A 223320-nucleotide genomic window follows, 5' to 3' on the forward strand; every position below is an offset into this window, starting at 1 on the left:
GCTGTTGGGCTTGTTGTAGTCCAGCCCGTTGTCGAGGGTGATCAGCGCCGCCGGCTTGTCCAGCCCCGGCACCTGGACCAGGCGGACGATCGCCTTGGTCACGACCTCGTTCGGGTACTCAGGCAGCGCCGTCACTTCTTAGCACCTTCCCAGTTCGGGTTCTCCCAGATGGTGGTTCCGCCCATGCCGATGCCGATGCACATCGCGGTGAGGCCGTAGCGGACCTCCGGGTGCTCGGCGAAGTGGCGGGCGAGCTGCGTCATCAGGCGGATGCCCGAGGAGGCGAGCGGGTGGCCGATGGCGATCGCGCCGCCCCAGGGGTTGACCCGCGGGTCGTCGTCGGCGATGCCGTAGTGGTCGAGGAACGCGAGCACCTGGACCGCGAACGCCTCGTTCAGCTCGAACAGGCCGATGTCGTCGATGGTCAGGCCGGCGAGCTTCAGGGCCTTCTCGGTCGCCGGGATCGGGCCGTAGCCCATGATCTCGGGCTCGACGCCGACGAAGCCGTACGAGACCAGCCGCATGGCGACCGGCAGGCCCAGCTCGCGGGCGGTCTCCTCGTCGGCGAGCAGCGCGGCGGTAGCGCCGTCGTTGAGGCCGGCCGCGTTACCGGCGGTGACCCGGCCGTGCGGACGGAACGGGGTCTTCAGGGTGGCCAGCTTCTCCATCGAGGTCGCGCGGGGCGCCTCGTCGGCGGTGGCCAGGCCCCAGCCTTCCTCGACGCTGCGGACCGCGACGGTCACCATGTCGGGCTGGAGCTTGCCGTTGGCGTACGCCTTGGCGGTCTTCTCCTGGGAGGCGAGACCGAACGCGTCGGTCCGCTCCTTGGTGATGTTCGGCAGGCGGTCGTGCAGGTTCTCCGCCGTGGCGCCCATGACCAGCGCCGACGGGTCGACCAGCTTCTCGGCCAGGATCCGCGGGTTCGGGTCGACGCCCTCACCCATCGGGTGCCGGCCCATGTGCTCGACACCGCCGGCGATGGCGACGTCGTAGGCACCCATGGCGATGCCGCCGGCGACGTTGGTCACCGCGGTCATGGCGCCGGCGCACATCCGGTCGATGGAGTAGCCGGGAACGGTCTTGGGCAGGCCGGACAGCAGGGCGGCGGTACGGCCGATGGTCAGGCCCTGGTCGCCGATCTGGGTGGTGGCCGCGATCGCGACCTCGTCGACCCGCTCGGGCGGGAGCTGCGGGTTGCGGCGCATCAACTCACGGATGCACCGGATCACCAGATCGTCGGCACGGGTCTCGGCGTACATACCGCCGGCCTTGCCGAATGGGGTGCGGACGCCGTCGACGAAGACGACCTCGCGACTTACTCGGGGCACAACAAGCCTCCTTGCAGGCGTGAACCCAGGGCTTTGACACGACAGATGCTACTAGCCGGTAACTAAGTTCAGCCAGCAACTGTGGCAAAGCTGTAAATGCGAGCCGGTCAGTCCGTGGGAGTGGGGTCGGGAATGGCCTTCGCCAGGGCGTCGGCGATCAGGGTGACCTGCCAGTTGCGGGCGCCGAAGCCGGTCAGCGTCTCGCTGATCGCCTGCGGGGTGGTCTCCTCGGGCGGTGACCAGGCCAGGCGGCGGATGAAGTCCGGGCTGATCAGGTTCTCCGGCGGCAGGGTGTGCGCCTCGGCGGTAGCGATGACGACCTGCCGGCAGCGTTGGAGCCGGGCCGCGGCGACCGGGTCGCGTTCGGCCCAGCGGTGGGGCGGCGGTGGGCCCTCGACCGGCTGGTTGACCGGCAGTTCGTCGTCGGGCAGGGCGCGGGCGGCGTCCAGGGCGTCCAGCCAGACGCGGGCCAGCCGGCGCACCGAGCGGCCACCGAAGCCGGGCAGGCCCAGCAGCGTCCGCTCGTCCTTCGGGTCCAGCTCGGCGGCCGCGATGATCGCCGAGTCGGGCAGGACCCGGCCGGGGGCCGAGTCGCGGCGGGCGGCGACGCCGTCGCGGGCGTACCAGAGGGCGCGGACCCGGGACTGTGCGCGGGCGCCGCGGACGCGGTGGATGCCGGAGGTGCGCCGCCACGGGTCGGGGCGGGTGCGCGGCGGCCGGTCGGCGCTGGCCACCAGCGCGGCGAACTCCTCGGCGGCCCAGACGGCCTTGCCCTGCCGCTCGAGCTCGTCGGCGAGCAGGTCGCGCAGGTTGGTGAGGAGCTCGACGTCGAGCGCCGCGTACGTCAGCCAGGACTCCGGCAGCGGCCGCGTCGACCAGTCGGCGGCCGAGTGGTGTTTCTCCAACGAATAGCCGAGCAGCTGCTCGGTGAGCGCCGCCAGCCCGACCCGCTCGAAGCCGGCCAGCCGGGCGGCGAGCTCGGTGTCGAACAGCCGCCGCGGCTTCATGCCCAGCTCGGCGAGGCAGGCCAGGTCCTGGCTCGCGGCGTGCAGCACCCACTCGGTGTCGGCCAGCGCGGCGTCGAGCGTCCCCAGGTCCTCCAGCGGCATCGGGTCGATCAGCACCGTGCCGGCGCCCTCGCGGCGCAACTGCACCAGATAGGCCCGCTGGGTGTAGCGGTATCCCGACGCCCGCTCGGCGTCGACGGCGACCGGCCCCGAGCCCGCGACCATCCGGGCGATCACCTCGGCGAGTTCCTCGGCGGTCTCCACCGGCCGGGGCGTGCCGTCGCGCGGCGCGGTCAACGGCTTGGAGGTGCGGGCAGGCTCGGGACCGCCGGATGCCTCGGGCGGCACGTCGTGCGGTCCGTCGGTCGCGTGGTCCGGCGCGTCCCGACGGCGCTGGGAAGCTTCGTCGGTCACTCCGTAACCGTACGGGGGTACCTCCCCCCGCGTGTGCAGCCGGGTACCGGCGCGTCGGAGCTCGATCCACTTGATCGCGGAAAACGGATGGCCCGGGACCCGTCCGCGGGGCCGGTTCCGTGCGTATCAACCCCTGGAGCCTCACGATCGGAGATCCGGACTCACATGACCACCGCCTACGACCCCTTCGGGGTGCCGGGCCAGTCCGGGGTGCCGGGCCAGCGCCGGCCGCCGCAGGACCCGCTGCTGAGCCTGCCCGACCACCCGTCCGGCGAGTGGGCGACCGCGTCCCGGCGCCCGGCGCCGCCGCGGGTGGGACATCCGCGCCCGGCCCGCGGCGAGACCGGGCCCTTCCTGGCCTCTCCCGCCGGCGGGGCGCCCTATCCGGTCGTGGCCGAGCCGGCCGAGGTGCGCCGCCGGAGCCGCCTCGGGCCGATCCTGGTGGCGGTGGTGCTGCTCGGCGGTGCCGGGTTCATGGCGTGGCGGCTCGATCGGGCCGACAGCCGGATCAACGATCGGCTCGCCGCGGCGCAGCAGCGCGAATCCGAGCTCACCGAGCGCGCCGACCGGCTCGAGAAGCGGCTCGCCGGGGTCTTCGACCCCGAGGCGATCTCCTCGTCGGTGCTGCCGAGCGTGTTCCGGGTGCGGGCCGGCGACTTCACGGGTACGGCGTTCTCGGTCGGCGACGAGGCCGGCGGCGGCAAGTCGAACCTGCTGACGAACTTCCACGTGGTCGAGTCGGTGTGGAAGTCGGGCGGCCGCAAGGTGTTCCTCGAACGCGGCAAGGACGAGGTCTCCGCGACGATCGTCAAGGTCAGCGAGGGCGAGGACCTGGCCCTGCTGCGCGCGAACCGCCAGATCGCCGGGCTCGCGACGGCGCCGGAGCCGGTCAAGCCGGGCCAGCAGGTGGTCGTGGTGGGCGCGCCGCTCGGGCTGGAGGACACTGTGACGACCGGCGTGGTGAGCGCCTTCCGCGCCGGCGACGGGCCGACGCTCCAGTTCGACGCCCCGATCAACCCGGGCAACTCCGGCGGACCGGTCGTCAACGCGGCCGACGAGGTCATCGGCGTCGCCACCGCCAAGGCCCGGGACGCCGAGGGCATCGGCCTCGCCGTACCCATCAAGACAGCCTGCGAGACCTTCAAGATCTGTTAAGTGGAAGCCCGTTCCCGGTTGAAAGCTGTTACTCCTGGTGGGGGGAGGCCCGCGGTGGAGGCGAGCATGGTGCACCAGCCTTGGAGGTGGGAGCCGAGGTCGTCGGAGGTGGGCGTCCAGGAGGCGCGGATCTCCAGGTCGGCGGTCGGCGCCGGGCCGGCGAGCTCGCCGAAGCGGGTCGAGGTCGTCTGGGTGATCGTGCCGCCGATCGCGGTGTAGTCCGCCCGGTGCAGTTCGAGGCCGTCGGTCAGCCACGTCCAGGCCACGGCGGGCAGCAGCGGGTCGTCGGCGAGGTCCGACTCCAGCTCCGCGGTGATCAGCGTGACCAGGCGCAGGTCGCCCTGCCACGCGTCGTGCCCGGCCGGGTCGTGCAGCAGGATCAGCCGGCCGCTGGCCACCTCGTCGCCGTCGCGCAGCACCGTCGCGCTGAGCGCGAAGCCGTACGGTGCCAGTCGCTGGGGCGCGCTGATCTCCTCGAGCAGGATCTCCTCGCGTGGTGCGGACGCCCGGAGCCCGGCTACCGCGCGGGTGAACGCCTCGGGTGCAACGGGGGAGGGCGCCATGGACGAAGCCTATGCCGATCACTGCCTTCCGTCCGCGAGCGGCGCGCCGCACGGCCCGGTTCACTCACGTGGCACGATGGCGTGGGTGACCAACTCATCTGCGGATTCCGCCTTCGTGCGCGCCTGCCGCGGCCTGGACGTGCCGCACACCCCTGTCTGGTTCATGCGTCAGGCGGGCCGGTCCCTGCCCGAGTACCGCAAGATCCGGGAGGGTGTCGGCATGCTCGAGTCGTGCCGCCGACCGGATCTGGTCACCGAGATCACCCTGCAGCCGGTGCGCCGGCACGGGGTCGACGCGGCCATCCTCTTCAGCGACATCGTGGTGCCGCTCGCCGCGGCCGGGATCGACCTGGACATCGTCGCCGGCACCGGCCCGGTGGTGGCCGCGCCGATCCGCACCCGCGCCGACGTGGAGCGGCTGCGGCCGTTGGAGCCCGGTGCCGTCTCCTACGTGGCGGAGGCGATCCGCCTGCTGCTTCCCGAGCTCGGTTCCACCCCGCTGATCGGCTTCGCCGGGGCGCCCTTCACCCTGGCCAGCTACCTCATCGAGGGCGGTCCCTCACGGACCTACCTGAAGACCAAGGCCATGATGTACGGCGACCCGGCGCTCTGGCACCAGCTGTGCTCCGCCCTCGCCGACATCACCCTGGCGTTCCTGCGCGTCCAGGTCGAGGCGGGGGTCAGCGCCATCCAGCTCTTCGATTCCTGGGCGGGTGCGCTCTCCGAGGCCGACTACCGCGAATACGTCATGCCGCACTCGGCGAGGGTGCTCGCGGGCCTGGCCGACGCCGGCGTGCCCCGCATCCACTTCGGCGTCGGCACCGCCGTGCTGCTGCACGCGATGGGCGAGGCCGGCGCGGACGTGGTCGGCGTCGACTGGCGTACGCCGCTCGACACGGCGGTCGGAATCGTCGGACCGGACCGCTCGGTGCAGGGCAACCTCGACCCGGCCGTGCTCTTCGCGCCGTGGGAGGCCGTCGAGCGCGAGGCGCGTCGGGTCCTCGCCGAGGGCCGCGCGGCCCTCGGACACGTGTTCAACCTGGGCCACGGCGTCATGCCCGAGACCGATCCGGATGTGCTGACCCGCCTCGTGGAGCTGGTCCACAAGGTCAGTTCCTGAGCGGCTCCGGCTGCGTGGCCCACCACTCCGACGGCACCGACTCGTAGACCTCCTGGGCGAGGTCTTTGAGCCGGTCGGCGGTCGGATGCCCGTGGTGGGCGTCGGCGAGTCCCTTGAGTCGCACGTACCACTCGGCCAGTTGCTCGACAGTCACTGCCACCTGATAGTCCACGGCGCCAGGTTAGGCACGTGCGGCCGGTGCCCGGCGGCGTTTCCCCGAACGGGATCACATAGCGCGACCCCGATTTCCTCGGGGAGCGCGAGACCTGACAGTGTGGTGAGCGTGCGGAAGCGGGTGGCGATCGTCGGCGGCGGGATAGCCGGGCTGGCCGCCGCGGTGCGCATCCGGGACCGGGCGCCCGCCGACACCGACATCATCGTGTACGAGCAGTCCGGCCGCCTCGGCGGCAAGCTGCGCACCGGCGAGCTCGCGGGCACGACGGTCGAGCGCGGCGCCGAGTCCTTTCTCGCGAACGCGCCGGAGGGCGGCGACTCGGCGGCGGTGCGGTTCGTGCGGCGCCTGGGGCTGGGCGACTCGCTCGTGCATCCCGCCGCGATACCCGCCGCGCTGGCGATCGGCGGCCGCCTGGAGCGGGTGCCCGGCGGGACGCTCGTGGGCGTACCCGGGGATGTGAGCCTGCTCGGCGAGCTCGCGCGGCCGGCCGCGGACGCCGACCGCGACGAGGGCCGCCCGTTGCTCGCCGCGGGCGAGGACATCACGGTCGGTGCGCTGGTCCGTGCCCGGTACGGCGACGAGATCGCCGACCGGCTCGTCGACCCGATGCTCGGCGGGGTGTACGCGGGCCGCGCCGACCAGCTGTCCCTGGCCGCCACCATGCCGGCGCTGGCGCGGACCGCCCGCGTCGAGCACACCCTGGCCGCGGCCGTCCGGGCTGCCCAGGCCGCCTCCGTGCGCGTGCCCGGCCGGCCCGTCTTCGCCGCCGTCGACGGCGGGATGAGCCACCTGATCGCCGCCGCGGCCACCGCCGCCGGCGCCCGGATCAGCCTGGGCCTGCCGGTGCGCGAGCTGACCCGCACGAGGCACGGGTGGCGGCTCCTGCTCGGTCCGGTGCCCGCACCGCAGACCGACGACGTCGACGCGGTCGTGCTGGCGGTGCCCGCCAGCCCCGCGTCCCGCATGCTCGCCGGGGTCGACCCGTCGGCGGCGGCCGCGGTCGACCAGCTTCGCTACGCCAGCGTGGCCCTGGCCGCGTTCGCCCTGCCGCCCGGCACGCCCCTGCCGGAGCTCTCCGGTTTCCTCGTGCCGCCGACCGAGGGAACCCTCGTCAAGGCGGCCACGTTCTTCACGCGCAAGTGGCCGCACCTCGGCCGCGCGGACGGCCCGGTGATCGTGCGAGCCTCGCTCGGCCGGGCCGGGGAGGAGGAGCGGTTGCAGCACGATGACTCCGTGCTCACCGCCGCCGCGCACGCCGAGCTGGGCCGCCTGGCCGGCGGGGAGCTGCCGCCACCGGTGACATCGTGGGTGCAGCGCTGGGGCGGCGGGCTGCCCCAGTACGCCCCCGGACACCTTGACCGGGTCGCGCGGGCCCGGGCCGCGCTGAGCGCCCGCCCCGGCCTCGCGCTGGCCGGCGCCGCGTTCGACGGCGTGGGAATTCCGGCCTGTGTGGCCAGCGGCGAGAGTGCCGCCGACGACGTCCTGAAACACCTGGAGGAGCGATGAGCGAGGCGCAGACGAACGCCGCCCGGATCAACGAGCTGAACGCCACGATCCGCTACACCATGTGGTCGGTCTTCCGCGCCACGACGCCGCTGCCGGCGCTGCGCGACGACCTGGCCGGCGAGGTGGACTCGCTGTTCGAGCAGCTCGCCGGCAAGGACGTCACGGTGCGGGGCGTGTACGACGTCGCGGGGCTGCGCGCCGACGCCGACGTGATGGTCTGGTGGCATTCCAGCTCGTCCGACGCGTTGCAGGAGGCGTACGGGCTGTTCCGGCGTACGGCTCTGGGTCGGCACCTGACGCCGGTGTGGTCGCAGATGGCGTTGCACCGTCCGGCCGAGTTCAACAAGAGCCACCTGCCGGCCTTCCTGGCCGACGAGCAGCCGCGGCCGTACATCTGCGTGTACCCGTTCGTGCGGTCGTACGAGTGGTATCTGCTGCCCGACGACGAGCGTCGCGCGATGCTCTCCGAGCACGGCAAGATGGCGCGCGGCTACCCGGACGTGCGGGCGAACACGGTCGCGTCGTTCGCGCTCGGCGACTACGAGTGGATGCTCGCGTTCGAGGCCGACGAGCTGCACCGCATCGTCGACCTGATGCGTGACCTGCGCGCTTCCGGCGCACGCCGGCACGTCCGCGAGGAAGTGCCGTTCTACACCGGCCGCCGGCGCTCGGTCACGGAGATCGTCGCCGCGCTGCCCTGACCATGGGTACGTGGGCGATTCCCGCCTCGAGGTACTCCGCTCCCGCCACCTCGAAGTCGAAGCGGCCGTAGAAGCCGGTCAGGTGCGCCTGCGATTCGAGAGTGGCGGACCGGTCGCCGACGACGGTGAGCGCGTGCGCCATGAGTCGGCTCGCGTGGCCACCCTTGCGCGCGCTCGCCGCGGTCACGACCCGGCCGATCCGCGCGGTGCCGTCGTTGTCGAGGATCCGCAGGTAGGCGAGGATCTCGTCGTCACGGCTCAGCCAGACGTGCCGGGTCCCGGGCTCGTCGTCGCGCCCGTCGAGCTCCGGGTACGGGCATTGCTGCTCGACGACGAACACGTCGACGCGCAGCTTGAGGATCGCGTACAGGGTGGTGGCGTCGAGGTCGCGCAACGACGCCACCCGGATCTCTTCGCGGGATTCACGCACCGGCGAATCTTATGCGTCACCACTAGCGTCCTTGGTCGTTGGCTCAACTGGAGCGCGGTATTCCAGGGAGACGAATGATCAAGCGGAGCAAGCTGTTCGGCAACAAGACGCGAGTGACGTTCTGCCTGCCCAGGGACACCCCGGTCGGCACCGTCAGCGTGGTCGGCACGTTCAACGGCTGGGAGCCCGGGCAGCACGAGCTGAAGATCCGGCGCGACGGCACCCGGACCGTGACGGTGAGCCTCGAGCCCGGCCACTACCGCTTCCGCTATCTCGCCAGCGACGGGGTGTGGATGGACGACGAGCACGCCGACGCCGTGGGTCCGCACGGCAGCGAGTTGCTTCTCTGACGTTTCCGCCCGAGGACTCCGGGAACGCCCTACCTTTAGTTGACACCGCAAGTAACTAAAGGAGAGCTCTCGTGACGAACGTCAAACTGGCCGTCATCTACTACTCGGCCACGGGCAACATTCACGAAATGGCGGAGCGGCTGGCGCAGGCGGGCGAGAAGGCGGGCGCCGAGGTGCGCCTGCGTCAGGTGCCGGAGCTCGCGCCGCGGGAGGCGATCGCCTCGAACGCGGCCTGGAGCCAGCACTTCGACAACACCAAGGACGAGCCCAAGGCGGCGGCGGACGACATGGTCTGGGCGGACGCGGTGCTGTTCGGCACACCCACCCGCTATGGCAACGTCGCCAGCCAGCTCAAGCAGTTCATCGACACGCTCGGCCCGCAGTGGCAGCAGGGTCTGCTCGCCAACAAGGCGTACGCCGGCTTCACCGCGTCGATGACCGCGCACGGCGGCCAGGAGTCGACGCTGCTGGCGCTCTACAACACGATCTACCACTTCGGCGGCGTGGTGGTGGCGCCCGGCTACACGGACGCGCTGAAGTTCAACGACGGCAATCCGTACGGCGTCTCGCACGTCACCGGCGGCTCCAACAACGCACCGCTCAGCGAGGTCGAGTACGCCGCGCTCGACCACCTGGCGCAGCGGATCGTGACGATCGCCGGCAAGCTCAGGGACTGACCGGGCGATGGTCACCGGATCGTGGGGTCACGCCGTGGCCCCACGTCCGCCTGTGGTGGCAGACTTGCCGCCGTGGCGAACAAGTTCGAGTTGGACCTGAGCGGCGCCGTGTGGCGCCGCAGTGACACGTCCGAGGAAGCCGCGGTCGAGGTCGCGCTGCTCGAGGGTGGGGTGGCGGTCCGCGACTCCCGCCGACCCGACGGCGACGTCCTCTTCTTCACGCCCGCTGAGTGGGACGCCTTCGTCGGTGGTGCCAAAGACGGCGAGTTTGACCTTTAGCCTGATGAGCGGGGGTTCGCCCGGCTTTGCCGATATCAACCCGAAGAAGCTTCATTTCTGGCTACTGTGCGGACATGACCATTTGCGAGTCTGACCTGCTGAAAAAGGTGGAGCGGTACGAGAACGCCGTGCATGAGCTCAAGGCCGCCCACGATGATGTCAAGGACGTTCTGACCCAGCACATCCTGTTCGACCGGTGGAAGGAACTCGGCACTCCGCTCGGTTTCAAGGCCGAGAAGCCCGTGGACTCCGAGGAGCCCAATCGCGACCTCGCCCAGCTCAATCAGCAGATCTCCGCGATGAGCGAGTCCTGGTCAGCCTGACCCGACGTGTGTCCCACCTCGCCCGGGGCGGTCGCCGTCCCGGGCGGCGGGACGCGTTACCGTGTCGGCCATGGCCGACACCCAGTACGAACAGTTGCTGCGCCGGGTCCTCGAGAGCGGCACCCCGAAGAGGGACCGCACCGGCACCGGCACGGTCAGCCTCTTCGGCGAACGGCTGCGCTACGACCTGTCCCGCGGCTTCCCGCTGATCACGACCAAGCGCGTGCACTTCAAGTCGGTCGCCGTCGAGCTGCTCTGGTTCCTGCGCGGTGACAGCAACGTCCAGTGGCTGCGCGAGCACGGCGTGACCATCTGGGACGAATGGGCCGACGCCGAGGGCGAGCTCGGCCCCGTCTACGGCAAACAGTGGCGCTCCTGGCCGACCCCGGACGGCGGCCACGCCGACCAGATCACCGACCTGCTCGCCACGCTGCGCCGCGACCCGGACTCGCGCCGGATGATCGTCTCCGCCTGGAACGTCTCCCAGCTGCCGGAGATGGCGCTGGCGCCGTGCCACGCGATGTTCCAGTTCTACGTCGCCGACGGCAAGCTCTCCTGCCAGCTCTACCAGCGCAGCGCCGACATGTTCCTCGGCGTACCGTTCAACATCGCGAGCTACGCCCTGCTGACACACATGATCGCGGCGCAGGTCGGCCTCGAGCCGGGCGACTTCATCTGGGTGGGTGGCGACTGCCACGTCTACAACAACCACGTCGTCCAGGTGCGCGAGCAGCTCTCCCGCGAGGCGTACGAACTCCCGAGGCTGGAACTCGCCCCCGCACCGTCCCTCTTCGACTACAAGTACGAGGACCTGACGGTGGTCGGATACGAGCACCACCCGGCGCTGCGGGCCCCGGTCGCGGTATGACGATCCACATGATCTGGGCCGAGGCGCGCGGCGGCGTGATCGGCGCGAACGGCGACATCCCGTGGCGGGTGCCCGGCGAGCAGAAGATCTTCAAGGACTTCACGATGGGCGCGACCGTCGTGATGGGGCGCACGACCTGGGACTCGCTGCCGGAACGCGTCCGTCCCCTGCCCGGACGGCGCAACGTGGTGCTGACCCGGCAGCCCGGCTGGACCGCCCCCGGCGCGACGGTGGTCGCCTCGGTGGCGGACCTGCTCGCCGCTCACGACGAGTTCTGGGTGATGGGCGGTCAGTCGGTCTACACCGCGCTGCTGCCGCATGCCGGCCACATCGTGCGTACCCGCATCGACCTTGACGTCGACGGCGACACGTTCGCGCCCGAGCTGGGTCCGCAGTGGCGTCTCGCCGCCGTCGGTGACTCGCACGTGGCGGACAACGGCACACGCTTCGTGGTCGAAGAACTCCGTCGGGCCGTCGATTAGGGCTTGGCCCGGTCGAGGGTGATCGACAGGCTGTTGACGCAGTGGCGGGTGTTCTTGGCGGTCATCATCTCGCCCTTGAAGACGTGGCCGAGGTGGCTGTCGCAGCGGGCACAGCGGATCTCCGTGCGGACCATGCCGTGGCTGCTGTCCTCGATCTCCTTGATGGCGCCCGGAACGGCGTCGTCGAACGAGGGCCAGCCGCAGTGGGAGTCGAACTTGGTGTCGCTCGGGTAGAGCTCGGCGCCGCAGGCGCGGCAGCGGTACATGCCCTCGTCCTTGGTGTTCACGTACTCGCCGGACCAGGGTGCCTCGGTGCCGGCCTGACGCAGGACGCGGAATTCGTCCGGGCTCAGGCGGATTCGCCACTCGTCCTCGGTCGTGGGCAGGGTGGTCTCGTCAGGTGCCATGGCTCCCACCGTACGTCGCGGCGCACCGTCAGTGCGGCGCGCGGGCGTACCCCCGGCCGTTGAGCCCGGTATGGATGCTGCGCGATTCCGACCCACCTGGCCGCAGGCCCTCGGCCGCGGTCTCTATGTGGGGGTGCTCCTGTCCTGCCTGCTCGTCGTCGTCGCGGTGATCGCGGCCGTCGTCGCGGACGGCCCGCCGGGGTGGGCATGGCCGTGGCTGGCGGGTGGGCCGCCGGTGGCGGGGGCGGTGGGGGCCGCGCTGCTGCGGCCGCGGCTGGGCACGGAGATCGGGCGCGACGGCATCCGCACGGTCACGCCCTTCGGCGCCGGGGTGGAGCCGTGGAGCCGGGTCGTGGATCTGCGTGCCGAGCGGCGGGGTGCCCGTACGGTCGTCTCCGTCTATCTGGAGTCGGGGGCGAGCGTGCAGTTGCGGGCGCCGTACAGCGGGGAGTTGTTCGCGGCGGATCCGCAGTTCGAGTCGAAGGTCTTCGCGCTGTCACATCTCTGGCGCAGCCACAGGATCGGGGGAGTTCCGTCCTGACAAAGGGGGGCGTTACGTGCAAAACGGGCGTAAGGCGCTAAACTCCTGCGGACCGAGACGGACTTAAAGCTACAGAACGGATGCTCCTCATGAGTTTGACGCGCCGACTGGCCGCGGTACTCCCCGTGGCCGGCGTCACCGTCCTCGCCGCCCTCGCACTAGGGGCGCCCGCCGCGGCGACGGTTGACGAGGCCGCGGCCCGCGCCCCGCACCCCGCCGTGATGACCACCCCCTGCGCCGAGGGGCAGCGCGACGAGGACTGCGGCTACGGGTACGGCAGCACGCCGGGCGCCGCCGCCACCACCACCGGCCCGACCCGGGGTAACTCCAACGGGTACGGCGGCGAGAGCCCGAGCACCACCCCGCCCACCACGACCCCGGCCACCCCGACCGCCAGCGTCGACACCGTCCCGCCGGGCGGCGAGAGCCCCTCGACCTCGGCGCCGGCCACCCCCACCCCGAGCCAGAGCAGCCCGGGTGGCGTCAGCGCGGGCGGCACCCTCCCGCTGACCGGCGCGCCGATGGGCCTCACCATCGCGATCGGCGTCCTGATGGTGGCCGCCGGCGCCGGCGCCGTCTTCTACAGCCGGCGTCGCCGCAACGCCTGACCCGGTTCGCCACGGCCGTTCCCTCCACGGAGGGGACGGCCGTCGCCGTCTGCGCATAAGGTCGTCGCATGGCAGCTTCCCGGTCACCCGCCGTCGAGGTCGAGGTCGCGGGTCATCCCGTGCGGCTGAGCAGCCCCGACAAGGTCTGCTTCCCCGGCAAGGGCTACACCAAGCGCGACGTGTTCGAGTACTACCTGGCGGTCGGCGACGGCATCATGCGCGCCCTGCGGCACCGGCCCACGACCCTGCAGCGTTTCCCGGACGGCATCGAGGGTGAGGCCTTCTTTCAGAAGCGCATTCCAACCAGGGGCGTCCCACCCTGGGTGCGGACGGCGACCATCTCCTTCCCCAGCGGCCGAACGGCCGACGAGCTCTGCCCCGCCGACCTCGCCCACGTGGCCTGGGCCGCGCAGATGGGCACCATCGTCTTCCACCCGTGGCCGGTGCGCGGCGACGCCCCCGACAACCCCGACGAGCTGCGCATGGACCTGGACCCGCAACCCGGCCTCGGCTTCGCCGACGTGGTGGCGGCCGCCGGGGTCGTGCACGAGGTGCTGGACGAGCTCGGATGGACCGGCTATCCGAAGACCTCCGGCGGCCGGGGCGTGCACGTCTACGTCCGCATCCAGCCGAAGTGGTCGTTCGTGCAGGTACGCCGCGCGGCGATCGCCCTCGCCCGAGAGGTAGAGCGACGCAGCGCCGACCGGATCACCACCTCCTGGTGGAAGGAGGAGCGCGGCAACCGCGTCTTCATCGACTACAACCAGATGGCGCGCGACCGCACCATCGCCTGCGCCTACTCGCTGCGAGCCAACGCCCGGGCGACGGCGTCGGCCCCGGTCACCTGGGCGGAGCTGAGTGACGTGGAGCCGGACGACTTCGACCTGCGGACCCTGCCGAAGCGCTTCGCCGAAATCGGAGACCCGCACGCGGCAATCGACGACGTCGCCTACGACATCACGCCACTGCTCGAATGGTCCGAGCGCGACGAAAAGGCCGGCGCCGGGGACCTGCCGTACCCGCCCGACCATCCAAAGATGCCGGGCGAGCCGCCAAGGGTCCAACCCAGCCGAAAGAACGCCGCGAACTGGGAAGGTTAGTGCCGGGCGCACACCTGGCCGCGCGTCCAGGTCAGGAAGCGCTTGATCGCTTCCGCGCCGCCGAGGTGCGGCAGGTCGCCGACGGCCTCCTCGAAGCACGACCAAAGGAAGATCGCCAGAGGAGTCGGACCCATCGTGGAACGCAGCCGCAGGCGCGCCGGTCCGCATGGCCATGGCGCACCACAGACGGCGCAGTCCCAGGACGGCCGCTCGGCCACGTGCTCGGTGCGCATGGCGGCTCCCTTCCGACGCGGTGGAAGGAAGGCGACGGCCACAGTCATTCGCGGCCCTAGCCGCCGCCTCCGCTCACAGGATGTCGCCGATACGTCGTCATCCGCGACGACGCGCGAGGTGACGTTCGGGCGACTTATGAGGCGACATTGCGGCGACGTTCGGGCTACCTTTGTCGCCATGCAGAACGATCACCGGCCCAACACCGCGCTACGGGCGGCTCGCCTGTCGCTGCGGCTCAGCCAGGACGAGCTGGCCGAGCGGATGCGGCAGGCCGGTGCGCCCAGCACCACCAAGCGCACTATCCAGCGCTACGAGAGCGGCGAGATCGCCAACCCGCGGCCGGCCAGCGCCCGCGCGCTCGAGGTCGTCACCCGGCTGCCGATCGCCTCGCTCGGATTTCCGGCCGACGCTGACACCATGGTCGTCGAGGATGGCCGCGGCGGACATGACCTTGAGGTCCGAGTAGTGGGCATGCCCGCCGCCGCGACCGCTTCGCGCCGCGCGGTCGGCACCTACACCGGCATCTGGCTCAGCGAGTACCAGTACTACTCCAGCAGCCGTGACCAGCATTTCTCGGCTCGGCATCACATCGTGCTGCTGCAGCATGACGATCGGCTCACGGTGCGCGGCATCCCCGGCTCGGCCGACTCCCTGCTGACCATGGACCTCACCGTCGAGGGCAGCGTGGTTACCGGCACGTGGTCGGAGACCACCGGCGCAGAGGGCTACTACCGTGGCGCCCGCTACCACGGCGCCATCCAGATGCAGGCCGACGCCACCGGCCTGCGCATGGCCGGTAAGTGGGTCGGCTTCGGTAAGGATGGCGAGACGAACACCGGCCCGTGGACGCTTGCGTTCCAGGAAGCCAGCACCGGCAAGGCGGCCATGGAACGGTACGCCCGGCCGCCCGAAGCCACCTGACATCCGCCATAGCGGACGCGACCTCAAAGGGCGATCTTGAATCCTTCGTGGGTAGCTTCGAAGCCCAGCGACGCGTAGAACCGGTGCGCGTCCGTGCGGCGCTTGTCCGTGGTGAGCTGTGCCAGGCGGCAGCCGCGTTCGCGGGCCCGGTCCAGCGACCACTCCATCATCCGGCGTCCGAGGCCGCGCCCGCGTTGGTCGTCGCGGATGCGGACCGCTTCGATCGTCATGCGTTCGGTGCCGCGGCGGCTCAGCGACGGGGTGAAGGTCAGTTGGCAGGTGCCGACGATCTCGCCGCCGGTTTCCGCGACGATCAGGTCGTTGCGGGGGTCGGCGTCGATCGCCTCGAAGGCCGACCAGTACGCCGCGTCCACCGCCTCCTCGACCACATCACCGCCAGCGGCGGGGGAAGTCGGCGCCGATTCGCGGGTGCGGGCGATGTTGTCGTCGGCGAGCAGGTGCAGGATCACGGGGAGGTCCGCGCGTGTCGCGGTACGGAAGATCAGGTCGGCCACCCGGCCATCGTGACACGCCCGTCGGGCTGAGCCGGACGGCGGCCGGTGCGGGGCACGATGGCGCCATGCGGTTGCTGCTCCTGCCGTTGCGGCAGATCTACCGGGGGCTCGTCTGGCTGGCGAACTCGCCTCGGACGCTGATCCTGTCGTACCTGATGCTCATCCTCGTCTGCGCGCTGCTCTACCCGGTCTTCGAGCCGTCCGAGTCCTTCGGCGACGCGCTCTGGTGGGCCGTTGTCACCGCGTCGACCGTCGGTTACGGCGACGAAGCGCCCAAGTCGCTGGAGGGGCGCATGATGGCGGGGCTGCTCATCTCCATCATGGTGCTCCTCGTCGTGCCGCTGATCACCGCGCACTTCGCCAGCAAGCTCATCGTGGACCACGATGCCTTCAAGCACGAGGAGCAGGAGGAGCTCAAGGAGAACCTGCGCCGGGTCCGCCAGCTCCTGGAGGAGCTGGCGGAGCGTCAGGGGATCACTTCGCCGGGCAGCGCAGCCCCTCCTTCGGAACCGCCAGGTCGATGAGATAGCGGTCCACCGCGTCGACGATGCACGGAGTGCTCGGATAGGCGGTGTGGCCCTCGCCCTCCCAGGTCAGCACGCGGCCGGTGCCGAGCATCCGGGCGAGTTCCGCGGTGTTCTCATACGGCGTGGCCGGGTCACCGGTGGTGCCGACGACGACGATGGGCGGGGCGCCGGTGGCCGCTCCGGCCGGGTACGGGTCGCGCTTGCCGGGCCAGTAGACGCACGGCAGCATGCCCATCGCCAAGGCCGTGCCGAACAGCGGGTACTTGGTGCGCCATTCGCCCTGGAGCTGCCGGATCCGCTCGACCGAGGGGGCGGCGTCGGTGTCCGCGCAGTTGACGGTCAGGTTGGCGTCGAACAGGTTGGAGTAGGTGCCGTCGGGTTCGCGGTCGGCGTACTGGTCGGCGAGGTCGAAGATGCCCTCGGCGTCGCCGGCCTGGAGGTCGTCGACGGCCTTGGCGAGCTGCTGCCAACCGGACTCCGTGTAGAGCGACGAGATTACCGCCACGAAGATCCACCCCGGGGTGGCGTCGCGCCCGTCGGCGCCTCGGATCGGGGAGGCCTTCGCCTTGGCGAGCGCGTCGGTGACCGCCTTGCGGGCGTCGGGTGCGATCGGGCACTTGCCCGGGGTGGCCTTGCACCAGGCGGAGAAGTTGGTGAAGGCGCGCTCGAAGCCCTTGGCCTGGGCCTCGGAGCCGGCGACGAAGTCCTGCTTCGGGTTGACCGCGCCGTCGAGGACGAGCGCGCGGACCTTGTCGGGGAAGAGCTGCGCGTAGGTCGCGCCGAGCAGCGTGCCGTAGGAGAAGCCGAGGTAGGTCGTCTTCGCGTCGCCCACCGCCGCCCGCAGGGCGTCCAGGTCGCGGGCGGCCTGTTCGGTGCTGAAGTTGCCGAGCTGGTCGCCGTATTTGCGGCCGCAGCCCTCCGCGACCCGCTTGTTGAGCGCCACGGCCTCCTGGAACTCGGCGTCGGAGCGCGGGTCGGGTGAGGCGGCGAACGACGCGTCCTGGTCGGTGGCGCCGATGCACGTCACCGGGCTGGACCGGCTCACGCCGCGCGGGTCGAAGCCGACGATGTCGAACCGGTCGGTGACCTCGGTCGGCAGGCCGCCGAGCGCCTGGCCGAAGGAGAGGTAGACGGCGGTGTCGATGCCGGAGGCGCCGGGGCCGCCCGGGTTGATGAACAGCGAGCCGATCCGGCCGCGCTGGGTGCCGGAGCGGATGCGGACCATCGCCACTTCGTAGGTCTGCCCGGCGGTCGGCGTGCTCCAGTCGCGCGGCACGGCGACCGAGGCGCAGTCATACGTCATGTTCTTGGCGGCACGGCCGACCAGCTTCTGCGGGACCTCGGGGCAGGGCGCCCACTGCGCCAGCGTGCCGGGGACCGCGGGGGGCGCCTTGCTGCCCGTGGCCGGGGTCGGCGCGGCGCCGTCGGAATCCTCCGGGGCGAAGACCGGCAGCGTGCAGCCGGCGGTGGCCACGACCGCGGCGGTCAGCGCGGCCAGGACCAGACGGGGGGTACGCGGCACGGTGCGCGGCCTTTCTTTCAGCGGCGGTTTCGCGCACGAGGCTACGCGGTGCCCCTGACAGAGTCGCTCAGCGGCTCGTCAGCACATCCGCCAGGTGGAACCGGACCGGGCGCTCGAGCTGCTCGTAGGTGCACGTGTGCGGCTCGCGGTCCGGGCGCCACCGCTCGAACTGGGCGGTGTGTCGGAAGCGCACGCCCTCCATGTAGTCGTAGCGCACCTCGACCACCCGCTCGGGGCGCAGCGGCACGAACGACAGGTCCTTGCCGTTGTTCCAGCGGCTCACCTCGTTCTTGCGCGGGGTGCGTTCGCCGGACGCGTGCGCCGCCCAGTTCCACGGATGCCCCTCGAACGTGGTGACCAGGTGTTGCAGCTCGACGAAGAGCTCCTCGCGCACGCTCATCGGGAAGGAGCCGATGACGCCGACCGACACCAGCACGTCCCGGTCGTCGAAGAGGCCGAGCAGCAGTGAGCCGATGCGGTTGTCGCCGGACTTGTGCAGCCGGTATCCGGCGACGACGCAATCCGCCGTACGCTTGTGCTTGATCTTGGTCATGACCCGCTTGTCCGGCTCGTAGCCCAGGTCCTTGCCCTTGGCGATGAGTCCGTCGAGCCCGGCGCCCTCGAACTGGGCGAACCAGCGCCGCGCGGTGTCGAGGTCGTCGGTGGCCGGGGTGACGTAGACCGGCGGTTTGGCGTCGGCCAGGCACTCCTCGAGCCGTGCCCGCCGCTGCGCGAACGGAAGCGTCGTCAGGTCCTCGTCGCCGAGCGCCAGCAGGTCGAAGGCGACGAATCCGGCGGGCGTCTGCTCGGAGAGCAGCTTGACCCGGCTCGCCGCGGGATGGATGCGCTGCTGCAGGGCCTCGAAGTCGAGCATGTTGCGCTCGGTGTCGGCGACGATGATCTCGCCGTCGATGACCGACCGCTCCGGGAAGTTGGCGAGGACCGCCTCGACCACCTCGGGGAAGTAGCGCGTCATCGGCTTCTCGTTGCGGCTGCCGATCTCCACCTCGGCGCCGTCGCGGAAGATGATCGAGCGGAAGCCGTCCCACTTCGGCTCGTAGAGCTGCCCCGGCGGGATTTCGGCGACCGGCTTGGCGAGCATCGGCTTCACGGGCGGGTTGACGGGCAGGTCCATGCCGACAGTCTCCCCGCTGAGCCCGGAAAAGAAAGCGCGAAGTGCCGTTAGCGCGCAGCGGCTGGAGGGAAATGCATTGCCATGGGTTCACGGGTGGTGGTGCTGACGGGTGCGTCCAGCGGGATCGGTCGGGCCGCCGCGTTGGCCTTCGCGGCCCGGGGTGACAAGCTCGTGCTCGCCGCGCGCGGCCTGCTCGACCTCGAGAAGGTCGCCGCGGAATGCGGCGGCAACGTGCTGGTCGTCCCGACCGACGTGAGCGTACGGACGGACGTCGACGACCTCGCCCAGGCCGCACTGGACAGCTTCGGGCGCATCGACGTGTGGGCCGACACCGCGGCCGTGATGGCGTACGGACGCTTCGAGGACCTGCCGCCGCACGTCTTCGACCAGGTGATCACCACCGACCTGCTCGGCCCGGCCAACGTGGCACGGGCGGCTCTGCGGGTGTTCCGGTTGCAGGGCCGCGGCACCCTCATCCTGTGCAGCTCGCTGGTCGGGCACATCACGGCGCCGGCCATGTCGGCTTACGCGACGGCGAAATGGGGCCTGCGCGCACTGGCCCGGACCCTGCGTCAGGAGACCCGCGACGCCCCGGACATCCACGTCTGCCAGCTCGTGCCGGGCAGCGTCGACACGCCCATCTACGCGAGCGCCGCGAACTACGCCGGTTTCGTCGGGCGTCCTCCGCCGCCGGTCGACAGCGCGGCACGGATGGGTGCGGGCGTCGTACGCCTGGCCGACCGGCCCCGGCGGCAGCTGTCGGTGGGCGCCGCCAACCGGATCGTCGAGTTCGGCTTCGTCGCCCTGCCGCCGGTCTACGACGCGCTCGTCGGACCGCTGATGCACCGGCTGGGCCTCTCCCGGCGTCCCGTGTCCCCGACCGACGGCAACGTCTTCGGAAGCCGGCCCCGCGTCGAGGACGGTCGGGCCCGGTACGGCCGCACAGCGGTGGGCGCCGCGGCCCTCGGCGCCCTCGCGCTCAGCGCCGCGGCCGCGCTGGCACTGCGCCGGGGACTGCGCGTGCGCTGACGGACGGAGCTTTACCCGTCCCCTGGGGCCGGGTGCAGACTGCTGCCATGAACGCCCGCGATCTCGGCAGCCTCACGATCGGCGAGTTCGGCCGCCGGGCCGGACTGTCGATCAAGGCCCTGCGCCTCTACGACGTCTCCGGCCTCCTGCCGCCGGCCGACGTGGATCCGGTCAGTGGTTACCGCCGGTACGCCGCGGACCAGCTCGCCCGTGCCCGCCGGATCAGCCTGCTCCGGCAGCTCGACATGCCGCTCAGCGTGGTGGCCGAGGTCCTCTCCGGCACCGACGAGGAGGCGGCCGAACGCCTCGACCGCTGGTGGGCCGGGCAGGAACAGGACATGCAGGTGCGGCGCGGCACCATGAGCTGGTTCCGGGAGCACCTGCTCGCCCCGGCGCCGCCCGGCCCCGGATACGCGGTCGGCCTCCGCGGCGTGGACGCGACCAAGGTCGCGTCGATCCGCTACGACACCGACCAGCAGGGACTGCTCGCCGCGATCCGCCGTGGCGTCGACCAGGTGGCCGCCCAGCTCGACGCCGGCGGCGCCCTGCGCACCGCCGAGCACTGGGTGATCTACCACGGCTTCGTCACCCCGGACAACGAGGCGCCCATCGAGGTGTGCGTGCCGTTCACCGGCCCCTGCGAACCGGCCGGTGACATCGTCATCCGCGTCGAGCCGGCGCACACCGAGGCGTACGCGACCGTGACCCGCGACGACTGCTGCTATCCCCAGATCCTCCGGGCATACGCGGCGGTCGACGCGTACGTCACCGAGCGCTCGCTGATCACCACCGCGGCATCCCGCGAGATCTACCTCGACCGATGGCACGACATCGCCGGCACCGATCCCTTCGTCCACGTCGCCCAGCCCATCGAGGGGAACTGAAATGGACTACACCCGCCAGACCGCGTACTCCGACCCCCGGGGATACGCCGGCCTGCTCGCCGGGCTCCCCGCCGACCTGCCCGCGCTCGGTGCCGCCGTCCGCAACCTGATCGTGCACTACCGCGGCTCCGGCATCGACTTCCCGCCGGAGCGCCTCGAGGAGATCGAGAGCCGGTGGCTCGACCGCATCCTCGCGCACGACCAGCGCCGCTTTCCCGGCTCCCTGCTCACCCCGCACCGGGCACCCGAGGACCGCGTCGTCGGCTGCTGCCGCGACTACACCCTGCTGACGGTGGCCGCCCTGCGGCTGCACGGCGTGCCGGCGCGCAGCCGCATCGGCTTCGCGGACTACCTGGACGAGGAGTTCCACTTCGACCACGTCGTCACCGAGTGGTGGGACGGCGGTCGCTGGCGGGCGGCGGACACCCAGCTGGACCCGGCCGGGGGCCTGAGCGTCGACACGCTGGACGTTCCGCTGCGGGAGGGCGGCCTGGTTCCGGCCTCCCGGGTATGGACGGCGTACCGCCGCGGCGACCTGGACCCGCACCGCTACGGCGTGCACCCGGACAGCCCGATCCGCGGCGCCTGGTTCATCCGCAATTACGTCCTGCACGAGGCCGCCCACCGCTACGGCGACGAACTGCTGCTCTGGGACCTCTACGGCGCCATGTCCGAGGAGCTCGACGGCGACCTCGGGCTGATCGACGAGGTGGCGGGGCTGCTCATCGCCGCGGACTCGGGCGACGAGGCGGCCGACCGCAAGCTCGCCCGCTGGTACGCCGATGACGCCCGCCTGCACCCGGGACCGACGGTGGAGAGCTTCTCCCCGCGAGGCCTGGTCACCGAAATCGACCTTCTCGAAAGAACCTAGTGGACCAGCAGCGCGACGAGGCGGTCGAGTTCCGCTGACGGGTCCTCGGTCAGTCCCATGTGGACCGGGCCAGCCCGCAGGATCGTGCTGCGAGGTGCCACCATCCAGCGGAAGCGCTCACCCAGCTTCATCTCCCGGGCGGCGCCCCCGTCGGCCCCGCCCGCGCAGGTGGTCTCCCACGACTTCAGCGCCGCGCGGATGCCGTCCAGGTCGGCGTGCGGGTCCAGGGCGAGGAGGCGCTGTTCGTGCAGGTGCGTCCGGGCCTGGAGGTAGTCGCGACGCTGGCAGTAGAGGACGACGCCGACGTTGATCAGTTCGCCTCGTTCGACGCGGGGGACGGCGCGGATGGGGGCGTACTCGTAGGGGGTCATGCCGGGATCCACGCCTGTGGGCGGGCCGCCCGGTCGAGCAGATGGTCCCGGTAGGCGCGGCGGGCCTCGGCGGCGGAGTCGAAGTCGAACTCGGCCAGCCACTCGTCGGGCACGAGCGTCAGCACCTCGTCGAGCAGCTCCGCGGTCAGGCGGGGCACCAGATCCGCGGCCGCGTCGGCGACGGCGGTCGCGTACGGCTTCAGCACATGGTCATCCCACTTGTACGGCCGGTGCGTCACGGCGGCGGCCCGCGGCCAGTTGTGGTGGAAGTACAGCGTCGCGCCGTGGTCGATGAGCCACAGGTCGCCGTGCCAGACGAGCAGGTTGGGGTTGCGCCAGCTGCGGTCGACGTTTTCCACGTACGCGTCGAAGAGCAGCACGTGGGAGGCCAGGTCCGCGTCGACCGGGTGGGCGACCGGGTCGTAGCCGAGGGCGCCGGGCAGGTAGTCCATGCCGAGGTTCGCGCCGGCGCTGGCCTTGATGAGCTCCTGGACCTCCTCGTCGGGCTCGGCGCGGGCGACGACCGGGTCGAGGCCGACGACGACGAGCTCCGGCACCGGCAGCCCCAGCCGCCGGGCCAGCTCGCCGGAGACGACCTCGGCTACCAGCGCCTTCGGGCCCTGACCCGCGCCGCGGAACTTCACGACGTACGTGCCGAGATTGCCGCCCTCGACGATGCCCGGCAGCGAGCCGCCCTCGCGCAGCGGGGTGACGTATCTGACGGCGGCGATCTCGGGAAGCACGCGCCCCACCCTAGAGGACGAAGGCGTCGGTCCAGAGCTGACGCGTACGGCCGGAGAGCGCCTCCATCAGCGCCACCGCCTGGTTGTCGGTCAGCGCCGCCACGAAGTCGATCACCGCGCGGCCCCGTGCCCGGGTCAGCGCGTCCGGGGTGCCGTCCGGCAGCTCCAGCTCGGCGAGCTCGACGAGGTCGCGCAGCCGGCGCGGCAGCCGCTCGGCCTCGTCCGGGTCCGCCAGCCAGGCCAGCAGCGCCTCGACCAGCGAGCTCAGCAGACGGGCCTGGCCGCGCTGATGCAACGCCAGGTCGGGGCGGGCCAGCACGAACCTGTTCTGCACGAACTTGAGGACCTGCACCTCGTGCCACTGCGCCGGGGCCAGCAACACGTGCCCCGAGCGCACCGCCGGCGACTCGGTCACCGCGATCGACTCCACCAGGCGCCGGGTCCACGTCGCCGAGAACGCCGCGACCTGCGCCTCGGCCTCCAACGAGCCGTCGAACGGCGCGCTGAGCAGGCCGTCGACCAGCTCGGCGCGGACCTGCTCGACCGCCGCCGCGAAGGCGTCGTCGTCGGCCACCCAGCCGTCCTTGCGGTGCAGTTGCCGGCGCAGCGCCTCGATCGAGCTGCCCGGGCGCCGGGCGACCAGATCCGCGTCCGGCACCTGACGCAACGACGTGCGCTGCCACGCCATCAGCTCGGCGGCCACCGCGCCCTGCTGGAGCACGCCGACGCGGTGCACGTCCTCCAGGTCGTGGATCGCGTACGCGATGTCGTCGGCGGTGTCCATCACCGAGGCCTCCGGCGTCTGCTGCCAGTCCGCGACGCGGCCCGCGAACGGCTGCCGGGCCTGCAGCATGTCCTCGACCTCGGTCGTGTACGCCCCGAACTTCAGCGAACCGCCGTCCGGGTCGTCCGGGGGAGCGGCCGCACCCCGCGGCGGCGGGTCCAGCAGGCGGGGGTGCGGCGTCGGATGCGTACGCCGGGTCCACGGGTATTTCAGAATTGCCGCGCGGGTGGCGGCCGTCAGGTTGAGCCCGAGCGTCGTCTGGCCCCGGATCTCCGTGCTCGTCACGATCCGGTACGACTGCGCGTTGCCCTCGAAGCCGTCGCGCAGCCGCAGCCGCTGCCGGGCCAGGTTGTCGAGCACCCGCTCGCCGAGATGCCCGAACGGCGGGTGGCCGAGGTCGTGCGCCAGCGCGGCGGCCTCCACGACGTCGGGGTCGCAGCCGCCGAGCTTCTCGAGCGTGTCGGCGTAATCGCGGAGCAGCCGTTCCGCGATCGCCCGGCCGACCGAGGCGACCTTGAGGCTGTGGGTCAGCCGGTTGTGCACCATCAGGCCGGCCCCGCCGGGGCTGATCACCTGGGTGACCCCGCCCAGGCGGGCGAAGAACGGCGAGCTGACGATCCGGTCCCGGTCGACACGGAACGGGCTGGCCGCCAGGTCGCCGGGGGCGACGAGGCTGTCGCCGAACAGGCGCCGGGCGCGGAGATCGTCCATGCGCCCGACGCTATTACACGGCCGTCGGCCGATGGTCAGCGCGCCTGCAACGCGTCGAGCGCGACCGCCATCGCCACGACCACGCGGCGGTCGAGCTGCGGGTCGTGGATCGTGACGACGTACCGGTCGCGCAGGCCCCACTTCTTGACGACGGAGAACCCGGGCCGGTCACCCAGCACGAATTCGAAGTGGTAGGGCAGCCAGGACAGCGCGTCCACGAACCGGCGCAGGATGGCCACGGCCAGGTTCGACTCCCGGCCGACCAGCTCGCCGTGGCCCGCCTGCTCGAGGCGCCAGGTCGATCGCAGCAGCGATTCCTTGAAACTCTTGCGGAACAGGCCGATGGGGTTGCCCGCCGCGTCGGTGATGTCGTAGGTGGCGCCCAGGTCGATCACCTGGCGCGCCTTGAAGCCCAGGATCGGGGTCGTCTTGGTGTCGTCCGTGTAGATCGTCACCTGCTCCTTGAACGCCATCCGCTTCTGCTGGGCGAAGGCGAGCAGGCCGCCCTCGGAGCCGTCCGGGTTCGCGGCGTGCACCTCGTACTGGTTGACCATCATGCGGACGCGCTGACGCACGATGAGCTGCTGCTGAGCCTGGAGAGTGTTGATCGTCACGGCGGCAGTCTGGCACACGAGAGATGCTGGTTGCGCAACCCGCGCCCGGTGGCGGAAGGGGCCGACGGCCGGTCAGACTGGCCGTCGGGATGCAACGGACACGGAGGAGCCGCATGGCTAAGCAGGCAAACGGCCGTCGAGGGCGCAAAGGGGTATGGATCACCCTCGCGCTGGGCGCGGCCGCGGTATGGGCCGCACGCGACATCCCCCTGCAGATGGGCTCGCGCAGGATCGGCGCCCGCGCCGCGGGCGAGCGGGCCGAGCGCTTCCGCCGGTCCTCGCAGTTCGCCGAGGGCAAGTTCCGTAACACGGTTCCCGCGAGCGAGGTAGCGGTCGCGTCGATGCCGCGCCTGCTGGCCGCGGCCCTGACCGACCGGGACCGTCGATACCCGGCCGGGCCGATTCCGGTGGTCACCCCGGAAACCGGCGGCGAGGGCCTCTTCGTCACCTGGTACGGGCACTCGTCCGCGCTGATCGAGATCGAGGGCCGCCGGGTTCTGATCGACCCGCTCTGGAGCGACCGCTGTTCCCCGTCGCGGCTGCAGGGCCCCAAGCGCCTGCACGAGCCGCCCGTGCCGCTGCGGGACCTGCCGCCGCTGGACGCCGTGCTGATCTCGCACGACCACTACGACCACCTCGACATGGAGACCATCCGCACCCTGGTCGACCTGCAGGCCGTGCCGTTCCTGGTGCCGCTGGGCATCGGCGCGCACCTGGAACGCTGGGGCGTGCCGGCGACCCGCATCGTCGAGCTCGACTGGGACGAGCGCGCGTCCGTGGCGGGCGTCGAGTTCGTCGCCACCCCGGCGCGGCACTTCTCGGGGCGCGGCTTCTCCCGCGACGAGACGCTGTGGGCCTCCTGGGTGATCGCGGGGCCGAACCGGAAGGTCTTCTACTCCGGCGACACCGGTTACTTCCCCGGCTTCGCGCGGATCGGCGAGGAGCACGGCCCGTTCGACGCGACGCTCGTGCAGATCGGTGCGTACGGCGACGCGTGGCCCGACATCCACATGACGCCCGAGGACGGGGTGGCGACGCACGTCGACGTCCAGGGCGGGCTGATGATCCCGGTGCACTGGGCGACCTTCAACCTGGCGCTGCACGACTGGGCGGAGCCTGCGGACCGGGCGTGGAGCGAGGCCAAGGCCCGCGATGTGCGGCTGGCCGTGCCGCGACCCGGCGAGCGCGTCGACGTCGACAACCCGCCCGCCGTCGACGGTTGGTGGCAGCAGCTTTAGGGGTGTCCCGGCGTCGGCTCGCTCGCCGACGCCGGCTCGGCCTCCGCCGCGTCGGGTTCAGCGGCCGGCCTGGAAGGCGGCGGCGAAGAGGGTGGCCACGATGAACAGGGCGCCCAGGAGCACGGGTCTGGTGTGGCCCCAGGCGATCTTCCGCTTGGCGGGGACGTCGCGCCTCGTCGCGCGCACATCCCGCCAGGCGGCGTGGGCCCGCCCGGCCCGGTAGCTGATCAGGATCACGGCGACGGTGGCGATCACCGTGGCGACGCTCACTGCGGAACTCTGGTGGAACGTCATGCGAACCCCCTGGAGAGGCGTAGCGGTGCCGGACGGACTCAGTCTGGGAGCACCGCTCGCCCGTTACCAGGGGATAGAGAACCTTAAAACGCCATAAAAAGCGATTGCAGGTACGGACGGAAGTGTCAGCTATCCGATCCCTCCCGTGGCACACAGATCTTGACAGCGGCCGGCGCCACCTCGACCCGGATCTTCTTCACCGCCTTGCGTGAACCGCCGTCCAGCTCGTACATCAGGGGTTCGCGCAGCTTGACGTCGACCCGGCGAGCCCTCGTCATGTGCACGAACGGCGAATCCGCGGAGCGGCCGACCGCCATCCTCCCCATCGTGCGCGCCCACTGCGCGGCACCCCGCGCGGTGGCGACCCCGACGTCCAGCCAGCCATCGTCGGGCTTGGCGTCGTCGAACGCGGTGATGCCACCGGTGATCATGCTGACGTTGCCGACCAGCACGCAGGTCGCCTCGTCGTCGAACCAGTCGCCACCGTCCACCTTGATCTTCGCCCGGGGCGCGGGATCGTCGAGGTGGCGCAGGCCGGTCCACACGTATGAAAGCTTTCCGAGCCGATCCTTCAAGGCGCCGTCCGCATCGTGGATCATCGCGCCGTCGAACCCGATGCCGGCCATGACCGCGAAGTGCTCACCGTTGAGAACGCCGAGATCGAGCTGATGGCCGCGGCCGTGAAAGGCGGTGTGCACGGCCCCGGCCAGGTCGTCCGGCACCCCGAGGTTTCCGGCGAGCATGTTCGCCGTGCCGGCGGGGATGATCCCGACCGGTACCCTCCGGTCCTTCTTCTTGGCGCCGGCGATCGTGTCGAGGGTCCGCTGCACCATGCCGTCGCCGCCCCAGACGATCAGCAGATCGGGACTCTCCTCGAGGGCCCGTCGCACCTGCTTGGGCGCCTTCTTGCTCTTCGGCACCTCGTACCAGAACAGCTCGTCGACACCCTCGTCGGTGATCCGCCGCCGCAGCTCGTCGAGGCCGCCGCCGAGGGTCTTGCGCTGATGAGCGACCACAGCCACTCTCCGGGGACTCCGCATTCCCCGCCGATTACCCCAACCCCCAAGATTCCAAGCCCCGCCGAGACACCCCCGAGGTCGTGACCGAAGAAATGCTGACGATCAAGGAGGTTTTTCGGAAAACTCGTATTTTCCGACCACGATTCTGTTGCGGTGGGGCGGCCGGTGACACAGTGGACTGGGGCCTGGCCGCCCTTCATGATGGCGAGGGGATGTTGAGCACCGCCTGACCGGTCGCTGCGGGTCATGAAGCGAGGCAAGGCACAAGTTGTCCGGAGGGTAGTCGTGGACGAGGCCTTGCCACACTTGAGCGACACCTTGAACGGGTCGCCAGTGGAGATCGCCGGCGATGCCGAGACCGAATCGCTGGAGCTGGCGGTTCACGGCCGCTGGGATGTCGCTCTCGCGGCCGGCCTGCGTTCCGCGATTCACAAATGCCTGTCCGAGCACCCGACCGTGCTGCTCGTCGACCTGCGTGACCTCGGTGACCCGGACGGGCGAAGCGCGCCGCTGTGGCTGGCCGCCCACCGCGCGGCCGATCGCCTGGAGCCACCCGTGCGGCTGGTCTTGTGCGTGCCGCCGGCCGCCGTGCTCGCCACCCGACTGCGCAGGATCGGGGCGCTCCGATACCTGTCGATGTTCAACAGCATGGCCGAGGCCCGTACGGCTCTGTCCGGCGGGCTGCCACTGCCTGATCGGGTGCGGCTGACGCTGCCGCCCGATCCGCACTCGCCCGCCCGCGCGCGCGAGCTGGTCGCGCGAGCCTGCGTCGACTGGCACCTGGCGCCGCTGCAACATCGGGCCGTCACGGTGGCGTCTGAACTGGTCGTCAACGGCGTCGAACACGCCGCGACGCACCTGGGAGTCATGGTGTCCCGTCGCGGGAAGGGGCTGCACCTGGCAGTTCACGATGGCGACCCGCGGCTCCCGAGGCTGCTGTCCCCCTCGCGCCACGAGCCCGGGACGCCACTGCTCGCGCGGGGCTACGGCCTGCGCATAGTGCACGTCGCGGCTACTGCCTGGGGCGCCCGCAACGGCCGCGGCGGCAAAGTCGTCTGGGCAGCCATCCAGGACGGCGTTCCGCGGCAGGGCTTCTGAGCGCCGATCCCGTTCGTGGGCCTTAGCTCACCGTGTCCCGCATGCGCTGTTCGGCGGCGGCGCTGCGGATCACCATCAGGCGCAGTTCCAGCTCGTCCGAGACCATCGAGGCCAGGTGCTCCAGGGCCTTGAGCTGGCGCTGGGTCGCCTCCCGGGGACGGTTGTCGATCACGTTGACCGTGCCGAGGCGGTAGCCGTCGTGGGTGCGGATCGGGGCGGCCGCGTAGAACCGCAGTCCCAGCTCGCCCCGGACCAGCGGGTGTTCCAGGGTGCGGGGATCGATCGCCGCGTTGTTGATCACGTAGACGTCGTCCTGGGCGATGACCGACGCGCACAGGCCCGGTTCCTTGCCCACCTCCCGGACGCCGCTGAGGCCCTGGCAGGCGGCGAGCCAGACGCGGTCCTGCTCCACCAGGGACACCGTCGCGATCGGGGTGTCGAAGATGGCGCCCGCCACGAAGGCGATGCGGTCGTAGGCGTCCTCGACCGGCTGATCCACCAGACGGTAGCGGCGCACGGCCTCCAACCGCCGCTGCTCGTCGGGGCTGATGTTGTCCAGATATTCGTAAGCCCCGCCGGACACCGGGCTGCTGTTCGTCACGGGTGTACCCCTCACGCATTGATCGCTCGTGGTCACTGTGAGCCTAATGAGGCTCCCGGGGGCGGCCGCAATGCCCGCGAGCGGCCAATCGCCCGGACGGTACGCCCTACGGGGGAATGTCGCACAAACTGTCGGGGTACTAGATCGTCGTGAACACACCGGTAGCGGCCGTAGTGGGGCAACTCGCGCGCGATCTCGTCCTGTCCGTCGACGCTGTTCCCCGGGCGGGGAGCGCCGGCGATGCCACCGAACGGCGCGAGCAGCTCGGCGGCAAGGGCGCCAACCAGGCGGTGGGGCTCGCGCAGCTCGGCGTGCGGCCCCGGCTGGTGGCGGTGGCCGGCGACGACGTCATCGGCGACGTGCTGCTCGACCAGGCGCGGCGCGACGGCATCGACGTCACGGCGGTCGTCCGCCGCCGCAACACGCTCACCGGGCTGATCGTGGAGCTGCTCGACGCCGACGGCCGGTGGCGTTATGTCCAGCATCTGCCCGAGGCGGTCCTGCTCACCGAGCATGATGTCGTGGCGGCCGGTGCGGTGTTGGCCGGCGCTGACGCCGTACTCGTGCAGTTGCAGCAGCCACCCGCGGCCGCGCTGGCCGCCGCCCGGATCGGGCACGACGCGGGCCGGCTGGTCGTGCTGGACGGCGTGCCGCGGGGCCGCCGGGACGAACTGCTCGCCGCCGCCGACGTGGTGCGAGCCGATGATCAGGAGGCGGAATTGCTGCTCGGCGGCACCCCGACGGTGGAGAAGGCGCGAAGCATCCTGGCGAAGGGGCCACGCCTGCTGGCGCTGGGCACCGGCGACGGCAACCTCTTCGTGTGGCGCGACGGGCAGGTGCTGCTGCCGCTCACCGACGAGCGGGTCGCCGACACGACCGGGGGAGGGGACGCCTTCACGGCGGCGCTGACCGCCGCGCTGCTGCGCGGCGACGACAACCCGAGCGCGGCCCGCTGGGCGGTGGCGGCGTCCGGTGCGACCGTCGGTCACCCGGGTGGGCGCCCCGACCTGCGGATGGACGACCTGGAGAAGCGCGTGCGGGAGCTGGCCGGTGCGTGACCTGGGACCCGCGGAGCCCTGGGCCGTCCGCGAGACCGCGCTGTCCCGCGATGCGCTGAGCATGTCGGCTCTGCGCCAGGCGGAATCCGTTTTCGCCCTGGCCAACGGGCACATCGGTCTGCGGGGCAACCTCGACGAGGGGCCGTGCGGGATGCCCGGCACCTATCTCAACTCGCTGCGCGAACAGCGGGATCTCGACTATCCCGAGGCCGGTTACGGCTATCCGGAGCGCACCGAGACCATCGTCGACGCGCCTAACGGCAAGCCCATCGTGCTGACCGTCGACGACGAGCGCTTCGACGTGCGCACCGCAACGGTGCGCCGCCACGAGCGCTGCCTCGACTTGCGGGCCGGCACGCTGCGGCGCGACGTGGAGTGGGTCTCCGAGTCGGGCGCGGCGATCCGGGTGAGCAGTGTGCGCGTGGTTTCCTTTCCGCACCCGGCGGTCGCGGCGATCCGCTACGAGGTGGAGGCGCTGGAGCGTCCGGTGCGGATCCGGATCGAGTCGGACCTGATCGCCAACGAGGAGCAGCCAGAACCCCGCGACGACCCGCGCGCCTCCGCGACCCTGCACTCGCCGCTGAGGTCGTCGTCGCACTCGCCCGATGTGTTGCTGCATCGCACCCGTCGCAGCGGCATCGAAGTCGCCTCGGCCGTCGCCCATGTCGGGCCTCCCGTCACCAGGTCGTCGGAACCGGACCGCATCCGGGCCGTGGTCAGCACCACGCTGGAACCCGGGGAACCCCTGCGGCTGGACAAGTTTCTCGCCTACGCGTGGGGCGTGCAGGACCCTGTGGACAACGCGCTCGCCGCGCGGGACGAGGCCGTACGGTGGGGCTTCGACGCGCTGCTGGCGCGGCAGCGGGAATACCTGGACGACTTCTGGGAGACGGCCGATGTCGAGGTGGACGGCGACCCCGAGGTGCAGCAGGGCGTGCGGTTCGGGCTCTTCCACGTGCTGCAGGCGGGTGCTCAGGCCGGCCCCCACCCGATCGCCGCCAAGGGGCTGACCGGCAACGGCTACGACGGCCACGTGCTGTGGGACACCGAGGCGTTCGTGCTGCCCGTTCTGACGTACACCCATCCGGCCTGTGTGGGTCTCGCCCTGCGCTGGCGGCACGCGACGCTGGACGCGGCCCGCGACCGGGCCCGGGAGCTGCGCCTGGCCGGGGCGGCATACCCGTGGCGGACGATCAGCGGCGCCGAGTGCTCGGGATACTGGCCGGCCGGGACGGCGGCCCTGCACGTCAACGCGGACATCGCCGCCGCGGTGCTGCGATACGTCGCGGCGACCGGCGACGAGGAGTTCCTGCGCGAGGCCGGCGCGGAGATCCTGGTGGAGACCGCCCGCCTGTGGTGCCGGGTCACGCACGCCGACGACGAGGGCGTCCACCACATCGACGGGGTGACCGGCCCCGACGAGTACACCGCGCTCGTCGACGACAACGTCTTCACCAACCTGATGGCGCAACACAACCTGCTCGGCGCCGCCTCCGCCGTCGAGCGCCTCGGCATCGCCGGGGTCACCGCCGAGGAGATCGGCGCATGGCGGGCGGCGGCGCGGCGGCTCTTCATTCCGTACGCCCCCCGCCGCGGAGTCCATGAACAGCACAGCGGGTTCACCCGCCTGCAGGAGTGGGACTTCGACGCCACCAAGGACGACGACTACCCGCTCATGCTGAACTTCCCCTACCTCGACCTCTACCGCCGCCAGGTGGTGAAGCAGGCCGACCTGGTGCTGGCCATGATGCTGCGCGGCGACGCCTTCACCGCCGAGGAGAAGCGGCGCAACTTCGCCTACTACGAGGCCCGTACGGTCCGGGACTCGTCGTTGTCGGCGCCGGCCCAGGCGGTCCTGGCGGCGGAGACCGGGCACCTCCGGCTGGCCTACGACTACCTCGCGGAGGCGGCCCTGCTGGACCTGCGCTCCGGTGGTGAAGCCAGCGGAGACGGCCTGCACATCGCCGCGTGCGCGGGCGCCTGGATCGCGCTCGTGCAGGGCTTCGGCGGCCTGCGCGACCACGGCGGCCGCCTGTCGTTCGCGCCGCGCCTGCCGAGTTGCCTGCCCCGCTTGAGCTTCCGCCTGCGCTGGCGGGACAGCAGGCTGCGGGTCACGGTGACCGGCGCCGAGGTCACCTATGCGGTCACCGGCGCTGACCTGGCCTTCGACCACTATGGATCCTCGGTGACGGTGCCGGTGGGGGAAACCGTGACAATTCCGCTGGACCCGGTGGAAGAACTCCCCGCACCACCCTCACCCCGGCCGCCCGAACGCCGGACCTGACCGATCCCATGATCCACCGGGCCCTAAGGTGGCCCGGTGAACGGCGTCCAGATTCTGCTCATCATCGGCGTCGGCATCGGGGTCACCGCCCTCGCCCGCCGCCACCGGATCGAACCCGGCTGGGTCATCGTGGTGCTCGCCGCCGCGGCGTCGTTCATTCCCGGCGTACCGCGGCTGCAGCTCGACAGCCACCTGATCCTCGCCGTGGTGATCCCGCCACTGCTCTACTCGGCCACGCGGGGAGCGTCGCTCTCCAACTTCCGCGCCAACCTCCGGGCGATCATCTACCTCGGCGTGCTCCTCGTGGTGCTCAGCGCCGGCATGCTCGGCTGGCTCTCCACCCTGCTGCTGCCGTCGATCGGCCTTGCCGCCGCGTTCGTGCTCGGCACGGTGCTCGCGCCGCCGGACACCATCACCACGGTCTCCCACGGTGACGAGATCGGCCTGCCGAAGCGGGTCACCTCGATCCTCACCGGCGAAAGCCTGGTCAACGACGCGACCGCGCTCACTCTGTTCAGCCTCGCGGTGGCCGCCGTCAACGGCGAGCAGGCCACCTGGTCCGGCGGTCTCCTGGCGTTGCTGCGCAACGCCTCGATCGGGCTGGCGATCGGGGTCCTGTTCGCCGCGGCCGGGCTGGTGATCCGCAAACGCCTCGGCAACCCGCCGCTGGAAACATCGCTGTCGCTCCTGCTGCCGTTCACCGCCTTCCTCGCCGCCGAAGAGGTCCACGCCTCGGGCATCGTCGCCGTGGTCAGCGCGGCCTTCTCGATGAGCATCAACCTCACCCTGGACCCCAAGCACCAGTACGCCGGCGGCTACCGGACCCGCCTCCAGGAGGAACAGGTCTGGCGGGTCGTCGACTTCCTGTTGGAGACGTTCGTCTGCGCGTACATCGGCCTGCAGTTGAAATTCGTCGTCGACGACCTCGCCCATGCCGAAGACCCGGGCCTGGCCCGCACCCTCATCGCGGCCGGCGTCCTCCTCGTCGCGGCGATCGTGTTCCGGATGCTGGCGGTCTTCGGCCTGTTCAGCAAATGGACCCTGGCCAACCGCGCGGCCGAGCGACGCGGCCCGCGCCCGGTCCGCCCCTCCCGGCGGGGGCGCAACGCCCGAGGTCGTGGGGGTCCACCCCTGCCGCCGCCGACAATCAAGGAAACCGTCCTGGTCGGCTGGACCGGCATGCGCGGCATCCTCACCCTGGTGGCGGCGGCCGCCATCCCCGAACACACCGCCTCCGGCGCCCCGTTCCCGGGCCGCGACGCCATCCAGGCCATCGCCCTGATCGTCACCCTCGGCACCGTGCTCATCCAGGGCACCACGGTCGGCTGGCTGGCCCGCCGACTCGGCTTCGACCTCACCGCCGAGCGCGCCCACGAGGAGAAGATGCGCGAGCAAGCCCGTCGGATCGTCGAGGAGACGGCCGCCTTGCCGTCCACGGACCTCGACGAGTCGTTCGAGGCGCAACGGCTCGCCCTGGCGCGGGCGGCGATGAAGCGGCAGATCACCGAGGAGATCGCCCGAGAGCTGATCGAGGACATCGACCTCCGTCAGGCCGCCCGCCACACGACCGGCAGCCGTTGACGCGAGACCGGGGCCAGTTCTCGCCCAAACCCCTCGCGACCGAGCGCCGGCGGGCCGCCGCTGACCACGGATCTCACAAGCGCGAGGGATCAGCGCGCGGCGGCGTGCAGAGCGTCCAGGACCGCGCGCGCGACGCCGTCGGCCGAGGCCGGGTTCTGGCCGGTGACCAGCCGTCCGTCGGTGACGACGTGTGGTGCGAAGTCGGGTCCGCTGCGGTAGTCGCCGCCCAGATCCCGCAGGCGGTTCTGGAGGAGGAACGGCACCGCGGCGGTGAGGCCGACGGCCTCCTCCTCGCTGTTGCTGAAGCCGGTGACCCGTTTTCCGGCGATGAGGTGGCTGCCGTCGGACAGGGTCAGCGGCAGGAGGCCGGCCGGGCCGTGGCAGACAGCGGCGACGACGCCGCCGGACTCGTAGATGCCGCGGCCGAGGGCGGCGAGTTGCTCGTCGTGGGGGAAGTCCCACATGGTGCCGTGGCCGCCGACGTAGAGGATCGCGTCGTATGCGCTGGCGTCGATGTCGCCAGTGCTGGGAGTAGCGCTCAATTGAGCGGTTACGGCCGGGTCGGACAGGAACTCCGTCTGCACCGGGTCGCTCGGGTCCAGGCCGTCCTGCGGTGGCTGTCCACCGCGTACGGACACGATGTCCACCTGGTGGCCGGCGGCATGGAAGACCCGCCAGGGGTGGGCCGCCTCGGAGACGTAGAAGCCGGTGCGTCGGCCGGTGTCGGCCAGTTGGCCGTGGCTGGTCAGAGCGAGCAGGATCCGTGCGGGCATGGGGTTTCCTTCCAAAGGGTGAGGGGGAGCTATCGGGTGGTCCGCCGCCGGCCCCCGGCTGGGGCGTTCCTGGCGGACTGGACGGCGCGGTCGGCCCAGGCGTGCAAGGCATCGGGGTCGTCGAGGACCTGGGGAGGAAGGGCGTGGTATCGGCCCACGGTGATCGGCCCGCGAGCGGTGAGATACGTGAAAGGTTCGGAGCCGGCGGCCTGATAGCGGGATCGGGTCTCGTCGTCCACGACGAAGTACACGGTGGTGCCCATGACCATGGCGAACTGCGTGGCGTCGCAGACCAGGGCGGTTCCACCGAAGAAGCCGCGGGTCCGCACGGGCATCAGTGCCGCCAGTCGGTCCATGAGGGACTCCAGGGTGGCGGGGTCGGCGGTGCTCACTCTGCCCCGGGTCCGGTGTGGGCGTGCCAGGTGTCGGTGAGCATGGTCAGTGGGCTTCCTGGGTGAGGAGGGCGGGCAGGGCGTGGGCCACGATGCCGGCGAGCCTGGCCGGGGGCGTGCCGAACCGCACCAGCACCAGTACCCCTTGGTAGAAAGCCAGTAGCTCGGCGGCGCGCTGGTCGGTCGGGGTGCTCGCGGCGAGGTCGCCGGCGGTGACGGCCCGCTCCAGCAGTCGCCGGAAACCGGCCTCGATCAGCTCCAGGCCCGCCGCGACCCCGTCCCGGCCGACGCCGGCGAGGGCGGGCGCCTCGACCGCGGTGTTGGTCAGCAGGCAGCCCGGGTTGGCTTCCTCCCCGCTGTCGAAGGTCGAGACGAAGAACGTGTGGAGGCCGCGCAGCGGCGGCTCGGTCTCGTCGAGGTGAGTCCGCACCCGGCGGGCGGCCACCTGTTCGTTGTAGGCCGCCAGTGCCGCGGTGAACAGGCCTTCCTTGTTGCCGTATGCCTTATAGAGGCTGCCCGGGTGCAGCCCGGTCGCCTCCTCCAGGTCCCGGACGGACGTGTGCGCGAAGCCCTTGCGGCGGAACACCGCCATCACCGACCGCAGGAGCTCCGGCTCATTCCATGTTGGTCGACGACCCATGCCAACCCCTTTGTTGAACGACTGCTCAACAAAACATAGAGGGCTTCGCCTGTGCCGTCAAACCGGCGGCACCGTTGACCCGCGGCGCCTCGGCCGGCACCGGGTGCGTCGGTGAGCACGACGAGGCCGGGGCGGCGCAGGCAGGCGGTCAGTCTGGAACTACTCCGGCTTTGGCAGTGCGTACCGGACCTCGAAGTGCTGGCCGGCCTTCACCATGACTGTCACTTCGATAGGCCTGTCGTCATCGGTGAAGACCACCCGTAACTGTCGGAGCACCGGCATGTCCTGGGGCAATCTGAGCGCAATGAACTCCTCGACCGTTGCCAGGCGCGCCGAGACTTGATCGATCGCGTGGTGCGGCGGGTAGCCCAACTCGGAGAGCACCGCCGGCGTTCCACCTCGGATCTTGCGAGCTTCCGCCAACCGGGTTCCCCGCGCGACGTTGCTCGGGTAGTACGACCACACCAGTTCGACCGGCTCGCCGTCCAGACTGAGCAACTGGTGCCGGACCGTGACAGGCGTGCCTATCTCAAGATCGAAGGCTGCTGCCACCTGGGCCGGAGCAGGCACCTCACCTACATGCAGGAGCACGATGCTGCCGGCTCGCCCTCGTGACGCGTTGTCAGCGATCCACGCGTAGGGCTCCTCCGATGAAGTGACGGGATAGTGGCTGGCGCGGACGACAGTGGGGACCTGGGTGGTAACGAATACGCCTCGGCCCTTCTGTCCCTCAACGAACCGCTCCGCCTTGAGAATGGCGAGCGCCCGCTGGACCGTCTTGTCGGTGACGCCGTACTCGGCCACAAGATCGGATGTGGACGGCACGCGATCGCCGGGGCGGAGGTCGCCGGACAATATGAGGGCGCGCAGATTCGCAGCGATCTGCTGCTGCCGCTGCCGGACGCCGTCGTCCTGGGCTGTGTGCGGTTGGTTCACCTTCCGATGTTTCGCAGGCGGTATTCGAGCGGCTCGACTCGGCTGCCGACCATGCGGTTGACGGCATACTCCACCGGCTCGCGGCCCGTGGGTGCGCTGACGCGACGGATGACGATCAGGGGTTCGTCGTCGGCGATGTCGAGCAGGGCGACATCCTCGGGGGTCGGCCGTTCCGCGGTGACTCGCTCGACGGACTCGTCCAGCGGATAGCCGGCCTCGGCAAGGATGCGGACCGCACCGCCGCGAACCTTCTTGTTCTCGGCCATGGGGGTGTCGACGGCGATGCTGGCCGGGTAATACGACGCAGCGATCTCGACAGGTGTCTCGTCGGCGAGGATCAGCCGGCGCCGGACCACGATCTCCGCGCCGGGTGGCAAGCGGAGCGCATGATGCACCTCATCTGTCGGTGGGCCAATCTCGACGGCGATGAGACGCTGCGTGCCGACCTTTCCCTGCGCCGCGGCGTCAGCGGCCCAGGAGTCTTCCTGCTGCGAAGTGGTGTAGCGATCGGAGCTGCTCGAGCGAAGTTCACTCACAATGGACCCCTTCTCCTGTCAGCGCTCCTCATGCTCCCTGATTCTCAGTGCAGAGGCACCGGGCATACCTAGGTCGGATGATGCGCGAATGGGCATGCCAGATATCTTGTGACCTTAGTATAGGTAGCACTAAGGTCTGCCGTGAGGAGACCGGAGCAGCCCACGGGATGCCTTGCTCTAGGGAGCGCGATCCATGAGCCGCTGCGACCTCCCCTCTCCGGCACCACGACAATAGGGGCGACCCGTCAGCCGCCCATCATGCTCGACATCTGGCAATCCGCTGCATGTGAAGAAGGGTGCCCGTCCGATGAAGCGTGATGACTTGTTGGCCCACCTCTCGTCCTTCCCTGACGATGTAGAGATCGGGGTAAGGCTCGGCAACACCAGCCTCGACATCTCGGCCGTGTCGGCATGGGGCAAAGGGCGGTTCGTCGCTCTCGAGTGTCACGAGGGCGATGTTCACGATGTGATGAGGGAGTGGGGCATCCCGGCCGATCGGCGCGGCGAGCTGGCGAGGAAACAGGCATGAGCCGTTCGGGTTTCAGTCGTCGGCGCGGGAGAGGGGGCGCAGGCGGATCCGGGTGATGGCGCGGCCGGTTACCTCGACCACCTCGGCGGTGAATTCGGGCAGGGTGACGATCTCGCCCGGCGCGGTCGGGATGTGGCCGAGGGAGGCCAGGACCATGCCCGCGATCGTGGTGTAGTCGCCCTCGTCCTGGTTGGTGCCGTCGAAGCCGATGTCCGGCAGGTCGTGGATCGGGAAGGAGCCCGCCATGAGCAGGGCGCCGTCCGGTTCCTTGACGACGGCCTGGACGTCGCGGTCGGTTTCGTCGTAGATCTCGCCGACGATCTCCTCGACCAGGTCCTCCATTGTCACGATGCCGTCGATGGCGCCGCGTTCGTCGACGACCATGGCCAGTTGCTGGCGTTCCGCGCGGAGCTGGCGCAGGGCGTCGGAGACCCGCAGGGTTTCCGGCAGGAAGAGACCCGGGCGGGCCACCGCGTCGACCGGGCCCTCGGCGGCGACGAGGTCGCGGAGGTGGACCACGCCGATCACGTCGTCGAGGCCGGCGGGGCCGACCACGGGGGCCCGGGTGTGGCCGCCCGCGATGAGCTGGTCGAGGGCGTCCCGGCAGCGGAGGCCGGTGGCGAGGGAGACGACGTCGCGGCGGGGCACGAGGATTTCCCGCAGGATCCGGTCGGCGATCTCGAACGCGCCCGAGATGATCGTGCGCTGCTCGGCGGAGAAGTCCTGCTGGGCGGCGACCATGTCGCGGATCTCCTCGGTGGTGACCTCTTCGCGTTGCGCCCGCGGGTCGCCGCCGGCCAGCCGCACCACGAGGTCGGTTGCCGCGCTCAGCAGCCAGACCGCCGGGCGCGAGACCGTCGAGAGCAGGTCCAGCGGGCGGGCCACGAGCAGGGCCCATCCTTCCGTACGCTGCATCGCGATCCGTTTCGGCGCGAGTTCCCCGATCACCAGCGTGACGAAGGTCAGTGCGATCGTGACCAGCACGATGGCGGCCGGCCGGGCGGCGGCGCCCAGGAAGCCCAGCGGCTCGATCAGCGGCTCGGACAGGGACACCGCGGCGGCGGCCGAGGCGAGGAAGCCGGCCAGGGTGATACCGATCTGGATCGTCGCCAGGAACCGGTTGGGGTCGCGGGTGAGCCGGGCGAGCACCTGCCCGGCCCTGGACGTGCGCTCCAGCTTGTGGATCTGGCTGTCGCGCAGCGACACGAGGGCCATCTCGCTGCCGGAGAAGGCGGCGTTCACCAGTACGAGCACGAGCACGAGCACGACCTGCCCGCCTATGCCATCCACGACAGTTTCCGCTCCCAGGGCGTACGGATCATGAGACCCACACGCTAGCGACAGACGGTGACGGCCGGGCGGCGCCGGGCGGAAAACCCCCGGTCCGGGCTTCGGGCGAGGTCAGCTGATGTCGTCGGCCCAGACGCGCCAGTCGTCGAGGACGCCGTAGAGGGACGGGGTGAGCCAGCCCGGCGCGGAGCGTTGGAAGACGCCCGGTTCCATCTGGCCCGCGCCGTCCGGGAGGGCGCCGACGAGGTGGGGGACCAACTCGGTCAGGTTGGCCCAGTGGACCAGTTCGGGCTCCGCCGGCCAGGCGCCGAGGACCACCTTGGCCGGCACGCCGCGACGGTCGAGCGCCTCCAGGGTGAGCGCGGTGTGGTTGAGCGTGCCGAGGCCGGCGCGCGCCACCACGATCGTCTGCACGCCCAGCGTGGTCGCCAGGTCGGCCAGCGTCCACGCGTCGCCGGAGGGCCGGATGCCCATCGGCACCAGCAGGCCGCCGGCGCCCTCGACGAGCACGAGGTCGTGCTTGGCCGACTCGGCCCGGATGGCGTCGACCACCTCGTAGAGCTCCAGCGGCGCCATGCCGGCGATCCGCGCCGCGGCCAGGGGCGCCAGCGGTTCCGGGTAGGACGCGAGGGTGCGGCAGGTGTGCGGGGCGGCGAGGTGGGTGACCGTGTCGATGTCGGTGGGACCGCCGAGGACGGTGCCCGTCTGTCCGGGCTTGACCACCGCGACCCTCAGCCCGGCGGCCTGCGCGGCGGCGGCCACGGCCGCCGTGACGATGGTCTTGCCGACCTCGGTGTCCGTGCCGGTGACGAGCACGACGCCGCGCCACTCCCCGGGTTGCTCGGGCCGGGGGCGGGGCTCGGCGGCGGGCGCGGCCCGCTCGGCCTCGGGCACCGGCACGGTCAGCGTGGCGAGGTCGGCATCGGTGAGGCCGGCGTCGGTGAGCTCGGCGTCGGCGGGGTCGGCGGGCCCGACCCCGGGCGAGACGGGCGCCTCCGGCAGCGGCGCGGGCCGGTCCGGGGCAAGCGGCGCGGGGGACAGTGGCGCGGGCGAGACCGGGCGGGGCTTCTCCTCCGGGGACTGCGGGGGAGCGGTCTGGTCGCCGGTCGTCATGGTGCGCACTCCACGATCACGTCCAGGGCGCGGTCGAAGTCCGCCGCCGGGGTTCCCGCGTTCAGGGTCAGTCGTAGCCGGGACGTGCCGTCCGGTGTGGACGGCGGCCGGAAGCAGCCCACCGCGATGTCCCGGTCACGGCAGTCCGCCGCCCAGGCGAGGGCGGCCTCCGGGCCGGGGGCGAGAACCGACAGCACGCCCGCCGCCGGCGAGGAGATCTCGAAGCCGGCCGCGCGCAGCCGCCGCACGGTGAGGTCGGCGCGGGCCCGGAGGGTCGCACGCCGGTCGTCGGCGTCGCGGGCGATGCGCAGGGCCGCGTGCACCCCGGCGACCACCGCGGGCGGCGGCGCCGTGTCGTAGATGAACGTGCGGCCGGTGTCGACGAGGTGTCGGAACAGCGGCTCGGGGCCCGCGACGACGCCGCCCGCACCGCCCAGGGACTTGGAGAGCGTCGCCGTGACGACCACGTCCTCGGCGCCGGCCAGGCCGGCCGCCGCGACGCCGCCCGCGCCCTGGTCGCCGAGCAGGCCGAGCGCGTGGGCGTCGTCGACGAGCATCAGCGCGCCGTGCGCGGACGTGACGTCGTACAGCTCGGCGAGCGGGGCGAGGTCGCCGTCGACGGAGAAGACCGATTCGGTGACGAAGACGGCGGCGCGCCCGGGGTGCGCCGCGAGAATCCTTTCCAGCGCCGCCGGATCGGCGTGCGGCGCGACGACCACTTCGGCGCCCGAGCTTCGGCAACCGTCGATCAGGGACGCGTGGTTGTAGCGGTCGGAGACCAGCAGCGTGCCGGGACCGGCGAGGGCCCTGATCGCGCCGAGGTTGGCCAGGAAGCCCGACGAATAGACCAGCGCCCGCGGAAAACCCAGCCACTGTGCGAGATCCGACTCGAGGTCCGCGTGGGGCATCGTGGAGCCTCGGACCAGCCGCGAGCCGGTGGCGCCCAGCCCGTACGCCCGCAGTGCCTCGACCGCCGCGGCCACCACCTCGGGGTGGACCGCGAGGCCGAGATAGTCGTTGCCGGCCAGGTCGACGACGGTGTCGTCGGCGGCGCGGGGCCGCAGCGTGCGGGTGAGGCCGGCCTTCGCCCGCGCACGGGTCTGGCGCTCCAGCGCCTCCTGCCAGCCCGTCACGCGCACCCCCGCAATCACCGATCCGACCGTTTCGTCGGGGAAACTATCACCTACTACCGGCATCCCCGCCGGCCGTAATGCCTTGTAGGGTACGGGCATGCCAGAGATCCTCGACCGGGCCCGGGCCCAGGTGCTAGCTGACGGTGTCGGGCTCGACGAGGCGGGCATTCTCGCGGTGCTGCGCCTGCCCGACGAGGACCTGCCGGAGCTGCTGCAGCTCGCGCACGACGTACGCATGAAATGGTGTGGTCCCGAGGTCGAGGTCGAGGGCATCGTGTCCCTGAAGACCGGCGGCTGCCCCGAGGACTGCCACTTCTGTTCGCAGTCGGGTTTGTTCACCTCGCCGGTGCGCTCGATTTGGCTGGACATTCCGTCGCTGGTGGAGGCCGCCAAGCAGACCGCCGCGACCGGTGCCACGGAGTTCTGCATCGTGGCCGCGGTGCGCGGGCCGGACAAGCGGCTGATGACGCAGATGCGCGAGGGCGTCGCGGCCATCAAGGAAGCGGTCGACATCCAGGTCGCGGCGAGCCTCGGCATGCTCACCCAGGAGCAGGTCGACGAGCTGGTCGAGATGGGCGTGCACCGCTACAACCACAACCTGGAGACCTGCCAGTCCTACTTCCCCAATGTGGTCACCACCCATTCGTGGGAGGAGCGCTGGAGCACGCTGTCGATGGTGCGCGACTCCGGCATGGAGGTCTGCTGCGGCGGCATCCTGGGCCTGGGCGAGACGATCGAGCAGCGCGCGGAGTTCGCGGCGCAGCTCGCCGAGCTGGACCCGCACGAGGTCCCGCTGAACTTCCTCAACCCGCGTCCGGGCACCCCGCTGGGTGACCGCCCGGTCGTGGAGGGCAAGGACGCGTTGCGCGCGATCGCGGCGTTCCGCCTCGCGATGCCCAAGACCATCCTTCGGTACGCGGGTGGCCGCGAGATTACCCTCGGCGACCTCGGCACCAAGGAGGGGCTGCTCGGCGGCATCAACGCGGTGATCGTCGGCAACTACCTGACCACGCTGGGCCGCCCGGCCACCTCGGACATCGAGCTGCTCCAGGAGCTCAAGATGCCCGTCAAGGCGTTGTCGGCGACCCTGTGACGGTCCTGGTGTGGTGCGACCGGTGTGGTGAGGCGGCCGACCAGGGCGACCACCGCGCCTGCGCCGCCGCCCGGCAGTTGGAGCCGCCGCGCTACTGCCCCGACTGCCGGCGCCGGATGAAGGTGCAGGTCGTGCCGACCGGCTGGACGGCAACCTGCGTCGAGCACGGTGTCCGCCATTCCTGAGGTGCTGCGCGGCGCCGTCGTGACCCTGCGGCCGGCGACCGAGCAGGACGTGCCGGCGCTGGCCGCCGTCCGCGCGACCCGCGAGGTCATGGCGCGCTGGGGCGGCGGCGAGGACCTGGCGGGGGAGATCCGCGAGGCGATCGGCGAGAAGGGCCTGCACTACCTCGCGGTCGTCCTGGACGGCGTCGTCGTCGGAGCCGTCCAGTGGGCGGCCGAGGAGGACCCGGAATACCGGCACGCGAGCATGGACATCTTCCTCGACCCGTCGGTGCACGGCCGGGGCGTCGGCGCGGACGCGGTGCGGACCCTGGCCGCCCACCTGATCGACCACGAGGGTTTCCACCGGCTGGTGATCGACCCGGCGGCCGACAACGAGCCGGCCATCCGCTGCTACGCGAAGGTCGGCTTCAAGCCGGTCGGGATCATGCGCCAGTACGAGCGCGGCGCCGACGGCACGTGGCACGACGGCCTGCTCATGGACCTGCTGGCCGACGAGTTGGTGCGCTGAACGGGGCTTACTGCTTCTAACACGACGGACGCGATACTGGCGAGGCCTAAGGTCAACAGCCAGACAGGACAGGCTTACCATCAGTCGCCTCGACGGTGTATGTCACGGGTGCTGCTGGAGACGGCGATGCGCTTGGTGGCGGGTCGAATGAGAGGGTGAACACAACCTTTGCGCCCTCGACGTCTTTGACCAGGCATGACACGCTGCGCTGGAAAGCGAGCGACGGTGCTACCTCCGGGGGGATGGCCGGCGAGGCGTTGCGCCAGCCGTCTTTCATCAGCTCGTCCCAGTAGAAGGCGTGGATGTCGGATTCCGCCAGCGTGCTGCGGTAGCGCTGCGCGGCGTAGGGAGCGATCGCATCCCCGGAGTTGTCCTCTCCGCATCCCGAGTAGGCGTCGGCGGCTTCGGTGGATGAAGGACGCGCCTGCAGGATGGGAAGCTGCTCCAGGACCTTCACCCGCTGTTCTTCGCGGTCGGAACATCCCACGTGCCCCTGTTCGCCGCACCCGGCGAGCACGCAAGCGGCCAGCGCGGCGACCATCGAGTATGCGGCGACGTTGCCCAGCAACCGGGGGATCATGACGGCAGTATGAATCATGGCCCGGCACCGAGGGTCCCTAACTGCCGGGTGAGCATGCTCGTGTAGGCCATCGCCGGAGGCAGCAACCGGGAGTACGGCTACTGGCGCTACGGCAGCGTGTACTGGGTCGAATAGCTCGCTGCCTTTCCTGGGCGTGCTTTCCTAGGCGTGGTCGAGCGCGATCGGTGGGACGCCGGCCCGGTCGAGGCGGTCGCCGAGGATGACCGCGGCGGCGCGGACGAGCTGGGCGATCCGGTCGACCTCGGTGACATGGAAGGCGGCCGCGGGCAGGTCGTCGGAGTCCGAGCGGGCGATCACGAGCACGAGACCGGCGCGCCCGAAGGGGGCCACCGCGTAGTGGGTGCCCTCGGCGCCGGCCATCGGGCGGGCGCGCAGCGGGGTGACCTCCGGCAGCCGCAGCGGGGATGGGGCGCGCCAACTCGCGTACGCCACCGTCGGCTCGGTGCTGGATGACCCGCCGGCCTGCCGGGGCGCGGCGGTGCGGGCGGCCCAGTCGGCGGGCACCATCGCGGCGGCGGCCCAGTCGGCGGCGAGCAGGGCCGGCACGGCGTCGACGAGGGTGGCGAGCCCGTCCGCCGGGTTGGCGGCGACCTGGGCCAGCAACTCGGCGTCGTGGCCGCCGGAGACCGGCGCGCCGATCGCCTTCCAGACGCCGTCGACCTGCACGCCCGGGATGGCGGAGAGGCCGGCGAGGAGGCGCTCGACGCGGGACGCGCCCGGCCAGACGACCGTGAAGTCGTCGACGGCCCGGCCGCCGAGCCGCTCCAGCACCACCACCTGGACGATGTCGGCGCCGGCGACGCCGAGCGTGCGCGCCACCTGTCCGAGGGCACCCGGGCGGTCCGGCAGAGTGACCCGTACCCGCAGCAACATGCGTCTCCTCCCGTCTGCGACCCCGGCACGGCGGTGCCGTCGTCGTGTGGTCTCAGCCTGCCCTGACGGCGTTTCGCCCCTGTTGCGCCGCCGTGTCCCGGCCGTCAAAGCACGGTAAGGACGTTAGGGCGGGTCAGGCGGAGGCGCGACGGACCAGGTGGGTGTCGAGCAGAACGTGGGAATTCTCGACCGGCTCGCGGCGGATGCGGCTCACCAGAAGCCGCGCCATGCGCCGGCCCATCTCCTCGACCGGCTGGTGCACGGTGGTAAGCGGCGGCTCGCACTGCCGGGCGGCCGGCGCGTCCTCGAAGCCGACGACCGCCACGTCCTGCGGCACCCGTCGGCCCGCCTCGCGCAGGGCGCGCAGGGCACCGCTCGCCATCAGGTCGGAGGCGGCGAAGACGGCGTCGACGGCGGGTTCGCGGGCCAGCACGGCGCGCATGGCGGCCGCACCGCCGTCCTCGGTGAAATCGCCGTACCCGATGAGGTCGGCGCCGGGCACGGCGGCGCGGTAACCGGCGAGCCGGGCGCGACCGACCTCCATGTCCTGGGGGCCGGCGACGGTCGCGACCCGGCGGGCGCCGCCGGCGATCAGGTATTCGACGGCCTTGCGGGCGCCGGCCTCGTTGTCGACGTCGACGAAGAAGTCGTCGGCGTGCGGCGCGGACGGCCTGCCGCCGAGCACGAACGGCATCCCGCGCTCCCGCAGCACCCGGGGCAGCGGATCCTCGTCGTGCAGCGAGAGCAGCAGGACGCCGTCGACGTGCTGGCCGGTCAGGTGCGTCTCGACGCGTTCGCGCTGCTCGGCGGAGGCGGCCATGGCCAGCCACAGTTGCAGCGGCGTCTCCAGCAGGGCCGCGTTGATGCCCCGCAGCACCCCGGCGAAGAAGGGCTCGCCGAAGACCCGCTCCTGCGACTCCGAGACGACCAGGGCGACCGAGTCCGTCCGTTGGGTCACCAGGGAGCGGGCGGCGCGGTTGGGCACGTAGCCCAGCTCCATGATCGCCGCCTCGACCGCGGCCTTGGCCTGCGGGCTGACCTGAGAGGATCCGTTCACGACGCGGGACACGGTGCCCCGGCCCACCCCGGCGCGCGCCGCCACGGCGTCGAGCGTCGGGCGTCCCTGGGAGCGGGCGGGGGGCCTCGTCATGAGCGCATTATTCTCCAGGATTACGGTCGGTGCCCGGCCCGGCATAGGGTGGCGACATGATCTGCCGCGCGTGCCGCGAGCGACGGCACAAGGACTGCCGGGGCGGGTCCTGGTGTGACTGCCAGCACCGGCCCGTCGAACCGACGCCGCCCGTCACCGGTCCAGCCTCGCCATGATCCTCGAAGAGCTGCTGGAGCGCTACCCGCGCCGCGGGGATCCGACGCTGCGGGTCAACTTCATCGCCGCCGTCGACGGCGCGGTGACCATCGACGGCACGTCGGGCCCGCTGGGCGGGCCGGGCGACAAGCAGATCTTCGACCTGCTGCGGATGACCTGCGACGCCCTGGTCGTCGCGGCGGGCACGGTACGCACCGAGCGCTACGACGCGTTGCGTCTCGACGAGGCGGGCCGCGCCTGGCGCCGGGAGCGGGGCCTCCCCGAGTTTCCGCTCATGGTGGTCGTGTCGAGCTCGTTGCGCCTCGATCCCGGCCAGCTCGTCTTCGCCGACGCGCCGATCCGGCCGCTGGTCGTGACCAGCGCGGGGCAGAGCCCGCCGCCCGGCCTCGCGGAGGTCGCCGAGATCCTGGTCCTGGGTGACGACGAGGTGGACCTGGCGGCGATGGTCGCGGAGCTGCACCGGCGGGGCGCCACCCAGATCCTGTGCGAGGGGGGACCGCGCCTCTTCGGTGCGCTGATCGCGGCCGATCTTGTCGACGAGGTCTGCCTGACCGTCTCTCCCGTGCTCACCGGCGGCGGCGCCGGCCGGATCGCCGCTGGACTGGACGGCCATCCGCCGCGGCGGATGGCCCTGCGCAGCGTCCTCTCCTCCGACGACATGCTCTTCCTCCGGTACGCCCGTACCCACTGACGGGGGACAGGCGGTCCGACAAGTGTCGTACCTCTAGGGCAACATGATCGGCGTGTCTGTCGAAGCAAGCGAAGCCAACGAGCCGGTCGGGCGGGTTCTCGGCACCGCCGACGCCACGCCGTTGCAGTTCTGGACGGCGGTGACGCCGGGCAGCTACCTCCAGCTCGACGACGTGGTCGTGACCAGCCGCGACCTGCCCGACCGCGAGCCGGTGACGATCGCCGGCGTGGTCACCCAGGTCCGGGCCCGCCACGAGGGCGCGCAGTTCGACTCGGACGTGTTCGCCATCGCGGAGGGCACGCTGCCGGCCCTGGTTCAGGAGGCCGCCGAGATCACCACCACCCGCGTCGACCCGGAGCTCTACGTGCCGCCGGCGCCGGGCGCGATCGTGCACCGGGCCTCCGGGGCGGCCCGCGACGCGGCGCTGCACTTCGACCGGATGGAGCGCCGGGTGCCGATGGGCACCGGTCGCGACGGCGTGCCGGTGTTCCTCAACGCCGACTTCCTCGACGGCACCCGGGGCGCACACGTGTCCATCTCCGGCATCTCCGGTGTGGCGACCAAGACGAGCTTCGCGACGTTCCTGCTCTACTCGGTGTTCCGCTCCGGCGCGCTGGGTGCCGACGGCGCCAACGCGCGGGCGCTGATCTTCAACGTCAAGGGCGAGGACCTGCTGTTCCTCGACCATTCCAACACCAAGCTCGACGAGTCGACCACCGCGGCATACAAGCTGCTCGAGCTGCCCGCGACGGCGTTCCCCGACGTGCGCGTCTACGCCCCGCCGCGGGCCAACGACTCGTCCGGCGCCCCCGATGTCAGCAGCCGGCTCACCGGGGTCGACAGCTTCTACTGGACGCTCGAGGAGTTCTGCGCCGACCGACTCCTGCCGTACGTGTTCGCCGACGCCGACGACGAGCGTCAGCAGTACACGATGGTGGTCCACTCGGTGACCGCGCACCTGGCCCGGCACGCGGTGCCGGCCGAGGGCGGGATCAGCATCGACGGCCGCCGCCTCGGCGGCTACGGCGATCTGGTCGACCACATCGTCGACCAGCTCACCGACGACGAGACGCGCTCGACGTGGGCGGGCAGCGCGGTCAACATGGGCACGGTCAACGCGTTCGCCCGGCGGCTGATCGGCAGCAAGCGCGACCTGTCCCGGCTGATCCGCGGCGACCTCGCGGCCCGCCGCCCGCACCGGATCAAGACCGCGGAGAGCGCCCAGGTCACCGTGGTCGACCTGCACAACCTGCCCGACCGCGCGCAGCGGTTCGTGGTCGGCGTGACGCTCAAGACGGAGTTCGACGACAAGGAGAAGTCGGGCACCGGCAGGCCGCTGCTGTTCGTGGTGCTGGACGAGCTCAACAAATACGCCCCGCGCGAGGGCTCGTCGCCGATCAAGGAGGTGCTGCTCGACATCGCCGAGCGGGGCAGGTCGCTCGGCGTCATCCTCATCGGCGCGCAGCAGACCGCCAGCGAGGTCGAGCGTCGGATCGTGACGAACTCCGCGATCCGGGTGGTCGGCCGCCTCGACCCGGCCGAGGCCTCCCGCCCGGAATACGGCTTCCTGCCCCCGGCCATGCGCCAGCGTGCCCTGCTGGCCCGCCCGGGCACGATGTTCGTCAACCAGCCCGACATCCCAGTGCCACTATGCGTGGAATTTCCCTTCCCTGCCTGGGCCACCCGCAAGTCCGAGTCCGGACCGCCGCCACCTGGCACGATGCGCTCGATCGTGCAGGGTGTCGATCCGTTCACGGTCGTCGGCGGCCGTGGCGGTTCGCCCGACGACGACATCCCGTTCTAGGGTTTCGCGATGCGCATCCTGCACACCTCCGACTGGCACGTCGGAAAGGTCCTCAAGGGACGGGCCCGCCTCGACGAGCACATCCAAGTGCTCGCCCAGGTCGTGGAGATCGCCCGGGCCGAGCGGCCGGACCTGGTCGTCGTGGCCGGCGACCTCTACGACATGGCCGCGCCCTCGCCCGACTCGACCCGGGTGGTGACCCGGGCCCTGTCGGCGCTGCGGCAGACGGGTGCGCGGGTGGTCGCCATCGGCGGCAACCACGACAACGGGCCCGCTCTGGACGCGCTGCGGCCGTGGGCCGACGCGGCGGGCATCGAGCTGCGCGGGTCCGTACGCGACAAACCGGATGATCTGATCATCCGGGGCGAGACCGGGTCGGGCGAGCGGTGGCAGCTCGCGGCCCTGCCGTTCCTGTCCCAGCGCTACGCGGTGCGCGCCGTCGAGATGTACGAGTTGACGGCGGCCGAGGCCACCCAGACGTACGCCGATCACGTCGCCCGCCTGATCGCCCGCCTCGCCGAGGGCTTCGCCGAGCCCGGCGTGATCAACCTGCTCACCGCCCACCTGACCGTCGTGGGCGCCAGCGCGGGCGGCGGCGAGCGGGAGGCGCACACGGTGATGGGCTACGCGGTCCCCGCGACGGTCTTCCCGCCGAACGCGCACTACGTCGCCCTGGGCCACCTGCACCGCGCGCAGCGGGTGATCGGCCCGTGCCCGGTGCGCTACAGCGGCAGCCCGCTCGCCGTCGACTTCGGCGAGGAGGAGAACGTCTGCTCGGTCGCGATCGTCGACGTCTCCACCGAGAAGGCCGCGCGGGTCCGCGACGTGCCGGTGACCTCGGCCCGCACCCTGCGTACGGTGCGCGGCAGCCTCGAGCAGCTCGCCACGGTGGATCTGCCCGACGCGTGGCTGCGCGTCTTCGTCCGTGAGACGCCACGGGTCGGACTGCGCGAGGACGTGCAGGAGTTGCTCCCGCACGCGCTCGAGGTGCGCATCGACCCGGACATGGTGCCGGACAAGGCAGGCGAGCGCATGGCCCAGCGCGCCGGCCGCTCGCCACGCGAACTCTTCGGCGACTATCTCGACCACCGCGGCAACGCCGAGGAGGGCGTCCGTGAACTCTTCGACGAGCTCTATGACGAGGTGAACACCCACCAATGAGGCCTTTGCGGCTCGACATGGCCGGCTTCACGGTGTTCCGCGACGAGACCACCGTCGACTTCACCGACGCCGACTACTTCGCCCTGGTCGGCCCGACCGGCTCCGGCAAATCCACCGTGCTGGACGCCATCTGCTTCGCGCTCTACGGCACGGTGCCGAGGTGGGGCGGCAGCCGCGGCATCGGCAACGCGCTCGCCCCGTCGGCGACCGAGGCCCGGGTCCGCCTGGTCTTCGAGTCCGCCGGCTCGCGGTATGTCGCGACCCGGGTGGTGCGCCGCGACGGCCGGGGCAACGTCAAGACCGCCGGCGCGGGTCTGCAGCTCATGCCGCCGGGCTTCGACGTCACCCGGCTCGACACCGGGATGAGCCTCGACGACCTCGGCGACGTGCTGGCCGGCACGCCGGCGGAGATGGACCGGGCGATCGAGGAGGCGGTCGGGCTGCCGTACGAGCAGTTCACCAGCTGCGTCGTGCTGCCACAGGGCCAGTTCGCCGACTTCCTGCACGCCAAGCCCGCCACCCGGCAGCAGATCCTGGTCAACCTGCTCGGCCTGCACGTCTACGAGGAGGTGCAGACCCGCGCGTCCACCCGGGCGACCAAGGCGGAGGCCCAGCTCGCCGTGGTGGACCAGGCGCTCGCCGGCCTCGCCGACGCCGACGACGAGGCGGTCGACGCCGCGGCTGCCCGGCTGGCGGCGATGCGGGAGCTGACCGGCGAGGTCGAGGCCGCGATGCCGCGGCTGCGGGCCGTGCGGGAGCGCGAGGCCGAGCTGGCCGCCACCCGCGACGCCGTCGCCGCCGAACTGGCCGCGTTGTCGCGGGTCGCGGCGCCGGACGGCAGCGCCCGGGTCGCCGAGGCCACGGCCGCCGCGCGCGTCGCGGTGGAAACGGCTGCGGAGGCCGTGCGGGCCGTCGAGGAGCGGGAAGAGAAGGTACGCGGAGAGCTGGCGGCCGCCGGCGACGCGGGCTCGCTGGGCCTGCTGCTGGACCGCCACATCGAGTGCGAGCGGCTGACCGGCCAGGCGGAGTGGTTCGCCGGCGAGGTGTCGGTCGCCGAGGTCGAACACCGGGACGCGGTCGCGGCGGCGGAGCTGGCCCGGGCCGCGCACCTCGGCGCCGAGCAGTTGCTCGAGCAGGCCCGGCTGGACTACGCCGAGGCGCAGACCCTGGACCGCGCGGCCGCGCTGCGCACCCACCTGGCCGCCGGCGAGGCCTGCCCGGTCTGCGAGCAGACCGTGACGGCGGTGCCGCCGGTGCCGGAGGGCTCGGCGGTGCAGGTCGCGGAGCGCCAGGGCAAGGCGGCCCGCGCGGCGGCGGACGTGGCGTCGACGGCGTGGAAGCAGCGCGACGCGGTCGCCCGGGAGCTCGAGCGCGGCCTGGACCGCAAGCGGGCGCAGTTCGAGCAGCACAAGGCCCGCCTCGCCGAGGTGACGGCGGGGCTGGTCGACTCGCCCGGTGTCGAGGCGTTGCGGACCCGGCTGGCGGAACTGAGCAGGATCCAGCGCCGGCTCGACGAGGCCGGCGCGGAGGTGCGGTCCGCCCGCGAGGCGCACCGCAGGGCCCAGGCCGCGGTCGGCGCCGCGGAGGAGCAGCGGCGCATGGCGTGGCGCTCGTTCGACGCGGTCCGCGACCTGGTGGCCCGGTTCGGTCCGCCGCCGGCCGACCGGGACGACCTGGCCGGCGCCTGGTCGGCTCTGGTGAAGTGGGCGGACGAGTCGGCGGACCGCCGTGAGGTGGCCCGCGACGAGGCGGCCGCCGCCGTCGAGGCCGCCCAGGCGGAGACCCGGCGCACCCGCGAGGCGGTCGTGGCGCTCTTCGTCGGCCGGGGGCTGCCGGCCCCGGCGGGCGGTGCGGACGCCGACCTGATCCGGGCGGCGGCGGTCGCGGCCGAGCGGGCGGAGGCGGCCTGGCAGCGGCTCGCGGACCGTCGCGAACAGGCCCGCGAGTTCGCCGAGCAGCGGGCCGGCCTGGTGCGCGACGGCCGGGTCGCCAAGTCCCTCGCCGGGCACCTGCGGGCCAACAACTTCGAGCGCTGGCTCCTGGAGGAGGCGCTCGACCTGCTCGTCGACGGCGCCTCGCGGATCCTGCGCGAGCTCACCGGCGGCCAGTACGACCTCGTGCACGACAAGGGCGAGTTCTTCGCCGTCGACCACCACGACGCCGGGCTGCGCCGCGCGGTGCGGACCCTGTCGGGCGGCGAGACGTTCCAGGCGTCCCTGGCCCTGGCCCTCGCCCTGTCCGAGCAGCTGGCCGGCATGTCGACGACCGCGGCGAGCCTCGAGTCGATCGTGCTGGACGAGGGCTTCGGCACGCTCGACGCGGCGACGCTGGACGTGGTCGCGGCGACGCTGGAGAACCTGGCCGCCCGGGGCGATCGGATGGTCGGTGTCGTCACGCACGTGCACGCCCTGGCCGAGCGGGTTCCGGTGCGGTTCGAGGTGCACAAGGACGCGCGCACCGCGCACGTGGAGAGGGTCGGCCTGTGAGGATGTTCGTCGACGCCTGGGACCCCGCGTACGGGTCGTCGTTCGAGGGCGGGGACGCGTCCGACGGGCCCGCCTCGCCCAGCAGCGCGCAGGTCGACACGGACGTCGAGGTGCCCGCCGCGCAGTGGGCCCCGATCGACGTGCCGGCCGGGGTGCGCTGCCCCGACGTGGTGTTCCTCGTCGACGGCGTGCGGCGCAACGACGCCGGGCTCTGGACCGCCGAGGAGGACGGCCAGTCGTACGCGGGCCTCGCCGCCTCGTACGCCGCCGGCGTCGTCCGCTGTGATCTGCGCCGGGGGGTCGCCGAGCTGGCGGGTGCGCGGGTCGCCCGGGGCCTGTTCACCGCGAGCCCGTCCGCCGAGGACGTGCAGGCCGGCTCCGTGCGCTACGCCGTGCACCGCGTCAGCGGCACCGGCGAGGCCAGCAAGCTCCCGGCGGCCGTCCAGGCGCCGCTGACCGCCCTAGAGATCGAGATTTCCGCCGACGCCCGCAGCCACGGCTCCGACGGCGCCGATCTGCTGGTGGTCGACGGTCCGCTGCGTAACCGGCGCCAGTTGCCGCGCACGATCGGGTATGTGAAGACCCAGCAGAAGCAGTACCTGCCGGCCCAGCTCACCCCGGTCGTGACCGGGTTGCGCCCCGGCCAGCGCACGCCGGTGTTCGCGCTCGGCACCGTCTGGGGCGGCTGGTCCTGGTATCTGCGCCTGCCCGGGGCCTCGGGGGCGCCGTGGTCGGGCATCGTCCGGGTGGAGTGCTCGCCGGAGCTGACGCCCGGGCAGGCCATCGAGCTCGCCGGGGTGTCCGGGGCGACGCTGCCGCGGTTCGCGTCCTCGGCGTACAAGGATCCGAGGGCTCCGCAGAACCTGGTGCCGATCGCGGGCCTCGAGCGCCGGCTGCGGGGGCTGCTGGGCGACGCGCGGGTTCTGCACCGGGCACTGACGCTGGCCGCGGCCCGCACGAGATGACCCTGGCGGCGTCGCCGTGTGGCGCCCCTGCTGGCCGGTTCGTACCTTTCGACGCTTCGTGTCGGACCCGCTCACCGTTGCCGTCACGCTACTTATTGTGTAGCGGATGAGGACCTTCCGATACGTTGGGTGAGGGCCTCGCAACGGCGTGCCGACGATGCATCAGCCGAGCGTCTCGAGTACGCACTGTGCGTCTGTTGGCGAGCCCACCCCGCTGAGTATTATTCGCGTGCCCCTGGGCGCATATCGGCGCCTATGGATGGATGCTGCGCCCCACGCGCGCCACGACCTCCCGCTTTCCGCGGGGGGTCGAGCGTGCCCAACGCGCTTGGAACCGGAGGAATCTCTTGCGATTGCGCGTCGACGCATCACCTCCCACCCTGGGTCCGGAAATTTTCCCCATCGCTTTGATCCCGGCGGGCCACCCTGGCCGTATGACAGGCGACGGGGAAAGCACCGGCAGGAGGAATCGATGCATGCGACGGTCATGGAGCGGCTCACGCCGGACGGGGTGCGCGTCATGACGCAGCAGCGATCCGGAGGCCGGTGGCAGGCTCTCGACGGAGGCCGAAGTGCGGCAAATGATGACGCCGTGACGTCGCGGCAGGCCCGCCATGAGGCTGGGTCGGCGACCGCGAGTCACGAGGACACGCTCGTCCGGATGCTCTACGAAGAGCATGCGGGGCCGCTGCTGATGTTCGTGCTCCGCCTCACCGGCGGAGACCGGCAGCGGGCCGAGGACATCGTCCAGGAGACGCTGCTGCGGGCGTGGCGCAACGCCCACCGCCTCGGCGCCCAGGGGCAGCAGTCGCTGCGGCCCTGGCTGGTCACGGTGGCCCGGCGGATCGCGATCGACGACCATCGCAGCGCCAGCGCCCGCCCGCCGGAAACGTACGACCGAGAGCTGGAGAGCTTCCCCAGCACGGCCGACGACACGGATCGGGTCCTCCAGCTGATGACTGTCACCGATGCCTTGCGTACTCTGAGCCAGTCGCATCGGGAGATCCTCGTCGAGACCTATTTCCGTGGCCGGACCGTTCCGGAGGCGGCGGAGATTCTCGGCCTGCCTCTGGGTACGGCCAAATCGCGTGTGTACTACGCCTTGCGGGCCCTGCGTACGGCTCTGCAGCAGCGGGGGGTGACTGAGTAATGACGCAAGAACAACACTTCGATGTCGCCGCGTACGCCCTCGGCGTACTCGACGAGCGCGACGCCGCCCGTTTCGAGGACCATCTCATCGATTGCCCGGCCTGCGCGATCGAACTTGAGTCGTTGCTGCCGGTGGTGGACATCCTCTCGGACGTCGACGCCGACGCGCTGGTCGCCACCGAGCAGTCGCGCCGTGACGGACTCATGCTCAAGTCGATGATCGGCGAGGTGAAGCGGGAGCGGCGCCGGGCCAACAGCCGGCGGCTCTACTCGCTGGCGGCGGCGGTCGTGGTCTTCGCGATGCTGTCGATCGGCGCGCTCTTCGCCGGCGGCAAGTGGCTCGGCTCGACCCCGTCGAGCCCGGGCACGAACCAGCAGGCGGCGAAGTCGACCAAGCAACTCGATCCGTTGCCGCTGGGCCAGGACGGTCCCGGCATCGGTGGCACGTCGCTTCCCGGCAAGGTTCTCACCGGCGCGGACGCCCGCACCGGTGTGAAGGCGGCGGTGGGCTACGAGCCCAAGGACTGGGGCACCCAAGTGTCCTTCGTCGTCTCCAACGTCAAGAGCGACAAGGGTCCGCTGCTCTGCCGACTCGTCGCGGTCCGCGCCGACGGCAAGAAAGAAACGCTGGGCAGCTGGATCCTAGGTGACAAGGGCTGGGGCACGGCTGCCCAGCCGGAGGCTCCCGGGTTGGTGGCCGTGACGTCGCTGAAGCCTGAAGAGATCGCGCACGTCCTCGTGCAGGCCATCGATCCCCAAACGGGTGCCGAGCAGACGCTGGTTCGCGTTCCCTGACAATTCCGCACTTTGCAAGCCCGGTCGCTTCGGCGGCCGGGCTTGCTGCTTTTTCACCGTGCGCATAAGGACCGCTCACGGCGAGCAATGACGTCGTCGTGAGGGCTCATCAATCACGTACGGCGGGGTCGAAGGGTTCAAACAAAATTCGCGGAAATTGATTGGGCCGATTCTTCAACCCCTGCGGCCGTCCTCTCGTACTACAGCGCGGAACACCGAGATGGACGAAATCACTGGGAGGGCTCTCGTGGTACCGGAGAAGCGGAAGTTGATCGTCGTCAGCGGGGCGATCGCGGCGGCGTTCGCGCTGACCGGGTGCGCCCCGACGGGATACAACAGCAGCGACTACGGCGCTCAGCCCGCGTCCAACGCCGTCGAGGCTGGAGCGACCTCCGAGGCCGAACCGGCCGCGACGCCGGAGGCTACGCCGGGCGCCGAGCCCGAAGGGGAGTCCGAGGAGGGCGGCGAGGGCGCCGAGCTCAGCGAGGACGAGATCACCACCGAGCTCAAGGCGGCGGCGATCAAGCGCATGGGCGAGACCGTGCAGAACCAGAACGGATTCGTGCTGTACCGCTTCGACAAGGACAAGGTCAAGCCGGAGGCCGTCTCCAACTGCAACGACGACTGCGCGAAGGTCTGGCCGCCCGCCCTGATCAACAAGGGCGAGAAGCCCAAGCTCGACGGCGTGGACGCGAAGCTCGTGGGCACCGTCAAGCGCAAGGACGGCACGCTGCAGCTCACCCTCGACAAGTGGCCGCTCTACACCTACATCGGTGACAAGGAGCCGGGCCAGTGGAAGGGCCAGAACGTCGCCGGCACCTGGTTCGTGGTCACGCCCGAAGGCAAGAAGAACCTGACCTGCCTGCCGGCCGTCTCGAAGCCCGTCGCGCCGCCGTCGGACGGCGACAAGGAAGAGGACAGCCCCGAGGGCACCGGTGGGTCCGACTACAGCTACTGAGTGAAAGCGCGACTTCGCATTCACAACCTCAAGCTTTAAGTCGAGCGTAAGAAGTTCGTTTCCCATTGCGACACCGCAAGACCTGCTCCTAGCGTTTCCCGCAACCCACAGGAATTGCCGGAACCGTTTTCCCGTCCTCGTCGGAGGTGTAAAAAGATGATCGCCGCCCGCTCGCACCGCCAGCCGCAGCGCTGGCTGGTGGGCACCCTGGTCGCGGCCTTGGCGTTCATACTGGCCCCCGCCGGTACCGCCCAGGCCGCCGAGGCGCCGCCGGTGCCGGTGCCGCCGAGCTTGTCCGCCAAGGGCAAGGGCGGTGTCGCCCTGGCGGACCGGGACTTCGTGATCAAGGTCCGGCTCGCCGGACTGTGGGAGATCCCCGCGGGCAACATGGCCGTCAAGAAGTCGAAGGACCCGCGGATCCAGGAGATCGGACGGTCCATCTCGGCGCAGCACGTGGCGCTCGACCAGCTCGACATCGCGGTCGCGAAGAAGCTGGGTATCGCCCTGCCGAACCTGCCCAACGGCGACCAGCAGGGCTGGCTCAACGAGATGAACAACGCGCCGACCCCGGAGCAGTTCGACCAGATCTACGTCGACCGCCTCCGGGCGGCACACGGCAAGATCTTCCCGGCGATCGCGACGATCCGGGCCAGCACCCGCAACGACGAGGTCCGCAAGCTGGCGCAGGAAGCCAACCAGTTCGTGATGACCCACATGTCGCTGTTGGAAAGCAGCGGCATCGTCGACTACGGCTCGCTGCCGACGGCTCCCGCGCCGGCCGGCGCGGGTGGGCCGGCCGTCGACACCGCGATGGTCGCCGCGGCCAGCAGTTCGGGTGGCCTACCCGGAGTCAACACCTCCGTCATCCTCATCGTCCTCGCCGCGGCCCTCGTGGCCGGCGTGGTGACCACGATGCGCATCTTCCGACCGCGGTAGCGCGCGGACGGTTTCGACCTGGCCAGCCGACCAGGCCGTACGGCAACACCCCGGCGGCTCCACCGGCCCGCCATGTGTGGACAGAGAAAGGTGTCACAATGCGAAGGTCGCAGTACCGGCGCGAATCCAAGAATTCCAAGTGGTTCACCGGTCGGCGCCGGATCATCGCCGCGGTAGCCACCCTGGTTGCCTTCGGCGGCATCGTCACCGTCACGCAGGTGTCCGACGCGAGCACGAAGTCGCGGGCCACCCAGCGCGCTCTGGCCGCATGCAACAACATCCAGGCGCCGAAGAAGTCGAAGCTCTCGACGGAAACCCGGCAGGGCTCCTACACCACCAACAAGGGCCGGGTCACCCAGCACGCCGACGACGGCGGCGGCAACGTGGCGACCACGGAACAGATGCGCACCCGGTGTCGCCAGTGGGTCATGCAGAACACCGGTAACACCACCAACACCGGTAACAACACCAATGCCGGCGGCGGTCAGCAGCAGGGCGGTCAGCAGCAGGGCGGTCAGCAGCAGGGCGGTCAGCAGCAGGGCGGTCAGCAGCAGGGCGGTCAGCAGCAGGGCGGCCAGCAGCAGGGCGGCAACAACAACCCGCCCCCCGGTGCGGGTCTCGGCGTTCTGACCAACAGTTGCCAGACCAGCCAGCTTCAGCCGCACGACGGTTTCCAGAACGGCAACCGCTGTGTCTCCACCGAGTTCGGTGAGGTCGGCGCCGCCGCGAACAACCCGTCGCTGCTGATCACCGAGGCGCCGCAGCAGGTCCAGGAGGGCCAGGCGTTCACGCTGAAGGTCAGCACCCGCAACCTGATCCGCGACCGCTTCCTCGCGGCCGGTCAGGGTGGCTACTACGTGGAGTCGTCGGTGCTGCAGGGCGGCCTCGTCCGCGGTCACTTCCACACCGCCTGCCGGATGCTGAACAACACCAACGAGGCCCCGAACCCGGAGCCCGTCCCCGCGTTCTTCGTGGCCACCGAGGACAACCAGGGTGGCGCTGCCCCCGACGTCGTGACCATCCAGGTTCCGGGCCTGCCCGACCAGGGTCTCGCCCAGTGCGCCTCGTGGGCCGGTGACGGCTCGCACCGCATCCCGATGATGGAGCGCGCCAACCAGACCCCGGCATTCGACGCGGTGCGCATCGAGGTCGGCGGCGGCAACAACAACGACGGCAACAACAACGATGGCCAGAACAACGATGGCCAGAACAACGATGGCCAGAACAACGATGGCCAGAACAACGATGGCCAGAACAACGATGGCCAGAACAACGACGGCCAGAACAACGACGGCCAGAACAACGACGGCCAGCAGCAGGACGGTCAGCAGCAGGACGGTCAGAACAACGACGGTCAGCAGCAGGACGGTCAGCAGCAGGACGGCCAGAACAACAACGACGGTCGTAACAACAACTAGGTACGGAGCCCCTGCCACACCCGGGAACCGAACCCCGCGGGGCCGCGCCGCCTCTCCAGGCGCCGCCCCGCTGGGACCCCCCGTCGGAGACCGGAAGCCGTCCACCCCCCTGAGGACGGTGCGTGGCAGGCGGTTCGAGCAAGGAATCCGCTGACGAAAGGAGGCGTGACACCACTCGAGCCGAGCTACCAGCTCCGCCTACCGGGTGACGCGGACCGAGTCGGGGTCCGCCCACCTCCCCGATGGCCCTGACCGGGAGCGCGGTCAGGGCCATCGGCATGTCCGCGATCGGCCGGCGGTCCGGCCATCACCTAGGCGGGAGTCCCCGTTCAATATGTATCGACATATGTAACTGTCTAGATACAGTTGTTACGGGCATCCCGCCCGCCGTATCCCCCAACGGCACAGACAGGACGACCGCATGCGTACCCTCGCCCGGACACTCCTCGCGGCCACCGCCGCCGTCGCAGCCGGCCTGCTCACCCCGGCGGCCGCCATCGCGTCACCCGCCCCCGAACCCGTCAGTCCCCGCGTCGTCAACGGCCGGCCCGCCACCCAGAACTACTCGTTCATGGTGTACGTGTCGGGCTGCACCGGCTCCCTCATCAAGGCCAACTGGGCCGTGACCGCCAAGCACTGCCCCACACCCAGCTCGGTACGCGTCGGCAGCGTCGACCGCACCAGCGGCGGCACGGTCGTCTCCGTACGGCGCTCGGTGAGCCACCCACGGATCGACGTCAAGCTGCTGGAGCTGACCTCGTCCGTGAGCCACGCCCCCGCGCCGATCCCCACCTCGTCCGGCGCGGTCGGCACGGCGACCCGAATCATCGGCTGGGGCCAGACCTGTCCCAGCCCAGGCTGCGGGTCCACGCCGCGCATCGCCAACGAGCTCGACACCTCGATCCTGTCGGACAGCCGGTGCTCCGGCATCGACGCGGCCTACGAGATCTGCACCAACAACACCAACGGCAACGCCGGCGCCTGCTACGGCGACTCCGGCGGGCCGCAGGTGCGGACGATCAACGGCCGCTGGGCGCTGATCGGCGTGACGAGCCGAGCCGGCAACAACAACCCGGTCTGCGCCACCGGTCCGTCCATCTACGGCGACCTCTCCTCGATCCGGAGCTGGGTCAGCCAGCAGGTGGGCGGCGGCCTCCCCTCTTGACACGCGACATCGGCACGACGGCCGGACGACCTCGGTCGCCCGGCCCGTCCGGCTGAGCGGGAGGCGCTCGGTCTCCCGGCCCGTCCGGCTGAGCGGGACGCGCTCGGTTGTCCGGCCCGTCCGGCTGAGCGGGAGGCGCTCGGTCTCCCGGCCCGTCCGGCTGAGCGGGACGCGCTCGGTTGTCCGGCCCGTCCGGGTGAGCGGGACGCGGGCCCCCCGAGGACTCCGGCGCGTGGCGCCGCGCGCCGCGCACGGACCGGCGACTGAACGGGCGGCTCGAGACTGAGCGGGCGGCTCGAGACTGAGCGGGCGGCTCGAGACTGAGCGGCGGCTCGAGGCAGGACGGGCGGCTGGAGGCAGGACGGGCGGCTGGAGGCAGGACGGGCGGCTGGAGGCAGGGCGGGCGGCTGGAGGCAGGGCGGGTCGGCGACCGGGCGAACTGTGGCTGTGCGGCCGGGGCGCGAGACGCTGGGGCGACCGTATAGTGGCGCGGGTGACGACGACGGTGACCCGCGGATTGCGGCTGCCGGACGGTTACGCCTTCTCCCACACGCTGCGTTCTCTGCTCGTCGTCCGGCACGACCCCTGTGGCAGGCTCGCCGACGGGGAATTCTGGCTCTCCGCGCGTACCCCCGAGGGGTCCGCGTCCTTGCACCTCGCGCGCGTGGGCGCGGAACTGACGGCGACCGGGCACGGGCCCGGCGCGGGCTGGATCGTCGAGCGGGCCGACGCCATCGCCGGGTTGCGCGACGACCTCGGCGGGTTCCCGGCTCTCGCGGCGCGTCACCCGCTGGTCGCGCGGCTGGCCAGGACCTTCTCCGGAGTACGGTTTCCCGCCACCGGCCTGCTGTTCCACCGCCTGATCCGGGCGGTGCTGGAGCAGAAGGTCACCGGAATCGAGGCGCACCGGGCCTATCGTGCGCTCGTCCGGCACTTCGGTGAGCCGGCGCCCGGGCCGGCCGGGCTGCTGTTGCCCCCGGATCCGGAGGCGGTGGCGGCCACGCCGTACTGGACCTTTCATCCCTTCGGTGTCGAGCAGCGCCGCACCCAGGCGCTGCTGCGGTGTGCCGTCGAGGCGGCCCGACTGGAACGCTGCGCGGACAGTGCCGAGGCGACCCGCCGGCTGACCGCTATCCCGGGCATCGGGCCGTGGACCGCGGCCGAGGTGGTTCGCACCGCGTACGGCGATCCGGACGCGGTCAGCGTCGGCGACTTCCACATTCCGAACACGGTGGCGTGGGCGCTGGCCGGGGAGGCGCGGGGCACCGACGCCCGGATGCTGGAGCTGCTCGAGCCGTACGCCGGACATCGGGGCCGGGTCTGCGAGCTGCTCGCGGCCGGTGGTATTTCGGCTCCCAAGTTCGGTCCGCGGATGCCGATCCGCGGCTTCGCGCGCTTCTGAACCCGATTTGAACTGTCACACTGCACGGGTGGCTTTCACGTTGACGATCGACTGCGGCGGCGGGGGCATCAAGGGGTCGGTGCTCGACGAGGCGGGCACGATGCGGGCCCAGCCGTTGCGGGTGCCGACGCCGTACCCGTTGCCGCCGGATCTTTTCGTCAAGACTCTCGTCGAGCTCGGCGAGCGGCTGCCGACCGCCGACCGGGTCACCGTCGGCATGCCGGGCATGCTGCGGCACGGCGTCGTCGTGGCGACGCCGCACTACGTGACCCGCAGCGGGCCGCGCACCAGGGTGGATCCGGAGCTGGTCGAGGCGTGGCACGGCTATGACGCGCGCACCGCGCTGGCCGAGGCGTTCGGGCTGCCCACGCTGGTGCTCAACGACGCCGAGGTGCACGGTGCCGGGGTGGTCGCGGGCACCGGCTGCGAGCTGATCCTGACCCTGGGCACCGGGCTGGGCTGCGCGCTGTTCGACGGCGGCTCGCTCGCGCCGCATCTGGAGATGTCGCAGGCGCCGGTGCGGTGGGGGATGAGCTACGACACCTACATCGGCGAGCACGAGCGGCGCCGGCTCGGCGACGCCCTCTGGTCCCGGCGGGTCCGCAACGTCGTCGAGGGGTTGCGTCCGGTCTTTCTCTGGGACCGCCTCTATCTGGGCGGCGGGAACTCGCGGCTGATCACCGCGACGCAGCTTGCCCGGATGGGCGATGACGTGGTGGTGGTGCCCAACACGGCGGGGATCGTCGGCGGCGTCCGGGCCTGGGCGTTGCGGGCCGGCTGAGAGCCGGCTACGCCGCGGCGGCGATCGGCTGCGGGTTGCGCAGCCAGGTCAGGGCCTCGGTGGCGTCCAGCGGGGACGAGTAGAAGTAGCCCTGGCCGAGGGGGCAGCCCAGCTGCGCCAGGATCTCGCGGTGCGCCGCGTCCTCGATGCCCTCGGCGACCACGGTCAGGTTCAGCGTCTGCGCGAGGCTCACGATGCCGCGTACGAGGGCGAACTGCTGGTCGTCGGCGACCATGTCGTCGATGAACATCTTGTCGATCTTCAGGACGTCGATCGGCCGCTGGCGCAGGTAGCCCAGCGAGGAGTAGCCCGTGCCGAAGTCGTCGATCGCGATGCGTACGCCCAGGTCGCGCAGGATCGCCAGGTCCGACCAGATCTGCTCGTCGTCGCCCATCAGGAGGGTCTCGGTGATCTCGAGCATGAGTGCCTGCGGGGGTACGCCCGCGAACTCCAGCGACGTCCGGACCTGCTCGACGAAGCCGGCCTCGCGGAACTGGCGGACGGACACGTTGACGCTGACGTAGGGCTGGCGCGTGCGCGGCAGGATGCGGCGCCACTGCGCCACCGTGTGCAGGGCCTGGTCGAGGACCCACCGGCCCATCGGCACGATCAGCCCGCTCTCCTCGGCGACCTCGATGAACTGGTCGGGCGCGATGACGCCGCGGGCGGGGTGGTGCCACCGCACCAGCGCCTCGAAGCCGACCGCCTCGTCCGAGGCCAGGTCCACGATCGGCTGGTACTGCAGCAGGAAGCGGCCCTCGTTGACCGCGTGGTCCAGCGCCGAGCGCAGCTCGAGGCGTTCGACCATCGCGCCGTGCAGGTGGCTCTGGTAGCGCCGCCACTGGTTCTTGCCGGCGCCCTTCGCGACGTACAGCGCGAGGTCCGCCTGGCGCAGCAGCTCGTCGGCGTTGTCCGCCTCCGGGGTCGTGGTGATGCCGATGCTGGCGACGGCCTGCAGCGGCTCGCCGTCGACGACGATGGGCCGCGCGAGCGCGGCCAGGATGCGGGTGGCGGTCTCCTCGACCGCGCCCGGGTCCTGCACGTTCTCGACCAGCGCGGCGAACTCGTCGCCGCCGAGCCGGGCCGCGGTGTCGTCGGCGCGCAGGGCACCCGAGATGCGCTCGGCCACGGCGACGAGCAACTGGTCGCCGACGGCGTGGCCCAGGGTGTCGTTGACGATCTTGAAGTCGTCGAGGTCGATGAAGAGGACGCCGACCACCGAGCCGTCCCGGGCGCCGCGGGCCAGCGCGTGCTGGAGCCGGTCGGCGAACAGCACCCGGTTGGCCAGGCCGGTGAGCGCGTCGTGGAACGCCTGGTGGGTGAGCTCGCGCTCGAGCTGGCGCCGCTCGGTGACGTCCCGCAGGGTCATCACCAGCCCGGACACGGTCTGGTCGGCGCGCAGGTCGCGGCAGTGCATTTCGAGCATGACTTCGGTACGCCGCCGGCCGACCGCCCGGAAGTCGAGTCCCTCCGGGGGCACCGCGCCGGTCCGAACCCCGGCGAGCACGCTGGCCAGCCGGGGGCGGTCGCCGGGGTGGATGATCTCGGGCAGCCGTACGCCCACCGGGTCGGCGCCGAGCACGTGCACCGCGGACGGGCTCGCGTAGCGGACCCGGTCCTCGTCGTCGACGATCAGAATGACGTCGGAGGTGTTCAGCACCAGCGTGCGGAAGTACGCCTCGCTGTTGCGCCGGATGACCTCCTCGCTGAGGCCGATCCGCTCGAGCGCCAGGGCGACCTGTGTGGCGAGCACCTCCAGGGCGTGCTGGAGGCCGAAGAGCGCTCCCGCCGGCGCGCCGACGTGCAGGACGCCGACCAGCGGGTCGCCGGTCGGCCGGTCGGCCAGCACCAGGGGGCAGCGCAACACCATGTTGAACTGCGTCATGCGTACGGCCACCGCCCAGTCGACGTCCCGGGTGGCGACCAGGCGCGCGGAGGTGCCGGCGGCGCGGTCCGCGGCGGACTGGGCCGCGGCCTCGGGGGAGGTCAGCTGCTCCGGCTCGGTGAACGCCATGGCGAGCACCACCCGGTGCGGCACGTCGGCGGGCAGGAGCTGCTCGACCGCCTTGCGGACGGCGTTGGCGACCTCGTCGGCGTCGGCCGCCGAGACCAGCGCGGCGGAGGCCTCGCGCAGGCCGCGCTCGCGGGCCAACGCCAGCCGGTGGCTTGCCATGATGCCGGCCATCCGGGTCAGGACCAGGAGGAACGTGCACGCGCTGAGCGTGGCGATCACGGTGAGGTCGGGGACCCGGCCGTCCACGCCGACCTGGAAGATCAGGACGGCGGGGGCGACCAGGGAGGCGAGGGCGAGCAGGGCGAGCCGCGTGCGGCCCAGCTCGGCCTGCGGCTGTGCCGTCTCGCGGGTCAGCCCGGTCATGCCGGGTAGCAGTGCGGCGATGCCGATCCCGGCGTACAGCGGGATGCGCCCGAAGACGGCCAGATAGGTGTAGTTCTCGGGCGCGCTCAGGTCGGTGATGACGTCGGAGGCCAGCATCGTCAGGATGCCGGCGGCCAGAGCGCCGGCGGCGGGCAGGCGTCGGCCGACCGTGATCAGGAGACGGGCCAGCATGCCGAGACAGATCAGCCCGCCCACGGGGAAGGCGACGGCGATCCAGCGGTCAAGGTCGGAAAGGCCGGCGTCGCGCACGCGCGGCCCGATGACGAAGGTCCAGGCGAGCAGGCCCACGCCGCAGGTGAGCGTCAGGGCGTCGAGCAGCCCGCCGCGGTCGCGCCGGCCCCGGGTGATCCGCCTCACGAACAGGAACAACGCCGTGGCCAGCACCGGATAGAAGATCAACAAAACCGCCGTGCCGACCGTACGCAGCCAGGCGACGTCCGCGCCGGCGGCGTAGACGGCCGAGCCGGCCGCCGAGAGGCCGACCGCGGCACCGAGCAGGTGCCACGGGCCGGGGTGGCGGGGGCGGTACCGGCGGAGGCCGATGCTCAGGGCGAGCACGGCACCGACGCCGGCGACCAACCGGATGGGTGCGCGCCAGTCGGGCTCGAGGGTGAACAGCAGGCCGAGACCGGCCATCACCACGCCGAAGAGGACGGCCGCCATGCGTGCCGGCATGCTGTCCTCCCCTTCATCGAGCACTGCGCGACTATGGGACCCTGATCGGTTCCCTGGCACGACACCTAAGCAGAATCGTGGGGTGTCCACTTCTGCCGACTTCGTGCGCGCGAACACGCGGCTTGCGCCCGTACCGATGCTGCCCGAGCTTGTGTTGCACCAGGCCGACGATCCGATCGCGCTCTGGGAGCGCACCGAGGCCGGCGGCGCGGAGCAGCCGCCCCCGTTCTGGGCCTTCGCGTGGGCCGGGGGCCAGGCGCTGGCCCGGCACGTGCTCGACGATCCCGACCTGGTCTCCGGGCGGGCGGTACTCGACCTGGCGACCGGTTCGGGACTGGTGGCGGTGGCGGCGGCCCGCGCCGGCGCCCGGCCGGTGACCGCCAACGACATCGACCCGCTCTCGCTGGCCGCGGCGGACGCGAACGCGGCGGCCAACGGCGTGCGGATCGAGCCGGTCGAGGGCGACCTGCTCGGCGGCGGATACGAGCCCGCGGGCGTGGTGCTCGCCGGGGACGTCTTCTACAGCCGGGAGATGGCCGGTCGGGTGCTGCCGTTTCTGCGGGCCGCCGCGGGCCGGGGCGCGCTTGTGCTGGTGGGGGACCCGGGCCGGGCGTATCTACCGGTCGACGGCATGGTGCGGCGAGCGGTCTACGACGTCGGGGTGAACGTGGAGCTGGAAGGCGTGCCGGTGCGTCGCACAAGCGTGTGGCAGGTGCTGCCCGCCGCCCGGTAACGCAGATTGTTGAACAACTCTTGTGGTTTCGTTCAACAATCCCTACCGTCGACGGTGCCTCCATCGATCCACACCGATTCAGGAGTGCTCATGACGACGGACACGACCACCCGTTCCCGTTCCCGCCGATCCGCCCTCGTCGGGGCGATCTTCCTCATGGCGACCAGCGCCATCGGCCCCGGCTTCATCACACAGACCACCACCTTCACGGCGAAGCTGGGCGCCGCCTTCGCCTTCGGCATCCTCATGTCGATCCTCGTGGACTTCGTCGTCCAGATGAACATCTGGCGGATCATCTCGGTCAGCGGCAAACGGGCCCACGAGATCGCCCACGCGGTCGTCCCCGGCGCCGGGCACCTGCTCGCCGCCCTGGTCATCCTCGGCGGCCTCGTCTTCAACATCGGCAACGTGGCGGGCACCGGCCTGGGCCTCAACGCCGCGCTGGGGCTCGACCCCAAGCTCGGCGGCGCCCTCAGCGCGCTGCTCGCGATCGTCGTCTTCACCGTGAAACGCGCCGGCCTGGCGATGGACCGCCTGCTGATCGTGCTCGGCGTCCTCATGGTCCTGCTGACCCTCTACGTCAGCATCGTCTCCCAGCCGCCGGTCGGCGACGCGCTGAGGCAGACCGTCCTGCCGGACGACATCGACTTCGCGGCCATCACCACGATCATCGGCGGCACCGTCGGCGGCTACATCACCTACTCCGGCGCCCATCGGCTGCTGGACAGCGGGACGACCGGCCCGGAGCACGCCCGGGAGGTGACCCGCGGCGCGCTGACCGGCATCGCGGTCACCGGCCTCATGCGCTTCCTGCTCTTCCTGGCGATCCTCGGCGTCGTCGCCGGCGGCGTCGTGCTCGACACCAGCGGCAACGCCACGGCCCAGGCGTTCGAGTCGGCGGCGGGCGAGTTCGGGCAGCGGGCGTTCGGCGTCGTGCTCTGGGCGGCGGCCATCACCTCCGTGGTCGGTGCGGCGTTCACCTCCGTGTCGTTCCTCAACGCCTTCTCACCCGCCCTCGCCCAGGGCCGGCCCCGGTCGTGGGCGACGGTGGCGTTCATCGCCGTCAGCACGGTGATCTATCTGCTGATCGGCACCGCGCCGGCCGCCCTGCTGGTCTTCGCCGGCGGCTTCAACGGGCTGATCCTGCCGATCGGGTTCACCATCCTGCTGTACGCGGCCTGGCGCCGTCGCGAACTGCTCAAGGGCTACGCGTACCCGGCCTGGCTCCTCGGGCTGGGTGCGATCGCCGCCGCACTCACCTGGTACATGGGCGCCACCTCGGCCCGCACGATCTTCGACTATCTGTCCGGCTGACCCTGGGGAGCAGACATGGACCTCAACAGCGACCTCGGCGAGGGCTTCGGCGCCTGGCAACTCGGCGACGACGCGGCGATGCTGGAGATCGTCAGCAGCGCCAACCTCGCCTGCGGGTTCCACGCCGGCGATCCGCGTACGCTGCTCGCCACCTGCGAACGGGCGGTCGGGCGCGGCGTGGTCATCGGTGCCCAGGTGGGCTACCGGGACCTGCCGGGCTTCGGGCGCCGGTTCATCGACTACGAGACCGAGGACCTGGTCGCCGACCTGATCTACCAGATCGGCGCGCTCGACGGGCTCGCCCGCGCCGCCGGGGACCGGGTGCTCTACATCAAGCCGCACGGCGCGCTCTACAACACGGTCGTGCACCACGAACAGCAGGCGGCCGCCGTGGTCGACGCGGTCCGGCGCTACGACCCCGATCTGCCGGTGCTCGGCCTGCCCGGCTCGGTCCTGCTCCGGCTGGCCGAGGACGCCGGGCTGCGTACCGTCCGCGAGGCGTTCGCCGACCGGGGCTACCAGGCCGACGGCACGCTGGTGCCGCGACGTTCGCCCGGTGCGTTGCTGCACGACCCGATCGAGGTCGCGGAGCGGATGGTCCGGCTGGTCACCGACCGCACCCTGGTCGCGGTCGACGGGTCCGTCATCAAGATCGAGGCCGACTCCATCTGCGTGCACGGGGACTCGCCGGGGGCGGTGGACCTGGCCCGGGCGGTGCACGACGGGCTGACCGCGGCCGGCGTACGGATCACCGCCTTCGCCGGAGCCGGATAGCCATGACGAGATTCCTGCGGTGCGGGCGGGAGGCCGTGCTCGCCGAGGTGGACGACCTCGACGCGGCCCTCGCCCTGTACGCGTCCCTGCGCGCCGCCCGGCTGCCCGGCGTCGTCGACCTGGTCCCGGCGGCCCGGACGGTGCTGATCCGGCTCGACCCGGCGGTCACCTCCCTGGCCGCGGTCCGCCGGGCGGCCGCCGCCCTGCGACCCGGCGATGCCGACCGGGCGGCCGGCGGCACCGTGGAGATCCCGGTGCTCTACGACGGACCCGACCTGGCGGAGGTGGCCGATCACCTCGGCATCTCCGTGGACGAGGTGGTGGCCCGCCACACCGGCGCGCGGTGGACGGTCGCGTTCTCCGGATTCGCGCCCGGGTTCGGATACCTGACCGGCGACGACCCGACGCTGGACGTGCCGCGACGCACCTCGCCACGGACCCGGATCCCGGCCGGGTCGGTCGGGCTCGCCGGCCGATTCTCCGGCGTCTACCCGAACGACAGCCCCGGCGGCTGGCAACTGATCGGCAGCACGACCGAGCGCATGTGGGACCTGTCGCGGCCCGAGCCCGCGTTGCTGGTTCCCGGCGTACGGGTGAGCTTCGTGGTGCGGCGATGAGTGGTGCGGCGATGAGGATGACGGTGCTGCGGACGGGCCCGCTGACAGTGATCAAGGACGCCGGCCGTCCGGGGCACGCACACCAGGGCGTGGCGCCGTCGGGCGCGGTGGACCGAGGCGCTTACGAGCGCGCCAACGCCCTGGTCGGCAACGCGCCGGGCGCCGCCGTCCTGGAGTGCACGCTCGGCGGGTTGCGGGTCTCCTTCGACGAGCCCGCCGTCGTCGCGCTGACCGGCACCGACGCGGTGCTGACCGTGGACGGGGTCGCGGCCGGAGAGGTCGTCACCGTGCCGGCGGGGGCTGTTGTCGCGGTGACCATGCCGAGGCGCGGGCTGCGCAGCTATCTGGCGGTCCGCGGGGGGATCGACGTGCCGCCGGTGCTGGGCTCGCGCTCGACCGACCAGCTCGCGGGCGTGGGGCCGGCCCGGCCGGCGCCGGGCGACATCCTGCCGGTGGGCCCGCCGCGGCCGGTCGGCCCGCCGCCGCCGGTCGGCCCGCCGCCGGCGCCGCCGGCCCGGGTCGCGACAGGACCGCTGGAGGTGGACCTCGGGCCGCGCGACGACTGGTTCACCGCGGAGGCGATCGCGACGTTTCTCGGCGCGGAGTACACCGTGTCGCCGGCCGGCGACTCGATCGGCCTGCGGCTCGACGGTCCCGCGCTCACCCGGGCACGCAGCGCCGAACTGCCCAGTGAGGGCGTCGTCCGCGGCTCGGTGCAGGTGCCGCCGGACGGCCTTCCGATCGTCTTCCAGGCGGACCACCCGGTGACCGGCGGCTATCCGGTGATCGCCGTGCTGACGCCGGAGTCGGCGGACCGCGCGGCCCAGCTCCGCCCCGGCGCCACGATCCGCTTCACCCGCGCGCCGGACTGATCGCCGGGCTGGTTGACTGGGGAAGTGACGACCGTGGAGAAGGCCGGCTCCGCAGCCCGCGCGGTGGAGCAGCTGCGCAACTCGATGATCAACGGAGAGCTGGCACCGGGCACCCGCCTCGCCGAGGCGTCGCTGACCGGGCCGCTCGGCGTCTCCCGCAACACCCTGCGTGAGGCGTTCTCCACACTGGTCGAAGAGGGCCTGCTGGTGCGCCGCCCGCATCGCGGAGTCTTCGTCGCCACCCTCAGCCCGGCGCAGATCGCCGACATCTACCGCGTCCGCGTCCTGCTCGAATGCTCGTCGCTCGCCCAGGCCCCGACCAGCCCGCCGCGCGCGGCGGGCATGCGCGCGGCGGTCGACGAGGCCACCCGAGCCGCCGAGGCCGGCGACTGGCGGGCCGTGGGCACGGCCAACATGCACTTCCACGAGCAGATCGTGGCGCTCGCGGGCAGCCCGCGCCTGGACGCCTGGATGCGCCAGCTCACCGCCGAGCTCCGGCTGGCCTTCGCGACGGCTCCGGGCGAGGAGGCGCTGCACCGCCCGTTCGTGTCGATGAACGACGACATCACCGCGATGTACGAGGCCGGCGAGGTCGACCGGGCCGCGGAGATGCTTCGGGAATACCTGCTGACCTCCGAACGCGTCGTCCTCGGCAGACTGCCTTAGACGGTCCTTGCCACCTGCTAAGCGTCTCGGAGATGATCAAGAACTTCCGCTAAGGACAGGTCGGTGTCCTTGTCCCCAACCCACCGCTGCAACACCTCTGCCGCAGCGACGGCGAGATGCGGAGGAAGGTTGGCATCGGCCAGGCTGTCGGCGACATCGTGAAGTTCCGGCGCCCACCGCCAGGCCCGGGCAGCCACGCTGGGGAGATAATCGGGGTCGGCCAGGGGGGTGCGGGAATTGCGTTGCGCCTCGGCGACAAGCTGATCAACGACGTCGTGCTCAGCAGCGAGGGCATGAGCGACCGCAGCCAGGGCACGGCTCGCTTTCTGGAAGCTGGCGTAGGCCATCTTGAGACCGCTCGCCGCTCCAACCGGTCCATTCAGCACCACCGCTTCGACCGCTGTGCCGCTGAACCTCGAAGCCACTCTGTCGGCGTGGTCACCCGCTAGATAGAGGCGGGCGGTCGCAGCGCCGGTCGGCGGCGGACCGATGATGGCCGCGTCGATGAATCGGGCCCCAGCAGTTTCGAGGACGGTCGCGATGCGCTGGGCACGTGCGGGGCTGATTGCGTTGGCGTCGACGTAGATGCCCTGGTAGCCGGTCTCGGCGACCCTGTTGGCGAGATTTTCGGCTGCGGCCGGGGGACAGATCGATAGCAGGACATCGACGTTGTCGGCCAACTCGGCGAGATCTGCGGCGGGTGTCAGGCCCGCCATGTCCGCGCGGCGACGGGTAGCGTCGCTGCGGCCAGCCGGGTACCAGAACACGTGGGCGCCGCTCCGTCGCACTTGGGCGCCGATCGCGGCGCCCATTTGGCCGGGATGCAGCACGGCCATCGCCGAACGACTCACCGGCACTGTCCAGCCGGCAACGCGGGCAGCGACAATTGATCGGTGCGTGCCGTGATTTCGGCCTTCAGGTCGTTCGCTAGTTGCGAGCCGCGATAGCGCGGTTGGTTCAAGGTGACGCCGACCTGACGCAGCCGGCGCGTAACGCTGTCGGTGGGCCTGCGGGCGGAAACCTCCAGGACGGCCCTGACCTCGATGGCGGCGCCGTCGAGGTCAGGCAGCCGGCGCGATGTCGACTCCTCATTGGGCGCGTAGAGAAGCGCGACGGCCAGGTCCAGTCGGGCCAGGTTTTCTTCTCCCAGCCGGCGGTCTTCCGGGCGGGCGCTCTCATAGGCTTCGACGGCGTTGCGCGCGTCGTGTTCCGCCTGAGCGATGGCACCCGGGTCACCGAGCCACAGTCGGGCGGTGGCGGCGTAGAAGTCCTGCTTAGGCTGGGGAAAGCTCATCATGCCGCCGAAGTCGTCCTCGCCGATGGTCGCTTCGCGGACGACGCGGGCGCGGGCTAGGGCGGCGTCCACGCCAGCGCGATCCCGCATTTGCCCACGGGCGCGAGCCTCGATAGAGGCGAGCCGGACAAGAGCGGTGCCGTTCTCGGGGACATAACGTGCCCCTTGGACAGCCAGGTTCACCGCCTCGCGGGGACGGTTATCCCAGTACGCCACAAGGCTCTGGGTGCCACGAATCCAGGCACGCAGCCCGTTGTGGCCCGCGAGTTCGGCGCATAGGTAGGCGGTACGGGCTTGAGTTTCGGCGGCGGCGAGGTTGCCGAGATCGAAGCTGGCGTTGGCGAGCACACCGCAGAGGGTGCCAGCTATCAGGTAGAGATCGCGTGTTTGATCCGGGTACTGCTGGCCTTCCAGGAGTTCGAAGGCGCGGCTGCGAAGCCCGCGAAGTTCGACGAAGAGCGGGTACACCGGCCGATTGGGGTAGACGGTGACGATGCGGCGCAGGTCGGAGGCGAACTGATCAAGAGTATGCGGGCCGACATTGGTCTGCTCGGCGGTCATCATGAACCTCGCCGATTCGGCGGCCGCCTCGGCCACTTCCTCGTCAGGCTCACCTGGTCCTCCTGCTACTGAGCGTGCCTGAGTGCCGGGCGCCCCGAAAAGGTCAGACGCCGCGACGTCGAACATCGCCACAAGTACCCGCTGCTGTCCGGGATATGGCAACCCTTTCAGCTTTCCACCGAGCCAGCGGCTCGCCGTCTGCGGCGTAATGTTCCGAGGTTGCCCGAAGATCTTCTTGGCCGCGGCGGCGTACTCGCGGCAGAAATCGGCGTGGGCCCAGTGCCGCTTGCGGACCAGTTGCTCAAGCAGCGTGCGTGACGGGTTCGTCTCCTCGTCAGCGTCCACAAGCGGCTCCCTCCGGTTGCATCCACCATCCTCGCTCGCTGGTCGCGCTCGCGGGACAACCGTACGCGCGTGCCACGAGTCCACGGCCAAGACGAGAACCCATGCGCACAGATGTGAGCAGAAGTGACAGTCGTGGCATCCCCCTGCGCCCTTCACCTAGCGCACAGTCTGGAACACAGCGGGTTTCAGAGACCAGTGGCGATGCATCTGAGGGAGGGTGACATGCCCGGCGGCGCGCAGAGAACGATGAAGATCGGCTACAGCATGTGGGGTTTCCTCACGGCGGGTGTCCTGGATACCCCGGATGGATCCCGCGCCTACCGGCGGCCACTGATCGACAGACTGAACGACGCCGGGTATCAGGTGGTGTTGTTGCAGGCCAACCGCGACCTCGATGAGGCTGGTGTCGACCTGCGCGGCGCGTACTGCTTCGACGCCGGGCTGCCCGAGCTCAGCGCGGTGATCTTTGAGTGGCGGTGGCCGCTGCCGGGCCGTAACACCACCGCCTGCGGCTCCGAGGGACATACCTGCGACCTGCACCGACAGCAAGGACTCATCGAGCACTACACCCTCGGCCGGTCGACGCCGACGCTGGTGTGGGACCTTGACCGGCAACTACCAGCCGATGACCCGCTGCGCGGGCATCCGGCGGTCACGGTCGCCGAGTACGCCCTGTTGCCGAACCCAGGCGCGGTCACCGTGACCTGTCCCGTTCCGGACGAGGCCATCGACGACTCCGAGCCGGGAGACCTGGCACGCCGGGCACGCCCGCTGGACCTGGTCTATGTGGGCAACCAGTACGGCCGCGACGACGCCTTCACCACGTTCTTCGCCCCGGCAGCCGCTCACCTTGCACACCGGGTTGCCGGCAAGTGGCCTCGCACTGAGGCGTGGCCGCACGTCACGTTCACCGGTCGTGCCCCGTTCGATGAGGTCGCGACCATCCACGCCGCCGCCCTTGCCACGGTGCTGCTGCTGCCCGAGCGGTACCGCGCGGCCGGGCACCAGACGTCGAGGCTGTTCGAGGCCGTCACCCAGGGCTGCCTACCGCTGACCCCGGCCGACACCGCCTGCGCTGACGCGTTCGCCCCCGAGGTGCTGCACGTGCACGACGGCGCCGACGTCCTAACGAAAACCCGCTGGCTGCGCCGCTTGTCCGGCAGCAGCGAACACCGGGACTTAATCGCCACCTGTCTGACCTACCTCGAGCCCTACCGGCTTTCCCGGCAGGCTGCCATGTTGCTCCATGCCCTGTACCAGCTCACCGCCGACCGGCCGCCGCTGTGTGACAGCGACTCGGAAAGGACCCGCGCGTGACCCTCACCCCGACAGCATTCGCCACGTTCACCGACGTGTACGCCGCCGTACTGCGCGGCATCCGTCACCACCACGTGTACGACACCGCCGGGCGCGGCGATGACGCCCTCGAGGTGACCGACGTCAGCTTCCGGCTCACTGATCCCACCGACCGGACCCCCTACCTGGCCACCCGGCGGGCCAACATCGCGTTCAACCACGCGGAGGCGCTCTGGTATCTGACCGGCCGCGACGACGCGGACATGATCTCCTACTACGCGCCGAGCCTGGCAAAACTGTCCATCGACGGCGTCACCCTGACCGGCACCGCCTACGGGCCCCGCCTGTTCGCCTCCGGCGTCGACGGCAGGTCGCAGTTCGACCGGGTCATCGAGCTACTACGCGCTGACCCGGACACCAAACGAGCCGCCATGGTCATCATGCGGCCCGACGAACTCATCGATCCGGGCAACCCGGACGTCGCGTGCACCCTGGGCCTGCAGTTCCTGCTTCGCGAGGGCCGGCTGCACATGAGCGCCTACATGCGCGGCAACGACGCGTACATCGGCCTGCTCGGCGACACGTTCGCGTTCACCTTCATCCAGGAGTACGCCGCGCGCCGCCTCGGTATACCGGTTGGGTACTACAGCCACCACGTCGGCTCCATGCACCTCAACGTCCTCGACCTGGACAAGGTCGACATCATCCTCCAGGAAGCCGCCACCGCGACCCCACCGGTGTTCGAGCCCCGGTTCATGCCGGTCACCACCGACGACGACCTCGCCCTGATCATGGAGTACGAGAATGCTCTGCGCGTAGGGGACGTCGGCTTGTCCCCGGCCGCCGCCGCGGCCCTGCCGCTTCCCGCCTACTGGCGCCAGGTGCTACTGCTGTTCGAGGCGTACCGGCAGATCCGGCACACCACACACCCCGTCACGACCGACGTCGCCGACGTTCTCGACCCCGGTCACCGATGGCTGCTGGCCGCCCGCTGGCCGACACGGATCACCAAGCTGCCCGTCTGTGCCGGACAGCCCTCATGACCAGCCCTCGCCCCCGCACCGAGTCCCCATCCGGATCGAACCGAGCCGCGATCGACTGGTCGCGGTGGACGGTCATCCTGCTCAAGCCTGACTGCCTGGCCCGAGGACTACTCGACCCGATCCTCACCTGGATCGACCGCGAGCTCGACGTGGTCGACGTGAGCAAGCTCTGGCCCACCGAAGAGCAGATCTTCGCCCACTACGACGACATCCTGCCCCTGTCCGACCAGCTCGGCCGCGACGTCCCGGCTGAACTGCGCCGCATGTACGTCGGCCAGCAAGCAGCCGTCGCCCTCGCCCACGGGCGCGACGCCGCGTCTCGACTGCGGGCGCTGCTCGGACCGACCGACCCGGCCACGGCCGGCCCGGACACCATCCGCGGCCGGTTCGGCGCCGACACCCTGCGCAAGGCCATGGCTGAGGGCCGCCTGGTCGACAACCTCATCCACAGCTCCGACACGGTCGAGGTCGTGGCCCGCGAATTCGGTATCTGGTACGGCCCTACTCGCCGGCACCTGCTGCGCGCTCCGCAACCCCACGGAGGAACTCACCGATGACCGTCACCGTCACTGACTCTGGTCTCAACGTCGGCCCCCGCGCGCTGACTCTCATGCCCGCCCCGGTGCAGGCCGACCTCGACCCGTACATGGCCCAGTGGATCGGCTACCGCAAATCGGGGCTGTCGCTCAACCACGTCATAGGCTGCCCACTGGACTGCGGCTACTGCGTGCGCCATTTCTGGGGCAACTTCGAGGTCAAGAAGCCGCAACTGCTGGTCCCCACCGAGCAGGCGATTCAAGGACTGGTCGCACATCCGCAGTTCCAGCCGCACGTCACGCCGTTGCAACTGTTCAACAAGGCCACCGACCCGTTTCTGCCTGGCGTCAAGCCGCACCTGTTCCAGGTTCTGCGCGCCCTCGACGCGCGCGGCTACACCAACCACGTTCTGATCATCACGCGGTTCCGGGTAACCGCCGACGACATGGCCGTCCTCGAGAGCCTGCGCCACGTGCGCGTGACGCTGCTGTTCACCTACTCCGGCATCACCGACCCGCGCGTAGAACCCATCGCCAAGAGCGAAATCACCGTCGGATCGATCCGCACCGCCGTCGCCCACAAGAAACGCACCGGTGTGATCCTGTACTGGCGGCCCATCACCCCCGGCTGGAATGACAGCGACGCCACGATGGCGCACGTGCTCGACGTCGGGCGCGACGTCGACGCGATCGTGTTCACCGGCCTCTACCACAAGGCCGAGAACGCCTCCTACCTGCGCGAACAGGGCGTCGACGTGCCGTATAGCGACGACGAGTTCCATCGCCGCAAGACCATGCCCATGGACCTGGACGCCCGCGTCGTCGCCGCTTGGCGCGACTCGGGAATCAGCACCCCGCTGTTCCGCAAGACCTCCTGCGGCGTCGCATACGCGCACCAGGTCGCCGACTACAACGGCCATTGGGGCGTCCGGGAGCTGTGCGACATTTGTCCCGCCGCCCAGCAACAACTCTGCGCCATCGCGCACACCGCGCCGAGCCAGGAGGACATGCGCCGCGTCCTCAACCAGTTCGGCTACCGAACTCCGTTCATCATCGAAGACGGTCATGTCTGGACCCACGGCCTCGGCGAACAGCGCCGCTACGCTGTCCAGCACACCCTCGGCTACCAGATCTGGGAACTTGACCAGCCGCACGTGTTGCACGCCCACGGCCGTTCGTTGACCGGCCATGACCTGCCACCCGAGGAGACCGCCCGCTTCCAGGCGATCCGCGACGAGTTCACCCACCAGGCACGCTTCACCGACGAATAGCCTCCGGAGTAGGCGGTGACCACGATGACCGCAGGCACCTGGCGCGATGCCACCAACCTCGTCGTGCTCGATCTCGAGGGCAGCGGCGCCCAAGACGGCGACGACGAAGCCATCCTGGAAATCGCCGCCGTACGGCTGATCGATGGCCGACCCGACGTGGCCACCGCCTACACAACCGTCGTCAACCCCGGCCGCCGCATCCCGCAACGGCCTTGGATCTCACCCGGGCTCACCCACGACGTCCTCACCGCCGCGCCAGCGCTGGAGGAAGTCCAACCGCAGCTTGCGCGCCGGCTCAGCGGCGCCTATCTGATCGGGCACAACGTCAACGTCGACTGGCGGCTGCTGCACCGGCGCTGCCCCGGCATCGAGATCGCCGGCCTGATCGACACCTTCCAGCTCGCCAAGGCAGCTCTGGTCGAGGGCAAACGCAGCCTGACCGCCCTGCTGGATCGGCACGGGATCACCGCGACAGTGACCGACGCCGTTCCGCACAGCCGTCCCCACCGCGCACTGTGGGACACCGTCGGCGCCGCCCTGTTGCTCGACGCACTCGTGCGCCATCGCTGGCCTCAGCAGGAGCCCACGTTGACCGCTCTGCTCTCCGAGGCGGCACCAGCTCGGCCTCACCCGTCACCGGCGCCTACCCCAGCGACCCTGTTCGACTGACTCCCGGGCGCCGCTCCCATTCTCCCGGAGACGCCCATGACGACGACCGCGAACTCGGCCACATACCCGATCGGCGGGGACCTGCCGGTGCGGCGCCTCGGCTACGGCACGATGCAACTCACCGGGCCTGGCCACTGGGGCCTGCCCGCCGACGTCGACAACGCCATCCGCATCCTGCGCCACGCCGTCGACCTGGGGGTCAACCACCTCGACACCGCCGATGCCTACGGCCCCCACACCGTCGAAGAACTCATCCGCCGAGCCCTGCACCCCTACCCCGACGGGCTGGTCATCGCTACCAAAGGCGGCCTCACCCGCCACGGCCCCCACCGGTGGGCACCCTGCGGCCGACCCGAGTATCTGCGCCAATGCGCCGAGATGAGCCTCCGCCGCCTACGTCTGGACCGCATCGACCTCTACTACCTGCACCGCATCGACCAGAAAGTCCCGCTCGCCGATCAAGTCGGCACCCTGAACGACCTACGCTGCGAAGGGAAGATCCGCCATGCCGGCCTGTCCAAAGTCAGCCACGGACAACTCGTAGCCGCCGCCACCCACACCACCATCGCGGCAGTGCAGAACCACTACAGCCCGACCACCCAGGACCCGATCCTGCGGCACGCCGAACGGCACGACATCGCCTACGTCGCCTACGCGCCCTTCCACCGCGGCGACCTAATCACCGGACCCAGCACACACCCACCCACGACGGTGCTCAACGACCTGCTGGCACGCTCGCCAGCAATGTTGACCATCCCTGGCACCGCCCACCTCGGACACCTGATCGAGAACATTGGCGGCGTACCGGCTGCGCCGAGCTCATAAGGCCTAGCGTGCGCGAAGTCGACGTCGTCCTCGGCAGACTGCCGTAGGGCGTCCTACTCGCTGCGGAGGTTGCCCGGGCGGGTGAGGCGCCAGAGCGTCGGCATGGTGGCGGCGGTGGCGCCGAGCACGACCAGGGCGGCGACGCCGGAGGTGGTGCCGATCCCGAACCAGTCGACGGCGATCGGCGCCCCGACGGCCGCCCGGAGGACCGCGGCGATCGCGCTGCCGAACCCGACAGCCACGGTCATGCCGATCACCACCGGCACGGCGGCCTGGGCCAGCACCGAGCCGGTCAGAGTGCGCCGGCGGGTGCCGACGGCGACCAGGACGGCCAACACCTTGCGGCGCTCGTGGAGCTGCTCGGCGACGGTGACGACCATGCTGGCGCCGATGAGCAGCAGCAGCGCGATGGTGCCGGCCAGCAGCGCCTGGCGGCTGGTGCGCATGGCGTCGGCGACGTCGCCCTTGCCGGGTTCGTAGACGTGTGCCAGCGGGTCGAGCCGGACGGTGGTGGTGCGCAGTCGCTCGATGGCGTCCGGGTCCGCGGTGTCGAGGGTGACCGCGTAGGCGGTCCTGGCCGTCGGGATCGCGGCGCCGGCCAGCGCCGAAGGGGTGATCAGGAGCGTCGGGCCGTAGCGCGGGGCCTTGTCGCCGGCGGTGGCCCGACGGGTCGGCGCCGGTGCCGTCCAGGCGGTGCCGCCGAGGGTGTAGGCCCCGGCGCCCTCGGGAAGGTCGATGCCGTAGACGTCGCCGTCGGTGCAGCCGGTCGTGTCGGTGTAGCGCACGAGGACGGCGCAGTCGCCGACCTTCACGGTGACCTCGGTGCCGTCGCGGTCGGCGATCGCGGTGCGGACCGGCTGCGCCGCCCGTACCCCGGGTGTCTCGCGCAGGGCGGCGACCCAGGTCCGGTCCGGCAGGCCGGTCTCCGGCTCGATCTGGTGCAGGAAGGGGTCGGTCCGGGCGGGGCCGGAGACGCCGAACTTGCCCTCGATGCCGGTGACGAGCCCCTGTAGCGCGATCACGCCGGCCACGGAGACGGCGATGCCGGAGACGGCGCGGACGGCGGTGCCGCTGTCGAACTGCAGGCGGCGTACCGCGAGCTCCCAGGCGAGGCCGCCGCCGCCGAGCCGCCTGACGAAGGCGTCGACGAGCCAGGGCAGCAGCAGGGCCAGGCCGGTCAGCAGGAGGGCCACGCCGGCGGCGACCTGGAATTCGGCGCCGCCTTCGCTGAGGCCGTCGGTGAGCGGCCACAGCAGGGCGAGGCCGACGGCCGGCAGGATCAGGCGCCACCACAGCCGCCGTCGCACGGTGCTGCCGAGCCGGACCACGCCGAGCGGCTGCACGATGACCCGCCGCATCGCCGTCAGGGTCACCAGCACGGCCACGAGGGGCACCGCCAGCAGGATGAGAGCGACCAAGGCGGGGACGGGACGCATGTCGGACAGGTAGAAGCTGAGTGGGCCGGTCGCGTACCTGGTGGTGAGCAGGCCGATGCCGACGGCGAGCAGCGCGCCGACGCCCAGGCCCAGGACGGCGCCGACCAGGGTCTCGCCGGCGGCGATCCGGCGGGTCATCGCGGCGTCGGTGCCGACCAGCCGCAGCGCGGCCAGCCGCCGGTCGCGGGTTTCGCCGCCGAAGCGTACGGCTCCGGCCATGAAGACCATCACCGGCGTCAGCAGCACGACCATGCCGACCGCGGTGAGCGCCACCAGCAGCGGGGAGACACCGCGGTCGGCCTTCCCCGCGTCCCCGAACGCGTTCGCCCGATCCGCGGTCTTATCGGTGAGCGTGTCGGTGCCCAGGTAGAAGAAGAGCTCGGCGGGTCCGGACAGCCCCTGGCCGCCGATCGTGCCCACGATCCGCGCGTCCCACCGCCGGGCCAGATCCGGGTTGTGCGCCATCAGGTCGGCCAGGGCGGGGGAGACCAGCAGCTCGCCGGGGCGCGGCAGGGCGGAGACGCCGGGCGGTGTCGGCGGCCGGGAGCCCTCCGGCTGCACCAGCGAGCCCTCGACAAGCTCGCCCCGGAACTTCGTGGTGGCCCGGCCGACCAGCAGCGTGTCGTCCCCCTTGGACAGCTCATGGCCGTGTTCCGTGGTGGCCGCGCGGGCCCCGGTGCGGGCGCCGCTGGCGGCCACCGCGGACGGTAGCGCCGCCGCGGACAGCAGGACGGCGACCCCGATGCCCACGCCGGCGGCGATCAGCGCCAGCCGGGTCCAGCCGCCGCGTCCCCCGGCGACGCTCATCCGCGCGCCGAGTCCGAGTTCGAAGATCCACCGCCGGAGCCGGGTCATCGGGCGTACTCCTGCTCGCGGACCCGGCCGTCGCGGACCACGGCCTCGCGATCCGAATACGCGGCCACGCGCGGCTCGTGGGTGACGAGCACGACGGCGGCGCCGGTGTCCTTGGCGGCGGCGATGAACAGTTTCATCACCAGTTCGCCGTTGAGGGAGTCCAACGCGCCGGTGGGTTCGTCGGCGAACACGACGCGGGGCTCGGTGACCAACGCGCGGGCGACCGCGACCCGCTGGCCCTGCCCGCCGGAGGCCTGGCCGGGCCGTTTGCCGGCGACGTCGGCGACGTCGAGGCGCTCCAGCCAGTCGGTCGCGGTCCGGTGCGCCGCACGGCGGCCGGTGCCGGTCAACCGCAGGGGCAGGGCGACGTTCTCCAGGCAGGTCAGCTCCGGCACCAACTGTCCGAACTGGAACACGAATCCGAACTCGTCGCGGCGCAGGGCGCTGCGCTCGCTGTCGGACATCGCCGAGACGTCGCGGCCGGCGTAGCCGACCCGGCCCGACTCCGGGGTGAGGATGCCGGCCAGGCAGTGCAGCAGCGTCGATTTGCCGGAGCCGGACGGCCCCATCAGGGCGATCACCTCCCCGGCGTGGACGTGCAGCGACGCGCCGTCGAGGGCCTTGGTCTCGCCGAAGTTCAGGTGCAGGCCATCGGCGGTCAACAGGGGCTGTTCAGACATGGGACCTCCGGGGTCGCGGACGGGGGTTCAGGGACGGATCCGGGCGGCCAGGCGGTCGAGTCGGGCGGCGGTGAGCTCCAGCCAGCGCAGGTCGGCTTCCAGGTGGAACAGGGCGTGGTCGCAGATCAGCTCGTCAGCAAGGTCGCCCACGGTCTTGCGGCGGGTCAGCTCCCGCATCAGCCGCAGGTGCTCGGCACGCTGGGCGTCGAGCACCTCGGCGGCGTCCCTGCCGGTCAGCAGTGCGAGGACGACCTTGGTGTAGAGCGTGCTCTGCAGGTAGGGCTCGGGCTTCTCCGGGCGGCGCATCCACTCGGCCACGTCGGTGACCCCGGCGTCGGTGATCGCGTAGCGCTTGCGGTCGGGACCGTCGCCGGGCTCGGACTCCACCTCGACGAGCCCGTTCTTCAGCAGGCGGGCCATCGTCGAGTAGACCTGGCCGTAGTGCAGCGCCCGGTCCCGGCCGAACGTGTCGTCGTAGATGTGCTTGAGGTCGTAGCCGTGGCGTGGGCCGTTCTCCAACAGGCCCAGCAGGGCGAAGCTGACTGACATGCCAAGGCACTATACACACGATGTATAAACCTGGTTTATTCCCGAACGGGCCGCAGGTGTTTCCCTTCAGGACACATCTCGCGGGAGCCTGTTTCCGGGTTGCGGCCGGTGGCTAACGTTCACCGACATGATTTCTCGTAGATCCCTGCTGCGCGGCGCCACCGGTCTCGCTGTGGCGGCGCCGCTGTCGGTTGCCGCCTCGCGACCTGCGGCGGCCGCCGGCGCGAGCGTGCCGACAACGTTGTCGAGCATTCGCGGTGTCGTCCCCTCCGGCGTCGCGATCGCTCCCGAGCTAGCCCTCACCCATCTGTCCGTGACCGCTGGCGGATCGGTGCGGCTCCGTACGCGGGCCGGCTGGCAGCCGTGGCGCGAGGCGTCCGGATGTCCGGGCGGGCGGGACGGCGTCGCGGCTCAGCCGCGCATGCTGATCCCCGCGGCCGGGGCCCTGGACTACGAGGTCCGCGGCGAGGGCGTCTCGGTGGTCGAGATCAACACTGTGGACGGACCGACGCGTACGGTCGCCGCGCGGCAGACCCGGCTGCCGATGGCGGTTCCGACGCAGATGTGCCCGCAGTACCTCAGCCGGGAGGCGTGGGGTGCCGACGAGTCGTACCGGTTCAACGACGACGGCACCCCGAAGCTGACGCTCGGGTTCTTCAAGGTGCAGACCCTGACCGTGCACCACAGCGGCGAGGACGTCCCGGTCACGGACCCGATCGCGCACGTACGCGGCATCTACTACAACCAGGCCATGACGCAGGACTTCGGCGACATCGGCTATCAGCTGCTGATCGACGCCGACGGGCGGGTCTATGAGGGCGCCTACTCCGACCCGGACAAGACCCCGGTCTTCGGCCCGGCGCCGGGCTCCGACGGGCTGCCCCTGGCGGTCAACGGTGCCCACGTCGGCGGCTTCAACGGCGGCAACGTCGGCATCTGCCTGCTCGGCAACTTCATGCAGGCCCCGCCGACCGCCGCGGCCCTGCGGTCGCTGAAGGTGATGCTGGCCCGGCTGGCCGTCACCACCAAGCTGGACCCGCTCGCCACCACCGAATACGTCAACCCGATCTCCGGCAAGAAGGCGACCCTCGCCACCATCCCCACCCACCAGGACTGGCACCGCGCCAACCCGGACGCCGGCGCCACCCTGTGCCCGGGCGACAAGCTTTACGCCCTGATGCCCGGCATCCGCAAGGACGTCGCCGCGCTCACGAAGAAGCTGCCGGCGATCCCGGTCCGATAGTTCGCCGCCCTCTCCGGCCGGTCGTGCCACGGCCGGAGAGGGACCGCGACTACGCGGAATTCTGGCTCTTCGCCCACTCGGCCACGCGGCGCGCACTCTCCTGCTCGGACAGGTCTTCGACGCGGGTCATGACGGACCAGCGCACCCCGTAGGGATCCCGGATGCTCGCGAAGCGGTCCCCGGACACGAACGTCACCGGAGCCTCCCGCACCGTCGCGCCGGCCGCCACCGCCCGCTCGACCACGGCGTCGACGTCCGGGCAGTACAGGCCGATCGAATAGCAGTCCTGATCGCCCTCGGGCGCCGGGACCATGCCGTAGTCGGGCATCGGCTCGCCGAGCTGCAGCAGCCCGTTGCCGAAGTCGAGCACCGCGTGGGCCACGACCCCGCCCATCTCCGTCACGTCCACCACCCGGGCCCCGAAGTTCTTCTGATAGAAGTCGATGGCTCCGCGCGCGTCCGCGATGGCCAGGAAGGGCGTCAGGCTGGTGGCGCCGTGCGGGGTGCCGTTCGTTGTGTACTTGCCGTCAGCTGCTGGAATGCTCTCTGTCATAGGGCACGATGCTAGGTGTGCCGCATGGGGACGGGCTTGAAGATTCGCGACAGGGTGCTCCCCGGGGAGTGCTCTATCCGGCGCGGCTGCCCACCTTCACCCGCCTGAGCGCCCCGGACGCCGTCGCCCACCTGGTGCGCTGGTTCTGGATCCCGGAGTGGGACATTCAGCCCGGCCGCACCCTGCGGCAGCACGTCATCGCCTATCCCGCCTTGAACCTGGTCGTCGAGGGGGACTCGGTCGAGCTCGGCGGTCCGGCCACCCGCGTCTCCCACCGCGACCTCACCGGCACCGGCTGGGCCGTCGGCGCGTTGCTGCGCCCCGCGGCGGTGCCGCACTTCACCGCGGACCCGGGCGCGTTGCGCGACACTTCCATCGCTGTGGACGCCCCCGACCTGGTGAGCCAGGTGCGCGCGACAATGCCCGGCGGGCAGCAGAGCGCCGTGGACGCCTTCGCGGCATGGCTCGCCGCTGCCACCGGGCCACCGTCGGCCGAGGCGTTGCTGGCCAATGCGATGACCGAGCTCATCGACACCGACCCGGACGTCCGCACCGTCGAGGATGCCGCCACCCGGCTGTCCGTTTCCGTGCGTACGCTGCAACGCCTCGCCGCCCGCTATGTCGGACTGCCGCCGCTCGCGATGGTCCGCCGTCGGCGGCTGCAGGAGGCGGCGGTCCGGTTGCGGACGGATCCGACGGCAACGCTGGCCGAAGTGGCCGCCGACCTGGGGTACAGCGACCACGCCCATCTCGCCAACGACTTCCGCTCGACGCTGGGCCTGACCCTGAGCACCTACCGCCGCGAGGTCTCGTGACCCTCAGTACGGGTTGCCGGAGCCCGGCAGGCGGCCGCGGAGCACGCCGCCGAGCCGCCCCGGCAGGTCCGGTGCGTCGGAGAGCGGCGGGCTGTCCGTGTGGGCCCGTTCGGCCAGGCCCGCGACCAGTTCCCTCAGCGCGTGCACCGCGTCGGTGAGGGGCCGCCAGCCCAGCTCCGCCGCGATCCGGTCGCAGGACATCAGCGGCGCCTTGAGGCCGAGCCGGACCCAGCCCACGTCGACCGGCTGGAGCCGGAGCCGCCAGCTCAGGTCGGCGGCGCCCCGCAGCAGGAAGCCCGGCACCGGCACCTCGCGGCCGTGGAACGCCTCGGCGGCCACCGACGGGTCCAGCACCGGGCCGGCCGCCACGTTGAAGGCGCCGCGCACGTCGGCCGCCAGGGCCCGGGCGTACGCGTCGGCCAGGTCGTCGGCGTGCACCGCCTGGACCCGCAGCGCCGGGTGGGACGGCACGAGCGGGATGCGGCCGTACCGAAGCAGGCGGGCCGGCAGCAGCGGGCCGGCGAAGTAGCGGCCGATCTCGGTGCCGACGTCACGTTGGAAGATCAGGCCGGGCCGGAGCCTCACGACGCGTAACGTGGGGTGGTCCGACTCGACCCGGTCGAGCATCGTCTCCACCAGGGCCTTGTGCCGGCTGTAGGAAGAGCCTCTCACCCCGGTCCTCGGGTACGCCTCGGTCACGTAGGCGTTCTTCGGGCCGGCCGCGTAGACACCGACCGACGACGCGTAGACCAGGGTCGCGACGCCCGAGCGCAGCACGGCCTCGGCCACCGCCCGGCTGCCCGTCACGTTGGTGCGGTAGAGCTGGCGCTGGTCGTGACTGGGCTGGATCTGCCAGGCCAGATGCACGACCGCGTCGGCGCCTCGGAACAGCTCGGTCAGGCGTTGCGGCGCCTCCGGTGCGCCGATGTCGCAGGAATGCCAGTCGACCGCGTCGTAGGGTGCGGCCGCGGTGGTCGGCACCCGCCGGACCACGCCGACCAGGTCCATCCCGGGCTCGTTGCGCAGCCTGCGCAGCAGGGCCGTGCCGGCATTACCGCTCGCTCCGACGATCACCACTCGCATGTCTCCGGCGTACCCGGCGCGTCGCCGGTTGAACCTGCCGACGTCGGGTACGAATTCGGTCATGAACCTCGTCGTCAACGGTGTCGAGCACACCCTGGACATCGACCCGCGGACAACGTTGCTGGACGCGCTGCGCGAGCACCTGGACCTGACCGGCGCCAAGAAGGGCTGCGACCACGGCCAGTGCGGCGCCTGCACCGTGCTCCTGGACGGGCGCCGGGTCAACAGCTGCCTGGTGCTGGCGATCAGCCAACAGGACGCCCGGGTCACCACGGTCGAGGGCCTCGGCACCGAGGCGGAGCCGCACCCGTTGCAGCGGGCGTTTCTCGACCACGACGGCTACCAGTGCGGCTACTGCACCCCGGGCCAGATCTGCTCGGCGGCCGGCATGCTCGACGAGGTCGCCAGAGGCTGGCCGAGCGCCGTCACAGACGGGGACGTGACGCTCGACGACGCGGAGATCCGGGAGCGAATGAGCGGCAACCTGTGCCGCTGCGGCGCGTACGCGAACATGGTGCCGGCGATCGCCGAGGCGGCCGGCCGGTGAAGTCCTTCTCCTACACCCCCGCGACCGACGTGCCCTCCGCGCTGGAGGCCGCCCGCACCGAGGGCGCCACGTTCCTCGCCGGCGGCACCAACCTGGTGGACCTGATGAAGCTCGGTGTTGCCACGCCGGACGTGCTGGTCGACATCAACCGGCTGCCGCTGCGCGACGTGACCGAGCTGCCCGGCGGCGGCCTGCGGATCGGCGCCGGGGTCCGCAACAGCGACCTGGCCGCCCATCCGCTCGTCCGCCGCGCCTATCCGGTGCTGAGCCAGGCGCTGCTCGCGGGTGCCTCGGGCCAGTTGCGCAACATGGCCACTACGGGCGGCAACCTGGTGCAGCGCACCCGCTGCCGCTACTTCATGGACATGACCAAGCCGTGCAACAAGCACACGCCGGGCAGCGGCTGCCCGGCCCGCGAGGGCGACCATCGCAACCTCGCCGTCCTCGGCGCCTCGGAGCACTGCGTCGCCACGCATCCCTCGGACATGGCGGTGGCGCTGGCGGCCCTGGACGCGACCGTGCGCGTCGCCGGCCCGGACGGCGAGCGGGACGTGCCGGTCACCGAGCTGCACCGCCTGCCCGGCGACACCCCGCAGGACGACACCGTGCTGCGTCCCGGCGAGTTGATCACGGCCGTGGACCTGCCGCCGCTCGAGTTCGCGCGGGTGTCGGCGTATCGCAAGGCCCGCGACCGGGCCTCCTACGCCTTCGCCGTCGGCGCGGTCGCGGCGGCCGTGCACGCCGAGGACGGCGTCGTCGTCGACGTCCGACTCGCGTTCGGCGCGGTTGCCCACAAGCCCTGGCGGGCGTACGCGGCGGAAGAGGCCCTGCGCGGCCGCCCCGCCACCCGCGAGGAATTCCTGGCCGCCGCCGACGCGGAGCTGTCCGCGGCGGTGCCGTTGCGCGACAACGCCTACAAGGTTCCGCTGATCCGCAATCTGGTCTCGGCAACCCTGGCCCGGCTGACGGGAGCGCACCAATGACGACCACGGCGTCGCGTGCGGTGGGCCGGCCGCTCGCCCGCATCGAGGGTCCGGCCAAGGTGACCGGGGCGGCGAAGTACGCCGCCGAATACGCGATCGAGAATGTGGCGTACGCGTGGGTGGTGCAGTCGCCCGTCCCGCGCGGCACGCTCACCTCGGTCGTCGTCGATCCGACCACCGAGGCCGACGACGTGCTGGCCGTGCTGTGGCATGGCAACGCGCCGCGCCTTGCGGAGCCGAAGGACCCCGAGCTGGCCGTGTTGCAGTCCGAGCGGATCAGCTATCGCGGGCAGGCGGTCGCCCTCGTCGTCGCCCGTACGCTGGAAGCCGCCCGCCGTGCCGCCCAGCTCGTGCGCCTGGAAATCGACGCCGAGCCGCACGACGCGGTGCTGCGCGAGGACCACCCGGAGATCTACACGCCCGAGGCCGACCCGGACTCCCCGGCGGAGACGGAATGCGGCGACGTCGACGCCGCGTTCGCCGCGGCACCGGTCACCGTGGACGTGCGCTACGAGACGCCGGCGCTGCACAACAACCCGATGGAGCCGCACGCGACGACCGCGCTGTGGGCGGGCGACGACCTCGTGCTCTACGACTCCAACCAGCACCCGCCCGGCGTCGCGGCGGCCGTCGGCGCCGTCTTCGGGATGCCCGCCGACCGCGTACGCGTCATCACCGAGCACGTCGGCGGCGGTTTCGGCTCCAAGGGCACGGCCCGGCCCAACGCCGTGCTCGCCGCGATGGCTGCCCGGGTCGTCGGCCGCCCGGTCAAGCTCGCGCTGCCCCGGCAGGCGCTGTTCAGCATGGTCGGCTACCGCACACCCACACTGCAACGGATCCGGTTGGCCGCCGATCGCGACGGTACGCTCACCGCGGTCGACCACCAGGCCGTGGAGCAGACGTCACGGCTCTACGAGTGGGCCGAGCAGTCCGCCGTCGTGAGCCGGCACATGTACGCGGCCCCGAACCGGCGTACCCGCAACCGCCTGGTCCGGCTGGACCTGCCGACGCCGCGCTGGATGCGGGCGCCGGGGGAGGCGCCCGGCTCGGTGGGCCTGGAATGCGCCATGGACGAGCTCGCCGCCGAGCTCGGCATGGACCCGATCGAGCTGCGCGTCCGCAACGAGCCGCGGGCCGAGCCGGAGAGCGGCGTGCCGTTCACCGCCCGCAACTTCGTCGCCTGCCTGCGGGAGGGCGCGCGGCGCTTCGGCTGGGAGGGCCGTGATCCCCGGCCGCGCCGCCGCCGGGAGGGCTCCTGGTGGATCGGCACCGGGATGGCGGCTGCCACCTTCCCGTGCAACGTGATGCCGTCGATCGCCCGGGTGCGGCGCTCGCCGGACGGCACCGTGGACGTGTCGATCGCCGCCACCGACCTCGGCACCGGCGCGCGCACCATCCTCACCCAGATCGCCGCGGACGAGCTGCGCCTGCCGCCCGAGCGGGTGCGGGTCCACATCGGCGACAGCTCGCTGCCGAAGGCCTCGGTGGCGGGCGGCTCGGCGGGTAGCGCGTCGTGGGGCTGGGCCGTCACCGGCGCCTGCCGCGAACTGCGCGACTCCGGCGGCGACGAAGCGACCTTCGACACCACCGAACTGGTGGAGCAGCAGGAAACCGACGGCAAGCACGCGTATGGTGCGCACTTCGCCGAGGTCCGCGTCGACGCCGACACCGGCGAGGTGCGCGTCTCCCGGCTCTTCGGCATGTACGCCGCCGGCCGCATCCTCAATCCCCGCACCGCCCGCAGCCAGTTCATCGGCGGCATGACGATGGGCATGGGCATGGCGCTGCACGAGGAGGGAGTGCTGGACCCGGCGATGGGCGAGTGGGTCAATCACGACCTCGGGGAGTACCACGTGCCGGCGCACGCCGACGTGGAGTGGATCGACGCGGAGTGGCTGGACGAGGCGGACGACGAGCTCAACCCGATGGGAAGCAAGGGCATCGGGGAGATCGGCATCGTCGGTTCACCGGCGGCGATCGTCAACGCCGTCGCTCACGCGACCGGCGTCCGGGTTCGCGATCTCCCCGTACGCCTCGACAAGCTCCTGCCCCATCTCTAGGACCTGGGAGTGCGTGGTGCCGCCTTGCCCGCGTAGGCGCGATCGATGAGCCAAGGCAGGGCGGTGGAGGCGAGCATCGCGAAGCGGTAGCCGCGCGGCACCACGATGCGCCGGCGCGGCTTGCGCAGCGCGCGCTCGACGGCGTCCACCACGATGTCGGGCCCGGGAAGCCGGTCCGCGTCGCGGGCGTTCATCTCGGTGCCGATGCGCCCCGGCTCGATCAGCGTGACGCCGATGCCGGTGCCGGCGAGCTCGCGCCGGACGGAGTCGGTCATGCCGCGCAGCGCGAACTTCGTCGCCGAGTACACACCGCCGACGCCGATCTCGCCGGCGACGGATCCGATGTTGACGATGGCACCGCCTCCGGCCGCCCGCATCGACGGCACGACCGCGCGCATGAGCCGGATCGGGGCGAGCAGGTTCACGTCGACCATGGCGATCAGGCGCGGGTCGTCGAGCAGTACGGTCTCCGGCCCGCTCAGGCCGGCGTTGTTGACGAGCACGTCGATCGTGCCGGTGGCCGTCGTGGCCCGCTCGACTAGTGCCTCGATGGCGTCCGGCTCGCGCAGGTCGGTGGGGACGACCAGAGCCGAGCCACCGTTCGTCTCGATGGCGGCGGCCACCTCGGCGAGCTCCTCGGCGCGGCGGGCGGCGAGCACCAGGGTGGTTCCCGGTCGGCCCAGCCGCAGGGCGGTGGCGCGGCCGATTCCGCTCGATGCTCCAGTCACGATGATGACGCGCATTCGTCCTCCGGCCGGGATCCTCGCAAACTCCAAACGGCGCCGCCGGTGTGGCGACGCCGTTTCGCTGCCGGGGAGAATCTATCGCTTGGCGTGGTAGGCCTCGACGATGGAGCTCGGGATGCGGCCGCGCTCCGACACCTCGTATCCGTTCTTGCCCGCCCACTCGCGAATGGCCTGGTTCTGGTCGCGGGTGGCCCGGCCGGTGCTGGCCGGTGCGCCGCCGCGCCGGCCGACCCGCGCGTCGGCGCCGCTGCGCCCGACGCGGGTGGCGACCGACAGGTACGGATCCAGGGCCTTACGCAATTTGCCGGCGTTCTTCTCCGACAGGTCGATGGTGTAGTTCACGCCGTCCAGCCCGAATTCGACCGTGCGATCGGCCTCGCCGCCGTCGAGGTCGTCGGTCAGAAGGGTGATTACCTGCTTGGCCATGATGAGGTCGCTCCTACAGCGGTGCCATTGTCTCGGGTAATTCGCCTATTCATTCTGTCGGTCCGGCGCGGTCGAAGCAAATTGTCACCGCGCATGTCGCGATGCTTCGACCGGCGATATGGCGCGGAATTAACGGCGATCGGCGGGTTGACCACGGAGAGTCCATGAAACTTCACGGCAACACTTCACCGTTTGGTCAATATGTTGTACCGTGTATGGGAGCGCTCCCACACCCCTCCCGTCCCCCGAGGGTTCCCCCGAAGGAGCTGTCATGAGACGTGCCATCCGCGCCCTCGCCGCGGCCGTCCTGTTCGTCGCCGTGGGCCTCACCACATTCACGTTCGCCGGATCCGCCCACGCGGACACACAGATCTGCGAGCAGTTCGGCTCCACCACCGTCGGCGGCCGATACGTGGTGATGAACAACCGTTGGGGCAGTGCCGCCGAACAGTGCGTCAATGTCACCGTCGGTGGATTCTCGATCACCAAGCAAGACGGGGTCGGCAACACCGGCGGGGCACCCGTGTCATACCCCGCGATCTACTACGGCTGCCATTACGCGAACTGTTCGCCCGGCACCAATCTGCCACTGCGGCTTGCCGCGATCAGCAGCGTGACCAGCGACATCTCGTACCACTACGTGAGTGGGGCGACGTACGACGCCGCGTACGACATCTGGCTCGATCCCACGCCCCGGCGCGACGGCGTCAACGCCATGGAAATCATGATCTGGTTCCACCGCCAGGGCCCCATCCAGCCGGTCGGCGCGGTGGTCGGCACGACGACGGTCGGCGGCCGCGCCTGGGAGGTCTGGCGGGGCAGCAACGGCGCCAACGAAGTGATCTCCTATGTGGCGCCGGCACCGATCGCAAGCTGGAAATTCAGCGTCCTCGACTTCATCGACGACGTGAAGCGGCGCGGTGCCGTGACCGACTCCTGGTATCTCACCAGCGTCCAGGCCGGGTTTGAGCCGTGGAGCGGCGGCGTCGGACTCGCGGTCAGCGACTTCTTCGCGGAGGTGACCGGCGGGGACACCCCCGCGTCCTGCCGGGTGACCTACGCGGCGGAGAACTGGAACACCGGATTCGTCGCCACCGTGACCATCGCCGCCGACGGCGGCCCGGTCGACGGCTGGACGCTCGGCTTCACGCTTCCCCCGGGCCAGCGCATCACCCACGCGTGGAACGCCGCGATGACCGGTGACAGCGGCGCGGTCTCCGCCCGCGACCTGGGCTACAACGCGCGCATCCCGGCGTCGTTCGGTTTCCAGGGCACGGTCGATGGCGGGTTCGCGACGCCCACCGCGTTCACCCTGAACGGCTCGCCCTGCACGAACGCCTGACTGTCCGCTCGGACTCGATCACGCCCCGCCCCGTCGCCGCCCATCCCGGAGGCGGGGCGGCCGGCGTCCCGCGGATCACCCCCCTATGCAGAACTAGGCATAGGGTCTACGGTGTCGGCCATGGGTTCTCTCCGGATGACGACCCCGCGCCTGATGGCGTTGCGGGCGTTCCTCGACGATCCCGGCCAGGAGCGGTACGGGCTCGACCTCGCCGTGCAGGCCGGCCTGGAGCCGGGCACGGTGTATCCCATCCTCGTCGCCTTCGAGACGGTCGGCTGGTTGACCAGCCGGGAGGAAGAGATCGATGTGCACGCCGCCGGGCGGCCCCGCCGGCGTTACTACCAGCTCACCGCGGCCGGGGTGACCGCCGCGCGGGACGCCCTGGCGGCGGCGGAGAAGCGCCGCAATGCCCGCGCCGGCTCGCGGAGGTTGGCATGGTGACCAGGGCGATGCCGACGGCCGGATTGCCGCTGCTCGAGCGGGCCGCCGTGACGGCGCTGGCCCGGCTGCTGCCCGCCGGGTTCCGCGACCGGCAGCGCGACGAGTGGACCGCCGACCTGATGACCCTGGCGTCCCACGGCGCGGCGGTCCGCTGGCGATACCTGCTGGCCGCCATGTGGACGCTGCCGACGCTGCGCTCACTCGTACGCTCCGGTCGTGCCGGCGGACCGTCCGGAGCGGTGGCCGCACCGGTCGCGCTCGCCCTGACCGCCCGGGTGTTGATCCTGGGACTGGGCTGGCCGGTCATGTCGTGGTTGTTCGGGGTCGCCCTGCGTTACGTGGTCTACGACGTGCCGGCCCGCCTGGAGGCCGGCATGACGTTCGATCCCAAGGATCTGTGGCCGACCGATGGGGTGTGGGTGGCGCTCACCCCACTATGGATCATGCTGAGTCTGGGCGCCTGGGCCGCCGTGCTCGGTGGCCCGTTCCTGATCGGCTCGCTCGGACTGGTCGCGACGGTCGCCGGACCCCTGCGGCGCGGCCAGAGCGGCCGGCAACGGCTGACCGCCGCTCTGGCCGGTGTCGGGGCACTCGCGTTCGTGGTGGGCTTCTTCGTTCTGGTGGGGCTTTTCCCCACGGTCCTGGCTGAACCGGGCGACTACCTGATCTCGGCGGACGCGCGGAGCGGCGTCACCGTCGGGCTGCTCGGCGTGGCGAGCATCGTGTTCGCCGCCAAAGCCCGCGCCCTCGCCGGACGAACCCGGGCCGCCTTGCTCCTCGTCGGCGCAGGCGCGGTGATAGTGATGCTCGCCCACCACGTGCCGCTGGGCGTCTCCATGAATATCTGGTTCATGGACTAGGGGTGGCTGGCGCCGATTGCTCCGGCACCCTCTGGCTGGGCACCGGGCGGACCTGCGGCTGGGGGAGCGGCACCGAGCGCAGCGCGGCCGGAGCATGCGACGGCACCGCCGGCGTGCGCGGTGCCACCGGCTCGATCCGCTCGTAGGCCGACCCCAGCTCGGGTCGCGGGTCCGGCTCGCCCTTGTTGGGCCAGAACGACATCGCCCGCTCGGCCAGCGCCGTGATCGTCAGCGACGGGTTCACCCCGAGGTTCGCCGGAATCACCGAACCGTCCGCCACGTGCAGCCCGGGATAGCCGTGGACCCGCTGGTACGGATCGACCACCCCGGTCTCGGTCGATTCGCTGATCGTCGCGCCGCCGAGGATGTGCGCCGTCATCGGAATGTCGAAGATGTCGCCCATCGCGCCGCCCGGCTGCCCGCCGATCTCCTTGGCCATCCGGCGGACCGCCTCGTGACCGACCGGGACCCACGTGGGGTTCTTGGGGCCGTGGCCCGGCCCGGTGGTGAGCCTGCCGCGCCGGGTCCGGCGTACCGTCAAGGAATTGTCGAGGGTCTGCATGACCAGCGCGATGATGGTGCGGTCGCTCCACCGCCGGTGGGACAGCGAGCGCAGCAGCCACCACGGATGCCGCAGCGCCTCCCCGAGGAAGCGCACCGGTCGCGGCACCCGGCCGCCACCGTCGACCAGCAGGGTGGTGAGCCAGCCCATCGCGTTGCTGCCCGGGCCGTAGCGGACGGGCTCGATGTGGGTGACCTCGTCCGGGTGGAAGGACGAGGTGATGGCGACGCCCTTCGAGAAGGGCTCCGCCGGCACGCGGCTGGTCTGCGCGCCCAGCAGCGCCTCCGAGTTGGTGCGGGTCAGCGCGCCCAGCCGCCGCGACAATTTCGGCAGCACGCCCGTGTCCCGCATCTTGTGCAGCAGCCGCTGGGTGCCGAGCGCTCCCGCGGAGAGCACGACCTGCCGCGCGGTGAAGACCTGCTTCTTCGTCTCGATCCGCCAGCCGCCCTCGACCTGGCGCAGCGCCGTCACCTCGGTGTCCGGGTGGACCGTCGCGCCGAGCTTCTCGGCCAGGTAGAGGTAGTTGAGGTCGAGGCGGTTCTTGGCGCCCGTACGGCATCCGATCATGCAGTCGCCGCACTCCGTGCATCCCGTGCGCTCCGGTCCGGCACCGCCGAAGAACGGGTCCGGCACGGTCTTGCCGGGCTCTCCGAAGAAGACCCCCACCGGGGTACGGCGGAAGGTGTGCCCGACGCCCATCTCCTTGGCGACCGCCTCCACGACCCGGTCCGACGGGGTCATCGACGGCTGGGTCGTCACGCCGAGCATGCGCGACGCCTGGTCGTAGTGGGGCCGCAGCTCGTCCTTCCAGTCGGTGATCCCCGACCAGTGGTCGTCGTTGAAGAACGGCGCCGGCGGCTGGTAGAGCGTGTTCGCGTACACCAAAGAGCCGCCGCCGACCCCCGCGGCGGAGAGCACGACGATGTCCTTGAGCAGCGTGATCCGCTGGATGCCCCGCAGGCCCAGCGCCGGCGCCCACAGGAACGCGCGCAGGTCCCACGAGGTCTTCGGCAGCGTCTGGGGCGTGTAGCGCCGGCCGGCCTCGAGCACGCCGACGCGGTACCCCTTCTCGGACAGGCGCAGTGCCGTGACGCTGCCGCCGAAGCCGCTGCCCACGACGATGATGTCGTAGTCGGTCATGGGGACACTCCACCACGTCGCGGGGTGTTACACCAGAGCCGAAACTGTCTCATCTCAATGTCAGGGTGGTTCGGGACGCGCCCTAACGGCGGTACTGGGCGGGGGAGCCCTTGGTGGCCGGGTCCTCGTACGCGCCGGCCCGGCCCCGGTCCACGTGCCAGCTCGTCAACGTGCTCACCGCGGCCGCCGGATCGCCGCGGTCCGCCACGACGCGCAGCCGCGTGGTCCAGCGTTGCGGGGTCACCTCGTAGAGGTCGTGGCCGTACCGGTTGCCCTCGAAGTACCGCAGGTGCGGGTTGGCGGCGCCGAGCAACGGGCCGTTGGTGGCGTTCCAGCTCGGGGAGTAGGCGCTCGAGGTCGCGGAGTGTGCCACGAACTCGGTGCCGATGACCGGTGCGCCCGGATTGTCGAAGTCGGGCTTGATGTCCTGTACGAACGCGCTGTGCCAGTCGCCGGTGATGGTGACGAAGTCGGGGCCGCCGGCGCTGCGTACGTGTCCCAGAACCTCAGCCCGTTCCGCGCGGAACCCGTCCCACTGGTCGGTGAACATGAATCCGCCCTGCGGTATCCGTTGCTGGCCGAGGAAGATCGAGTTGATCCAGCACTGCCACCCGGAGCCGCGTTGGCTGATCCGCTGCTTCAGCCAGGCCTTCTGCGCCGTACCCAGAATGGTGCCGTCCGCCAGGTTCTGCGCCGAGCGGTACTGCCGCACGTCCAGCACCACCAGTTCGAGCAGGTCCCCCCACCGTCGGGTGCGGTAGAGCCGCGGGTCCGGCAGGGCGGTGTCGGAGCCCTCCAGGCGCAGCGGCATGTGCTCGTACCATCCCTGGTAGGCCGCCGCGCGCCGGGCGACGAACGTGGCCGCGCCGCGCGAGCCGGAGTAGTCATTGACGACCTCGTGGTCGTCCCACGTGAGATAGAACGGGTGGGCGGCGTGCAGGCCGCGCAGCAGCGGGTCGCCCTTGTAGAGCGCGTGCAGCTTGCGGTAGTCGTTCAGGCTGGTGGCGGTGCCCAGCTCGGAACCCTCGTACACGTAGTCGCCGAGATGGACCACGAAGTCGAGGGCGTTGTCCGCGGCGAGATCCCGCATGCCGGGGTATTCCCCGGACTGGTAGTTCTGGCAGTTGAGCGACGCGAACCGGACCAGGCTGACCGCGCCGACCGGCGCGGTCTTCGTGCGGCCCACCCGGCTGACCTTGCCGAGCGCGCCGAACCGGTAGTAGTAGCGCCGGCCCGACTGCAGGCCCTCGGCGACCACGTGGACACTGTGGCCGAGCAGCGCCGACGCGGCGACCGAGCCGGATGCCACGACGGCGGTCATCGCCGCGTCGGTCGCGACCGCCCAATCCACCTGCACGACGTCCGGCAGCGGCTGCACGTCGGCGAGCGGCTCCGGCGCCAGCCGCGTCCACAACAGAACGCTGGTCGGCAGCGGGTCGCCCGAGCCGACACCCAGCGTGAACGGCGCCGCGTCCCAGGAGGCGCCGAGTGCGGTCGCGGAGGCGTGCGCGGCGCGCGGGTCCAGGCCCTCGGCGAGCGGCCAGGCGTTCATCGCGCCCGCACCGAGCGCGGCCCGCAACAGGGTACGGCGACTGACCCGCATCACGATCCTCCCGCTGTCACGCCGAGGAATGCCGTGGGCGTGGAGAGCACGAGGGAGATGCTGTCCGCGTACCCGTCGTTGGCCGTACCGCCGTCGCGGGTCAGAAGCAGCAGCACCCGCGCGGTACGGCTGCCCGGCGGCACCACTCCGGACCAGGCGCGCCGCAACAATCCGGTGGTGGCGCCACGGTCGGACGCGGTGACCGGGCCGAGGACGCAGACACCGAGGGGCGTACTCGCCGCGGAGAGGAATTCCAGCGAGAGCCGGGCACCGTCGTCCTGTTCCGCATAGCCGCCGAGCCATCCGACGAAGTCGAACCGTGCCGCGCCGGCGTCGATCCGCGCCGTTCCCGGCAGGGTCACGAGCTGGGTCAGGCGGGTCCGTGCCGAGGTGCCGCCGGTGAGGAAGTTGCGGCCGCGGTCGGCCGGCCCGGGCCCGCTCGTCGTCGGATATCCCGGTGTGCCGTACGCGACGACGGCGGCACCGCCCTCCAGGGCCGTCCACCCGGTGACGGGCGACGGCTGGCCGGTGCCGCCGGGGTCGCTCTCCGCACCGCCGTTGGCGATCAGGTTCGCGGTCCGCATCCACTGCTCCTCGCCGGCGACGACGGGGGGCGTCGCCGCGTGAGGTCATTACAGTGGAGCGTCATGAACGGTGCCAATATCGACGACGAACGATGCAAGAAGAGGCAATAGCTTCGGGTGTGTCCGCCTACTGACCGGTGGTCGTCGTGAACTCGCGGGCGGGCTCCGGAGACCTGATCCAGGGCGGGGTGGACGCCGCCACGGCCGCCGACGCGTGCGCCCTCGCGAGGGCCACCGGGAACGCGCGGGTCGCCTGCCACAGCCGGAAGATCAGCCACAGTTCGAAGAACAGCAGGAGGGCGCCGGCGACCACCGACGTCTGGAGCACCCAGCCGGTCAGCGGGCCGATGATGAATACCGCCATCTCGAACTCGATGCCGCTCACCAGGTGCGTGCGGATCCGGCGGGACTGCAGCATGTGCCGCAGCCGGGCGCGAGGGCCGTGCGGCACGACTGTGGGGTCCTCGATGGCGGGCGGCGGCGCGGCACCCCGGGCCACCGCGAGCTGCTCGCGCATGTCCTGGCGGATGCGCCCCATCTGGTGGGAGTTCACGTAGCGGAACAGGTCCAGGAAGGTCACCGCGATCAAGGCCCACAGGTACGCCTTGGAGCCGGTCCTCGCGTACTGGCCGCCGAACAGGGCGACCGCGCAGAGGAAGACGCGGAGGCGGTCGAACATGAAGTCGAACCAGGCGCCGAACATCGAGCCGGTGCCGTTCAGCCGGGCGATCTTGCCGTCCATGCAGTCGACGATGAAGCTCACATGGAACAGCAGCGCGCCCCCGACCAGCCACCAGCGGCCCTGCATTCCGAAGCAGGCGGCCGCGCCGAAACCCAGGAGGGTCGCAAGGCCCGTCAGCAGGTTCGGCGTGATCCAACGGTACGGCGAAACGAGCCGGACCAACCGGGCAGCGACCGGATCGACGAGCAGCACCGTCCACCACGCGTCGCGCGTCTTGTAGGTCTGCTCGCGAATGTCCTGCAGCGATGAGCGTTGCACCATAACCCCAATCAACGCGCCGCCCCCGCGCCGGAAACTGCTTATGTCCGATTTGTGACGTGATGGGTGTGGGGGGTTATCCACAATCGCGTCATTCTCGGGTTGTCATCAGCAGCCTGCATAGTAGCGTCCTTCCATGGCCAACGGTCGATCTCCGGCCGACCGGGCGGCGCCCGCCGACCCGGTGTCCACCATGGATTCGACGACCCTCACCGACCCCTCGGGCGATCCGCCGGCGGTCCACTACGACGATGAGGAACGCCCCGCGCGCACCCTCGGCGGTCCGGTCGGCCTCGGCGTCGCGGGCGTGGCCTTCGCCGTCGCGCTCCTGGTGCTGTGGCAGGTCTTCCGCCCGCTCGCCCAGGGCAGCCAGTTCTACCTGATCGTCTTCCTGGCCGGCACGCTCCCGATCGTCTTCCTGGCCTACCGCAGCGGCCTGCCGCGCGGGCGCACCCCCGACGACCGGCCGACGGCCACCGACTGGATCCTGGCCGCCGTCACCCTCCTCGTGTGCCTCTATCCGATCTCCGGGGGCTACGACGCCTTCCTCGACCGCCAGGGCCTGCTCGACACTCCCGACGTCATCGCCGGCGCCGTCCTGCTCGTCCTGGTCATCGAGGCCTGCCGACGAACGACCGGCCTCGCGCTGCCGATCGTCTGTCTCGCTTTTCTCGCGTACGCGTACTACGGCGGCCTCCTGCCCCAGGACTGGGCCATCGCCCACTCGGGACTGGACTTCGCGCAGATCGTCGACGCGCTCTACAACTCCGGCAGTGGGTTCTACGGCACCCCGCTGGACGTCGCCGCCACCTACATCGTGCTGTTCACCATCTACGGCGCCGTTCTCGATCTCTCCGGGGCGAGCCGCTTCTTCGTCGATCTCTCCGTCGCCGCCTTCCGGAAGTCGCGGGGTGCCGCCGGACGCACCGCGGTCGCCGCGGGCTTCCTGCTCGGCACCGTCTCCGGCTCGGGCACCGCGACCGCCGTCAGCGTCGGCGCCGTGACCTGGCCGATGCTGCGCCGCGCCGGATATCCACCCGAGCAGGCCGGCGGGATGCTGGCCGCGGCCGGCGTCGGCGCGATCCTCTCCCCGCCGACGCTCGGCGCGGCCGCCTTCATCGTCGCCGAATACCTCGACGTCTCCTACCTGACCGTCCTCGGTTGGGCGACGATCCCGACGCTCCTCTACTACCTGGGCATCCTGCTCGCCGTCGAGATCGACGTGCGGCGCTTCGGGGTGCGGGCCGTGGACGCGCCGACGAGCGGGGCGCTGCGACTGCTCGGCAGGTTCGGCTATCACTTCTCTTCGCTCGTACTCATCGTGGTGCTGCTGGCTCTCGGACAGAGCGCGACGCGCGCCGTGGTCTATGCCACCGCCCTGGCCGCGGCGCTCTCCTTCCTGGACCGCCGGGCCCGGCTCACCCCGCGGCGGGCGTTCACCGCCCTGTCGACGGGCGTGCGGGGTGTGCTGCCGGTGGTCGCCGTCTGCACCGCGGCCGGCATCATCACCGCGACCACGACGAAGACCGGCCTCGGCAGCCAGCTCGCGTCGCTGCTGGTGAGCGGCGCCCGGGCGCTCACCGACAACCCGGCCGCGGTGCTCGCGCTCACGGTCGCCCTGGCCGCTGTCGCGCTCGCGCTGCTCGGCCTGGCCGTGCCGGTCACGGCGAGCTTCATCATCGGCTGGGTGATCATCGGGCCGGCCCTGCTCCAGCTCGGCGTCCCCGCACCGGCGGCCGCGATGTTCGTCTTCTACTACTCCGTGCTCTCCGAGGTCACGCCGCCGACGGCGCTGGCAGCCGTCGGCGCCAGCGCGATCACCGGCGGCCGGACCGTGCCGACGATGTGGCAGGCCCTCAAGTACGCGCTGCCGGCCTTCCTCGTGCCGGTCGCCTTCGTCCTCACCGAACCAGGGGAATACCTGCTCGCGCGCGGTCCCGTCGCGGGCATCGTCGGAGCAACCGTCGTCGCGCTGCTCGCGGTGACCGGGCTCGCCGTCGCGGCCGGCGCCTGGGTGCCGGGAATCGGCCCCGCCGGCACACCCAGCCGCGTGCTCGGCGGCCTCGCCGGCCTGCTCCTGCTCTACCTGGCTCCGACCACGATCGTGGCCGGGCTTCTGGCGCTTGCCCTGGCCGCGGGCATCGCCTTCGCGCAGCGCCGCCGTCCGGGTGGCACGGGTCGACAGAACACTGGGGAGGCAGTCACATGAGGAAGGCACTCGCACTGACCGCCGTCGGCGCGCTCGCGCTCGCCGGCTGCGGCGGGAAGCAGGACGCGGCCGAGACCGACACCGGCGGCGCCGTCACCTGCGAGGTCGACACCGACACCAGGGTCGGCATCGCCACCGGCATCGCCACCGGGGTCTACTTCGCCCTCGGCAACGCCTATGCGGAACAGATCGGGGCCGGCGGCGGCAGGCTGAAGGCCACCGCCTCCGAGACCGGCGCGTCCGTGCAGAACATTCAGCAGCTCATGGCCGGCGAGTTCGACGTGGCCTTCTCGCTCGCGGACAGCGCCGCCGACGCGGTGAACGGCACCAACAGCTTCACCGCCAAGCAGCCCGTCCGGGCCCTGTCCCGCATACACACCAACTACACGCAGGTCATCGTCCGCAAAGCCGCGGGCATCACCGACGTGGCCGCAATGCGCGGCAAGCGGATCTCGACCGGCTCGCCCAAATCCGGCACCGAGGTCATCGCCCAGCGGGTCCTGACCGCGGCCGGCCTCGACCCCGCCAAGGACGTCCAGGCCCAGCGCCTCGACCTGACGAAAACCGTCGACGCGATGAAGGACGGCGCGATCGACGCGCTGTTCTTCTCCGGTGGCCTGCCCACCCCGGGCATCACCGACCTGCTCACCACCGCCGGCGACCAGGTGCAGTTCCTCGACGTCACCCCCGTCCTGCCCGACCTGAAGAAAATCAATCCCGTGTATGAGCGGGGCACGATTCCCGCGGCAACCTACAAGACCCCCACGGACGTAGCCACCATCGTCGTGCCGAACCTGCTGCTGGTCCGCGAAAACCTCGACGCCGACGTGGCCTGCGTCCTGACCAGAACCCTGTTCGAGAAGCAGCCGCAGCTCGCCCAGGCCAATGCCGCCGCCAAGGAGATCACCCTCGACAAGGCCCGCCAGACAGACCCGGTGCCGCTGCACCGCGGAGCCGCCAAGGCCCTCAACGACCTCGGCGCCCCATGACCACGGCCCACTGGCTGCCCCGGGGCTTCGCGGACCGTCAGTGGGTGCCTAGGTCGGCGCCGGTGGCCAGGTCGGTGGCGAGGGCCATCAGGCCGACGCTGTTGGAGCCCTTGAAGAGCACCACATCGCCGGGCGCCAGGCTTTCGACCAGGGCTGCTCGCGCGGCGTCCCGGTCGGGAACGTGCCGCGTCGCCACACCGCGCTCGGCGGCGGCCCGGCCCAGCTGAGCCGCGTCCTCGTTGCCGACCGTCAGCAGCCAGTCGACGCCCACCTCGGCGGCGACCGTGCCGACTCCGACATGGTCGGCGCGGGACGTCTCACCCAGTTCGTTCATCTGGCCGAGCACGGCCACGGCCCGCCGGCCCGCCGCCAGCTTCGTCAGCGTCCGCAGCGCGGCGGTCATGGAAACCGGGCCGGCGTTGTAGGCGTCGTTGATCACCGTGATGCCGGCGGGGCTCTCCAACACCTGCATCCGCCCCTCGGACACCGGCGCGGCGGCGCTGAGCGCCTCGGCGATCAGCGCGAGGTCATCGGTGAAGTGCAGCGCCACCGCGGCCGCGGCGAGAGCGTTCGACACTAGGTGCTCGCCGACCAGACGCAGCGTCACCCTCGCCTCGCCACCCGGCGTACGCAAAGTGAACGACGCCCGCCCGGCCTCGTCGGCCTCGACCGCCTCCGCCCGCACCGTCGCCCCGGCGCTGAGACCGAACGTCACGACCTTGGCCGCCGTCCGGCCCGCCATCGCCGCCACCATCGGATCGTCGGCGTTGAGCACGGCCGTGCCCTCCGCCGCGAGTGACTCCACCAGCTCACCCTTGGCCTTGGCGATGGCCTCGCGGCTGCCGAACTCCCCGAGGTGGGCCGTGCCCACGTTGAGGACGACACCGACCTGGGGACGCACGACCGAGGTCAGATATGCGATGTCGCCGACATTGCGGGCACCCATCTCCAGCACCAGGAACCGCGACTCCGCGGTGACCCGGGACACGATCTCCGGCATGCCGCTCTCGCTGTTGCGGTTGCCGGGCGGGGCGGTCGTCGGTCCGAGCCGGGACAGCACCTGCCCGATCAGATCCTTGGTCGTCGTCTTGCCGACCGACCCGGTCACGCCGACCACGCCGAGGTTCGGCAGGCGTTCGACGATGGCGGTGGCGAGCCGGCCGTAGGCAGCCAGGGTGTCGTCCACCACGACGGCGGGCACCCCCACCGGCCGCTTCGCGATGACGACGACGGCCCCGGCCGCGACGGCCTGCTCAACGAAGTCGTGGCCGTCGACCCGCGCGCCAGGAAGAGCGACATAAAGGCCACCCGGCTCGACGGCGCGCGAATCGAAGGTGCAGAGGCCGGTCACCTGGGCCTGGGGGTCGGCATCGTGCAGGGTCCCACCGACCGCGGCGGCAATCTCAGCGAGTGTCAAAGGCAGCACGCTGGCACGTTACCGCCCCGGCGGGTGGGGCGCCGCACCCGCTCTGTCCGCCGGCGGTCATCAACTTTGGTTGACGAGGATGAGGTCATCAACTAAAGTTGACGACGTGATCGATCGAGTGGAGATTCCGGAGCCGGACGATCCCGAGGCCGCGCTGGCGGCGGTGGTGGCGCTGCGGCGCCTGGCCAACCAGCTGGAACGCGCCGCCGCCGCGCAGGCGCTGCGGGACGGGTGGACCTGGGCCCAGATCGGTCAAGCGCTGGGGGTGAGCGCCCAGGCCGCTCACAAGAAGCTGGCGCTCAAGAAGGAGACGTGAGCCAAATGAAGGGATCCATCTCGTGAAAATGCTGAATGCCCTCAAGGACGTTCGCACCATGAAGGCCCTTCTCACCCGGGCCGAGGCGGAGGCCGTCCAGAGCGGCGACGACCTTCCGGGTCCCGAGCACCTCCTGCTCTCCGCGATCGAGTTGCCCGACGGCACGGCCTCGGCGGCGTTCGGTCGCCTTGGGGTCGATCCCAATGACTTCCGGTCCGCCGTCGACCGGGCGCACCGGGACGCGCTTGGCCAGTTCGGCGTGGCGGTGAGCAGTGAGCTGCTCAGCGACCTTCCCGGCGCTGAGGCGCCGAGCGGTCCCTACCGGATGACGTCGCCGGGGCAGCAGGTCTTTCAGCGAGCCTTCGCTCTGGCCAAGGAGACCAAACCGTCGCTGCTGCGGTCCGCCCACGTCGTGGTCGCCGTTTGTGAGCAGGACCGCGGCACCGTCGCCCGGGCGTTGCAGGCTCAGGGCATTGACCGGGAACGGCTGGCCGCCGCCGCCCGCGAGGCACTCGCCGCCGGCTGACCAACGGCGGGCCGCTCTTGAGCGAGCGGCCCGCCGACCAACCGCCGCTCTTTCAGCGAGCTGGCGCTGACCAACCGTGGCCCGCCAACCAATCAGGGCCGTTTGGGCGTGAACACCGCCAACCGGTTCGGACGCCACGCGGCCGTGACGGCGTGAGGTCTGCTGACCAAGCACGGTTGCCTTCCCGTTGAGCTGGCGTTGACCAACCGCGGCCGCTCTGGCCGACAACTTTCCCGTGACCGCCTGCCGTGAGCGGTCGGACGTCTTGTGACCTCAGCCGCTCGCCGTCGGTGAGTGGTCGATCGATGCTGCCCTCTTTCAGAAGGAGTTCCGCCATGGCATCTCGGGCATACCGTTTCGCCGCCGCGCTGGGATGCGCAGCCCTGTTTGTCGCCGGTGGATGCGCGGCCGGGCGACCAGAGCCCTCGCCAGGCGTGGCGTCGGACACCAGGGAGGGGCACAGCGACGCCCTACTCGCTCGCCTTCTCCCGCGGGACGAACCCGGCTGCTCCGCCGCGGTCGGCGTCGAGGGCCGGGTCGTGTGGGCGGGCGCGCGGGGAACCGCCGACCTGGCCTCCGGCACCGCGCTGAACACCGACTCCGTCTTCGACATCGCGTCCGTGTCGAAGCAGTTCACCGCTACCGCCGTGCTCCTGCTTGCGCAGGACGGGAAGCTGGCGCTAACCGACTCCGTCGCGACTCACCTGACCGGCCTGCCGGCGTGGGCGCGCCGGGTGACCGTCGGCGACCTGATGCGCCACACCAGCGGCATCCCCGACTACACCGCGCTGCTCCTCGCCGCGGGTCACACCCTGGAGGAGCGCACCACCCAGCGGCAGGCGGTGAAGGCGATCGGCACGGCGCCGAAATCTCGGTTCGGGCCGGTCGGTGAGTTCGCCTACTCCAACTCGAACTACGTGTTGCTCGCCGAGATCGTCGAGGCCGCCTCCGGCCGGGCGCTGCCGGCGTTCCTGGCAGCGCGGGTCTTTCAGCCGCTCGACCTGCCGATGGCGATGGACCCGGCGGTGCGCGGTGGGCGTACGGCCGTCGCCTACACCACGGGCTCGTCCGGGGAGTGGGTCGCCGTCAGGTCGGGGTGGACGCAGGTCGGCGATGGTTCCGTGCAGGGAACGCCCAGCGCGCTCGTGCGGTGGGCGGACAATTACCGCACCGGAAAGGTCGGCGGCTCCGCCCTGCTGCGGGCGCAGGTCGACGGCGCCGTGCCGGCCGGTCCCGACGGGGCCCGGTACGGGGCGGGCCTCATCGTCCAATCCGACGGGACGCTCGTCCATGAGGGCGGTTGGGCCGGGTACACGACGATGTTCGGGGTCACCGCGGACCGGCGCACCGCGATCGCCGTCAGTTGCAACACCGACAGGAAGGACATCGCCGGCGTCGCAGGTGGGCTACTGGGCATCTGGGCCTGAGGGGCGCTGCTGGACATCTGGGCCTGAGGGGCGTTGCTGGGCATCTGGGCCTGAGGGGCGTTGCTGGGCATCTGGGCCTGAGGGGCGCTGCTGGACATCTGGGCCTGAGGGGCGCTGCTGGGCATCTGGGCCTGACGGGCAAGGGATATCTGGGTCGGATGGGCACCTGTATGGTGCGTCGATGGATCGCACCGCGTTGGTCACCGGAGCATCGTCGGGTATCGGCCGGGCTACGGCTGCTCAGTTGGTCGCCCGTGGTTATCGCGTATGGGGGACCAGCCGCAACCCGGAGTCTCTGTCGCCGGAGCAGCGGGCGGACGGCGTCGAATACCTGGCGCTCGATCTGACCTCCGAGGAGTCCATCGAGGCCCTGGCCGACCGGCTGGCCAGCGTCGACGTCCTGGTCAACAACGCGGGGGAGAGCCAGTCCGGCCCTTTCGAGGAACTGCCGGGCGACGCCTTGCGCCGGCTGTTCCAGGTCAACGTCCTCGGCGCTGTGCGGCTGGCCCAGCTCGCCCTGCCGGGCATGCGGGAACGTCGTTACGGCCGGGTGGTGATGGTGGGCTCGATGCTCGCGTCGTTCCCCCTGGCATACCGCTCCTCATACGTCGCGACGAAGGCGGCGCTGAAGGGCTTCAGCGACGGCGCACGCCACGAGTGCTCCCCGTTCGGGGTCTGGGTGACAACCGTCGAGCCCGGCTCGATCAACACCGGCATCAGTGAGCGACGCACCCAGTACGTGGCCGCGGACTCCCCGCATCGCCGCGACTTCGAGACGATGCTGGCCGCACTCGACCGCAATGAGCGCGGTGGGGTGTCCGCGGAACGGGTCGCCGGCGTCGTCCTCAAGGCGATCGAGGCCCCCCGTCCGAAGGCGCACTACGCCGTGGGAAGCAACGCCCCGCTCGTCTTCGCCCTGCGGCGGGTCCTCCCGTCGAACGTCGTCGAGAAGATGGTTCATCGCCGGCACGATCTGACACGTTGAGCCGGGGCCTAGGCGGTGAGCCGGGGCCCTCAAGGGGTGAGCCGGGGGACCTCAAGGGGTGAGCCGGACCTCAAGCGGTGGGCCGCGGCCCTCAAGGGTGAGCCGGGGGACCTCAAGGGGTGAGCCGGGCTCTCGAGCGGTGAGCCGGGCTCTCGAGCGGTGAGCCGGGCTCTCGAGCGGTGAGCCGGGCTCTCGAGCGGTGAGCTGGGCTCTCGAGCGGTGAGCCGGGCCCTCGAGCGGTGAGCCGGGCCCTCGAGCGGTGAGCCGGGCCCTCGAGCGGTGAGCCGAGGGCCTCAAGGGTGAGCCGAGGGCCTCAAGCGGTGAGCCGCGGGCCTCAAGCGGTGAGCCGCGGGCCCAAGCGATGAGTCGCGGGCCCAAGCGATGAGCCGCGGGCCCAAGCGATGAGCCGCGGGCCCAAGCGATGAGCCGCGCACCTCAAGTTGTCTCGCGCGGAGCGCGGGATGAGCCGCGGACCTGACGCGGTTGACCGCGGGGGTGCCCGCGCGGTTGACAGCGGGGGTGCCCGCGCGGTTGACAGCGGGGGTGCCCGCGCGGTTGACAGCGTCAGGCCCCCGCGGTTGACCGCGGGGGTGCACGCGATCAGGGCCGCGGCCGCCGCGAAAGTCTCAGGGGCGCAGGGGTGCGCCCACCTCGTGCAGGTGGCGCAGGGCGATGCCGTATGACTCGGCCAGGCCCGTCATCTCGTAGGCCACGCCGATCTCTGCGCAGTAGGCCTGCACGATCGGCTGCGCCTTGCGCAGGTTCGGCGTTGGCATCGCGGGGAACAGGTGGTGCTCGATCTGATAGTTCAGGCCACCGAGCGCCACGTCGGTGAGCGGTCCGCCGCGCACGTTGCGGGATGTCAGCACCTGCTTGCGCAGGAAGTCCTCGTCGCCGGTGGGGTGCGGCATGCCCTTGTGGTTGGGCGCGAACGTCATTCCAAGGTAGACGCCGAACAGGGCCTGGTGCACCACGAAGAACGCCAGCGCCTGGAGGGGGCTGAGCACGAGCGCGAGGGCGCACAGGTAACCGGCGAAGTGCGTCGCCAACAGGGCCGCCTCGAGGCCGCGGCGCTTGACGGTGCCCGTCCGCAAGGCCCTGACGCTGTCCTTTCTGAGGCTCAGCCCGAGCAGGGTGAGCAAGGGAAAGAAGAGCCACGCCTGGTGGCGGGTGAGCCACCGGTCGAAGCTTCCCCGCCGGGCGGCCGCGGCCTCGGGCGACCACACCAGCACCGCCGGGGCGACGTCGGGGTCGAGGTCGTCGTGGTTGGGGTTGGCGTGGTGGCGGGTGTGCTTGTCCATCCAGTAGCCGTAGCTCATGCCGATGGCGAGGTTGCCGGCGATCCTGCCGGCGCGCCCGCTGGGCCCGGCGGTGCGAAAGACCTGGCGGTGGGCGAGGTCGTGGGCCACCAGGGCCACCTGGGCGAAGGTCACCGCGAGGAAGGCGGCGACCGCCAGGGTCCACCAGGACGAACCGACCAGGAAGAACGCGGTCCAGCCGCCGATCACCATCAGGCCCACGATGCTGAGCCTCACGGCGTAGTAGCCGGGCTTGCGGTCGAGCAGGCCCGCCCGGCTGATCCGCCGGCCGAGCTCGGCGAAGTCGCTGCCGGCCGTGGTCGCCGGCCGTTCGGTCGTCGTCGTCATGGGTCCAGGCTTCCGGGGTGCGGGCTTGGAGTCAGGAGTGCAGGCCCCCGAATGATGGTGGGGACAACCCCACCACGTCAGGGGGAGTCCCCCTCCCCGAGACGGGAGCCAGCCCCAGCGCCAGCCGGCATACCGCTGACCCACAATGACCCCATGGAGACGAAGTCATGGGTACGCGACGGCATCCACGCCGTCGCCGGCGGTCTCCTTGCCATGCTCCTCTCGATCACCAACCTGCCGTTGCTGGTCCTCTGGCTGATCGCCCTCGCCCTGAGCCCGGTGGCCGGTATCGGTCTGATCGCGCTCCCGTTCATGACGGTCGTGCTGCGCGCCCGCATCGACCTGCAGCGCAGGCTCGCCGCCCGGTCCGGCGTGCAGATCCCCCGGCCTTACGCACCCCGACCCGCGAGCGCGCCCCCGGGCGGGTGGCGGCGCTACCGGTGGATTCTCACCGATCCGGCGACCTGGCGCGACATCGCCTGGCTCGTGCCGGGCGCGATCATCGGTGTCGCCCTCGGCGTCGTCTCGCTCGTCCTGGCGCTGTACGGGATCGAGGGCATCATCCTGCTGCCGTTGTGGCTCTACCTCGGCACCGATTGGTATGGCTACGGTCTTTTCTGGCCCATCGAGAGCTTCAGCGAGGGGCTGCTGGCCCTGCCGCAGGGCGTGGTGATCCTGGCGGTGGGTCTGACGGCCGCGCCCTGGCTGCGGTGGCTCGACGCCCGGTTCGCCAAGCTTCTGCTCGCCCCGACCAGGGCCGCCGAATTGCGGCTGCGGGTCGCCCACCTGACCGTCAGTCGGGCCGACACCGTCGACGCGCAGGCCGCCGAGCTGCGCCGCATCGAGCGTGACCTGCACGACGGCGCGCAGGCCCGGCTCGTGTCGCTCGGCATGACGATCGGGCTGGCCGAGCAGTTGCTCGACCGTGATCCCGAGCACGTCCGCAAGCTGCTGGCCGAGGCGCGGGAGGCCAGCGGTGCCGCCCTAGTGGAGCTGCGGCACCTCGTGCGCGGCATCCACCCTCCGGTGCTCGCCGAGCGCGGGCTCGACGGGGCCGTCCGGGCACTCGCGTTGAGCCTGCCGCTGCCGGTCGGCGTCGAGGTCGAGCTGCCGGGGCGGCCGGAGACCCCGGTCGAGTCGGCCGCCTACTTCGTGGTCGCCGAGGCGCTCACCAACGTCGTGCGGCACAGCCGCGCGCGGACGGCCTCGGTCACGATCCGGCACGACGACGGGCGGCTGGCGATGGTCGTGCGGGACGACGGCGTGGGCGGCGCGGACCCGCGGGGCGGCACCGGGCTGCGGGGGATCGCCCGCCGGCTCGCGGCCTTCGATGGCACGATGGCGCTGTCGTCCCCGCCGGGTGGGCCGACCGTCGTTTCCATGGAGCTGCCGTGCGTGTTGTCATCGCCGAGGATCTCGCCCTCCTCCGGGACGGTCTGATCCGGATTCTGGAGGCGTTCGACTTCAAGGTGGTCGAGGCGGTCGACAACGGGCCCGCGCTGCTGCCCGCGCTGGTGAAACACCGGCCGGAGGTGGCCGTCGTCGACGTCCGGCTCCCTCCGACCTACACCGACGAGGGACTGCAGGCCGCCATCGCGGCCCGCACCGAGATCCCCGGCCTGCCGATCCTCGTGCTCTCCCAGCACGTCGAGCCGCTGTACGCCCGCGAGCTGCTCAGCGGCCGTGGCGGCGGGGTCGGCTACCTGCTCAAGGACCGGGTCTCCGACGTCGCCCAGTTCGTCGACGCCGTCCGCCGGGTCGCCGACGGCGGCACAGCCCTGGACCCGGAGGTGGTGTCGCGGCTGCTGGCCCGTGGCCGGCCGGTCGCCGCGCTGACCGCCCGCGAGAGCGAGGTGCTCGCGCAGATGGCGGAGGGCCGTTCCAACGCGGCGATCGCCTCGAAGCTCTTCGTCACCGAGAAGGCCGTCAGCAAGCACATCTCCAACATCTTCACGAAGCTGGGCCTGTCGCCCTCCGACGACGACAACCGGCGGGTGCTGGCGGTGCTCGCCTACCTCGACGCAGCCGACTGACGCCGCCGGCTGAGGCACGGCGGGTTGAGGCGTGCCGGGGTGACGGCGTGCCGGGGTGACGGCGTGCCGGGGTGACGGCGTGCCGGGGTGACGGCGTGCCGGGGTGACGGCGTGCCGGGGTGCCGGCGTGCCGGGGTGCCGGCGTGCCGGGGTGCCGGCGTGCCGGGGTGCCGGGGTGACGGCGTGCCGGGCTGACGACGCGGCGGGGTGACGACGTGCCGGGCTGACGACGCGGCGGGGTGACGACGCGGCGGGCTGACGACGCGGCGGGCTGACGACGCGGCGGGCTGACGACGCGGCCGGCTGAAACCTTTCCGGCTAAGACGCCGCCGGCTGGCCGGGCATGAGGAGCCGGGCCACCCGCCCCTGTTCACCGGAGGCCCAGCACGCTCCCCCCACGCACCGGACGGCGTCGAAGCTGCCCCCATCGAACTCCGTCCAAGTGCGTCCACCATCCCGGCTCAGGTCGCTGCCGGTCGGACCCACCGCCAGCACCATCCCGCCGCGTGCCCAGGCCGCGCCCGAGCGGTATTCGCCGGGTTCCCCGCGAGCCGGCGTCCAGCTCCGCCCACCGTCGCGGGTCGTCGCCGCCGCGTCCGGCGCGGTTTCCGGCACGGCGTAGTCACCGCCGACCGCGACGCCGTGCCACGGATCGCGGAACGCCAGGCTGTAGACGCCCGCACTGGCTCCGCTGGGAATGCCGCTGTCGGTTACCTGCCAGGTGTGTCCGCCGTCGGTTGTCGAGAAGACGCGGGCGCGCTCGCCTCCGCCGGTGGCGAACCAGGCGCGCCCCGCGCCCCGCCGGTCCGCGGTCACCAGGCACGTGCCGCTCGCCGCAAAAGCGAACTCGCCGGTCAGCGCCGCGGGCATGCCTGTGTCGGCGCGCACCTGCCAGGTGCGCCCGCCGTCGTCTGTCGCCAGGATCCGGAACTTCCCGCCGACCGGGTCCGATAGGGCCAGGCCGTGGCGGCGGTCGAGGAACGTCACGCAGTCGTAGAACGCCGCGGGATCGTCGTTGCGGAAGGTTTCGGTCCAGGTGGTGCCGCCGTCTTCGGTCGCGTACAGGCGGGACTGGTCGCCCTCGCCGATGGTCAGGGCCACCGCGTGGTCCGCGTCGAACGCCTCGATGTCGCGGAACTGCAGTTCGGCCGTACCCGGTGGGTCGACGTGCTGCCAGGTGCGGGCGGCGTCGACCGTACGCAGGATGGTGCCGCCGGAGCCGGCGACCCAGGCCACCGACTCGCTGACCGGGGCCAGCCCGCGGAAGCGGGCGGTCACGCCCGTCTCGGAGAGCTGCCACGACGGTGTCGGGGCACCGGTGCTGAAGCCGCTGGTGCCGACGAGGGCGACCAGGCCGAGCGCGGCCATCGAAAGCTTTCGAATCATGCCAGCGGAATTTACTCCCCGGATGTCCCGATCGCCGCCCTCGAGGGACGCCGGGGGCCGAGGATGGGTGCATGGAGACCGTCACCGTGGCGATCACGCGGAAGGCAGATCCGTCGCGTAACGCGGAGATGCTCGCGTGGGTGCGGGCCGGCGTGACGCTGGCCGAGCACTTTCCGGGCTTCCTCGGGGTCGGCTGGGTTCGTCCGGTGCTGGGCTCGACGGACTGGCACATGCTCTACCGGTTCGCCGACGCGGAGGCGCTGCACGCGTGGGAGGAGTCGCCGCAGCGTCGGTGGTGGCTGTCGTCGGCGCAGGGCATGGTCGAGCACACGCGGGTGGAGAAGCGTACGGGCATCGAGGGCTGGTTCGACCCGCCGCGCGAGCTGTCGGTGGACGATCTGACCGAGCCGCCGGCCGCGCCACCGCGATGGAAGCAGGCCGTGACGATCTGGCTCGGGTTCTTTCCGCTGAGCCTGCTGTCGGCGGTCACGCTTCAGCCGGCGCTGGCCGGGCAGCATCTGGTCGTCCGGACCCTGGCCATGACGCTGACCCTGACCCCGCTCATGACCTACCTCGTTCTGCCGCAGGTCACGAGGTCGCTGCAATGGTGGTTGCAGGGCCGCCCGCCGCCCTGGCGGGGCCGCCGCGGCTGAGGGTGGTGCCCCAGGTGACGGGGGGAAGGATGTGACGCTGCTACCCGGCGGAAACCCTTCAGGTCGGCCGTGCCCCGCCCGATTGAGTCCCGGCGAGGAGGGATTCGATGCGGCTGCGCAACTGGATCGCCGTGGTCGTCAGCGTGCTGTTGCTGGTGGCCGTCGGCATCGTCGGCGTGCTGGTGAACCGTTCGGCGCTGCGCGCGGCGGACACGGTGCACCGTGCCGACTCGCAGGCGCTGGCCGTCAACAACGCCACCCTGGCCGGGTCGATGCAGCTGCTCTCCGCCAAGGAGCTCAGCGAGTTCGCGTCGGGTCATCCCTTCACCCTGGCGCCGGGTCAGGCCGCCGACCGCGCGATCCTCGAGGGCTACGTCAAGAAGTCGCAGCTGTTCCCGTACGGAGCGGTGCTCACTTCGCTGGACGGCGTGTTGCTCAACGCCACGCGCCGTAACCCGCTGCCCGACGCCGATGACCCCGGCTATCAGGCCATGCGGGAGCTGCTGCTGGCGGGCAAGCCCGGGTTCTCGCCGGTGATGAGCGTTACCGACGCCAAGGGCATGCCCGTCGCCGTGCAGGCCGTCGCGGTGCCGATCGCGGTCGGGGGCGCCCCCGTGGCGCTGCTCATCGGCTTCAACAAGTTCGCCGACACGATGCTGCAGGCGTACACCTCGAAGTTGAAGTCGGCGGCGCACACGGCGTTGATCGTCGACGGCGACGGCGTGGCCGGGTTCAGCAGCGACTCCACCAGGATCGGCACCCGGGTCGACCCGGCGATCGTGGCGGCGGCGCGGAGTAACGCGCCGGGTGCCGCCTTCGTGGAGTACGAGTCCGACGGCGTCGAGATGATCGCCATCCTGGTCACCGGGGACGTCCTGCCGGGCGGGTGGGCCTATGTCCGTACGCAGACGACGGCCTCCTTCGACGGCGCGGTGCACCGCCGCAGCCAGACGATCAACGTGACCCTGCTCGCCATGCTCCTGATCGGCGCGGTGGGCATCTCCATCCTCGGCTACCGCACCCAGGTGCAGCGTCGGCGTGCCGACGAGAAATTCCAGGCACTCTTCCAGCACGCTCCCGACATGGTGGCCGTGCTCGACGCCGACGGGCGGCTCTCGTACTCCAGCCCGAGCGCGGCGTCCGTGCTGCACTTCCCGCCGGGTTCGTTGCAGGGCCACAGCGTCTTCGAGCTCGTGCACCCCGAGGACCGGCCGAGCATGATGGCGGCCTTCGGCCGGTTGTTCGCCGATCGCGACAGCGTGCTGCGCCTGCAGACGCGCGTCCTCAACGCCTCCGGCACCGCCACCTGGTTCGAGTTCACCGCTTCCAACCAGATGCACAACCCGGCCCTGAACGGCATCGTCATCAACGCCCGGGACGTCTCGGAGACCCGGGCCTTCCAGGAGCGGCTCGCCCACGAGGCGCAGCACGACGCGCTCACCGGGCTGCCCAACCGCCGCCGCATGCAGGACGCCCTCGGCTCCTCGCTGCGGCGGGAGCCGGTGGCGGTGCTCTTCGTCGACCTGGACGGTTTCAAGCCGGTCAACGACGCCCACGGCCATGAGGCGGGTGACGAGCTGCTGCAACAGGTCGCCGAGCGGCTCAGCTCCTGCATTCGCGAGCAGGACGTCCTCTCCCGCGTCGGCGGCGACGAGTTCGTGGTGCTCATGCCCGGCATCATCAACCGCGAGGACGCCGAGGCGATGAGCACCCGGGTACGCCTGGCGATCGAGCGCCCGTTTCACGTCCAGGGCAACGAGCTCGTCATCGGCGCGAGCGTCGGTGTCCACGTCGCGAACGCGTCCGACGATCCCGACCAGGCGCTGCGCGCGGCGGACCACGCCATGTACGAGATCAAGCACCTCGGCGGCGGCCGCAACGCCGCGATCCCGGAGCAGCGGCACCTCCTGCACGTAGGTCGCCACCGCGCGGAAGCTTAGGGCCTGTCTGCCCGTCTCGGCGTTGCCATGACCGGCAGGACAGGCCCTGAGCGGCTACGTTGTGATCCATGGCCACGAAGCCGCCGGCGGTGGAGATCGAGGCGGGGGAGCACACGGTACGGGTCTCGAACCCCGACCGCGTCTACTTCCCCGAGCTCGGCCTGACCAAGCTCGATCTCGTCCACTACTACCTCAGCGTCGGCGATGGCATCGTCCGGGCGCTGCGGGAACGCCCGTGCATGTTGCACCGCTTTCCCGACGGGCTCGCCGGCGAGAAGGTGCATCAGAAGCGGGTGCCCCACGGCGCCCCGCCGTGGCTGCAGACCGTGCGGGTCACTTTTCCCCGCTACAACCGGCACGCCGACGAGCTGTGTGTGACCCAGCTCGGCGAGGTGATCTGGGCGGTGCAGATGTCGACCGTCGAGTTCCATCCGTGGAATTCCCGGCGGGCCGACACCGAGAAACCCGATGAGTGGCGCATCGACCTCGATCCGATGCCCGACTGCGACTACGCGACCGTGCGGCGGGTCGCGCGGGTCGCCCACGAGGTGCTTGACGAGCTCGGCATGACGGGCTATCCGAAGACCTCCGGCGGCCGGGGCCTGCACATCTATGTCCGGGTCAAGCCCGAGTACGGCTTCGGCGACGTCCGCCGGGCGGCGCTCGCCTTCGCCCGGGAGGTGGAGCGCCGCGCACCCGAGCAGGTCACGACGACCTGGTGGCGCAAGGACCGGGAGCCCGACAAGGTCTTCGTCGACTACAACCAGAACGCCCGCGACCACACCATCGCGAGCGCGTACTCGGTGCGGGGCAATCAGCGGGGCACGGTCTCCACGCCGATCCACTGGGACGAAATCGACATTGTCGAGCCCGACGACTTCACGATCGTTACGGTTCCGGCGCGGTTCGCGGAGCTCGGTGATCTGCACGCCGCGATCGACAACAAGGCCCATGACCTGCGTACTTTGCTGGAATGGGCGGAGCGCGACGAGCGTGAGGGCCTGGAGGGTCCGGCCGAGACGGACTGAAAAGTCGCTTGTCACGAAACATTTTCCGCCGTCGATGTAACTGTTATTTTCACGGAACGCAGTCAACCCGTCACATCGGGAGGCGTTCATGCAGACATCCATGCGGCGGACGCTCGCAGCAACGGCGGCCGTCGCCCTCACCACCCTCGGCGTGTCGGCGCCCGCCACCGCGGCGCCCGCCACCGCGGCGCCCGCCACCGCGGCGCCCGCCGAGAAGCCCGTCCTCGCCGCACCCGGCGCGGAGGTCGTCCCAGACAGCTACGTCGTGGTCCTCAAGGCGGACGGTTCGGCGGTTGCCGGGCAGGCGCGGACCCTCGCGAGCCGGTACGGCGGCACGGTCCGGCAGACGTACTCGCACGCCCTGCGCGGCTTCGCCGCGACGATGAGCGCCCAGCAGGCGCGGCGCATGGCCGCCGCCCCCGAGGTCGCGTACGTGCAATCCGACCTGATCCACCGGGCCAGCGACACCCAGACCAACCCGCCGTCGTACGGGCTGGACCGCATCGACCAGCGCAACCGGCCGCTGAACCAGGCGTACACCTACTCGACCGGCGCGGCGAACGTGCACGCCTACATCGTGGACACCGGCATCCGCACGACGCACCGCGACTTCGGGGGCCGGGCGACGAGCGGCTTCGACGCCGTCGACGGTGGCACGGCCGACGACTGCCACGGCCACGGCACCCATGTGGCGGGCACGGTGGGCGGGACCTCGTACGGCGTCGCCAAGAGCGTGCAACTGGTCGCTGTCCGGGTGCTCAACTGCCAGGGCAGCGGCACGACCGCCCAGGTCGTCGCGGGCATCGACTGGGTGACCGCCAATGCGCAGAAGCCCGCGGTGGCCAACATGAGCCTCGGCGGCAGTGCCGACACCGCGCTCGACAACGCGGTGAGCCGGTCGATCGCCTCCGGCGTGAGCTACTCGATCGCCGCCGGCAACGGCTTCCTCGGACTCTTCGCCCTCGACGCGTGCACCCAGTCCCCGGCCCGCGTCCCGACCGCGCTCACGGTGTCCGCCACCGACGTCAACGACCGCAAGGCGACCTGGGCCAACCGCGGCACCTGCGTCGACCTGTTCGCGCCGGGCATCAACATCACCTCGGCCTGGGCCACGAACGACACCGCCTCCAGCACGATCAGCGGCACGTCGATGGCGGCTCCGCACGTCGCCGGGGCGGCCGCCCTCTATCTGGCCACCCACCCGACCGCGACGTCGGCCGCGGTGCATTCGGCGGTCGTGAGCGCGGCGACGACCGGCGTGGTCACGAGCCCCGGCTCCGGCTCGCCCAACCGGCTGCTCTACACCGGCGGCTTCTGACGCTTCTCGGCGGCGGGCGGCGGTTACCCCGGAAGGAGTACCCGCCGCTCGCCGTGCATTTCGCGTACGCCCAGGTCAGCTGGGGTTTTGCGGCGGTGGGGCCGCTCCGCGGAGGGTGGCCGCCGTTCGGGTGCGGTGTCAGCATGTGTCAATGCGCTCCGGCCACCGTGACACCCCGAACGAGTTGCCGTCCTGGTTCGAACCGACCGGAGGGATCCCGCTGCCGCGGCGCCCGCAGCTGCCGGACCGCCCGCAGCAGCGTCGCGTCTCCGAATGGGCCTCCGCCGGATGCGACGGGATCGCCGGGGATGTCGCCCGGGGTGCGCTGTGGCGGTTCACCGAGGCCGTCGCGGACGTGCTGCACCCCGGCATCGGGATCGCCGTGGCGGCGGCGCAGCGGGTCACGAAGTGGGGCCCTCGGGTGTTGGGGCTCAACGACGGGCGCGGCGCCGACGTGAAGATCGGCCTGGTCGGTTCGGAGAACCTCGGCCTCTGGGCGCTCTTTCGGACCCGGCTGGGACAGTCCGACCTCGGACCGCGCCCGCCCTGGTGCCTCGACCTTCCGGTCGGCCCACTCGGGACCGAGGGCGTCCGCCGGGACGCGTCGATCATCTCCGGCGTCGAGGACGCCAAGCCGGCGGAGGTGGCACCGCTGCTGCTGGTGCCACCCGCGCCCCGGTCGGTCGCCCGGCTGCTGATCCGCGCCGACGTGCGGAGCCGGGCCGGGGTGGTGGCCGTCGACGCGGGCGACGGCAGCTGGCAGCGTCGCATGTTCTTCACCGTCGTCCATCCGGCCGGCCGGGCGGGCAACCACCGTGACCGCTACCGGGTGGTGTGCCCGGTGTGTGCCCGCCGCCGCCTGGCCCAGTTCCGCGGCTTCGACGTCTGCTCCGACTGCGGATGGCTCGACGCCCGTACGTGACGGTTGCGTGGGGTGGTGAAGATAGAAGGATGTCCTCGTCCTTTGTCGGTATCCTCCTGCTGCCGGACGCCTCCTTCTTCGGCACCACCTCCACCGTCACGACCGACGACGGGGTGCCCGTCGCCACCATCAAGCGTGCGGCGTGGAGCGCGCGCCAGCGCTTCGAGATCCTGGACGCGACCGGCTCCACCCTGCTGGCCGCCGGCGCGCAGGCCGGTTTCTGGGGCAACAGGTACGAGCTGATGGGCCCGCAGTCGCAGTTCCTGCTGTCGCTGAAGTTCAGCGGCTGGACCGGCCCGACCGGCGCCGGCGTGGTGTCGCTGCCGGACGGGCGGACGCTGGCCACCAAGGGGAAGTGGACGGCGCGGGAATTCACCCTGGCCGACGAGGCCGGCACGCCGGTCGCCGAACTGCGCAGCCGCGGCGGGCTGCTGGCCGCGAAACAGAGCCTTGTCTTCGACCTGCGCGCGCCGGTGCTGTCCATCGTTCAGGCGATCGGCCTCGCCCAGAGCATCCGCGCCGCCGTGGAGTCGGCGGCCTCGAGCGCGGCGTGACTTCCTGGACCCTCACGGTGATCCGTGATTGTCTCGACGGCATGAGATTCCGCGCGGAATTGCAGGCCACGGGCGGTGCCACGACCGGCTTCCAGGTAGCCGACGACGTCGTCACCGCCCTCGGCGGAGGCGGTCGCCCCAAGGTGGTGGTGTCGGTCAACGGTCACCGGTGGCGCGGCTCCATCGCCCGCATGGGCGGCAGCTTCTGGCTCGGCGTCAGCGCGCAACGGCGGGCCGAGGCCGGGATCGCCGCGGGCGAGGTCCTCGACGTCGAGGTGGAGTTGGACACGGCGGTCCGTGAGGTGGACGTCCCGGCCGACCTGGCCGCCGCCCTCGAGGCGTCGCCCGAGGCGAAGGCCTTCTGGGCCGGCCTGTCCTACACCAACCAGAACTGGCACGTCCTCCAGGTCACCGGCGCGAAGACGGCGCAGACCCGGGAACGCCGGATCGCCAGATCGGTCGAGATGCTGGCCGGGGGACGGGCGCGCTAGCCCACCCGGCTCAGCGTCGTGCCGACCAGCTTCTGCCAGTCCGCGGCGAACTGCGGGTTGGCGCTCGCGTCGGAGCGGCCCAGCCGGTAGATCGCGTACTGGTCGAGAAGCACGACATTTGCCCTGGTCAGAGCGACGACGGCGACGTCGGCGGTGGCCGGGTGCGCCTTGTCGTACTGCTTGTGGCGGGTGGTCACGAAGCCGCCCCAGTTCCCCTGCTCCAACGGCGAGGTGGTGGCGGTCTCGGTGTAGGCGGGCTCCTGGCGGTCCCCGGTCTTGGCGGGCTTCTGCACGTTCCGCGGGCAGGCGTCGGCCACCGCGCGCAGCGTGGCGAGCGCGGTGGAGGCGGAGATGATGTCGTCATAGACCAGGGCGTACTGGGTCAGGCTCTGCACGCCCTTCGTGCCCTCGTCGGACAGCGGCGCGGAGACGACGGCCGGCTTGCCCGGGATGATGGCCGGATCGGTGTCGCCGCCGCAGATGCTCACCAGCGCCGTGGGCGCCGCCGACTCGGTGGGCGCCTTCCACGTCGGGCCGACGTCGGGGCCCTGGAGCAGGGCCTTCTGCATGATGGAGACGGTGAGGTCGCCGCGGTCCGGCTCGGGGTCGTCCGAGCATCCGGCGAGCCCCACGACGGCGAGGACCGCGACCACACCACGAAACATCCGGCCGAGCACAAGCATCCGGCCATGATGGCAGACATGGAGCGGCGAGTGGTCATGATCGCCGCGTGGCGTGCGGGATCTCGTTCACGGATGTTCCACGATATTGAACATCGTCGAAATCTTTGCATGTTCTGATGCCGGAATGACGCGTGTGCGAGCCGCCCTGGCGATGCTCATCCTGGTGTCCCTGCTGCCCGGCACGCCGGCCCTGGCCACCACGCCGGCCGCGGCTGCCATGCCCCGGTGCGCCTGGCCCCAGGAGGTGGGCGCGCAGGCCGCGAACGTCGCGTTGCCGGACAGCAACGCCCGCTACTGGGTGATGCCGTTCAAGGTGTACGCGGACCGGCAGATCACGGTCACCGGCGCCTTCCCCGACACCCGGTACGCCTCGTTCGCCGTCTACGACGGGTTCAAGGGCACCTTCACCAGCAACGGCGTCTCGTCGGCCCGGGCCGACCACGAGATCACCCCGGATCCGGGCAGCGTCAACCCGTGGCAGGAGCCGGCCGTGGCGGGTGGGGCGTACACGTTGCACCTGCGGATGGTGGTCGCCCCGGACCAGGTGAACGCCCTGCCGCTGGCTCCCGCCGGCACGGTCGCCGGCGCGCTCGGGTTCCTCGTCTACCGCATCTACCTGCCCACCGGTGGCACCTCGTCGCCGGTGGTGCTGCCCACCCTGACGGTCACCGACGGTGGGCGGACGCGAACGCTGCCGCCCTGTCAGCGTACGGTCGACGTCAGCTCCCCGGACGGCCCGGTCGCGCCGCCGCGGTCGGCGCCGGACCTGGCCTTCGCCCGCACCACCGGCAACGACGAGCTGTTCCCCAATCCGGACAGCGGCTACCTCAGCACCTGGGTGACGCCGCCGGACGCGGAGACCGTGGTCGTGGTGCGGGGCCGGGCGGCGTCGAGCCCCGATCAGCCGCACCCGCACCCGTGGCCGCAGCGCGGCGACGACATGCGTTACTGGTCGCTCTGCACGAACCTGCGCTTTCCCCGCTTCCCCGTCGTGGTCAACCATCTGCCGAACGGGGAGACCGATCCGGGTTGCCGCCACGACGACGTGGCCGCGGTGGACCTCGGCGGGGACTACACCTTTGTCATCGGTACGGAAGCACAGCGCCCCCGCATCGAGGCCGTCCGCGGCGTGACCTTCGTGCCGTTCTCGCTGGACGAGCCGGGCGCCCGGCACCTGGCGCTGTTGCGCAACATGATGCCGGCGCCGGGCTTCCGCCGGTCCGTGCTGGACGTGCCGCCGGACGGGCGACCCAGCACGGCCGCCGCGGTGATGGGCGACTACTACCCACGGGCACATCTCTGCCCGCTGTCCATCCTCGACACCTGCGCGTTCTGACTCGTCCAGCGATCAGGCGCCGGGCGCTTTACCGTGTACGGGTGCGTCACTACTCGGTCGAGCTCGCACCACCGACCGGCGGACGGTCCGGGACCGTCGCCGTCTACGGGCACTGGGGCCGGCCCGTGCTCGCTTTTCCCACCGAGGGCGGCGATGCCTGGGAGTTCTCCCGCACCGGCATGATCGGCGCCGTCGAACACCTGATCAACGCCGGCCGGGTCAAGCTGTACTGCGTCGACTCCTTCGACGCCGAGACCTGGTCGGCGCAGCATCTGCCGCTGGAGGAACGGGCCTGGCGGCACGCCGCCTACGAGGAATGGGTGTACGAGGCGGTCGTGCCCCACATCCGGGCCGACACCGGGCCCCACGACATCGTGACGGCGGGGTGCTCGCTCGGCGCCTTCCACGCCCTGAACTTCGCCTTCAAGCGGGCCGATCTCTTCCCGCTGGCTCTGTGCTTCTCCGGCAATTACGACCCTGGTACGTGGCGGGGCTGGGGTGAACGTGGAGACGCGGTCTACTTCAACAGTCCCGTGGACTACGTCGCCCGCCTTCAACCGGATCATCTGGACTGGTTGCGGGAACGGCTGTCGCTGTTGCTCGTCTGCGGCCAGGGCCAGTGGGAGGACACCACCGGCGCGCTGGAGTCGACGCGGCGGATGGGCGCGCTGCTCACCAGCAAGGGCATCCGGCACGAGCTGGACCTCTGGGGCCCGGACGTGCCACACGACTGGCCGTCGTGGCGCGACCAGTTCGCCCATCACCTGCCCCGCTTCAGCTAGTGGCGCCGGGCGGGTTGGCGAAGTAGAACGGGCTGCCGACGCTGGTGCCGCCCGGCGTGGTGACCGTGAGGGTGGCGGGGCCCTCGGGGCCGGGCAGGATCATCGCCCTGAGCTCCGTGTCCGACAGCCGGAAGAAGAAGGCGCGGGAGTCGCCGACCTGGACGCTGGACGCGTTGGTGAATCCCATGCCGGTGATGGTCACCGGGACCGCCCTCGTCGTCGATCCGAAGCGCGTGCTCAGAGAGGTGATCACCGGTGCCGTGCCGTACCTGAGCTGCCCCGTGCGGGTGCTGGTGCCGTACGGATTGGTGACGGTGACCTCGTAGACGCCGGCCGCCTTGGCCGGAGCGACGAAGGTGAGCGACCAGGAGGTCACCGACCGCGCCGCGACGCTCGTGGTGCCGACCTTGACAGCGGTGACGCCGGTCAGATCGCTGCCACTGAGGGTGATCGTCGTGCCGCCGAGGACGGCCGAACTGGTGGGGCTGAGGGCGGTGACCGCCGGGGGCGGGGGCACGTAGGTGAACCTGGTGGCCGTGCCCGCGACGCTGGCGCCGGCCGCACTGGCCACCGCCACGTCGACGACACCGCCCGTTTCGGCCTTGGCCCAGGTGGGAAGGCGCGGGGCGACGGCGACCAGCGTCGTGACACCCGCGGTTACCCGCTTCTCGAAGGTTGCTGTGAACGCGCCGAAACGCACCGAGGTGGCGGCGTCGAGTCCGGCGCCGCTGATGGTGACGGGGGTGCCGGCGGGTCCCCGGGCCACCGACAGGGAGGTCACGGTCGGTGTCGCCGGGCCCGGTGTCGCCGGGGTGGTGATGCCGGTGACGACGTGCGCGCTGCTCGCCTGGTTGGTGATGAACGACCACGCCAGCTTGGCGTCGCCGCCGTTGCCCCAGTCGCGACCCCACGAGTTGCGGATGATGACGCCCTTGGCGTCGTAGCCGTACGCCGTGATCATGTGGTGGCCGACGACGCTCTCGGTATTCGGGGTGTAGAGGGAGTGCCGGCCCAGGTAGTCGAAGTCTCGGCGGACCGGGATGCCGAGGGTGACCGGCGAGCCGGCCGCGAGGGCTTCCTTGATCGACGTCTGCGCGGCGACGCCCTGGCCCGTGCCACTGAAGAGCGTCCGGTAGCCACTCACCCGGTACTTCTTGGCGTTCTCGATCTGCGCCGCGGTCGGGGCGATCTTCCAGTTCGTGGTGCCCTGCCGGTAGTTCGCCTGGGTGTCGATGCCGGCCGTCTGGAGGTTGGCCAGCACGACCTCCGGCCGCAGACCGGTGGTGGGGGCGCCGCCCTTGGCCACGTTGCGGAGGTAGAGGAAGAGCGGTGCGAAGGGCGCGCCGCTGCCACCCGTACGGTTCGCGTAATAGCCCATGATGCTGTAGCCGATGGACCAGGCGACGCACGAGCCCACCTGGCCCTGGGAGCCGGGTGCGGGCGCGTACTTCCGCAAGTCGACGCTCGCCGGAAGCGCCTCGAATGCCTGCGCCCCGCCGAGGACCTGGGCCGGTATCCGGGTGGGGCTGACCAGGAGGCCGCCGACGGCGTGCGAAACCGGGCCTCCACGCGACGCTGCGGAGGCGGGGGTGACCGTGATCGTGGCAGGGGCGGCGGCCAGCACGGCGGCAGCCACCACCAACCAGCCGCGATACAGCGCACGGGCCTTCGAGCGCATTCCGGGGGTCCTTCCGCAGGGCGAGCACCCCTCATCGGCAGGGCCGGGGGTCGGTTGAGGCCTTTTCGGTTGCCATCGACAAACTTCTATAAATAAAGTGTGTTTCCCCGGCGCGCTCGACCACGAGGACCAGGACGCCCGGCTGTTCGCCTCCTGGACCGTGGACTACCTCAAGTACGACAAGAGACCGGCACCGCGGCCACCATCACCGCCGTGCAGTCCGGGCAGTGCCTGGACGTCGCGGGCGGCTCGACCGAGCCGACCAGCGCGGTGATCATCTGGCCCTCGCCACGGCGGCGCCAACCAGATCTGGACTGCCGTAGGGTCTGACCATGATCGCGGAACCGCTGCTGGCCCATCGAGAAGAGCGTGACGGCGACGTTCCGCTGCTGGTCTGGCGGTTGCCCGAACCGGTGCTCGCGATCTCGTCGGCGGTGCTGGGCGGCGGGATCGGGCCGCGCCGATGGCTGGTCAACGCGACCGTGCCGATGTCCTACGACCGCGACGACCCGGCCGTCCACCTGACCGAGATCGCCGCCGGGCTCGGCCTGGACGGCCCCGGCGTCGGCCTGCTCACCGGCGTCGACGTCGCCGACGTCGTCACCGCCGACGACGGCGGGGTCCGGCTCTGGGCCACGGTCGGCCTCGGCGCACCCGTCCAAGCGGCGGCGGACGCCGGCGAGGAGCCGCCGCACGTCGGGACCGTCAACCTCGTGGCCTGGGTGCCGCGGCGGCTCAGCGTCGGTGCCCTGGTGAACGCGGTCGCCACCCTCACCGAGGCTAAGACCCAGGCGATCCGCGACCTCGGCCTGGCCGCCACCGGCACGGCGACCGACGCGGTGGCCGTACTCTGCCCGCCGGCCGGTCCGGAAGCGGAGTACGCCGGCCCGAGGTCGCAGTGGGGCCGGCGGCTGGCCCGCGCCGGCCATCGTGCCGTCCTCGAGGGCGGCGCGGTCAACCTGGCCGGGACGGCGTCGTGGTCCGAGCGGCGGGCTCGGGGCGCCGGCGTCCACGCCGACTCGTAAGGGGCCCCCCCTTGCCCTTCCATCCGGAGGGGCGCGACGATGGTCGTCGATGTCCGCGAGGCCCGGCGGGAGCATCATGCCCGTGACGATCCGCAAAGCCCGGCCCGTTCTGCTCCGGCTGCTCCTGGCCGCCGACGAGCCGGGCGCCGTCCGCCTGGCCCGCCGGCTGTTGGAGGCCGGCGTCGGCCACGAGCGCGTGCTGCTCGATCTGGTCGCACCGGTGCTGGCGTACATCGGATATCTCTGGCAGTTCAACCGGCTGACCGTCGCCCATGAGCATGTGGCGAGCTCCGTGGCCGAGCGGGTCGTCGCCGCCGTCCGCATGCACGCCGGTGTGAGTCCGCACCGCCGGGAAAGCGTGGTGATCGCCTGTCCCGAAGGCGAGTGGCACACGCTGCCGGCCCGACTGCTCGCCGAGACCCTGCGGTTGCGGGGCTGGCCGGTGACCTTCGTCGGCGTGAGCCTGCCGGCGACGCACCTGACCGTCTACTTGCAGCAGTACCGGCCCGCCGCGGTGCTGCTCAGTGTCTCGCTCGCCGTACGGCTGCCGCAGGCCCGTCGCGCCGTGCTGGCCTCGCGGAGGGCGGGCGTCCCGGTGCTCGCCGGCGGCGCGGCCTTCGGTCGGGACGGCCGGAGGGCCCTGCGGATCGGTGCCGACGCGTGGGCGCCCGGCCCGCCGGGCGCCGCCGCGGTCCTGCAGGACTGGCCGCCGCCGCGGGTCGATGACGACCTGGAGCACCTGGCGGACGAGGAGTACTCGCGCCTGTTCGAGGCGATCCCCGAGCTGGCCGACAGTGCGATGCAGGCCCTGCGATACCGGTATCCGCCGCTGCACGACTACGACCGTAGGCAACTCGAGGCCACGATGGACGACCTGCGGCACATCCTGAACTTTCTGGCCGCCGCGGTCTACCTCGACGAGTGCACGGTCTTCACCGACTTCATCACCTGGCTCTCCGGCGTCCTCACGACTCGGGGCGTGCCACCGAGCAGCGTGCAACCGGTCCTGGCCCACCTCCAGGAGGTGCTCCACGACCGTGCCCGCACGCTCCGCGTCCTCGCCGCGGGCCAGCACGCGCTCAGCGCCGCGCTGAATGACTCCCATACGCCGCCGGACCTGTGAGCGGGTCGTCAGGCGGCGTCCGCGCGCCTGATCGCGTCCGGCAGGGACGGCCCGCGCGCCGGGATCGCGTCGGCGCGGTCCGGGTCGACGCGCCACAGGCTGCCGTCCGCCGCGCCCTGAGCGGTCGCGATCATCGACACGAACGCGGTGCAGATCTGGAAGTCCACCTGCTCGGCCGGCAGGTTGGAGAGCTCGACCAGCACCGACGCGCTGCCCAGGATCCCGTACCCGTTGCGGGCGATGCCCTCGTAGTCCCCGCCGGGATAGCGACTGACGTTGGCGCCGGCCACGTACGTCATCGCGTCGGCGTTGCGCACCACCACCTGTCGCGACCGCGTCACCGCCGCCTCGCCGGCGAGCGGGCTGGTCGGCCACAGGATCGAGGCCGTGGTCTCCCGCCCGTCGGGTTGCAGATAGCGGCCCTGCATGTGGTAGTCCACGACGACCGCCGGGTGGGTGGCGTGCCACCGGCGCAGAATCGCCCGCGCCTCGGGCACGGGGTTGTCCTCGATGGGCGTCAGCGGGTTGTGGAAGCGGTTGATGTCATAGCCGACTCCGGGTTCGGAATACTCGCCGGTGGCGCTCGGATCGTGGTTGTAGCGCTGGTCGCGGACCGCACCGTCGGGATTGGCCTGGACCACGATGTCGACGGTCACCCGCGAGCGCAGCCACCGGTGCCACGCGCTGCCGGGCACGCCGAGCGCCCACAGCGCCCGCACGGCGGCGGGGGTGCCCAGCGGCTCGTCGCCGTGCTGCTGGGTGACGTAGAGCAGGCGGATGTCGCCGGTGCCGACGGTCGCGACCGGGATGGGGCGCTGCTCGTTGCTGTGCCCGACGACACCGAGGCGGACCCGGCCGTCGCTGGCGCTGGCGACGCGGGCCAGCGCGCGGGCCACCTCCTCGGGCGAGGGCCGGTCCGGGATGAGGCTGGCGGGCGCGCTCGCGGCGAGATCCGCCACGGAAGGGATTCGCGGCGCGCGGGGTGCGGCACCCGCGCTCGGCGGCGCCAGAAGAACAGCCCCCATGAGTACGGCACCCGCGACGGCGAACAGCCTCGGCCTCATCTCGATCCCCCTTGATCGATGCACATGAATGACTGTGCTCCAATCTAGGGCACCTGGGCCCGTCCCGTCCGGAAGGCGTACGCGACATGGGTCTTGGCCGTCGCCTCCGACACGTGCAGCCGCACCCGATCTCCGCATTCGCCCCAGGGTGGATCAGCGCAGTTCGCCGTGCAGCAGTCCCATGGTGAATTTGTCGAGCCACCGGCCGTCGCGGCGGAACACCTGGCGCAGCCGGCCCTCGTCGACGAAGCCGATCTTGCGGTAGAGGTGATGGGCGGCCTCGTTCTCGGTGACGACGGTCAGCGTGATCTTGTGGAGCCGCATCTTCTCGAACCCGTAGCGGCACGCCGTCCGCATCGCGTCGGTGCCCAGGCCCTTGCCCCAGTGGCCCTTCTCGCCGAGGTAGATGTCCAGCTCGGCGATTCCCGTCTCCGGCTCGGCGCCGTGCAGGCGGACCAGCCCGATCAGCGTCGCGTCGGCGAGGACCTCGATGCCGAAGAGCACGTCGCCGTAGTCGTTGCGGGGCCGTTCCTCCAGCCAGCTGCGGACCTGGGTCAGCGTCTGGGGATAGTTCTCGTCCATCCAGTGCATGACCTCGGCGTCGTGGTTCCACCGCCACAGGGCCTCGGCGTCGGCGGGCTCCATCGCCCGCAGTCGCACCAGGTCGCCCAGCGCATTCATGATCGATCCCCTCACGTTGTTGATCAAACAATCCGCCCCCTCTTACCACGCCCGGACCGTCCCGTTCCACCGAATAGCGGGACGCTTGGCGCTCATTCGATGGCTCGCCACGCCGATAGGGCCCTTGGGGAAGGAACGACCGCGGCCAGAAAGAAAGTCTGATGCGTGGTCTGTTGGGGCGTTTGCGGGTAGGTGCCCGGTTGGTGGTGTGCCTGGGTACGGTCGTGGCGCTGTTCCTGGTCGCCGGCATCGTGGGCTTCGTCGCCTTGCGCGAGCAGGACCGCGCGGTGGCGCACATGAAGGACATGCTGCTGCTCAGCCGCGAGGTCCAGGAGAACAAGTACTTCAACTCCGACGTGAGTGGCTGGCAGGTCGCGTACGCGTGGGAGGCCGCCCTGGCCGGCCCGGGCGACCCGGCCGGCATGGCCGCCGCGGTCAAGCCGGACGGGCCGAGCCGCGCGGGATACCTCGAGGTCGTCGGGCGGCTGCGTGAGCATTTGAAGAACGTCGATACCACGGCCATGACCACGGAGGAGAAGGCGACCTTCGAGGCGATCCGCACCGACTGGGACGCGTTCCTCAAGATGGACGACACCATCGCGGCGGGGTTCGCCGAGGGCACTGCGCAGTCGTTCGCCAAGTCCAACGAGACCATCGGCGGCGCGTCCTGGGACATCTACTTCCGTATCCTGGAGAACACGCAGAAGCTCGTCGACAGCGCGCAGGCCCGCAGCGACGCCGCCGCCAAGGACGCGACGGCCGCCTCCCGGACCGCCCAGATCCAGCTCAGCGTGGGAATGATCGTCGCCCTGCTGCTGGCGGTGCCCCTGGTGTACGCGACCCGACGCAGCATCGTCGCGCCGCTGACCGCGGCGGTGGCGACGCTCAAGGCCGTGGCGGGCCGGGATCTGACCCAGCGGGTCGACACCAAGGCGATGGGCGGCGAGCTGCGCGACATGGGTACGGCGGTCAACGAGGCGGCCGACACCCTCGGCGCGGCGGTCGCCCAGATCAAGGCCGACGCCGGCCAGCTCTCGCAGGCGGCGCAGGCGCTGCGCGCGGGAACGGGCGTGATGGTCACCGGCTCGGACGAGGCCGCCACCGGGGTCAGCAACGCCGCCTCGGCCGCGGAGGAGGTCAGCGCCAACAGCCAGACGGTCGCCGCCGCCACCGAGGAGATGGAGGTGTCGATCCAGGAGATCAGTCACAGCGCCGCCAAGGCGGCGACCGTGTCCGGCGAGGCGCTGAGCGCGGCCAGCGTCGCCGGCCAGCGGGTGCAGCAGCTCACCACCTCGTCGTCGGAGATCGGCGAGGTCGTGAAGGTCATCAACGCGATCGCGCAGCAGACCAACCTGCTCGCCCTCAACGCCACCATCGAGGCCGCCCGCGCGGGCGAGCTGGGCAAGGGCTTCGCCGTGGTCGCCGGCGAGGTCAAGGACCTCGCCCAGGAGACGGCCCGGGCCACCGAGGACATCAGCAACCGGGTCCGCGCCATCCAGGAGGACAGCACCGGCGCCGCCGAGGTCATCGGTACGTTCCAGGGCGTCATCGAGCGGATCAACGAGTACGTCACGACGATCGCCAGCGCCGTCGACGAGCAGAGCGCCACGACCGCGGAGATGAGCCGCAACGTGGCCGAGACCGCCAGCGGCTCGGCGCAGATCGCCGAACACGTTCACGCGGTCGCCGCCACCGTCCAGAACACCCACAGCGTGGTGACCACGAGCAGCACCACCATCGACGAACTCAGCCACATGGCCGACCAGATGAACCGCACGGCGACGACGTTCCAGGTCTGACCGCGACATCGGTTGACCTCGATCGATGTTCGATCACCGCCGCAATCGGGTAGGGCAGGCGTGGAGGTGGTCGACGTGAAGTTCGTCGTGAAGAAGACAGGTAACGAGCAGTTCCGTTTCAACATGGTGGCCAGCAATGGCCAGGTGGTGGCCACGAGCGAGACCTACACCCGCAAGGCGTCGGCGTTGGAGACGATCGCTTCGATCCAGAAGAATGCCGGATCGGCGACGTTGGACGACGAAACCGCCTGAACCAAGGTCGCCACGGTCGGCGCAGGGCCAGTCCCCCGGGCGCTGCGCCGCCGGGCTTCCGGCGGCCTACTCCTTGACGCCGATGTTGTGAATCGGCGGGATCCGCAAAAGGCGGCCGACCGGCAGCACCGTGGTGCCGAGCGCCAGCACCGTCGTCCCGCCGAGCACGGACACCCAACCCAGCACCGGGACGTAGGGCACCGGGCTTCCGGTCAGGGCGTCGACGACCGTGACCAGCGTGCCGGCCGCGATGCCGCCGCCGATCACCAGGGAGACACCCAGCAGCCCGATCTGTTCCGCGTGGATCATCCGCTTGGCCTGCCTCGTGGTCACGCCGACCAGGCGCAGCAGGGACAGCTCCCGGCGCCGCGCGAGGGCGGCCATGACCATGGTGTTGGCCGCGGCGAGTGCCGCGTAGCCGACCATCACCCCGATGAGGAGCTTGTTCAGCCAGGCGCTCAGAGCCAGATCGGAGGCGAGTTGCTCGCTCAGGCCGGCCGTGGCGACCGCCGTGCTGCCCGGGTATCGCGCCGCGAGGTCGGCCATCGCCTTGTCGACTTTCGCACCGGGCTCGGTGCGGATCAGGATCTGGTTGTCGAGCTCCCACCTGGTGTGCCCGACGACCACCTTCCGGGGCAGGGTCACGTCGCCGAAACCGAGGCCGCGCTCGTAGACGGCGACGACCCGCAGGGCCACGGGCGTGCCGTCACCCAGCCAGAACTCCGCCCGCTCTCCCACCTTCCATCCGGAGCTGTCGGCCTGCAGCCGGGAGACGGCGACGCTGTCGGCGTCCAGATCGGCCAGCCGGCCCGAGATGACGCGCAGGTCGAGCGTGTCGGCCGCGCCCTCCGGGTCGATCGCCAGCGCCGCGGCCGACGCCGGCGAGTCCCCGGGCACGATCACGGAGGTACGGCGGACGCTGGTCGCCGCCCGTACACCGGGGATCCGGCGCGCCTCGGCGACCGCACCGGCGGGCAGTCCGGTGGGGGAGACCAGGGTCTGGTCGGCCAGCGTGCCCTCACGGTTCTGGCTGACCGTCTGCCTCAGCACGTTGTCCTGCAGGAACCACACCGAGCCGCCGAATCCGACCGACAGGACCAGCGAGGTCAGCACCGTCGTCATGCCCCGCGCGCTCGCCTTCAGGTTCTTGCCGGCCAGGTAGCCGCTCGAGCCCCAGAGCAGGCGCAGCGCCGGGGACAGCAGCCAGGCGCTCATCCGGTTGATCCAGGGCGCGAGCAGCGCGACGGCGGTCACGAACAGATACAGCATGCCGACAGCGCTGTTCACCGCGGTCGACCCGGAGGTGCCGCCGGCGAAGACAGCCGCGGTGCAGGCGCCGCCCAGCGTCAGTACGCCGAACACAAACCGGGTCTTGCCGCTGCGCGCGGGCTCGACGGCCGCCTCGCCGAGCGCCTCGGCCGGGCGGATCCTGGTGATCCGCCGGGCGGCGACCAGACCGGACAACATGGCCAGCAGCACGATGCCGGCCGCCGCGATCAGGGTGGAAAGCCCGCCGATGACCATCGGGAAGCCCGCCGGAATGAACCCCCGCTCGACGAACTGGTCGCGCGCCCAGACCGTGGCGAGCAGGCCCGCCGGGACGCCGACGGCCGAGCCGCACAGACCGAGCAGCGCGGCTTCCGCCACTATGAGCCGCCGCACCTGGCCCGGCGTCGCCGCGATGGCCCGCAGCAGCGCGAGGTCGCGGCGGCGGTGGCGCACCGACAGCCCGATCGTGCCGGCCACCACGAACCCGACCAGCATCATCACGTACCCGCCGAAGCTGCCACCCACCGCCATCAGCATGTCCTCGGCCGACGCGGGATCGCGCTCGGCCCGACCCCGGTCGTTTCCGGTGTAGGTGGTGGCGCCTTCCGCGTCGGCCAGCTTGCCGACCGCGGCGGCGAGGGCGGCGACGTCGGCGCCGGGCGCGGCGATCACGCCGATCGCCGCCGCCCGTCCGGGCTTGGCGGACAGTTCGGCCGCCCGGGCGTCGGTGAAGAAGACGCTCGGCGGCCCGATCCCCTCGGCGACGCCGGTCACCCGATACTCCCGCATGGTGCCCGCGACCAGCAGACTTGTCCGCCGGCCCGGCTCGGCGTCGCCCGCGACGCGGGCATCCACAACCACATCGTCCGGCCCGGTCGGCGCGTCACCCTTGATGATTCGGTACGGCGTGAGCGCGGCACTGCTCCACCCGTGCCCGGTCGCGGGCCCCGCCGCGACGACGGCGACCTGGGTGTCGGCGGCCACGGTGGCCACTCCCGGAATCTGGCGGAACTTGTCGATCAGCCCCGTCGGCACGGTGCCGCCCTCCGGCAGGGCGACCGTGGTCTCGGACTGGCCGGGCTCCTCGGGCGGGAACTCGATGTCGCGCAAGGCGACGACCACATCGGCGGCGGCGTACTGCCCCGGGCCGGGCTGGTATCGCACCCCGGACTCCAGCAGAGCGCCCATGGCGGTGAGGAGCGCGACGCCCACGGTCAGGGCGAGCAGGGTGGCGAGTGCGCTGCCGATCCGGCGGCGCAGCAGCTGCGCGGCGAGGCGGATCATCACCGCACCGCCCGCGCGGGCCGGCCCAGAAAGGCGAGTTCCTCGGCGATGCGGTTGGCGCCGGGTTGGGGCATGTCCCGCACGATCCGGCCGTCGGCCAGCACCATGACCCGGTCCGCGTAGGAGGCGGCCACCGGGTCGTGGGTGACCATGATGACGGTCTGGCCCTGTTCGTCGACCACCGCCCGAAGCAACGCGAGAACCTCGGCGGCGGTCTGGGTGTCCAGCGCCCCGGTCGGCTCGTCGCAGAAGATGACCTCCGGTCGCATCGCCAACGCGCGGGCGATCGCCACCCGCTGCTGCTGGCCGCCGGACAGCGCGGACGGGCGGTGCCGGAGCCGCTGCCCGAGACCGACCCGCTCGATGACCTCGGCCAGCCATCGCCGGTCGGGACGTACATTGGACAGTCGAAGAGGCAGCAGGATGTTCTCTTCGACGGTGAGCGCGCCGATCAGGTTGAAGGCCTGGAAGACAAAGCCGATTTCGGTACGCCGTAGCTTGGTCAACGTGGTCTCGGAGAGCTGGGACAGCTCGGTGGCACCGATCCACACCCGTCCCGAGGTCGGGCGGTCGAGGCCCGCCGCGGTCTGCAGCAGGGTGCTCTTCCCCGAGCCGGAAGGACCCATCACGGCGGTGAAGGTGCCCCGTCCGAAACTGGCGTCGACCCCCGCGAGCGCGGTGACGGCTTGCCCTTCCCCGCCGTACACGCGGGTCAGTTGCTCGACCCGGACGGCGATCGCGCCGTCGGAGGAAATGGATTCTTGCTCTTGGATTCTTGCTGCTTTCCGCACGTCGACGACGGTACGGAGAGCGACAGCTCAAGATCCATGCCGCCACCTGGCCAGGCGATGGTCGGGTTAACACCACCACGATCCGACCTGCTGTCCGGCTCGCTCGAAAGGATCTTGCTCGGCCAGGCTGGAGTGGTCCATCGAGCGCCGTCCGGCGCACGAGCAAGGGGGTCCTTCCGTGGTAATCCGTTCTCAGCAGGCGCCGCGTCACCAGCGTTCGCTGTTCGGTTTTCGCCGGCCGGCGCTCGCGATGACCGCTCTCGTGGCGGCGGGCGGTCTGCTGGTCGGCGCGGCGTCGCCGGCGTCGGCCGGCTCGCCGACCCGGCACGCGGGGATCCAGCAGGATCTGGACCGGCTGGCGAGCGTCGACAAGCTGCCGGGCGCCCTGGCGAGCGTGCGCTCCCGCGACGGACATACGCGTCACTACACAGCCGGGGTCGCCGACCTGGAGACCAAGCGGGAGATGCCGGTCGACGCGGAGATTCGCGTCGGCAGCAACACCAAGACGTTCACCGCGGTGGCCGTGCTCCAACTCGTCGGTGACGGCAAGGTCGACCTGGAGGCCCCGGTGGACACCTACCTGCCGAACCTGGTCCGGGGCGAGGGCATCGACGGCAGAGTCATCACCGTGCACCAGCTGTTGCAGCACACCAGCGGTCTTCCGAACTACACCGACATCATGGGTGCCGACTTCTTCCCGTTCCAGCACACCTACTACCAACCCCGGGAGCTCCTCGACATCGCACTGGCTCAGAAGGCCCTGTTCGCACCGGGCGCGGAGTGGCGGTACAGCAACACCAACTACCTGCTCGCGGGTCTGATCATTGAGAAGGTCACCGGCCGGCCCCTGACCGAGGTGCTCACCGACCGGGTCATCCGGCGCTCAGGCCTGCGGCACACATACTTCCCGGCAGTGGGCGAACAGGGTTTCCGGGGGCGCCACCCGCGGGGCTACTTCGCGAACAAGCCGGGCGAACCCCGGCGTGACGTGACGGTCCTCGACCCGTCCTGGTCCTGGGCTGCCGGTCAGCTGATCTCCACCAACAGCGACCTCAACGCCTTCTACGTCGCCCTGCTCGGCGGCAAGCTGCTCAAGCCGGAGCAGCTCCGCCAGATGCGGACGACGATCCCGACCCACCCCTCCAAGCCGGGCACCCGGCACGGACTCGGCCTGTTCAGCCGCGAACTGTCCTGTGGCGGCGTCTACTGGGGGCACGGCGGAGACATTCCCGGTTTCGAGACGCGCGGCGGCATCGCCCCGAACGGTCGTGCGGTCCACGTCGCCGTGACCGCCATTCCGGACAGCGCCGAAGCTGTCGAGGCCGCCGTGGACAAGGCACTCTGCCGATGACACCAACGAGCCGCCCGGCGGGATGCCGGGCGGCTCGTCGTCGTAGGTTGGTCAGCCGATCTTGACGTTGAAGATCGGGTTCGCGGCCAGCTTGCGGAACGCGGCGAGGCTGCTCTTGGTGCTGTCGATGCTGATGTCGCGGTTGCCCTGGTCGTCGTGCTTGGTGTCGAAGTACACGATCGCCTTGATGTTCGGGCGCTTGTGCAGCTCGGGCAGGACGCTGTTGAACCCGGCGGTCTTGTCGGTGGCCTTGCCGACGCGGTGGTAGACGCCCCACTCGGCGACCATCAGCGGCTTGCTGGCGTGCTTGGTGGTGGCCCAGTCGTAGAAGGTGGGGCCGTTCGGAGCCTTACGGTCCAGCAGGTGGCTGAACGTGCCGTGGTGGTAGTAGCCCTTCTCGGCGCTGACGTAGGAGTCCAGGCCCATCCAGTCGACGATGTCGTCGCCGGGGTAGAGGTCGGCCCACCAGGACTGCGCCATCCAGCGCTCGTTGCCCATGTACGCCATCACGTTGATCGCGTTGTCGACACCCTTGGCCCGCAGCCGCTCGATCGTGTGGCGGTACATGGCGGCGAAGTCCTTGGCCTCCCAGCCCGAACCCTTACGCGCGATGACGTCGTTCTCCGGCTCGTGGTTGAGCACCAGGAAGAACTTCTCCGGGAAGGACGACTTGATCCGGGCGGCGAAGCGGTCGATGCGGGCGTCCTGCTCACCCTTGGCAACCTTGGCCCAGGTCGAACCGTACGCGATCTTCCAGTTCAGCAGCAGCACCCGCGGCGCGGCGGCGTCCCGGGCCATCGCCATCTCCGACTTGGTCGGGAACGGCTCGTCACCCTTGTGGTACGTGTGGAAGATGGTCGCGGTGCGACCGCTGAGCTTCTCCCAGTCCTTGAGCGCGGCGTCACGCGGCGCGTCGGTGAAACCACCCGCGGCGGCACCCCACATTACGCCGCACGAGGGGACGAGCTTCGCATCGGTGACACATTCTCCAGCGGAGGCGGCCGGTGCCGCCTGGGCTGCGGCCGGTCCTGCGAGCGCCGCGCCGACACCGGCGAACAGGGCGGTCAGCGACAGGACGGTCTTCTGAACGGTCGAGCGACGCAAAATCTGATCTCCCTCGCGTTGTCCGGCTCGTTGTCGGCCGGGCATGTGAAAGAGATTCCAGGGCGCGCGGTGCACGACAAGTGCCCAGCCGGGTGCCGTCCGGTTGCGCGGGTCCCGACCCTCGTCGGTGTGCCCTTGAATCGACGAGGACAGGGCCTACTTGAGGCTTCCCGCGTCTAACCGTGAGGGCGTGCGATCCCGGACGTGCCGTAGATGGCTCGGAGCCAGATCGTCGCCAGCGCGTCCAGCCGTCGTCGGTCGTCGGGCGTGTCCGTCGGGCCGAGGCTCTCGAGCACCCTGTCGCTGAGTCCGAGCAGCAGCGCGGCGAGGGTGTGGCTGTGCGGTCCGTCGGGCGCGTGCCCGGCCGCCCGCTCGCCGTCGATGTACTGCGCCATCGGCGCGACGAAGGATTCGAGGTAGCTGTCCCACATCTCGCGGATCGCGCTGCTGTGCCGACGGGCGTCGAGCATCGCGCGGTAGAGGTAGTGGTGCCGACGCACCGACACGGTGAGGTCGTACACCATCCGCTCGATCCGTTGCGCCGCGGTCAGCGATTCGTCGGAGAGGTGTGCGGCGGCGGCGACGCTGGCCACGTACACATGGGCGCCGAGCGCGGCCATGCAGGCGGCCTTGTCGGCGAAATAGAAGTAGAACCCCGACCGGGTGACCCCGGCCCGGGCGGTGATGTCGGCGATGGTGATGGACTCCAGATTGGACTCGTGCAGCAGCTCGTCCAGGGCGCGCAGCAGGGCATCCCGGCGCTTGTCGCCCCGGCTCGCCGGCCCGGGCTCCCAGGAGTCGGCCTCGCCGGCGCCGCCGGTAGCGCGGCGGGACCCCGGCTCAGGACGCACGGTGCCTCGTCTCTCCAGCTCTGGACAACCCGACGGGGGAGACTCTATAAACGAATTTGACACGCGTCAATTTCGTTCCCTCCCGGGCATGACGGAGTCACCATGACCCACTTGCAGATCCGGAAGATCGATTTCCGCTTCGACGAGACCACCCCGTTCCAGTGGCTGCCGAGCCACCCGAAGTTCGGGCTGATGGCCAACGCGATCAGCATCATGGCGATCGCCTTCGAGAAGTTCATCGTCACCAACACGCGGGCCGCGATTCCGCTGATCAAGGACCCGGAGGCGGCCGAGGAGGCGGAAGCGTTCCTGCGCCAGGAGGCACAGCACGCGAAGAACCACCGCAAGCACGTGACGGCACTGGTGCGGCAGTATCCCGAGTTGCAGAAGACCGTCGACGCGGCGGTCGCCTCCTTCGACCGGCTGGTGGAGACCAAGTCGCTGGAGTACTGCCTGGCGTACACCGCGGACCTCGAGTCGACCTTCACCCCGATCTTCAAGGTGATGCTCGACCACGAGGACGTCCTGTTCCGTCCCGGCGACGAACGCGTCGCCTCGCTCTTCCTCTGGCACTTCGTCGAGGAGGTCGAGCACCGCAGCTCGGCCCTGATCGTGTGCGACGCGGTCGTCCGCAACCGCTACTACCGCACCCGCGTCGCCCGCTCCGTGTTCCGGCACGTCATGCAGCTCTACCGCGACATCCTCACCGGCTTCGAGGAGCACGTGCCCGAAGCCGACCGGCGGGCGGAATACCGCAACGTCTCCCCGGACGGCGTACGCCGGGAGGAACTGCTCGCCCGGCTGCCGCTGCGGACGTCGTGGCGGACCCGCCTCGGCATGTTCCCGCCCGCCACCTTCGCCCCGGCCTCGAACCGGGAAATGCTCATCCTGGTCTACCGGCTGCTGTTGTCCCAGGTGCCGCACCACCGGCCGGCCCGCGAACCCCTGCCCCGCTTCGCGGACACCTGGTTCGAGCGGTACGCGGCCGGACACGACGTGACCCGCTTCTACTCCTCGACCCGGCCGGCCGGCGGCGCACCGTGAACAGCTGCCCGCCCGGATTCGCCGAGACCGCCCGCACCCTCGGCGAAATCGACTGCGCGAACACACCGCCTGTCGTCTCGGTACGCCCGCCCACCTCGCTGGCGGACGGCACGATGCCGGTCGTCGAGGCGTTCATGGTGATCGGCGCGGTCGTCGCGCTCATCCACGCGGTGCTGTGGTGGCGCCGTCGCGGCGACCCGACCAACCTCGGACTCTGGTGCGCCACCCTCGTCTACCTGCTGGTGCTCGAGCCGCCGCTCTACTTTCCCGAGCGGTTCGGTCTCCAGGACCAACTCGGCCTGATCTTCGTGCACAACGTGTTCTCGGTGCAGTTCCTGCACGACCGGCTGCCGCTCTACATCGTCGCCATCTACCCGGCACTGACGTACTCGGCGTACGTACTCGTCCAGCGAACCGGCCTGCTGGACCGCCACGGACCGGTCGCCGGCGCCGCCTGCGTGGCCGTGGTCTTCCACTGCTTCTACGAGATCTTCGACCAACTGGGCCCGCAACTGCGCTGGTGGGCATGGAACCCCCAGGCGCCGTCGAACTCGCCCTGGCTGGCGGCCGTCCCGATCAGCAGCGTGGTGATCTTCGCGGCGGCTTCTCCGTTCGGGATGGTGCTACTGACCAGACTGCTACTGGCCCGGCGACGTCGCCCACGCTCGGTGGCGCTGCGGGTCGTTGCCATCGGCGTGCTGACGCCGTTCGCCATGATGCTCTGCTCGGTGCCGTACGGCGTGCTGTCCCGGTCGCCGGACCGATACGCCACCGGCCGAGCGGTGGCGCTCTGGGCCGTCCTTGTGGTGTTCGTCCTCGTGGCAGTGTGGACGGTCTGGCGCGACAGCCGACGGCCTCGTGAGCCCGCACCGGCCACGGCCGCCGCCGAACCGTTTCTCGACCGCTATCCGGTTGCGGCCGGGGTGGCCTTCCTCCTCGTGTTCGCCGGGCTGTGGGCGGTCGCGCTGCCGGAATACCTGGCCGCTACGGCGGGGCGCACCCCATCCGGCACCCCGGTCGGCAGCCTCGGGTACGCGGCGGCGTGCGCGCTGGTCGCCGCGGTGCTCCTCGTCGCGGTTCAGCGGGGGAGGACGAGGTGACGTGCATCCTGGGCCGTTGTACTCCCTCGGCGACCACCGTCCTGTTTGGATCTCACGCCACCTTCACCAACCCGCTCGGCTGTCCCGCGCTCCACTCGGGGCTGTCTCGCGCTCCGATCTGCTGGCACGGCGTTCGTCTGGCGGGCTATCGGCCGCGCTTGAGGCGGCGCTCGGTTCAGTGCGAGAGGCGTCCGGTGCACACCAGCAGGAGCGCGGCCATAAGTGCTGCTCCTTGCCTCAGAGGTTTCCGTAGATCTTGGTCAAGGTCTCGGAGGAAACCTCGTCGCTGCCGTCGTACTCGTCGGCGGCCGTTTGAGTGCCTTGGCCATCTGGTCGACTCCTGCCGAGCCGCGAGCGTGCCGATCCGCACCTCGGCGACCATGAACCCGCTGACGACCAGGCGGACCAGGCTCCGCGGGGCCCGACACCACCCGCTGCGCGGCCGGCACGTCCGCAAGCGGATCGCGACCCTCCCCCTCAGAAGCGGCGCCCGCGCTGGGGAGTGCCTCAGCCAGAAACCCGGCGTCGCATCACCGCACAGGCATGCTCACTGCTGGTGAACTCCGAGACGTTGACCAGCTCCCATCCGTACGGAAGAAGCATCTCGGCACCGGCCAGAACGGCGCTGACGTTCTCCATGCCGGTTCCTCGCTGCGACACCACCCCGAGTAGCTGGAACGGGTAACCATTCAGATCGGCTCGCCCCTCGAACAAAGCCTGAGCCGTCACCAGCCGTGACCCCGCGATCATCTCTGCCGTCTCTGCCCTCACCATGCGGCCACTCTAGAGAAACTCCCGGTAGGTCGGGCGTTACGCGTGAGCCGCTGGCCGGGGGGCCTGAGGGGTCACGGCACGTTCGCTTCACCCCGCCACGCGATCACGAACACGAACACCGCAACGCGACGTAGGCGACCGCGAACGCAAACAGAGGAACAACGAGCTGCAGCGGCGGTAGATCACGCATGGCAGAGACCGGTAGTAGTCGCCGAGTTCCCCAAGCAACCGCTCCCGGGCCGTCGCGAGACGTACGCCGTAGTCGGGCATGAAGATCTCGGCCAGCGTCGAGGGAGACGGAAACACTCCGCACGTACCTGTGCGCCGGTGGCGCGGGCAGGAATGAAGCACTCTAGCCCTGAGTGATCTGACTGCAACTGAACGTGACGCTTACGTGGCAGTAAAAAGTTTATCGGCTACTTACTGGCCGGTATTCTTGACGAATCGCCGGTGTCGAGACAATCTCCGGGGCAGGGGAGAGGTAGCCAGATCAGATCTCTAAAGGAGAGGTCTGTGACGGAAAGGCTCCCGCCGTGAACGCTTCGACCCGCGCGCTCTGGCTCGCGCTGATGGTCTTCTTCGGCATGGTTGTTGCCGTGCTAGCCGGGCTTCTGAGTTGGGCCGGGGGCGACAGCCCCTTCGCCGCCGTACTGACGGGCGGCGGGGCCTTCGGTGCGACGGTGCTCCTGCTTCTTGCGATCTTCTACTTTGCGACGGCCAGTCCCGGCGTTCGGAAGCCCGACGACTCCAAGATCGACAAGTAGCGAAGTTCGGCGCGAGGGGCGGCTTGGCCGTCCCTCTGCCGGCTGTGGAGTCAGTGACTCTGGCGTCGTCGAGGGAGGCGAAAACACCCCCGCCGTCGCCGCTGTCCGGTTCTGGCGCAGACCGGTCTTCAGTTTGGATGTGAGGTCGGCTGGGCTGGGGGTGGCGAGAATGTTGATCACCGCCTATCGTCCGCCGCGTGAGCGGATTTCGCGAGTGGTGGACCGGCGATCGTGCCTGGTGAGGACGTGATCGACATTCCTATGCCCAGGTGGCGGGACCGCCGGATCGTTCTGGCCCTCGTTGCCGTCGGCGCCCTCACAGCCGTTGCTCTTGGCGTCGTGCGGGCTGGAGCCCTTCAGGACGGGCCTGGTCCGCGCGCCGTCGCGTCGCTGCCGCCTGCCTCACCCGGCGTCGTCAGTGCCGGCTATGTGGGCAGCCGCTGGCGTCTGACCGAGGTGGCGGACGCCCGTGGCAGCACCGAGATCCCCGAATCGGTGGACGCGTGGTTGGAGCTGGGCGGCAACGGCGAGTTCGGGGCCTCCGATGCCGTCCACGGCATCAGCGGGAAGTACCGCACCGCCCCCAGCGGCTTCGACGTCACCGAGGCGATCAGCACCGCAAACGGATACAGCGGGAAGGACCCCGTCATACTGGCCGCCATCACCGGGATCGACGCGATGACGACGGCCGTGGGCGGGCAGGCCGCGCACGTCACTGTCCTGTCAGCGGACCGCGAACAACTGACTGTCCAGGGCAGCGGAGTGCGACTCTCCTACGTCCGGATCGGACTGGCTGGCAAGTAGAACACGCCGACAGCCGCGCCCTCTCCGCACATGCTTCGGAGCCGAGGAGGGAGGATTTCTGGAGTCGTCGAAGAATAGGACTCCGCGGTTGGCGGCGCCACCGTGCTTTCACGCTCCTGGGTGAGAGTGCTGGAAGGCGCCATGCGCTCATCTCGGCACAAGTGCGCGCGGACGGGTAGAAGCCAGCGACACCTAGCTTGACGGCGTGACGGCGCTGGCGCGTGCTCAGCGGCAGAGCGCACCGTCAGGTGCCGCGCATGGAATGGCTTTGCGGGTGGCCGGATTGGCGCGTTTTGAGTCAGGAACGCGGCAGATTGGTTCTGGCTCGTAAACCGTGATCGCTCAGCATCGATGTCCGGTGTCGGCCAGTTCAAACTACGATTTGTGGCGTGGACCTCGATGTCGCCGCGGACCGTGCTCGGTCACAAGCAGCCGTCTCGGGCCGCGTGGCGCCGCACCGAGCGGCAACCGGGCTTGGTGTCTGCGCCGCGCTGTTCGCCCTGGTCGGTCTCATCTGGCGTGACGCACTAGAGCTGGCCTTCCCGCTGCTGATCCTGGGGTCGCTCCGATGGCTCTACCAGTCCAACGACCGCCGTCATAGGTCAGCGATTCTCGCCGCTGGAGCGGTAGCGCTGGCCATCGCTACTGGCATCGCCGTGCTGTTCCAGCACGCCCCCACTGACTTTTCGCGCGATGTAGCAGGTGCCGCTCTGGCTGCCTGGGCCAGCAGCCAGGCCTATGCAGCCATCACCCGCCGCTCCTGACGGGGTTGTCTGAGCGCTTCAACATCCTCGCTGGGCTGGCCCGCAAACGTCGGTCAGCCGTGCGCTTGAGGAGCAGCCATCACGGCCATGTTCGATCACACTTCGTGCGACAGAGCCCAAAGTGCTCGATGGCGTAGTGCCGGCCATGGGTTCAGACTTTCGGAGACGACGAGGTCCGCCGCCTCGAGATCACCGCCCTGAGAGGCCGTTGATCGGGCGCCCTGCCGTCCTGAGAGGCGCTCTGATGGCAGGGGCCCGGGCTAGATATGTCTCGGTGCTGCCGAGGACGTTACGACTGTCGGATCATCATCAACTTCGCCCTGGAGTTCGTCGCCCTCAGCAGGACGTTACTAGTCTTGTGGCAATCGATGCGGAACGGGGACTCGGGTGTGGGTTGACGATGACCAGTTGCGGACCTTGCGACAGCTACAGCAGGAAGCGGAAGGTCTCGCTCAGCGGCTGAGTGCTGCCGCGCATGCTGCTGGCGCCGGCGAGTTCACGGGCACCGACACTGTCGGCGTGGTGACTGTCACGATCCGGGCGGACGGTACGCCGAACGAGGTCACGCTTCGTCAAGATTGGCGTGACCGCATCGGTGATGGCGAGCTGTCTTCGGCGGTGATGGCGGCTCACGGTCAGGCCATCACTGCTCGCCTTTCCGCCTGGGGTGCTGGCTTGGAGCAGGGAACGCCTCCTGAGGCCCCGAGCGTGCCACAACCGGCGTTGTTCGAATCCGCCGAGCCAGGGGATCCGACGTCACGTCAGTCTGCGCTGGCGCTCCGGGATCTTCTTGATCTGCTCAACGAGGTCGATAGCCGGATGCCCGCGTTGACCGCGTCGCTGGAGGCTGTGGGCCAGCCGGTTACCGCGGAGAATTTGAGCCGCACCGTACGCGTGACCTTGACTGCGGGATCACTCAGCGCGGTGACTATCGATCGCGACTGGTTGAGAAGCGCTCACCACGATCGCCTCGGGGACGCCCTGGCCGAGGCGCTGGCTGCTGCCCATCGAGCAGAACGCGACCGGCGGGAACGTATCTTCGACGCGGAGCCGGCGGTCACTCGTCTGCAGCGGCTCACCGGGTCACCCGAGACGTTGCTCCGAGAGATCGGCCTGATCCGGTGATGAGCACGAGGAGTGGCATGACCAACCCGACAGGTCCTGAACTCGAGGCAGCCATCGGCGCGATCCACGGCGAGGCCGGCCAGTGGGCTGACATGGCCGCACAGATCCAAGGCATGGCAACGGTGGCGCGAGGCCTGTCGCTGGGTGCCTTCCACTTCAGCGGGCTCGGGCACCTGGCCGGGATCGAAGAGGTCTACACCGACGTCCAGGACCGGATCGCCGGCCTGCTGCAGCAGGCGTCCGACAACTTCGACGGGGTCGCCGACGCGCTGATGAAGGCGGCGGACGACTACGAGACCGACGAGAAGAACGCCGTGCACCGCCTGAAGAACATCTACTAGGGGTTGATCATGTCGTTCGCCGCCGACGCAGGTGCGGTCATGTCCGAGGGCGAGTTCCGCGAGCTGCTCGCCAAGATGGACGCCAAGCTCAAGGACATCGACAGCACCAGCGCCAAGCTCTTCGATCGCAGCAACCGTGCGATGACGTTCCTACCGCCCGGCCTGTCGGACATGCTGCACGACGCCCTGGTCAAGCTGCGTGACCTGATGGCGAAGTTCTTCACGGAAGTCGCCAAGGTCCTCCTGAACCCGGGCTGGCCACCCGGCCTGTTCTCCACCGGCAGTGAGTGGACGTCAAGCGTCGGCGGACCCATGAGCAGCCTGTCGACCAAGCTCAGCCCGGACCAGCTCCGCGTCGACAACTTCTGGAAGGGACCAGCGGCGGACGCCTACGCCAAGATTCTGCCCACCCAGCAGAAGGCGGTCGAGGCGATCAAACAGGCCACCGACATCATCGACACCAACCTCACCAAAGCTGCCTGGGGCATCATCGCGCTCTGGCTCGGCATCATCGCCGCCGTTGTCGCCTACCTCCTTGAACTGTCCGCCGAGGCCGCGGCTGCCGCAACAGTCGTCGGTGCGCCGCCGGCCGCTGCCGCCGCCGGGGTATCCACCGCCAAGGTCATCGGCCTGGTCGTCGGGCTGATCGTGGTGTTCGCGACCTACGTCGGACTGCTGGTCGACAGCATGACCACAATGCGCCAGACGCTGCACGCCAACGGCCCGTTCCCTGATGGCAACTGGCCCAAGTCCACGGCATCGGAATTCAACGACGGGAGCTTGAGCGACGGCGACAACACCGACTGGCGGTACGACAACCATGACTGAGAAGGCCATCGCCCCCGGCTCCGGCACACGCCTGCGGTCGATGTATCAACGCTATCTCGTCGTCGCCGGCCTCGTTCTCCTTGTCGTGCTGCCCGTAGTGTTCGGCACTGCGTTCATTACCGCGAAGGGGCAGACCATCATCACTGTCGCGGTGGGGATGGTCGCCGCCGTGGTGTCGGAGACGCTACTGATAGCCGCCCTGATGCGAGGCCGTACATCAGTCGCCGCCGATGTCCTCTCTTTGCCGTCCATGCGATTCTCGGGTGCGCTGGCGCTCGGAGCTGAGGTCGCCGGCTGGGGCGGAGCTCTAGGCGCGCTGACGTTGGGAATGATCCAACGCATGTCGGACATCAATCTCGCCTTCACCATGGGCATCGCCGCGGCAATCGGTGCGATGTTCCCCGCCGTGCTCAGCGGCGCTGCCCGCCGACTGAGCCAACGACTCACGGCTGGACCGGACGCCTAGCGATCTTGCTGTTGCGCCGGAGACGCCCGCTCGGACGCAGTGCTTGATGAACTGGCTAGGCCATCTGTCCGGCTTTGCTCTGGTGGAAGACGTGTCGGTTCCCGCCTTGCCGCTTGGCGCGGTACATAGCCATGTCGGCGTGGTGCGGGGCAACGCCTTCCAACAGGTCGACACTGGAGGTGACGGCGACGCCGAGACTCGCGGTGATCGTGACGGTGACCGGCCCGTTGTCGGCGCGGACCTCGACGGGCTCGGCGATGGCGGCGGTGACTGCTCGGCCATGCTGGTGAGCCGGGTGCGGCCCAGGGGCATGATGGCCGCGAACTCGTCGCCGGTGAGCCGCGAGGCGTGTCCGCCGTAGAGGGCGGCGAGGTGCCCGATCCGGTCAGCGGTGGCCTTGAGAAGGTCGTCGCCGGCGTCGTGGCTGTGGGCATCGTTGACCTTCTTGAAGAGGTCGAGGTCGATGAGCATTGTGACGATCGGCTGGGGTTCGGCGGATGAGGCGGTGGCCGCTTGGATCGCCTGCAGCCCGGCACGGTTGTGTAAGCCGGTGAGCGGGTCGTGGGTGAGCTGCCAGGCGGCGTCGGCCAGCTCGGCGCGCTGGCTTCCGCGCTTCGCCGCGTGCGCGGAGGGCGTCAGCATTTGTGGGTGCCAGATCCAAGGCTGGCGGCGGCAGCCGACCGCGATGCCGTCGCGCATGGCAGGGATTCAGGGTACGAAGGAAAGGAGAACCTTCAGCGTACGGGGCTGACGGTTCCCGGTAGCGGGCTGTCAGGTCGGCCGGTCTGGCAGGATCTGACAGCACGGGAAGTTCCGCATCCCCTGTGAGGTTCGGCCGCTCGAGAGGGACTGGGACTGGCACCGGCGAAGTTCCGCCGGGCCACTTCAGCGGTCGTCCTGGCTTCTTGCCCCTGGCAGCGACGGCTCCAGCGCGAGGTCAGGCAGGCCGCTCGGCCGTGTTCGATCAGCAACGTGATGCGGGGACCGGCGGCGCGATCGGGCCGGGTGCCGTGGGTTCGGTGTCGATAAGCAGGTCGCACCCGAAGACCTCCATCAGCCCACGCCGGCCGGTTTCTTCGATGCGTACCGCTCGGCTGTTCGGGTGGCGGCTTAGCCAGCCAAGCTCGAGCATGCGCGTGAGCAGGGCTGCGCCGACGGCGCCGGCGATGTGGTGGCGGCGCTCGCTCCAGTCCAGGCATGGCAGGGCAAATGCGCGGCGGGTGCGCCGCAGTGTTTCGATGTCCAGCCCAAAATCAGTCAGGCGTGGCGTCCCGTTCTTGCCGAGAACGTACGTGTCGTCCGCCCGCACGAGGATGTGGGTCTCGTGCAGGGCGTTGGTCAGCAGGACCGCCACCTTGCCGGCGAGGTGGTCGTAGCAGGTTCGGGCCAGGCGCAACTCGGCGGCTATCCGTGACTGGCGCAGCGAGCGGACCTGGCGGACCGGGGCCAGCGCGGCGAGCGCCTCGAAGGCCCTGCCCACCCTGACGTCGATGAGACGGTAGTAGCGGTGCCGACCCTGCGTCTCGACGGCGAGCAGGCCGGCGTCGAGCAACCTTCGCAGGTGGCTGCTGATGGTCTGGGGCGATACCCCGGTCGCGCGGGCCAACTCTCCGGAGGTCAGCGCCCGACCGTCCAATAGCGCCGCCACCGTGTCGGCGCGGGTCCGGTCGGCGAGCAGGCCGGCCACAGCGGCCACGTCCACATCCACGTTTCGATGCTAACGCAAACATTGCCGTCCTAAATTCATCCGGTCAACACCATCGTCTCGCCGGGAGGCCACTACAACCATGGACACCCCTGGCCCCGAGTCGGACCCCGCCGAACAATCGGGAACACCATGATCGCAATGATCTTCGAGTTCTGGTTCGACCCTGCCGACCGGACGGCGTGCGAGCAGTACCTGAATGAGGCAGCCACGCTGCGCGAGCTGCTGCCGACGGTCGACGGTTTCGAAGGGATCGAACGGTTTCAGAGCGTCAGCGAGGCGGGCAAGTTCGTGGCGATCGGATTCTTCCGCGACGAGGACGCTGTGACCGCCTGGCGCAACGCCGCACCGCACCGTCGGGTCCAGGCCCTCGGCCGCGGTCGGCTGTTCACCAACTATCGGCTTCGGATGGCCGAAGTGATCAGGGATTACGGCCGAGACGACCGCGCGGAGGCCCCCGCCGACAGCCGCCGATTCCATCAATGAGCACCACCGCGACCTCTGGAGTTACCCGGGATGCATGATCTCACCATCCGCCTGGACAACCAGCCGGGCACCCTTGCCTCGATGGGCGAAGCCCTCGGCGCCGCCGGCGTAAGCGTCGAAGGCGGCGGCATGTTCGTCGTGGACGGCAAGGCGGTCGCGCACTTTCTGTTCCACGATGGCCACGCCGCCCGAGCGGCCCTGGAAGCGGCCGGCTTCCACGTCGCGGACTGCCGCGCCCCGCTGGTCCAACGGCTCGACCAAGGCACGCCGGGCCAGCTAGGCGAGATCGCCCGTCTGATGGCCGACGCCGGTGTCAACATCGAAATCATGTACAGCGACCATGACAACCAGCTCGTACTCGTCGTGGACGACCCCGAAGCGGGCTCGGTCGTGTCCGAGGCGTGGACCCGCCGCCGGTCCGCCTGATTGCGATGGCTGGACTTCAAGCGACGTGGTAGCCGAACGCGCTGTCATGCCGCTGAGCACGCAATGAGATGCCGCAGGACAGGCTCAAAAGCGGCTTCTGGTTGACCTTGAACCTTTCTTCGTACGGCATAGTGGCCTTGCGGTAGACCTGGTACTTCCTGAAGGCGACGACCTCATTCCACGCCCGTATTCCACGGTCGTCAGAGTGCGCGGCTGTAGCGCGCTGACCGGTCTTCCGGCCCGCCGCGCGTGACTCCTGGACCCATGCGGTGCTGGACGCGACCATCCGGCACCGCGACAGCGTTGATCTTGTGTAAGGGGTGTCAGTCTCGAGGACTTCGTCGTCCCGCGCTACTCACGATCTGGGGGATCACTCCGCATGGGTTGCAATCTTGAGTGAGTTTTTCTCATCGTTGGACACGCTCGGTGGCGGCGGGTGACATGTCTGCATGCGCTGCTGCCCAGGTCCGCAGGTACCGGGTAGTCGGTACTGCGCTCCACGTCGCTGCGGGCTGTGACGGTGGGGTGTATTCCCTGCTTCCGATTGGGGTTTACACCGTTGATCTTCGCTCTCTAGAGTGCCTCGACTGGGCATCGGGTTACGGGGGACATCGGTGATGGGCACTCGCGTCGTGCTGTTCTACAAGCGTGCCGCCGCGGCGACGGCAGCGACGCTGCTGAGCGCGGGGCTGGCTGTGGTGGGTTTCGCGCAGCCGGCGGTGGCGGGGCCGTCGTCCTGCGAGCTGGTGCAAGCCGACGAGGTCGCGGCGAGCCGGATGGCGGTGGTCTGCCAGGCACCGGTCGAGGTCCTGGCCGAGCGCACCGAGTACGCACAAGTCTTCTCCAACCCAGACGGTTCAAGCACTCTGGAGCAGAGTGTGGAGCCGCAGCGGGTCCGTCAAGGCTATGACTGGGTGCCGGTCGATACGACGCTGACCAAGACCGCGGCGGGGGTGTCGCCGCGGGCTGCGGTGCTACCGATGACCTTCTCCGGGGGTGGCGACACCCTCATCGGGAGGTTGGGCAGCGAGGCCAAGGAGCTGGCACTGTCCTGGCCCTCGAACCTCCCCGCCCCCGAACTGGCGGGTGACACCGCCGTCTACCGTGACGTGTTACCGGAAGTGGATCTGCAGGTGACCGCGTCGGTGACCGGGTTCTCCGAGGTCCTCGTGGTGCACACCCGGGAAGCAGCCGAGAATCCCGAGTTGAAGTCGTTGAAGTTCGGACTGAGCACCAAGGGCTTGGAGATCAGTTCCACGGCTGCTGGGGGTCTGCGGGCACAGGACACGAGCGGGGTGGAGATTTTCACCGCTCCGGCACCGGTGATGTGGGACTCCACTCCAGCGCCGGAGGCCACGGCGCAAGCCCCGGGGCCGCAGCGGCAGCCGGTTGCCGACGCTGAGCGGTCGACGCGGGCGGTGATGCCGCTTAAGGTCAGCGACAGTGCGGTCACCATCACGCCGGATATGAAGATGCTGGCCGATCCGCGGACGAGGTTCCCGGTGTACATCGACCCGCAGGTCACTGGGCGCATCTCGGGCAATGCGTGGACGTCGGTGTTCAGCAATTATCCGACGACGTCGTTCTGGAAGAACTCCACGGCCCTGTTCAACGCCGGCGCGTTGGGCGCGGCGGGTGCGGGCCGTACCGAGAACTGCAGCGGCTGCGCGGATTTCACCGTCCGCTCGTTCTTCCGGATGGACACCAGCAAGGTCACGGGCAAGGTGTCCAAGGCCGAGTTCCGCATTCAGCAGATGTGGTCGTGGACGTGTAAACCGGCGAGTAACGCGAAGGTGTGGAAGACCGGCGGTATCTCCTCGTCGACGACGTGGAAGAACCAGCCGACCTGGCACGGCTCGTACACGGCGCAGGTCCTGGCCAAGCGCAAGTATGGGTCGGTGCACGGCTGTGATGGCCCGGGCGAGATCGAGTTCGATGTGACCAAGATGGTGACCAGCGGCGCGAGCACGGTGACGCTGGGCCTGCGGGCGGCCGACGAGGGCACCAAGAACCAGTGGAAGCGGTTCAAGCATTCCACCGCCAAGCTCATAGTCACCCACAATAAGCCGCCGGCCGCGCTGAGCAACCGCAAATCGGACAGCAAGGACTGCGTCGTCGGGGCGGGCCGGCCGTACGTGTTGTGGACCACCGACGTGAAGCTGACCGGCTACCAGCAGGACCCGGACGCGCCGAAGGAGCTGACCACCTATTTCTACTGGTGGGTGAGGGGGGCTTCGCGCAGCGACAGCAACCGGGTGCAGCAGTCGACCGGTAACAAAACCACGGTGACCGGCACCGTACCGAACGGGCGACTGACCGACGGCGCCACCTACGTCTGGCAGGCCAAGACCTCCGACGGCGTCGCCGAGACATGGTCCGGCACGTGTGAGTTCACCGTGGACAAGACACCGCCACCAAACCCGGGTGCGATCACCTCGGCGGAGTACTCAGCGACAAATCCGAGTGGCGGGGTGGGACAGCCGGGCACCTTCAAGGTCGCCGCTCCCTCGACGCGGACCGACGATGTCGTCGGCTATGCCTGGACGCTGGACTCCGGTGAACAACTTGCCGCGAAGCCGCTGCCGATGAACACCGATCGCAGCGCCACCCTCACCTTGACGCCGACGAAGGACGGTGTCAGCACGCTACGGGTGTGGACCAAGGACCGGGCCGGCCGATTCTCGGCGGCACCGTCGACGTACACGTTCACGGTGCGCGCCGGGATGGGCCCGGCAGCGGAATGGACCTTCGAAGAGGCAGCCGGAACGACCACGGCTACCGACGCCAGCGGGCACGGCAACACGGCAACGCTGGCCGGTAACAGCACCCGGGTCCCCGGGCGCGGCAACGTCGGCAACGCCCTCTCCTTCAACGCCAACGGATACGCCGCCACCGCGGGCCCAGCAACCTACCCGCACCCTGACACCGGGGCGGCGACCACGGTCCGCACGGACGGCACCTACACCGTGGCGACCTGGGTGAAGATCAACAACGTTGACGACCCCTGGCAGCCCACCGCGGTCTCGGCCGTGGGCACCCGATCGGCCGCCTTCCGGCTCGGCTTCGCCGGGCAGCACAAAAAGTGGGTCATTGCCCTGTCCCATGCCGACATCGACAACCCCGGGATCACCGCCACCTGGTCGGACAGCCTCGCCGTGGCGAACAAGTGGACCCACCTGGCAGGCGTCTACGACGCCGCGACGAAGAAGATGACGCTGTACGTCAACGGCGTCGCGCAGTCCTCCACTCCGACGGTCAGCGCGACCTTCCACGCGAACGGACCGATCCAAATCGGTAGACGTCTGTGGAACGGCGCCGACGACGGAAAGTGGCGCGGCCTCATCGACGACGTACGCGTCTACAACTACGCGGTGACCCCCGCCAAGATCGCGGACCTCGCGGTGCCGCAGCAACCCGCCATCAGCTTCCCCGACGGCGCGCAAGCCTCCGCGGGCGGCACACTGGCGATCAAGTTCGACGCCGGCGGCGACACCAACGTCACCCGGTTCAAATACAGCGTCGACGGCGCCGGCCTCGGCAGCACGGTCAACGCCAACGCCCCGGGCGGCACCGCGACGCTCACCCTCACCGTCGGCACCCAGACCGGAGACCGGCAGCTCTACGCCGCCGCCGACAACGGGGTCCGCACCGGCCCAGCAAACCGAGAACAGTTCACCGTGCTGCCGGGCGGCAGCCTGTCCGGCTCGGTGCTAGACGCCATCACCTGGGCGGGCACGCCGGGAGCCACAGTCACCATGCAACCCGGCGGTCACAAGACGACCACCGACGCCGACGGCGGCTACGCGTACGCGAACATCCCCCGAGGCGCGTACACGGTGCACGCGGCCTCCGGGGGCCGGTGTGGAATGGCGGGCAGCCAGCCGTTCCTGGTCGACGGGCAGGGCCTCAACCTGGACCTTCTCCTCTACCGCAAGAGCGACCAGCTGGGACACACCTGCGCGGAGCGCACCACGACGTTCGCCACGGGCACCACGGTCCTGCCGCTCAGCGGTGACAACGCGATTGCCGCGGTGACGTTGCCGTTCGCGTTCCCGTTCTACGGCGGGGCATACCGCACGGCATGGGTGGACACCAACGGTCTGCTGTCATTCACCGACCCGGGCCGCTCACACCCGAACCCGGGTACAGGTGGACTGATCGCGGCGGCCGAACCGAACGCCGTGGTCGCGGCCTTCTGGGATGACCTAGTCGTCGACAGCGCCGCCAGCGTGCGCACGACCATGACCGGCACGCAGGCCGTGGTCGAGTGGCGCAACGTGCACCGCAAGGCCAACACCGCTCAACGCCTCAACATCTCCGTCACACTCAGCCTCGACGGCACCGTGACCATCAACTACAGCGGGCTGGACAACGCCGCCGAACGCGGCGAGAGCGCCCTGGTCGGGATCGAGGCGCCGACCGGTGACGACGGATTCTCCTACGCCGCACAAGAGCCAGTGCTCGCCGACGGCAACGCGATCGTCTTCACCCGGCCCGAAGACGCGCCCGACCTGGAGGTGCACAGCCTCACCGGCAAGGTGACCGACGCGGCAGGCGCGGCGGTGTCCGGAGCGACGGTCACGCTCGACCCGAGCGGGCTGAGCACCACCAGCGCAGCGGACGGCACCTACGCCTTCCACGGGGTCGTCGCCGACAGCTACACCGTTACTAGCCGGGATCTTCCGCGCTGCGGCAACAAGGCCGAGATCCAGGTGGAGCTGGCCGCCGATACCACAACGAACCTGCAGCTCGGCCCCGACTACGGGTCCATGGGATACCGGTGCACGCTCGGCACCGGCGGATATGTCAACGCCGGCACCAAGCTGGCCTTGACCGGGTCGGCGAAGAACACGGACGTCACGTTGCCGTTCTCGATGCAGTTCCACGGAGCGTCCTCGACCGTCGCCACCGTCCACACCGATGGGCGCGTCGCCGTCGGCGGCGGCCATGCCTACCCGTTCTGGGACGACGTCACCGTCGACGCGGCAGCGAGCATGTGGACGCAGACGCTCGGTACCGCACCGAACCGCTCCTTCGTGATCGAGTGGCGCAACGTGCTGCTCGACAACGGCGAACGCACCTCGTTCGAAACGATCCTGCACGAAAACGGCACGATCGCCTTCCACTACGCGGCGATGACCACCGACCGGCAGAAGGGCGCCGGCGCTCGAGTCGGCATCGAAGCGAAGTCCACGGACGTCGCCCAGGACTATTCGGTGAACACACCGACGCTCACGGCGAACAGCTCTATCACCTACCAGCCGGCGCCACCGGGCGTTATCGCCGGCATCGTCACCGAAACGAACACCACCGCGCCGATCGCCGGGGCCACGGTCACGCTGACTCCGGGCGGCCGGACCGTGACCACCGGGGCGGACGGCAGCTACCAGTTCACCGGCGTCACGCCCGGCCCCTACCAGCTCACCGTCTCCGACGGCACCGGACAGTGCCCCGGCCCGGACGCCTCCGCCAAGGTCAACAAGGCGGCTGGTGACGTGAAGGTGGACCTGTCACTCAGCCGCGATCCCTCCTCCTGTTGACGTCGGGGAGGAGCGGGACACACCCGGCCCTCCCCGCACGGCTCCCCTCGACTAGCCGGGTCAACCGCTCTTCTCGACTTCCTCTTTCGCTGAACACGCATTGATCGGAGCTCCGGGGTGACCTCACCGCTGCCCACCGGCCCAATACCGAAGAAGAACTTCGCGCCTCGTGTGCGTGCGATTCTCGCGGCGGCCTTGTCTGCGACCCTGGTGGTGGGCCTCAGCCAGGTCCCCGCGGCGCAGGCCGCGAAGCCGAAGCCACACCGCCCTGAGGCCGTGAAGCCGGTGCCGAAGGTGCCGGTCAAGGCAGCCAAGATTAAGCCCGAAGCGCTCGGTAAGCAGCCGGCGCCGGCAACGGCGCGCCCTGCCCCGCAGTGGCCGAAGGCTGGAACCCAGGTGGTTGAGGTTGCCGCCGGCGCTGCCGGCGGTCAGGTCGGTGACCTGCCGATCCGGGTGTCGCAGCCGGACAGTCGGGGGACGCCCAAAGGCAGGGTGGCTGAGGGCCGGCAGAACGCGCGATCGGCCCAGGTGCCTGCGCCGACCCGCGTGCGGGTGGAGATGCTCGATCGCGCTTCGACCGAGCGTGCCGGGGTCAAGGGTGTGACGATGCGTCTCGGCCGTGCCGACGGTGGCGCCGACGCTGGGCAAACCAAGGTCACGGTCGACTACAAGGCGTTCGCCACCGCCTACGGCGCGGATTGGGCGAGCCGGCTGCGACTGGTGTCGCTGCCGTCCTGCGCTCTGAGCACGCCGGCGAAGAAGGAGTGCGCGCCGACGCCGCTGCCCTCGCGCAACGATCAGAAAGCGAAGACGGTGTCGGCCGAGGTGACCGTCAGCAGCGCGGCGAGGCTGGTGGCTGCCACGGCGGCGGCGTCCGGACCCACCGGTGACTACGCGGCGAGTTCGTTGAATCCCTCGGCGACCTGGGCGGCAGGCGGAAACACCGGAGAATTCTCCTGGTCGTACGCGATGCGGACCCCGCCCGCGATCGGTGGCCCGGCGCCGCAGCTCGCGCTGTCGTACTCGTCGCAGTCCGTGGACGGTCAGCACGCGGCCTCGAACAACCAGCCGTCCTGGACCGGCGACGGCTTCGGAGGGAGATTCAGCGGATTCATCGAGCGCCGCTATCAGACCTGCGCCAAAGACATGGATGGTTCGGCCAACAACGACACGAAGACCGGTGATCTCTGCTGGGAGACCGACAACGCCACCTTGTCGCTGCCTGGTCACACTGGTGAGCTGCTCTACAACTCGACCGACAAGCGCTGGCATCTGCGCTCCGAGGACGGTTCCCGGATCGAACGCAAGGTCAACGCAACGAATGGCGACAACAACGGCGAATACTGGGTCGTCACCACCGCTGACGGCAACCAGTACTGGTTCGGACTGAACCGCTTGCCCGGCTGGACGGCGGGGAAACCGGTCACCAACTCGACGTCGACGGTTCCGGTGTTCGGCAACGACCCGAACGAACCGTGCCACGCGACCGCGTTCGCTGACTCCGACTGTGCTCAGGCATGGCGGTGGAACCTTGACTATGTCGTGGACCGCAACGGCAACTCCATGTCGTACTGGTACCAGAAGGAGACCAACAAGTACGGCCGGAACCTGAAGGCCGACGATGCCGCACAGTACGACCGCTCCAGCTGGCTGGAGCGCATCGATTACGGTACGCGGCAGGTCAACGGCACCGATTCGGTGCACCAAACTTCTGCTCCGCTGCGCGTCGACTTCAAGGCTGCCGACCGGTGCACCAAGGACTGCGGCACCCACGACGCTGTTCATTGGCCGGATGTTCCCTGGGACGCCGCCTGTACCGGTGACTCCTGCACGGCCAACTTCGCGCCGAGCTTCTGGTCGACCAAGCGGCTGGCGAGTGTCACCACTCAGATCCGCAACGGCACCGGCTACCGCGATGTGGAGCGGTGGACGCTGACGCACACCTTCCCTGACCCCGGCGACGGCAACGACGGCGGCCTCTGGCTGTCGAAACTGTCCCACACCGGTCTGGTGGGCGGCAGCGCCGCGGTGCCGGACATCGACTTCACGCCGGTGCAGATGGCCAACCGGGTGGACAAAATCGGTGATCACTCGGCCGCGATGAATCGCATGCGGATCACCCAGATCCGCACCGAATCCGGTGGCTCCATCAGCGTCGTGTATTCCGATCAGGACTGCAAGGCCGGCGAGCCGAAGCCCGACCCGGCGACCAACACCCGACGGTGCTACCCGGTGCGCTGGGAACCGGAGGGTTACAGCAGCCCGGTCACCGACTGGTTCAACAAGTACGTGGTCACCACCGTCTACGAGAATGACAACACCGGCGGAGCCCCGCCGAGTGGCAGTCCCCGCGTCGTGTACTCCTACGACTATTACGACGGTGCGGCGTGGCATTACACCGACGACGACGGTCTGGTGAAGAAGAAGTACAAGACCTGGTCGGACTTCCGCGGTTATGGCCGAGTCGGTGTCACGGTGGGGGATCCGGGCGAGCAGACCTACGCCGAGAGCCGCTACTTCCGGGGGATGAACGGCGACCGTCTGAACAGCGACGGCGGCACCAAGTCGGTGCGCATCGACGGTATCGCCGATGAGGACTGGTTCGCCGGTATGACCCGGGAGGCCAAGACTCTCAACGGGCCCGGTGGGGCGGTCGTGACGCGGACCCTGAACACGCCCTGGGCGTCGGGTCCCACTGCATCACGAACGTTCAACAACGACACCGTGACTGCCCGTTACACCGCCACGGGTACGGTGACCAACCACACCGCGCTCGACGGCGGCCGAGGCGAACGGGTGACCAAGACTGTCACCAGCTTCGACGAGTACGGCATGCCTGTCACCGTCGACGACCTCGGCGCGGACGGAGTCGCCGGTGACGAGCAGTGCACGAAACTGGACTACACCCCGCGCAACACCAACGCCTGGATCCTGGACCGGGTTCACCGCACCCAGTCGTATGCAGTCTCGTGCGCCGCGACCGGCGGAACGCTGACCGAGAGCGACGTGATCGGCGAAACCCGGACCAGCTTCGACAACCAGGCCTTCGAAGCAACCCCCGCCAAGGGCCAATCGACCCAGATGCAGACGATGTCGGCCTGGAACAACGGTGCGCCGACGTTCACCGTCATCGCAAAACAGAGCTATGACGTCCACGGTCGAAGCACGGCTACCTGGGACGCCCTGAACCACAAGAGCACTACGGCTTACACCCCTGCCGTCGATGCTCCGGCTACCTCGATCCTCACGACGAACCCGCTCACCCACGCGACCACGGCGACCGTGGAACCGGCGTGGGGAGCGCCGACCGCGGCGGTGGACCCCAACGGCAAACGCACCGACGTCAAGTACGACCCGCTGGGCAGAGTAATCGCGGTGTGGAAACCCGGTCGTGCCAAGAACACCGACACCGCCAACATGACGTACGACTACGACATCCGCACCAACGCCCCGAGCGTGGTCACGACGTCGGTGCTCAACGCTGCTGGTGCATATAACCGGGCTTACACCCTCTACGACGGGATGCTGCGGCCGCGGCAGAGCCAGGCTCCGTCGCCGTCCGGCGGCAGGATCGTCACCGAGAACTTCTACGACACCGTCGGCCGCGCCACCCTCAGCTTCGGCGCCTACCACACCACCGGAACCCCCGGCGGCACACTATTGGCCGCTACCGACCGCGCGTTCGTGCCCAAGCAGAACCGCAGCATCTACGACGGCGCCGGACGCGTCAAAGCCCAGATCTTCCAGCCCTACGGCTTCGAGCGGTGGCGCACGACCACCTCGTACTCGGGTGACCGCACGGACGTCACCCCGCCCGCCGGCGGCACCGCGACCTCCACCGTCACGGACGCCCGCGGTCGCACCGTGCAGCTGCGGCAGTACCACGGTGCCACCCCGACCCCGTCAACGGCCGGCAGCTGGGACACCACCACCTACACCTACGACCGCCGCGGCTACCAAACCAAGATCGCCGACACCCTGGGCAACGACTGGACCTATATCTACGACAGCCGCGGCCGGATGACGAAAGCCGACGATCCCGACAAGGGCGCAACAACCTTTACCTACGACAACGCGGGGAACATCCTCACCACGACCGACGCGCGCGGGAAGAAGATCGCCTACCTCTACGACCCGCTCGGCCGTAAGCGCGCCGCATACGACAACCAGGTCGGCGGCACCCTCCGCGCACAGTGGATCTACGACACCGTAGCCAAGGGACAGCTGTCCCAGTCGACGCGATTCGTTGGGTCGGCTCCGTACCAGTCCAAGATTCTGGACTACAACGACACCTACCAGCCAGGCAACACCCAGATCATCATCCCGGCCAGCGAAACCGGCCTGGCAGGCATTTACAACTACAACACCACCTACAACATCGACGGATCCGTCCAGTCGACCAGCATCCCCGGCACCAACACGGACCTGCATCCCGAAACCCTCACCTACGCCTACAGCGATCTCGGGCTGCCCACCACCGTCAAGAGTCTCTACGGCACCCAGAACCTGTCCTACGTCGCCGACACGGACTACAACGCACTCGGTGAACTCGACCAGATCGAGCTCTACACCGGCTCGCGTGGGCGCGTATTCACCGCCTACAAGCGAGAGCTGGAAACCGGCCGACTGACTGGTATCCGCACCGATCGTGACTCGGTCGCGCCCTACGTCCTCGCGGACAGCACCTACCAGTACAACAACGCCGGTGACATCACCAAGATCGCGGACGCGGCGCCCGATCCTGCCGATGACAACCAGTGCTTCACCTCGGACTACCTCGACCGATTGACCGAAGCGTGGACACCCGCCGACGGCAACTGCACCGCCGCGCCGTCGGCCACGAAACTCGGCGGCCCTGCCCCGTACTGGCACAGCTGGCGGTTCGACAAGGTCGGCAACCGCACCCGCGAAACCGTGCACGACACGAGCGGCGACAAAACTACCGACTACCAGTACCCGGCCCAGGGAAGCTCCGCCGTACGCCCACACGCACTGACCGGCGTCACCGGTGCCCGCACCGGCAGCTACACCTACGACGAAGCCGGCAACACACTCACCCGACCGTCCTCGCCCGCGGGCACCCAGACCATGACCTGGGACCCCGAAGGCCACCTGGACTCCACCACCGACACCACCGGAACGACCAGCTACATCTACGACGCCGACGGCAACCGACTCGTCCGCCGCGACCCAGGCGGGCGAACCCTCTACCTCGGCAACCAAGAAATCCGCTCCACCCCCGGCGCCGCCACCGCAGCCGCTACCCGCTACTACGGCTTCGCCGGATCGACCGTGGCGTCACGCACCATCGCCGGACTCACCTGGCTGTCCAACGATCACCAAGGCACCGCCGCACTGGCCATCGACGCGCACACCCAAAAGGTAGCCGCCCGCCGGCAGACGCCCTACGGCAACCGACGCGGCGAAGCAGTGGAATGGCCGAACACCCAAGGGTTTGTCGGCGGCACCAACGACAACACCGGCCTCACCCACCTCGGAGCCCGCGAGTACGACCCCACCATCGGCCGGTTCATCTCCGTCGATCCCCTCCAAAACCTTGCTGACCCCCAGCAGTGGAACGGCTACGCCTACAGCCACAACAACCCAGTCACATTCAGCGACCCCAGCGGCCTCGCCGACTGCGACTTCGCCGGCAACTGCGGTGTGGGCGGCGGCAACCTCGGCACCCCCGGCGTCGCCAGAGGCGAGTCCGGCGGAGGAAAGTTCGGAGGCGGCCGCAAACACACCGACGCACCCCAACAATCGGGCGGCTGCGGGCGTAAGTGGGCCTGCGATCCGGCGCCGGAAAACGGCACCACCTCGAGCGGCACCATCGCCGACCTACCCGACTTCAAGACATTCGCAGTCAGCTATACCAACACGTGTGGCGACTGGATGGTCAACAGCTTCGGCTTCACGTGCTCTTATGGCGACCTTCACGAAAAACAGAAGACGGACGCCTTCGGCGAATATCTGTGCAAGTACATGGGCGCCTGCGATTTGAAGGAAGCCCTCCTGAAAGCCGCGCGTGTTGAATCCGCCGAACTCCTGAGCTGGATTCCCTGGGCCGGCGTACCCTTCTCGCTCTATCTCGCCAAGGAGAAATGGAACAGCGGTGACCGGGCCGGCGCCGCTATGGATCTCATCGGCATGGTGCCTCTCGCCAAAGCGGCTAAGGGGGCAGGACGCGCATGCAGCTTCGGCGCCGACGTCCCAGTCCTGATGGCAGACGGAACCACCAAGCCGTTCGACGAAGTCAAGGTCGGCGACGAAGTTCTCGCCACCGACCCGGAGACCGGCGAACAAGGCCCCCGAAAGATCGAGAAAGTCTGGGTCCACGACGACGACCTCTACGTCCTGTCCGTTGCAGGCAGCCAGCTCGTCACCACCGAGGACCACCCCTTCTGGAACCAAACCGACCGCGGCTGGCAACAAGCCGACGAACTAGACTCAGGCGACCTGGTACGCACCCCCACCGGCACGGCCCGCGTCACCGGCTTCGACTACTTTCAACACCACAAAGCTGACGCCTACACCCTCACTGTCAACGACCTCCACACGTACTATGTGCTCGCCGGCACCACGCCCGTCCTGGTTCATAACTGCGGGGAGGCAGTCGTTCACCTGGATCCAGTGGAACGACACGCAACTATTTCGATCAGAAATGGCGATGAGGTTCTGCATACGGAACAGCTCGGAACGACCGGAACAGATGCGATTCCGGCGTTGCGGACGGCACCCCACTCACCCACGACAATCAATGTGAGGATTCCCCTGCGGAACCCCGGCGGTGCCATGGCATATCAGGAGGTCACGCTTGGCAGGAACCTTGGCCCTTATAACGAGGTGTCGCAGAGCTGCGTGACGTACTGTGGGAATGTCTTGAAAGCGGGAGGGGTCGAAGGTGTCCCAAATACGACGCTCGGAATCACGAAGTGGCTTCTCCAGAAACATGGGTGACCGAGTTTCGGTGTGTTCCTGCGGTAGGACACGGAGGTGAATGATGACGCTACCTGAAGGCTGGGGCTGGCTAGATGATCTGCCAGAGGAGTGGGTCCCGCCTGCGGAAATCCGGGAACCGACAAGCAACGCAGCGCTCAACCTGACAATCAAGATGCTAGCCAGCCAAATCCTAGGAAACGACCTCATCGAGCTCGTGGGCATGCTGATTGCTGAGAGTGCCCGCTATAGTATTTGGTTCGGTTCTGAGGCCAAGGCGAAGGTCTCGTCCAACAAGGAATTGGCCGTCTTGTCTATGCTTGGTTATGAACAGGCGCGTCTGGTCTATGACGCTTGGCTCCCATACTCTTCCTCGTTTGGATCGTCGGGCGGGTTGGTTGGAAGCTACGAGGAGGAGCGATCCCGGCTTCGCGACTCGCTTTTAAATGCCGTATCAAAACTGTCAGAGACGAGGAAGAAATTTGAAGCATAGGCACAGTGTCGAGGGCTGTCGTTGGTAGGGCTTAATCCCGTTGTGCCTCTTGTGCCTCTTGTGCCTCTTGTGCCTCTTGTGCCTCTTGTGCCTCATCGGATCGTGACCTGCAGTGCCCGACTGCATAGAGTAACGAGAGTCTGTGCAGGTGCGGCGTGGTCGGCGTGTGTTGCCGCCACGGAGGGGCAGGCATCCGGATACATCTATGCGCCAGAGTTGAGCGGTGATCTGCTCGTTGGCGTGCCGCGTAGCGGTGCGGCGTCGATCGCCGGAAGCCCGTCGAAGGCTGCTTGACTCGGCGATCGTCACGGCGTCGCTCGGCAGATCGCCTGCTGCTCCTGGCTGGTGGTTCGGTGTTGGTGGGCGTGCGCGCGGGGCCGGAACGGCTGTAGCGCGTGTGCGCGGCCCGGCGTGGCCGGGCCGTCTTGATTACGTGAAGCAGTTTTGGACCAGCGCCGTCCGTGGTCAGGTCGTCGGCTTGCGAGGGCGGCGGGTTCTCTTGGGGTTTGGCGGCTCGGTGGTCGGCGCGTCTTCCGCGGTGTCCGGGGCGTCGTCGCGGAGCATGTGCGCTGGTGGCTTGGCGTAGTTGCCGTGATCGGTGTGGTATTTGATCACGTCGTCGATGAGTTGACCGTGGGCGTCGGTGTGCTGCACCAGGTCGTTGAGGGCGGCGTTGCGGTCGTCGGGGGTGCGGGTCGCCCCTCGTGGTGGACCCGCTGACGAACGACGTTGCGTAGCACGAGGCTAACCGCCGCGCCGGGCGGCGAGTGCGCGGCATGATGGACGGTGATTCTTGGTTATGTTCGGTTCAGACTGCTGCGGAGCTGATGGGCCAGTTCGATCGTGTCTTCTCGGGGTTCGGCGTCTAGGTCGGCGACTGCTTTGGTAAGGGCGCGCAGCAGGGTTCGGATGCCGTCGGCATCGCCGAGTGCGTGGCGGGCATGGATGGCTTTGGTATAGAGCGCCTCGTTGTAGTGGTCAAGGCCGATGGCCTTGTCGAGCAGGTCGGACGCGGCTTGCGGGTCGGTGTCCAGGAGGTCATCGGCCAGCAGTAGGTGGGCTTCGGTGCCCCAGCGACGTATGGCCTCGCGGTGCGGTTGCACCCATTCGTAGTCATGGCCGTCTGCCAGAGGCGCGGAGCACAGGTTGCAGGCGGCGGTGAGTAGTTCGCGGCGGCGCGGGCCGGCGGCGATGGCTGCGTCGCGCAACAGGTCGCGCAGGTTCCACACGTCAACGTCGACGGTGATCGGGTCGAGTCGGTACTTGCCGGCGGTCTTGATGACGTACGCGTTCTTGGTGTCGGCGGTACCGGCGCGGCTGAGGACGTGGCGCGGGTTTGAGGCGTTGGTGTGTACGCGTTGGTCGGCTTGACTGATGCGGGCGTCGGGCTCGAGGTATTTGGTTTCGCGGGCGAGAGTTGGGTTCTGTCCCGTGAAGAGTGATCGATCTTCGAAGCGATCGGCTCAGCAGGATTCGTAGGAGCTGGAGCATGAATCTGCCAAGTTCCGTACGTCTTCACGGACGGTGCGGGGCATCCTGGCTGAGCGGCTCGATCGGGAGGACCCGATGTGGATGAGCAGGACTTCTGGGTGCGGCTTGAGTATCGGATCACCGCTGAGTTTCAGGGATTCGCCGACGAACGGCTCCGGCGGAATTGGTGCGACGGCTTGATGGCTGAGGAGTGCAACTTCGGCGGGATGAAGCCGTCCATCTCTGGCCGGGCGTGGTGTGGGACCACCGGGCAGGACCGGTGGCGGTTCATTTTGGTCCTGCCGCCCGGGACCGATTCGTATGAGCAGGTCGACTGGTCGGCGCTGCTGCCCAGCGACCGGGGTGACCGGATGGCTCTCGCCGGATCCGGGGGGCGAGAGCATGACCGTTGACCCATCGTGTAGACCCGGACTGAGTTTCAATCAACGACGTTCTGGTGAACAGCATGAATCTTCGGTAATTGATCTCCGGCTAGGCACTCAGCAGAACGCGTTTTCGGAGTAGGTCGAAGCTCGCCCGACCATACATCTGCCGTTTGAGCATTTTGATGCGGTTGACGTTGCCCTCAACCGGCCCGGAATTGAAGGGCAGGCTCAGCCCGGCGGTCACCGCGTCGAGGTCGGAGTTTATGCCGTTGACGAAGCGGTTGATCCCAGGGAGGTCGGCTCGCTCTGCGCAGGTGAGCCATTCGTCGAGGCGGTGACCGCGTCGTCATGATCGCGGCGAAGGACCGCACCAGGTCGGCGGCGGTTCGTAGTTCGGGGCAGGTGTCAAGGATCGCTGTCAGGCGACCATTGTCGCGGTCGGTGAGGGTTGTCGGGGTGCCGGCAGATCCAGCCGGTGACCTGCCGTGTCGACAACGACTTCGGCATCGTCCGTAGGTCGGGTCGTGTCCGGTGCTGTTCAACGAAGTTCCGGACGATGCCGTAGCCGCCGGTAAATCCCTGTGCGACGACCTCGCGATGCAGCACCGAAGCGTTGAGGCATCCGCCGACGATCCGTTCGCTCAGGTAGGGCTTGAATCGGTCGAGCAGGCTTGCCCGCCGCTTGGGCACGATCATCATTTCCTGCCACGTCGCGGCGCGGGCGTAAAGGGAGACGGTTTGATGCTTCCAGCCCAGATGCCGGGCGATCTGCCGGAAGCCGGCTCCTTGCGCCAGCATCTCGTGGACCAGAGCGTTGTGAGCTCGACGGCGTTGCGCCATCGCGCCCTGCGGCCCATCAATGACCTCCACGGCCTCGGCGGTCGCCGCGGCGGGCTGCTCGACAAGGCAGCCTTTGTGCTTGGCGACCAGGCGTTCGACCGCGGTGGCGAGGTTCTGCCAAAAATGGAAGCGGTCGGTGACCTGTACTGCGTCCGGTGCTCCGATCCGGGCGCCTTCGGCATAGGCGCTGGCCCGGTCCCGGCAGATCACCTCCGGAGACTCGTGCTGCGGAAGCCATTCGGCCAGCGGCGACGCATCGCGTCCTGGGACCAGATCGACGACGCGGCGGCTCTCGCAATCGATCAGAACGGTGCCGTAGTGATGCCTCGTTTGACTGCGAAATCGTCGACACCGAGCACACGCACCGAGCCCACCACAGGGTCCGGGATCGCTTTGACCAGCCTCAGCAGGCTGTTACGACTGGTCCGGATCCCGACCTTGGCGGCGAGCCGGACACCAGCCCGGCCGGCCAACGCCAGCCCGATTGAGGTCAGCATCGCCCGCAACGGCTCGCTGCGGCGGGCTCGGCGACGGTTCAGTCCGGCGACCTGTTCAGCGAACGTCCGCATCCCACACACGGCGTTGACGCAAAAGAAGCGGTGCACCGTGAGGCATAGTTCGACCAGCCGGCCTGCGACCGGTAGATCGGCCAGCCGACGCTGATACCTCGAATGCACCCGTCCCGAGGCGACCGAGCAGGCCGGGCAGCTTTGCTCGGCGCCGCGCGCCGCAGCATGAAGAACGACGCCATCCCCGGCTTCGATGATCTCGTTGACCTCTACCCCGTCAAGATGCGCAGCAGGCGGCTGATGACCTCATCACACCGTCACCCAACGATCGGCCATGACGGACGTCGATCACTCTTCACGGGACAGAACCGAGAGTTGGCCCCATCTGGGAACCAGTTGTGGCCCCACTCGTCTAGGCCGGCAATCGGTTCGGACGAGGGTTGGCCCCACCTCGTCGCCCCCTACGGCTCTTCGCCCCCTCCCGTGGGAGGTGCGAGCAACCAGGGTGACGCCAATCGTCAAATAGTGAATCTTGGTGTGATGGCGACCGCGGACGACATGAACGACGAGGAAAACTGGACCGGCGGATTCTATGAGTTGTCCTTGAGCCTAGGCGTCCCAAACGACGACAAGCTCGACCGGGCGATACGGTCCGTGTGGCGTGCCGCCGGCGTCCAAGGCTGCCTGGTTGGCCACCCCAGCGGCCGCGGATTCGTCGAGGTCGAGCCGAGCGCGGCCGCGCTGCACGAGCACGGCCATCTACGCGGCACTCTGACCTTGCCGTCCGGTGACCGCGTCGTCTGCGGCGGGTTCTCAGGCCGATACGAAGACGGCGACGAGGTTGAGCTCTACCTGCCGCTCGGCGCGCTGGCCCGGAGCGACCGCCGGATTGGCGGCTACCCCTTCGACGAACGAAGCGGCGTCGAGTCACTCACCTGGCGGGTACAACTCGACCAGTGGCTGGCAGACGTCGCCGCTACCGTGTACGCCGACGTGCCGTTCCAACGCGCCCTCATCGGCTTCGAGATCGATGGGGACGCCGACATCACCGCTGATCAACGGTACGCCGCCGTCTTGCTGCCGTCCGCCCATGGTCTGGACTACCATCCCGCCACCACATAAGCCCGACGAGCAGCGTCATCGGACGCGCGACGCCGACTTTGGGCGGGCCAAATCTCCTTCGCGATCAAGGCTGTTGGTGATCGACATGTGGAGCCAAAACCCGCTCGTAGATGGGGCCGAAACTCGTTCCTGTAGCCAGATATTCGCCGATCTCGCGGGGGCCGGCGCCGTCGGGGTGGACGGCGAGGAACACCGCCAGTTCGAGAGCCTTTGCCCGCGGCGTCCGTCTGCGATGAGGTCCTCGATCCGCGGCTTGCCGAGCACGCGCAGCCGCGCCCGTTTCGGCGCGCTAGGCACGGACGACGTGGTGGCAACGGCACTGTCGTCGCGCCGAGCCTGCGAAGGCACCGTAGTGGCTTCCTCAGCGGTAAAAGAAGCTTGAGCCGGCGTCAAACGGTTAGCAGCTGGCGCCTCCCCGGTTTGGGCCGCAGTCACCGGTATCCGCGCAGGGCGCGTTCCTGCGTATGCGCCAGCTCTCGGATCAGTTGGACGTTGGATGCGTTGCGTTCCATGAGCACGAGGTTCTGCAGGGTTTGATCGTGAATCGCGGCGGCGAGTCGGGTGTGGTGTTGCTCGCGGATGCGGGCCTGGTATTCGGCGCGGAGCTGGTTGATGCCTCGCCACAGCACCGCGGCGGTGACGGCGGCGATAATGAACAGGATCAGCGCGACGATCATCCCGCCGGTGATGACGCCGACTGTGACCATCAGCGTGCCGGCGAGCACGCGCAGCCACAACAGGCGGCAGTCGTTTCTGGACAGGCGCAACGCCTCGGCGCAATGCCGGATCACGCCGATGCCGGCCACGATCGCGATCACTGGCAGTTCGGATAGGTCGACTTCGTCGCGGGTGTCCGAGGCGATGCTCGATACGGTCACTGCGGCGACGCCGAGGAGTAAGTAGAGCAGCATGGCTGCCGGATCCCGGCGTGGCGTGGGTTGATTGGCTGGAGGCTGTTGAGGCAGCACCGTCCAGAAGACGGTGTAAAGCATCAGCCCCACACCAGCGTCGAACAGGCCGGAGAGTGCGACGAACGTGATGCGCAGTGTTCGCGGGGAGAGGCCGACGTGGCATGCCAGTCCCGCCGCGACACCGCCGAGGAGCCGGTGCTCACGCAAGCGATAGAGGCTGGTGCGGGGCCTGTGGTGCATGACGGTGGTGATGTTGCCCCCTCATGAGCACGCACCTGGCCGTCGCGACCTGGTGCAGATGTCCCCTTTCATCTGCGATCCTCGTCCGGACGTACGGGTTCCACCATGGGGGTGTTCCCGGATTTCAACACGACGGTCAACGCCGTAGGGGATCACCATGCTGCGCGGTCGGTGCTGGCACGAAGTGCCAGCAGGTACTCGGCGGATCGTTCGCGTCCGTCGGCCGTCAAGGACAACCACGCTCGCCGAACCACCGTGGGGGAGTGGCGGGAGATGGCCATGGGGGTGACGCCGCATGAGCGGTGACCGAGTGACGTTCATCGGCGACAGGACTTGGCGGTGGCGGTCCGGTCATTCCAGCCTGCTCTTCGTTGTCTGCACGTCCTGGTTCGGGGTGGCTTCTGTACGGCAGCGAAGTGCAGCGACCGACGCCACAGAATCCAGCCACCCCGGACCGAGAGCCTCGCCTGACCTGGTAAACGCCCCGGCCCGACCGTATCGCCGCGAATCCCTCGGTCGTGGTCCGATCCCGCCCGCCTGTTGACAGCAACGCTGACCGCAACCGACCCGGGCTACGAGTACGACCCGGCGCCGCGATGGATGCCCTTCCGAGGTCGCAGACTCGGGCGGACGGGGCCGGACGGGCCGCCCAGGACCTACAAGCGAGGGATTACGGGGTGGAAGGGTGGTAGCCGCGACTTGTACGGGAGACTCGTGACGTGAGTTATGACCTTGCAGTGTGGGAAGGCGATCGGCCGGCCACTGACCAGGAGGCAGGGACCGTCCTGCAAGCGCTAGCGACGAGGTATCTGGAGGAGGAAGTTGACACGCCACCCACCGCGAGGATCGCATCCTTCGTCGATTCGGTCCTGGCGCGTTGGGTCGATCTCACCGAAGACGACCTCGACGACGTGAGCCCGTTTGCGGCTGGACCACTGCGGGACGAAGCCTCTGGCCCCATCATCTATCTGGCGCTACGCCCGAGTATGGCCGACGAGGTGTCGGCGGAGATGGCGGTCATGGCCGAGGAGCACGGGCTGATCTGCTTCGATCCGCAGTCGGATCAGCTCCGGCCGTGATTCGGCTCAGTTGAACTGAGTGACGAACTGGGTGACAACCAGGCCGCATTGTGGACAGGTCGGTGAAGTAGTCGTACGCGGCGTCACCGGCGTTGCCCTGCCACAGCGTATGCAAAGTCGTGGCGCCGGACTGGATATTGAGGGCCAGGTCGTGCAGGCCGGCGCTGGTGTTGCTCAGAACGGGCGCCATCGTCGCGACGGCTTCCCAGTCGCCGGAGAAACGTTCCTGGAGCCAGCTGATGGGGTCGAAGCCCAGGACCACGTCGAAGCCCTTCATGGCCCACGAGGTCGGGCTGAGGTAGTCCATGAACCCTAGTGAGTTCGAGGGATTCTCCGGCTCCGGTGGCGCGGTGAGCCGGTCGGTCACCCGTCGCGGGTCGGTGAACGGGACCGGTTTGCACACGATCGCGTTGAACTCGTACTCCAGCGGCGTCTGGCACTGCCCGAGCGCGGTCGGTAGGGACGCGTCGACGGCGGCCGCGGCTTGGTGATCTGTGCCGAGGTAGTACCGAGCCGCTGCGGTGAGTTCCGGGTGAGAAGCCCGCACGATCGTGTCCAGGCGGGTCAGCGTGCCGTTCACCGTGGTAATCGCCTGCTGGTGGGGACCTGATGCGATCTGGATCAGTTCGCCGCCGGTCACCTCTTTGGCATGAGTGCCCACGTAGCCTTGATGGCGGTCATGTCCTCGGCCGCGCCTTCGAGCTGCTTCGCGTACCCGGTCAGCGCTGCCGGCTCAACCGTCAGCGTGCTCAATTGCTAACGGCGATCAAGAGGATCACGCCGATGATGGTCGTGAAGACTGCGGCCAGGAGTAGCTGCAACGCCAGCCGGGGCCTCGACCCAGATGCCGCAAAGTGACCCGCGCTGAGGGCGGCGGACAACAGCAAGACCAGGCATGGCCAGAGACGCGTACCGTCGGCGTTGCCGAGGAAGGCGTCGGAGCCGACGAACAGGCCAAAGATGATGATCGCAGCGGCGATGCTGTACCGCAGGTTCCGGTATGCGTCGTTCTGGAACCGGTAGATCGCCAGATGGGTGTCGTGTTCTACCTGCTGACGCTCCTCCGGCGACATCCTCTCGGCCGCTGCCTTGCCCCACCATCGTCGACTCGCCATGATCAGCACCGTAGCAACCGCACTCCTCGCCAGCTATCGCGTCGGTTCAAGCCGGACGGAGTCGGGCACATCGCCGAGCACAAGATAAAGGGGCAAGGTCGCCTAGAACAGAGTTGTTCAAAGCACCTGGAAAGCTCCGACCTGGCAGCCGACGGGCGGTGAGCCGCAGTCGGCCGCTCACGGGCGTGCAGCAGCGATGTACAGCAACAAATGCCACCGAACGCGGCTACGCCGGACCCGTATATCCCGCCAGACCTGGTGCGCGACCGAGTCCGACCGGATCGCCGGGAATGAGTCCTCGGTCAACGATGCAGATCTACCGGCGGCGCCTGGAGGAACATCTTCTCCGGCCTTCGAACACAAGTTTGGACGAAATCACGCGGGGATGCGGTGGTCGCCTGGGAGAAAGAGCGAGCGGGGCAGGGGATACGCCGACAGCAGCATCCACTCGTGGCGGGCTCTGTTGCACCTGGTCCTGGCCGATGCCGAGGAGAACGGCTTGATCGGCTTGAACGTCGCCGCCAAGCGCAAGGGGCGCGGCAAACGCACCGGACTTCCCGCGACCGGGGCGAGGAGCGCTGCTGATCGCCGAGCGGGCCGCCCTGCTGGCGGGCCGCGACGATGAGTTCGTTGCTGTGGTGACCGAGGGCTTCGCCGGGATCCGCTGGGGTGAGCTGGTCGGCCTGGAATCGAAGTACCTGCGTCAGCAAGCTGTCCAGGTGGAGTGGCAGCTGTACGAACTGGACAACGGCCGGTTCGAGCGGTGCCCGTTGGCTTCGGTTGTTACCCAGTTAGACACCCACGCCGCCAGGACAGTACTGCCCAAGATCGCAGACACTCTCAACTGGCTGCCGACTGCCAGGCCCGGCCGCGACGCCTGCGCATCTGGGATGGCGGGCGTCTCATCGACAAAGGCCGCTTGCGCTCGTTCGGACAATGACGGTATGAGCTTCGATTTCGGGTCGGTGCCCGACTGGTTTGCCGGCGTCGGCACTGTCGCGGCGGTGGTAGTAGCACTTTTCCTCCCCGGGTGGCAGCGGGCAAAGCTACGTCCGATAGTGACTCTTGAATTCGATCGAACGTCTGAGGACATCGCCGTTCACGAGAGCCCCCCTTGGGGTAGCGTCTGGATAAGACTCCGAGCTACTAACAGCCCAGGGCGAGAGACGGCAAGAAAAGTTCGCGTGATTATCTCCAAAGTGGAGCCTGAGGAGGGATCCGTATTGCCTGAGAACACACTTGCCCTTCGGGAACTCTCATGGTCGGAGGTCAGGACGGGAGAACTTGATCTTCCGGCTGGGATGCAGCGTCGAATAGACGTCGCTCATGTTGAAAAGAAGCGAGCGGCAAATAGGAATTTGGTCAGTCCTTGGCCGGATCTTGGCATGGGTTTGGCTGGGTGGCCTCAGCGTTATGATGGGCGCGATTATTTGGGGGAGGGGGCGTTTCGGATCAAGCTAACTGTCGCAGGCGAAAATTTGGATGCTTCTGAATGGGAGATACGCATTTCCTTCAAAAAGGTCGGCCTGTCCAACAATTCATCGCTGGCGAGAATCCGGGACGCCATAGAAGTGTCTGATCCTGTACTTGTATCCAAAGAGACTTCGCTACGCCGCCGCCGATGGCTCGCGGATGGCTAGCATCCCGTCACCCTCGACCCGCCCATACGTCGTCCCTTCTTTGCTGCTCGGCGCGCGCACCGAAGAATTGCGGGCTCTGACCTGGTCCCAAGGAGGTGGGCAAGAAGTGGCAAGATCTCGACCTTGTCTTCGCCTCATCCTTGGGCACCGCCCTCGACGCCGCCAACGTGCGGCGCTCCTTCCGGCGCATCACCAAGACAGCCGGCCGTGACCCCTCGGACTGGACGCCGCGTGAACTGCGGCACAGCTTCGTCTCGCTGCTGACCGATAACGGAGTCTCGATCAACGAGATCGCCGACCTGTGCGGCCACTCCGGCACGTCTGTCACCGAAAAGGTGTACCGCCATCAGCTCCGCCCGGTCCTGCTGACCGGGGCTGCCGCGATGGACCGGATCTTCGCCCTCGACACCGCAGTCGAGCGGTAGTCACTCAGTTAGTCACCCAGACATGACAGAGGCCCTGTCCGTCTATGGACAGGGCCTCTGTGCTGGTGGGCGATACTGGGATCGAACCAGTGACCTCTTCCGTGTCAAGGAAGCGCGCTCCCGCTGCGCCAATCGCCCTCGATCTAATGCCGAGGTGGAGACGGGATTTGAACCCGTGTACACGGCTTTGCAGGCCGTTGCCTCGCCTCTCGGCCACTCCACCGAGCCGGCCCCGCACGTAACCTGTGGCGGCCTCTCCGAGCGGACGACGGGATTCGAACCCGCGACCCTCACCTTGGCAAGGTGATGCGCTACCAGCTGCGCTACGTCCGCTTGTCCTTCCGGGTTCCCCCGGCGACGGATGAAACATTAGCCGGTCGCCCCGGGCCTTGCCAAACCGGGGTCCCCCGGCGCGTCGCGCGGCGGGGGAGCCGCAGGTCACGCTGCGGTGGCGGAGGGCCGTGGGTGGGCGGGATATCAGCCCGGACGCGGCAACTTATCCACAGGCTGCGAAACAGGCAAGCGCCCGTACGCCCATCCCGGGTTGGATAGGGCCATGGAGATCCGACAGGTCACGGCCGACGAGCGCACCGACACGATGTTCCCCCTCCAGGCGTACGCGTTCATGGCCTCGCCCTGGGCCGACGCCGACCGGGAGACCTATGCCCGGCGCATGGTCTACTACCGCACCGCCACGAGTCTCATCGTCGAGGAGGGCGGGCAGACTCTCGCCGGGGCCGCGGCGTTCCCGATGCGGCAGAACGTACGGGGCGCCGTGCACGATATGGCCGGGATCGCCTCCGTATCGACGCATCCGTCCGCGCGCCGCCGGGGGTTCGTGCGGCAGCTCATGACGCGTCTCATGGGTCAGATGCGCGAGCAGGGGTGTGCCGTGAGCGCCCTCTATCCCTTCCGGCCGTCGTTCTACGGCAAGCTCGGCTATGTGGGGGTGCCGCGGGTGCGGACCGCCACCTTCGCGCCGGAGGGGCTTTCGCATCTGCTCGGCGCCGAGCTTCCGGGAGAGGTCGAGCGGCTCCCGATCTCCGATGGCTTCGACGAATTCCACGCCCTGACCTTGCGGATGCTGCGGGAACGGCATGGCTTCTCCGTGTACGACGAGACGCGCACCGCCGAATTCCGCGTGAGCCCGTCCCTGTGGGTGGCGATCGCGCGCGTGGACGGCGAGGTGGTGGGCGCCGTGACGTATCGGATCGACCAGTACGGCGGCGACCTGATCGCGGACGACCTGCTGACCACGGGGCCGCTGGGACGCGCCCTGCTCCTGCAGTTTTTCGCTCGGCACGTGGACCAGGTGACGCGGATCGTGCTCACGATCGGCGTGGATGAGGTTCCGGAACTGTGGGGTACGGATCTCGCCGTGCTGACTCAGGGTCAGGTGCGGTTCCCGGGCAAGTGCGGCCCGATGGTGCGGCTGCTGTCGATCGACGCCCTGAACGGACTGCACGCCGGGGCCGATCTGGGCGTGACCGTCGACGTGGTCGACGACGAGCTGATCGCGGGCCGCTACCGCATCAGCGGCAACGCCGGAACGCTGGCCGTCGAGGAGTCCAAGGACGAGCCCCAGGCCACGTTGACATGCGCCGGCATCTCGGCGCTGGCATACGGGGTCCTCGACCCGGTCGAGGTGATGACACGCGGATTCGGCCAGGTGGAGGCGCCGGCGGTCGAGGCGCTGAACGCGCTCTTCCCGAAGAAGATGCCCTACCTGTTCGCCGACTTCTGACGCGGACGCCCACGCGGAGGAACGAATTAGGCGCCTCTGGTGACCACCTGGCTGTGTGAGCGTGAGGCGAGGAGTCAGGGGGTGGTGGAGAAGGAGGCAGGCAGGAGGTTGGAGGGCGGAGAGGGAGGTATGCAGGCAGGTAGGGAGGGCGGAGAGGGAGGTATGCAGGCAGGTAGGGAGGGCGGAGAGAGGCAGGCAGGAGGTGGGAGGGCAGAGGGGCGGCAGGCAAGCAAGGGAGGCAGGCAAGGGAGACGGGGAGTGTCTCGCGCGGAGCGCGGGGACCGAGAGGGGAGGCGGGCAGGCAAGGACGGCGGAGAGGCGAGTGAGGGAGGCCGGCAGGTAAGGAGGCCGGCAGGTAAAGGGGCGGAGAGGCGAGTGACGGAGGCAGGCGGGCAAATGAGGCCGGCAGGAAGAAGAAGCCGGCAGGCAAGCGAGGCAGAGAGGAGAGCAGTTGAGACTAGACAGCAGCCGGTAGGCCGGCTGAGCTGAAAGCCCGCCCGTCGTCCGTCACCACGGCCGACTCGTATCCCTCGGGGACGAGTTTCGCGAGCCAGCCGAGTCCCGCTTCCCCCATGGCCAGCGCCGCGGTCGCGTAAGCGTCGGCCAGGGCGAGGTCGGGCCCGACGACCGTGACCGAGCGCAGCCCCCGCGCCGGGCCGCCGGTGCGGGGATTGACGACGTGGTCGCCGCGCTCATAGGTGCCGGAGGTTGCCACCGCACAGTCGGTGAGGGTGAGCACCCAGCTCAGCTTGTCGGCCTCCCAGGGGTTGCGGATCCCGACTCGCCAGGGCTTGCCTGTGGCCGACAGGCCCCGGGCGCGGATGTCTCCGCCCGCGTTCACACAGTGGTTGGTCGAGCCCGCTTCCGCCAGGCGTGCCGAGGCGACCTCCACGGACCAGCCCTTGACGTAGCCGGACGGGTCGAGTTGACCGCCGGCGTACGCGTCGAAGTAGCCGTCCGTCGCCCGCCACAGGTCGGCGCACGCCTCCAAGACGTGGCGCAGGTCGGGCGAGAAGTCCGCCACCCCGATCTCGCGGCGGCGTAGCCGGCTCACCTCGCTGTCCTCGCGGTATGTGCTGAAACGCCGGTCGACCTCGTGCAGCCATGCGCATACGTCGTCGATCATCGCGGTGAGCCTGGCCGCGGGCAGATCGTCGGCGAGGTCGATGCTGACGACCGTGCCCATGACATGTTCGACATGATGCACGGACCGGACCCCGCGGCCCGCGGAGCCGAGCGCATCCGGCTCCGAGCCGCCCGCGCGGCCCAGGGAGCCGGGAGCGTCCGGCTCGGAACCGGCGGCGCGGCCTAGTGAGGGCTCAGAGCCGCCCGCGCGGCCCAGGGAGCCGGGAGCGTCCGGCTCAGACCCATCCACGCGGCCCAAAGAGGCAGGGGCATCCGGATCAGAACCGCCCGCACCATGCTCCCCAGGGCGCCCCACCCGGAGCACCCCGCCAAAGTCATAGTGCGCGGGATCGCCGACCGGACGCATGTCGCGGGACTCTACGCGTTCGCCGCGTCGATGGCAGCCTGAAGCGACTTGGCATAGGACTCGCTGGTGAACGTAGCTCCCGACACCGCGTCCACCTCCGCGCTCTGGGCCTTGACCGTCGACTGCTTCAGAGCGGCGACCGCCGGCGGGTTGATGGTGGCGCTGTCCGCCGTCGTCGGATACGTAGCGTCCGCCGCAGTAATCTTGCCGTCTTCGATCTTGATGGAGACCTGGACGGTGCCGTAGGGGTTTTTGACGGCTGCGCCCTTGAAGACGCCGTCTTTGAGGCCGCTGCCGCCGGCGGCGCCCTCTGAGGAGTCTTTTTCCTCTTCCTTGCCCTTGGAGGATCCGGAGGGCTTCTTCTTGTTCGGCGGGGAGGCGTCCTGCCCCGAACCGGCCAGGTCGACGGCGGGCGGAGCGGCCACCGGTACGGCCGGTGCGGAGACGCTCAGCCGGACGCCCACGATGAGGGCGGCGCCGGTCAACGTCCCTACGGCTGCTGCGGTGCTGCGTCGCATCAAAACTCCCGGTCTGCTGAATCGAAGGGGACGGGGTGGAGGATCAGAACTCGAAGGGGTCGAGGTGCAGCTGGCTGTCGGGAACCTCGAGTTCCCGCAGCGTCTGCACCGCCGCGTTCACCAGGCCGGGCGGCCCGCACAGGTACACGTCCCGGCGGTTGACGTCCGGCACCAGCCCGAGCAGGCCGTTCGCGGTGAACAGCCGCCTGGGGCCGGGGTCGTTGCGCGAACCCACGATGTAGCGCACCCAGGCGTCGCGGCGTTCGGCCAGGTCTTCGAGTTCCTCGCGGAACACGAGCTCGTCGGGGCGGCTGGCGCGGTAGATCACGATCGTGTCCGGCGGCATGTCCTCGAGGAGGGCGCGGATCGGGGCGATGCCGCTGCCGCCGGCGATGAGCAGGGCGCGGCGGCGGGTACGGCGCTGGGCCGTGAAGGTGCCGAACGGTCCCTCGGCCAGGATCTTCGTGCCGGGCCGCATCTCGGCCAGCTTCGCGGTGTGGCCGCCGACGGCGGTGACCGTGAGCCGCAGCCACTGCGAGTTGGGTGCGGCGGAGAGCGAGAACGGGTGCGACTGCCACCAGCCGTTGCTGGTGAAGAACCGCCAGCGCATGAACTGGCCCGCCTGCGCGGGCAGCTTGTCCAGGTTCTTGCCGTCGATGTAGATCGAGAACGTGTTGGTGCCCTCGGCGACCACCTCGGCCACCTCGAAGCGGTGGCGCACGTTGAGCCAGAGCGGCTCGACGAGGCGGCCCCAGACCAGGGCCGCGATCACCAGGGCGCCGAGCGCCGGCCAGAAGATGTCGGCGAAGTCGCCGGAGAGGTTGGCGCCCATCGCGACCTGGTGGCCGTACCCGAGCAGCAGCACGAGGTAGGCGGTCAGGTGGATCAGGTGCCACAGCTCGTAGTTGAGCTTGCTGCGCAGTTGCCGGATCGAGATGAGGCTGATGAAGACGAGCAGGCCGGTGGCGATCGTGGCGCTGATCATGTCCGGGAACGTGGTGATCATCGTCCAGCCCTGGTCGATCACGCCGGTCTCGGCGGTCATCGCGTAGCCGTACACGATGAAGACGACGTGGGCGCCGACCAGCACGACCAGGGAGGTGCCGAGCCAGCGGTGCCAGCGCAGCAGGTCGCGGGCGCCGACCCATTCCTCGAGGAATGAGACCCGGCTCATCATCAGGAGCTGGATGAACAGGACGTATCCGCCCACCAGGCCGGTGATCCGCCCGACCGCCATCATCAGCGACGGGGTGTCCCGGATGGCGCCGGCCTCGGTTTCGAAGAGCCACAGCGCGACGCTGGTGGCCAGCCCGGAGAAGAAGAGCAGCACCGTGAGCAGCCGGTTACCGGAGGTCGCCTCGGCCGGAGGCCGGTCGTCGGTGACGATCGCCGGGCCGGAGCTCTGCCAGCCGGTCGGATCGTCGGGCGATTCGACGATAATGTCGCCGCGCGGCACGCTTTCGTTGAGGTCCGGCTGCTCCCAGAAGTCCCGGACGGGGCGCTGGTCCTCGAAGGTCTGAAACATCGTCGGCCCTGATCGCGCCATCGGTTTTCACCCGCCCGGCAAGTCGTCTGTCGTCGTCGCCCGCCACCCCCCGGTGGCGAACAGGACGGCCAGGTCTCGGTGACCGTCTACCGGTACTACACGTGCCGGCGCTGGGGATGGCTCAATGGCGAGACAAAAAACTGCATCGTGGGAGGACCTGCGGGAGAAGGCGGACGGTCCGGGAGCTACCGTCACGGCGTGACAGACAACCCCGCCGGACTCACCGTGGTCGGCGTCGGCGCCGACGGCTGGTCGGGTCTTTCGGGTACGGCCACAGCGGCGCTGACCGCCGCCGACGTGATCCTCGGCAGCGACCGCCAGCTCGCCCTGCTCCCCGCCGAGGTGCCCGGCGAGCGCGTGGCCTGGCCGTCGCCGCTGCTCCCCGCCCTGCCGGGCCTGCTCGACACCCACCGGGGTCGCCGCATCGCGGTCCTGGCCAGCGGCGATCCCATGTTCCACGGCATCGGGGCCACCCTGCTCCGCCTCGGCGAGCGGGTCCGGATCATCCCGCATCCGTCGTCGGTCTCCCTCGCCGCCGCCCGGCTGGGCTGGCCGCTCGCGGATGTCGATGTTCTCAGCCTGGTCACCGCGCGGGTCGAGGAGCTGCACCCGCTGATCCATCCGGGCCGCCGGATCCTCGTGCTGAGCCGGGACGCGTCGACTCCCGCCGAGATCGCGAAACTGCTGACAATCCGCGGGTACGGCGACAGCACCCTCACCGTCCTCTCCCAGCTCGGCGGGCGGGACGAGGCGAGCGTCCACGGGCTGGCGGCGACCGTCGACCTGACCGGGGTCAACCCCCTCAACGTGGTGGCGGTCGAGTGCGGACGGGGCGGTGCCCGGCTCCCGACCACCCCCGGCCTGCCCGACGACTCCTACGACAGTGATGGCCAGCTCACCAAGCGTGAGGTGCGTGCGGTGACGCTGGCGCTGCTGGGCCCGCAGCCCGGCGAGCTGCTCTGGGACATCGGCGCCGGGTCGGGCAGCATCGCGATCGAGTGGATGCGCAGCCATCGCGCCTGCCGGGCCCTCGCGGTCGAGTCGTCGCCCGAGCGGGCCGCGCGCATCGAGGCCAACGCGGGCGCTCTGGGCGTACCCAAACTCAAGGTTGTGGTCGGCCGCGCACCCGGCGCTCTCGCCGGGCTGCCCGCGCCCGACGTGGTCTTCATCGGCGGCGGCGTGACGCGCGACGGCGTGGTGGAGGCCGCGTGGGCGGCGTTGCCCGAGGGCGGGCGGCTGGTGGCGAACGCGGTCACGCTGGAGTCGGAGGCGGTGCTGGCCGCCTGGTACGCCAAGCTCGGCGGGGAACTCACCCGGGTGGCGGTGAGCCGGGCCTCGCCGGTCGGCGGATTCACGGGATGGAGAACGATGATGCCGGTGACGATCTGGACGGTGGTCAAGCCATGACCGTGCACTTCATCGGCGCCGGGCCAGGGGCCGCGGACCTGATCACCGTACGCGGGCAGCGCCTGATCGCCGCCTCGCCCGTCTGCCTGTACGCGGGCAGCCTCGTCCCGCGCGAGCTGCTCGAATCGTGCCCGCCGGGAGCGCGGCTGGTCGACACCGCCGATCTCGACCTGGACGAGATCATCGCCGAGCTCGTCGAGGCCACGAAGGCCGGTCAGGACGTGGCCAGGCTGCACTCCGGCGACCCGTCCGTCTTCAGCGCCGTGGCCGAACAGATGCGCCGCCTCGACGCGGCCGGCGTGCCCTACGACGTGACCCCGGGCGTACCCGCCTTCGCCGCGGCGGCCGCCTCGCTCGCCCGAGAGCTGACCGTGCCTGAGGTGGCACAGACGGTGATTCTCACCCGTACGGCGGAACGGGCGACCGCGATGCCGCCCGGCGAGGACCTGGCCACCCTGGGCGCCAGCCGCTCCACGATGGTGCTCCACCTCGCCGTCCAGCGGATCGAGGCGGTGGTCGCGGACCTCGTCGGCAACTACGGCCCGGAATGTCCGGTGGCGGTGGTGGCCTGGGCCAGCCGCGAGGACGAGGTCATCCTGCGCGGCACGCTGGCCACCATCGCGGCCCAGGTGATCGAAGCGGGCATCAAACGCACCGCCGTCATCGTGGTCGGCGCGGCGCTGACAGCGTCGCAGTTCCCGGACAGCCACCTGTACTCCACCGACCGATGCCGAACCTGACAGCGCCCGAACCCGACAGCGTCCCGGAGAGCGGGGCGGTGGGTTTGTCGTTGTCGGGGTCTGGTGGTGTCTCTCCGGGCCGGGTGGCAGCGGGTTCGCCGCGGCTGCTGGTTCTGGGCGGCACCACCGAGGGGCGGGCGCTCGCCGCGCGCGTGCCCGTGATCAGCTCGTTGGCCGGGCGGACGTCCCGGCCGCTGTTGCCACCCGGCGAGGTGCGCATCGGTGGCTTCGGTGGGGTGGATGGCCTTGTCCGCTATCTGCGCGCGGAGCGGATCGACGCGGTCGTTGACGCGACCCATCCGTTCGCCGCGACCATGAGCGGACACGCCGCCGCGGCGACCTCGCAGGCGGGTGTGCCGCTGCTGGTGCTACGCCGCCCAGGCTGGACCTCGCAGCCAGGCGACGTATGGCACCGAGTGCCCGACCTGCCCGCCGCCGCGGCGCTCGTGCCCGCCCTCGGTGAGCGGGTCTTCCTGACCACTGGCCGGCAGAGCATCGCCGCGTTCGCCGCCCTGGACGAATGCTGGTTCCTCTCCCGCTCCGTCGAACAGCCCACCGACCCGATGCCGCGCCGCCTCGAGGTGCTGCTCGACCGCGGGCCGTTCACCGTGGACGCCGAGATCGCCCTGCTGCGGCAGCACCGCATCGACGTGCTGGTGACCAAGGACAGCGGCGGAACCACGGCCAAACTCGACGCCGCCCGTGCGCGGGGGCTTCCGGTGGTGATGGTCAACCGGCCACCCCTGCCCGCCGGCGTGCCGACCGCCGCGACCGTCGACGAAGCCGTGTCCTGGCTCGCTCAGCGGGGATAGCTGCGGGGCGTGTAGACCTGGGTGGAACCGTCGCCCCGACTCACCACCCGGGTCTGGCTCGAGCCGATGATCAGCAGGCAGCGCATGTCGATCGTCGCCGGGTCCAGCTCCGCCAGAGTGGTGACCCGCACCGTCTCCTGCGGACCGCCCACGTCCCGGCCGACCACCACCGGCGTCTGCGGGGCCCGATGCTCGAGCAGCAGCTCGCGCGCCCGCACCAGTTGCTCCTTTCGGCTCTGCGACGCCGGGTTGTAGAGGGCGATCACCAGGTCGGCGCCCGCGGCCGCGGCCAGCCGGGAGGCGATGATCTCCCACGGCTTCAGCCGGTCCGACAGCGACATGATGCAGAAGTCATGCCCCAGCGGCGCGCCCGCGCGACTCGCCACGGCCTGCGCCGCGGTGAGCCCGGGCACGACCCGCACCGGAACGTCCTTCCACTGCGGGTCCTCACTGACCTCCAGCACCGCCGCGGCCATCGCGAACACCCCAGGATCGCCGGAAGACACGACCGCCACTCGGCGCCCCCGCTTGGCCAGGTCGAGAGCGAACGCGGCCCGTTCCGCCTCGACCCGGTTGTCCGACGCGTGCCGCCGTTGCCGAGGATTCGCCGGTACCCGGTCCACATACGGGCCGTAACCCACCACGTCGTCCGCCTCGGCGAGCGCGGCTTGCGCATCCGGAGTGAGCCACCCCCGCGCCCCGGGCCCGAGGCCGACGACGGTGACCTGCCCGCGGTCGGGGCTGGTGGCGTTGACCCCGCGCGCACCCCTTCCCGCTTCCGTCTCCGAAACGACAACCTCGGTCCCGGAGCCGGTGGGAGCGGCTAGGCGGGCGTCGGCGGCCATCGCGGTCGCGGAGCCGGTGGGAACAGCGAGGTGGGAGGCCTCGGCGGTCACGGTCGCGGAGCCGGCGGCGGCCGCGACCTCAAGGCCGGCGGCGACGACTGGGCGGGAGCCGGCGGCGGCTTCGAGGCTGGGGCTGACGGCCACCGCCGGGCCGGGGCTGGCGGCCTCGAGGCTGGGGCCGGCGTCCATGAACGCCGTCGCGGCGGTGCTGGGGAGCAGGGCCAGGGAGAAGTACGGCACCGTCGCCGGGTCGATGTCCGCCACCCGGCCGCGGCGTTCCTGCTCGGTGGTGGCCCGCTCGACGTACCAGGCGTCGTCGAGGCGTCCGGCCTGCTCCAAGGCCTCCCGGACCCCGGCGAACGTCCGGCCCAGCTTCATGATCGCGGCAGAGCCCGTGCCCGTCAGCTTTGCCGCGAGCTCGGCCGGCGGCAGCGTGCCGGGCAGGACGGTCAGCGTCTCGTCGCGTTCCATGAGGGGGCGTCCGAGCACCGCCGACGCGGCGCTCACCGAGGTCACGCCGGGCACCACGGTGGTCTCGTAGCGGTGGGCGAGCCGCTTGTGCATGTGCATGTACGAGCCGTAGAAGAACGGGTCGCCCTCGGCCAGCACCACCACGTCGCGTCCGGCGTCCAGGTGCGCGGCGAGCCGTTCGGCGCTTGCCGTGTAGAACTCGTCGATCGCGCCCTGGTAGCCGCCCGGGTGGTCGGTGGTCTCCGTGGTGACCGGATAGATCAGCGGTTCCTCGATCTGCGCCTCGTGCAGGTATGCCGCCGCGATCGTCCGCGCGTGCGAGCGACCGTGCCGGGCCGCGTGGTAGGCGATCACGTCCGCGGCCCCGATGAGCCTCGCCGCCTTGACGGTGATCAGCTCCGGGTCGCCCGGACCGAGCCCGACGCCATACAACCGACCCGCCACCGTCACTCCTCCTCCGAGGCGAGGGCGTTGACCGCCGCCGCCGTCATCGCGCTGCCGCCCCGCCGACCCCGGACGATGAGATATTCCAGACCGGACTCCGCGAGCGCGTCCTTCGACTCGGCGGCCCCGATGAATCCGACCGGGATGCCCAGCACCGCGGCCGGCCGGGGCGCGCCGCCGGCCACCATCTCCAACAGCCGGAACAGGGCGGTCGGCGCGTTACCGATCGCCACCACCGCCCCCTCGAGCCGGTCCCCCCACAGATCGAGCGCCGCGGCGCTGCGGGTATTGCCGATCGCCGAGGCCAGCGCGGGGACCCGGGGGTCCCGCAGCGTGCAGATGACCTCGTTGTCCGCCGGCAGCCGCTTGCGGGTCACCCCGGAGGCCACCATTTCCGCGTCGCAGAGGATCGGCGCGCCGCCGAGCAAGGCCTTGCGCGCGGCCGTCACGACGCCCGGGCTGTACCCGATGTCGTCGACCAGGTCGACCATCCCGCACGCATGGATCATGCGGACCGCGACCCGCGCGACATCGCCGGGCAGCCGCGACAGGTCGGCCTCGGCGCGGATGGTCGCGAACGACCGCCGATAGATCTCCGCGCCGTCGCGCACGTACTCCATCTCAGCCCTTCCTCCCGGCCGCGACCAGCGCCGCCACCTCGCCGACCGGCACCGAAGCGCCCATCGCCGGTTCGTTGTTGACCGGCGCCGGGGCGCCTGTCGTTGGTTCGTTGTTGACCGGCGCCGGGGCGCCCGTTGTTGGTTCGTTGTTGACCGGCGCCGAAGCGCCTGTCGTCGGTTTGACGCCGACTGGCGCCGGGACGCCTGTCGTTGGTTTGGCGTTTCCTGGTGCATGGCACACCAGGTAGCCGGTGCCGGTGGCCTCCACCCGCACGTGTGGCCCCGCCGGACTTCCGCACCCCCGGGCGCATCCCACCCAGTGCACCGGTAGCCCGGCACCGGGCCGGGTCGTCGCGTCGGCGTCCGCGCGCACGTCGGCCAGCGCCTTGGCGCATCCGGGTCGCCCAGCGCACGAGGTCACCCCGGCCCACCGCGATCCGGCGGCGGTCTCCAGACCGGCCCGGGCGAGCTTACGCATCCACGTCTCGGCGCTGTCCGCAGGTAGGCCGGGCACCACGACACCACGCCACGGCGTGACGACAAGCGTGGCCGCTGACTCGAGCGTGCGCAGGGCGTCGGGGCCGAGGCGCCCCAGGGGCACCAGCGCGCCGACGGCGACCCGGGCATCGCGCTGCGGGACGATGCCGATCGGTTCCCGCAGAACCGGCCGGGTCAGGTGCGGATCCGGTTCGCCGAGGGTCACACCCAGCGTCGCTGCGGTCTGCGCGGCCATTCGGGCCGGCCCGTCGGCCAGTTCGCGCACGCGCCAGGGCCGTCGCCGGCCGGTCTCGACCTCCCGCGCCGCCGAGGTGAGAAACGCGTGGCCCGCCGCGAGCAGCGCCGGAACCACCTGGTCGTGGCGAACCCGCAGCCCGAGGTCACGCCCGGCGAAGAGAACGGTCACGCTCCCCGCCGAAGCCGCCGAAGCCGCCGAAGCCGCCGAAGCCGCCGAAGCCGCCGACGAGGGCAGCGCGGACACGTCGGCGGAGTGGGCCACGTCACCGGTGCCGTCGTCGATCGCGAAGAGGAATCGGCCGGGCAGGGCGGCGAGGGCAGGGTCCGCACACAGCGCCTCGTCGAGCGCCGTGACCTGCGCGGGATCCTCCAGCAGCGGGGATCCCGCGATGTTGCGGACCAGTTCGTGGGTCGCGGACGGCAACAGGCCGGCCGCCGCGAGTCGCTTCGCGAGCCGTGCCGGAGCAACGTCGCGCAGGGCTCGGAGCTGGAGGTTGGCCCGGCTGGTCAGCTCGACGTGTCCGTCGCCCCACTCCTCGGCGAGCGCCCGCAGCAGCGCCAGTTGGGTGCCGGTGATCCGCCCGCCGGGGATGCGCACCCGCGCCAGCGGCCCGTCGGCGGCATCGTGCAGCCGCAGCGCACCCGGACAGGCATCGCTATCGGCGCGGACCGCGGAGCCGAGCATGTCGGCGGGGACCGCGGAGCCGGGCATGTCGGCGGGGACCGCGGAGCCGGGCATGTCGGCGGGGACCGCGGAGCCGGGCATGTCGGCGGGGACCGCGGAGCCGGGCACGTTGGCGGGGACCGCGGAGCCGGGCACGTTGGCGTCGGCTGCAGAGCCGAGCACGTCGGCGCGGCCGTCACCGGTCGCGCCGGGCGGCGCCCCGGCGGCGTTGCCGGGACGGTCGAGGGGGAAGGACACGGCCCGGATACTACGGATCGGGTCCGACAGATCCCCGGGGCCGGTCGGGATCGTCACACCGCGTTCCAGGACACGTCACAATCCTGGCCGGGATCGCCGCGCCGGGCGGCGTCACAATCCTGGCTGGGATCGTCGCGCCGGGCGGCGTCACAATCCTGGCTGGGATCGTCGCGCCGGGCCGCGTCGCGATCCCGGTCGCGATCGTTACCTGGGGCGGCGTCGCGATGTCGGTCGGGATCGTCACAGGACGTCACGTTGACTCCGCGTGGCGCGGTCGGCAGAGTGGGAGTCCACGTGCGGCGACGCCGCGGAGGAAGCCGGTGTGAGTCCGGCGCGGTCCCGCCACTGTCACCGGTCTCGTCCAGCGAGCCGGGAGCCAGAAACTCCGGTCGCCGTGGGATTCCTTTGACCCGGGGCGCGGACCCCGAGGGGAGAGCCGTGTTTCTGCTGCTGTCGACGTCCGACACCGACCTGCTCAGCGCCCGGGCCAGTGGCCGCGAATGGCGGTTGGGCAACCCTGCTCGCACCGCCGTCGACGATCTGCCCGCGCTCACCGAGGGCGCCGCGCTGATCGTCGTGCGGATCCTCGGCGGGCGCCGGGCCTGGGAGGAAGGGCTCGATGCTCTGCTCGCCGGGCCGGTGCCGGTCGTCGTGCTCGGCGGCGAGCAGGCTCCGGACGCCGACCTGATGAAGCTCTCCACCGTGCCCGCCGGCGTTGCCGCCGAGGCGCACGCCTATCTCGCCTACGGCGGGCCGGACAACCTGGCCGCGCTGCACGACTTCCTGTCGGACACCATTCTGCTGACCGGCAACGGCTTCGCGGCGCCTGTGCCCGCGCCCGACTGGGGGGTGCTGGAGCGCCCCGGACAGGGAGAGCGCTCCGCAGAGGGAGAGCGCCCCGCACAGGGAGAGCGCCCCGCACAGGGAGAGCGCCCCGCACAGGGAGACGGCCCCACCGTGGCCGTGCTCTACTACCGCGCTCACCACATGGCCGGCAACACGGCGTTCGTCGAGGCGCTCTGCCAGGCCGTCGAGGCGAAGGGCGCCCGGCCGCTTCCGATTTTCACCGCTTCCTTGCGTACGGCGTCAGCGGAGCTCTTGGCCGAGTTGCGCAAGGCGGACGCTCTGGTCGTGACCGTGCTCGCCGCAGGCGGCACGAAACCGGCCACGGTCAGCGCCGGCGGTGACGACGAGGCGTGGGACGTCGGGGTGCTCGCCGATCTCGACGTGCCGATCCTGCAGGGTCTCTGCCTGACCAGCAGCCGCGAGGCGTGGGAGGCCAGCGACGACGGGCTGTCCCCGCTGGACGCCGCGACGCAGGTCGCCATTCCCGAGTTCGACGGCCGGATCATCACCGTGCCGTTCAGCTTCAAGGAGATCGACCCCGACGGCCTCTCCGTGTACGTGCCAGACCCGGAGCGTGCCGCGCGGGTGGCCGGCATCGCGGTGGCGCACGCTCGACTGCGGCACATCCCGCCGGCCGAGCGGCGGATCGTGGTGATGCTCTCGGCGTACCCGACCAAGCACTCCCGGATCGGCAACGCGGTCGGCTTGGACACGCCCGCTTCCACCGTGCGACTGCTGGCCGCGCTGGGGGAGCGCGGTTACCGGATCGGCGGCTTCCCCGGCGTCGCGGAGCAGGACGGCGACGCGCTCATCCACGCGCTGATCGCGGCCGGCGGGCAGGACCCGGACTGGCTGACCGAGGAACAGCTGGAGAGCAACACCGTCCGGATCAGCGGGGAGGCCTACGCCGCGTGGTTCGCCACCCTCGACGCAGACCTGCGCGAGTCGATGGAACGGCACTGGGGGCCGCCGCCCGGCGAGCTCTATGTGGACAACGGTGACATCGTGCTCGCCGCGTTGCGCGACGAGAACACGGTGGTCATGGTGCAGCCGCCGCGGGGCTTCGGCGCCAACCCGGTGGCGATCTACCACGATCCCGATCTGCCGCCGAGTCACCACTATCTCGCCGCGTACAGGTGGCTTGCCGACGAGTTCGGCGCGCACGCGGTCGTGCACGTGGGCAAGCACGGCAATCTCGAGTGGCTGCCCGGCAAGAACGTCGGCATGTCCGCCGCGGACGGCACGGACGCGGCGCTGGGTGATCTGCCGTTGATCTATCCGTTTCTGGTCAACGATCCGGGCGAGGGCACCCAGGCGAAGCGGCGGGCCCACGCCACCCTGGTCGATCATCTGATCCCGCCGATGGCGCGCGCCGAGTCCTACGGTGACATCGCCCGGCTGGAGCAACTCCTCGACGAGCACGCGAACATCGCGGCCCTCGACCCGGCGAAGCTTCCGGCGATCCGTTCGCAGATCTGGACCCTCATCCAGGCGGCGAAGATGGACCATGACCTGGGTCTGGCGAACCGCCCCGGCGACGAGGAGTTCGACGACTTCCTCCTGCACGTCGACGGGTGGCTGTGCGAGGTCAAGGACGTGCAGATCCGCGACGGTCTGCACGTGCTCGGCGCGGCGCCGACCGGCGAGGCCCGGATCAACCTGGTGCTCGCCATGCTGCGCGCCCGGCAGATGTGGGCCGGTCAGGTCGCCGCGCTGCCGGGCCTGCGGGAGGCGCTCGGCCTGCGGGAGGACGCCTCCACCGCCGAGACCGACGCGGTCGAGGAGCGGGCCCGCGAGCTGATCACCGCGATGGAAGAGGCCGGCTGGCCCGTCGAGGTCCCGGACATCACCGACGATCCCCGGGTACGGGACGTGCTGGCGTTCGCGGCGACGGAGGTCGTGCCCCGGCTCGCGCGCACCACCGACGAGCTGACCAACGTGCTGCACGCCCTCGACGGCGGATATGTGCCTGCCGGGCCCAGCGGTTCACCGCTGCGCGGCCTGATCAACGTGCTGCCGACCGGCCGGAATTTCTACTCCGTCGACCCCAAGGCCATTCCCAGCGCGCTCGCCTGGGAGACCGGCCAGGCGATGGCGGAGTCGCTGCTCAAGCGCTACCGCGACGACTACGGGGACTGGCCGCGTTCGGTCGGGCTCTCCGCTTGGGGCACCAGCGCCATGCGGACGGCGGGCGACGACATCGCGGAGATCCTCGCCCTGATCGGGGTGCGCCCGGTCTGGGACGCGGCCTCCCGGCGGGTCACCGGCATCGAGCCGATCGACCTGGCCGAGCTGGGCCGCCCGCGCATCGACGTGACCGTGCGCATCTCGGGCTTCTTCCGTGACGCCTTCCCGCACGTGGTAGCCCTGCTCGACGACGCGTTCACGCTGGTCGCCGGGTTGGAGGAGGCGCCGGAGCAGAACTTCGTCCGGGCACACGCGATGGCCGACGCGGGGGAGGGCAAGACGTGGCGTCAGGCCACCACGCGCATCTTCGGTTCGCGGCCGGGCGCGTACGGTGCCGGAATTCTGCCTTTGATCGACAGCCGCAACTGGCGCGGTGACGCCGACCTCGCCGAGGTATACGCGGTCTGGGGCGGTTTCGCCTACGGCCGTGGCCTCGACGGCGTCGCGGCGCGCGGCGACATGGAGACCGCGTACAAGCGCATCGAGGTGGCGGCGAAGAACGTCGACACCCGCGAGCACGACATCGCGGACTCCGACGACTACTTCCAGTACCACGGTGGCATGATCGCGACGGTACGGGCGCTGACGGGTCGGGCGCCGGCCGCGTACATCGGTGACTCGACCAATCCGGACGCGACGCGGACCCGCAGCCTGACCGAGGAGACCGCCCGGGTCTTCCGGGCCCGGGTGGTCAACCCCCGCTGGATCGCGGCGATGCGCCGGCACGGTTACAAGGGCGCCTTCGAGCTGGCCGCGACGGTCGACTACCTCTTCGGCTACGACGCCACCGCGGGCGTGGTCGCCGACTGGATGTACGAGCAGCTCGCGGCGACGTACGTGCTCGACCCGGAGAACCAGAAGTTCATGACCCAGTCGAACCCGTGGGCGCTGCACGGCATCACGGAACGCCTGCTGGAGGCCGCGGACCGCAAGCTGTGGGCGGCACCCGATCCGGACACCCTCGCCGCCCTGCAGCAGGTCTACCTCGAGACCGAGGGCGACCTGGAGGGCGACGAGTAGCCCAGCTAGGCGCCCCCGGAGCGGAAGGCGACCCAGGCGTCGCTCATCCGGTCCGCCTGGCCGGCGGTGAACATATTCATGCAGGAATCCTGCGAGTAGTCCATGAAGTTGTGGATCGGGTCAGCCCCCGGCGCGGCGCAGGAGTCCGCCCCCACCGGACAGTCGAACTGGGGGGTCGCCTCCGGCGCGGTGTCCGCAACGAAGTCGCCCGAGGCGGCGCAGCCGTGCGCGAAAGTGTGTTCCAGCATCAGCCAGTGACCGACCTCGTGGGTCAGGGTGTCGCCCTCGGCGTACTTGCCGGCCGTCCCGCCCGGCATCGACTCGTCGAGCAGGACCACGCCGTCCAGGTAGTCGCGGCCGTTGTTGTATCCCTTGGGGAAGTAGGCCCACCCGAGCAGACCGTCGCCGATGTTGGCCGCGTACACGTTCAGCGTCCGCGCGTCCCCGGTGTACAACGCCTTCTTCATGTCCCGTTCGTTCTTGCCCGGCACGACGGTGTACCACCCGCTGTTCACCGTCCACGTGGTGTTGGTCAGCGAGAACCGGAACGGGGTGTTGGCGGCGCCCGATGCCGTACGGCCACTGTATGAGGCGTTCAGCACCGACATCTGCGCCGCGATCATCGAGTTCCAGCGGCTCTTGTCGGCGGCGGTGAACGGGCGATCGGAGACCATGTGGAACACCGTGGGGATGGTGACGCTGCTGTTCGCCAGGCGCGGTGCGTCCTTGATGACTCCGTAGGCGTTGGCCTCGTTCTTCGAGTACAGCGCCGGCTCTTGTGCCGTCGCCCCGGCGCGTACCCGGGCCGTGCTGTCCGCGACGCAGGCCGCGACGCCGGCGGACGACGTCGCCGCGTACGCGAGGCCGGACGGGCCACCGGTTGCCACGACAGACGCGGTCGCGACGGTCAGCAGTGCCAGCCGTCGGGTCCATGATGCGGGCATCTTCAGGTACCTTCCCTCGAGCCAACCGACCGCATGGCGTCATCGCGATGCGGCGGCGAACAAGAACAGACCGTAGGCGTGATCCACATCTCCTCAATGCGGCGCTCCAGACAGAATGCGACTCCATTCAGCCGCGGTAGCCGTACGTTCGCCCGACCAGCAGCCGACCGAACGGCCAGACGGGAGCACGAGTTGCAACGACGTCACGAGGGGCGGCTCGGTCTGATGTCCCGGCGGTGGTGGTGCCGCCGCGCCGTAGCCGTGGCCGTAGCCGCGTTACTGCTCGGTGCGACCAGTGCGTGCGGGTTCGACCCGAAGGGGTTCCGCGATGGCCGGCTCTTCGTCGTGACGGCGCTCTATCCGCTGACGTTCCTTACCGAACGCGTCGGCGGCGATACCGTGCGGGTCAGTCAGCTTCCGGGGGCCGGCGTCCAGCCGAAGATCACCCCGGTCCAGATCGCCGACATCAAGGACTCCGCGCTGGTCGTGTACGTCGATGGCGTACTCCCGGTCGTGGACGGCGGCGACATCAACCACTGGGCCGACACCGCGCTCGACGTGGCCGCCCGCGTCGACCTGCTCGCGCCCGGCGCCGAAGCCGCCGGGAGGGGCGGGCCGGACCCGCGCGTCTGGCTTGACCCACAGCGTCACGCCAAGGTCGCGGAGGCGATCGCCGAGCAGCTCGGCGTGGTCGATCCGGAGCACGCCGCGGCGTACCGGGAGCGCGCCCGGACCCTGTACGCCGAGCTGGACGCGCTCGACCGCGACTATGCCGCCAAGCTGAAGACGTGCCAGCGCCGGGAGTTCGTGACCAGCCACGGCGCATTTGGCTATCTCGCCGACCGTTACTCCCTGAAGGAGCTCAGCGTCACCGATGTCCTTCCCGCCAAGAACGCCTCCCTGGCCGCGGTCGCCGAGCGGGCGAGGGCCACGGGCACCACGACCGTCTTCTTCCACGACCCCTCCAGGACGCAGGTCGCCGAGGGCGTCGCGAGGGAGATCGGCGCCCGCACCGCCTTGCTCGATCCGGTCGACAGCGTGAGCCGGCCCGGCGCGGACTACTTCTCCGTCATGCCCGCCAACCTGGCTGTCCTCACCGACGCTTTGGGGTGCTCGTCCTGAGAGGAGCGTTCGCGCGGATGTGAGGACACCGTCAACGAATCCCTGACAGTCGCGTTACAAGCCCGCACCCAGGATGGCGGGGCACGCGGCACGGCGTGCACACGCGTTCAGGGAGACCAGACATGCGCACCACCGCCTTCGTCCCGATCGTCGCTCTCGGCGTCGCGCTGCTCGCCGGCTGCGGTTCCGACTCCGACGCCGCAGATGCGCCGAAAGCCGGTGCCGCGCCCGCCGCGCCCGCCGCGGCGCGCAACGACGCCGCCAAGAAGCTCGACGACGACCTTCGCAAGCGGGAGCAGCTCATCGCGGACTGCATGAAGAAACAGGGCTTCCAGTACCAGCCCAACCTGCGGGGGCTGGTGGCCGACAACCAGGTCGGCGCGTACGGCGGGCCGGAGTCGGTGCTGGCGCCGGTCGACGAGGTCCGCGCCTTCCGGCAGAAGTACGGCTTCGGGTTCTGGGCCGCGAAGGTGTTCCCCAACGACCCCAAGGTGGCCCAGTCGACGATGGATCCAGATTCAAGTCCCAACCGGGCGTACCACGACGGCTTGGACAAGGCGCGCCGGAAGGCGTACGAAGAGGCCCTGTACGGCAAGGAGGACACCACCAAGACTTCCGGCGGCAAGACCACCTACAAGGGCGGATGCTCCGCGGAGGCGGCCGAGAAGGTGCCGTACGGCCCCGAGCAGACCAAGGCCGAGGCCGCCGCGAGCAAGCGGGCGTACGCGAAGTTCACCAGCGATCCGGAGGTGGTGGGCGCGGCCCAGAAGTACGCCGACTGTCTGAAGGGCAAGGGTTACCAGGTCGCCTCGGCCAAGCCGGGTGACATCGAGAACAGCATGGCTGAGAAGACTCTCCCGGACGCCGCGCCGGCCGGCCAGCCGGCCAATCAGGCAGGCGATCAGGCAACCGATCCGGCAGCCGCCAAGGCGGCTCTGGCGAAGGACATCAAGGCGGCGCTCGACGACCTCGACTGCCGGACCGAATACGCCGACCTGGCACGTACGAAGTATGCCGACACCCTCGAAGCCTGGTTCCGGACCGCCTGACCGTGCGACTCTCGTTTCCCCGTCCGGGGCCCCCACGCGTCATCGCGGTGACGGCGACGGTCGCGCTGGCCACCGGCGCGGTCGGGTGGGCCGCCGGGACCCAGCTCAAGTCCCCCGCGGACGCCGCCGCCTCGCATCGGCCGCCGCCCGCGTCGCAGATCACCGTACCGGTGGAGGAACGCCGGCTCACCGCCACCGTGACCGGCCAGGGCACGGTGACCTACGGGGCGCCGCAGCCGGTGACCCTGATCGGCTCGGTGGCCGCGACCGGCGACGGCGCCGACGGCGCGGCAACGGCGGCCGCGCTGGTAACGAGGGCGCCGCAGGCCGATCGCATGCTGCGAGAGGGCGACGTGCTGCTGGAGGTGAGCGGACGTCCGGTGTTCGTCATGACCGGCAAGGTGCCGATGTACCGCACTCTGACCCGCGGCGGCACCGGCGACGATGTCCGCCAGCTCCGCGCGGCGCTGCGCCGGCTGCTGCCCGCCCGGGGCATCGCCGCGTCCGGCCCGCTCGACGACCCCGCCCTCAACGCCCTCGCGGCCTGGTACGACAAGAAGGGCTACCAGGCCGCCGGGCCGACTTCCGCCCAGCGCACCCGACTGCGCGAGTTGGAACAGGCGGCCGGCGCCAAGCAGGGGGGCCAGGGCACCGCCGACGCGGCTGCCGACCTGAGGGAGTTCAAGAAGACGTACGGCGTCAACGTTCCCAGCGGTGAGGTGCTCTTCCTGCCGAAGCTCCCGGTCCGGCTCACCTCGGTCAGCACCAAGCCGGGCGCGACCGCGACCGGAACCATCGCCACCGTCGCCGACCCGCGGCTGATCGTGACCGGCGACATCGCGACCGAGGACAGCGACCTGGTCAAGGTGGGCATGGCGGCGACATTGACGTCGGCCGCGGGCGACTTCACGGCGAAGCTGACCCGCCTCGGCGCGGCGGCCCAACCCAGGACGGCGACGCCGGCGGGCGGCGCGGACCAGGGACAGCCGCCCGGCGGCAGCGCTGAGGGCGCACCATCCGAGGGCTCCACGGCGAAGTCGCCCACCGGCACCGCGATCCAGCTCGCCCCCGAGAAGCCGGACAAGCTGAAGTCGCTGGCCGGGCAGCCGTTCAAGATCACTATAAAGGTGGGCGGGACCGACAGGGCGGTCCTGGCGGTACCGGCGGCGGCGCTGTACACGGCCTCCACCGGCCAGGCGCGACTGTCGGTCCAGGACGCCGCCGGCCAGATCCACGACGTGCCCGTGACGCCGGGGCTCACCGCCGATGGCTACGTCGAGGTGACGCCGGCCGACGGGTCGCGGTTGAAGGCCGGGGACCGGGTCGTGGTGGGCGTCGGATGAGTGACGTCATCGTCCTCGACCGGCTGGGCCGGACCTTCGCCACCGACCCGCCGGTGCCCGCCCTCGTCGACGTGGGGCTGCGGGTCGGCCGTGGCGACTACGTGAGCATCGTGGGGCCGTCCGGGTCCGGGAAGTCGACGCTGCTCAACATCCTCGGCCTGCTGGACCTGCCGGACACCGGCCGCTACTGCCTGGAGGGAGTCGAGACGACCGAGCTGGACGACACCGCCCGCACCGCCCTGCGGGGCAGCCGCATCGGCTTCGTCTTCCAGAGCTTCCACTTGTTGCCGCACCGTGACGTGGTGGACAACGTCATGCTCGGGGAGGTCTACACCGGCGGCGACCGCGCCGGCCGGCGCGACCGCGCCATCGCCGCGCTCGACCGAGTCGGGATGGGGCACCGGCACAGCTTCCGCCCGCCGCGCCTCTCCGGTGGCGAGCGGCAGCGCGTCGCCATCGCCCGTGCCCTGGTCGGCGACCCGGCCCTGCTGCTCTGCGACGAGCCGACCGGCAACCTCGACAGCACCAACACCACGGCGATCCTGCACCTCTTCGACGAGCTGCGCGCCGGCGGCACCACGCTTGTCGTGATCACCCATGACGCCTCGGTCAGTCGGCGGGCGAGCCGCCGGATCGGCATCACCGACGGCCGACTCACCGAGCTCGCCGCATGAGGATCCGACTCCGGGCCCGCAGGACCGCCAGCCGATTCGACCTGCGGGACCTGGGCAACGAGGCACTCGCCGGCATGGGATCGCGTCCCGCCCGCACCGCGCTGACCATCCTCGGCACGGTGCTGGGCATCGGCACCCTGGTCGCGACGCTCGGCCTGTCCGCCACCGCGGGCAACCAGATCGCCGGACGCTTCGACGCCGTCACCGCCACCGAGCTGACCGTCGACGTGCGACGGCCCGCCGGCACCGACGCTCCACCGGCCGTACGGTGGGAGGCCCTGGACAACGTGGCACGGCTGAACGGCGTCACCGCCGTGGCCGGGCTGACCCTGGTTCGTAACGACAAGGTGCCGGCGGTGCGGGCGAACCAGTTGCGTGACCCCACCCGGGTGCAGAACCGCACGCTGCCGGTCCTCGGAGCGACCGCGACCCTGCCGGCGGCCGCCCGTGCGGACGTCGCCACCGGGCGATTCTTCGACGACGGCCACGTCGTCCGCCGGGACCGGGTGACCGTACTCGGCGCGGAGGCCGCCCGGCAGCTCGGCGTGGTTCGCGTCGACAACCAGCCGGCGATCTTCGTCGACGACGTACCGTTCACCGTGATCGGCATCCTGGGCGCGGTGGGGCGCGCCGACCAGCCGACCCTGGCCGGCTCGGTGTTCGTGCCCTGGACAGCGGCCGATGACACGCTCCGGCTCGGACCGGTCGGCACCGTGGTCGTCACCACCTCGCTGGGCGCGGCCCCGCTGATCGCGCGCCAGGCACCGATCGCCCTGAATCCCGACGACCCGGCGACGATGACCGTGAACGCCCCGCCGGACCCCGCCGACCTGCGCACCGGGGTGGCCGCCGACGTGAACGGTCTGCTGCTCGTCCTCGGCGTGGTGTCGCTGGTCGTCGGCGCCCTCGGCATCACCAACGTCACCCTGGTCACGGTCATGGAACGCACCGCCGAGATCGGCCTGCGTCGGGCGTTGGGCGCCCGCCGCCGGCACGTCGCCGCGCAGTTCCTGCTGGAGTCGACCGTCGTGGGGCTGCTCGGCGGCATCGTGGGCGCGAGCCTGGGCAGCATCACCGTGGTGGTGATCAGCGCCGCCCGGGACTGGACGCCGGTCCTTAGCGGTGTGTTGGCCGCGGGCGCCCCGGCCGTCGGGGCCGTGGTGGGCCTGCTCGCGGGGCTCTACCCGGCCATGCGGGCCGCCCGTTTGCAACCGGTCGACGCACTCCGGGGCCCCGGCTGAACCGCGGGGCGGTCGGGTGGCTGGTCAGAGTGTTCTCGTCAGGGGCGGCGGCGCAGCAGGTAGGTATCCATGATCCAGCCGTGTCGCTCGCGGGCCTCGGCGCGGACCCGGCGGATCTCGTCGGCCACCTCCGCGAGCGGACCCGCGACCAGCAGCTCGTCGGGGGTGCCGAGGTAGGCACCCCAGTAGATGTCGACGTTCTCCGCGTCGACCGCGCCGAAGGTCTGGTGGGCGTCGAGCATGACGATCACGTCGTCGACGTCCGCCGGCCACTGCTCGGCGAGGCGGCGCCCGGTCGTCACCTGGAAGGGCTGGCCGACCCGGTTCAGTCCGATCCGATGCTTGGCGGCGAGGGTGGAGACGCTGCTGATGCCGGGGATCACCTCGTAGTCGAACTCGGTGTCGCCCCGCGCCAGGATCTCGTCGAGGATCGCGATGGTGGAGTCGTAGAGGGACGGATCGCCCCACACCAGGAACGCGCCGGTCTCGCCGTCGAGCAGGTGCTCGCGGATCAGCGCCTCGGTCACCTCGGACCGCCGGTGCCGCCAGTCGGCGATCGTGCCCTCGTAGTCGGCGGGGGTGCGGTCGCGGTCGGGGTCACGACCCTCGGCGACGCGACGGCCGGGTCGTCCGTACGCCTTGAGGATCCGGCGCCGGAGCTCGATCATGCTCTCCTTGACCTCGCCCTTGTCGAGCAGGAAGAAGACGTTGGTCCGCCCGATGGCCTTGGCCGCCTGCAGGGTGAGCTGGTCGGGGTCGCCGGCCCCGATCCCGATGACGTAGATCTTCCGCACGCGAGCAGTCTGCCCCACCTGCCGCCGGTCAGCCGATGCGGGTCAGTCGGGCAGGAGGGGCACGGACGGGTGCAGCTCGCGGCCCAGCGACCTCGCCCGGGTGACCGAGCCCGACCCGAACCGGTCCCGCACCGCGTCGAGCGCGCTGTCGAGGCTGTCGTCGCGCGGCTCCTCGAACGGGAGCTCGAGCTGGACCGCGCCGTCACTGTCGAGGTTGCCGACCGCCACCCCGACCAGCGTGATGCCACGCTCCTCGATCAGCGGGCGGGCCGTCGCCAACAGGCCGCGGGCGGTCTCGAGGATCGCCCGGGTCCCCATCGTCGCCTTGAGCAGGCTGCGCGAGCGGGTCGCCCGGCTGAAATCGCCGAACCGCAACCGCAACGTCACGGTACGGCCGGCCCGGTCGGCCGCCCGCATCCGCCGGGTGACCCGGTCCACCAGGGCGGCGAGCGTCGCGTCGATCTCCTCGAACGGTCGCGGCCGCCGGCCGAGGGCACACTGCGACCCGATCGACCCGCGCCGCTGACCCACCCGGACCCGGCGCGGATCGCGGTTGTGCGCCAGGGCGTGCAGGTGCCGTCCCGCGTGCGCGCCGAGGATCGCGACCAGGGCCGCCTCGCCGATCCGCGCCACGTGAGCGACCGTACGGATCTGGCGGTCGCGGAGCTTGCCCGCGGTGACCGGGCCGACGCCCCAGAGCCGTTCCACCGGCAGGGGGTGCAGGAACGCCAGCTCCTCGTCGGGCGGGACGACGAGCAGCCCGTCCGGCTTGCCGACCCCGCTGGCCACTTTCGCCAGGAACTTGGTGCGGGCCACCCCGACGGTGATCGGCAGCCCGACCCGCTCCCGCACCCGCGTCCGCAGCGCCGCCGCGATCTGGGCGGGGGTGCCGCGGATCCGGTGCAGCCCGCCCACCTCGAGGAACGCCTCGTCGATGGAGATGCCCTCGACGATCGGCGTGGTGTCGCGGAACACCTCGAAGACCGCCTTGCTCGCCGCCGAGTACGCCGTCATCCGGGGCGGGACGACGATCGCCTGTGGGCAGAGCGCCCGGGCCTGGGCCAGGCCCATCGGGGTGCGCACGCCGAAGGCCTTGGCCTCGTAGCTCGCGGCGAGCACGACGCCGCCGCCGACGAGCACCGGCCGGCCCCGCAGGCGGGGGTCGTCGCGCTGCTCCACCGACGCGTAGAACGAGTCCAGGTCGGCGTGCAGGATGGTCGCTCGGTCAGCCACGGCGCCATCCTAGAACACATGTACGAAATCAGCCGACGTCCGTGACCGCGAGGCGTCCGTCGGGAGTCATGCAGAAGAGCAGCTCGCCGCTGTTCTGGCAGGTGGTCTGATCGATGGGTCCGACCGCCCCGCGTAGCACCACCCTGCCGGTGTCCTCGATCTTGCTGACGGCCATCTGGTCGCGCGGCTGGAACACGGGTGCCAGCACGTACAGTGCCTCCTCCCGGCCCGAGGAGTTCGCCGCCAGCGCGCCGGAGCCGATGTCGCTCAGGCGCTTGCCGGTAGCGGTGTCGATCACGGAATGGTGCGAGCCGCCCTCGGCGCTGGCGACCAGGACGCCGCCGTGGCTCAACGGCATGCCGATGGGTGCGCCGTCGATGCGCCAGCGCCTCGCTCCGGTGTCGCGGTCGAAGCCGGAGACGCCTTCCTCCTGGTTGACGCAGAGCACCGCACCGCAGGGGTAGAAGCCGCCGTAGGTGCGCTCAGCGATGCGCCATTTGCGGCGCATCGTCTCGGTGTCATACGCCACGAGCGTCCCCTTTCCCCGTTTCACGTTCTCGACATACAGGGTGTGGCCTTCGACGAGGACGTTGTTGAAGGACTCGCCCTCCTCGTTGCGGCCGACCCACGGCACCACCGCGGTGGCCACGACCCGCCCGGTGGCCATGTCCCGGATCCGCACCCGGCCGCGGTTGCCGATGGTGGCCAGGCGGTCGGTGGTGGCCAGGCTTTCGGTGGTCAAGATGGGCGTGCCGCCGCCCGCCCAGTTCGTCGCGCCGCTGCCCGGTTGGGACCAGAGCGGCGTGCCGTCCCGCAGCCGAACCACGTGCAGGGCCCGGATCGTCGTGGTGTCCTCGTCGCGTTCGATGAGCAGGGCCCGCCCGTCACCGGTGGCGGCGACTTCTCCGGGTCGCCGCCAGAGCTCCCGCCCGGTGGCCGCGTCGAGGGCGACGCTCTCGCCGGTAACCTCACGGAGACCGTGGCCGTGGTCCGCCGCTCTCGTCTCCACCGCGGCTGGCAGCAGCAGCACCCCGGACTCCTCCGCCAGCCAGGGCGCCTCGCCCAGCTTGTCGCTCGTCCAGCGAACCGCTCCGTCGCGGGCGCCGTACGCGATGAGCTCGCGGTCCTGGCCGCGCTGCACGTAGAGCATGTCGGATCCCACGGTGAAGGTGTCGTTGTCCCCCTGGAGCGGAACACTCCAAAGATCGCGCGGCCCGTGCCATTCGGGTCGCGCCGAACCTGTCAGGGTCAGCACGCAGAGCGCGGCGGTCGCCACCACCAGCATCCATCGGAAGTCGCCGAGGCGCAGCCGTGGCCGGGTCTTCTCGGCCCGGTTGTCCCGCTCGTTCGCGACGAGCCCTAGATCGATGACGCTCATGGCGGGCAGCGTAGAGCCCGGTGTCATTTCATCGCTCAGGGTGGCTATCATCGCCGCGTGGCGATTATTGAGGATGGGTGCGTGGCCGCGGCGGTGGCCGCGGGGATGACGCCGGCGGCGGCGCTGTTCCGTTCGCTCGGCGACGAGACCAGGCTGAAGATCGTGAGGCGGCTGGCCGTGGGTGAGGCGCGGATCATCGATCTCACCCGTGAGCTCGGCCTGGCGCAGTCCACGGTGTCGAAGCATGTGGCCTGTCTGCGCGACTGCGGGCTGGTCGACTACCGGGTCGAGGGCCGGCAGTCCTTCTACGCGTTGACCCGGCCCGAGTTGCTCGACCTGCTGGCCGCGGCCGAGGGGCTCCTCGCAGCGACCGGGAACGCGGTGACGCTGTGCCCCACCGAATGAACAGCCCGATCAGCCTCGACCGGTTGTCGCCGCAGCGACGCGCCGAGCTCAACCGGCGCAGCCTGCACCTGGCCTACGCCACCGCCGGATACAACCTGCTCGAAGGCGTCGTCGCCGTCGGCGCCGGCGCGGCGGCCTCGTCGACCGCGCTGCTCGGCTTCGGCCTGGACTCCTTTGTCGAGGTGTCCTCCGCGCTGGTGGTGATCTGGCAGTTCCGTTCCCGGGTCCCCGAGGCCCGCGAACGCCTCGCGCTGCGGCTGATCGCCGTGTCGTTCTTTCCCCTGGCCGCCTGGGTCACCGTCGACGCCGCCCGCTCGCTGCTCGGCGCCGAGCGGGCCGACACCTCACCTGTCGGGATCGCCATCGCCGCGACCTCGGTCGTGGTGATGCCGCTGCTGGTCTGGGCGAAGCGGCGCACCGGCCGCGAACTGGGCTCGGCCACCGTGGTCGCCGATTCGACTCAGACCTTGCTGTGCACCTACCTGTCCGTGATCGTGCTCGTGGGACTACTGCTCAACGCGACCCTCGGGTGGTGGTGGGCGGACCCGGTCGCCGCCCTGGTCATCGCCGCCGTCGCTGTCCGCGAGGGTGTCGAGGCGTGGCGCGGGGAGCAGTGCGACGACTGCGCCTTGCCCACCGCAGGCGACCGGTCGGACACGCCATCCTCAACACGGGGGCAGGGGCACCGGTTCCCCTGAGCAGCGCGTCACCACGCTAGGCACGCGCCGCGGCGTCAGCGGCCGAAGGCGAAGTAGTTCAGGTTGAGGAACTCGGTGTCGGTCTGGCAGGCGAAGGTGAGGAACACCGTGTGCGTCCCGGTCACCGGCGTGATGACCGTGGACTGGGTCTGCCAGTCCTGCCAGCCGCCCAGGTTGCCGACCGTGAGGCTGCCGACCGGTGGGCTGCCGGGGCTGTCGAGGCGGATCTCCAGCTGGCCGGTCACCCCGTCGCCGACGTCCGAGGCCACCCGCGCGGCGAAGCGGGCCGCCGGGGTGGTGCCGAAGTTGACCTGGTCGAAGCGCAGCCAGTCGCCGTTGTTGATCCAGCCGACGTTGCGGCCGCCGCCCTCGTCCTCGGTGTCCTCGGCCTCGGTTCCCTGCTGATTGGTCGCGCTCTCCGCCTGGATGACGGTGTACGCGTCCGTGCCGCCCACCGGCGCCGGGGGCGTGGGCGCGGCGGAGGGCTCCGACGACGGCGCTGACGGCGCCGGGGCGGCTGTCGAGGCGACCGGCGCGGGTGCCGCCGCGGCCGCCGGGGATGCCGGGTCGCCGGGACTGTCCTGGAGGCGGCCGATCACGTAGCCGAGCGACAACAGCGCCAGCCCGGCCGCGGCGAGCGCGATCCGGTTGCGGGTGACCCTCGAGCGGGAGTGGTACATCCCGGCGGAGGGAGAGGCGGGCGTAGTCATCGGATCGAGAGGATAGCTCAGCGGCCGGTCAGCCGCGTGGCGCCAGGGCGGTCAGGATTTGTTGGGCGCGCTCGCCGGCCGCGCGGGGGTCGGCGTCGGGGGAGCCGATGAACGGGTCCCAGTTGAGGTCGTAGAAGAGCTCGGTGACCCCGGCCTCGGCATAGAGCCGGGCGCCCTCGCGGATCTGGTCCCACGTTCCGGACAGTGGGACGGCGCTGTCGCGCAGGCCGGCCCGCACCACGCCGCGCACGATGATGCGGACCGCGTCCGGGTCGCGACCGGCCTCCTCGGCGGCGCGGCGCACGATCCGCACACCGCGGGCGATGTCGGGCAGGGTGGCGCTGCTCGCGCTCACCCATCCGTCGGCGATCCGGCCGGCCCGGCGCAGGGCCGCGTCGGCGCTGCCGCCCAGCAGGATCGGGGGTCCGCCGGGCTGCACCGGCGGTGGTGCCATGGTGCTCGGCGGCACCGAATAGAACTCGCCGTCGAACGCCGCGACCTCGTCGCGGAACAGGGTGCGCAGCACCGCGAGGTACTCCTCGGTCCGGCGCCCGCGCGGGCGGGGATCGGAATTCGTGGCGGCGAACTCCGCCGGCGACCAGCCGGTGCCGAGGCCGAGGTCGAGGCGGCCGCCGGAGAGCACGTCCAGGGTCGTGGCCTGCTTCGCGAGATAGGACGGCGACACGTACGGAAGGTTGATCACCGCGACGCCGAGCCGGATCCCCGTGGTGCGGGCGGCGGCGTACGTGAGCGCCAGCATCGGGTCGAGCACGCTGCGGTAGACCGGCTCCGGGTTCTGTCCCTCGGCCACGAGGAGCCGCTGGAAGGTCCACAGACCGTGGTAGCCGAGTTCCTCGGCGCGCATCGCGAACCCGGTGAGGGACATGGGATCGGCCCACACGCCGGACACCGGACACCCGCAACTGATCAACATGGATTTCACCGTACCGGGAGGTGTCCGGACGGCCGTGGCCGCGCCATTATCGGACTTATCGCCTCTGGTAAGGAGGAACCGGATGGTCGGCTGGATTTTGGTGCCTTGCCTGGTCTCGCTGCGTGCCGAGTTCGACCGGTTGGCGCCGAAGCGCGGGAAGGCCTCGGACGGCGCCCTCGGCGATCAATCGCACGCGGCCAACTCCTCGGATCACAACCCCGACGAGACCGGCAGGACCCCGTCCGAGGACAGCGACCGCGTCAACGAGGTGCACGCGATCGATGTGGACAAGGACCTGCGCAAACCCGGCTGGACCATGGACAGGTGCGTCGAGGTCATCGTCGCTCGGCACCGCGAGGGCCGCGACGACCGGCTGCAGAACGTCATCTACCGCCGCCGCGTCTGGTCGCGTTCGTGGGGCTGGACCGCCCGCGCCTACACGGGCGCCAACGCGCACACCGACCACGCGCACTTCAGCGCCCGATACACCGCCGTGCAGGAGCGGGACACCAGCCCGTGGGGGCTGCTCGAGGAGGACGACGTGACCAAGAGCGAGTTCATGGCCTGGATGACCGAGTGGGCGCGCAGCGCCGCCGGCCGGGAAGCCCTGGCCCGCGCGCTGCTGACGTACGACCCGGGCAAGGACGCGAGCGGCACCGTGCACCCGGGCGGCATCATCAACCCGGGCGCCGACGCCGCGGCGAATCCGACGGTCGGCGCCGCCTGGGCACTCAACCGCGCGATCGTGGCCTCGATCGTGAGCCACCAGATCCGCGACCGCGTCGATCAGGTGCGGGCCGCAGTGGACGCCCTGCTGGAGGCCGGGACGACAGCCCCGGCGGGGACGACACCGACGGTGGGAACACAGGTCAACGCGCGGTCCGCGCTCGACGCGATCGGGGCCGGCGAGGTGACGGCCGAGGAGGCGGCCGCGGCCGTGCGGGCCGCGCTGGGCGCGGACCGCGCGGCGCACGTGGGCCGGCTGCTGGCCGGATGAGCCCGGCCACCCGGCGATCAGCCCTCCACGCCGGTCGCGTTGTGCGCGGCGCCGACCGGCTTGGATTGCGACGAGCCGCGCTGGCGCAGATAGATCGCCAGGATGGCCATGGACGCGACCGCGAGCAGTTCGGACTGCCAGTTCTGCAGCGTACGGTTCCAGAAGTCCGGAGCCATCAGGTATTCCGCCGGGCGCACCGGATCCTCGAGGTCGGCGAGCTGTCGCTCGTTGAACGCGGCGCGTCCGGCGATGAACTGGGCGAGCCAGGACAGCAGGAAGATCGCTCCCATGACCAGGCCCAGTGAGTTCGAGAAGAGGAACAGCTTGATGCCCCGGGCCCGCGCCCACGCGGGCGAGTCCTTGTCGGCGTAGGGGCCGATCTTCTGATCCTGGTCCGACTCCCGACCGGGCTGGTCCAGGCTCTTCGACTCGGGCGAGCCCTTCTGCACCAGCCACACCGTCGCCAGGATGAAGAGGAAGAACTGGAGGTATTCCGACTGCCAGTTCTCCGCCACGTCCGCGCCGAAGCTGGCCGAGGTGACGTACCGGCCGATGGAGATCTCCGGCAGCCCCTCGGTGAGTTGCCGCTGGTTGTAGTCGGCGAGGCCGGCGAACGCCTGGCCGATGAGCACGACGAGGAACATCAGGCCGAAGGTCAGCCCGAGGGCGTTCTCCCGAAGGTGGCGCTTCACCGGTGCATCACCCCCAGCGTGATGAAGTAGGCCAGCCCGGCGCCGACGACGAAGAGCAGCAGCACGAATTGCGTACGCATCGGTCAGCCTCCCTTGACGACGCAGTCGTACGGACGTTCGCCGCGCGCCGTGCAGCCGGCCGCGACCACCCGCCAGCCGCCGGGGAAGGCGGCAAGGAACATCGTGTCTCCGCTGAGGCGCACCTGCGCCCACTGGCCGTAGACCTCCGTGCCGGTCACCTCGCCGGGCGAGGGCAGGTCCTCGTCCAGGATCGCGGACGCGCAGGGCTGGCCGTCCGACTCGATCTCCGCGAGCGTGTCCGGTGCCAGCGTCGCGCAGGCGGCGGCGCCGTCCTCACTCTGCACGGAGCTCAGCAGCCGCATCGCCACGTCGGCGGCGGCATCGCCGCGCTCACCGGCGGGGGAGCAGCCCGCCAGGCACAGCAGGAGGAGGGGTATCCATCGTTTCCACACGAGCGCCGCTTTCCCCGGCGGCGGCAGTCTCAATCATGGGCGCGAGCCGGCGCCTCCGCCTCTTGCAGGAAGTGCTCGATCCAGGCGACGCGCTGCGCGCTGAGGCCGGCGTCGCGGGCCTGGCGCAGGGCCTCCCGCACGTGGGCGAGGCCCTGGTCGCGGAGCCCGTCGGCCAGTTCGGCCAGGCCCAGCGCCACGGTGCCGCCCGGGATCCAGCGCGGATCGCCGAGCTCCTCGCGCAGTTCGTGGGAGATCCTCAGGTGGTGCAGGGCCAGGTCCGACTCGAGGTCGCCGTTGACGTAGTAGAAGCCGATGTGGCGGTGCACCTCCGAGCGCAGGAGGAGGTCACCGTGCTTCTCGGCCAACTCCAGCGCCTCGGTGAAGCACTTCATCGCCGTGTCCCAGTCGTCGTGGAGCACCTGGTGCACCAGGCCGAGGCCGAAGAGGGACTCGGCGGTGCCGGCCGGGTCGCCGAGTTCGCGGCGGATGCTCAGCGCCTGCGCAAAGAGCTGTTCCTCGGTGCCGGTGTCCGCCTTGGCGAGGTCGTTCTCCAGCGTGCGGAAGTGGGCCAGCATGCCGAGCCGGTCCAGGGCGGCGGCCTCCAGCGCCCGGTCGCCGGCGGCCCTCGCCGCGTCCAGCAGGCCGGTGAAGGTCGCCTCGGCCTCGGTGTAGTCCCCGGTGCGGAAGGCGGCCTCGTACAGCGCCTCGTTGCCGGCTGTCAGTGTGTCGCCCGTTGTCGTCCCCATATGCGGAGATTACGCTCCGAACACCGTCAAAAACGGTCATTCCTGCGGGGTGAAGGCGACGTCGGTGACATCGGCGACGATCTCGGTGAAGTCGGTGCCGTACGCGGCCGGTTCCTGTATCCGCAGCACAAGACAGAACGGCCGGTCCGCGCCGAAGCGCCGGAACAGCTCCCGATGGTGGTTCGCCAGGTAGCGGGCCGTCGCGAGGTTGCCGCCGGCGGTCAGCCCGCCGAGGTAGAGCGCCGGCCGCCCGCCCGTCGGGCCCCAGAAGCGGGCGAGCACGGCGTATTCGGTCTCCGGGGTGCGGACGTACTCGTGGCCGCCGACGGCGAAGGCGAGCTTGGCGTCGTCGCCGTGCGTCGGCCACTCGGACACCGTGTAGGTGACTCCGCGCAGCACCGCCCGCAGGTGGGTGGCCGCCCGGGGGTTGGCCCCCGGGCCGCCGACGCAGAACTCGGCGACGCGGCCCAGCTCCCGCACGGGCTGACCGCCACCGACCAGGTCGGCGCGGGCGCCGCACTCGCGGACGATCGTCGCCAGCTCGACGAGGGCGGCCACGTCGCCTCGGTGGATGCTGTGCTCGCGCGGCGACGACGCGTGCCGGGAGGCGACGAGCAGGCTGGTCGCGCCAGCGGTGAGGCCGAAGAAGGCGCGCTCGCGGTTGAGCCGGCGGCGCCGGATCGCGAACTGGGCCAGCCATACCGCCGTGCCGGCGATGATGCTGGCGAGGAGATTGATCAACAGGTCACCCACGCAGTCATGGTGACCGATGGGGACTCGGATCAGGCGGCGGGGGCCCCGGCGCCCTCGGCGAGCAGGCGGCCGGCCTCGGCGGCGGGCACCGGCCGGGAGAAGTAGAAGCCCTGTGCGAACGTGCAGCCCATGGCGCGCAGCGCGGCGAGCTGTCCGTACTCTTCGATGCCCTCGGCCACGGTGGACATGCCGAGGCTGTGGCCCAGTTGGACGATCGTCTCCGCCAGCGCGGCGTCGTCGCCCCGCTCGCCCAGCCGTTCCACGAACGAGCGGTCGATCTTCAGGGTGTCCACCGGGAACCGGCGCAGGTAGGCCAGGGACGAGTAGCCGGTGCCGAAGTCGTCGATCGCCAGGGTGACGCCGAGTGCCTTGAGGCGTACGAGCTGCGCCAGGTTCTCCTCGGTGTCGGTCATCAGCACGCTCTCGGTCATCTCGAGGCACAGCCGGTCGGCCGGCATGCCGGTCTCGGTCAGGACCTCGCGGACCACGGCGGCCAGGTCGCTGTGGTCGAACTGGCGCACGGAGACGTTGACGGCCATCTTCACCGGCGGCTGCCCGCTCTGCCGGGACCACCGCATCGCCTGACGGCAGGCCTCGGTGAGCACCCAGCGGCCGAGCGGGACGATCAGGCCCGTCGCCTCGGCCAGCGGGATGAAGTCCATCGGGGGGATCAGGCCGCGGACCGGGTGCTGCCACCGCACCAGCGCCTCGAAGCCGGCGACGTGGCTGTCGGCCATGTCGATCGTCGGCTGGTAGTGCACCGTGAGCTCGCCGCGGGTCAGGGCGAGGCGCAGATCGGCCTCGAGTTCGAGGCGCTCCACCAGACCCGCCAGCATCTGCGGGTCGTAGCTGGCGAAGCCGCTGCCGCCGGTGTGCTTCGCGCGATACATGGCCAGGTCGGCGTTGCGCATGAGCTGCTCGGCGGCCTCCGCGACGGACCCGCGGGCGGTGCCTAGGGCCGCGTACGCCGCCAGGCCCACGCTCCCGCGTACGTGCAGCTCGCGTTCGTCGATCCGGAGCGGCTCGTGCAGCCCGTCGACGATGCGCCCCGCCACGACCTCGGCGTCGTCCGAGCCGAGTGCCGAGCTGATCAGCACCGCGAACTCGTCGCCGCCGAAACGGGCCACGACGTCACCCTCGCGGACCGACTCGCGCAGCCGGTCGGCGACCTGGACGAGCAGCTTGTCGCCGGCGAGGTGACCGAGGCTGTCGTTGACCTCCTTGAACCCGTCGAGGTCCAGGAAGAGCACGGTCACGTCGCCGTCTTCGGGCCGGTTCTCGCACGCCTCGGCAACCCGCTCCCGGAAGAGCACGCGGTTGGGTAGCTGCGTGAGCGCGTCGTGGTAGGCCTCGTGCACCAGCTGCTCCTGCAGCTCCTTGCGCTCGCTGATGTCGCGGGTGTTGAGCACCAGACCCCCGACGGAGGGGTCGTCGAGCAGGTTGGTGATGGTCATCTCGGCCTGGCGCCGCCGGCGGTCGCGGTGGCGGATCGTCAGTTCCAGGACCGTCGTCGCGTACGGGCGACCGCTGACCGAGCGCAGGGCGTCGGCGAGACGCGTGGCGGATTCGGCGTCGACGAGGCTGGTCAGGCGGCGGCCGGTGAGGATCTCGGCCGGGTAGCCGAACACCCGCTGCACGGACTCGCTCTGGTAGAGCACCTCGGCGTCGGGGCCGACCACCGTCACCACGTCGGAGCTGTGCTGCACGAGGGCGTGGAACCGCTGCTCGCGGGCGTAGAGCTCGGCGGTGCGCTCGGCGACGCGAGCCTCCAGGTGGCGGGTCAGGCCGCGGTTCTCCAGCAGGGTGAGGAGCTGCCGGCCGACCATCAGCAGGATCACCGCCGAGTGGCTGTACTCCACGTAGGCGCTGGTCTGCCCGGTCCGCGCGAACCAGATCACGCTGGTGAGCAGTGCCGCGAGCACGGCGACGTAGGGCAGGAGCACCCCGAGCGGTTGGCCGCCCCCGGACGGCTCCTTGAGGCTCCGGCGGCCGCGTGCGACGGGGCGGGCCGCGGCGAGCAGGATGAGGGCGAACCCCGCGAACCAGCCGATGTCGGTGACGTCACCGGGGTAGTACGCGCCGGTGAGGTTCAGGTAGGCGTACTCGATGTCGGAGACCGCGAACGCGACGATGCCCGCACCGACCAGCGCGAGTTCGCCGAGCGCGTCCCCACCGCGGCGCCGCAGGGCGAGCAGGTAGACGACGATGGTGATCATGACGACGTCGCCGAGCGGGTAGGCCAGGCTGACGGCGAGGGCGAGCCTGCCGTCGCCGCCGGCCTCGATGAGCGGGTGGACGACGAAGATCCACGCGATCAGCATCAGCGAGACGGCGACCATCATCCCGTCGAGCGCCCCGCGGGCCCGGTTGGCGAGGGTCTGCGTCGGCGCCGGGAACACGAACAGACCGGCGGAGGCGAGCACGACCATGCCGAGATAGCCGATGTCGGCCTGCGACGGCAACGGAACCGTGCCGGTGAGCAGGTCCAGCCGGACGGCGCAGGCCTGCCCGCCGGCCCAGGAGAGCACGCCGAGCCCGACCAGGCCCCAGGCGGTGCGCAGGCGCCCGCGCAGGGTCGCGGCGCGGGCCAGGCAGGCGATGGCGGCACCGAGCGCGGCGGCGCCGAGACCGAAGTTGGAGATCGTCTTGGCGACGTCCGGGCCGCCGATGCTGAGCACGACGCCGAAGCCGGCCGCGAGCACCGCCACGGCGACGCACAGGCGGGCCCACCGGCGTCGCGCAGCCGACGGTCGCCGGGCCGCCGCCGGCGGTTCCGTGGTGGGTGCGCTCAAGCTCGACTCCGGTCCCTGGAGCCCCCTCGGTGCGAGACGGCCGCACCTGCGGACATCGGGTCGCACCTGCCGAAACTTGAGGGATTCCGCCGAGCGGACTTTCGTGAGACACGCCCTAGGTGTCCCGCCCGCGCACCCGTGGGGCGAGGAGCACCAGGGCGGTTGCCGCGATGATGGCCACCGCGCCGACCAGGTAGGCGAACGGATCCATCATCGAGATGTCGTCGGCGAATCCGCCGTCCCCGGTCGTGGTGTCCGTGCCGCCGGTCAGTAGGAAGACGGCATACATGCACAGGACGGACACCCCGGCCGTGACCAGCCACGCGACCGGCCCGGTGAGCGCCGACAACACCAGCGTCTGCAGGGTACGGCCGGTGCTGAGCCCGACCACGCCCGCGAGCGCGACGAGCAGCAGGGTCTGCGCGACCATGTAGCCGATGTTGTTGAGGTGCAGCGGGTACAGCAGCTCGTAGGTGTCGTTGGCGAGCACGGTGTACCGCGTGGCGACGAGGCGGTGTGCCGACGCCACGGTCGCCGTGCAGGCCAGACCGGCGGCGAGCGCCCAGCCGAACTTGACGTACACCCAGCGCCGCCGGGAGACCGACTGGGTCAGCGCGAACGCGATGGTGTTGTGCTCGCGTTCGCGGGCGAACAACGCGACACCGAGGACCAGTCCCAGCAACGGCGGGACGAACGCCGCCACGAGCTCCATGCCGAAGACCGCGTCCAGGGCGGCTCCGGCGGGATAGCAGAAGTTGGGGTCGAGACAGTCCGGCATGCCGGCCGCGTCGAGCTGGCCTTGCACGACGGTGGCCCCGTACAGGACGTAGGCGGTAGCCGCGGCGGTCACGGTCACGGCCACGATCAGGTACGGGCGGAGCAGGCGGAGCGCGAGCCACGTCATGCGGCCGACACCTCCCTAGTCGGCTGCGGCGTCTCGGCGCGCAGGTATCCCAGCAACAGCTCTTCCAGGGTCGGCCGATGCCACGACACGCCGTCGGGGCCCGGTGCGGCGGTCCTGACCAGGGCGGTGAACTCGCGTCCGTCGCGGCGCCGCTCGACGACCTCCAGGCCGTCGAGGGCGCCGAGGTCGCTCGTGGCGCCGACCGCGATCCGGTGCTCGGCCAGCGCCGGCTCGACCGCGGCGGTCAGGCGTACCCGGCCATCGCCGAGCACGACGACGTGGTCGCACACGTCCTGCACGTCGGCCACGACGTGCGTGGAGATCAGCACGGTGGTGCCCCGCTCGGCGACCGCGGCCATCAGGGCGCCCAGCAGTTCGGTGCGGGCGACGGGATCGAGGCTGGCCAGGGGCTCGTCCAGCACCAGCAGGTCGGGCCGCTTGCCGAGCGCCATGGCGAGCGCCAGCCGGGCGCGTTGCCCGACGGCCAGCGACCCGACCTTCGCCGTGGGACGCAGCGCTCCGGCGTCGACCAGCCGCCGCGCGTACGCGTCATCCCAGCGGGGATTGAGCCGGGCGCCCAGCCGCAGGGTCTGCGCCACCGTCAGCATCGGATAGAGCGGCGCCTGCTGGGCCACGTAGCCGACCCGGGGAAGCACCTCGGCGCTGATCGGCTGCCCGAACACGTCCACCCGTCCGCTTTCCGGGCGCAGCAGCCCCACGATGGCGCGCATCAGGGTCGACTTTCCGGCGCCGTTGCGGCCGAGCAGAGCGACCACGGCGCCGGCCGGTACGGAGAAGGAGCACTCTCGCAGGGCGGTCGTGGCGCCGTACCGATGACTGACGCCCTCGGCGGCGACCGCGACCGGCGGCGCGTCACTGGTGTGCATGGGAATCCTTCCGGTCGGCGGAGACATCGGCGACGAGGGCGTCGATGTCGGTCTGGTCCAGGCCGGCGGCATGGGCGCGGTCGACCCAGTCGGCCAGCTCCCGCCGCAGTGCGGTGACGTCGAGCTGCGGCCGGGGCAGCACCTGGCTGACGAAGGTTCCGGAGCCCTGCCGGGGCTCCACCAGCCCGGCGACCTCCAGATCCCGGTACGCCCGCAACACCGTGTTGGGGTTGATGCCGTTGCGCTCGGCCACCTCGCGGGCGGTCGGCAGCCGGTCGCCCGGCACCAGCCGGCCGGTCCGCACCGCCTGCCGAACCTGCTGCACGAGCTGCGCGTACACGGCGGTGCCGGAGCGCCGGTCGATCCGGAAACCAATCATCTCACCAGTCCACTAGTCAATTAGTGGAATGAGTATCAGCGGGACGGCCGGCGGTGTCAACATCACCCCCGCCGGCGGCGCTCCACCGACCGGGCTCGCGTCGACGGGGGTCCGACGGTGCCGGCTTCCCGGCACTGAGCCATCCGGTAACCCCGGACCGGCAATTGTGACCACATTGTCCAGCATTGGCGGATGTCGATACTGGTGCTGATTATTGCCTTCGAACTAGTCGGGCAGGTGACAGCAATCGCGCGGATGGACGAATACACTCTGCCGAGGCCAAAGATCGTTCGAGTGCCGTTAGGTAAATCATCGGGGGGAACGATGACCGCACACAAGGATGGTCCCTATCCTGACGTCGAGCTGGTAGTGCCGATTGCCATCCCGTCAAGTTCCAAAGTTCCTGACCAGATCACCGGACAGTCCACCAGCATGGAGTACGACCGCTATTTCCGCCTTCGCCGCGATCGGATAGGGCTGCGGGAGTGGTCGAGGACCTGTCTCGAGGTGCAGCGCAAGATCCGAGCCGACCTGACGGACGTCGGCTTGACGGACCAGGAGCGCCACAGCCTCCTGTGTGGACTCTTGTTGGTGGGCAATGAGGCCCTCCAGCAGTGGATTGACATCAGCGCGGAGCCGGACGCCGGATCCGCACTGGTGCGCGACGGCCGACCCGAGATGGCGGCCGCCCGTGAAGGCCAATGAGCTGACCCCGGAGACCGAGCGCGCGATGCGCCGCTGGCTGCTCGGTCATCACCTGTTCCACCTGTATCTGGTCACGATGAACAGCGGGATGCGGCGTGCCCAGGCCACCCTCCGCGCGGCGCGGTGGGACGAGTTGGAGACCGAGATCGCCGACCTGGCGGTCCTCTACGACGCCGCCACCGCGGCGATGAAATACGCCGCCAGCTTTCGGCCGGAGAGCTATGCGGGGGTCATCCGGCCGTCGATGAGCCCGCCGATGTTGAGCCCGGGCTTCTCCGGTCAGCTCAACAGCGATCACCAGGTGACGCTGCGGCTGGTGCGGTCACTGAAAGCGGACTTCAGGCAGGCCCGTGGAAATTTCGATTTGCCGGAAACCCTGCTGTCGGCCTGGCGCTCTCTGATGTCCGCGCTATCCAGGAATCGTCGGGAGCACGTCTTGATCTGCGCGAAGTTCGTGCCCGAAGGCACCTCGCTGCTGAATCAGCATTTCGCTGACAATCCTATCTGATCACCTCAGTCAAACATCGCGGAGGTAGCGCAATGGTAACCGTGTGTGAAACGTGGCATCTCAAGGCCGAGTACGCCGATCGGGCGCTGGAACTCATGCAGGAGATGGATGAACTGGTCGGGCCGCCGGCGCACGAGGACCCGGCGTGGTCGGGCCACGCCTCGTTCTTCCAGAGCCAGGCGGATCCCAGCACCGTGCTGATGATGTACACCTGGCGAAGCGTGCCGGAACACCAGTCGCTGGCCGCGTCCGAGCAGAGCCTGCTGGCCGATTTCTACGCCCAGTACTGCACCGCGCCGCGCGACATCGCCTACTACACCGAGCTGCCGGTCGACGTCGACCACGACGACGAGCACGACCACCACCATGAGCCGGTGCGGAGCACGCATGGGTGACCTCGTGGCGCTGGTGACCGGCGGCAGCCGGGGCATCGGCCGGGCGATCTCCCGCAAGCTGGCCGAGACAATGACCGTCGCGGTGAACTACCGCAGCGACCAGGCATCGGCGGCCGAGCTGGTCGAGGCGATCACCGCGGACGGCGGCACCGCGTCGGCCTTTCCCGCCGACGTGCGCAGCTCCGCCGGCATCGGCGCGCTCGTGCACCAGATCGAGGACGCGTACGGGCGCATCGACGTGCTGGTCAACAACGTGGGCGAGTTCAGCCTGAGCGCGGTGGCCAGCACCTCCGACCAGCACTGGCACGACGTGCTCGACAGCAACCTCGGATCGGCGTTCTACGCCTGCAAGGCGGTGCTGCCCGGGATGCGCCGGCGTGGCTTCGGCCGCATCGTCAACATCGGACTCAGCCCGGTCCACCAGGTGCGGGCGGCGCCGAACCTGGCTCCGTACGCGATCGCCAAGACCGGCGTCGTCATCCTCACCAGGTCGCTCGCCGTCGAGGAGGCCGCCCGGGGCATCACAGTCAACTGCCTCTCGCCGGGTCTGATCGACAACGGCTTCCTGCCACCGGAGCAGGAGAGGTGGATGCGCAAGCGGGTTCCGTCCGGCCGGCTCGGGCGGCCGTCGGAGGTCGCCGACGCGGTGGAGTTCCTGGTCTCCGACCGGGCCAGCTACGTCTCCGGCGCCAACCTGGCCGTCTCCGGTGCCTGGGACTGGGAGGACCGGCCGACCGATCACGACGCGGAGGTCACCGACCTGTTCGAGGAGAGGGCATCATGACCGCGCCGAGCGAGACGGGTGCCGGCGGCGGCACCGCGTTCAGCGCCGGGTACGGCGACTGGGAGCCGGACGAATTCGTCGCCAACGGCGAGGCGGTGCTGGCGTTCCTCAGCGACTACTTCACCGGCATCCGCGACCTGCCGGTCAGTCCCACGGTCGACGCGAAGACACTGTCCGCGAAGATCGACACCGAGGTGCCGCAGGTCGGTGAGGAATTCACCGCCATTCTGAAGGACACCCAGTCGTTGATCGTGCCGTACCTGACCCACTGGAACCATCCACGATTCCATGCGTACTTCAGCAACACCGGCAGCCTTCCCGGGGTGCTGGCGGACACGGTCAGCTCGGCGCTCAACGTCAACGCGATGCTCTGGAAGTCGGCGCCGGCCGCGTCGGCGCTGGAGAAGACCGTGCTGAGATGGATGGCCGACATGCTGGGCATCGCCTCGGGCAGCGACGGCGTGCTGGTCAACGGCGCCGCGCTGGCGACCCTCTACGCGCTCACCGCCGCCCGCGAGACGGTGGTCGGTCTCGACGTCCGCGAGCGGGGTCTGACCGGATACGGTCGCCGGCTGCGGCTGTATACGTCGGATCAGGCGCACAACTCGGTCGACAAGGCGGCGATCGTCCTGGGCATAGGCCTGGAGAACGTGGTCCACGTGCCCGCGGACGACGGCTACTCGATGCGGGGCGCCGCTCTCGCCGCGGCCATCGAGGCCGACCTGGCGGCCGGCCACCAGCCGTTCGCCGTGGTGGCCACGGTCGGAACGACCGCGGTCGCCGCCGACGACGAGATCGACGCGATCGCCGACGTATGCCGGCTGCACTCCCTCTGGCTGCATGTCGACGCGGCGTACGGCGGATTCTGGCGGGTGGCCGGCGGCGGCGCGGAGGCCGCCGCCGACCTCAGCCGGGCCGATTCGGTGGTGGCCAACCCGCACAAGGTGCTCTACGCGCCGATGGAGGTGACCGCCCTCTACTGCCGGCACCGCGACGCGCTGCCCAACGTCTTCCGCCTGGTCCCGGAATATCTCAGGACCTCGCCGGACGACGACGTGGTCGACTACATGAACTACTCGCCGCAACTCGGCCGGTCCTTCCGCGCCCTCAAGCTGTGGTGGATCATCCGCAGCTTCGGTGTCCAGGGGCTGGCGAGGCGGCTGCGCCGTTCGATCGACATGGCCCGGTGGCTGCGGTCCGCGGCCGGGTCCGACCCGGACTGGCAGGTTCCGGTGGACTCGGCCTACCCGCTGGTGTGCCTCCGGTACGTGCCACGCGACCTGCGCCGGCGGTACGGGTCCGAGCCCGTGCCCCTGGCGCGGATCGCGAGCCTGAACGCCGACATCCTCGACGCGGTCAACGCGTCCGGGTCGGCCTTCCTGTCCCACGCGGTGCTGCGTGACGGGTACGTACTCCGGGTGTCGATCGGCAACATCAGGACGGAGCCGTCGGACATCGAGACACTGTGGACACAGCTCCGCACGTCCGCCGCACAGGTTTGGGACGGTCAATGGGCACATCAGTGAGTGCGCGCTGGGTCCGTACGGCCGCCGAGGTGCCCGAGAGCGCGGTCGACGGCCGGCACTTCTCGACCACCGTCGGCTGGAGTCACGGGTGGGAGGGCGTCCGCACCGAGCACGTCGCGGACCATCGTCACCTGTTGCTCGAGGGTGGGCCGGTGGCCGAGTTGGTGCCGTACTACCTCGTCAGCCACTCGCCGCTGTGGGAAGCGTACGAGGCCGACGCCGGGGTCGGCCCGATCTGGTCCGGCCCGGTCGTCTACTCGTCAAGCCTCTACGGCGAGTACGGCGGCGCGGGCGGGAGCACCCCCGACTACATCGGCACGTGCGTCGACCTCGGGCTGGAGCAGGCCGCGCGCTGGGAGGCCGAGGCGCTGATCTTCGGCAACCTGACGCCCACCGAGGTCGACGCGTGGTCGGCGGTCCGCCCTGGCGGTACGGCGGTTCTGGTGGATCGGGCGTACGCGGCGCCGATCGACGGCGCCGGGTCTCCGCTGCCCGCCATGCGCAGGCGGGTACGGCAGGAACTCCTCCGGCAGTGGCGCCGGGCGAAGGACGCCGGGCTCCGGCTGAGGGTTCTGGCCGGCGCGGAGATGCTGTCGGTGCTCGACGAATTCACCGATCTGGCGATGGCGGCCGCCGAGAAGCACGGGATCAACATCTACGGCAAGGACATCTTCGAGAACCTGGTTAGCGCACCCGGGGCGGTGCTGTTGGTCGCAGAGCACGACGGACGGATGGCGGCGGCGTTCCTGTGCTTCCTGCACCGCCGGCGGTTCAGCATGTGGACCGGTGGGATCGACTACTCGAACCTGCGCGAGCTGAAGTCGTATGCATTCCTCGTGTACGAGTCCATGACGTACGCGGCCGCGCACGGCGCCGAGATCATCGACCCCGGACGCGGCAACTTCGTGTACAAGCAACGCCATGGCTTCCAGGGAACCGACCTGTGGGCGCTCGTCTATCCCACGGCTCCGAGGCCGGCGCTGCGCGAGGCGCTCCTGCGAATGAGTGAGGGCATCCACGGCTACATCACGAGAAGTCTGCGACACGATGAGCTTGTTGAGCTCTGAACCGGCGGCCCCGTCCTCGGGGTACGCCGTCCGGATGGCCACCGTCATGTCCACTGTGATCGGTGTCAACATCGGTTACATGGCGGTCCTGCCGTTCCTGCCCCGGCTCGCCGAGGACCTGAGCCTGGACCGGACCGGCCTGCTGATCTTCGTCGCCGGCTTCGGCATCGCCAAGGTGCTGGCCCAGCCGGTCGGCGGCTGGACGGCGGACCGCTGGGGTCAGAACCTCACCGGGGTGACCGGCCTGGTGGTGGCCGCCGCCGGCATGACGCTGGTCGCGTTCGCGACCGACGGGAGCGTGGCGCTCGCCGGTCGGCTGATCTGGGGCGCCGGCGACGGTCTCGTCAGCCCGGCGATCTACGGCGCGGTCGGCACCCTCTCGGCCCGGTACGGCAGAGACTCCTCCCGCGGTTACGCGAGGCTGGGCGTGGCGGCGGTCCTGAGCTTCGGCGCCGGCCCGTTGATCATCGGACTGGTGCATTCGTTCGCCGGTTATCCGGTGATCCTGTCCACGGCCGCCGGATTGACGCTGCTGACCGCGCTGGTGGCGTGGTGGGCTCTGCCCGGCCGTGCCCGGGACGCGCCCGCCGGCGACGCCGCCGCCGCCGATCTCGCACCCGACCCGGTTTGGTCCTCGCGGGTGCTGCGGGCCGCAGTGCTCTTCGGCGCCATCGACCTGTGCTCCAACCTGGCATGGGCCGCGATGGAACCACTGGTACCGCTGTACATGGATCGCGCGGTCGCCGATTCGGTCGGCCGATCGGCGTGGGTGCTCGCGTTCGGCATGGCGGTGTTCGCGGGCCTCAGCCCGCTCATCGCCCGCCTGCCGGGCCGCTGGCGCCGACCGGGAGCCTCGGCCGCCGGGCTGCTGCTGCTGGCGGCGGCGTGCGTGGCCCTGGGCGGCGTCGACCGGCTGGTCGTCGCGCTGCCCGGCATGGCCGCCTTCATGGCCGCTCAGGCCTTCATCTACCTGGTGGCTCGCGACGGCATCCTGCGGCACTGCGGTGGCACCGGCCGGGCCTGGGGCGTCTTCGGCATGTTGTCCGACGTCGGATTCATGATCGGGCCGGGAATCGGCGTCCTGCTGTTCCAGGCCTTCGGCTCGGCGGCCTTCCCCTTCCTCGGCGTCGGCTCGGCCCTGTGCGCCGTCCTGATCTTCCTGATCCTCCGCAGCACCCGCATCCTGACGGCGAGCCACCTGGAGGTCAGCCGATGACGACGCCGCACACGATCGGCCCGCCCATCAGCCCGCCGACCAGCCCGCCGACCAGCCCGCCGACCGGGCCGCCGACCAGCCCGCCGACCGGGCCGCCGACCAGCCCGCCGACCAGCCCGCCGACCGGTCCGCCGAGCAGCCCGCCGATGTCGACCGACCTCGCCACCGCGCGCCTGATGATTCCGGGGCCCTGCCAGCCACGACCCGATGTCCTGGCGGCGTTCCAGCGTCCGGTGGCCGCGCACTACGGGCCGTCGTGGGCGCGAACGCACGAGCAGGCCCTGACGCTGCTGCGGCAGGTGCTGGACGCGCCCCGGGTCTACCTGCTTCCGGGCAGCGGGAGCCTGGCGATCGAGGCGGCGGTGGTCAACACGTTCCGGCCCGGTCAACGGGTGGTGATCCCCGACACCGGCTACTTCGGCCGGCGTCTGATCGAGGTCGCCCGGGCGCACGGGCTGCAGGTCCACGACCTGGCCGTCGAGCCGGGCCGGGCGGTCGACCCGCGCCAGGTCGCCGATCTGCTGCCCGGTGCCGACGGGGTCGTCCTGGTGCACGTGGAGACGTCGACGGGCATCCGGCATCCCGTGGCGGACATCGCCGCGCTGGCCCGGCGGACCGGGGCGGCCGTCGTGGTCGACGCCGTGTCCAGCATCGCCGGCGAGGAACTCGACGTGCGGGAGTGGGGAGTCGACGCGGTCGCGGCCAGTACGCAGAAGGGCCTGGGCTGTCCGCCGGGCCTCGGTATCGTCGCGCTCAGCGAGCACGGCCACGCCCGGATCCTGGACGACCATCCGCGCCCCTGGTACCTGGACCTGACACGGTGGGACAGGGAACGCGAGGAGAGCTTCGACTGGGAGCCGCACCCCGTCACGATGCCGACGAACCTGGTGTTCGCGCTCATCGCGAGCCTGAGCGCGATCGTGGAGCGTGGCCTCCCGCAGTGGCGCCAGGAGCGGACGCGGGTCGCCGAACATTGCCGCGAACGCCTCACCGACAACGGATTCACCCTCGTCGGTGCGTCCGCGGACCGCGCCGCCCTCGTGGTGGTCGCCCGATGCGGCCGGCCGGCCGATGCCCGGCTCCACGTGCTGCGCGAGGCCGGGATCGGGATCGCCGGTGGCCTGGACCCATTGCGTGATGCCATCCGGATAGGCCTCATGGGCCAGAACGGCACCATCGAGATGGTCGACGAGTGCACCACGGCGCTCGGCGCCAACCGCTGGTCCTAGGGGTGTCTCGCCCGCGCCGCCGCCGCGACCAGCCGGCGCGGGGAACGGTGGCGGGTCTGACTGTGTCCCCGTCGCTGAGATCAGGTGCCGCTGCGTCGGACAACCTCCCGGATCAGGTCGCGAGCCCGGTCGACGGCTTCCAGCGCCGGGCCGGCCGGCGCCGGGCCGGCCGGCGCCGGGCCGGCCAGCGCCGGGCCGGCCGGCGTTGGGGCGGCCGGCGTTGGGGCGGCCGGCGTTGGGGCGGCCGGCGTTGGGGCGGCGGCGAGACCGGCTTGAGGTGCCCTAGCCCATGGTCCAGCCGTAGAGTCGTTCGACCGTGAGGCGCAGCACGATCCGGCCGTCGACGACCATCGCACGGCGGTAGTCGTCCCAGTCGGGGTGGTCCTGCTTGGCGACCAGGCGGTAGACCTCGATCAGCTCCTCGACCGTGGCATCGTGTTCGTCGGTGGAGGGTGGGGAGAAGGACGCCGTGACGTCAGCGACCACGTAGCCGCCGGCGGGCGGGCCCACCCGAAGCGTCGCGCGCGGGTCGCGGCGCAGGTTGTGCACCTTGGCCAGCGTGCCTCGGGTAGAGACGCGGAGCACGCGGGTGGCCGGGTCGGCGGTGTAGTTGACGTCGGAGAGCTGCGGACGGCCGTCCTTTCTGATCGTGGCGAGCGTGCACAGGTCGGCCGCGACCACGGCGGCCCACAGGGCTTCGTCGGACATGCCACCACATTAGAGCGCCGCGGCCCGAGAATCAGGGCCACGGAGCAGTTGTCAGCGGATGGTCATAGCCGGGCGCCGCGACCCCGGGCAGGGCCGGGTGGTCGTAGTCGGGCGCCGCGACCCCGGGCAGGGCCGGGTGGTCGTAGTCGGGCGCCGCGACCCCGGGCAGGGCCGCGGCGCTGTGGTCAGGGGATGGTCATAGTCGGGCGCACTGGCCCAGGCGGATGCCGCTGCCGGCGGTCGGCAGGCCGTTGTTCACCGGTGCCGGCTGGTTGCCGGAGCAGGTGAGCGGGCCGTTGATCGTGTCGGCCGCGATGACGGTCGCCGTACGGTTGTGCAGCAGTGTCACCGGGCCCTTGATGGTCGATGCCTCCAGCAGCACCGGTCCGGATCCGGTGACCGTGACGGGACCGGCGACCGTGGCGTGCAGCAGCGAGACCGTGCCCGCCCCGGTCGCGGTGACCGCCGCGCGCAGGGTCGCGCCGGAGACGTGCAGCGACGCGCCCTTGGCGACCGTGACGAGGCCGGTCACGGTCGCGCCCTTCGTGACGCAGGTGACGCCCGACTTCACCGTGACCGCGCCGACGACCTTGTCGGCGATGGTGGTGGTGCACGCCTGGGCGGGCGTGCCGAGGAGTTCGATCTCGGCGAGTGTGGTGGTCGCCTCGCCGGTGTTGGCCGTGACGTCGAGCTTGTAGTGCGCGTACCGGCCCGGCTTGGCGATCTTGTAGGGCCGGGTCTGGAGCCGCCAGTCGAAGGTCTGGTCCTTGCGCTCGTCGATGGTCGTCCAGGTGGTGCCGTCGTACGAGCCGGACAGCTTCCACGCCTTGGGGTCACCGGCGACCGCACCCGAGGTGAGGGTGTAGTAGTCGGCGCGCTCGCCGCCGCTGGTGAACTGGTACTGCCACGACGGCGTGGCCGTGTCGAAGACCGCGCGGGTGCCGGTGGTGTCGTCCACCAGCACCGGGTCCGACGCCGTACCCTTGCCCGGGCCGGTGAGGTCCCGCAGCGGGGTCGGGGCCTTGTCGCCGCTGGTGATCGACGGCGGCGCCGCGTCCGCGTCCGTGCCCCAGGTGGACGGCTGTGGGCCCATGGCGAAGTCCAGCACCGCGCCGTCGGCCAGCACCGAGTGGGGCAGGGCCGTGGAGGTGTGCGCCTTGCCGTCGATCTTCAGCGATTGCACGTAGACGTTCTTCGCGCTGTTGTTCGGGGCGTTGACCACGATCTTCTTGCCGCCCGGCAGATTGACCGTCGCCTTGGTGAAGAGCGGGGAACCGATGGCATACGAAGGGCTGCCCATGCGCAGCGGGTAGAAGCCGAGCGCGCTGAAGATCTGCCACGCGCTCATCTCGCCGTTGTCCTCGTCGCCGGGGTAGCCCTGACCGATGTCGCTGCCGAGGTAGAGCCGCGACAGGGACTCCCGGACCAGTTTCTGCGCCTTGTGGGGCTGACCGGCGTAGTCGTACATGTAGATGATGTGATGCGACGGCTGGTTGCTGTGGCCGTACTGGCCCATGCGGACGTCGCGGGCTTCGAGCATCTCGTGGATCGTGCCGCCGTAGGAGCCGGGGAAGCCGGCCGTCTCGGGCGTGGCGAAGAACGCGTCGAGCTTCTTCGCCAGCGCGTCGCGGCCGCCGTAGAGGTTGGCCAGGCCCTGGCCGTCCTGCGGGACGTGGAACGCCATGTTCCAGCCGTTGGTCTCGGTGTAGTCGTAACCCCAGACCCGCGGGTCGTAGTCCGACGGCGGCTGGCGCCAGCGACCCGCGCTGTCCCGGCCCTGGAAGAATTCGACGGACTCGTCGAACATGTGGACATAGTTCAGGGCCCGGTTACGGAAGTACGTGGCCTGCTCGGCGTACTCGGAGGCCTTGGGTCCGCCCTTCTTCGCCAGTGCCTCGGCCATGTTCGCGATGCCGAAGTCGTTGATGTAGCCGTCCATGGCCCAGGACATCGCCTCGCCGGTGGCGTCGCTCGGTGTCCAGCCCTTGAAAATCGACGTCGCCAGGCCCTTGCGGCCGACGTTGGCGTTCGGCGGCGTCACGGTCGCGTTCTTCACAGCGGCCTGGTAGGCCGCCTCGGCGTCGAAGCCGGGCACTCCCTTGAGGTACGCGTCCGCGAACGCGACGTCGGAGCTGGTGCCCACCATCAGGTTGGCGTAGCCCGGCGACGACCACCGGGAGATCCAGCCGCCGTCGCGGTACTGCTGGACGAAGCCGTCGACCATCTCGCCGGCGGCGTCCGGGGTCAGCAACGCGTACGCCGGCCACGTCGTGCGGTACGTGTCCCAGAAGCCGTTGTTGACGTACACCTTGCCGTCCTTGACCGGGGCGCCGGTCTCCGTCGGCGAGCTGGCGGGACTGTTCACGGCCGACTGCACGGTGTGCCGGTAGACCGGGCTCTGCGCCGTGCCGGTGTTCTCGAAGCCCGAGTTCGGGTAGAGGAACAGCCGGTACAGGTTGGAGTAGAGGGTGACGAGCTGGTCCTCGGAGGCGCCCTCGACCTCGACTGTCCGCAGCTTGGCGTCCCACGCGGCCCGCGCCCGGTCGCGGATCGTCGCGAGCGTGGCGTCGGCGGCCACTTCCAGGTCGAGGTTGTGCCGGGCCTGCGCCACGCTGATCAGCGAGGTGGCGATCCGCATCGTCACCGTCTTGTCCCCGCTCGTGTCGACCTTGACGTATCCGGTCGACGGCCGGTTGCCGGTGGGCAGCATGCCGCTCGCGGCGATCGGGGCGTCGATCGTGGCGTACACGAACATCCGGGTCCAGCCCGCGGAGAGGCCGCCGCTGTTGACGTCGGTCCAGCCGCTGACGGTCCGGTTGGCCGCGTCGATGGTGAGCCCGGCGTTGGTGTTCACATTGTCGAAGATCAGGTTCGAGCTGTCGCCGGTGAAGGTGAACTGGAACAGCGCCGCGTGGTCGGTCGGCGCGAACTCGGTCTTGATGCCGTTGTCGAAGGTGACGCCGTAGTAGTACGGCTTCGCGGTCTCGTTCTCGTGTCCGTACGCGAGAGCCCGGTTGGCGCGGTTGGCGTCCGGTATGCCGGCGGCGGCGGACGGCATGACCTGGAACGTCTGCCGGTCGCCCATCCACGGGCTGGGCTCGTGGCTGGCCGAGAAGGCCTGCAGCGTGGGACGGTTCGCGGCGTTGTTCTGCCGGTGGTATTCGTACAGCCAGGAGGTCGAGCCGGCGTTGGTCACCGGGGTCCAGAAGTTGAAGCCGTGGGGCATCGCCGTCGCCGGGAAGTTGTTGCCTCGCGAGAAGTCGCCGGACGAGTGGGTACCACGGCGGGTCTCGGCGTATTCGGAGAGGTATGCCCGTGGCCGTGCCGGGGCGACCTCGCCGATCGTGATGTCGTCGAACCAGGCCCGGAAGCTCGTCGGGCCGTCCGGATTGTCGTACCCGATCAGGATCTTGTCGATGGTCCTGCCCTTGGCGACCGTGCCGATCCGGCTGGTCCGCTTGTTCCACTGCGCGGTGTAGAGCGTCTTCGACGCGCCCTGCGCGGCGGGGCTGACCACGATGCCGTTCTGGTCCACGGCCTTGAGATCCGACAGGTACGTCCCGTCGGTGAAGGCCAGGTCCACGGCGGTGTACGTGGACGGGTTGCTGAGGTCCTCCCGCCGGAATTCCGGCAGCACGAGGTACGACAGCTCGGTGTCGTCCGTGACCGCCACATCGACGTCGAAGACCTTGTTGAAGGAATATCCCCGGCCCTGCGCGGTGTGCCGTCCGGCGATCTGGAACGCCTTGAGGCCGGTGTAGCCGACGCCCGCCTTGGCGGTGGGGGAGCTCGCCGGGCCGTTGCCGATCCGGCTCTGCATCGGCCCGACCGGCGGCGGGGTGGTGTTCGCGTCGGCGAGCTCGAGGTCGGCGAGCTGGGTGAGGTTTCCCGACGGGTGGCCGGTGATGTGCAGCCGGTAGATCCCGAACGAGGCCGGGTTCGTCACCGGGAAGGTCTTCGTCTGGAACCGCTGATCGAAGGTCTGCCCGGCGCGGGTGTCGACGGTGGTCCAGGTGGTGCCGTCGGCAGAGCCCTCCAGGGTCCAGTCCCGGGGATCGCGTTCGGGGGCGTCGTTGGCCGAGGTGAGGGCGTACTTCACCACGGTGGCCGGGGCGTCGAGGGTGTACCGCGCCCAGCTCGTCGGGGTGTCGACCAGCCACTTGGTGGCCGGGTCGCCGTCGTTGAGGTTTCTCACCCCCTCGTTGCCGTTCGGCTCCGCGTTCGCCGCGATGGCGGTGACGTGCTCGCGCAGGCTGCCCGGCATGCCGGCGGTGACGCCGCCGTCGACGCCGTGGCTGCGGTCCTGGCCGTCGTCCACCGTGTCCGTCCACGCGGGCTGCGGGTCGCCGGGCTCGAAGGACGACCGGAACGCCCCGGTCGCGGCCCGCGCCGCGCCGCCGGTGACGACGGCCGCCGCCGCGGCTATCAGACTGACGGATACCAGGGCGACACCCCATCGTGGCCGGTGCATGCCGTCTCCTTGTCGCAGGCTGTGTGAAGCGCTCGGAAAACATCCGGGCCACATCGTCACGTGCAACTGCGTCGATTGACAAGGTTTTCCTGACATCGATGTCAGTCGGCCCTGCCGCCGCTAGGGCGCGCCCTAGGTCAGCGCGGCGGCGAGGGCGTCGGCGAGAGGTGCCAGGCCGATTTCCGGGGGCACGTGGTCGGGGTTGACGCCGGTCACCGCCATCCCGGCGAACTGCGGGCTGGCCACCAGCACCGACAGCGTCTCGATCAGCTCCCGCACGGTCAGCCCCTGTGGCTCGGGCACGTCGGCGAACGGTGCCTGCGCGAACGCCAGCACGGACACGTCGAGGTGGATGACGAAGCTCGGCGCGACCGCCTCGGCGGCGAACCGGGCCCGGGCCGCCGCCTTCGCCGGCCCGGTGCGGACCTCGTTGCCCGGCACGTAGGTCAGGGGGAGGCGGTCCACCAGGTCGCGTTCCGGATCTCCGTACGGCAGGTCGAAGCCGTACGCCACCACGCGCTCGGCGGGCAACGAGGCGATCGCCGTCACCGTCGGGTCACAGCCGGGCATCCCGAACAGGTGGGCCAGGCCCATCGCGGCGAGGCTGCCGTGCGGGCGGGTCTCCGGCGTGCCGAGGTCCGGACCGCCGCCGAGATGGACGAGCGCCGGGCCGCCGATCGCCGCGACCAGGCCGAGCGTCACCGTGGCGTCACCGCCGAGCACCAGCGGCACGCCGGGCGCGGCCGCGACGGCCTTCGCCACGTCGGTGGCCACCCGGGCCACGTGGGCGGCGTTCTGCGCCGTGGGGCGCGACAGGTCCGGCCGCCAGCGGAAGCCCGGCACGTCGCCGAGGTCGTCCGCGTGCAGGCCGCGATCGTCGAAGGCGGAGAACAGGCCGGCGGCACGCCACGCCGCCGGTGCCCGCTCCACACCGGGCGTGCGCGCACCCGCACTGGACGGCGCACCAATCACACTCCACCGGGGAACCATGCGGCCCATGCTGCCCGATCGCCCCGGCGAATCCCACCGGCGGATCATGAATGACTCGACCCCGGGACGTGGGTGATGGCCGACATCGATGTCATACTTCTGTCTTCGTCTCCTTCGACAACTCGGAGCACCATGTCCGCAACCCGGGCCGCCGGCGGGGCCGTCGACGACAACCCGCGCCGTCCCACGCTCACGCAGGTCGCCGAGCTCGCCGGCGTGAGTCTCAAGACCGCGTCCCGGGCGCTGAACGACGAGCCGAACGTCGCCGAGACCACCGGGCGCCGGGTGCGCCAGGCGGCGGACCTGCTCGGTTACCGGCTCAACGGCATCGCCCGGGAACTGCGACGCGGTGCCACGTCCGCGCTCGTCGGCCTGATCAGCGGCGACCTGACGAACCCGTTCTACAGCGCCATGGCCAGTGGCATCGAACGCGAGCTGCGCCAACACGGATTGCAGTTGGTGACCGCCAACAACGACGAGGACGCCGAGCTCGAACGGGCCCTGGTCGACGCGTTCCTGGAACGTCGGGTCCGCGCGCTGCTGGTGGTCCCCAGCGGTGACCGGCACGAATACCTGGCGATCGAGGGCAACCGCGGGGTGCCGTTCGTCTTCCTCGACCGGCCGCCGGACGGGCTCGAGGCCGACGCCGTGCTCATCGACAACGCGGGCGGCGGTCGGGCGGCGGGTGAGCACCTGATCTCCCACGGTCACCGGCGGATCGCGTTCGTCGCCGATCTGGCCCGGATGGCACCGCAACGCGCGCGCCTCGACGGATTTGTGCAGGCGATGGACGCCGCGAACAACGAGCAGTGGCGGCCGTACCTGCGGACGGACGTGCACGACGTGCACCGGGCGGAGGACACCGTCCGGGAGCTCCTCACGCTGGACCCGCCGCCCACCGCGCTGTTCACCACGAACAACCGGCTGACTACGGGGGCGCTGCGGGCGCTGCGCGGGCACCCGGCCGCGCCGGCCCTCATCGGCTTCGACGATTTCGACCTGGCGGACGTGATCGGGACGACGGTGGTGGCGCACGACCCGGTCGCCCTGGGTCGGGAGGCGGCGCGGCTGGCGCACCAGCGGATCAGCGGGTTCGGCGGCCCGGCGCAGACCGTGGTCATCCCGACGGAGGTGGTGGCTCGGGGCAGCGGCGAACGTGCCCCGGCCTGACGAAGCCCAAATGGGTGACCGCTCGACGGGCGCCGGAACGCCGGCTGTCTTAGAGTGCTGTCGTGACGCTGGAGATCGAGGGACCGCCGCTGGCCAGGCGCGCCGTCGTGCACCGGACGGCGCAGGAGAAACGGGACGACCGCCGCGCCGCCGCCGGGCGTCGCCAGGCGGCGCTCCACGTCCTGCTCGTCACCCTCGTCTGGCTCGTGTCCGTGCCGTTCCTGCTGGGTTGGGCACTGCTCGGCGACGAACGCCAGGCCGGCACTCTGGTCTTCGCCGCGATGCTCTCGGTCGTGCTGCCGTTCACCGGTGCGGTCGTCGCCACCCGCAGCGGGCTGTTCTTCACCGGCGGCGCCTACGCCATGCTGACCCTCGCCATGGTGCTTCCCGCGATCACCATGGTGCGGGCAGGATGAGGCGATGGCGGCCGAGAAGGAAGAACGTGACGGCGTACCCCTGACGAACCTGGATCAGGAGCTCTTTCCGGACGCCGGCGCGACCAAGCGTGACCTGGTCGACTACCTCGACGCGGTGCGCGACCGAATGATCCCGGTGCTGCGCGACCGGCCGCTCTCGGTGGTCAGGGTGCTGCGCGGCCAGGACAAGTTCATGCAGAAGAACCTGCCGAAGTACACCCCGGATTGGGTTCCCCGCACGAAGATCTGGGCCGAGGCGTCGCATCGCGAGGTTCTCTACGCCCTCTGCGACGACCGCCGCACCCTGCTCTGGTTCGCCAACCAGCGGGCGGTCGAATACCACCCGACGCTCATGACGGTCGCCGCTCCGGACCGCCCGACGCACCTCATCATGGACCTCGACCCGCCCGAGGGCGGCGCTTTCGACCTCGCGGTGCGCGCGGCCCGGCTGGTGCGGCGGGCGCTCGCCGACGCGGGCATGGACGGGGCGGTCAAGACCAGCGGTGCCAAGGGCGTCCACGTCTTCGTCCCGCTCGACGGCCAGGCCGCCACCCCCGACGTGGCCGCGGCGACCCGGGCGGTGGCGGCCCGCGCCGAGCGGCTCGATCCACAGCTGGCCACGACCGCCTTCATCCGCGAGGACCGCCACGGCAAGGTGTTCCTCGACGCGACGCGCTCCGGCGGGGCGACCGTGGTGGCGGCCTACAGCCCGCGGGTACGCCCAGGAGCGCCGGTGTCGTTCCCGGTGGCCTGGGCCGACCTCGACGACGTGACGCCCGCCGACTTCACCGTGCACACCGTGCCTCGCCTGCTCGGTGACGCCGATCCGTGGGCGGCCGCGATGCCGCCGCCGCAGCGGCTCGACCCCGGACTCGTCGAGGAGGGTCACACCATCCCGGTGGCCCGCGTCGCGGCGATGCACGAGGGCAAGCGCAGGGCGCGGGCACGCCGGGCGGCAGACTGACGTTACGGAGTTGCCGGGCCCGACCACTCGACGATGTTGCAGAAGAGCTCCGCCTGCTCGATCGCGTCGTCCAGAGCGTGGTGCGTGTGCCGGCGTCCGCTCAGCAGGTGCGCCGGCATCGAGCGCTTGCCGACCGTGCGCACCGGCCGGCCCGACTTGTGGGCGAACAGCGTCTTCAGGTCGAGATGGCCGGAGTGGCCGAACGGCGAGCCGCCCGTGAACCGCACCTGATACCAGTAGGTGAACATCCAGTCGAAGCCGAGCGGATAGCCGACGAAGACCGGGCGGGCCCGGTGCCGCCCGGCCACTTCCGCCAGCCATGCCACGTTCTCGGCCATCGCCACGGCCGGTGCGGCGCCGGTGCGGGCCAGCGCGGCCCGGTCCAGTCCCGACACCGCCAGCGCCTCGGGGACGAAGCCGGGCGAGATCGGCTGCAACTCCCGGTAGAAGGTGTCCGGTTCGAGGCGGCTGAAGGTGGTTCCGTCGTAGGTCGCGGCGGTGGCCATGCCCAGCGACAGCATCGAGTAGGGGCCCGGGATCGGGCCGTCCGCCTCGATGTCGGTGGAGATGTAGAGATCGGTCGGCACCCGAGGAGCTTAGGTCCCGTCATTCACCAGCGACGCACATTATCGGCACAGGAGACTGACAGCCGCGACGGGTCTTCTTGTCAGGTCGCCATCAGCGGAAGGATGAGATCTCGTGCGGAACCAAGAGGACAACAACGCATACGTACGCCGGGTGCATGACAAAGGCCTGCGGTTCGACCTGGGGACCATGTCACGCCGCCGGCTGCTGGCCGCGTTCGGCGGTGCGGGTGCGCTGGCCCTCGTCGGGGCGTGCGACTTGTACCCCACGACCGGAGCGAGCGGCCCGACCGCCTCGGCGGCGAGCGAGCTGACCGAGGTCGAGTCGGAGACGGCCGGCCCCTACCCGGCCGACGGCTCCAACGGGCCCGACGTGCGGACCCTCGACGGGATCGTCCGGCGGGACATCCGCTCGTCGTTCGGTGACGCCAAGGGCGTTGCCGAGGGCGTACCCCTGGAATTCTCTCTGGTGGTGAAGGATCTCAATGGCGCGGCCGTGACCGGCGCGGCCGTGTACGCGTGGCATTGTGACCGCGACGGCAATTACTCGCTGTATTCCACCGGTGTCACGGACAAGAACTACCTGCGCGGCATCCAGGAAACCAACCGCAGCGGTACGGTCACATTCAGCAGCATTTTCCCGGCCTGCTACTCGGGGCGCTGGCCCCACATTCACTTCGAGGTGTATTCGTCGCTGGAGAAGGCGACCAGCGACGGCCCGATCGTGAAGACGTCGCAGATCGCGATCCCGAAAGACGTCTCCGACCTCGTGTACGCCACCGAGGGCTACAGCCGCAGTGTCACCAATCTGAGCCAGGTGACGCTGGCCTCCGACAACGTGTTCGGCGACGACTCGGCGGCGACCGAACTCGCGACCGTGACCGGCAGCGTGCAGGCGGGATTCAAGGCGACGCTGACCATCGCCGTCAACCCTTCCGGGGAGGAGGCCGGCGGGGGAGGAGCGCCCGGAGGCGCACCTCCGTCGGGCGGACCGGGTGGGCCGGGTGGGCCGGGCGGGCCGCCTCCGTCGGGAGTACCCGGCGCTCCCTGAACCGTCCCTGTCGACCGAACGGGGTACGTCAAACGGGCTATAGCTCATGGTCTATGCCCTTGGTGAGAATCTGTCGCATGACCGCCCCCGGACACGAATCCCTCTTGATCTCGCTCCTCGCCGCGTGCACCGCCTGCGTCGGGTACGCGGCGGGTCGCCTGCACCAGTGGTATCGGATGGGCCTGGACCGCGACGAGGCCTACCGGGACGGCTACGAGACCGCCACCCGCAGCGTCTTCAGCACGGCGGCCCGCCTGATCGGCCCACGCCGGGCGGCGCGCGGCACCGCGGCGGTGCGATCAGCGGCGTCCGCCTCAGCTCGGGAAGCGGCGCTTGCCTCGACCCGGGAAGCGGCGCCCACCGCGGCTCGGGAGGCGGCGCTTGCCTCCACCCGGGAAGCGGCGCTTGCCTCGACCCGGGAAGCGGCGCCCACCGCGGCTCGGGAGGCGGTGGCCGTGGAGTCGGTGGCGGAACCTGACGAGGGGGACGGCGGTCGGCACCTCGTCCCCGACGAGCTGGTGCGGGCGGCGACCTACCGGCTGGCGGCCGACCGCGTCGCCCGGGCGAAGGTGCCGGGCGCGGAGTCCGCCGAGGACGAGAAGGGCGCGGCGCCCGGCGGGGACGGGCAGGAGACGACCCGGTTGCGCTCCGTGCCGCGGCCGCGTTCCTCCTAAGG

The 223320-nt window shown here is 70.5% G+C and carries 218 protein-coding genes, 3 tRNA genes, 3 pseudogenes and 1 riboswitch (1 of these 225 cut by a window edge); of the genes and pseudogenes, 129 read left to right on the forward strand and 95 right to left on the reverse strand.

Annotated features, from left to right (window positions below):
- The 3 genes from AB0M36_RS00990 to AB0M36_RS01000 form a co-directional block, all read right to left on the reverse strand.
- Positions 1-126: the beginning of a 3-hydroxyacyl-CoA dehydrogenase NAD-binding domain-containing protein gene (locus AB0M36_RS00990; RefSeq protein ID WP_364152173.1), read on the reverse strand. Its footprint begins 1935 nt before the window's first position; only the first 126 of its 2061 coding nucleotides appear in the window; it begins with the start codon at positions 124-126; its stop codon lies beyond the left edge, outside the window.
- A 5-nt stretch (positions 127-131) separates the two neighbouring features.
- Entirely contained in the window at positions 132-1328 is a 1197-nt protein-coding gene (locus AB0M36_RS00995) for a thiolase family protein (protein ID WP_364150438.1), read from the reverse strand.
- A gap of 107 nt (positions 1329-1435) precedes the next feature.
- Positions 1436-2683 (reverse strand): ribonuclease D, encoded by a 1248-nt coding sequence (locus AB0M36_RS01000; RefSeq protein WP_364152176.1) that lies wholly within the window; start codon positions 2681-2683, stop codon positions 1436-1438.
- Between the two features lie 231 nt (positions 2684-2914).
- On the opposite strand from AB0M36_RS01000, the gene AB0M36_RS01005 reads away from it, so the two are divergent.
- Positions 2915-3904: a S1C family serine protease gene (locus AB0M36_RS01005; protein WP_364150441.1), complete on the forward strand. Its 990-nt coding sequence runs from the start codon at positions 2915-2917 to the stop codon at positions 3902-3904.
- Here AB0M36_RS01005 and AB0M36_RS01010 read toward each other — a convergent pair.
- Positions 3901-4467 carry a DUF3000 domain-containing protein gene (locus AB0M36_RS01010; protein WP_364150444.1) on the reverse strand — a complete coding sequence of 189 codons (567 nt, stop codon included), beginning with the start codon at positions 4465-4467 and terminating at the stop codon, positions 3901-3903. The two genes, AB0M36_RS01005 and AB0M36_RS01010, sit on opposite strands and share 4 nt — an antisense overlap.
- Positions 4468-4552: 85 nt before the next feature.
- Between AB0M36_RS01010 and hemE the strand changes: the two genes are divergently transcribed.
- Positions 4553-5587, forward strand: coding sequence for a uroporphyrinogen decarboxylase (hemE, locus tag AB0M36_RS01015; protein ID WP_364150446.1), 1035 nt, complete (start codon positions 4553-4555; stop codon positions 5585-5587).
- Here hemE and AB0M36_RS01020 read toward each other — a convergent pair.
- Positions 5577-5759, reverse strand: coding sequence for a hypothetical protein (locus tag AB0M36_RS01020; protein WP_364150448.1), 183 nt, complete (start codon positions 5757-5759; stop codon positions 5577-5579). The genes hemE and AB0M36_RS01020 overlap by 11 nt on opposite strands.
- A gap of 105 nt (positions 5760-5864) precedes the next feature.
- On the opposite strand from AB0M36_RS01020, the gene AB0M36_RS01025 reads away from it, so the two are divergent.
- Both AB0M36_RS01025 and hemQ read left to right on the forward strand, forming a co-directional pair.
- Complete coding sequence (locus AB0M36_RS01025) at positions 5865-7268, forward strand: FAD-dependent oxidoreductase (RefSeq protein WP_364150451.1); 1404 nt, start codon at positions 5865-5867, stop codon at positions 7266-7268.
- Positions 7265-7969: a hydrogen peroxide-dependent heme synthase gene (gene hemQ / locus AB0M36_RS01030; protein WP_364150453.1), complete on the forward strand. Its 705-nt coding sequence runs from the start codon at positions 7265-7267 to the stop codon at positions 7967-7969. The genes AB0M36_RS01025 and hemQ overlap by 4 nt, the downstream gene beginning before the upstream one ends.
- Here hemQ and AB0M36_RS01035 read toward each other — a convergent pair.
- The gene (locus tag AB0M36_RS01035) at positions 7941-8399 is read right to left on the reverse strand and encodes a GNAT family N-acetyltransferase (RefSeq protein WP_364150455.1); all 459 of its coding nucleotides are present in this window, start codon (positions 8397-8399) and stop codon (positions 7941-7943) included. The genes hemQ and AB0M36_RS01035 overlap by 29 nt on opposite strands.
- A 74-nt stretch (positions 8400-8473) precedes the next feature.
- On the opposite strand from AB0M36_RS01035, the gene AB0M36_RS01040 reads away from it, so the two are divergent.
- The 6 genes from AB0M36_RS01040 (at position 8474) to AB0M36_RS01065 (ending at position 11378) form a co-directional block, all read left to right on the forward strand.
- Positions 8474-8749 (forward strand): isoamylase early set domain-containing protein, encoded by a 276-nt coding sequence (locus AB0M36_RS01040; protein ID WP_364150457.1) that lies wholly within the window; start codon positions 8474-8476, stop codon positions 8747-8749.
- 71 nt (positions 8750-8820) lie between these two features.
- On the forward strand, positions 8821-9426 hold the full coding sequence (wrbA, locus tag AB0M36_RS01045) for an NAD(P)H:quinone oxidoreductase (RefSeq protein WP_364150459.1): 606 nt from the start codon (positions 8821-8823) through the stop codon (positions 9424-9426).
- A 72-nt stretch (positions 9427-9498) separates the two neighbouring features.
- Positions 9499-9705: a DUF397 domain-containing protein gene (locus AB0M36_RS01050; protein ID WP_364150462.1), complete on the forward strand. Its 207-nt coding sequence runs from the start codon at positions 9499-9501 to the stop codon at positions 9703-9705.
- Positions 9706-9779: 74 nt separating this feature from the next.
- Complete coding sequence (locus AB0M36_RS01055) at positions 9780-10028, forward strand: hypothetical protein (RefSeq protein WP_364150465.1); 249 nt, start codon at positions 9780-9782, stop codon at positions 10026-10028.
- A gap of 70 nt (positions 10029-10098) precedes the next feature.
- Positions 10099-10896, forward strand: coding sequence for a thymidylate synthase (locus AB0M36_RS01060; RefSeq protein WP_364150467.1), 798 nt, complete (start codon positions 10099-10101; stop codon positions 10894-10896).
- A complete protein-coding gene (locus tag AB0M36_RS01065; RefSeq protein ID WP_364150469.1) occupies positions 10893-11378 on the forward strand; it encodes a dihydrofolate reductase in 486 nt (161 codons plus the stop codon). The genes AB0M36_RS01060 and AB0M36_RS01065 overlap by 4 nt, the downstream gene beginning before the upstream one ends.
- On the opposite strand, the gene msrB is transcribed toward AB0M36_RS01065, so the two are convergent.
- A complete protein-coding gene (gene msrB / locus AB0M36_RS01070; protein ID WP_364150471.1) occupies positions 11375-11785 on the reverse strand; it encodes a peptide-methionine (R)-S-oxide reductase MsrB in 411 nt (136 codons plus the stop codon). The genes AB0M36_RS01065 and msrB overlap by 4 nt on opposite strands.
- Before the next feature lie 70 nt (positions 11786-11855).
- On the opposite strand from msrB, the gene AB0M36_RS01075 reads away from it, so the two are divergent.
- The 3 genes from AB0M36_RS01075 to ligD (AB0M36_RS01085) all read left to right on the forward strand — a co-directional run bounded on the left by AB0M36_RS01075 (position 11856) and on the right by ligD (AB0M36_RS01085) (position 14034).
- Complete coding sequence (locus tag AB0M36_RS01075; RefSeq protein ID WP_364150474.1) at positions 11856-12326, forward strand: hypothetical protein; 471 nt, start codon at positions 11856-11858, stop codon at positions 12324-12326.
- 89 nt (positions 12327-12415) lie between these two features.
- A complete protein-coding gene (locus tag AB0M36_RS01080) occupies positions 12416-12934 on the forward strand; it encodes an LPXTG cell wall anchor domain-containing protein (RefSeq protein WP_364150477.1) in 519 nt (172 codons plus the stop codon).
- Between the two features lie 68 nt (positions 12935-13002).
- Positions 13003-14034: a non-homologous end-joining DNA ligase gene (gene ligD, locus AB0M36_RS01085; protein WP_364150480.1), complete on the forward strand. Its 1032-nt coding sequence runs from the start codon at positions 13003-13005 to the stop codon at positions 14032-14034.
- Here ligD (AB0M36_RS01085) and AB0M36_RS01090 read toward each other — a convergent pair.
- Positions 14031-14267 (reverse strand): hypothetical protein, encoded by a 237-nt coding sequence (locus AB0M36_RS01090; protein WP_364150483.1) that lies wholly within the window; start codon positions 14265-14267, stop codon positions 14031-14033. The two genes, ligD (AB0M36_RS01085) and AB0M36_RS01090, sit on opposite strands and share 4 nt — an antisense overlap.
- Before the next feature lie 178 nt (positions 14268-14445).
- On the opposite strand from AB0M36_RS01090, the gene AB0M36_RS01095 reads away from it, so the two are divergent.
- Positions 14446-15189, forward strand: a complete 744-nt coding sequence (locus AB0M36_RS01095) for a helix-turn-helix transcriptional regulator (protein WP_364150486.1) — start codon at positions 14446-14448, stop codon at positions 15187-15189.
- 23 nt (positions 15190-15212) lie between these two features.
- Here AB0M36_RS01095 and AB0M36_RS01100 read toward each other — a convergent pair whose 3' ends face one another.
- A complete protein-coding gene (locus tag AB0M36_RS01100) occupies positions 15213-15704 on the reverse strand; it encodes a GNAT family N-acetyltransferase (protein ID WP_364150489.1) in 492 nt (163 codons plus the stop codon).
- Between the two features lie 65 nt (positions 15705-15769).
- Between AB0M36_RS01100 and AB0M36_RS01105 the strand changes: the two genes are divergently transcribed.
- Positions 15770-16228 carry a potassium channel family protein gene (locus tag AB0M36_RS01105; protein WP_364150492.1) on the forward strand — a complete coding sequence of 153 codons (459 nt, stop codon included), beginning with the start codon at positions 15770-15772 and terminating at the stop codon, positions 16226-16228.
- Here AB0M36_RS01105 and AB0M36_RS01110 read toward each other — a convergent pair.
- The gene (locus AB0M36_RS01110; RefSeq protein ID WP_364150494.1) at positions 16179-17753 is read right to left on the reverse strand and encodes an alpha/beta hydrolase; all 1575 of its coding nucleotides are present in this window, start codon (positions 17751-17753) and stop codon (positions 16179-16181) included. The two genes, AB0M36_RS01105 and AB0M36_RS01110, sit on opposite strands and share 50 nt — an antisense overlap.
- A gap of 67 nt (positions 17754-17820) precedes the next feature.
- Positions 17821-18888, reverse strand: coding sequence for an ATP-dependent DNA ligase (locus tag AB0M36_RS01115; protein ID WP_364150497.1), 1068 nt, complete (start codon positions 18886-18888; stop codon positions 17821-17823).
- Between the two features lie 81 nt (positions 18889-18969).
- Here AB0M36_RS01115 and AB0M36_RS01120 point away from each other — a divergent pair, with 81 nt between their 5' ends.
- The 3 genes from AB0M36_RS01120 to AB0M36_RS01130 are packed head-to-tail and all read left to right on the forward strand — an operon-like array spanning position 18970 to position 21672.
- Positions 18970-19917, forward strand: a complete 948-nt coding sequence (locus tag AB0M36_RS01120; RefSeq protein WP_364150500.1) for an SDR family NAD(P)-dependent oxidoreductase — start codon at positions 18970-18972, stop codon at positions 19915-19917.
- Between the two features lie 47 nt (positions 19918-19964).
- Positions 19965-20801, forward strand: a complete 837-nt coding sequence (locus tag AB0M36_RS01125) for a MerR family transcriptional regulator (RefSeq protein ID WP_364150502.1) — start codon at positions 19965-19967, stop codon at positions 20799-20801.
- 1 nt (position 20802) lies between these two features.
- Positions 20803-21672 (forward strand): transglutaminase domain-containing protein, encoded by an 870-nt coding sequence (locus AB0M36_RS01130; RefSeq protein ID WP_364150505.1) that lies wholly within the window; start codon positions 20803-20805, stop codon positions 21670-21672.
- Here AB0M36_RS01130 and AB0M36_RS01135 read toward each other — a convergent pair.
- From AB0M36_RS01135 to AB0M36_RS01150, 4 genes are read right to left on the reverse strand one after another with little or no spacing between them, the layout of a single operon-like run.
- On the reverse strand, positions 21669-22043 hold the full coding sequence (locus tag AB0M36_RS01135; protein WP_364150508.1) for a DUF3037 domain-containing protein: 375 nt from the start codon (positions 22041-22043) through the stop codon (positions 21669-21671). The genes AB0M36_RS01130 and AB0M36_RS01135 overlap by 4 nt on opposite strands.
- Complete coding sequence (locus tag AB0M36_RS01140) at positions 22040-22786, reverse strand: HipA family kinase (protein WP_364150511.1); 747 nt, start codon at positions 22784-22786, stop codon at positions 22040-22042. The genes AB0M36_RS01135 and AB0M36_RS01140 overlap by 4 nt, the downstream gene beginning before the upstream one ends.
- A 10-nt stretch (positions 22787-22796) precedes the next feature.
- Complete coding sequence (gene dgt / locus AB0M36_RS01145; protein WP_364150514.1) at positions 22797-24281, reverse strand: dGTP triphosphohydrolase; 1485 nt, start codon at positions 24279-24281, stop codon at positions 22797-22799.
- A 35-nt stretch (positions 24282-24316) separates the two neighbouring features.
- Positions 24317-24895: a hypothetical protein gene (locus AB0M36_RS01150; protein WP_364150516.1), complete on the reverse strand. Its 579-nt coding sequence runs from the start codon at positions 24893-24895 to the stop codon at positions 24317-24319.
- A gap of 113 nt (positions 24896-25008) precedes the next feature.
- Here AB0M36_RS01150 and AB0M36_RS01155 point away from each other — a divergent pair, with 113 nt between their 5' ends.
- Positions 25009-26133 (forward strand): MBL fold metallo-hydrolase, encoded by a 1125-nt coding sequence (locus tag AB0M36_RS01155; RefSeq protein ID WP_364150519.1) that lies wholly within the window; start codon positions 25009-25011, stop codon positions 26131-26133.
- Between the two features lie 57 nt (positions 26134-26190).
- Here the strand turns inward: AB0M36_RS01155 and AB0M36_RS01160 are convergent, their stop codons facing one another.
- Positions 26191-26403, reverse strand: a complete 213-nt coding sequence (locus AB0M36_RS01160; protein WP_364150521.1) for a hypothetical protein — start codon at positions 26401-26403, stop codon at positions 26191-26193.
- 149 nt (positions 26404-26552) lie between these two features.
- Positions 26553-27443, reverse strand: a complete 891-nt coding sequence (locus tag AB0M36_RS01165) for a YegS/Rv2252/BmrU family lipid kinase (protein ID WP_364150524.1) — start codon at positions 27441-27443, stop codon at positions 26553-26555.
- Between the two features lie 309 nt (positions 27444-27752).
- Between AB0M36_RS01165 and AB0M36_RS01170 the strand changes: the two genes are divergently transcribed.
- Positions 27753-28544, forward strand: a complete 792-nt coding sequence (locus AB0M36_RS01170; protein ID WP_364150527.1) for an ATP-binding protein — start codon at positions 27753-27755, stop codon at positions 28542-28544.
- A 22-nt stretch (positions 28545-28566) separates the two neighbouring features.
- Here the strand turns inward: AB0M36_RS01170 and AB0M36_RS01175 are convergent, their stop codons facing one another.
- Positions 28567-29145, reverse strand: coding sequence for a GAF domain-containing protein (locus AB0M36_RS01175; RefSeq protein WP_364150530.1), 579 nt, complete (start codon positions 29143-29145; stop codon positions 28567-28569).
- 149 nt (positions 29146-29294) lie between these two features.
- On the opposite strand from AB0M36_RS01175, the gene AB0M36_RS01180 reads away from it, so the two are divergent.
- From AB0M36_RS01180 to AB0M36_RS01190, 3 genes are read left to right on the forward strand one after another with little or no spacing between them, the layout of a single operon-like run.
- Positions 29295-30203, forward strand: coding sequence for a PfkB family carbohydrate kinase (locus AB0M36_RS01180; RefSeq protein WP_364150532.1), 909 nt, complete (start codon positions 29295-29297; stop codon positions 30201-30203).
- Positions 30196-32487 (forward strand): glycosyl hydrolase family 65 protein, encoded by a 2292-nt coding sequence (locus tag AB0M36_RS01185; protein WP_364150535.1) that lies wholly within the window; start codon positions 30196-30198, stop codon positions 32485-32487. Before AB0M36_RS01180 ends, AB0M36_RS01185 begins: the two co-directional genes overlap by 8 nt.
- A 36-nt stretch (positions 32488-32523) precedes the next feature.
- The gene (locus tag AB0M36_RS01190; RefSeq protein ID WP_364150537.1) at positions 32524-34068 is read left to right on the forward strand and encodes a sodium:proton antiporter; all 1545 of its coding nucleotides are present in this window, start codon (positions 32524-32526) and stop codon (positions 34066-34068) included.
- An 89-nt stretch (positions 34069-34157) separates the two neighbouring features.
- Here AB0M36_RS01190 and AB0M36_RS01195 read toward each other — a convergent pair whose 3' ends face one another.
- The 5 genes from AB0M36_RS01195 to AB0M36_RS01215 all read right to left on the reverse strand — a co-directional run bounded on the left by AB0M36_RS01195 (position 34158) and on the right by AB0M36_RS01215 (position 37345).
- A complete protein-coding gene (locus AB0M36_RS01195; protein WP_364150539.1) occupies positions 34158-34841 on the reverse strand; it encodes a type 1 glutamine amidotransferase domain-containing protein in 684 nt (227 codons plus the stop codon).
- Positions 34842-34870: 29 nt separating this feature from the next.
- Positions 34871-35233, reverse strand: coding sequence for a TfoX/Sxy family protein (locus AB0M36_RS01200; protein ID WP_364150542.1), 363 nt, complete (start codon positions 35231-35233; stop codon positions 34871-34873).
- 46 nt (positions 35234-35279) lie between these two features.
- Positions 35280-35873 (reverse strand): TetR/AcrR family transcriptional regulator, encoded by a 594-nt coding sequence (locus tag AB0M36_RS01205; protein ID WP_364150545.1) that lies wholly within the window; start codon positions 35871-35873, stop codon positions 35280-35282.
- A 159-nt stretch (positions 35874-36032) separates the two neighbouring features.
- Complete coding sequence (locus AB0M36_RS01210) at positions 36033-36809, reverse strand: GntR family transcriptional regulator (RefSeq protein WP_364150547.1); 777 nt, start codon at positions 36807-36809, stop codon at positions 36033-36035.
- Positions 36806-37345 carry a UTRA domain-containing protein gene (locus AB0M36_RS01215; RefSeq protein WP_364150550.1) on the reverse strand — a complete coding sequence of 180 codons (540 nt, stop codon included), beginning with the start codon at positions 37343-37345 and terminating at the stop codon, positions 36806-36808. Before AB0M36_RS01215 ends, AB0M36_RS01210 begins: the two co-directional genes overlap by 4 nt.
- A 307-nt stretch (positions 37346-37652) precedes the next feature.
- On the opposite strand from AB0M36_RS01215, the gene AB0M36_RS01220 reads away from it, so the two are divergent.
- Complete coding sequence (locus AB0M36_RS01220; protein WP_364150552.1) at positions 37653-37874, forward strand: hypothetical protein; 222 nt, start codon at positions 37653-37655, stop codon at positions 37872-37874.
- Positions 37875-37886: 12 nt separating this feature from the next.
- Here AB0M36_RS01220 and AB0M36_RS01225 read toward each other — a convergent pair whose 3' ends face one another.
- The 3 genes from AB0M36_RS01225 to AB0M36_RS01235 form a co-directional block, all read right to left on the reverse strand.
- A complete protein-coding gene (locus tag AB0M36_RS01225; protein WP_364150555.1) occupies positions 37887-39164 on the reverse strand; it encodes a hemolysin family protein in 1278 nt (425 codons plus the stop codon).
- A gap of 111 nt (positions 39165-39275) precedes the next feature.
- Positions 39276-39980, reverse strand: a complete 705-nt coding sequence (bioD, locus tag AB0M36_RS01230) for a dethiobiotin synthase (protein ID WP_364152179.1) — start codon at positions 39978-39980, stop codon at positions 39276-39278.
- 293 nt (positions 39981-40273) lie between these two features.
- On the reverse strand, positions 40274-41410 hold the full coding sequence (locus tag AB0M36_RS01235; protein ID WP_364152182.1) for an 8-amino-7-oxononanoate synthase: 1137 nt from the start codon (positions 41408-41410) through the stop codon (positions 40274-40276).
- A 97-nt stretch (positions 41411-41507) separates the two neighbouring features.
- Here AB0M36_RS01235 and bioB point away from each other — a divergent pair, with 97 nt between their 5' ends.
- Genes bioB through AB0M36_RS01250 form a run of 3 tightly spaced genes read left to right on the forward strand, consistent with a single transcriptional unit; the run spans position 41508 to position 43196 of the window.
- Positions 41508-42503: a biotin synthase BioB gene (gene bioB, locus AB0M36_RS01240; RefSeq protein WP_364150557.1), complete on the forward strand. Its 996-nt coding sequence runs from the start codon at positions 41508-41510 to the stop codon at positions 42501-42503.
- Positions 42500-42688 carry a hypothetical protein gene (locus AB0M36_RS01245; RefSeq protein ID WP_364150559.1) on the forward strand — a complete coding sequence of 63 codons (189 nt, stop codon included), beginning with the start codon at positions 42500-42502 and terminating at the stop codon, positions 42686-42688. Before bioB ends, AB0M36_RS01245 begins: the two co-directional genes overlap by 4 nt.
- Positions 42672-43196, forward strand: a complete 525-nt coding sequence (locus tag AB0M36_RS01250; protein ID WP_364150562.1) for a GNAT family protein — start codon at positions 42672-42674, stop codon at positions 43194-43196. The genes AB0M36_RS01245 and AB0M36_RS01250 overlap by 17 nt, the downstream gene beginning before the upstream one ends.
- A gap of 52 nt (positions 43197-43248) precedes the next feature.
- Here AB0M36_RS01250 and AB0M36_RS01255 read toward each other — a convergent pair whose 3' ends face one another.
- The 3 genes from AB0M36_RS01255 to AB0M36_RS01265 all read right to left on the reverse strand — a co-directional run bounded on the left by AB0M36_RS01255 (position 43249) and on the right by AB0M36_RS01265 (position 45820).
- Positions 43249-43776 (reverse strand): hypothetical protein, encoded by a 528-nt coding sequence (locus tag AB0M36_RS01255; protein ID WP_364150564.1) that lies wholly within the window; start codon positions 43774-43776, stop codon positions 43249-43251.
- Between the two features lie 162 nt (positions 43777-43938).
- The gene (locus AB0M36_RS01260) at positions 43939-44670 is read right to left on the reverse strand and encodes an amino acid-binding protein (protein WP_364150567.1); all 732 of its coding nucleotides are present in this window, start codon (positions 44668-44670) and stop codon (positions 43939-43941) included.
- A gap of 133 nt (positions 44671-44803) precedes the next feature.
- Positions 44804-45820: a LacI family DNA-binding transcriptional regulator gene (locus tag AB0M36_RS01265; RefSeq protein WP_364150570.1), complete on the reverse strand. Its 1017-nt coding sequence runs from the start codon at positions 45818-45820 to the stop codon at positions 44804-44806.
- 118 nt (positions 45821-45938) lie between these two features.
- Here AB0M36_RS01265 and AB0M36_RS01270 point away from each other — a divergent pair, with 118 nt between their 5' ends.
- The 13 genes from AB0M36_RS01270 (at position 45939) to AB0M36_RS01330 (ending at position 61708) form a co-directional block, all read left to right on the forward strand.
- A complete protein-coding gene (locus AB0M36_RS01270) occupies positions 45939-46688 on the forward strand; it encodes a pyrimidine reductase family protein (RefSeq protein WP_364152185.1) in 750 nt (249 codons plus the stop codon).
- A 43-nt stretch (positions 46689-46731) separates the two neighbouring features.
- On the forward strand, positions 46732-48492 hold the full coding sequence (locus tag AB0M36_RS01275) for an ATP-binding protein (RefSeq protein WP_364150573.1): 1761 nt from the start codon (positions 46732-46734) through the stop codon (positions 48490-48492).
- A gap of 9 nt (positions 48493-48501) precedes the next feature.
- Entirely contained in the window at positions 48502-49653 is a 1152-nt protein-coding gene (locus AB0M36_RS01280; protein WP_364150576.1) for an exonuclease SbcCD subunit D, read from the forward strand.
- Positions 49650-52139, forward strand: coding sequence for an SMC family ATPase (locus AB0M36_RS01285; protein ID WP_364150578.1), 2490 nt, complete (start codon positions 49650-49652; stop codon positions 52137-52139). Before AB0M36_RS01280 ends, AB0M36_RS01285 begins: the two co-directional genes overlap by 4 nt.
- A gap of 2 nt (positions 52140-52141) precedes the next feature.
- Positions 52142-53104, forward strand: coding sequence for a hypothetical protein (locus tag AB0M36_RS01290; RefSeq protein ID WP_364152188.1), 963 nt, complete (start codon positions 52142-52144; stop codon positions 53102-53104).
- Between the two features lie 472 nt (positions 53105-53576).
- On the forward strand, positions 53577-54254 hold the full coding sequence (locus tag AB0M36_RS01295) for a sigma-70 family RNA polymerase sigma factor (protein WP_364150581.1): 678 nt from the start codon (positions 53577-53579) through the stop codon (positions 54252-54254).
- Positions 54254-55048, forward strand: coding sequence for a zf-HC2 domain-containing protein (locus AB0M36_RS01300; protein WP_364150584.1), 795 nt, complete (start codon positions 54254-54256; stop codon positions 55046-55048). The genes AB0M36_RS01295 and AB0M36_RS01300 overlap by 1 nt, the downstream gene beginning before the upstream one ends.
- 268 nt (positions 55049-55316) lie before the next feature.
- Positions 55317-56006, forward strand: coding sequence for a hypothetical protein (locus AB0M36_RS01305; RefSeq protein ID WP_364150587.1), 690 nt, complete (start codon positions 55317-55319; stop codon positions 56004-56006).
- A gap of 156 nt (positions 56007-56162) precedes the next feature.
- Entirely contained in the window at positions 56163-56942 is a 780-nt protein-coding gene (locus tag AB0M36_RS01310) for a DUF4142 domain-containing protein (RefSeq protein WP_364150590.1), read from the forward strand.
- A 98-nt stretch (positions 56943-57040) separates the two neighbouring features.
- Positions 57041-58360 carry a Pecanex-like protein 1 gene (locus AB0M36_RS01315; RefSeq protein WP_364150593.1) on the forward strand — a complete coding sequence of 440 codons (1320 nt, stop codon included), beginning with the start codon at positions 57041-57043 and terminating at the stop codon, positions 58358-58360.
- A 421-nt stretch (positions 58361-58781) separates the two neighbouring features.
- Positions 58782-59525, forward strand: coding sequence for a trypsin-like serine protease (locus AB0M36_RS01320; RefSeq protein ID WP_364150596.1), 744 nt, complete (start codon positions 58782-58784; stop codon positions 59523-59525).
- A 517-nt stretch (positions 59526-60042) separates the two neighbouring features.
- Positions 60043-60927 (forward strand): DNA-3-methyladenine glycosylase 2 family protein, encoded by an 885-nt coding sequence (locus tag AB0M36_RS01325; RefSeq protein ID WP_364152191.1) that lies wholly within the window; start codon positions 60043-60045, stop codon positions 60925-60927.
- Between the two features lie 28 nt (positions 60928-60955).
- The gene (locus AB0M36_RS01330) at positions 60956-61708 is read left to right on the forward strand and encodes an ROK family protein (RefSeq protein ID WP_364150599.1); all 753 of its coding nucleotides are present in this window, start codon (positions 60956-60958) and stop codon (positions 61706-61708) included.
- A gap of 7 nt (positions 61709-61715) precedes the next feature.
- Here AB0M36_RS01330 and AB0M36_RS01335 read toward each other — a convergent pair whose 3' ends face one another.
- Complete coding sequence (locus tag AB0M36_RS01335; protein ID WP_364150601.1) at positions 61716-64805, reverse strand: EAL domain-containing protein; 3090 nt, start codon at positions 64803-64805, stop codon at positions 61716-61718.
- A gap of 112 nt (positions 64806-64917) precedes the next feature.
- On the opposite strand from AB0M36_RS01335, the gene AB0M36_RS01340 reads away from it, so the two are divergent.
- The 6 genes from AB0M36_RS01340 (at position 64918) to AB0M36_RS01365 (ending at position 69757) form a co-directional block, all read left to right on the forward strand.
- Positions 64918-65514, forward strand: a complete 597-nt coding sequence (locus tag AB0M36_RS01340; RefSeq protein WP_364152194.1) for a 50S ribosomal protein L11 methyltransferase — start codon at positions 64918-64920, stop codon at positions 65512-65514.
- A gap of 90 nt (positions 65515-65604) precedes the next feature.
- Positions 65605-66828, forward strand: a complete 1224-nt coding sequence (locus tag AB0M36_RS01345; RefSeq protein WP_364150604.1) for an NRAMP family divalent metal transporter — start codon at positions 65605-65607, stop codon at positions 66826-66828.
- A 15-nt stretch (positions 66829-66843) separates the two neighbouring features.
- Entirely contained in the window at positions 66844-67602 is a 759-nt protein-coding gene (locus AB0M36_RS01350) for a 5-oxoprolinase subunit PxpA (protein ID WP_364150607.1), read from the forward strand.
- Positions 67603-67604: 2 nt separating this feature from the next.
- Positions 67605-68219, forward strand: a complete 615-nt coding sequence (locus AB0M36_RS01355; RefSeq protein ID WP_364150610.1) for an allophanate hydrolase subunit 1 — start codon at positions 67605-67607, stop codon at positions 68217-68219.
- Between the two features lie 11 nt (positions 68220-68230).
- Positions 68231-69091 (forward strand): biotin-dependent carboxyltransferase family protein, encoded by an 861-nt coding sequence (locus tag AB0M36_RS01360; protein WP_364150612.1) that lies wholly within the window; start codon positions 68231-68233, stop codon positions 69089-69091.
- Between the two features lie 24 nt (positions 69092-69115).
- A complete protein-coding gene (locus AB0M36_RS01365; protein ID WP_364150615.1) occupies positions 69116-69757 on the forward strand; it encodes a GntR family transcriptional regulator in 642 nt (213 codons plus the stop codon).
- Positions 69758-69774: 17 nt separating this feature from the next.
- Here AB0M36_RS01365 and AB0M36_RS01370 read toward each other — a convergent pair whose 3' ends face one another.
- Together AB0M36_RS01370 and AB0M36_RS01375 are read right to left on the reverse strand one after the other, a co-directional pair.
- Positions 69775-70593 carry a DUF1932 domain-containing protein gene (locus AB0M36_RS01370; protein ID WP_364150618.1) on the reverse strand — a complete coding sequence of 273 codons (819 nt, stop codon included), beginning with the start codon at positions 70591-70593 and terminating at the stop codon, positions 69775-69777.
- A gap of 11 nt (positions 70594-70604) precedes the next feature.
- A complete protein-coding gene (locus AB0M36_RS01375) occupies positions 70605-71957 on the reverse strand; it encodes a hypothetical protein (RefSeq protein ID WP_364150621.1) in 1353 nt (450 codons plus the stop codon).
- A gap of 246 nt (positions 71958-72203) precedes the next feature.
- Here AB0M36_RS01375 and AB0M36_RS01380 point away from each other — a divergent pair, with 246 nt between their 5' ends.
- The 6 genes from AB0M36_RS01380 to AB0M36_RS01405 are packed head-to-tail and all read left to right on the forward strand — an operon-like array spanning position 72204 to position 77597.
- The gene (locus AB0M36_RS01380) at positions 72204-73274 is read left to right on the forward strand and encodes a hypothetical protein (protein WP_364152197.1); all 1071 of its coding nucleotides are present in this window, start codon (positions 72204-72206) and stop codon (positions 73272-73274) included.
- Complete coding sequence (locus AB0M36_RS01385; protein ID WP_364150624.1) at positions 73271-74296, forward strand: thymidylate synthase; 1026 nt, start codon at positions 73271-73273, stop codon at positions 74294-74296. The genes AB0M36_RS01380 and AB0M36_RS01385 overlap by 4 nt, the downstream gene beginning before the upstream one ends.
- Complete coding sequence (locus AB0M36_RS01390) at positions 74293-74853, forward strand: nucleoside-diphosphate kinase (protein WP_364150627.1); 561 nt, start codon at positions 74293-74295, stop codon at positions 74851-74853. Before AB0M36_RS01385 ends, AB0M36_RS01390 begins: the two co-directional genes overlap by 4 nt.
- Complete coding sequence (locus AB0M36_RS01395; RefSeq protein WP_364150630.1) at positions 74850-76103, forward strand: hypothetical protein; 1254 nt, start codon at positions 74850-74852, stop codon at positions 76101-76103. Before AB0M36_RS01390 ends, AB0M36_RS01395 begins: the two co-directional genes overlap by 4 nt.
- Before the next feature lie 24 nt (positions 76104-76127).
- Positions 76128-76772 (forward strand): 3'-5' exonuclease, encoded by a 645-nt coding sequence (locus AB0M36_RS01400; protein WP_364150633.1) that lies wholly within the window; start codon positions 76128-76130, stop codon positions 76770-76772.
- Between the two features lie 36 nt (positions 76773-76808).
- Positions 76809-77597 (forward strand): aldo/keto reductase, encoded by a 789-nt coding sequence (locus AB0M36_RS01405; RefSeq protein WP_364150635.1) that lies wholly within the window; start codon positions 76809-76811, stop codon positions 77595-77597.
- 53 nt (positions 77598-77650) lie between these two features.
- On the opposite strand, the gene AB0M36_RS01410 is transcribed toward AB0M36_RS01405, so the two are convergent.
- From AB0M36_RS01410 to AB0M36_RS01420, 3 genes are read right to left on the reverse strand one after another with little or no spacing between them, the layout of a single operon-like run.
- Positions 77651-79888, reverse strand: coding sequence for an FtsX-like permease family protein (locus AB0M36_RS01410; RefSeq protein WP_364150638.1), 2238 nt, complete (start codon positions 79886-79888; stop codon positions 77651-77653).
- Positions 79885-80568, reverse strand: coding sequence for an ABC transporter ATP-binding protein (locus AB0M36_RS01415; protein ID WP_364150641.1), 684 nt, complete (start codon positions 80566-80568; stop codon positions 79885-79887). The genes AB0M36_RS01410 and AB0M36_RS01415 overlap by 4 nt, the downstream gene beginning before the upstream one ends.
- 27 nt (positions 80569-80595) lie before the next feature.
- A complete protein-coding gene (locus AB0M36_RS01420) occupies positions 80596-81117 on the reverse strand; it encodes a PadR family transcriptional regulator (RefSeq protein WP_364150643.1) in 522 nt (173 codons plus the stop codon).
- A gap of 127 nt (positions 81118-81244) precedes the next feature.
- Here AB0M36_RS01420 and AB0M36_RS01425 point away from each other — a divergent pair, with 127 nt between their 5' ends.
- Positions 81245-82360, forward strand: a complete 1116-nt coding sequence (locus AB0M36_RS01425) for a peptidoglycan recognition family protein (protein ID WP_364150651.1) — start codon at positions 81245-81247, stop codon at positions 82358-82360.
- Between the two features lie 49 nt (positions 82361-82409).
- On the opposite strand, the gene AB0M36_RS01430 is transcribed toward AB0M36_RS01425, so the two are convergent.
- Entirely contained in the window at positions 82410-82913 is a 504-nt protein-coding gene (locus AB0M36_RS01430) for a VOC family protein (RefSeq protein ID WP_364150654.1), read from the reverse strand.
- An 8-nt stretch (positions 82914-82921) separates the two neighbouring features.
- On the opposite strand from AB0M36_RS01430, the gene AB0M36_RS01435 reads away from it, so the two are divergent.
- Positions 82922-83728, forward strand: a complete 807-nt coding sequence (locus AB0M36_RS01435; protein WP_364150657.1) for a helix-turn-helix domain-containing protein — start codon at positions 82922-82924, stop codon at positions 83726-83728.
- 3 nt (positions 83729-83731) lie between these two features.
- On the opposite strand, the gene AB0M36_RS01440 is transcribed toward AB0M36_RS01435, so the two are convergent.
- On the reverse strand, positions 83732-84811 hold the full coding sequence (locus tag AB0M36_RS01440) for an NAD-dependent epimerase/dehydratase family protein (RefSeq protein WP_364152199.1): 1080 nt from the start codon (positions 84809-84811) through the stop codon (positions 83732-83734).
- A gap of 61 nt (positions 84812-84872) precedes the next feature.
- Between AB0M36_RS01440 and AB0M36_RS01445 the strand changes: the two genes are divergently transcribed.
- Genes AB0M36_RS01445 through AB0M36_RS01455 form a run of 3 tightly spaced genes read left to right on the forward strand, consistent with a single transcriptional unit; the run spans position 84873 to position 88401 of the window.
- Entirely contained in the window at positions 84873-85358 is a 486-nt protein-coding gene (locus tag AB0M36_RS01445) for a 2Fe-2S iron-sulfur cluster-binding protein (RefSeq protein WP_364150660.1), read from the forward strand.
- Positions 85355-86341 carry a xanthine dehydrogenase family protein subunit M gene (locus AB0M36_RS01450; protein WP_364150663.1) on the forward strand — a complete coding sequence of 329 codons (987 nt, stop codon included), beginning with the start codon at positions 85355-85357 and terminating at the stop codon, positions 86339-86341. Before AB0M36_RS01445 ends, AB0M36_RS01450 begins: the two co-directional genes overlap by 4 nt.
- Positions 86338-88401: a xanthine dehydrogenase family protein molybdopterin-binding subunit gene (locus tag AB0M36_RS01455; RefSeq protein WP_364150666.1), complete on the forward strand. Its 2064-nt coding sequence runs from the start codon at positions 86338-86340 to the stop codon at positions 88399-88401. Before AB0M36_RS01450 ends, AB0M36_RS01455 begins: the two co-directional genes overlap by 4 nt.
- Here the strand turns inward: AB0M36_RS01455 and AB0M36_RS01460 are convergent.
- Both AB0M36_RS01460 and AB0M36_RS01465 read right to left on the reverse strand, forming a co-directional pair.
- Entirely contained in the window at positions 88398-89144 is a 747-nt protein-coding gene (locus AB0M36_RS01460; RefSeq protein WP_364150669.1) for an SDR family NAD(P)-dependent oxidoreductase, read from the reverse strand. The genes AB0M36_RS01455 and AB0M36_RS01460 overlap by 4 nt on opposite strands.
- A 78-nt stretch (positions 89145-89222) precedes the next feature.
- Positions 89223-89573 carry an Lsr2 family protein gene (locus tag AB0M36_RS01465; protein WP_364150672.1) on the reverse strand — a complete coding sequence of 117 codons (351 nt, stop codon included), beginning with the start codon at positions 89571-89573 and terminating at the stop codon, positions 89223-89225.
- A gap of 271 nt (positions 89574-89844) precedes the next feature.
- Between AB0M36_RS01465 and AB0M36_RS01470 the strand changes: the two genes are divergently transcribed.
- The 3 genes from AB0M36_RS01470 (at position 89845) to AB0M36_RS01480 (ending at position 92216) form a co-directional block, all read left to right on the forward strand.
- Positions 89845-90915, forward strand: a complete 1071-nt coding sequence (locus AB0M36_RS01470) for a cellulose binding domain-containing protein (RefSeq protein ID WP_364150675.1) — start codon at positions 89845-89847, stop codon at positions 90913-90915.
- Between the two features lie 120 nt (positions 90916-91035).
- Positions 91036-91356, forward strand: a complete 321-nt coding sequence (locus AB0M36_RS01475) for a helix-turn-helix transcriptional regulator (protein WP_364150678.1) — start codon at positions 91036-91038, stop codon at positions 91354-91356.
- Positions 91350-92216 carry a hypothetical protein gene (locus AB0M36_RS01480; RefSeq protein ID WP_364150681.1) on the forward strand — a complete coding sequence of 289 codons (867 nt, stop codon included), beginning with the start codon at positions 91350-91352 and terminating at the stop codon, positions 92214-92216. Before AB0M36_RS01475 ends, AB0M36_RS01480 begins: the two co-directional genes overlap by 7 nt.
- Here AB0M36_RS01480 and AB0M36_RS01485 read toward each other — a convergent pair.
- From AB0M36_RS01485 to AB0M36_RS01500, 4 genes are all read right to left on the reverse strand, one after another.
- Positions 92206-93918, reverse strand: a complete 1713-nt coding sequence (locus AB0M36_RS01485; protein ID WP_364150684.1) for a GMC oxidoreductase — start codon at positions 93916-93918, stop codon at positions 92206-92208. The genes AB0M36_RS01480 and AB0M36_RS01485 overlap by 11 nt on opposite strands.
- 82 nt (positions 93919-94000) lie before the next feature.
- Positions 94001-95521 (reverse strand): alkaline phosphatase D family protein, encoded by a 1521-nt coding sequence (locus tag AB0M36_RS01490; RefSeq protein WP_364150687.1) that lies wholly within the window; start codon positions 95519-95521, stop codon positions 94001-94003.
- The gene (locus AB0M36_RS01495; RefSeq protein WP_364150689.1) at positions 95521-96105 is read right to left on the reverse strand and encodes a hypothetical protein; all 585 of its coding nucleotides are present in this window, start codon (positions 96103-96105) and stop codon (positions 95521-95523) included. Before AB0M36_RS01495 ends, AB0M36_RS01490 begins: the two co-directional genes overlap by 1 nt.
- Positions 96106-96232: 127 nt before the next feature.
- Positions 96233-97108, reverse strand: a complete 876-nt coding sequence (locus tag AB0M36_RS01500; RefSeq protein ID WP_364150692.1) for a CDP-alcohol phosphatidyltransferase family protein — start codon at positions 97106-97108, stop codon at positions 96233-96235.
- Positions 97109-97298: 190 nt separating this feature from the next.
- Between AB0M36_RS01500 and AB0M36_RS01505 the strand changes: the two genes are divergently transcribed.
- Both AB0M36_RS01505 and AB0M36_RS01510 read left to right on the forward strand, forming a co-directional pair.
- A complete protein-coding gene (locus AB0M36_RS01505; RefSeq protein WP_364152202.1) occupies positions 97299-99314 on the forward strand; it encodes a TRAP transporter fused permease subunit in 2016 nt (671 codons plus the stop codon).
- The gene (locus AB0M36_RS01510; protein ID WP_364150694.1) at positions 99311-100303 is read left to right on the forward strand and encodes a TAXI family TRAP transporter solute-binding subunit; all 993 of its coding nucleotides are present in this window, start codon (positions 99311-99313) and stop codon (positions 100301-100303) included. Before AB0M36_RS01505 ends, AB0M36_RS01510 begins: the two co-directional genes overlap by 4 nt.
- A gap of 37 nt (positions 100304-100340) precedes the next feature.
- Here AB0M36_RS01510 and murF read toward each other — a convergent pair whose 3' ends face one another.
- Complete coding sequence (gene murF, locus AB0M36_RS01515) at positions 100341-101729, reverse strand: UDP-N-acetylmuramoyl-tripeptide--D-alanyl-D-alanine ligase (RefSeq protein ID WP_364150697.1); 1389 nt, start codon at positions 101727-101729, stop codon at positions 100341-100343.
- A gap of 79 nt (positions 101730-101808) precedes the next feature.
- Between murF and AB0M36_RS01520 the strand changes: the two genes are divergently transcribed.
- The 4 genes from AB0M36_RS01520 (at position 101809) to AB0M36_RS01535 (ending at position 104983) form a co-directional block, all read left to right on the forward strand.
- On the forward strand, positions 101809-102045 hold the full coding sequence (locus tag AB0M36_RS01520; protein ID WP_364150700.1) for a helix-turn-helix domain-containing protein: 237 nt from the start codon (positions 101809-101811) through the stop codon (positions 102043-102045).
- 28 nt (positions 102046-102073) lie between these two features.
- Positions 102074-102571, forward strand: a complete 498-nt coding sequence (locus tag AB0M36_RS01525) for a Clp protease N-terminal domain-containing protein (RefSeq protein WP_364152205.1) — start codon at positions 102074-102076, stop codon at positions 102569-102571.
- A 335-nt stretch (positions 102572-102906) separates the two neighbouring features.
- Positions 102907-103998, forward strand: a complete 1092-nt coding sequence (locus tag AB0M36_RS01530) for a serine hydrolase domain-containing protein (RefSeq protein ID WP_364150702.1) — start codon at positions 102907-102909, stop codon at positions 103996-103998.
- Positions 103999-104179: 181 nt separating this feature from the next.
- Positions 104180-104983: an SDR family oxidoreductase gene (locus AB0M36_RS01535; protein ID WP_364150705.1), complete on the forward strand. Its 804-nt coding sequence runs from the start codon at positions 104180-104182 to the stop codon at positions 104981-104983.
- 626 nt (positions 104984-105609) lie between these two features.
- Here the strand turns inward: AB0M36_RS01535 and AB0M36_RS01540 are convergent.
- A complete protein-coding gene (locus AB0M36_RS01540; protein WP_364150708.1) occupies positions 105610-106629 on the reverse strand; it encodes an acyl-CoA desaturase in 1020 nt (339 codons plus the stop codon).
- A gap of 153 nt (positions 106630-106782) precedes the next feature.
- Here AB0M36_RS01540 and AB0M36_RS01545 point away from each other — a divergent pair, with 153 nt between their 5' ends.
- Complete coding sequence (locus AB0M36_RS01545; RefSeq protein ID WP_364150711.1) at positions 106783-108069, forward strand: sensor histidine kinase; 1287 nt, start codon at positions 106783-106785, stop codon at positions 108067-108069.
- Positions 108021-108662, forward strand: a complete 642-nt coding sequence (locus tag AB0M36_RS01550) for a response regulator transcription factor (RefSeq protein ID WP_364150714.1) — start codon at positions 108021-108023, stop codon at positions 108660-108662. The genes AB0M36_RS01545 and AB0M36_RS01550 overlap by 49 nt, the downstream gene beginning before the upstream one ends.
- Before the next feature lie 318 nt (positions 108663-108980).
- Here the strand turns inward: AB0M36_RS01550 and AB0M36_RS01555 are convergent, their stop codons facing one another.
- Positions 108981-110048, reverse strand: coding sequence for an oxidoreductase (locus AB0M36_RS01555; RefSeq protein ID WP_364150717.1), 1068 nt, complete (start codon positions 110046-110048; stop codon positions 108981-108983).
- A gap of 71 nt (positions 110049-110119) precedes the next feature.
- Between AB0M36_RS01555 and AB0M36_RS01560 the strand changes: the two genes are divergently transcribed.
- From AB0M36_RS01560 to AB0M36_RS01590, 7 genes are all read left to right on the forward strand, one after another.
- Complete coding sequence (locus AB0M36_RS01560) at positions 110120-110701, forward strand: antibiotic biosynthesis monooxygenase (RefSeq protein WP_364150720.1); 582 nt, start codon at positions 110120-110122, stop codon at positions 110699-110701.
- Positions 110702-110808: 107 nt separating this feature from the next.
- Positions 110809-112641: a sensor domain-containing diguanylate cyclase gene (locus tag AB0M36_RS01565; protein ID WP_364150723.1), complete on the forward strand. Its 1833-nt coding sequence runs from the start codon at positions 110809-110811 to the stop codon at positions 112639-112641.
- A gap of 68 nt (positions 112642-112709) precedes the next feature.
- Positions 112710-113669: a non-homologous end-joining DNA ligase gene (ligD, locus tag AB0M36_RS01570; protein ID WP_364150726.1), complete on the forward strand. Its 960-nt coding sequence runs from the start codon at positions 112710-112712 to the stop codon at positions 113667-113669.
- Between the two features lie 88 nt (positions 113670-113757).
- Positions 113758-114987 carry a S8 family peptidase gene (locus tag AB0M36_RS01575; RefSeq protein ID WP_364150729.1) on the forward strand — a complete coding sequence of 410 codons (1230 nt, stop codon included), beginning with the start codon at positions 113758-113760 and terminating at the stop codon, positions 114985-114987.
- 151 nt (positions 114988-115138) lie between these two features.
- Complete coding sequence (locus AB0M36_RS01580) at positions 115139-115909, forward strand: hypothetical protein (RefSeq protein WP_364150731.1); 771 nt, start codon at positions 115139-115141, stop codon at positions 115907-115909.
- 29 nt (positions 115910-115938) lie between these two features.
- Positions 115939-116463, forward strand: coding sequence for a hypothetical protein (locus AB0M36_RS01585; RefSeq protein ID WP_364150734.1), 525 nt, complete (start codon positions 115939-115941; stop codon positions 116461-116463).
- 41 nt (positions 116464-116504) lie between these two features.
- Positions 116505-116954, forward strand: a complete 450-nt coding sequence (locus AB0M36_RS01590; RefSeq protein WP_364150737.1) for a YdeI/OmpD-associated family protein — start codon at positions 116505-116507, stop codon at positions 116952-116954.
- On the opposite strand, the gene AB0M36_RS01595 is transcribed toward AB0M36_RS01590, so the two are convergent.
- Positions 116951-117637: a hypothetical protein gene (locus tag AB0M36_RS01595; RefSeq protein ID WP_364150740.1), complete on the reverse strand. Its 687-nt coding sequence runs from the start codon at positions 117635-117637 to the stop codon at positions 116951-116953. The genes AB0M36_RS01590 and AB0M36_RS01595 overlap by 4 nt on opposite strands.
- 124 nt (positions 117638-117761) lie before the next feature.
- On the opposite strand from AB0M36_RS01595, the gene AB0M36_RS01600 reads away from it, so the two are divergent.
- Complete coding sequence (locus tag AB0M36_RS01600) at positions 117762-118973, forward strand: hypothetical protein (RefSeq protein WP_364150743.1); 1212 nt, start codon at positions 117762-117764, stop codon at positions 118971-118973.
- Positions 118974-119014: 41 nt separating this feature from the next.
- The gene (locus tag AB0M36_RS01605; protein ID WP_364150746.1) at positions 119015-119755 is read left to right on the forward strand and encodes an alpha/beta hydrolase-fold protein; all 741 of its coding nucleotides are present in this window, start codon (positions 119015-119017) and stop codon (positions 119753-119755) included.
- Here the strand turns inward: AB0M36_RS01605 and AB0M36_RS01610 are convergent.
- On the reverse strand, positions 119748-121433 hold the full coding sequence (locus tag AB0M36_RS01610; protein WP_364150748.1) for an IPT/TIG domain-containing protein: 1686 nt from the start codon (positions 121431-121433) through the stop codon (positions 119748-119750). The genes AB0M36_RS01605 and AB0M36_RS01610 overlap by 8 nt on opposite strands.
- Positions 121434-121530: 97 nt before the next feature.
- Between AB0M36_RS01610 and AB0M36_RS01615 the strand changes: the two genes are divergently transcribed.
- The 3 genes from AB0M36_RS01615 to AB0M36_RS01625 all read left to right on the forward strand — a co-directional run bounded on the left by AB0M36_RS01615 (position 121531) and on the right by AB0M36_RS01625 (position 123581).
- The gene (locus tag AB0M36_RS01615; protein ID WP_364150751.1) at positions 121531-121707 is read left to right on the forward strand and encodes a hypothetical protein; all 177 of its coding nucleotides are present in this window, start codon (positions 121531-121533) and stop codon (positions 121705-121707) included.
- Between the two features lie 58 nt (positions 121708-121765).
- On the forward strand, positions 121766-122458 hold the full coding sequence (locus AB0M36_RS01620) for an adenosylcobinamide amidohydrolase (RefSeq protein ID WP_364150753.1): 693 nt from the start codon (positions 121766-121768) through the stop codon (positions 122456-122458).
- An 82-nt stretch (positions 122459-122540) separates the two neighbouring features.
- Positions 122541-123581, forward strand: a complete 1041-nt coding sequence (locus tag AB0M36_RS01625; protein ID WP_364150756.1) for a cobalamin-dependent protein — start codon at positions 122541-122543, stop codon at positions 123579-123581.
- A gap of 8 nt (positions 123582-123589) precedes the next feature.
- Here AB0M36_RS01625 and AB0M36_RS01630 read toward each other — a convergent pair whose 3' ends face one another.
- On the reverse strand, positions 123590-124645 hold the full coding sequence (locus tag AB0M36_RS01630; RefSeq protein ID WP_364150759.1) for a M14 family zinc carboxypeptidase: 1056 nt from the start codon (positions 124643-124645) through the stop codon (positions 123590-123592).
- A 153-nt stretch (positions 124646-124798) separates the two neighbouring features.
- Complete coding sequence (locus tag AB0M36_RS01635) at positions 124799-125326, reverse strand: GNAT family protein (protein WP_364150762.1); 528 nt, start codon at positions 125324-125326, stop codon at positions 124799-124801.
- A gap of 161 nt (positions 125327-125487) precedes the next feature.
- Here AB0M36_RS01635 and AB0M36_RS01640 point away from each other — a divergent pair, with 161 nt between their 5' ends.
- A complete protein-coding gene (locus AB0M36_RS01640) occupies positions 125488-127125 on the forward strand; it encodes a methyl-accepting chemotaxis protein (protein ID WP_364150765.1) in 1638 nt (545 codons plus the stop codon).
- Positions 127126-127200: 75 nt separating this feature from the next.
- Positions 127201-127377: a YegP family protein gene (locus AB0M36_RS01645; RefSeq protein WP_364150768.1), complete on the forward strand. Its 177-nt coding sequence runs from the start codon at positions 127201-127203 to the stop codon at positions 127375-127377.
- Positions 127378-127443: 66 nt separating this feature from the next.
- On the opposite strand, the gene AB0M36_RS01650 is transcribed toward AB0M36_RS01645, so the two are convergent.
- The gene (locus AB0M36_RS01650) at positions 127444-129930 is read right to left on the reverse strand and encodes an FtsX-like permease family protein (RefSeq protein ID WP_364150770.1); all 2487 of its coding nucleotides are present in this window, start codon (positions 129928-129930) and stop codon (positions 127444-127446) included.
- Complete coding sequence (locus tag AB0M36_RS01655; RefSeq protein ID WP_364150772.1) at positions 129930-130721, reverse strand: ABC transporter ATP-binding protein; 792 nt, start codon at positions 130719-130721, stop codon at positions 129930-129932. The genes AB0M36_RS01650 and AB0M36_RS01655 overlap by 1 nt, the downstream gene beginning before the upstream one ends.
- A 250-nt stretch (positions 130722-130971) precedes the next feature.
- Here AB0M36_RS01655 and AB0M36_RS01660 point away from each other — a divergent pair, with 250 nt between their 5' ends.
- Entirely contained in the window at positions 130972-132072 is a 1101-nt protein-coding gene (locus AB0M36_RS01660) for a serine hydrolase domain-containing protein (RefSeq protein ID WP_364152207.1), read from the forward strand.
- 51 nt (positions 132073-132123) lie between these two features.
- Here the strand turns inward: AB0M36_RS01660 and AB0M36_RS01665 are convergent, their stop codons facing one another.
- The gene (locus tag AB0M36_RS01665; RefSeq protein ID WP_364150775.1) at positions 132124-133176 is read right to left on the reverse strand and encodes a glycosyl hydrolase; all 1053 of its coding nucleotides are present in this window, start codon (positions 133174-133176) and stop codon (positions 132124-132126) included.
- A 176-nt stretch (positions 133177-133352) separates the two neighbouring features.
- The gene (locus AB0M36_RS01670; protein ID WP_364150778.1) at positions 133353-134027 is read right to left on the reverse strand and encodes a TetR/AcrR family transcriptional regulator; all 675 of its coding nucleotides are present in this window, start codon (positions 134025-134027) and stop codon (positions 133353-133355) included.
- Between the two features lie 102 nt (positions 134028-134129).
- Between AB0M36_RS01670 and AB0M36_RS01675 the strand changes: the two genes are divergently transcribed.
- Complete coding sequence (locus tag AB0M36_RS01675) at positions 134130-135071, forward strand: metal-dependent hydrolase (protein ID WP_364150781.1); 942 nt, start codon at positions 134130-134132, stop codon at positions 135069-135071.
- Positions 135068-136171: a hypothetical protein gene (locus AB0M36_RS01680; protein ID WP_364150784.1), complete on the forward strand. Its 1104-nt coding sequence runs from the start codon at positions 135068-135070 to the stop codon at positions 136169-136171. The genes AB0M36_RS01675 and AB0M36_RS01680 overlap by 4 nt, the downstream gene beginning before the upstream one ends.
- 507 nt (positions 136172-136678) lie before the next feature.
- On the opposite strand, the gene AB0M36_RS01685 is transcribed toward AB0M36_RS01680, so the two are convergent.
- Positions 136679-136945, reverse strand: coding sequence for a transcriptional regulator (locus AB0M36_RS01685; protein WP_364150787.1), 267 nt, complete (start codon positions 136943-136945; stop codon positions 136679-136681).
- 533 nt (positions 136946-137478) lie between these two features.
- Here AB0M36_RS01685 and AB0M36_RS01690 point away from each other — a divergent pair.
- From AB0M36_RS01690 to AB0M36_RS01725, 8 genes are all read left to right on the forward strand, one after another.
- The gene (locus AB0M36_RS01690; protein ID WP_364150790.1) at positions 137479-137709 is read left to right on the forward strand and encodes a hypothetical protein; all 231 of its coding nucleotides are present in this window, start codon (positions 137479-137481) and stop codon (positions 137707-137709) included.
- 246 nt (positions 137710-137955) lie between these two features.
- On the forward strand, positions 137956-138513 hold the full coding sequence (locus AB0M36_RS01695) for a hypothetical protein (RefSeq protein WP_364150793.1): 558 nt from the start codon (positions 137956-137958) through the stop codon (positions 138511-138513).
- 389 nt (positions 138514-138902) lie between these two features.
- Positions 138903-139277, forward strand: a complete 375-nt coding sequence (locus tag AB0M36_RS01700) for a hypothetical protein (RefSeq protein ID WP_364150795.1) — start codon at positions 138903-138905, stop codon at positions 139275-139277.
- A 387-nt stretch (positions 139278-139664) separates the two neighbouring features.
- Positions 139665-140402, forward strand: coding sequence for a hypothetical protein (locus AB0M36_RS01705; protein WP_364150798.1), 738 nt, complete (start codon positions 139665-139667; stop codon positions 140400-140402).
- 17 nt (positions 140403-140419) lie between these two features.
- Entirely contained in the window at positions 140420-140743 is a 324-nt protein-coding gene (locus AB0M36_RS01710) for a hypothetical protein (RefSeq protein WP_364150801.1), read from the forward strand.
- Positions 140744-140782: 39 nt separating this feature from the next.
- Positions 140783-141571: a hypothetical protein gene (locus AB0M36_RS01715; protein ID WP_364150803.1), complete on the forward strand. Its 789-nt coding sequence runs from the start codon at positions 140783-140785 to the stop codon at positions 141569-141571.
- Complete coding sequence (locus AB0M36_RS01720) at positions 141564-142037, forward strand: hypothetical protein (protein WP_364152291.1); 474 nt, start codon at positions 141564-141566, stop codon at positions 142035-142037. Before AB0M36_RS01715 ends, AB0M36_RS01720 begins: the two co-directional genes overlap by 8 nt.
- A gap of 46 nt (positions 142038-142083) precedes the next feature.
- Complete coding sequence (locus AB0M36_RS01725) at positions 142084-142398, forward strand: hypothetical protein (protein WP_364152294.1); 315 nt, start codon at positions 142084-142086, stop codon at positions 142396-142398.
- Here AB0M36_RS01725 and AB0M36_RS01730 read toward each other — a convergent pair.
- Positions 142398-142736: pseudogene (locus AB0M36_RS01730) on the reverse strand (diguanylate cyclase); the annotation flags it as partial. The gene AB0M36_RS01725 and the pseudogene AB0M36_RS01730 overlap by 1 nt on opposite strands.
- A 265-nt stretch (positions 142737-143001) precedes the next feature.
- Positions 143002-143745: a helix-turn-helix domain-containing protein gene (locus AB0M36_RS01735; RefSeq protein WP_364150806.1), complete on the reverse strand. Its 744-nt coding sequence runs from the start codon at positions 143743-143745 to the stop codon at positions 143002-143004.
- Positions 143746-143883: 138 nt separating this feature from the next.
- Between AB0M36_RS01735 and AB0M36_RS01740 the strand changes: the two genes are divergently transcribed.
- The 5 genes from AB0M36_RS01740 to AB0M36_RS01760 all read left to right on the forward strand — a co-directional run bounded on the left by AB0M36_RS01740 (position 143884) and on the right by AB0M36_RS01760 (position 157626).
- A complete protein-coding gene (locus AB0M36_RS01740; RefSeq protein ID WP_364150809.1) occupies positions 143884-144228 on the forward strand; it encodes an antibiotic biosynthesis monooxygenase in 345 nt (114 codons plus the stop codon).
- Positions 144229-144258: 30 nt separating this feature from the next.
- Entirely contained in the window at positions 144259-144654 is a 396-nt protein-coding gene (locus tag AB0M36_RS01745) for an amino acid-binding protein (RefSeq protein WP_364150812.1), read from the forward strand.
- 617 nt (positions 144655-145271) lie between these two features.
- Positions 145272-150194: a carboxypeptidase regulatory-like domain-containing protein gene (locus tag AB0M36_RS01750; RefSeq protein WP_364150815.1), complete on the forward strand. Its 4923-nt coding sequence runs from the start codon at positions 145272-145274 to the stop codon at positions 150192-150194.
- A gap of 606 nt (positions 150195-150800) precedes the next feature.
- Entirely contained in the window at positions 150801-157154 is a 6354-nt protein-coding gene (locus AB0M36_RS01755) for an RHS repeat-associated core domain-containing protein (protein WP_364150818.1), read from the forward strand.
- Between the two features lie 43 nt (positions 157155-157197).
- Positions 157198-157626: a hypothetical protein gene (locus AB0M36_RS01760; protein ID WP_364150820.1), complete on the forward strand. Its 429-nt coding sequence runs from the start codon at positions 157198-157200 to the stop codon at positions 157624-157626.
- Positions 157627-158091: 465 nt separating this feature from the next.
- Here the strand turns inward: AB0M36_RS01760 and AB0M36_RS01765 are convergent, their stop codons facing one another.
- Positions 158092-158280: a hypothetical protein gene (locus tag AB0M36_RS01765; RefSeq protein WP_364150823.1), complete on the reverse strand. Its 189-nt coding sequence runs from the start codon at positions 158278-158280 to the stop codon at positions 158092-158094.
- Between the two features lie 143 nt (positions 158281-158423).
- Positions 158424-158855, reverse strand: coding sequence for a BTAD domain-containing putative transcriptional regulator (locus AB0M36_RS01770; RefSeq protein ID WP_364150825.1), 432 nt, complete (start codon positions 158853-158855; stop codon positions 158424-158426).
- Between the two features lie 339 nt (positions 158856-159194).
- On the opposite strand from AB0M36_RS01770, the gene AB0M36_RS01775 reads away from it, so the two are divergent.
- Positions 159195-159509 (forward strand): hypothetical protein, encoded by a 315-nt coding sequence (locus AB0M36_RS01775; protein WP_364150827.1) that lies wholly within the window; start codon positions 159195-159197, stop codon positions 159507-159509.
- Between the two features lie 79 nt (positions 159510-159588).
- Here AB0M36_RS01775 and AB0M36_RS01780 read toward each other — a convergent pair.
- The 4 genes and pseudogenes from AB0M36_RS01780 to AB0M36_RS01795 form a co-directional block, all read right to left on the reverse strand.
- Positions 159589-159804, reverse strand: a pseudogene (locus AB0M36_RS01780) (transposase); the annotation flags it as partial.
- An 83-nt stretch (positions 159805-159887) separates the two neighbouring features.
- Entirely contained in the window at positions 159888-160628 is a 741-nt protein-coding gene (locus tag AB0M36_RS01785) for a transposase (protein ID WP_364152209.1), read from the reverse strand.
- Positions 160625-160819, reverse strand: a complete 195-nt coding sequence (locus AB0M36_RS01790; protein WP_364150830.1) for a hypothetical protein — start codon at positions 160817-160819, stop codon at positions 160625-160627. The genes AB0M36_RS01785 and AB0M36_RS01790 overlap by 4 nt, the downstream gene beginning before the upstream one ends.
- A gap of 102 nt (positions 160820-160921) precedes the next feature.
- Positions 160922-161089 (reverse strand): annotated as a pseudogene (locus AB0M36_RS01795) (transposase family protein); the annotation flags it as partial.
- A gap of 282 nt (positions 161090-161371) precedes the next feature.
- Between AB0M36_RS01795 and AB0M36_RS01800 the strand changes: the two are divergent.
- Positions 161372-161953 (forward strand): hypothetical protein, encoded by a 582-nt coding sequence (locus AB0M36_RS01800; RefSeq protein WP_364150833.1) that lies wholly within the window; start codon positions 161372-161374, stop codon positions 161951-161953.
- A gap of 431 nt (positions 161954-162384) precedes the next feature.
- On the opposite strand, the gene AB0M36_RS01805 is transcribed toward AB0M36_RS01800, so the two are convergent.
- Complete coding sequence (locus AB0M36_RS01805; protein ID WP_364150836.1) at positions 162385-163071, reverse strand: PspC domain-containing protein; 687 nt, start codon at positions 163069-163071, stop codon at positions 162385-162387.
- 752 nt (positions 163072-163823) lie between these two features.
- Between AB0M36_RS01805 and AB0M36_RS01810 the strand changes: the two genes are divergently transcribed.
- Entirely contained in the window at positions 163824-164183 is a 360-nt protein-coding gene (locus tag AB0M36_RS01810; protein WP_364150838.1) for a hypothetical protein, read from the forward strand.
- Here the strand turns inward: AB0M36_RS01810 and AB0M36_RS01815 are convergent.
- A complete protein-coding gene (locus AB0M36_RS01815; RefSeq protein ID WP_364150840.1) occupies positions 164122-164844 on the reverse strand; it encodes a hypothetical protein in 723 nt (240 codons plus the stop codon). The two genes, AB0M36_RS01810 and AB0M36_RS01815, sit on opposite strands and share 62 nt — an antisense overlap.
- A gap of 88 nt (positions 164845-164932) precedes the next feature.
- On the reverse strand, positions 164933-165307 hold the full coding sequence (locus AB0M36_RS01820) for a hypothetical protein (protein ID WP_364150842.1): 375 nt from the start codon (positions 165305-165307) through the stop codon (positions 164933-164935).
- Between the two features lie 629 nt (positions 165308-165936).
- Between AB0M36_RS01820 and AB0M36_RS01825 the strand changes: the two genes are divergently transcribed.
- Positions 165937-166938, forward strand: coding sequence for a hypothetical protein (locus tag AB0M36_RS01825; protein WP_364150844.1), 1002 nt, complete (start codon positions 165937-165939; stop codon positions 166936-166938).
- A gap of 95 nt (positions 166939-167033) precedes the next feature.
- A complete protein-coding gene (locus tag AB0M36_RS01830; RefSeq protein ID WP_364150847.1) occupies positions 167034-167363 on the forward strand; it encodes a tyrosine-type recombinase/integrase in 330 nt (109 codons plus the stop codon).
- Between the two features lie 63 nt (positions 167364-167426).
- Here AB0M36_RS01830 and AB0M36_RS01835 read toward each other — a convergent pair.
- The 3 genes from AB0M36_RS01835 to AB0M36_RS01845 all read right to left on the reverse strand — a co-directional run bounded on the left by AB0M36_RS01835 (position 167427) and on the right by AB0M36_RS01845 (position 167696).
- Positions 167427-167501 (reverse strand) — tRNA-Val (locus AB0M36_RS01835).
- 14 nt (positions 167502-167515) lie between these two features.
- Positions 167516-167586: transfer RNA gene (locus tag AB0M36_RS01840), tRNA-Cys, on the reverse strand.
- A gap of 37 nt (positions 167587-167623) precedes the next feature.
- Positions 167624-167696: transfer RNA gene (locus AB0M36_RS01845), tRNA-Gly, on the reverse strand.
- A gap of 223 nt (positions 167697-167919) precedes the next feature.
- Here AB0M36_RS01845 and AB0M36_RS01850 point away from each other — a divergent pair.
- The gene (locus tag AB0M36_RS01850) at positions 167920-169107 is read left to right on the forward strand and encodes a GNAT family N-acetyltransferase (RefSeq protein ID WP_364150850.1); all 1188 of its coding nucleotides are present in this window, start codon (positions 167920-167922) and stop codon (positions 169105-169107) included.
- Between the two features lie 457 nt (positions 169108-169564).
- Here the strand turns inward: AB0M36_RS01850 and AB0M36_RS01855 are convergent, their stop codons facing one another.
- The 3 genes from AB0M36_RS01855 to AB0M36_RS01865 all read right to left on the reverse strand — a co-directional run bounded on the left by AB0M36_RS01855 (position 169565) and on the right by AB0M36_RS01865 (position 172642).
- The gene (locus AB0M36_RS01855) at positions 169565-170293 is read right to left on the reverse strand and encodes an FAD:protein FMN transferase (protein WP_364152212.1); all 729 of its coding nucleotides are present in this window, start codon (positions 170291-170293) and stop codon (positions 169565-169567) included.
- Positions 170294-170610: 317 nt separating this feature from the next.
- Positions 170611-171117, reverse strand: a complete 507-nt coding sequence (locus tag AB0M36_RS01860; protein WP_364150853.1) for an FMN-binding protein — start codon at positions 171115-171117, stop codon at positions 170611-170613.
- Positions 171118-171160: 43 nt separating this feature from the next.
- A complete protein-coding gene (locus AB0M36_RS01865; RefSeq protein WP_364150855.1) occupies positions 171161-172642 on the reverse strand; it encodes a ferric reductase-like transmembrane domain-containing protein in 1482 nt (493 codons plus the stop codon).
- A gap of 219 nt (positions 172643-172861) precedes the next feature.
- Here AB0M36_RS01865 and cbiE point away from each other — a divergent pair, with 219 nt between their 5' ends.
- Genes cbiE through AB0M36_RS01880 form a run of 3 tightly spaced genes read left to right on the forward strand, consistent with a single transcriptional unit; the run spans position 172862 to position 175622 of the window.
- On the forward strand, positions 172862-174070 hold the full coding sequence (gene cbiE / locus AB0M36_RS01870) for a precorrin-6y C5,15-methyltransferase (decarboxylating) subunit CbiE (protein WP_364150859.1): 1209 nt from the start codon (positions 172862-172864) through the stop codon (positions 174068-174070).
- Complete coding sequence (gene cobM, locus AB0M36_RS01875) at positions 174067-174810, forward strand: precorrin-4 C(11)-methyltransferase (protein ID WP_364150862.1); 744 nt, start codon at positions 174067-174069, stop codon at positions 174808-174810. Before cbiE ends, cobM begins: the two co-directional genes overlap by 4 nt.
- Entirely contained in the window at positions 174798-175622 is an 825-nt protein-coding gene (locus AB0M36_RS01880; protein ID WP_364150864.1) for a cobalt-precorrin-6A reductase, read from the forward strand. Before cobM ends, AB0M36_RS01880 begins: the two co-directional genes overlap by 13 nt.
- Here the strand turns inward: AB0M36_RS01880 and AB0M36_RS01885 are convergent.
- The 4 genes from AB0M36_RS01885 to AB0M36_RS01900 are packed head-to-tail and all read right to left on the reverse strand — an operon-like array spanning position 175610 to position 179913.
- Entirely contained in the window at positions 175610-177382 is a 1773-nt protein-coding gene (locus AB0M36_RS01885; protein ID WP_364150866.1) for a precorrin-2 C(20)-methyltransferase, read from the reverse strand. The two genes, AB0M36_RS01880 and AB0M36_RS01885, sit on opposite strands and share 13 nt — an antisense overlap.
- 2 nt (positions 177383-177384) lie before the next feature.
- The gene (locus AB0M36_RS01890) at positions 177385-178002 is read right to left on the reverse strand and encodes a precorrin-8X methylmutase (RefSeq protein ID WP_364150869.1); all 618 of its coding nucleotides are present in this window, start codon (positions 178000-178002) and stop codon (positions 177385-177387) included.
- Between the two features lies 1 nt (position 178003).
- A complete protein-coding gene (locus tag AB0M36_RS01895) occupies positions 178004-179659 on the reverse strand; it encodes a precorrin-3B synthase (protein ID WP_364150872.1) in 1656 nt (551 codons plus the stop codon).
- Positions 179660-179712: 53 nt separating this feature from the next.
- On the reverse strand, positions 179713-179913 hold the full coding sequence (locus AB0M36_RS01900) for a hypothetical protein (RefSeq protein WP_364150875.1): 201 nt from the start codon (positions 179911-179913) through the stop codon (positions 179713-179715).
- A 56-nt stretch (positions 179914-179969) separates the two neighbouring features.
- Positions 179970-180045: riboswitch (cobalamin riboswitch) on the forward strand.
- 52 nt (positions 180046-180097) lie between these two features.
- Between AB0M36_RS01900 and cobN the strand changes: the two genes are divergently transcribed.
- Complete coding sequence (gene cobN / locus AB0M36_RS01905; RefSeq protein WP_364150877.1) at positions 180098-183712, forward strand: cobaltochelatase subunit CobN; 3615 nt, start codon at positions 180098-180100, stop codon at positions 183710-183712.
- Positions 183713-183717: 5 nt separating this feature from the next.
- Here cobN and AB0M36_RS01910 read toward each other — a convergent pair whose 3' ends face one another.
- On the reverse strand, positions 183718-184656 hold the full coding sequence (locus AB0M36_RS01910; RefSeq protein ID WP_364150880.1) for a zinc metalloprotease: 939 nt from the start codon (positions 184654-184656) through the stop codon (positions 183718-183720).
- Positions 184657-184848: 192 nt separating this feature from the next.
- On the opposite strand from AB0M36_RS01910, the gene AB0M36_RS01915 reads away from it, so the two are divergent.
- The 5 genes from AB0M36_RS01915 to AB0M36_RS01935 all read left to right on the forward strand — a co-directional run bounded on the left by AB0M36_RS01915 (position 184849) and on the right by AB0M36_RS01935 (position 190085).
- A complete protein-coding gene (locus AB0M36_RS01915) occupies positions 184849-185778 on the forward strand; it encodes a metal ABC transporter substrate-binding protein (RefSeq protein ID WP_364150883.1) in 930 nt (309 codons plus the stop codon).
- Between the two features lie 122 nt (positions 185779-185900).
- Positions 185901-186827, forward strand: coding sequence for a hypothetical protein (locus tag AB0M36_RS01920; protein WP_364150885.1), 927 nt, complete (start codon positions 185901-185903; stop codon positions 186825-186827).
- 2 nt (positions 186828-186829) lie between these two features.
- Positions 186830-188170: a hypothetical protein gene (locus AB0M36_RS01925; protein ID WP_364150887.1), complete on the forward strand. Its 1341-nt coding sequence runs from the start codon at positions 186830-186832 to the stop codon at positions 188168-188170.
- Positions 188167-188844 carry an ABC transporter ATP-binding protein gene (locus AB0M36_RS01930; protein ID WP_364150890.1) on the forward strand — a complete coding sequence of 226 codons (678 nt, stop codon included), beginning with the start codon at positions 188167-188169 and terminating at the stop codon, positions 188842-188844. The genes AB0M36_RS01925 and AB0M36_RS01930 overlap by 4 nt, the downstream gene beginning before the upstream one ends.
- Entirely contained in the window at positions 188841-190085 is a 1245-nt protein-coding gene (locus AB0M36_RS01935; protein WP_364150893.1) for an ABC transporter permease, read from the forward strand. The genes AB0M36_RS01930 and AB0M36_RS01935 overlap by 4 nt, the downstream gene beginning before the upstream one ends.
- A gap of 38 nt (positions 190086-190123) precedes the next feature.
- On the opposite strand, the gene cobF is transcribed toward AB0M36_RS01935, so the two are convergent.
- Genes cobF through AB0M36_RS01950 form a run of 3 tightly spaced genes read right to left on the reverse strand, consistent with a single transcriptional unit; the run spans position 190124 to position 193490 of the window.
- Positions 190124-190879 (reverse strand): precorrin-6A synthase (deacetylating), encoded by a 756-nt coding sequence (gene cobF / locus AB0M36_RS01940; RefSeq protein ID WP_364150896.1) that lies wholly within the window; start codon positions 190877-190879, stop codon positions 190124-190126.
- A 42-nt stretch (positions 190880-190921) separates the two neighbouring features.
- Positions 190922-192112 (reverse strand): DNA polymerase IV, encoded by a 1191-nt coding sequence (gene dinB, locus AB0M36_RS01945; protein WP_364150899.1) that lies wholly within the window; start codon positions 192110-192112, stop codon positions 190922-190924.
- A 28-nt stretch (positions 192113-192140) separates the two neighbouring features.
- Positions 192141-193490 carry a PQQ-binding-like beta-propeller repeat protein gene (locus AB0M36_RS01950; protein ID WP_364150902.1) on the reverse strand — a complete coding sequence of 450 codons (1350 nt, stop codon included), beginning with the start codon at positions 193488-193490 and terminating at the stop codon, positions 192141-192143.
- 105 nt (positions 193491-193595) lie between these two features.
- Between AB0M36_RS01950 and AB0M36_RS01955 the strand changes: the two genes are divergently transcribed.
- Both AB0M36_RS01955 and AB0M36_RS01960 read left to right on the forward strand, forming a co-directional pair.
- Positions 193596-193895, forward strand: coding sequence for a metalloregulator ArsR/SmtB family transcription factor (locus tag AB0M36_RS01955; protein WP_364152215.1), 300 nt, complete (start codon positions 193596-193598; stop codon positions 193893-193895).
- An 8-nt stretch (positions 193896-193903) separates the two neighbouring features.
- Complete coding sequence (locus AB0M36_RS01960) at positions 193904-194593, forward strand: cation transporter (RefSeq protein ID WP_364152218.1); 690 nt, start codon at positions 193904-193906, stop codon at positions 194591-194593.
- Between the two features lie 35 nt (positions 194594-194628).
- Here AB0M36_RS01960 and AB0M36_RS01965 read toward each other — a convergent pair whose 3' ends face one another.
- Both AB0M36_RS01965 and AB0M36_RS01970 read right to left on the reverse strand, forming a co-directional pair.
- Positions 194629-195303: a carbohydrate-binding protein gene (locus AB0M36_RS01965; RefSeq protein ID WP_364150905.1), complete on the reverse strand. Its 675-nt coding sequence runs from the start codon at positions 195301-195303 to the stop codon at positions 194629-194631.
- A 28-nt stretch (positions 195304-195331) separates the two neighbouring features.
- Entirely contained in the window at positions 195332-196237 is a 906-nt protein-coding gene (locus tag AB0M36_RS01970) for a TIGR03619 family F420-dependent LLM class oxidoreductase (protein ID WP_364150908.1), read from the reverse strand.
- 82 nt (positions 196238-196319) lie between these two features.
- On the opposite strand from AB0M36_RS01970, the gene AB0M36_RS01975 reads away from it, so the two are divergent.
- Positions 196320-197234, forward strand: a complete 915-nt coding sequence (locus AB0M36_RS01975) for a hypothetical protein (RefSeq protein ID WP_364150910.1) — start codon at positions 196320-196322, stop codon at positions 197232-197234.
- Positions 197235-197251: 17 nt separating this feature from the next.
- On the opposite strand, the gene AB0M36_RS01980 is transcribed toward AB0M36_RS01975, so the two are convergent.
- The 8 genes from AB0M36_RS01980 to AB0M36_RS02015 all read right to left on the reverse strand — a co-directional run bounded on the left by AB0M36_RS01980 (position 197252) and on the right by AB0M36_RS02015 (position 204860).
- Positions 197252-197926: a DUF6766 family protein gene (locus tag AB0M36_RS01980; protein WP_364150913.1), complete on the reverse strand. Its 675-nt coding sequence runs from the start codon at positions 197924-197926 to the stop codon at positions 197252-197254.
- An 83-nt stretch (positions 197927-198009) separates the two neighbouring features.
- Positions 198010-198399 carry a hypothetical protein gene (locus AB0M36_RS01985; RefSeq protein WP_364150916.1) on the reverse strand — a complete coding sequence of 130 codons (390 nt, stop codon included), beginning with the start codon at positions 198397-198399 and terminating at the stop codon, positions 198010-198012.
- A gap of 29 nt (positions 198400-198428) precedes the next feature.
- Complete coding sequence (locus AB0M36_RS01990; RefSeq protein WP_364150919.1) at positions 198429-199145, reverse strand: tetratricopeptide repeat protein; 717 nt, start codon at positions 199143-199145, stop codon at positions 198429-198431.
- Positions 199146-199181: 36 nt separating this feature from the next.
- Positions 199182-199898: a hypothetical protein gene (locus tag AB0M36_RS01995; protein WP_364150921.1), complete on the reverse strand. Its 717-nt coding sequence runs from the start codon at positions 199896-199898 to the stop codon at positions 199182-199184.
- 29 nt (positions 199899-199927) lie between these two features.
- The gene (locus AB0M36_RS02000; RefSeq protein WP_364150924.1) at positions 199928-202690 is read right to left on the reverse strand and encodes a bifunctional diguanylate cyclase/phosphodiesterase; all 2763 of its coding nucleotides are present in this window, start codon (positions 202688-202690) and stop codon (positions 199928-199930) included.
- A 115-nt stretch (positions 202691-202805) separates the two neighbouring features.
- Complete coding sequence (locus AB0M36_RS02005; protein WP_364150926.1) at positions 202806-203594, reverse strand: hypothetical protein; 789 nt, start codon at positions 203592-203594, stop codon at positions 202806-202808.
- Entirely contained in the window at positions 203591-204481 is an 891-nt protein-coding gene (locus AB0M36_RS02010; RefSeq protein WP_364150928.1) for an ABC transporter ATP-binding protein, read from the reverse strand. The genes AB0M36_RS02005 and AB0M36_RS02010 overlap by 4 nt, the downstream gene beginning before the upstream one ends.
- The gene (locus tag AB0M36_RS02015; protein WP_364150930.1) at positions 204468-204860 is read right to left on the reverse strand and encodes a GntR family transcriptional regulator; all 393 of its coding nucleotides are present in this window, start codon (positions 204858-204860) and stop codon (positions 204468-204470) included. Before AB0M36_RS02015 ends, AB0M36_RS02010 begins: the two co-directional genes overlap by 14 nt.
- A gap of 192 nt (positions 204861-205052) precedes the next feature.
- On the opposite strand from AB0M36_RS02015, the gene AB0M36_RS02020 reads away from it, so the two are divergent.
- From AB0M36_RS02020 to AB0M36_RS02050, 7 genes are read left to right on the forward strand one after another with little or no spacing between them, the layout of a single operon-like run.
- Positions 205053-205565 (forward strand): hypothetical protein, encoded by a 513-nt coding sequence (locus AB0M36_RS02020; RefSeq protein WP_364150932.1) that lies wholly within the window; start codon positions 205053-205055, stop codon positions 205563-205565.
- Positions 205552-206073, forward strand: coding sequence for a hypothetical protein (locus AB0M36_RS02025; protein WP_364150935.1), 522 nt, complete (start codon positions 205552-205554; stop codon positions 206071-206073). The genes AB0M36_RS02020 and AB0M36_RS02025 overlap by 14 nt, the downstream gene beginning before the upstream one ends.
- A gap of 32 nt (positions 206074-206105) precedes the next feature.
- Entirely contained in the window at positions 206106-206468 is a 363-nt protein-coding gene (locus AB0M36_RS02030) for a hypothetical protein (RefSeq protein ID WP_364150938.1), read from the forward strand.
- Entirely contained in the window at positions 206461-207252 is a 792-nt protein-coding gene (locus tag AB0M36_RS02035) for an SDR family NAD(P)-dependent oxidoreductase (RefSeq protein WP_364150941.1), read from the forward strand. Before AB0M36_RS02030 ends, AB0M36_RS02035 begins: the two co-directional genes overlap by 8 nt.
- Positions 207249-208778, forward strand: a complete 1530-nt coding sequence (locus AB0M36_RS02040) for a pyridoxal-dependent decarboxylase (RefSeq protein ID WP_364150943.1) — start codon at positions 207249-207251, stop codon at positions 208776-208778. The genes AB0M36_RS02035 and AB0M36_RS02040 overlap by 4 nt, the downstream gene beginning before the upstream one ends.
- Positions 208763-209845, forward strand: coding sequence for a GNAT family N-acetyltransferase (locus AB0M36_RS02045; protein WP_364150945.1), 1083 nt, complete (start codon positions 208763-208765; stop codon positions 209843-209845). Before AB0M36_RS02040 ends, AB0M36_RS02045 begins: the two co-directional genes overlap by 16 nt.
- On the forward strand, positions 209835-211061 hold the full coding sequence (locus AB0M36_RS02050; RefSeq protein WP_364150947.1) for an MFS transporter: 1227 nt from the start codon (positions 209835-209837) through the stop codon (positions 211059-211061). The genes AB0M36_RS02045 and AB0M36_RS02050 overlap by 11 nt, the downstream gene beginning before the upstream one ends.
- Here the strand turns inward: AB0M36_RS02050 and AB0M36_RS02055 are convergent.
- Complete coding sequence (locus AB0M36_RS02055; protein ID WP_364150949.1) at positions 211051-211227, reverse strand: hypothetical protein; 177 nt, start codon at positions 211225-211227, stop codon at positions 211051-211053. The genes AB0M36_RS02050 and AB0M36_RS02055 overlap by 11 nt on opposite strands.
- Here AB0M36_RS02055 and AB0M36_RS02060 point away from each other — a divergent pair.
- The gene (locus AB0M36_RS02060) at positions 211208-212290 is read left to right on the forward strand and encodes an aminotransferase class V-fold PLP-dependent enzyme (RefSeq protein ID WP_364150952.1); all 1083 of its coding nucleotides are present in this window, start codon (positions 211208-211210) and stop codon (positions 212288-212290) included. The genes AB0M36_RS02055 and AB0M36_RS02060 overlap by 20 nt on opposite strands.
- A gap of 282 nt (positions 212291-212572) precedes the next feature.
- Here AB0M36_RS02060 and AB0M36_RS02065 read toward each other — a convergent pair whose 3' ends face one another.
- The 3 genes from AB0M36_RS02065 to AB0M36_RS02075 all read right to left on the reverse strand — a co-directional run bounded on the left by AB0M36_RS02065 (position 212573) and on the right by AB0M36_RS02075 (position 218459).
- Positions 212573-212998: a PPOX class F420-dependent oxidoreductase gene (locus AB0M36_RS02065; RefSeq protein ID WP_364150954.1), complete on the reverse strand. Its 426-nt coding sequence runs from the start codon at positions 212996-212998 to the stop codon at positions 212573-212575.
- 196 nt (positions 212999-213194) lie between these two features.
- Positions 213195-217469, reverse strand: a complete 4275-nt coding sequence (locus AB0M36_RS02070) for a GH92 family glycosyl hydrolase (protein WP_364150957.1) — start codon at positions 217467-217469, stop codon at positions 213195-213197.
- Positions 217470-217601: 132 nt separating this feature from the next.
- A complete protein-coding gene (locus tag AB0M36_RS02075) occupies positions 217602-218459 on the reverse strand; it encodes an arginase family protein (protein ID WP_364150960.1) in 858 nt (285 codons plus the stop codon).
- A 132-nt stretch (positions 218460-218591) separates the two neighbouring features.
- On the opposite strand from AB0M36_RS02075, the gene AB0M36_RS02080 reads away from it, so the two are divergent.
- From AB0M36_RS02080 to ligD (AB0M36_RS02090), 3 genes are all read left to right on the forward strand, one after another.
- Positions 218592-219629 (forward strand): LacI family DNA-binding transcriptional regulator, encoded by a 1038-nt coding sequence (locus AB0M36_RS02080; protein ID WP_364150963.1) that lies wholly within the window; start codon positions 218592-218594, stop codon positions 219627-219629.
- 62 nt (positions 219630-219691) lie between these two features.
- The gene (locus tag AB0M36_RS02085; protein ID WP_364150965.1) at positions 219692-220045 is read left to right on the forward strand and encodes a hypothetical protein; all 354 of its coding nucleotides are present in this window, start codon (positions 219692-219694) and stop codon (positions 220043-220045) included.
- 4 nt (positions 220046-220049) lie between these two features.
- Positions 220050-221009, forward strand: coding sequence for a non-homologous end-joining DNA ligase (ligD, locus tag AB0M36_RS02090; RefSeq protein ID WP_364150967.1), 960 nt, complete (start codon positions 220050-220052; stop codon positions 221007-221009).
- A 2-nt stretch (positions 221010-221011) separates the two neighbouring features.
- Here ligD (AB0M36_RS02090) and AB0M36_RS02095 read toward each other — a convergent pair whose 3' ends face one another.
- Positions 221012-221596: an exonuclease gene (locus AB0M36_RS02095; protein ID WP_364150969.1), complete on the reverse strand. Its 585-nt coding sequence runs from the start codon at positions 221594-221596 to the stop codon at positions 221012-221014.
- 112 nt (positions 221597-221708) lie between these two features.
- On the opposite strand from AB0M36_RS02095, the gene AB0M36_RS02100 reads away from it, so the two are divergent.
- A complete protein-coding gene (locus AB0M36_RS02100; protein ID WP_364150972.1) occupies positions 221709-222644 on the forward strand; it encodes an intradiol ring-cleavage dioxygenase in 936 nt (311 codons plus the stop codon).
- Between the two features lie 77 nt (positions 222645-222721).
- Positions 222722-223318: a hypothetical protein gene (locus tag AB0M36_RS02105; RefSeq protein ID WP_364150974.1), complete on the forward strand. Its 597-nt coding sequence runs from the start codon at positions 222722-222724 to the stop codon at positions 223316-223318.
- Positions 223319-223320 lie beyond the last annotated feature (2 nt).

The organism is Actinoplanes sp. NPDC051346 (genome assembly GCF_040682215.1).
In the GTDB taxonomy this organism is placed as follows: Bacteria; Actinomycetota; Actinomycetes; order Mycobacteriales; family Micromonosporaceae; genus Actinoplanes.

Bases quoted from the DNA above. Each gene is read 5' to 3' on its own strand.
- AB0M36_RS01005 (WP_364150441.1), top strand. From the start codon at position 2,915: ATGACCACCGCCTACGACCCCTTCGGGGTGCCGGGCCAGTCCGGGGTG.
- AB0M36_RS01010 (WP_364150444.1), bottom strand. From the start codon at position 4,467: ATGGCGCCCTCCCCCGTTGCACCCGAGGCGTTCACCCGCGCGGTAGCC.
- hemQ (WP_364150453.1), top strand. From the start codon at position 7,265: ATGAGCGAGGCGCAGACGAACGCCGCCCGGATCAACGAGCTGAACGCC.
- AB0M36_RS01040 (WP_364150457.1), top strand. From the start codon at position 8,474: ATGATCAAGCGGAGCAAGCTGTTCGGCAACAAGACGCGAGTGACGTTC.
- AB0M36_RS01055 (WP_364150465.1), top strand. From the start codon at position 9,780: ATGACCATTTGCGAGTCTGACCTGCTGAAAAAGGTGGAGCGGTACGAG.
- AB0M36_RS01060 (WP_364150467.1), top strand. From the start codon at position 10,099: ATGGCCGACACCCAGTACGAACAGTTGCTGCGCCGGGTCCTCGAGAGC.
- AB0M36_RS01065 (WP_364150469.1), top strand. From the start codon at position 10,893: ATGACGATCCACATGATCTGGGCCGAGGCGCGCGGCGGCGTGATCGGC.
- msrB (WP_364150471.1), bottom strand. From the start codon at position 11,785: ATGGCACCTGACGAGACCACCCTGCCCACGACCGAGGACGAGTGGCGA.
- AB0M36_RS01075 (WP_364150474.1), top strand. From the start codon at position 11,856: ATGGATGCTGCGCGATTCCGACCCACCTGGCCGCAGGCCCTCGGCCGC.
- AB0M36_RS01080 (WP_364150477.1), top strand. From the start codon at position 12,416: ATGAGTTTGACGCGCCGACTGGCCGCGGTACTCCCCGTGGCCGGCGTC.
- ligD (WP_364150480.1), top strand. From the start codon at position 13,003: ATGGCAGCTTCCCGGTCACCCGCCGTCGAGGTCGAGGTCGCGGGTCAT.
- AB0M36_RS01090 (WP_364150483.1), bottom strand. From the start codon at position 14,267: ATGCGCACCGAGCACGTGGCCGAGCGGCCGTCCTGGGACTGCGCCGTC.
- AB0M36_RS01095 (WP_364150486.1), top strand. From the start codon at position 14,446: ATGCAGAACGATCACCGGCCCAACACCGCGCTACGGGCGGCTCGCCTG.
- AB0M36_RS01105 (WP_364150492.1), top strand. From the start codon at position 15,770: ATGCGGTTGCTGCTCCTGCCGTTGCGGCAGATCTACCGGGGGCTCGTC.
- AB0M36_RS01115 (WP_364150497.1), bottom strand. From the start codon at position 18,888: ATGGACCTGCCCGTCAACCCGCCCGTGAAGCCGATGCTCGCCAAGCCG.
- AB0M36_RS01120 (WP_364150500.1), top strand. From the start codon at position 18,970: ATGGGTTCACGGGTGGTGGTGCTGACGGGTGCGTCCAGCGGGATCGGT.
- AB0M36_RS01125 (WP_364150502.1), top strand. From the start codon at position 19,965: ATGAACGCCCGCGATCTCGGCAGCCTCACGATCGGCGAGTTCGGCCGC.
- AB0M36_RS01130 (WP_364150505.1), top strand. From the start codon at position 20,803: ATGGACTACACCCGCCAGACCGCGTACTCCGACCCCCGGGGATACGCC.
- AB0M36_RS01135 (WP_364150508.1), bottom strand. From the start codon at position 22,043: ATGACCCCCTACGAGTACGCCCCCATCCGCGCCGTCCCCCGCGTCGAA.
- dgt (WP_364150514.1), bottom strand. From the start codon at position 24,281: ATGGACGATCTCCGCGCCCGGCGCCTGTTCGGCGACAGCCTCGTCGCC.
- AB0M36_RS01155 (WP_364150519.1), top strand. From the start codon at position 25,009: ATGGCTAAGCAGGCAAACGGCCGTCGAGGGCGCAAAGGGGTATGGATC.
- AB0M36_RS01195 (WP_364150539.1), bottom strand. From the start codon at position 34,841: ATGCCCGCACGGATCCTGCTCGCTCTGACCAGCCACGGCCAACTGGCC.
- AB0M36_RS01205 (WP_364150545.1), bottom strand. From the start codon at position 35,873: ATGGGTCGTCGACCAACATGGAATGAGCCGGAGCTCCTGCGGTCGGTG.
- AB0M36_RS01220 (WP_364150552.1), top strand. From the start codon at position 37,653: ATGAAGCGTGATGACTTGTTGGCCCACCTCTCGTCCTTCCCTGACGAT.
- bioB (WP_364150557.1), top strand. From the start codon at position 41,508: ATGCCAGAGATCCTCGACCGGGCCCGGGCCCAGGTGCTAGCTGACGGT.
- AB0M36_RS01255 (WP_364150564.1), bottom strand. From the start codon at position 43,776: ATGATCCCCCGGTTGCTGGGCAACGTCGCCGCATACTCGATGGTCGCC.
- AB0M36_RS01260 (WP_364150567.1), bottom strand. From the start codon at position 44,670: ATGTTGCTGCGGGTACGGGTCACTCTGCCGGACCGCCCGGGTGCCCTC.
- AB0M36_RS01265 (WP_364150570.1), bottom strand. From the start codon at position 45,820: ATGACGAGGCCCCCCGCCCGCTCCCAGGGACGCCCGACGCTCGACGCC.
- AB0M36_RS01275 (WP_364150573.1), top strand. From the start codon at position 46,732: ATGATCGGCGTGTCTGTCGAAGCAAGCGAAGCCAACGAGCCGGTCGGG.
- AB0M36_RS01280 (WP_364150576.1), top strand. From the start codon at position 48,502: ATGCGCATCCTGCACACCTCCGACTGGCACGTCGGAAAGGTCCTCAAG.
- AB0M36_RS01285 (WP_364150578.1), top strand. From the start codon at position 49,650: ATGAGGCCTTTGCGGCTCGACATGGCCGGCTTCACGGTGTTCCGCGAC.
- AB0M36_RS01290 (WP_364152188.1), top strand. From the start codon at position 52,142: ATGTTCGTCGACGCCTGGGACCCCGCGTACGGGTCGTCGTTCGAGGGC.
- AB0M36_RS01295 (WP_364150581.1), top strand. From the start codon at position 53,577: ATGCATGCGACGGTCATGGAGCGGCTCACGCCGGACGGGGTGCGCGTC.
- AB0M36_RS01300 (WP_364150584.1), top strand. From the start codon at position 54,254: ATGACGCAAGAACAACACTTCGATGTCGCCGCGTACGCCCTCGGCGTA.
- AB0M36_RS01310 (WP_364150590.1), top strand. From the start codon at position 56,163: ATGATCGCCGCCCGCTCGCACCGCCAGCCGCAGCGCTGGCTGGTGGGC.
- AB0M36_RS01315 (WP_364150593.1), top strand. From the start codon at position 57,041: ATGCGAAGGTCGCAGTACCGGCGCGAATCCAAGAATTCCAAGTGGTTC.
- AB0M36_RS01320 (WP_364150596.1), top strand. From the start codon at position 58,782: ATGCGTACCCTCGCCCGGACACTCCTCGCGGCCACCGCCGCCGTCGCA.
- AB0M36_RS01340 (WP_364152194.1), top strand. From the start codon at position 64,918: ATGCTGCCCGAGCTTGTGTTGCACCAGGCCGACGATCCGATCGCGCTC.
- AB0M36_RS01345 (WP_364150604.1), top strand. From the start codon at position 65,605: ATGACGACGGACACGACCACCCGTTCCCGTTCCCGCCGATCCGCCCTC.
- AB0M36_RS01350 (WP_364150607.1), top strand. From the start codon at position 66,844: ATGGACCTCAACAGCGACCTCGGCGAGGGCTTCGGCGCCTGGCAACTC.
- AB0M36_RS01355 (WP_364150610.1), top strand. From the start codon at position 67,605: ATGACGAGATTCCTGCGGTGCGGGCGGGAGGCCGTGCTCGCCGAGGTG.
- AB0M36_RS01360 (WP_364150612.1), top strand. From the start codon at position 68,231: ATGAGGATGACGGTGCTGCGGACGGGCCCGCTGACAGTGATCAAGGAC.
- AB0M36_RS01370 (WP_364150618.1), bottom strand. From the start codon at position 70,593: ATGGCCGTGCTGCATCCCGGCCAAATGGGCGCCGCGATCGGCGCCCAA.
- AB0M36_RS01380 (WP_364152197.1), top strand. From the start codon at position 72,204: ATGAAGATCGGCTACAGCATGTGGGGTTTCCTCACGGCGGGTGTCCTG.
- AB0M36_RS01390 (WP_364150627.1), top strand. From the start codon at position 74,293: ATGACCAGCCCTCGCCCCCGCACCGAGTCCCCATCCGGATCGAACCGA.
- AB0M36_RS01395 (WP_364150630.1), top strand. From the start codon at position 74,850: ATGACCGTCACCGTCACTGACTCTGGTCTCAACGTCGGCCCCCGCGCG.
- AB0M36_RS01400 (WP_364150633.1), top strand. From the start codon at position 76,128: ATGACCGCAGGCACCTGGCGCGATGCCACCAACCTCGTCGTGCTCGAT.
- AB0M36_RS01405 (WP_364150635.1), top strand. From the start codon at position 76,809: ATGACGACGACCGCGAACTCGGCCACATACCCGATCGGCGGGGACCTG.
- AB0M36_RS01410 (WP_364150638.1), bottom strand. From the start codon at position 79,888: ATGACCCGGCTCCGGCGGTGGATCTTCGAACTCGGACTCGGCGCGCGG.
- AB0M36_RS01415 (WP_364150641.1), bottom strand. From the start codon at position 80,568: ATGTCTGAACAGCCCCTGTTGACCGCCGATGGCCTGCACCTGAACTTC.
- AB0M36_RS01420 (WP_364150643.1), bottom strand. From the start codon at position 81,117: ATGTCAGTCAGCTTCGCCCTGCTGGGCCTGTTGGAGAACGGCCCACGC.
- AB0M36_RS01425 (WP_364150651.1), top strand. From the start codon at position 81,245: ATGATTTCTCGTAGATCCCTGCTGCGCGGCGCCACCGGTCTCGCTGTG.
- AB0M36_RS01430 (WP_364150654.1), bottom strand. From the start codon at position 82,913: ATGACAGAGAGCATTCCAGCAGCTGACGGCAAGTACACAACGAACGGC.
- AB0M36_RS01435 (WP_364150657.1), top strand. From the start codon at position 82,922: ATGCTAGGTGTGCCGCATGGGGACGGGCTTGAAGATTCGCGACAGGGT.
- AB0M36_RS01440 (WP_364152199.1), bottom strand. From the start codon at position 84,811: ATGCGAGTGGTGATCGTCGGAGCGAGCGGTAATGCCGGCACGGCCCTG.
- AB0M36_RS01445 (WP_364150660.1), top strand. From the start codon at position 84,873: ATGAACCTCGTCGTCAACGGTGTCGAGCACACCCTGGACATCGACCCG.
- AB0M36_RS01455 (WP_364150666.1), top strand. From the start codon at position 86,338: ATGACGACCACGGCGTCGCGTGCGGTGGGCCGGCCGCTCGCCCGCATC.
- AB0M36_RS01460 (WP_364150669.1), bottom strand. From the start codon at position 89,144: ATGCGCGTCATCATCGTGACTGGAGCATCGAGCGGAATCGGCCGCGCC.
- AB0M36_RS01465 (WP_364150672.1), bottom strand. From the start codon at position 89,573: ATGGCCAAGCAGGTAATCACCCTTCTGACCGACGACCTCGACGGCGGC.
- AB0M36_RS01470 (WP_364150675.1), top strand. From the start codon at position 89,845: ATGAGACGTGCCATCCGCGCCCTCGCCGCGGCCGTCCTGTTCGTCGCC.
- AB0M36_RS01475 (WP_364150678.1), top strand. From the start codon at position 91,036: ATGGGTTCTCTCCGGATGACGACCCCGCGCCTGATGGCGTTGCGGGCG.
- AB0M36_RS01480 (WP_364150681.1), top strand. From the start codon at position 91,350: ATGGTGACCAGGGCGATGCCGACGGCCGGATTGCCGCTGCTCGAGCGG.
- AB0M36_RS01485 (WP_364150684.1), bottom strand. From the start codon at position 93,918: ATGACCGACTACGACATCATCGTCGTGGGCAGCGGCTTCGGCGGCAGC.
- AB0M36_RS01490 (WP_364150687.1), bottom strand. From the start codon at position 95,521: ATGCGGGTCAGTCGCCGTACCCTGTTGCGGGCCGCGCTCGGTGCGGGC.
- AB0M36_RS01495 (WP_364150689.1), bottom strand. From the start codon at position 96,105: ATGCGGACCGCGAACCTGATCGCCAACGGCGGTGCGGAGAGCGACCCC.
- AB0M36_RS01500 (WP_364150692.1), bottom strand. From the start codon at position 97,108: ATGGTGCAACGCTCATCGCTGCAGGACATTCGCGAGCAGACCTACAAG.
- AB0M36_RS01505 (WP_364152202.1), top strand. From the start codon at position 97,299: ATGGATTCGACGACCCTCACCGACCCCTCGGGCGATCCGCCGGCGGTC.
- AB0M36_RS01510 (WP_364150694.1), top strand. From the start codon at position 99,311: ATGAGGAAGGCACTCGCACTGACCGCCGTCGGCGCGCTCGCGCTCGCC.
- AB0M36_RS01520 (WP_364150700.1), top strand. From the start codon at position 101,809: ATGAGGTCATCAACTAAAGTTGACGACGTGATCGATCGAGTGGAGATT.
- AB0M36_RS01525 (WP_364152205.1), top strand. From the start codon at position 102,074: ATGCTGAATGCCCTCAAGGACGTTCGCACCATGAAGGCCCTTCTCACC.
- AB0M36_RS01530 (WP_364150702.1), top strand. From the start codon at position 102,907: ATGGCATCTCGGGCATACCGTTTCGCCGCCGCGCTGGGATGCGCAGCC.
- AB0M36_RS01535 (WP_364150705.1), top strand. From the start codon at position 104,180: ATGGATCGCACCGCGTTGGTCACCGGAGCATCGTCGGGTATCGGCCGG.
- AB0M36_RS01540 (WP_364150708.1), bottom strand. From the start codon at position 106,629: ATGACGACGACGACCGAACGGCCGGCGACCACGGCCGGCAGCGACTTC.
- AB0M36_RS01545 (WP_364150711.1), top strand. From the start codon at position 106,783: ATGGAGACGAAGTCATGGGTACGCGACGGCATCCACGCCGTCGCCGGC.
- AB0M36_RS01555 (WP_364150717.1), bottom strand. From the start codon at position 110,048: ATGATTCGAAAGCTTTCGATGGCCGCGCTCGGCCTGGTCGCCCTCGTC.
- AB0M36_RS01560 (WP_364150720.1), top strand. From the start codon at position 110,120: ATGGAGACCGTCACCGTGGCGATCACGCGGAAGGCAGATCCGTCGCGT.
- AB0M36_RS01565 (WP_364150723.1), top strand. From the start codon at position 110,809: ATGCGGCTGCGCAACTGGATCGCCGTGGTCGTCAGCGTGCTGTTGCTG.
- ligD (WP_364150726.1), top strand. From the start codon at position 112,710: ATGGCCACGAAGCCGCCGGCGGTGGAGATCGAGGCGGGGGAGCACACG.
- AB0M36_RS01575 (WP_364150729.1), top strand. From the start codon at position 113,758: ATGCAGACATCCATGCGGCGGACGCTCGCAGCAACGGCGGCCGTCGCC.
- AB0M36_RS01580 (WP_364150731.1), top strand. From the start codon at position 115,139: ATGCGCTCCGGCCACCGTGACACCCCGAACGAGTTGCCGTCCTGGTTC.
- AB0M36_RS01585 (WP_364150734.1), top strand. From the start codon at position 115,939: ATGTCCTCGTCCTTTGTCGGTATCCTCCTGCTGCCGGACGCCTCCTTC.
- AB0M36_RS01590 (WP_364150737.1), top strand. From the start codon at position 116,505: ATGAGATTCCGCGCGGAATTGCAGGCCACGGGCGGTGCCACGACCGGC.
- AB0M36_RS01595 (WP_364150740.1), bottom strand. From the start codon at position 117,637: ATGCTTGTGCTCGGCCGGATGTTTCGTGGTGTGGTCGCGGTCCTCGCC.
- AB0M36_RS01600 (WP_364150743.1), top strand. From the start codon at position 117,762: ATGACGCGTGTGCGAGCCGCCCTGGCGATGCTCATCCTGGTGTCCCTG.
- AB0M36_RS01610 (WP_364150748.1), bottom strand. From the start codon at position 121,433: ATGCGCTCGAAGGCCCGTGCGCTGTATCGCGGCTGGTTGGTGGTGGCT.
- AB0M36_RS01620 (WP_364150753.1), top strand. From the start codon at position 121,766: ATGATCGCGGAACCGCTGCTGGCCCATCGAGAAGAGCGTGACGGCGAC.
- AB0M36_RS01630 (WP_364150759.1), bottom strand. From the start codon at position 124,645: ATGAGGCCGAGGCTGTTCGCCGTCGCGGGTGCCGTACTCATGGGGGCT.
- AB0M36_RS01635 (WP_364150762.1), bottom strand. From the start codon at position 125,326: ATGAATGCGCTGGGCGACCTGGTGCGACTGCGGGCGATGGAGCCCGCC.
- AB0M36_RS01640 (WP_364150765.1), top strand. From the start codon at position 125,488: ATGCGTGGTCTGTTGGGGCGTTTGCGGGTAGGTGCCCGGTTGGTGGTG.
- AB0M36_RS01650 (WP_364150770.1), bottom strand. From the start codon at position 129,930: ATGATCCGCCTCGCCGCGCAGCTGCTGCGCCGCCGGATCGGCAGCGCA.
- AB0M36_RS01660 (WP_364152207.1), top strand. From the start codon at position 130,972: ATGACCGCTCTCGTGGCGGCGGGCGGTCTGCTGGTCGGCGCGGCGTCG.
- AB0M36_RS01675 (WP_364150781.1), top strand. From the start codon at position 134,130: ATGACCCACTTGCAGATCCGGAAGATCGATTTCCGCTTCGACGAGACC.
- AB0M36_RS01685 (WP_364150787.1), bottom strand. From the start codon at position 136,945: ATGGTGAGGGCAGAGACGGCAGAGATGATCGCGGGGTCACGGCTGGTG.
- AB0M36_RS01710 (WP_364150801.1), top strand. From the start codon at position 140,420: ATGACCAACCCGACAGGTCCTGAACTCGAGGCAGCCATCGGCGCGATC.
- AB0M36_RS01715 (WP_364150803.1), top strand. From the start codon at position 140,783: ATGTCCGAGGGCGAGTTCCGCGAGCTGCTCGCCAAGATGGACGCCAAG.
- AB0M36_RS01720 (WP_364152291.1), top strand. From the start codon at position 141,564: ATGACTGAGAAGGCCATCGCCCCCGGCTCCGGCACACGCCTGCGGTCG.
- AB0M36_RS01725 (WP_364152294.1), top strand. From the start codon at position 142,084: ATGAACTGGCTAGGCCATCTGTCCGGCTTTGCTCTGGTGGAAGACGTG.
- AB0M36_RS01740 (WP_364150809.1), top strand. From the start codon at position 143,884: ATGATCTTCGAGTTCTGGTTCGACCCTGCCGACCGGACGGCGTGCGAG.
- AB0M36_RS01745 (WP_364150812.1), top strand. From the start codon at position 144,259: ATGCATGATCTCACCATCCGCCTGGACAACCAGCCGGGCACCCTTGCC.
- AB0M36_RS01750 (WP_364150815.1), top strand. From the start codon at position 145,272: ATGGGCACTCGCGTCGTGCTGTTCTACAAGCGTGCCGCCGCGGCGACG.
- AB0M36_RS01755 (WP_364150818.1), top strand. From the start codon at position 150,801: ATGCGTCTCGGCCGTGCCGACGGTGGCGCCGACGCTGGGCAAACCAAG.
- AB0M36_RS01760 (WP_364150820.1), top strand. From the start codon at position 157,198: ATGACGCTACCTGAAGGCTGGGGCTGGCTAGATGATCTGCCAGAGGAG.
- AB0M36_RS01790 (WP_364150830.1), bottom strand. From the start codon at position 160,819: ATGCTGACCTCAATCGGGCTGGCGTTGGCCGGCCGGGCTGGTGTCCGG.
- AB0M36_RS01800 (WP_364150833.1), top strand. From the start codon at position 161,372: ATGGCGACCGCGGACGACATGAACGACGAGGAAAACTGGACCGGCGGA.
- AB0M36_RS01850 (WP_364150850.1), top strand. From the start codon at position 167,920: ATGGAGATCCGACAGGTCACGGCCGACGAGCGCACCGACACGATGTTC.
- AB0M36_RS01855 (WP_364152212.1), bottom strand. From the start codon at position 170,293: ATGGGCACGGTCGTCAGCATCGACCTCGCCGACGATCTGCCCGCGGCC.
- AB0M36_RS01860 (WP_364150853.1), bottom strand. From the start codon at position 171,117: ATGCGACGCAGCACCGCAGCAGCCGTAGGGACGTTGACCGGCGCCGCC.
- AB0M36_RS01865 (WP_364150855.1), bottom strand. From the start codon at position 172,642: ATGTTTCAGACCTTCGAGGACCAGCGCCCCGTCCGGGACTTCTGGGAG.
- cobM (WP_364150862.1), top strand. From the start codon at position 174,067: ATGACCGTGCACTTCATCGGCGCCGGGCCAGGGGCCGCGGACCTGATC.
- AB0M36_RS01880 (WP_364150864.1), top strand. From the start codon at position 174,798: ATGCCGAACCTGACAGCGCCCGAACCCGACAGCGTCCCGGAGAGCGGG.
- AB0M36_RS01890 (WP_364150869.1), bottom strand. From the start codon at position 178,002: ATGGAGTACGTGCGCGACGGCGCGGAGATCTATCGGCGGTCGTTCGCG.
- AB0M36_RS01910 (WP_364150880.1), bottom strand. From the start codon at position 184,656: ATGCCCGCATCATGGACCCGACGGCTGGCACTGCTGACCGTCGCGACC.
- AB0M36_RS01920 (WP_364150885.1), top strand. From the start codon at position 185,901: ATGCGCACCACCGCCTTCGTCCCGATCGTCGCTCTCGGCGTCGCGCTG.
- AB0M36_RS01930 (WP_364150890.1), top strand. From the start codon at position 188,167: ATGAGTGACGTCATCGTCCTCGACCGGCTGGGCCGGACCTTCGCCACC.
- AB0M36_RS01935 (WP_364150893.1), top strand. From the start codon at position 188,841: ATGAGGATCCGACTCCGGGCCCGCAGGACCGCCAGCCGATTCGACCTG.
- AB0M36_RS01950 (WP_364150902.1), bottom strand. From the start codon at position 193,490: ATGAGCGTCATCGATCTAGGGCTCGTCGCGAACGAGCGGGACAACCGG.
- AB0M36_RS01955 (WP_364152215.1), top strand. From the start codon at position 193,596: ATGACGCCGGCGGCGGCGCTGTTCCGTTCGCTCGGCGACGAGACCAGG.
- AB0M36_RS01965 (WP_364150905.1), bottom strand. From the start codon at position 195,303: ATGACTACGCCCGCCTCTCCCTCCGCCGGGATGTACCACTCCCGCTCG.
- AB0M36_RS01970 (WP_364150908.1), bottom strand. From the start codon at position 196,237: ATGTTGATCAGTTGCGGGTGTCCGGTGTCCGGCGTGTGGGCCGATCCC.
- AB0M36_RS01975 (WP_364150910.1), top strand. From the start codon at position 196,320: ATGGTCGGCTGGATTTTGGTGCCTTGCCTGGTCTCGCTGCGTGCCGAG.
- AB0M36_RS01990 (WP_364150919.1), bottom strand. From the start codon at position 199,145: ATGGGGACGACAACGGGCGACACACTGACAGCCGGCAACGAGGCGCTG.
- AB0M36_RS02005 (WP_364150926.1), bottom strand. From the start codon at position 203,594: ATGACGTGGCTCGCGCTCCGCCTGCTCCGCCCGTACCTGATCGTGGCC.
- AB0M36_RS02010 (WP_364150928.1), bottom strand. From the start codon at position 204,481: ATGCACACCAGTGACGCGCCGCCGGTCGCGGTCGCCGCCGAGGGCGTC.
- AB0M36_RS02015 (WP_364150930.1), bottom strand. From the start codon at position 204,860: ATGATTGGTTTCCGGATCGACCGGCGCTCCGGCACCGCCGTGTACGCG.
- AB0M36_RS02020 (WP_364150932.1), top strand. From the start codon at position 205,053: ATGTCGATACTGGTGCTGATTATTGCCTTCGAACTAGTCGGGCAGGTG.
- AB0M36_RS02030 (WP_364150938.1), top strand. From the start codon at position 206,106: ATGGTAACCGTGTGTGAAACGTGGCATCTCAAGGCCGAGTACGCCGAT.
- AB0M36_RS02035 (WP_364150941.1), top strand. From the start codon at position 206,461: ATGGGTGACCTCGTGGCGCTGGTGACCGGCGGCAGCCGGGGCATCGGC.
- AB0M36_RS02040 (WP_364150943.1), top strand. From the start codon at position 207,249: ATGACCGCGCCGAGCGAGACGGGTGCCGGCGGCGGCACCGCGTTCAGC.
- AB0M36_RS02045 (WP_364150945.1), top strand. From the start codon at position 208,763: ATGGGCACATCAGTGAGTGCGCGCTGGGTCCGTACGGCCGCCGAGGTG.
- AB0M36_RS02060 (WP_364150952.1), top strand. From the start codon at position 211,208: ATGTCGACCGACCTCGCCACCGCGCGCCTGATGATTCCGGGGCCCTGC.
- AB0M36_RS02065 (WP_364150954.1), bottom strand. From the start codon at position 212,998: ATGTCCGACGAAGCCCTGTGGGCCGCCGTGGTCGCGGCCGACCTGTGC.
- AB0M36_RS02070 (WP_364150957.1), bottom strand. From the start codon at position 217,469: ATGCACCGGCCACGATGGGGTGTCGCCCTGGTATCCGTCAGTCTGATA.
- AB0M36_RS02075 (WP_364150960.1), bottom strand. From the start codon at position 218,459: ATGGTTCCCCGGTGGAGTGTGATTGGTGCGCCGTCCAGTGCGGGTGCG.
- AB0M36_RS02080 (WP_364150963.1), top strand. From the start codon at position 218,592: ATGTCCGCAACCCGGGCCGCCGGCGGGGCCGTCGACGACAACCCGCGC.
- ligD (WP_364150967.1), top strand. From the start codon at position 220,050: ATGGCGGCCGAGAAGGAAGAACGTGACGGCGTACCCCTGACGAACCTG.
- AB0M36_RS02105 (WP_364150974.1), top strand. From the start codon at position 222,722: ATGACCGCCCCCGGACACGAATCCCTCTTGATCTCGCTCCTCGCCGCG.